At 70.6% G+C, this 223,016-nt stretch carries 213 protein-coding genes, 2 tRNA genes, 3 rRNA genes and 4 pseudogenes (2 of these 222 running past the window's edge); 122 read left to right on the forward strand and 100 right to left on the reverse strand.

Annotated features, from left to right (window positions below):
• A protein-coding gene (locus tag CV755_RS24810; RefSeq protein ID WP_109282494.1) for an aminopeptidase P family protein crosses the window boundary here: on the reverse strand, nt 1-582 show its 5' portion. It extends 798 nt beyond the left edge of the window; only the first 582 of its 1,380 coding nucleotides appear in the window; its start codon is at nt 580-582; its stop codon lies beyond the left edge, outside the window.
• Nucleotides 583-718: 136 nt separating this feature from the next.
• Between CV755_RS24810 and CV755_RS24815 the strand changes: the two genes are divergently transcribed.
• From CV755_RS24815 to CV755_RS24840, 6 genes are read left to right on the forward strand one after another with little or no spacing between them, the layout of a single operon-like run.
• The gene (locus CV755_RS24815) at nt 719-2,455 is read left to right on the forward strand and encodes an ABC transporter substrate-binding protein (protein WP_109282495.1); all 1,737 of its coding nucleotides are present in this window, start codon (nt 719-721) and stop codon (nt 2,453-2,455) included.
• A gap of 13 nt (nt 2,456-2,468) precedes the next feature.
• Nucleotides 2,469-3,404 carry an ABC transporter permease gene (locus CV755_RS24820; protein ID WP_109282496.1) on the forward strand — a complete coding sequence of 312 codons (936 nt, stop codon included), beginning with the start codon at nt 2,469-2,471 and terminating at the stop codon, nt 3,402-3,404.
• On the forward strand, nt 3,401-4,387 hold the full coding sequence (locus tag CV755_RS24825; RefSeq protein ID WP_109282497.1) for an ABC transporter permease: 987 nt from the start codon (nt 3,401-3,403) through the stop codon (nt 4,385-4,387). Before CV755_RS24820 ends, CV755_RS24825 begins: the two co-directional genes overlap by 4 nt.
• Nucleotides 4,387-5,388: an ABC transporter ATP-binding protein gene (locus CV755_RS24830; RefSeq protein WP_109282498.1), complete on the forward strand. Its 1,002-nt coding sequence runs from the start codon at nt 4,387-4,389 to the stop codon at nt 5,386-5,388. The genes CV755_RS24825 and CV755_RS24830 overlap by 1 nt, the downstream gene beginning before the upstream one ends.
• Nucleotides 5,385-6,380 carry an ABC transporter ATP-binding protein gene (locus CV755_RS24835; protein WP_109282499.1) on the forward strand — a complete coding sequence of 332 codons (996 nt, stop codon included), beginning with the start codon at nt 5,385-5,387 and terminating at the stop codon, nt 6,378-6,380. Before CV755_RS24830 ends, CV755_RS24835 begins: the two co-directional genes overlap by 4 nt.
• Before the next feature lie 35 nt (nt 6,381-6,415).
• Entirely contained in the window at nt 6,416-7,372 is a 957-nt protein-coding gene (locus CV755_RS24840; RefSeq protein WP_109282500.1) for a LysR family transcriptional regulator, read from the forward strand.
• Here the strand turns inward: CV755_RS24840 and CV755_RS24845 are convergent, their stop codons facing one another.
• Entirely contained in the window at nt 7,373-8,128 is a 756-nt protein-coding gene (locus tag CV755_RS24845; RefSeq protein WP_109282501.1) for a TetR/AcrR family transcriptional regulator, read from the reverse strand.
• Between the two features lie 18 nt (nt 8,129-8,146).
• Here CV755_RS24845 and CV755_RS24850 point away from each other — a divergent pair, with 18 nt between their 5' ends.
• A complete protein-coding gene (locus CV755_RS24850; protein WP_338323691.1) occupies nt 8,147-9,700 on the forward strand; it encodes an FAD-dependent oxidoreductase in 1,554 nt (517 codons plus the stop codon).
• An 844-nt stretch (nt 9,701-10,544) separates the two neighbouring features.
• Nucleotides 10,545-11,522 (forward strand): C1 family peptidase, encoded by a 978-nt coding sequence (locus CV755_RS24855; protein WP_109282502.1) that lies wholly within the window; start codon nt 10,545-10,547, stop codon nt 11,520-11,522.
• Nucleotides 11,523-11,826: 304 nt separating this feature from the next.
• Here CV755_RS24855 and CV755_RS24860 read toward each other — a convergent pair.
• The 3 genes from CV755_RS24860 to CV755_RS24870 form a co-directional block, all read right to left on the reverse strand.
• Nucleotides 11,827-11,900: transfer RNA gene (locus CV755_RS24860), tRNA-Pro, on the reverse strand.
• Between the two features lie 46 nt (nt 11,901-11,946).
• Nucleotides 11,947-12,699: a Pr6Pr family membrane protein gene (locus CV755_RS24865; RefSeq protein ID WP_109282503.1), complete on the reverse strand. Its 753-nt coding sequence runs from the start codon at nt 12,697-12,699 to the stop codon at nt 11,947-11,949.
• A gap of 38 nt (nt 12,700-12,737) precedes the next feature.
• Nucleotides 12,738-13,664, reverse strand: a complete 927-nt coding sequence (locus CV755_RS24870) for a metallophosphoesterase (protein WP_109282504.1) — start codon at nt 13,662-13,664, stop codon at nt 12,738-12,740.
• A gap of 130 nt (nt 13,665-13,794) precedes the next feature.
• On the opposite strand from CV755_RS24870, the gene CV755_RS24875 reads away from it, so the two are divergent.
• Nucleotides 13,795-14,259 (forward strand): GatB/YqeY domain-containing protein, encoded by a 465-nt coding sequence (locus CV755_RS24875; protein WP_109282505.1) that lies wholly within the window; start codon nt 13,795-13,797, stop codon nt 14,257-14,259.
• Between the two features lie 113 nt (nt 14,260-14,372).
• Here CV755_RS24875 and CV755_RS24880 read toward each other — a convergent pair whose 3' ends face one another.
• Nucleotides 14,373-16,478: a transglycosylase domain-containing protein gene (locus CV755_RS24880; RefSeq protein WP_109282506.1), complete on the reverse strand. Its 2,106-nt coding sequence runs from the start codon at nt 16,476-16,478 to the stop codon at nt 14,373-14,375.
• Between the two features lie 385 nt (nt 16,479-16,863).
• On the opposite strand from CV755_RS24880, the gene CV755_RS24890 reads away from it, so the two are divergent.
• Nucleotides 16,864-17,199: a WhiB family transcriptional regulator gene (locus CV755_RS24890; RefSeq protein ID WP_193553472.1), complete on the forward strand. Its 336-nt coding sequence runs from the start codon at nt 16,864-16,866 to the stop codon at nt 17,197-17,199.
• A gap of 21 nt (nt 17,200-17,220) precedes the next feature.
• Here CV755_RS24890 and bagB read toward each other — a convergent pair whose 3' ends face one another.
• Entirely contained in the window at nt 17,221-18,687 is a 1,467-nt protein-coding gene (gene bagB, locus CV755_RS24895) for an ATPase BagB (protein ID WP_109282509.1), read from the reverse strand.
• Nucleotides 18,684-19,676: an ATPase BagA gene (gene bagA / locus CV755_RS24900; RefSeq protein WP_109282510.1), complete on the reverse strand. Its 993-nt coding sequence runs from the start codon at nt 19,674-19,676 to the stop codon at nt 18,684-18,686. Before bagA ends, bagB begins: the two co-directional genes overlap by 4 nt.
• Nucleotides 19,677-19,940: 264 nt before the next feature.
• On the opposite strand from bagA, the gene CV755_RS34345 reads away from it, so the two are divergent.
• From CV755_RS34345 to CV755_RS24915, 4 genes are all read left to right on the forward strand, one after another.
• The gene (locus CV755_RS34345; RefSeq protein ID WP_153068749.1) at nt 19,941-20,099 is read left to right on the forward strand and encodes a Sp36 family protein; all 159 of its coding nucleotides are present in this window, start codon (nt 19,941-19,943) and stop codon (nt 20,097-20,099) included.
• Nucleotides 20,096-20,560, forward strand: coding sequence for a RidA family protein (locus CV755_RS24905; RefSeq protein ID WP_109282511.1), 465 nt, complete (start codon nt 20,096-20,098; stop codon nt 20,558-20,560). The genes CV755_RS34345 and CV755_RS24905 overlap by 4 nt, the downstream gene beginning before the upstream one ends.
• Nucleotides 20,561-20,627: 67 nt before the next feature.
• On the forward strand, nt 20,628-21,638 hold the full coding sequence (locus tag CV755_RS24910) for an NUDIX hydrolase (protein ID WP_241561383.1): 1,011 nt from the start codon (nt 20,628-20,630) through the stop codon (nt 21,636-21,638).
• Nucleotides 21,635-22,465, forward strand: a complete 831-nt coding sequence (locus CV755_RS24915) for an MBL fold metallo-hydrolase (RefSeq protein ID WP_109282512.1) — start codon at nt 21,635-21,637, stop codon at nt 22,463-22,465. Before CV755_RS24910 ends, CV755_RS24915 begins: the two co-directional genes overlap by 4 nt.
• A 122-nt stretch (nt 22,466-22,587) precedes the next feature.
• On the opposite strand, the gene CV755_RS24920 is transcribed toward CV755_RS24915, so the two are convergent.
• Nucleotides 22,588-23,262 carry a Crp/Fnr family transcriptional regulator gene (locus CV755_RS24920; protein ID WP_004939715.1) on the reverse strand — a complete coding sequence of 225 codons (675 nt, stop codon included), beginning with the start codon at nt 23,260-23,262 and terminating at the stop codon, nt 22,588-22,590.
• Between the two features lie 250 nt (nt 23,263-23,512).
• On the opposite strand from CV755_RS24920, the gene nth reads away from it, so the two are divergent.
• The 3 genes from nth to CV755_RS24935 are packed head-to-tail and all read left to right on the forward strand — an operon-like array spanning nt 23,513 to nt 26,612.
• A complete protein-coding gene (gene nth / locus CV755_RS24925; protein WP_109283499.1) occupies nt 23,513-24,631 on the forward strand; it encodes an endonuclease III in 1,119 nt (372 codons plus the stop codon).
• Between the two features lie 47 nt (nt 24,632-24,678).
• A complete protein-coding gene (locus CV755_RS24930; protein WP_109282513.1) occupies nt 24,679-25,362 on the forward strand; it encodes an NUDIX hydrolase in 684 nt (227 codons plus the stop codon).
• 53 nt (nt 25,363-25,415) lie between these two features.
• Nucleotides 25,416-26,612, forward strand: a complete 1,197-nt coding sequence (locus tag CV755_RS24935) for a MarP family serine protease (protein ID WP_109282514.1) — start codon at nt 25,416-25,418, stop codon at nt 26,610-26,612.
• Between the two features lie 66 nt (nt 26,613-26,678).
• Here the strand turns inward: CV755_RS24935 and CV755_RS24940 are convergent, their stop codons facing one another.
• The 6 genes from CV755_RS24940 to CV755_RS24965 all read right to left on the reverse strand — a co-directional run bounded on the left by CV755_RS24940 (nt 26,679) and on the right by CV755_RS24965 (nt 34,210).
• Nucleotides 26,679-26,885 carry a hypothetical protein gene (locus CV755_RS24940; RefSeq protein ID WP_109282515.1) on the reverse strand — a complete coding sequence of 69 codons (207 nt, stop codon included), beginning with the start codon at nt 26,883-26,885 and terminating at the stop codon, nt 26,679-26,681.
• Between the two features lie 106 nt (nt 26,886-26,991).
• The gene (locus CV755_RS24945; protein WP_241561385.1) at nt 26,992-27,990 is read right to left on the reverse strand and encodes an alpha/beta fold hydrolase; all 999 of its coding nucleotides are present in this window, start codon (nt 27,988-27,990) and stop codon (nt 26,992-26,994) included.
• On the reverse strand, nt 27,987-28,445 hold the full coding sequence (locus tag CV755_RS24950) for a phage holin family protein (RefSeq protein WP_109282516.1): 459 nt from the start codon (nt 28,443-28,445) through the stop codon (nt 27,987-27,989). Before CV755_RS24950 ends, CV755_RS24945 begins: the two co-directional genes overlap by 4 nt.
• Before the next feature lie 78 nt (nt 28,446-28,523).
• On the reverse strand, nt 28,524-29,921 hold the full coding sequence (gene nhaA, locus CV755_RS24955; protein WP_109282517.1) for a Na+/H+ antiporter NhaA: 1,398 nt from the start codon (nt 29,919-29,921) through the stop codon (nt 28,524-28,526).
• Between the two features lie 178 nt (nt 29,922-30,099).
• On the reverse strand, nt 30,100-32,064 hold the full coding sequence (gene acs, locus CV755_RS24960) for an acetate--CoA ligase (RefSeq protein ID WP_109282518.1): 1,965 nt from the start codon (nt 32,062-32,064) through the stop codon (nt 30,100-30,102).
• 181 nt (nt 32,065-32,245) lie between these two features.
• Nucleotides 32,246-34,210, reverse strand: a complete 1,965-nt coding sequence (locus CV755_RS24965; RefSeq protein WP_109282519.1) for a carbonic anhydrase — start codon at nt 34,208-34,210, stop codon at nt 32,246-32,248.
• A 289-nt stretch (nt 34,211-34,499) separates the two neighbouring features.
• On the opposite strand from CV755_RS24965, the gene CV755_RS24970 reads away from it, so the two are divergent.
• On the forward strand, nt 34,500-35,858 hold the full coding sequence (locus CV755_RS24970) for a polysaccharide deacetylase family protein (protein WP_109282520.1): 1,359 nt from the start codon (nt 34,500-34,502) through the stop codon (nt 35,856-35,858).
• Here the strand turns inward: CV755_RS24970 and CV755_RS24975 are convergent.
• Nucleotides 35,839-36,831, reverse strand: coding sequence for an ATP-binding protein (locus CV755_RS24975; protein WP_109282521.1), 993 nt, complete (start codon nt 36,829-36,831; stop codon nt 35,839-35,841). The genes CV755_RS24970 and CV755_RS24975 overlap by 20 nt on opposite strands.
• Nucleotides 36,832-36,932: 101 nt before the next feature.
• Here CV755_RS24975 and CV755_RS24980 point away from each other — a divergent pair, with 101 nt between their 5' ends.
• On the forward strand, nt 36,933-37,754 hold the full coding sequence (locus CV755_RS24980) for a Fic family protein (RefSeq protein WP_109282522.1): 822 nt from the start codon (nt 36,933-36,935) through the stop codon (nt 37,752-37,754).
• Nucleotides 37,755-38,091: 337 nt separating this feature from the next.
• On the opposite strand, the gene CV755_RS24985 is transcribed toward CV755_RS24980, so the two are convergent.
• The gene (locus CV755_RS24985; RefSeq protein WP_109282523.1) at nt 38,092-38,943 is read right to left on the reverse strand and encodes an HAD family hydrolase; all 852 of its coding nucleotides are present in this window, start codon (nt 38,941-38,943) and stop codon (nt 38,092-38,094) included.
• A 457-nt stretch (nt 38,944-39,400) separates the two neighbouring features.
• Between CV755_RS24985 and ssd the strand changes: the two genes are divergently transcribed.
• The 7 genes from ssd to CV755_RS25020 all read left to right on the forward strand — a co-directional run bounded on the left by ssd (nt 39,401) and on the right by CV755_RS25020 (nt 44,392).
• Complete coding sequence (ssd, locus tag CV755_RS24990) at nt 39,401-40,510, forward strand: septum site-determining protein Ssd (protein WP_109282524.1); 1,110 nt, start codon at nt 39,401-39,403, stop codon at nt 40,508-40,510.
• Nucleotides 40,507-41,664, forward strand: coding sequence for a TadA family conjugal transfer-associated ATPase (locus CV755_RS24995; protein ID WP_109282525.1), 1,158 nt, complete (start codon nt 40,507-40,509; stop codon nt 41,662-41,664). The genes ssd and CV755_RS24995 overlap by 4 nt, the downstream gene beginning before the upstream one ends.
• Complete coding sequence (locus CV755_RS25000; protein ID WP_109282526.1) at nt 41,661-42,563, forward strand: type II secretion system F family protein; 903 nt, start codon at nt 41,661-41,663, stop codon at nt 42,561-42,563. The genes CV755_RS24995 and CV755_RS25000 overlap by 4 nt, the downstream gene beginning before the upstream one ends.
• On the forward strand, nt 42,560-43,345 hold the full coding sequence (locus CV755_RS36340) for a type II secretion system F family protein (RefSeq protein ID WP_109282527.1): 786 nt from the start codon (nt 42,560-42,562) through the stop codon (nt 43,343-43,345). Before CV755_RS25000 ends, CV755_RS36340 begins: the two co-directional genes overlap by 4 nt.
• A gap of 166 nt (nt 43,346-43,511) precedes the next feature.
• Entirely contained in the window at nt 43,512-43,709 is a 198-nt protein-coding gene (locus tag CV755_RS25010) for a DUF4244 domain-containing protein (protein WP_164503318.1), read from the forward strand.
• Nucleotides 43,696-44,058 (forward strand): TadE family type IV pilus minor pilin, encoded by a 363-nt coding sequence (locus CV755_RS25015; RefSeq protein ID WP_109282529.1) that lies wholly within the window; start codon nt 43,696-43,698, stop codon nt 44,056-44,058. Before CV755_RS25010 ends, CV755_RS25015 begins: the two co-directional genes overlap by 14 nt.
• On the forward strand, nt 44,036-44,392 hold the full coding sequence (locus CV755_RS25020; RefSeq protein WP_109282530.1) for an Rv3654c family TadE-like protein: 357 nt from the start codon (nt 44,036-44,038) through the stop codon (nt 44,390-44,392). The genes CV755_RS25015 and CV755_RS25020 overlap by 23 nt, the downstream gene beginning before the upstream one ends.
• Here the strand turns inward: CV755_RS25020 and CV755_RS25025 are convergent, their stop codons facing one another.
• Nucleotides 44,393-46,876 (reverse strand): DEAD/DEAH box helicase, encoded by a 2,484-nt coding sequence (locus CV755_RS25025; protein ID WP_109282531.1) that lies wholly within the window; start codon nt 46,874-46,876, stop codon nt 44,393-44,395.
• A 54-nt stretch (nt 46,877-46,930) separates the two neighbouring features.
• On the opposite strand from CV755_RS25025, the gene bldG reads away from it, so the two are divergent.
• From bldG to CV755_RS25050, 5 genes are all read left to right on the forward strand, one after another.
• Nucleotides 46,931-47,272, forward strand: a complete 342-nt coding sequence (gene bldG / locus CV755_RS25030; protein ID WP_109282532.1) for an anti-sigma factor antagonist BldG — start codon at nt 46,931-46,933, stop codon at nt 47,270-47,272.
• Nucleotides 47,273-47,387: 115 nt separating this feature from the next.
• The gene (locus CV755_RS25035) at nt 47,388-47,828 is read left to right on the forward strand and encodes an ATP-binding protein (protein WP_109282533.1); all 441 of its coding nucleotides are present in this window, start codon (nt 47,388-47,390) and stop codon (nt 47,826-47,828) included.
• A 366-nt stretch (nt 47,829-48,194) separates the two neighbouring features.
• On the forward strand, nt 48,195-50,579 hold the full coding sequence (locus tag CV755_RS25040; RefSeq protein WP_109282534.1) for a sodium-translocating pyrophosphatase: 2,385 nt from the start codon (nt 48,195-48,197) through the stop codon (nt 50,577-50,579).
• 232 nt (nt 50,580-50,811) lie between these two features.
• On the forward strand, nt 50,812-51,384 hold the full coding sequence (locus CV755_RS25045; protein ID WP_109282535.1) for a small secreted protein: 573 nt from the start codon (nt 50,812-50,814) through the stop codon (nt 51,382-51,384).
• Nucleotides 51,385-51,454: 70 nt separating this feature from the next.
• Entirely contained in the window at nt 51,455-52,990 is a 1,536-nt protein-coding gene (locus CV755_RS25050) for a DUF7059 domain-containing protein (RefSeq protein WP_193553473.1), read from the forward strand.
• A 104-nt stretch (nt 52,991-53,094) separates the two neighbouring features.
• On the opposite strand, the gene CV755_RS25055 is transcribed toward CV755_RS25050, so the two are convergent.
• Nucleotides 53,095-54,198, reverse strand: coding sequence for a recombinase family protein (locus CV755_RS25055; protein WP_153068750.1), 1,104 nt, complete (start codon nt 54,196-54,198; stop codon nt 53,095-53,097).
• A gap of 167 nt (nt 54,199-54,365) precedes the next feature.
• On the opposite strand from CV755_RS25055, the gene topA reads away from it, so the two are divergent.
• From topA to CV755_RS25080, 5 genes are all read left to right on the forward strand, one after another.
• On the forward strand, nt 54,366-57,221 hold the full coding sequence (gene topA / locus CV755_RS25060) for a type I DNA topoisomerase (protein ID WP_109282538.1): 2,856 nt from the start codon (nt 54,366-54,368) through the stop codon (nt 57,219-57,221).
• 100 nt (nt 57,222-57,321) lie between these two features.
• The gene (tmk, locus tag CV755_RS25065; protein WP_109282539.1) at nt 57,322-60,906 is read left to right on the forward strand and encodes a dTMP kinase; all 3,585 of its coding nucleotides are present in this window, start codon (nt 57,322-57,324) and stop codon (nt 60,904-60,906) included.
• 124 nt (nt 60,907-61,030) lie between these two features.
• On the forward strand, nt 61,031-62,245 hold the full coding sequence (locus CV755_RS25070; protein WP_109282540.1) for a DNA polymerase III subunit delta': 1,215 nt from the start codon (nt 61,031-61,033) through the stop codon (nt 62,243-62,245).
• A gap of 230 nt (nt 62,246-62,475) precedes the next feature.
• Nucleotides 62,476-64,047 (forward strand): alpha/beta hydrolase, encoded by a 1,572-nt coding sequence (locus CV755_RS25075; RefSeq protein ID WP_109282541.1) that lies wholly within the window; start codon nt 62,476-62,478, stop codon nt 64,045-64,047.
• A gap of 87 nt (nt 64,048-64,134) precedes the next feature.
• Nucleotides 64,135-64,208: transfer RNA gene (locus tag CV755_RS25080), tRNA-Thr, on the forward strand.
• 62 nt (nt 64,209-64,270) lie between these two features.
• Here the strand turns inward: CV755_RS25080 and CV755_RS25085 are convergent.
• From CV755_RS25085 to CV755_RS25115, 7 genes are all read right to left on the reverse strand, one after another.
• A complete protein-coding gene (locus CV755_RS25085; protein WP_109282542.1) occupies nt 64,271-66,295 on the reverse strand; it encodes a collagenase in 2,025 nt (674 codons plus the stop codon).
• Nucleotides 66,296-66,463: 168 nt separating this feature from the next.
• Nucleotides 66,464-67,420 (reverse strand): LysR family transcriptional regulator, encoded by a 957-nt coding sequence (locus tag CV755_RS25090; RefSeq protein ID WP_109282543.1) that lies wholly within the window; start codon nt 67,418-67,420, stop codon nt 66,464-66,466.
• A gap of 133 nt (nt 67,421-67,553) precedes the next feature.
• On the reverse strand, nt 67,554-68,846 hold the full coding sequence (locus CV755_RS25095; protein WP_161968747.1) for a YrhB domain-containing protein: 1,293 nt from the start codon (nt 68,844-68,846) through the stop codon (nt 67,554-67,556).
• Nucleotides 68,846-69,151 carry a YrhB domain-containing protein gene (locus tag CV755_RS25100; protein ID WP_109282545.1) on the reverse strand — a complete coding sequence of 102 codons (306 nt, stop codon included), beginning with the start codon at nt 69,149-69,151 and terminating at the stop codon, nt 68,846-68,848. The genes CV755_RS25095 and CV755_RS25100 overlap by 1 nt, the downstream gene beginning before the upstream one ends.
• Complete coding sequence (locus CV755_RS25105; protein ID WP_109282546.1) at nt 69,148-70,827, reverse strand: putative T7SS-secreted protein; 1,680 nt, start codon at nt 70,825-70,827, stop codon at nt 69,148-69,150. The genes CV755_RS25100 and CV755_RS25105 overlap by 4 nt, the downstream gene beginning before the upstream one ends.
• On the reverse strand, nt 70,827-71,489 hold the full coding sequence (locus CV755_RS25110; RefSeq protein WP_338323692.1) for a hypothetical protein: 663 nt from the start codon (nt 71,487-71,489) through the stop codon (nt 70,827-70,829). The genes CV755_RS25105 and CV755_RS25110 overlap by 1 nt, the downstream gene beginning before the upstream one ends.
• Entirely contained in the window at nt 71,486-71,998 is a 513-nt protein-coding gene (locus CV755_RS25115) for a hypothetical protein (protein WP_109282547.1), read from the reverse strand. Before CV755_RS25115 ends, CV755_RS25110 begins: the two co-directional genes overlap by 4 nt.
• 685 nt (nt 71,999-72,683) lie before the next feature.
• Here CV755_RS25115 and CV755_RS25120 point away from each other — a divergent pair.
• From CV755_RS25120 to CV755_RS25155, 8 genes and pseudogenes are all read left to right on the forward strand, one after another.
• Nucleotides 72,684-74,183: an FAD-dependent monooxygenase gene (locus CV755_RS25120; protein WP_109282548.1), complete on the forward strand. Its 1,500-nt coding sequence runs from the start codon at nt 72,684-72,686 to the stop codon at nt 74,181-74,183.
• Between the two features lie 21 nt (nt 74,184-74,204).
• A pseudogene (locus tag CV755_RS25125) lies at nt 74,205-74,775 on the forward strand (beta-ketoacyl synthase N-terminal-like domain-containing protein); the annotation flags it as partial.
• Nucleotides 74,776-74,794: 19 nt separating this feature from the next.
• A complete protein-coding gene (locus tag CV755_RS25130) occupies nt 74,795-75,097 on the forward strand; it encodes an acyl carrier protein (protein WP_241561386.1) in 303 nt (100 codons plus the stop codon).
• A 10-nt stretch (nt 75,098-75,107) separates the two neighbouring features.
• A pseudogene (locus CV755_RS25135) lies at nt 75,108-75,674 on the forward strand (SDR family NAD(P)-dependent oxidoreductase); the annotation flags it as partial.
• 14 nt (nt 75,675-75,688) lie between these two features.
• Nucleotides 75,689-76,075, forward strand: a pseudogene (locus CV755_RS35430) (SRPBCC family protein); the annotation flags it as partial.
• A 216-nt stretch (nt 76,076-76,291) separates the two neighbouring features.
• Nucleotides 76,292-76,564, forward strand: a complete 273-nt coding sequence (locus CV755_RS25145; protein ID WP_109282550.1) for a DUF1876 domain-containing protein — start codon at nt 76,292-76,294, stop codon at nt 76,562-76,564.
• Nucleotides 76,565-76,785: 221 nt separating this feature from the next.
• Nucleotides 76,786-77,994 carry a cytochrome P450 gene (locus CV755_RS25150; RefSeq protein ID WP_109282551.1) on the forward strand — a complete coding sequence of 403 codons (1,209 nt, stop codon included), beginning with the start codon at nt 76,786-76,788 and terminating at the stop codon, nt 77,992-77,994.
• Nucleotides 77,995-78,007: 13 nt separating this feature from the next.
• Entirely contained in the window at nt 78,008-79,168 is a 1,161-nt protein-coding gene (locus tag CV755_RS25155; RefSeq protein WP_109282552.1) for a type III polyketide synthase, read from the forward strand.
• Nucleotides 79,169-79,336: 168 nt separating this feature from the next.
• Here the strand turns inward: CV755_RS25155 and CV755_RS25160 are convergent, their stop codons facing one another.
• Together CV755_RS25160 and CV755_RS25165 are read right to left on the reverse strand one after the other, a co-directional pair.
• On the reverse strand, nt 79,337-79,792 hold the full coding sequence (locus CV755_RS25160) for a tellurite resistance TerB family protein (protein ID WP_109282553.1): 456 nt from the start codon (nt 79,790-79,792) through the stop codon (nt 79,337-79,339).
• Nucleotides 79,793-79,898: 106 nt separating this feature from the next.
• Complete coding sequence (locus CV755_RS25165) at nt 79,899-80,933, reverse strand: rod shape-determining protein (RefSeq protein WP_109282554.1); 1,035 nt, start codon at nt 80,931-80,933, stop codon at nt 79,899-79,901.
• A 527-nt stretch (nt 80,934-81,460) separates the two neighbouring features.
• Between CV755_RS25165 and CV755_RS25170 the strand changes: the two genes are divergently transcribed.
• Complete coding sequence (locus CV755_RS25170; RefSeq protein WP_109282555.1) at nt 81,461-81,700, forward strand: DUF397 domain-containing protein; 240 nt, start codon at nt 81,461-81,463, stop codon at nt 81,698-81,700.
• A 39-nt stretch (nt 81,701-81,739) separates the two neighbouring features.
• Here the strand turns inward: CV755_RS25170 and CV755_RS25175 are convergent, their stop codons facing one another.
• Complete coding sequence (locus tag CV755_RS25175) at nt 81,740-82,228, reverse strand: ATP-binding protein (protein ID WP_109282556.1); 489 nt, start codon at nt 82,226-82,228, stop codon at nt 81,740-81,742.
• Nucleotides 82,229-82,550: 322 nt separating this feature from the next.
• Between CV755_RS25175 and CV755_RS25180 the strand changes: the two genes are divergently transcribed.
• From CV755_RS25180 to CV755_RS25190, 3 genes are all read left to right on the forward strand, one after another.
• Nucleotides 82,551-83,414, forward strand: coding sequence for a helix-turn-helix domain-containing protein (locus CV755_RS25180; protein ID WP_109282557.1), 864 nt, complete (start codon nt 82,551-82,553; stop codon nt 83,412-83,414).
• A gap of 83 nt (nt 83,415-83,497) precedes the next feature.
• The gene (locus tag CV755_RS25185) at nt 83,498-84,964 is read left to right on the forward strand and encodes an aldehyde dehydrogenase family protein (RefSeq protein WP_109282558.1); all 1,467 of its coding nucleotides are present in this window, start codon (nt 83,498-83,500) and stop codon (nt 84,962-84,964) included.
• Nucleotides 84,965-85,060: 96 nt separating this feature from the next.
• Nucleotides 85,061-85,609: a DinB family protein gene (locus CV755_RS25190; RefSeq protein ID WP_109282559.1), complete on the forward strand. Its 549-nt coding sequence runs from the start codon at nt 85,061-85,063 to the stop codon at nt 85,607-85,609.
• Between the two features lie 37 nt (nt 85,610-85,646).
• Here CV755_RS25190 and gad read toward each other — a convergent pair whose 3' ends face one another.
• Both gad and CV755_RS25200 read right to left on the reverse strand, forming a co-directional pair.
• A complete protein-coding gene (gene gad, locus CV755_RS25195; RefSeq protein WP_109282560.1) occupies nt 85,647-87,062 on the reverse strand; it encodes a glutamate decarboxylase in 1,416 nt (471 codons plus the stop codon).
• Nucleotides 87,063-87,201: 139 nt separating this feature from the next.
• Complete coding sequence (locus CV755_RS25200) at nt 87,202-87,567, reverse strand: YbjQ family protein (RefSeq protein ID WP_109282561.1); 366 nt, start codon at nt 87,565-87,567, stop codon at nt 87,202-87,204.
• A gap of 231 nt (nt 87,568-87,798) precedes the next feature.
• Between CV755_RS25200 and CV755_RS25205 the strand changes: the two genes are divergently transcribed.
• Complete coding sequence (locus tag CV755_RS25205; protein WP_109282562.1) at nt 87,799-88,506, forward strand: DedA family protein; 708 nt, start codon at nt 87,799-87,801, stop codon at nt 88,504-88,506.
• An 81-nt stretch (nt 88,507-88,587) separates the two neighbouring features.
• The gene (locus CV755_RS25210; RefSeq protein WP_109282563.1) at nt 88,588-90,276 is read left to right on the forward strand and encodes a threonine/serine exporter family protein; all 1,689 of its coding nucleotides are present in this window, start codon (nt 88,588-88,590) and stop codon (nt 90,274-90,276) included.
• A gap of 34 nt (nt 90,277-90,310) precedes the next feature.
• On the opposite strand, the gene CV755_RS25215 is transcribed toward CV755_RS25210, so the two are convergent.
• Nucleotides 90,311-90,808 carry an inorganic diphosphatase gene (locus CV755_RS25215; RefSeq protein WP_049716339.1) on the reverse strand — a complete coding sequence of 166 codons (498 nt, stop codon included), beginning with the start codon at nt 90,806-90,808 and terminating at the stop codon, nt 90,311-90,313.
• A 92-nt stretch (nt 90,809-90,900) separates the two neighbouring features.
• Here CV755_RS25215 and dacB point away from each other — a divergent pair, with 92 nt between their 5' ends.
• The 6 genes from dacB (at nt 90,901) to folE (ending at nt 98,410) form a co-directional block, all read left to right on the forward strand.
• The gene (gene dacB, locus CV755_RS25220) at nt 90,901-92,340 is read left to right on the forward strand and encodes a D-alanyl-D-alanine carboxypeptidase/D-alanyl-D-alanine endopeptidase (RefSeq protein ID WP_109282564.1); all 1,440 of its coding nucleotides are present in this window, start codon (nt 90,901-90,903) and stop codon (nt 92,338-92,340) included.
• Between the two features lie 43 nt (nt 92,341-92,383).
• On the forward strand, nt 92,384-93,514 hold the full coding sequence (locus tag CV755_RS25225) for a zinc-dependent metalloprotease (RefSeq protein ID WP_109282565.1): 1,131 nt from the start codon (nt 92,384-92,386) through the stop codon (nt 93,512-93,514).
• Between the two features lie 202 nt (nt 93,515-93,716).
• A complete protein-coding gene (gene tilS, locus CV755_RS25230) occupies nt 93,717-94,724 on the forward strand; it encodes a tRNA lysidine(34) synthetase TilS (protein ID WP_109282566.1) in 1,008 nt (335 codons plus the stop codon).
• Between the two features lie 109 nt (nt 94,725-94,833).
• Complete coding sequence (gene hpt / locus CV755_RS25235) at nt 94,834-95,373, forward strand: hypoxanthine phosphoribosyltransferase (RefSeq protein ID WP_109283502.1); 540 nt, start codon at nt 94,834-94,836, stop codon at nt 95,371-95,373.
• A gap of 250 nt (nt 95,374-95,623) precedes the next feature.
• On the forward strand, nt 95,624-97,630 hold the full coding sequence (gene ftsH / locus CV755_RS25240; RefSeq protein ID WP_109282567.1) for an ATP-dependent zinc metalloprotease FtsH: 2,007 nt from the start codon (nt 95,624-95,626) through the stop codon (nt 97,628-97,630).
• A gap of 174 nt (nt 97,631-97,804) precedes the next feature.
• A complete protein-coding gene (gene folE, locus CV755_RS25245) occupies nt 97,805-98,410 on the forward strand; it encodes a GTP cyclohydrolase I FolE (protein WP_109282568.1) in 606 nt (201 codons plus the stop codon).
• Nucleotides 98,411-98,503: 93 nt separating this feature from the next.
• Here the strand turns inward: folE and CV755_RS25250 are convergent, their stop codons facing one another.
• Nucleotides 98,504-99,625 (reverse strand): alpha/beta hydrolase, encoded by a 1,122-nt coding sequence (locus tag CV755_RS25250; protein WP_109282569.1) that lies wholly within the window; start codon nt 99,623-99,625, stop codon nt 98,504-98,506.
• Nucleotides 99,626-99,794: 169 nt separating this feature from the next.
• On the opposite strand from CV755_RS25250, the gene CV755_RS25255 reads away from it, so the two are divergent.
• The 6 genes from CV755_RS25255 (at nt 99,795) to CV755_RS25280 (ending at nt 104,877) form a co-directional block, all read left to right on the forward strand.
• Nucleotides 99,795-101,645: a phosphatidylglycerol lysyltransferase domain-containing protein gene (locus CV755_RS25255; protein WP_109282570.1), complete on the forward strand. Its 1,851-nt coding sequence runs from the start codon at nt 99,795-99,797 to the stop codon at nt 101,643-101,645.
• 102 nt (nt 101,646-101,747) lie between these two features.
• Entirely contained in the window at nt 101,748-102,626 is an 879-nt protein-coding gene (gene folP / locus CV755_RS25260; RefSeq protein ID WP_109282571.1) for a dihydropteroate synthase, read from the forward strand.
• A complete protein-coding gene (locus tag CV755_RS25265; protein WP_109282572.1) occupies nt 102,623-103,123 on the forward strand; it encodes a nuclear transport factor 2 family protein in 501 nt (166 codons plus the stop codon). Before folP ends, CV755_RS25265 begins: the two co-directional genes overlap by 4 nt.
• Nucleotides 103,124-103,372: 249 nt before the next feature.
• Nucleotides 103,373-103,732, forward strand: a complete 360-nt coding sequence (folB, locus tag CV755_RS25270; RefSeq protein ID WP_109282573.1) for a dihydroneopterin aldolase — start codon at nt 103,373-103,375, stop codon at nt 103,730-103,732.
• The gene (gene folK / locus CV755_RS25275) at nt 103,729-104,322 is read left to right on the forward strand and encodes a 2-amino-4-hydroxy-6-hydroxymethyldihydropteridine diphosphokinase (protein WP_109282574.1); all 594 of its coding nucleotides are present in this window, start codon (nt 103,729-103,731) and stop codon (nt 104,320-104,322) included. The genes folB and folK overlap by 4 nt, the downstream gene beginning before the upstream one ends.
• A 69-nt stretch (nt 104,323-104,391) precedes the next feature.
• The gene (locus CV755_RS25280; protein WP_109283503.1) at nt 104,392-104,877 is read left to right on the forward strand and encodes a DUF3180 domain-containing protein; all 486 of its coding nucleotides are present in this window, start codon (nt 104,392-104,394) and stop codon (nt 104,875-104,877) included.
• Between the two features lie 74 nt (nt 104,878-104,951).
• Here the strand turns inward: CV755_RS25280 and CV755_RS25285 are convergent, their stop codons facing one another.
• The gene (locus tag CV755_RS25285) at nt 104,952-106,124 is read right to left on the reverse strand and encodes an ABC transporter ATP-binding protein (protein ID WP_109283504.1); all 1,173 of its coding nucleotides are present in this window, start codon (nt 106,122-106,124) and stop codon (nt 104,952-104,954) included.
• A gap of 140 nt (nt 106,125-106,264) precedes the next feature.
• Between CV755_RS25285 and CV755_RS25290 the strand changes: the two genes are divergently transcribed.
• The 4 genes from CV755_RS25290 (at nt 106,265) to CV755_RS25305 (ending at nt 110,169) form a co-directional block, all read left to right on the forward strand.
• Entirely contained in the window at nt 106,265-106,981 is a 717-nt protein-coding gene (locus CV755_RS25290; RefSeq protein WP_109282575.1) for an ABC transporter permease, read from the forward strand.
• A complete protein-coding gene (locus tag CV755_RS25295) occupies nt 106,981-107,703 on the forward strand; it encodes an ABC transporter permease (protein WP_109282576.1) in 723 nt (240 codons plus the stop codon). Before CV755_RS25290 ends, CV755_RS25295 begins: the two co-directional genes overlap by 1 nt.
• A gap of 69 nt (nt 107,704-107,772) precedes the next feature.
• Nucleotides 107,773-108,768 (forward strand): ABC transporter substrate-binding protein, encoded by a 996-nt coding sequence (locus CV755_RS25300; protein WP_109282577.1) that lies wholly within the window; start codon nt 107,773-107,775, stop codon nt 108,766-108,768.
• 177 nt (nt 108,769-108,945) lie between these two features.
• A complete protein-coding gene (locus CV755_RS25305; RefSeq protein WP_241561387.1) occupies nt 108,946-110,169 on the forward strand; it encodes a coiled-coil domain-containing protein in 1,224 nt (407 codons plus the stop codon).
• A gap of 13 nt (nt 110,170-110,182) precedes the next feature.
• On the opposite strand, the gene CV755_RS25310 is transcribed toward CV755_RS25305, so the two are convergent.
• Complete coding sequence (locus CV755_RS25310) at nt 110,183-111,325, reverse strand: NADH-quinone oxidoreductase subunit D (RefSeq protein ID WP_109282579.1); 1,143 nt, start codon at nt 111,323-111,325, stop codon at nt 110,183-110,185.
• An 82-nt stretch (nt 111,326-111,407) separates the two neighbouring features.
• Nucleotides 111,408-112,415, reverse strand: coding sequence for an SAM-dependent methyltransferase (locus CV755_RS25315; protein WP_109283505.1), 1,008 nt, complete (start codon nt 112,413-112,415; stop codon nt 111,408-111,410).
• A gap of 121 nt (nt 112,416-112,536) precedes the next feature.
• On the opposite strand from CV755_RS25315, the gene CV755_RS25320 reads away from it, so the two are divergent.
• Both CV755_RS25320 and CV755_RS25325 read left to right on the forward strand, forming a co-directional pair.
• Nucleotides 112,537-113,739 carry a sensor histidine kinase gene (locus CV755_RS25320; protein ID WP_109282580.1) on the forward strand — a complete coding sequence of 401 codons (1,203 nt, stop codon included), beginning with the start codon at nt 112,537-112,539 and terminating at the stop codon, nt 113,737-113,739.
• 118 nt (nt 113,740-113,857) lie between these two features.
• Nucleotides 113,858-114,535, forward strand: coding sequence for a response regulator transcription factor (locus CV755_RS25325; RefSeq protein WP_109282581.1), 678 nt, complete (start codon nt 113,858-113,860; stop codon nt 114,533-114,535).
• Here CV755_RS25325 and CV755_RS25330 read toward each other — a convergent pair.
• Both CV755_RS25330 and CV755_RS25335 read right to left on the reverse strand, forming a co-directional pair.
• The gene (locus tag CV755_RS25330; protein WP_109282582.1) at nt 114,483-115,046 is read right to left on the reverse strand and encodes an HXXEE domain-containing protein; all 564 of its coding nucleotides are present in this window, start codon (nt 115,044-115,046) and stop codon (nt 114,483-114,485) included. The two genes, CV755_RS25325 and CV755_RS25330, sit on opposite strands and share 53 nt — an antisense overlap.
• 52 nt (nt 115,047-115,098) lie before the next feature.
• On the reverse strand, nt 115,099-115,953 hold the full coding sequence (locus tag CV755_RS25335; RefSeq protein ID WP_109282583.1) for a LysR family transcriptional regulator: 855 nt from the start codon (nt 115,951-115,953) through the stop codon (nt 115,099-115,101).
• A 103-nt stretch (nt 115,954-116,056) separates the two neighbouring features.
• Here CV755_RS25335 and CV755_RS25340 point away from each other — a divergent pair, with 103 nt between their 5' ends.
• Nucleotides 116,057-116,665: a short chain dehydrogenase gene (locus CV755_RS25340; protein WP_109282584.1), complete on the forward strand. Its 609-nt coding sequence runs from the start codon at nt 116,057-116,059 to the stop codon at nt 116,663-116,665.
• A gap of 411 nt (nt 116,666-117,076) precedes the next feature.
• Here CV755_RS25340 and CV755_RS25345 read toward each other — a convergent pair whose 3' ends face one another.
• Entirely contained in the window at nt 117,077-118,186 is a 1,110-nt protein-coding gene (locus CV755_RS25345; RefSeq protein WP_109283506.1) for a DUF5937 family protein, read from the reverse strand.
• A gap of 105 nt (nt 118,187-118,291) precedes the next feature.
• Here CV755_RS25345 and CV755_RS35435 point away from each other — a divergent pair, with 105 nt between their 5' ends.
• Nucleotides 118,292-118,669, forward strand: a complete 378-nt coding sequence (locus CV755_RS35435; protein WP_109282585.1) for a hypothetical protein — start codon at nt 118,292-118,294, stop codon at nt 118,667-118,669.
• Here CV755_RS35435 and CV755_RS25355 read toward each other — a convergent pair.
• The gene (locus CV755_RS25355; RefSeq protein WP_109282586.1) at nt 118,592-119,737 is read right to left on the reverse strand and encodes a threonine aldolase family protein; all 1,146 of its coding nucleotides are present in this window, start codon (nt 119,735-119,737) and stop codon (nt 118,592-118,594) included. The genes CV755_RS35435 and CV755_RS25355 overlap by 78 nt on opposite strands.
• Nucleotides 119,738-119,897: 160 nt before the next feature.
• On the opposite strand from CV755_RS25355, the gene CV755_RS25360 reads away from it, so the two are divergent.
• The 10 genes from CV755_RS25360 (at nt 119,898) to CV755_RS25405 (ending at nt 127,902) form a co-directional block, all read left to right on the forward strand.
• Nucleotides 119,898-120,818 carry a Rossmann-like and DUF2520 domain-containing protein gene (locus tag CV755_RS25360; RefSeq protein ID WP_109282587.1) on the forward strand — a complete coding sequence of 307 codons (921 nt, stop codon included), beginning with the start codon at nt 119,898-119,900 and terminating at the stop codon, nt 120,816-120,818.
• On the forward strand, nt 120,815-121,693 hold the full coding sequence (gene panC, locus CV755_RS25365; RefSeq protein WP_109282588.1) for a pantoate--beta-alanine ligase: 879 nt from the start codon (nt 120,815-120,817) through the stop codon (nt 121,691-121,693). The genes CV755_RS25360 and panC overlap by 4 nt, the downstream gene beginning before the upstream one ends.
• Complete coding sequence (locus CV755_RS25370; protein ID WP_109282589.1) at nt 121,690-123,369, forward strand: L-aspartate oxidase; 1,680 nt, start codon at nt 121,690-121,692, stop codon at nt 123,367-123,369. Before panC ends, CV755_RS25370 begins: the two co-directional genes overlap by 4 nt.
• Nucleotides 123,366-124,367 carry a carboxylating nicotinate-nucleotide diphosphorylase gene (gene nadC / locus CV755_RS25375; RefSeq protein WP_109282590.1) on the forward strand — a complete coding sequence of 334 codons (1,002 nt, stop codon included), beginning with the start codon at nt 123,366-123,368 and terminating at the stop codon, nt 124,365-124,367. Before CV755_RS25370 ends, nadC begins: the two co-directional genes overlap by 4 nt.
• A complete protein-coding gene (locus tag CV755_RS25380) occupies nt 124,367-125,164 on the forward strand; it encodes a type III pantothenate kinase (RefSeq protein ID WP_109282591.1) in 798 nt (265 codons plus the stop codon). The genes nadC and CV755_RS25380 overlap by 1 nt, the downstream gene beginning before the upstream one ends.
• A 174-nt stretch (nt 125,165-125,338) precedes the next feature.
• Entirely contained in the window at nt 125,339-126,073 is a 735-nt protein-coding gene (locus tag CV755_RS25385) for a hypothetical protein (RefSeq protein WP_193553474.1), read from the forward strand.
• A 54-nt stretch (nt 126,074-126,127) separates the two neighbouring features.
• Complete coding sequence (locus CV755_RS25390; RefSeq protein WP_109282593.1) at nt 126,128-126,307, forward strand: hypothetical protein; 180 nt, start codon at nt 126,128-126,130, stop codon at nt 126,305-126,307.
• 149 nt (nt 126,308-126,456) lie between these two features.
• Entirely contained in the window at nt 126,457-126,852 is a 396-nt protein-coding gene (locus CV755_RS25395; protein ID WP_109283507.1) for a BlaI/MecI/CopY family transcriptional regulator, read from the forward strand.
• Between the two features lie 9 nt (nt 126,853-126,861).
• The gene (locus tag CV755_RS25400; RefSeq protein ID WP_109282594.1) at nt 126,862-127,398 is read left to right on the forward strand and encodes an amino-acid N-acetyltransferase; all 537 of its coding nucleotides are present in this window, start codon (nt 126,862-126,864) and stop codon (nt 127,396-127,398) included.
• Nucleotides 127,399-127,560: 162 nt separating this feature from the next.
• A complete protein-coding gene (locus tag CV755_RS25405) occupies nt 127,561-127,902 on the forward strand; it encodes a histone-like nucleoid-structuring protein Lsr2 (protein WP_109282595.1) in 342 nt (113 codons plus the stop codon).
• On the opposite strand, the gene CV755_RS25410 is transcribed toward CV755_RS25405, so the two are convergent.
• Nucleotides 127,833-128,522 carry an SCO3374 family protein gene (locus CV755_RS25410; protein ID WP_109282596.1) on the reverse strand — a complete coding sequence of 230 codons (690 nt, stop codon included), beginning with the start codon at nt 128,520-128,522 and terminating at the stop codon, nt 127,833-127,835. The two genes, CV755_RS25405 and CV755_RS25410, sit on opposite strands and share 70 nt — an antisense overlap.
• Nucleotides 128,523-129,022: 500 nt before the next feature.
• Between CV755_RS25410 and CV755_RS25420 the strand changes: the two genes are divergently transcribed.
• Nucleotides 129,023-131,548 carry an ATP-dependent Clp protease ATP-binding subunit gene (locus CV755_RS25420; RefSeq protein WP_109282597.1) on the forward strand — a complete coding sequence of 842 codons (2,526 nt, stop codon included), beginning with the start codon at nt 129,023-129,025 and terminating at the stop codon, nt 131,546-131,548.
• Between the two features lie 167 nt (nt 131,549-131,715).
• On the opposite strand, the gene CV755_RS25425 is transcribed toward CV755_RS25420, so the two are convergent.
• Nucleotides 131,716-132,600: a sigma-70 family RNA polymerase sigma factor gene (locus tag CV755_RS25425; RefSeq protein ID WP_109282598.1), complete on the reverse strand. Its 885-nt coding sequence runs from the start codon at nt 132,598-132,600 to the stop codon at nt 131,716-131,718.
• Nucleotides 132,601-132,667: 67 nt separating this feature from the next.
• Between CV755_RS25425 and CV755_RS25430 the strand changes: the two genes are divergently transcribed.
• Nucleotides 132,668-133,144, forward strand: coding sequence for a carboxymuconolactone decarboxylase family protein (locus CV755_RS25430; RefSeq protein ID WP_109282599.1), 477 nt, complete (start codon nt 132,668-132,670; stop codon nt 133,142-133,144).
• Nucleotides 133,145-133,152: 8 nt separating this feature from the next.
• On the opposite strand, the gene CV755_RS25435 is transcribed toward CV755_RS25430, so the two are convergent.
• On the reverse strand, nt 133,153-133,497 hold the full coding sequence (locus tag CV755_RS25435) for a trypco2 family protein (protein WP_109282600.1): 345 nt from the start codon (nt 133,495-133,497) through the stop codon (nt 133,153-133,155).
• A 266-nt stretch (nt 133,498-133,763) separates the two neighbouring features.
• On the opposite strand from CV755_RS25435, the gene CV755_RS25440 reads away from it, so the two are divergent.
• Entirely contained in the window at nt 133,764-134,483 is a 720-nt protein-coding gene (locus CV755_RS25440) for a M23 family metallopeptidase (RefSeq protein WP_109282601.1), read from the forward strand.
• 23 nt (nt 134,484-134,506) lie between these two features.
• On the opposite strand, the gene cseC is transcribed toward CV755_RS25440, so the two are convergent.
• The 5 genes from cseC to CV755_RS25465 form a co-directional block, all read right to left on the reverse strand.
• Nucleotides 134,507-135,799: a two-component system sensor histidine kinase CseC gene (gene cseC / locus CV755_RS25445; protein ID WP_109282602.1), complete on the reverse strand. Its 1,293-nt coding sequence runs from the start codon at nt 135,797-135,799 to the stop codon at nt 134,507-134,509.
• A 32-nt stretch (nt 135,800-135,831) separates the two neighbouring features.
• The gene (gene cseB, locus CV755_RS25450) at nt 135,832-136,536 is read right to left on the reverse strand and encodes a two-component system response regulator CseB (RefSeq protein WP_109282603.1); all 705 of its coding nucleotides are present in this window, start codon (nt 136,534-136,536) and stop codon (nt 135,832-135,834) included.
• 7 nt (nt 136,537-136,543) lie between these two features.
• On the reverse strand, nt 136,544-137,200 hold the full coding sequence (locus CV755_RS25455) for a hypothetical protein (protein WP_109282604.1): 657 nt from the start codon (nt 137,198-137,200) through the stop codon (nt 136,544-136,546).
• Nucleotides 137,188-137,736 carry a SigE family RNA polymerase sigma factor gene (locus CV755_RS25460; RefSeq protein WP_109282605.1) on the reverse strand — a complete coding sequence of 183 codons (549 nt, stop codon included), beginning with the start codon at nt 137,734-137,736 and terminating at the stop codon, nt 137,188-137,190. Before CV755_RS25460 ends, CV755_RS25455 begins: the two co-directional genes overlap by 13 nt.
• Before the next feature lie 184 nt (nt 137,737-137,920).
• Entirely contained in the window at nt 137,921-138,805 is an 885-nt protein-coding gene (locus CV755_RS25465) for an HhH-GPD family protein (RefSeq protein WP_109282606.1), read from the reverse strand.
• Nucleotides 138,806-138,931: 126 nt separating this feature from the next.
• Between CV755_RS25465 and CV755_RS25470 the strand changes: the two genes are divergently transcribed.
• The gene (locus tag CV755_RS25470; RefSeq protein WP_109282607.1) at nt 138,932-139,174 is read left to right on the forward strand and encodes a hypothetical protein; all 243 of its coding nucleotides are present in this window, start codon (nt 138,932-138,934) and stop codon (nt 139,172-139,174) included.
• Between the two features lie 153 nt (nt 139,175-139,327).
• Nucleotides 139,328-139,798 (forward strand): pyridoxamine 5'-phosphate oxidase family protein, encoded by a 471-nt coding sequence (locus CV755_RS25475; protein WP_109282608.1) that lies wholly within the window; start codon nt 139,328-139,330, stop codon nt 139,796-139,798.
• Nucleotides 139,799-139,807: 9 nt separating this feature from the next.
• Here the strand turns inward: CV755_RS25475 and CV755_RS25480 are convergent, their stop codons facing one another.
• A complete protein-coding gene (locus CV755_RS25480) occupies nt 139,808-140,173 on the reverse strand; it encodes a hypothetical protein (protein WP_109282609.1) in 366 nt (121 codons plus the stop codon).
• 321 nt (nt 140,174-140,494) lie between these two features.
• On the opposite strand from CV755_RS25480, the gene CV755_RS34350 reads away from it, so the two are divergent.
• Nucleotides 140,495-141,265 carry a hypothetical protein gene (locus CV755_RS34350; protein WP_338323694.1) on the forward strand — a complete coding sequence of 257 codons (771 nt, stop codon included), beginning with the start codon at nt 140,495-140,497 and terminating at the stop codon, nt 141,263-141,265.
• 102 nt (nt 141,266-141,367) lie between these two features.
• On the opposite strand, the gene disA is transcribed toward CV755_RS34350, so the two are convergent.
• Both disA and radA read right to left on the reverse strand, forming a co-directional pair.
• Nucleotides 141,368-142,489, reverse strand: coding sequence for a DNA integrity scanning diadenylate cyclase DisA (gene disA, locus CV755_RS25495; protein ID WP_109282611.1), 1,122 nt, complete (start codon nt 142,487-142,489; stop codon nt 141,368-141,370).
• A 95-nt stretch (nt 142,490-142,584) separates the two neighbouring features.
• The gene (gene radA / locus CV755_RS25500; RefSeq protein WP_109282612.1) at nt 142,585-144,027 is read right to left on the reverse strand and encodes a DNA repair protein RadA; all 1,443 of its coding nucleotides are present in this window, start codon (nt 144,025-144,027) and stop codon (nt 142,585-142,587) included.
• 277 nt (nt 144,028-144,304) lie between these two features.
• On the opposite strand from radA, the gene CV755_RS25505 reads away from it, so the two are divergent.
• Nucleotides 144,305-145,810 carry a BACON domain-containing protein gene (locus CV755_RS25505; protein ID WP_153068752.1) on the forward strand — a complete coding sequence of 502 codons (1,506 nt, stop codon included), beginning with the start codon at nt 144,305-144,307 and terminating at the stop codon, nt 145,808-145,810.
• A gap of 228 nt (nt 145,811-146,038) precedes the next feature.
• Here the strand turns inward: CV755_RS25505 and CV755_RS25510 are convergent, their stop codons facing one another.
• On the reverse strand, nt 146,039-146,824 hold the full coding sequence (locus CV755_RS25510) for a DUF3109 family protein (RefSeq protein WP_109282614.1): 786 nt from the start codon (nt 146,822-146,824) through the stop codon (nt 146,039-146,041).
• A 43-nt stretch (nt 146,825-146,867) separates the two neighbouring features.
• Between CV755_RS25510 and CV755_RS25515 the strand changes: the two genes are divergently transcribed.
• The 4 genes from CV755_RS25515 to ilvD all read left to right on the forward strand — a co-directional run bounded on the left by CV755_RS25515 (nt 146,868) and on the right by ilvD (nt 151,228).
• The gene (locus CV755_RS25515) at nt 146,868-147,773 is read left to right on the forward strand and encodes a Ppx/GppA family phosphatase (protein WP_109282615.1); all 906 of its coding nucleotides are present in this window, start codon (nt 146,868-146,870) and stop codon (nt 147,771-147,773) included.
• Nucleotides 147,774-147,796: 23 nt separating this feature from the next.
• Nucleotides 147,797-148,621, forward strand: a complete 825-nt coding sequence (locus CV755_RS25520) for a sugar phosphate isomerase/epimerase family protein (RefSeq protein WP_109282616.1) — start codon at nt 147,797-147,799, stop codon at nt 148,619-148,621.
• Nucleotides 148,618-149,253, forward strand: coding sequence for a TetR/AcrR family transcriptional regulator (locus CV755_RS25525; RefSeq protein ID WP_109282617.1), 636 nt, complete (start codon nt 148,618-148,620; stop codon nt 149,251-149,253). Before CV755_RS25520 ends, CV755_RS25525 begins: the two co-directional genes overlap by 4 nt.
• A gap of 133 nt (nt 149,254-149,386) precedes the next feature.
• The gene (ilvD, locus tag CV755_RS25530; RefSeq protein ID WP_109282618.1) at nt 149,387-151,228 is read left to right on the forward strand and encodes a dihydroxy-acid dehydratase; all 1,842 of its coding nucleotides are present in this window, start codon (nt 149,387-149,389) and stop codon (nt 151,226-151,228) included.
• A 72-nt stretch (nt 151,229-151,300) separates the two neighbouring features.
• Here the strand turns inward: ilvD and CV755_RS25535 are convergent, their stop codons facing one another.
• The gene (locus CV755_RS25535) at nt 151,301-153,499 is read right to left on the reverse strand and encodes a serine/threonine-protein kinase (protein WP_109282619.1); all 2,199 of its coding nucleotides are present in this window, start codon (nt 153,497-153,499) and stop codon (nt 151,301-151,303) included.
• Between the two features lie 171 nt (nt 153,500-153,670).
• On the opposite strand from CV755_RS25535, the gene CV755_RS25540 reads away from it, so the two are divergent.
• From CV755_RS25540 to rrf, 5 genes are all read left to right on the forward strand, one after another.
• Nucleotides 153,671-154,018, forward strand: coding sequence for an SH3 domain-containing protein (locus tag CV755_RS25540; protein ID WP_109282620.1), 348 nt, complete (start codon nt 153,671-153,673; stop codon nt 154,016-154,018).
• Between the two features lie 34 nt (nt 154,019-154,052).
• Entirely contained in the window at nt 154,053-154,559 is a 507-nt protein-coding gene (locus CV755_RS25545; RefSeq protein WP_109282621.1) for a hypothetical protein, read from the forward strand.
• A gap of 565 nt (nt 154,560-155,124) precedes the next feature.
• Nucleotides 155,125-156,650, forward strand: a 16S ribosomal RNA gene (locus tag CV755_RS25555).
• Between the two features lie 281 nt (nt 156,651-156,931).
• Nucleotides 156,932-160,051 (forward strand): 23S ribosomal RNA (locus CV755_RS25560).
• Between the two features lie 71 nt (nt 160,052-160,122).
• Nucleotides 160,123-160,239 (forward strand): 5S ribosomal RNA (rrf, locus tag CV755_RS25565).
• The 16S, 23S and 5S rRNA genes sit together here, the layout of an rRNA operon.
• Nucleotides 160,240-160,343: 104 nt before the next feature.
• On the opposite strand, the gene CV755_RS25570 is transcribed toward rrf, so the two are convergent.
• Nucleotides 160,344-161,285 carry a hydroxyacid dehydrogenase gene (locus CV755_RS25570; protein ID WP_241561388.1) on the reverse strand — a complete coding sequence of 314 codons (942 nt, stop codon included), beginning with the start codon at nt 161,283-161,285 and terminating at the stop codon, nt 160,344-160,346.
• A gap of 73 nt (nt 161,286-161,358) precedes the next feature.
• On the opposite strand from CV755_RS25570, the gene CV755_RS25575 reads away from it, so the two are divergent.
• From CV755_RS25575 to CV755_RS25590, 4 genes are all read left to right on the forward strand, one after another.
• Nucleotides 161,359-161,925, forward strand: coding sequence for a GNAT family N-acetyltransferase (locus CV755_RS25575; protein ID WP_109282622.1), 567 nt, complete (start codon nt 161,359-161,361; stop codon nt 161,923-161,925).
• A gap of 74 nt (nt 161,926-161,999) precedes the next feature.
• Nucleotides 162,000-163,163 (forward strand): sensor histidine kinase, encoded by a 1,164-nt coding sequence (locus tag CV755_RS25580; protein WP_241561389.1) that lies wholly within the window; start codon nt 162,000-162,002, stop codon nt 163,161-163,163.
• The gene (locus CV755_RS25585) at nt 163,160-163,810 is read left to right on the forward strand and encodes a response regulator (protein WP_109282623.1); all 651 of its coding nucleotides are present in this window, start codon (nt 163,160-163,162) and stop codon (nt 163,808-163,810) included. Before CV755_RS25580 ends, CV755_RS25585 begins: the two co-directional genes overlap by 4 nt.
• A 123-nt stretch (nt 163,811-163,933) precedes the next feature.
• Nucleotides 163,934-165,100 carry a serine hydrolase domain-containing protein gene (locus CV755_RS25590; RefSeq protein ID WP_109282624.1) on the forward strand — a complete coding sequence of 389 codons (1,167 nt, stop codon included), beginning with the start codon at nt 163,934-163,936 and terminating at the stop codon, nt 165,098-165,100.
• 7 nt (nt 165,101-165,107) lie between these two features.
• Here CV755_RS25590 and CV755_RS25595 read toward each other — a convergent pair whose 3' ends face one another.
• The 6 genes from CV755_RS25595 to CV755_RS25620 all read right to left on the reverse strand — a co-directional run bounded on the left by CV755_RS25595 (nt 165,108) and on the right by CV755_RS25620 (nt 172,448).
• Complete coding sequence (locus CV755_RS25595; RefSeq protein WP_109282625.1) at nt 165,108-166,784, reverse strand: type IV secretory system conjugative DNA transfer family protein; 1,677 nt, start codon at nt 166,782-166,784, stop codon at nt 165,108-165,110.
• Between the two features lies 1 nt (nt 166,785).
• The gene (locus CV755_RS25600) at nt 166,786-168,165 is read right to left on the reverse strand and encodes an ATP-binding protein (RefSeq protein WP_109282626.1); all 1,380 of its coding nucleotides are present in this window, start codon (nt 168,163-168,165) and stop codon (nt 166,786-166,788) included.
• 18 nt (nt 168,166-168,183) lie between these two features.
• Nucleotides 168,184-169,743, reverse strand: a complete 1,560-nt coding sequence (locus tag CV755_RS25605; protein ID WP_109282627.1) for an SCO6880 family protein — start codon at nt 169,741-169,743, stop codon at nt 168,184-168,186.
• A complete protein-coding gene (locus CV755_RS25610) occupies nt 169,740-171,116 on the reverse strand; it encodes a hypothetical protein (protein WP_109282628.1) in 1,377 nt (458 codons plus the stop codon). The genes CV755_RS25605 and CV755_RS25610 overlap by 4 nt, the downstream gene beginning before the upstream one ends.
• Entirely contained in the window at nt 171,106-171,945 is an 840-nt protein-coding gene (locus tag CV755_RS25615) for a DUF8175 domain-containg protein (RefSeq protein WP_109282629.1), read from the reverse strand. Before CV755_RS25615 ends, CV755_RS25610 begins: the two co-directional genes overlap by 11 nt.
• A 194-nt stretch (nt 171,946-172,139) precedes the next feature.
• On the reverse strand, nt 172,140-172,448 hold the full coding sequence (locus tag CV755_RS25620; RefSeq protein WP_109282630.1) for a hypothetical protein: 309 nt from the start codon (nt 172,446-172,448) through the stop codon (nt 172,140-172,142).
• A gap of 396 nt (nt 172,449-172,844) precedes the next feature.
• Here CV755_RS25620 and CV755_RS25625 point away from each other — a divergent pair, with 396 nt between their 5' ends.
• Nucleotides 172,845-174,218, forward strand: a complete 1,374-nt coding sequence (locus CV755_RS25625) for a serine/threonine-protein kinase (protein ID WP_109282631.1) — start codon at nt 172,845-172,847, stop codon at nt 174,216-174,218.
• A 43-nt stretch (nt 174,219-174,261) separates the two neighbouring features.
• Here CV755_RS25625 and CV755_RS25630 read toward each other — a convergent pair whose 3' ends face one another.
• On the reverse strand, nt 174,262-174,435 hold the full coding sequence (locus CV755_RS25630) for a DUF397 domain-containing protein (RefSeq protein ID WP_109282632.1): 174 nt from the start codon (nt 174,433-174,435) through the stop codon (nt 174,262-174,264).
• 187 nt (nt 174,436-174,622) lie between these two features.
• Between CV755_RS25630 and CV755_RS25635 the strand changes: the two genes are divergently transcribed.
• Complete coding sequence (locus tag CV755_RS25635; protein ID WP_338323696.1) at nt 174,623-176,077, forward strand: pyridine nucleotide-disulfide oxidoreductase; 1,455 nt, start codon at nt 174,623-174,625, stop codon at nt 176,075-176,077.
• Here CV755_RS25635 and CV755_RS25640 read toward each other — a convergent pair.
• From CV755_RS25640 to CV755_RS25660, 5 genes are all read right to left on the reverse strand, one after another.
• On the reverse strand, nt 176,028-176,972 hold the full coding sequence (locus tag CV755_RS25640) for a GlxA family transcriptional regulator (RefSeq protein WP_109282633.1): 945 nt from the start codon (nt 176,970-176,972) through the stop codon (nt 176,028-176,030). The genes CV755_RS25635 and CV755_RS25640 overlap by 50 nt on opposite strands.
• Nucleotides 176,969-177,553 carry a cysteine hydrolase family protein gene (locus tag CV755_RS25645; protein WP_193553476.1) on the reverse strand — a complete coding sequence of 195 codons (585 nt, stop codon included), beginning with the start codon at nt 177,551-177,553 and terminating at the stop codon, nt 176,969-176,971. Before CV755_RS25645 ends, CV755_RS25640 begins: the two co-directional genes overlap by 4 nt.
• 264 nt (nt 177,554-177,817) lie before the next feature.
• On the reverse strand, nt 177,818-178,015 hold the full coding sequence (locus CV755_RS25650; RefSeq protein WP_109282634.1) for a DUF397 domain-containing protein: 198 nt from the start codon (nt 178,013-178,015) through the stop codon (nt 177,818-177,820).
• Between the two features lie 54 nt (nt 178,016-178,069).
• A complete protein-coding gene (locus CV755_RS25655; protein WP_109282635.1) occupies nt 178,070-178,267 on the reverse strand; it encodes a DUF397 domain-containing protein in 198 nt (65 codons plus the stop codon).
• A 9-nt stretch (nt 178,268-178,276) separates the two neighbouring features.
• Entirely contained in the window at nt 178,277-179,263 is a 987-nt protein-coding gene (locus CV755_RS25660; RefSeq protein WP_241561390.1) for a helix-turn-helix domain-containing protein, read from the reverse strand.
• A 137-nt stretch (nt 179,264-179,400) separates the two neighbouring features.
• Here CV755_RS25660 and CV755_RS25665 point away from each other — a divergent pair, with 137 nt between their 5' ends.
• Nucleotides 179,401-179,811 carry an ATP-binding protein gene (locus CV755_RS25665; protein WP_109282636.1) on the forward strand — a complete coding sequence of 137 codons (411 nt, stop codon included), beginning with the start codon at nt 179,401-179,403 and terminating at the stop codon, nt 179,809-179,811.
• Nucleotides 179,812-179,899: 88 nt separating this feature from the next.
• The gene (locus tag CV755_RS25670; RefSeq protein WP_109282637.1) at nt 179,900-180,694 is read left to right on the forward strand and encodes a GNAT family N-acetyltransferase; all 795 of its coding nucleotides are present in this window, start codon (nt 179,900-179,902) and stop codon (nt 180,692-180,694) included.
• Between the two features lie 74 nt (nt 180,695-180,768).
• Here CV755_RS25670 and CV755_RS25675 read toward each other — a convergent pair whose 3' ends face one another.
• The 5 genes from CV755_RS25675 to CV755_RS25695 form a co-directional block, all read right to left on the reverse strand.
• Nucleotides 180,769-181,392, reverse strand: a complete 624-nt coding sequence (locus CV755_RS25675; protein ID WP_109283514.1) for an SMI1/KNR4 family protein — start codon at nt 181,390-181,392, stop codon at nt 180,769-180,771.
• 135 nt (nt 181,393-181,527) lie between these two features.
• Complete coding sequence (locus CV755_RS25680) at nt 181,528-182,685, reverse strand: serine hydrolase domain-containing protein (protein WP_161968748.1); 1,158 nt, start codon at nt 182,683-182,685, stop codon at nt 181,528-181,530.
• A 280-nt stretch (nt 182,686-182,965) separates the two neighbouring features.
• Entirely contained in the window at nt 182,966-183,145 is a 180-nt protein-coding gene (locus CV755_RS25685) for a hypothetical protein (RefSeq protein ID WP_109282639.1), read from the reverse strand.
• Between the two features lie 126 nt (nt 183,146-183,271).
• Complete coding sequence (locus CV755_RS25690; protein ID WP_109282640.1) at nt 183,272-183,463, reverse strand: hypothetical protein; 192 nt, start codon at nt 183,461-183,463, stop codon at nt 183,272-183,274.
• A complete protein-coding gene (locus tag CV755_RS25695; RefSeq protein ID WP_109282641.1) occupies nt 183,460-184,218 on the reverse strand; it encodes a MerR family transcriptional regulator in 759 nt (252 codons plus the stop codon). The genes CV755_RS25690 and CV755_RS25695 overlap by 4 nt, the downstream gene beginning before the upstream one ends.
• 84 nt (nt 184,219-184,302) lie before the next feature.
• Between CV755_RS25695 and CV755_RS36345 the strand changes: the two genes are divergently transcribed.
• From CV755_RS36345 to CV755_RS25710, 3 genes are all read left to right on the forward strand, one after another.
• The gene (locus tag CV755_RS36345) at nt 184,303-186,246 is read left to right on the forward strand and encodes a serine/threonine protein kinase (protein ID WP_109282642.1); all 1,944 of its coding nucleotides are present in this window, start codon (nt 184,303-184,305) and stop codon (nt 186,244-186,246) included.
• 62 nt (nt 186,247-186,308) lie between these two features.
• Nucleotides 186,309-187,316, forward strand: a complete 1,008-nt coding sequence (locus CV755_RS25705) for a C40 family peptidase (protein WP_109282643.1) — start codon at nt 186,309-186,311, stop codon at nt 187,314-187,316.
• Nucleotides 187,317-187,528: 212 nt separating this feature from the next.
• Nucleotides 187,529-188,263 carry a phosphatase PAP2 family protein gene (locus CV755_RS25710; protein ID WP_109283515.1) on the forward strand — a complete coding sequence of 245 codons (735 nt, stop codon included), beginning with the start codon at nt 187,529-187,531 and terminating at the stop codon, nt 188,261-188,263.
• A 176-nt stretch (nt 188,264-188,439) separates the two neighbouring features.
• Here the strand turns inward: CV755_RS25710 and CV755_RS25715 are convergent, their stop codons facing one another.
• Together CV755_RS25715 and CV755_RS35225 are read right to left on the reverse strand one after the other, a co-directional pair.
• The gene (locus CV755_RS25715) at nt 188,440-190,023 is read right to left on the reverse strand and encodes an FAD-binding oxidoreductase (RefSeq protein ID WP_422070589.1); all 1,584 of its coding nucleotides are present in this window, start codon (nt 190,021-190,023) and stop codon (nt 188,440-188,442) included.
• A gap of 131 nt (nt 190,024-190,154) precedes the next feature.
• Nucleotides 190,155-190,325: a hypothetical protein gene (locus tag CV755_RS35225; RefSeq protein ID WP_164503320.1), complete on the reverse strand. Its 171-nt coding sequence runs from the start codon at nt 190,323-190,325 to the stop codon at nt 190,155-190,157.
• A gap of 157 nt (nt 190,326-190,482) precedes the next feature.
• Here CV755_RS35225 and CV755_RS25720 point away from each other — a divergent pair, with 157 nt between their 5' ends.
• Complete coding sequence (locus tag CV755_RS25720) at nt 190,483-191,361, forward strand: SCO4651 family lipoprotein (RefSeq protein WP_109282644.1); 879 nt, start codon at nt 190,483-190,485, stop codon at nt 191,359-191,361.
• A 109-nt stretch (nt 191,362-191,470) separates the two neighbouring features.
• On the forward strand, nt 191,471-191,653 hold the full coding sequence (locus CV755_RS25725) for a hypothetical protein (RefSeq protein WP_109282645.1): 183 nt from the start codon (nt 191,471-191,473) through the stop codon (nt 191,651-191,653).
• Nucleotides 191,654-191,733: 80 nt separating this feature from the next.
• Here CV755_RS25725 and CV755_RS25730 read toward each other — a convergent pair whose 3' ends face one another.
• Nucleotides 191,734-192,087, reverse strand: a complete 354-nt coding sequence (locus tag CV755_RS25730) for a metal-sensitive transcriptional regulator (RefSeq protein ID WP_422070590.1) — start codon at nt 192,085-192,087, stop codon at nt 191,734-191,736.
• Nucleotides 192,088-192,299: 212 nt separating this feature from the next.
• Here CV755_RS25730 and CV755_RS25735 point away from each other — a divergent pair, with 212 nt between their 5' ends.
• Both CV755_RS25735 and CV755_RS25740 read left to right on the forward strand, forming a co-directional pair.
• Complete coding sequence (locus tag CV755_RS25735; protein ID WP_109282646.1) at nt 192,300-192,920, forward strand: DUF47 domain-containing protein; 621 nt, start codon at nt 192,300-192,302, stop codon at nt 192,918-192,920.
• 6 nt (nt 192,921-192,926) lie between these two features.
• The gene (locus tag CV755_RS25740) at nt 192,927-193,925 is read left to right on the forward strand and encodes an inorganic phosphate transporter (protein ID WP_109282647.1); all 999 of its coding nucleotides are present in this window, start codon (nt 192,927-192,929) and stop codon (nt 193,923-193,925) included.
• A gap of 104 nt (nt 193,926-194,029) precedes the next feature.
• Here the strand turns inward: CV755_RS25740 and pstB are convergent, their stop codons facing one another.
• The 4 genes from pstB to pstS all read right to left on the reverse strand — a co-directional run bounded on the left by pstB (nt 194,030) and on the right by pstS (nt 198,146).
• Nucleotides 194,030-194,809, reverse strand: a complete 780-nt coding sequence (gene pstB, locus CV755_RS25745; protein ID WP_109282648.1) for a phosphate ABC transporter ATP-binding protein PstB — start codon at nt 194,807-194,809, stop codon at nt 194,030-194,032.
• A gap of 29 nt (nt 194,810-194,838) precedes the next feature.
• On the reverse strand, nt 194,839-195,921 hold the full coding sequence (pstA, locus tag CV755_RS25750; RefSeq protein WP_109282649.1) for a phosphate ABC transporter permease PstA: 1,083 nt from the start codon (nt 195,919-195,921) through the stop codon (nt 194,839-194,841).
• Nucleotides 195,918-196,907: a phosphate ABC transporter permease subunit PstC gene (gene pstC / locus CV755_RS25755; RefSeq protein ID WP_109283518.1), complete on the reverse strand. Its 990-nt coding sequence runs from the start codon at nt 196,905-196,907 to the stop codon at nt 195,918-195,920. The genes pstA and pstC overlap by 4 nt, the downstream gene beginning before the upstream one ends.
• Nucleotides 196,908-197,015: 108 nt before the next feature.
• Nucleotides 197,016-198,146, reverse strand: coding sequence for a phosphate ABC transporter substrate-binding protein PstS (pstS, locus tag CV755_RS25760; RefSeq protein ID WP_109282650.1), 1,131 nt, complete (start codon nt 198,144-198,146; stop codon nt 197,016-197,018).
• A gap of 271 nt (nt 198,147-198,417) precedes the next feature.
• Here pstS and CV755_RS25765 point away from each other — a divergent pair, with 271 nt between their 5' ends.
• Both CV755_RS25765 and CV755_RS25770 read left to right on the forward strand, forming a co-directional pair.
• On the forward strand, nt 198,418-199,563 hold the full coding sequence (locus CV755_RS25765; protein ID WP_241561392.1) for a C40 family peptidase: 1,146 nt from the start codon (nt 198,418-198,420) through the stop codon (nt 199,561-199,563).
• Between the two features lie 318 nt (nt 199,564-199,881).
• The gene (locus CV755_RS25770; protein ID WP_109282651.1) at nt 199,882-201,096 is read left to right on the forward strand and encodes a PP2C family protein-serine/threonine phosphatase; all 1,215 of its coding nucleotides are present in this window, start codon (nt 199,882-199,884) and stop codon (nt 201,094-201,096) included.
• Nucleotides 201,097-201,120: 24 nt separating this feature from the next.
• On the opposite strand, the gene CV755_RS25775 is transcribed toward CV755_RS25770, so the two are convergent.
• The 5 genes from CV755_RS25775 to CV755_RS25795 form a co-directional block, all read right to left on the reverse strand.
• Nucleotides 201,121-201,459, reverse strand: coding sequence for a DUF2516 family protein (locus tag CV755_RS25775; RefSeq protein WP_109283520.1), 339 nt, complete (start codon nt 201,457-201,459; stop codon nt 201,121-201,123).
• 152 nt (nt 201,460-201,611) lie between these two features.
• Nucleotides 201,612-202,169: a hypothetical protein gene (locus tag CV755_RS25780; RefSeq protein ID WP_109282652.1), complete on the reverse strand. Its 558-nt coding sequence runs from the start codon at nt 202,167-202,169 to the stop codon at nt 201,612-201,614.
• A 21-nt stretch (nt 202,170-202,190) separates the two neighbouring features.
• Complete coding sequence (locus tag CV755_RS25785; RefSeq protein WP_109282653.1) at nt 202,191-202,568, reverse strand: helix-turn-helix domain-containing protein; 378 nt, start codon at nt 202,566-202,568, stop codon at nt 202,191-202,193.
• Between the two features lie 117 nt (nt 202,569-202,685).
• Nucleotides 202,686-203,084: a hypothetical protein gene (locus CV755_RS25790; RefSeq protein ID WP_109282654.1), complete on the reverse strand. Its 399-nt coding sequence runs from the start codon at nt 203,082-203,084 to the stop codon at nt 202,686-202,688.
• Between the two features lie 142 nt (nt 203,085-203,226).
• A complete protein-coding gene (locus tag CV755_RS25795) occupies nt 203,227-203,712 on the reverse strand; it encodes a hypothetical protein (protein ID WP_109282655.1) in 486 nt (161 codons plus the stop codon).
• Nucleotides 203,713-203,723: 11 nt separating this feature from the next.
• Between CV755_RS25795 and CV755_RS25800 the strand changes: the two genes are divergently transcribed.
• Nucleotides 203,724-204,230: a hypothetical protein gene (locus CV755_RS25800; RefSeq protein WP_193553477.1), complete on the forward strand. Its 507-nt coding sequence runs from the start codon at nt 203,724-203,726 to the stop codon at nt 204,228-204,230.
• Between the two features lie 29 nt (nt 204,231-204,259).
• Here the strand turns inward: CV755_RS25800 and CV755_RS25805 are convergent, their stop codons facing one another.
• A complete protein-coding gene (locus CV755_RS25805; protein WP_109282656.1) occupies nt 204,260-205,156 on the reverse strand; it encodes an RNA polymerase sigma-70 factor in 897 nt (298 codons plus the stop codon).
• Nucleotides 205,157-205,351: 195 nt separating this feature from the next.
• Here CV755_RS25805 and CV755_RS25810 point away from each other — a divergent pair, with 195 nt between their 5' ends.
• Complete coding sequence (locus CV755_RS25810) at nt 205,352-205,834, forward strand: carboxymuconolactone decarboxylase family protein (RefSeq protein WP_109282657.1); 483 nt, start codon at nt 205,352-205,354, stop codon at nt 205,832-205,834.
• Nucleotides 205,835-205,982: 148 nt separating this feature from the next.
• Here CV755_RS25810 and CV755_RS25815 read toward each other — a convergent pair.
• Nucleotides 205,983-207,279: pseudogene (locus CV755_RS25815) on the reverse strand (MFS transporter).
• Between CV755_RS25815 and CV755_RS36350 the strand changes: the two are divergent.
• Nucleotides 207,184-207,552: a winged helix-turn-helix transcriptional regulator gene (locus CV755_RS36350; protein WP_241561474.1), complete on the forward strand. Its 369-nt coding sequence runs from the start codon at nt 207,184-207,186 to the stop codon at nt 207,550-207,552. The pseudogene CV755_RS25815 and the gene CV755_RS36350 overlap by 96 nt on opposite strands.
• A 119-nt stretch (nt 207,553-207,671) precedes the next feature.
• Here CV755_RS36350 and CV755_RS25820 read toward each other — a convergent pair whose 3' ends face one another.
• Entirely contained in the window at nt 207,672-208,334 is a 663-nt protein-coding gene (locus CV755_RS25820) for an FMN-dependent NADH-azoreductase (protein WP_109282658.1), read from the reverse strand.
• 108 nt (nt 208,335-208,442) lie between these two features.
• On the opposite strand from CV755_RS25820, the gene CV755_RS25825 reads away from it, so the two are divergent.
• The gene (locus tag CV755_RS25825; RefSeq protein ID WP_109282659.1) at nt 208,443-208,814 is read left to right on the forward strand and encodes a winged helix-turn-helix transcriptional regulator; all 372 of its coding nucleotides are present in this window, start codon (nt 208,443-208,445) and stop codon (nt 208,812-208,814) included.
• 11 nt (nt 208,815-208,825) lie between these two features.
• Here the strand turns inward: CV755_RS25825 and CV755_RS25830 are convergent, their stop codons facing one another.
• Nucleotides 208,826-209,239, reverse strand: coding sequence for a DUF3592 domain-containing protein (locus tag CV755_RS25830; RefSeq protein WP_109282660.1), 414 nt, complete (start codon nt 209,237-209,239; stop codon nt 208,826-208,828).
• Nucleotides 209,240-209,295: 56 nt separating this feature from the next.
• Nucleotides 209,296-210,207 carry a sigma-70 family RNA polymerase sigma factor gene (locus tag CV755_RS25835; RefSeq protein WP_109282661.1) on the reverse strand — a complete coding sequence of 304 codons (912 nt, stop codon included), beginning with the start codon at nt 210,205-210,207 and terminating at the stop codon, nt 209,296-209,298.
• Between the two features lie 78 nt (nt 210,208-210,285).
• Here CV755_RS25835 and CV755_RS25840 point away from each other — a divergent pair, with 78 nt between their 5' ends.
• From CV755_RS25840 to CV755_RS25855, 3 genes are all read left to right on the forward strand, one after another.
• Nucleotides 210,286-211,014 carry an FMN-dependent NADH-azoreductase gene (locus CV755_RS25840; RefSeq protein WP_109282662.1) on the forward strand — a complete coding sequence of 243 codons (729 nt, stop codon included), beginning with the start codon at nt 210,286-210,288 and terminating at the stop codon, nt 211,012-211,014.
• A gap of 173 nt (nt 211,015-211,187) precedes the next feature.
• Complete coding sequence (locus CV755_RS25850) at nt 211,188-211,526, forward strand: deoxyxylulose-5-phosphate synthase (protein WP_109282663.1); 339 nt, start codon at nt 211,188-211,190, stop codon at nt 211,524-211,526.
• Between the two features lie 101 nt (nt 211,527-211,627).
• Nucleotides 211,628-213,022: a DHA2 family efflux MFS transporter permease subunit gene (locus CV755_RS25855; RefSeq protein WP_109282664.1), complete on the forward strand. Its 1,395-nt coding sequence runs from the start codon at nt 211,628-211,630 to the stop codon at nt 213,020-213,022.
• Between the two features lie 49 nt (nt 213,023-213,071).
• Here the strand turns inward: CV755_RS25855 and CV755_RS25860 are convergent, their stop codons facing one another.
• From CV755_RS25860 to CV755_RS25870, 3 genes are all read right to left on the reverse strand, one after another.
• The gene (locus CV755_RS25860) at nt 213,072-213,668 is read right to left on the reverse strand and encodes an NADPH-dependent FMN reductase (protein ID WP_109282665.1); all 597 of its coding nucleotides are present in this window, start codon (nt 213,666-213,668) and stop codon (nt 213,072-213,074) included.
• A gap of 122 nt (nt 213,669-213,790) precedes the next feature.
• A complete protein-coding gene (locus CV755_RS25865) occupies nt 213,791-215,026 on the reverse strand; it encodes a GNAT family N-acetyltransferase (RefSeq protein WP_109282666.1) in 1,236 nt (411 codons plus the stop codon).
• Between the two features lie 202 nt (nt 215,027-215,228).
• Entirely contained in the window at nt 215,229-215,807 is a 579-nt protein-coding gene (locus tag CV755_RS25870) for an RsiG family protein (protein ID WP_109282667.1), read from the reverse strand.
• Between the two features lie 122 nt (nt 215,808-215,929).
• Here CV755_RS25870 and dtd point away from each other — a divergent pair, with 122 nt between their 5' ends.
• Nucleotides 215,930-216,355 (forward strand): D-aminoacyl-tRNA deacylase, encoded by a 426-nt coding sequence (dtd, locus tag CV755_RS25875; protein ID WP_193553478.1) that lies wholly within the window; start codon nt 215,930-215,932, stop codon nt 216,353-216,355.
• Nucleotides 216,356-216,622: 267 nt separating this feature from the next.
• Here dtd and ygfZ read toward each other — a convergent pair whose 3' ends face one another.
• From ygfZ to CV755_RS25910, 6 genes are all read right to left on the reverse strand, one after another.
• On the reverse strand, nt 216,623-217,597 hold the full coding sequence (gene ygfZ, locus CV755_RS25885; protein ID WP_109282669.1) for a CAF17-like 4Fe-4S cluster assembly/insertion protein YgfZ: 975 nt from the start codon (nt 217,595-217,597) through the stop codon (nt 216,623-216,625).
• Between the two features lie 9 nt (nt 217,598-217,606).
• A complete protein-coding gene (locus tag CV755_RS25890) occupies nt 217,607-218,044 on the reverse strand; it encodes a Fur family transcriptional regulator (RefSeq protein ID WP_109282670.1) in 438 nt (145 codons plus the stop codon).
• Nucleotides 218,045-218,053: 9 nt separating this feature from the next.
• Complete coding sequence (locus CV755_RS25895) at nt 218,054-219,064, reverse strand: ABC transporter substrate-binding protein (RefSeq protein WP_109282671.1); 1,011 nt, start codon at nt 219,062-219,064, stop codon at nt 218,054-218,056.
• Nucleotides 219,064-219,849 (reverse strand): ABC transporter ATP-binding protein, encoded by a 786-nt coding sequence (locus CV755_RS25900; protein ID WP_109282672.1) that lies wholly within the window; start codon nt 219,847-219,849, stop codon nt 219,064-219,066. The genes CV755_RS25895 and CV755_RS25900 overlap by 1 nt, the downstream gene beginning before the upstream one ends.
• A complete protein-coding gene (locus tag CV755_RS25905) occupies nt 219,849-220,907 on the reverse strand; it encodes a FecCD family ABC transporter permease (protein WP_241561393.1) in 1,059 nt (352 codons plus the stop codon). The genes CV755_RS25900 and CV755_RS25905 overlap by 1 nt, the downstream gene beginning before the upstream one ends.
• Nucleotides 220,908-221,107: 200 nt before the next feature.
• On the reverse strand, nt 221,108-221,704 hold the full coding sequence (locus CV755_RS25910; RefSeq protein ID WP_109282674.1) for a heme-binding beta-barrel domain-containing protein: 597 nt from the start codon (nt 221,702-221,704) through the stop codon (nt 221,108-221,110).
• A gap of 264 nt (nt 221,705-221,968) precedes the next feature.
• On the opposite strand from CV755_RS25910, the gene CV755_RS25920 reads away from it, so the two are divergent.
• Nucleotides 221,969-222,334: a DsrE family protein gene (locus CV755_RS25920; RefSeq protein WP_109282676.1), complete on the forward strand. Its 366-nt coding sequence runs from the start codon at nt 221,969-221,971 to the stop codon at nt 222,332-222,334.
• Between the two features lie 4 nt (nt 222,335-222,338).
• Here CV755_RS25920 and CV755_RS25925 read toward each other — a convergent pair whose 3' ends face one another.
• From CV755_RS25925 to CV755_RS25935, 3 genes are all read right to left on the reverse strand, one after another.
• Complete coding sequence (locus CV755_RS25925) at nt 222,339-222,590, reverse strand: DUF3099 domain-containing protein (RefSeq protein ID WP_109282677.1); 252 nt, start codon at nt 222,588-222,590, stop codon at nt 222,339-222,341.
• Nucleotides 222,591-222,684: 94 nt separating this feature from the next.
• Nucleotides 222,685-222,975 carry a DUF1416 domain-containing protein gene (locus CV755_RS25930; protein WP_109282678.1) on the reverse strand — a complete coding sequence of 97 codons (291 nt, stop codon included), beginning with the start codon at nt 222,973-222,975 and terminating at the stop codon, nt 222,685-222,687.
• 29 nt (nt 222,976-223,004) lie between these two features.
• Nucleotides 223,005-223,016, reverse strand: partial view of a sulfurtransferase gene (locus CV755_RS25935; RefSeq protein WP_109282679.1) — the final stretch only. It continues 825 nt past the right edge of the window; the window shows 12 of its 837 coding nt (coding positions 826-837); its start codon lies beyond the right edge, outside the window; its stop codon occupies nt 223,005-223,007.

Consider the following 223,016-nt stretch of genomic DNA (forward strand, 5'->3'; position numbering starts at 1 on the left):
CTCCCAGGCGTCCTTGACCAGGCGCAACTCGCTGAGCACCGAGGCGAGTTCGGGGTCATGGGCGGCATTGCGCCCGGGCGGCAGCCGGTCGGGCCCGGTCAGGGGAGCGCAGTCGAGGCCGGTCATCCGGGTGGTCTCGGCCAGGTCGGGGCGGCGTCCCACCCAGAACTCGCCATAGCGGCGGTCACGGTAGAACTCCTCGCCCTGGCGCGGCGACCGGGGCCGGATATGGAGCACCGGCTGGTGGCGATGCGGACCGTCGGGCTCCAGGACCAGCACATGGCCCGCCTGGTCCTCGCCGGTCAGTCCGGTCAGCCAGGCATAGGCGCTGTGCGGCCGGAAGCGGTGGTCGCAGTCGTTGGAGCGAACCCGCAACTCCCCGGCGGGGATCAGCAGTCGCTCGCCGGGGAAGCGGGCGGAGAGCCGGGCACACCGGGCGGCGGTGAAGTCGGCGGCGGGCAGCCGGATGTCCTCGGGCAGCGGGGTCGCGGCCCAGTCGGCGGCCATAAAGGCGGCCAGTTCTGCCGAGACCGGGAGGTCATGACTTCCGGTGTTCGGTCGGGGAGTTGCGGGCTCTGCCATGGAACGCCTCCTGGGACACAGGTGGGTAACGGAGCGACCGACGTCTTGTCAGTGAAATTTCACATTACTATGTTACGGGTCACATTCCAGCCATGCACCACAGGCTGCTGCCCAACTGTTCATGGAGTGACCGCTGATGAACAAGCGCACCTGTACCGCCCTGGCCACCGTGGTGGTGGCCGCCCTCGCCCTAGGTACGGCCGGCTGCTCGGCCCAGAAGTCCAGGAGCGGCGGCCATGGCCCGGCCGGCGCCGGGGCGGGTGCGGTGATCGGCGGCACGCCACAGCGGGGCGGCACCCTCACCGTGCTGTCCGGCCAGGACTTCACCCATCTCGACCCCGCCCGCAACTGGGTGATGAGCGATATGGACTTCGGCACCCGGCTGCTCTACCGCACCCTGGTGACCTACCAGGCCGGACCGGGGGCCGAGGGCGGCAGGCTCGTCCCCGACCTGGCCACCGATCTGGGCACCCCCGCCAATGGCGCCAGGACCTGGACCTTCCATCTCAAGGAGGGGGTGAAGTACGAGGACGGGACGCCGGTCACCGCCCAGGACATCAAGTACAACGTGGAGCGGTCCTTCTCCCCGGATCTGCCGGGCGGTGCCGATTACGCGGCCCGCTATCTGGCCGGCGCCGAGGGCTACCAGGGCCCCGCCCAGGGCAAGCACCTGGACTCCATCAAGACCCCGGACGACCACACCATCGTCTTCGAACTCCGCAAGCCCTTCGCCGAGTTCCCCAATGCCACCGTGATGCCGACCTTCGCTCCGGTGCCCAAGTCCCAGGACAAGGGACCGCGGTACGACAACCGGCCGTTCTCCTCCGGGCCTTACCGGATCGAGTCCTATGCCCGGGGAAAGAAGCTGGTGCTGGTCCGCAATGAGCACTGGGACGCCAAGACCGATCAGGTCCGCAAGGCGTATCCGGACAAGCTGGTGGTGCTGATGGGCCTGAAGCCCAATGAGATCGACGACCGGATGATCGCCGCCCAGGGCGCCGACGCCTCCGCCGTCCCCTGGTACGCGCTGCGGCCGGAGAGCGCCGCCAAGGTGCTGCCCAAGGCGGAGGTCCGGGGGCGGATGCTCTCGGAGTCCACCAACTGCACCGACATGGTGCAGATGCACACCGGGCGTGCCCCCTTCGACCAGGTCAAGGTGCGCCAGGCGGTGCAGTACGCGCTGGACCGGGACACCATCCTCACCGCCTCCGGCGGTCCCGCCTTCAACGACCTGTCCACCGCCTATATGCCGGCCACCCTCTTCGGCGGCAAACAGCCGGACACCCTGAAGATCCCGGCCGGTGGCGATGTGGCCAAGGCCAAGGAACTGCTCAAGGAGGCGGGAAAACCGGACGGGTTCAGCACCAGGATGACCGTTTCGGTGGGCGACAAGGGCCGCGCCGAGGCCATCCAGGAGTCCCTGGCCAAGGCCGGCATCAAGGTCACCATCGAGACCGTCGATCCCTCGGCCTTCTACGCCACCATCGGTGACACCAAGAACCGTACCGACATGGTCTATACGGGCTGGTGCCCCGATTACCCCTCCGGATCGACCTTCCTGCCCTTTGTCTTCGACGGCCGCTACATCAAGGAGAAGGGCAACTCCGGCAACCACTCGCTCTTCCGTGACCAGGCGGTCATGAAGCGAATGGACGAGATCGCCGCCATGACCGACGCCAAGCAGGCCAATGCGGCCTGGCAGGAACTGGACGGCCAGATCCTGGCCAAGGCTCCGGCCGTACCGGTGCTGGTCCGGCGCTGGCCGCTGGTGCTGGGCACCAATATCGCCGGGGCCTATGGCCAGACCTCCTTCGGCGGCCAGCTGGACTATGCCTCGGTGGGTCTCAAGGACCCGTCCAAGGCCCGGGACTGAGAGGCGGCACCCCATGTCCGTCCACCAACCCGCCCTGGCCGCCGCGACCGTCGGTGCGAGCCCCTGGCGGCTCGCCCGCCGGGAACTGGGCCGCCGTGCCTCCGTCCGCCTCTCCCTGGTCGTCGTCGCGCTCTTCGCCGTGATGGCCGCCGGCGCTCCGCTGCTCACCCGGCTGAGCGGCTGGGGGCCCGATGAGTTCGACAAGTCGGCCGTGGACCCCTATCTCGGCGGCCAGCCGGTCGGCCCGCTCGGCGGGATCTCCGCCGAGCACTGGCTGGGCGTGGAACCGGTCACCGGGCGCGATCTGTTCGCCCGTACCGTGCATGGTGCGCAGGTCTCGCTGCTGATCGCGCTCACCGCCACCGCCATGGTGGTGATCGCCGGCACCGCGGCCGGGATCGCGGCCGGTTACTTCGGCGGCCGCGTCGATGCGGTGCTCTCCCGGCTGATGGACCTCACCATGTCCTTCCCCTCGCTGATCTTTATGATCGCGATGATGTCGGTGGCCAAGGACGTCAACCGGATCCTGCTGATGACCGCGGTGATCGGGCTGTTCGGCTGGCCCGGGGTGGCCCGGATCGTGCGCGGCCAGACGCTCTCCCTCAAACACCGTGAATATGTGGACGCCGCCCGGGTCGGCGGCTCCGGACCCTGGCGGATCCTCACCCGGGACATCCTCCCCGGCGTCTCCGGACCGGTGATCGCCTACACCACCCTGGTCATTCCCGGCATGATCGCCACCGAGGCCGCCCTGAGCTATCTGGGCGTGGGCGTCCGGCCGCCCACCCCCTCCTGGGGCCAGATGATCGCCGAGAGCGTGTCCTTCTATGACACCGACCCCATGTACTTCGTCATCCCCAGCAGTTGCCTCTTCCTCACCGTGCTCGCCTTCACCCTGCTGGGAGACGCGCTGCGGGACGTACTGGACCCGAGGAGCGGCCGCCAGTGATCCTCTACATCGGACGCCGGCTGCTGGGCGTGATCGGGGTGCTGATCGCCATCGCCGCCGTCACCTTCACCATCTTCTATGTCCTGCCCTCCGACCCGGCGGCCGCGGCCTGCGGCAAGTCCTGCAGCGCCGAACGGCTGGCCGCGATCCGCGCCCATATGGGCCTGGACCAGCCGCTATGGCGGCAGTTCGGCGACTTTGTCACCGGCATCTTCACCGGCCGCACCATGGGCAGCGGCCAGTACACCCTGCACTGCCACTTCCCCTGCCTCGGCTACTCCTATGACAACAGTGAGCCGGTCTGGAACCTGCTGATGGACCGCCTCCCGGTGTCCGCCTCGCTGGCCCTGGGCGCCGCCGTGCTCTGGCTGCTGCTGGGCCTGACCGCCGGGGTGGTGGCGGCCCTGCGCAAGGACACCCTCACCGACCGGGTGCTGATGGTCGGCGCGGTGGCCGCGGCCTCGCTGCCGGTCTACTTCACCTCGATGATGCTGATCTACGGGCTGATCCGCACCGCCGGGCTGCTGCCCTACCCCGAGTATGTCGCCCTCAGCCGTGATCCGCTGCACTGGGCGTCCAATCTGCTGCTGCCCTGGACCGCGCTGGCCATCCTCTATGCGGCCATGTACGCGCGGCAGAGCCGCAGTTCAATGATCGAGACCATGGCGGAGCCGTATATCCGCACTGCCCGCGCCAAGGGACTGCCGCGCCGCACCGTGGTGGTCAAACACGGCCTGCGCGCCGGGATGACGCCCATTCTCACCATCTTCGGGATGGACCTGGGCGGGCTGCTGGCCGGGGCGGTGATCACCGAGTCGATCTTTGGACTCCCCGGCATCGGGCGGCTGTTCTATGGCGCGCTGGCCGGCGGGGACCAGCCGGTCATCATGGGCGTCACCCTGCTCGCCGCCGCCTTTATCGTCATCGCCAACCTGGTCGTCGATCTGCTCTATGCGGTCATCGACCCGCGAGTGAGGTACTGATGTCCCAACCCCTGCTGTCGGTGAGCGACTTGACGGTGGACTTCACCACCCGGGGTGGCGAGGTACGGGCCGTGGACTCGCTGGCCTTCTCGGTGGAACGCGGGCGGACCCTGGGCATCGTGGGCGAATCGGGCTCCGGCAAGACCGTGACCTCGATGGCCGTGATGGGCCTGCACACCTCGGCCCGGGTGACCGGCTCCATCCGGCTGGACGGCCGGGAACTGGTCGGGCTGCCGGAGGCGGAACTGGCCCGGCTGCGCGGCCGCCGGATGGCGATGATCTTCCAGGATCCGCTGTCCAGCCTGCACCCCTACTACACGGTGGGGGAGCAGATCGCCGAACACCACCGGGTCCACTTCAACTCCGGCCGGAAGGCGGCCCGTAGCAGGGCGGTGGAGATGCTGGCCGAGGTCGGCATCCCGGAACCCGCCCGCCGGGCGCGGGAGTACCCGCACCAGTTCTCCGGCGGTATGCGGCAGCGGGTGATGATCGCCATGGCCCTGGCCTGCGAACCCGAGCTGCTGATCGCCGATGAGCCCACCACCGCCCTGGATGTCACCGTCCAGGCCCAGATCCTGGAACTGATCGCCCGCATCCAGCAGGACCGCGGCCTGGCCGTACTGCTGATCACCCATGATCTGGGCGTGGTGGCCAGAGTGGCCCATGAGGTGCTGGTGATGTACGGGGGACGGGCGGCCGAACGCGCCCCGGTGGACGACCTGTTCGCCGCCCCGGCCCACCCCTACACCCGCGGCCTGCTGGACTCCCTGCCCCGCCTGGATGCCACCGACGACCAGCCGCTGCCCGCCATCCCGGGCAGCCCGCCCTCACTGCTCACCCCCGCCCCGGGCTGCGCCTTCGCGCCCCGCTGCGCGGTGGCGGCCGCCGCTTCTGAACCGGAACGGAGCCATTGCGGCACGGTACGACCGGAACTGGCCGCATCGCAGCGGCATTTGGTCGCCTGCCATCTCTCCCTGCACACCACCGGAGGCGTCCGATGACCGCCGCACCCCTGCTCTCGGTACGCGATCTGAGCATGACCTTCCGCACCCGCCGCGGACCGGTGAAGGCGGTGGACGGGATCGGCTTCGACCTGGCCGAGGGCGAAACCCTGGGCCTGGTGGGCGAGTCGGGCTGCGGCAAGTCCACCACCGGACGGCTGATCGTCCGGCTGCTGGAACCCACCGGCGGGACGGTCAGCTATGAGGGCCGGGACATCAGCCATCTGCGGCAGCGCGAACTCAAGCCGCTGCGCCGCCGGTTGCAGATGGTCTTCCAGGACCCGCACTCCTCGCTCAACCCCCGCCAGACGGTGGCCCGGATCATCGCCGATCCCCTGCTGGTCCAGGGCAGTCCGGCGGCCGAGGCACGCAAACGGGCGGCGGAGCTGATGGAACTGGTCGGGCTGATCCCCGAACATCTGGACCGCTATCCGCATGAGTTCTCCGGCGGCCAGGCCCAGCGCATCGGCATCGCCCGCGCCCTGGCCACCGGCCCCCGCCTGGTGATCGCCGATGAACCGGTCTCGGCGCTGGATGTCTCGGTCCAGGCCCAGATCGTCAATCTGATGGAGCGGCTGCAGCGGGAGCTGGGGCTGGCCTATCTCTTTATCGCCCACGATCTGTCGGTGGTGAAACGGGTGTGTGCCCGGGTGGCGGTGATGTACCTGGGGCGGATCGTGGAGATCGGACCCAAGGAACTGGTCTATACGGCCCCGGCCCACCCCTACACCAGCGCTCTGCTCTCCGCCGTACCCCTGCCCGACCCCGCCGCCGAGCGGACCCGTAAACGGATCACTCTGCTCGGCGACCCGCCCAGCCCGGCCGCACCACCGCCCGGCTGCACCTTCCACCCCCGCTGCCCCAAGGCCCAGCAGCGCTGCCGCACCGAGGCGCCGGTCCTGCGGGCCGATGACGGTGGCAGACAGGTCGCCTGCCATTTCCCGGAAGTGCCGGGCGCCCTGACCCTGGTGACCCGTACCGCCTCCCCATGAATCACCTGGGGCATTCCGCATAGGAGCATCCGCGCATGGACCTTGAGCTACGGCATCTGAGGGTGATCTGTGCGATCGCGGACGCCGGGAGCATCACCCGGGCCGCGGCCGCGCTGCGGATGACCCAGCCGGGGCTCAGCGCCCAACTGCGCCGGATCGAGAACCGGTTGGGCGGGGCCATCTTCGACCGGGGCCGCACCGGAGCCATACCCACCGCCTTCGGCGAACTGGTGCTCACCCGGGCCAGGGCCATCCTCCCCGGAGTGGACGCCCTGCTGGCCGACACCGCCCGCCTCGCCCGGCGCCACGCCCCCGAGGAGCTGCGGCTGGGCTCGGTGGGCGCGCCGCTGCTCGCCGAGCTGGTGCTGGCGGTACGCCGCTCGCTGCCCGGCGCCCGGGTGACGGCCCGCTGCCGGTACGCCCCCGGCCCGCTGCTGGACGACCTGGCCGCAGGCCGGCTGGAGGCGGCCGTGGTCGGCGACCACCCCGGCCGGGAACTCACCGCACCCGCCGGGGTGCTGCTGCGCCCCCTGGTCACCGAGCCGGTCTTCGCCCTGCTTCCCGCCGGTCATCCGCTGGCCGCCCGGGAGAGCGTCCGGCTGAGCGCCCTGACCGGCGAGGACTGGGCGGTGCCCCGGCCGGACGGCGACCGCACCCGTGAGTACTGGTCCACCGTCTTCGCCCTGATGGGCCGCCAGCCACGGATGCCCTATGAGGCGGAGGGCCGCCAGCTGGTCGAACTGATCCGGGCCGGCCTGGCCGTCACCCTCTGCCAGGCCACCTTTATCGAGGTCCCCGGCGTCATCGTCCGTCCCCTGACCGGCAACCCGCTCTGGTACCGCCACCTGCTGGCCTGGCCCCAGGACGGGCCCCTGGCCCCGCACGGCGAAACCATCCTGCGCCAGGTCGCCCAGGGCTATCTGGGCGCCGTCACGGGGACGTACGCCCGCTGGCGGGAACGGCACCCGGGACTGGCGGAGCCGGCGGCGTGATCAACCAGTGGGTGTATGCCCGGAGTTCTCCGGCGGCAGCAGGGTGGCCAGCCCGTCCAGGAGCCATTCCAGGACCTGCTCGAAGGACTGGGGTTCCGGGGCATGGCGCCGGGGGTCACCGGCCCAGCTGATGAAGTGCGGGTGCTTGCCCTCGGCCGCGATGCGTTCCAGGTAGGGGGCCGCGGCGGCCTCCAGGTCGCTGTCGGAGCGGAATCCGGCCCGCGCCCGCATGGTCTGTTCCTCCAGCAGGGCAAGCCCGGAGCTCAGCACATGGCCGAGCACGGTCCTGATGAACCCCATGCGGGTGGCCGCGTCCAGACCGAGCGGTTCCAGTTCGGCCAGCGCGCTGTCATAGAGGTGGAGGGCGTTGGGCCCCATGGGGGGACGGCTGAAGGCGAGCCGGGCGAACCAGAGGTGGCGCTGCACCGCGTCCCAGCCGGTGCGGCCCAGTCCGCGCAGCGCCTGCCGCCAGCCCTCGCCACGGGGCACGGTGATCTGCCCGTAGACCTGGTCGGTCATCAGATCGACCAGGCCGTCCTTGCTGCCGACATAGCGGTAGAGCGCCATGGGGCTGCGCACGCCCAGCCGGGTGGCGAGTGCTCGCATGGTGATCTCGCCGGTCACCTGCTCATCGGCCAGCTCGATGGCGGCGGAGACGATGCGCTCACGGCTGAGCTGTTCGGTGGTGCGGGCCGGCGCCGGCTCGTCGAACCACACCAGCCCACCGGTGGCGGGGCGGCGCTCGGAGGAATTCATGGTGGACTCACCCTAACGGTGTGTACGCTGTACACCATGAGTGGACAACGTACACAGGTGTCCGAGGTGCTGGTGGTGGGCGGCGGACTGGTAGGACTCACCGCCGCGTTGGTGCTGCGCCACCATGGGGTGACAGTGACGGTGGTGGAGAAGCGATCGACCACCTCGCCCCAGCCCAAGGCCCGCCGCTTCACTATGCGCAGCATGGAGATCTTCCGGGAGCTCGGCCTGGCCGGACTCGTCCAGCGGGCGGCCCGGGACCTCGCCGGTCACGACCATATGGCCGCGGGGCGGACGCTGGCCGAGGCCGAACAGCTCCCGCTGTGGCTGCCCTCTGGCCCCGGCACGCCCGTCGCCGAGGCCAGCCCTGAACTGCCCTGCCTGATATCCCAGGACGTACTGGAGCCGGTGCTGCGCCAGGCCGCGGTGGACGCCGGGGCCACGGTGCGCTTCGACACCGAGCTGCTCGCCTTCGAGCAGGACGGGGAAGAAGTGGCGGCGCACCTCAACGACCGCGTGACGGGCAGAGGTTGGCAACTACGGGCCCGCTATCTGATCGCCGCCGACGGCGCCCACAGCCCCGTACGCCGGGCTCTGGGCATCGGCCGCTCGGGGCGCGGGGCCATAGGCGAGCCCAGCGTCAATGTCTACTTCCATGCCGACCTGGGCGAGGTCGTCCGCGGCCGGGAGTTCAACCTCTGCCAGATCGAGCACCCGGCGGCCCCGGGCGCACTGGCCTCCGTTGACGGCCGTCACCGCTGGGTGTTTATGAGCAAGGACGGGGCCACCGGCCGGGACTGGCCCGCCCTGCTCCGCACGGCCCTCGGTGTGCCGGCCCCCGACCTGGACGTCCGCAGTGTCCTGCCCTGGCAGGCCGAGATGCTGGTCGCCGACCGCTACTCTTCCGGCCGCGTTCATCTGGCCGGTGATGCCGCGCATGTCATGCCGCCCTTCGCCGCCAGCGGTGCCAACACCGGCATCGCCGACGCCCACAACCTGGGCTGGAAGCTCGCCGCGGTCCTCCGCGGCCAGGCCGCGCCGGCCCTGCTGGACAGCTATGACGCGGAACGCCGGCCGGCCGGATGGTTCGCGGCCGACCAGTCGAGCCGCCGGACGCTGAACCTCCGCGACCCCGGTCCGGCTTCCGACACCACCCTTGCTCACTATCTGGTACTGGCCGCGGGCGGTTTCCAGTACACCGAGGGAGCCCTCCTCGCCGGCCCGGAGAGCTCCAAGGACCCCGAACCCACAACCGAGTTCAACCCCACCGGCCGCATCGGCACCCGCATCCCGCACCGCTGGCTCGACCGGACCCGCACCCACTCGACGATCGACCTCGCCGGTCCCGGCTGGGCCCTGCTGACCACCGGCCCGACCCCGCCCCCCACACCCGGCCTTCCCGTGCACCGGCTCGATGTGGACTTCCTCCCTGCCGGCCAGTGCCTCCTGGTCAGGCCGGACCATGTCATCGCCTGGCGGGGCATGGACGCCGGCGCGGCCACCGAGGCATTCACCGCACTGCTGAACGGCCGGAACGGCATCACCCCTTGCTCCGGACCTCCACTCGATTGATCACGGCATCGGCGAGGGCGACGAGCAGCGTCACCAGCAGCGGTGAACGCGCCCGCGAGCAGTCCGCAGGGCAGCAGCAGCGACACTGCCCGTAAGAGGGACGGGGCCCGGCCCTTGATCAGCCCGGCGCAGCCCGTCAACTGCCCATGGGCAGTCGGTGGGCAGCGTGGGGCCCTGCCGTCATGTCCGTATTTGTCTCCTTCCGCAACGGGTACGCATGCCTTCGATACCTGGGGGACCCTGCGGGCCCGGCCTGGATAACAAAAACCCGGGGAACTTTCTTCTGGAGCACTCCTGACCCCGCGTCGAATCCGGCTATTACCGGCAACGGGGTCGCATTGCCGCCGTTTGTAGGGAAGTTGGGTCCTGACGCTGTGTGGATGAGCCTCAACCCCCGGTCAGAATGGGCAGGTTAAAGGCATGCAGGCCGGGCCGTCAGGGGCATGCAATGGGCTCTGACAAGCCGCCGGTCAGCCCAAAGTGGCTGTGACGACGCTCACTTGCACTTGATTGAGTCCCGACGGCTCCGCTAACTTCCTCAGCTCATCGGGCATGCCTTCGAAAGCGTCCGGTCAACAGAAGCTTCGGCGGCCCCCAATTGGCCAAGGGCCGCTTCGGATTTCCCCGTCATGCGGGCCTGTCCGCGCGTCATTCGCCGAGCGAATGGACGGTCGCGCTCTGCCCCTATCGCCTTACGTTAGGTAAACCCGTGTCATATCAGGCTCGTTCGCCCTGAGTGCGTGCTGTGCGTCGCGGTATCCACGCCCTGTGGAGAGTGAGGCGGCTCCGGCCGGTCCCCGACGCCATATCTGCCAGGTTCCCAACCCCCCTAAGGAGAACACCAATGAGTCGTGCCCGTCACAAACTGAAGACCCTCAGTGTCAAGGCGCGGGCGGCCATCGGGCTTTCCACTGCCGTGGCAATTGGCGCCGTAACCGTCGGCGTCTCCTATGCGAGCACCAGCGGGCACAGTCACCAGAAGCCTGCCGCCGACCAGTCGCCCCACGCGGCGAGCGGAAAGAGCCACCCCTTCGGTCTGGGTGCCATGCCGGTCCAGCCGCAGAAGTCGCTGCCGAGTGCGTCCGTGGAGCCGAAGCTGGCCGCCATGGCCCCCCAGCCGACAGCCGGCGCCGGCAAGTCGAAGAAGGGCCGTGCCGCCCTTCCCGCCAGCGTCGATCTGAGCAAGTACGCGCCCGCGCCCGGTAATCAGGGCCAGGTGAACTCTTGTGTCGCGTGGGCCATTGACTACTCGTCCTACAGCATCCTCGAGCACGAGCAGAAGATCTCCGGCGGGCCCCAGGCGCCCATGTACACCTACTCCCAGGTGGTCAAGGGGAGGAACGTGGGCACCTCGCCGGAGCAGCACTTCCGGATAGCCACCTCGCAGGGCGTTGACTCCAGGAAGGACTACAAGCAGGGCGACTTCGACTACACCGCTCAGCCGACCAGAAACGAAATACGCAATGCAGCGAACTGGAAGCTGACCGGGTACACCCCGCTGCACACCGGCAGTCAGATCAAGACCGATGTGCAGTCCGCCCTCGCCAAGGGCGAGCCGGTCGTCCTCCTGGTCCCGGTGTACAACGACTTCTTCTACCTCTCCCCGAAGCAGGCTTCCTCCTACACGTACTACCCGGACACCGGCACGGGGTATGTGGGCGGCCATGCGATGACCATCGTCGGCTACAACAGCCAAGGCGTCCGGGTCGAGAACTCCTGGGGCAAGAACTGGGGCGACCGCGGATACATCAACCTCTCCTGGAAGTACCTGGCCGACCAGGCGTGGGGAGCCGACGCCGTCGGCAAGCTCGTCCGGCGGTAATACCGTGCGGCGGGAACGCCCAGCCGACTGCCCCGCCGCCAAGGCGGGCGGCACGCTTGCCTAGCTCCGCCGACGCAATGCCCTCTGATCCGCGGAACCCTGCGGTCAGAGGGCATTTATGTGTCCCAGGTCACCGGTTACGGTTCCCGGCGCTCTGCCGAAGCCCTGCCGGTGACAGCCGCCGGGAGCCGGATTCCTCGATCCACTCCCCGCTCACTCCCCGGAGGGGTTCCAGCGCTCGCAAATACAGGTCAGGCCCGGCTCCTTTTTCAAGGAGACCGGGCCTGACCTGCTATTACTGCTGTCGGGGTGGCGGGATTTGAACCCACGACCTCTTCGTCCCGAACGAAGCGCGCTGCCAAGCTGCGCTACACCCCGATGTGCCCCGTGTGCCCGCTCTCGCAGGTTCCCGGCGCAACGAGCTCTACTTTAGCGGACCGGAGACCGTAGGCGAAATCCGGTTTCGGGAGAGGGCCGGGCGGGGGCGGATGCGGTCCAGGAGGACCAGGGCGAGGGCCAGGACGTAGAAGGCCAGGCCGAAGACGACCGCGTTGCCCAGGACGCCGGCGTAGCCGTGGAGATCGACGTCCAGGAAGGGGTAGGGGTAGCGGCCATCGGTGCCGGGGGCGAGGAGGGCGCCGCGGAGCAGGGCGAAGGGGAAGTAGAAGAGCGGGTAGGCCAGCCACTGCCAGGCATGGCGCAGCAGAAAGCCGCCGGGTGCGGTCAGCAGCAGCCAGTCCAGGGCGGCGGCCAGCGGGGTCACGGTGTGCAGCAGCTGGCTGGCGGCCGATTCCAGGGGGGTGCGCTGGCTGCTCATGGAGAAGCCGCTGGAGTCGTTGGAGAGTACGAAGTGGAAGACCAGGCCGGTGATGCAGATATAGAGGAGCACCCCGCCGGTGATCCGCGGGGAGAGGGCGGGGCGCCCGGCCCAGGCGCGGTGGGCGGACCAGGCGAAGGCGGCCGCCAGCAGGATGTTGGACTGGATGGTGAAGTAGCTGAAGAGCCGGCCCAGGTCGTGGGAGTCGATGGTGTCCAGGGCTATGCCGGTCAGCGCGGCCAGGGCCACAAGTGCGCGGAAAGCCGCCGCGAAGGGGCGGCGGCTTGCCGGTATGACCGCGGCGGCGGGCACGCCCGCCTCGCTGGGCCGGGTGGCGGTGGGGGAGGTCGGCTCGATCATCCCCCTACCGTACGGGCGGCCGCGGAAAACGGAAGCGGTCAGTCGCGCGGGACCAGGGTCAGCAGGGTGGCCTCGGGAGGGCAGGCGAAGCGGACCGGGGTGTAGCGGTTGGTGCCACAGCCCGCGGAGACATGGAGGAAGGACCGGTGGCCGCCGGCGCGGTGGGTGGACAGGCCCTTCACCCGGCGGGTGTCGATATCGCAGTTGGTGACCAGGGCCCCGTAGAAGGGGATGCAGAGCTGGCCGCCATGGGTGTGGCCGGCCAGGATCAGCGGGTAGGCGTCGGCGGTGAAGGCGTCCAGCACCCGCAGATAGGGGGCATGGACCACGGCCATCGAGAAGTCGGCGTCCGGCACCGGGCCGCCCGCCACCTCGGCATAGCGGTCCCGCTTGATGTGCGGGTCGTCCAGGCCGGTGAAGGCGATCTCCCGGCCGTCGATCTCCAGGCTGCCCCGGGTGTTGGTGAGGTTGAGCCAGCCCGCCTTGTCGAAGCCGTCGCGCAGCTCCTCCCAGGGGTTGTGGACCACACCGGTCACCGGGGCGTTGCCATTGAGGCCATGGCGGCCGGTGGCCTTCTCCAGCAGATAACGGGCGGGGTTGCGCAGCCTGGGCCCGTAGTAGTCATTGGAGCCGAAGACATAGGCGCCGGGGAACTCCATCAGCGGACCCAGCGCGTCCAGCGTCTCCGGCACGCCCTCGGGGTCGGAGAGGTTGTCACCGGTGTTGATCACCAGGTCGGGACGCAGCCCGGCCAGCGAGCGCAGCCAGCGCTGCTTCTTGCGCTGGCCGCCGACCATATGGATGTCGGAGACCTGGAGTACCCGCAGCGGCCGCATGCCGGTGGGCAGGACGGGGACGGTGATCCGTCGCAGCCGGAAGGAGCGGACCTCATAGCCGGCGGCATAGGCGAGGCCGGCCGCGGTGACCGCGGTGATGGACAGGGGGACTCCGTATCGCGCACGCATACCGCCATGGTCGCAGACCGGTGCGGGGTGGCTTCAACCTGCCGTTCCCGGGGCGGGAGTTGTGGCCGGGCCAGGGTGGCGGGGCGGTTAATACGGGGCGGGAATCGGGGCGGGATGCGAAGATTGCGGCATGACCACGCTCAAGGCAAAGCTCCAGGACGACCTCACCGCCGCCATCAAGGCGCGCGACGAGCTGCGCTCCGCCACCCTCCGGCTCACCCTCTCCGCCATCGCCTATGAGGAGACCGCGGGCAAGACCGCCCGTGAGCTCTCCGACGACGAGGTGCTGAAGGTGATCACCCGGGAGGCGAAGAAGCGCCGGGAGGCCGCGGACGCCTTTGAGAAGGGCGGCCGGGCGGAGTCCGCGGAGCGGGAGCGGGCCGAGGGAGAGGTGCTGGCGGACTATCTGCCGCAGCAGCTGACCGACGAGGAGCTGGCGACGGTGGTCGCGGAGGCGGTCGCCGAGGCCAGGGCCGGCGGTGCGGAGGGGCCGAAGGCCATGGGCGCCGTAATGAAGATCGTCAACCCCAAGGTGTCCGGCCGGGCGGAGGGCGGCAAGGTCGCCGCCGAGGTCAAGCGGCAGCTGGCGGGCTGATCAAGGCGTAGCCGATCAGGAGCCGGCCGATCAGGAGCCGGCCGATCAGGAGCCGACTGATCAGGGCATAAGAGAGGGGCCGCCCGGCCGGGGCGGCCCCTTCGTCTTTTCCGTCAGTGCCTGGGGCGGTGGTGGCCCTTCGCCGGGCGGTCCTGGCCGGAGCTGCCGGTGTCGATGCCGGGGACGGTGTCAAAGCCATAGGAGGGCTTGCCGTCCAGGGCTCCGTTCATGGCGTCGCGCCAGATGGGACCCGGGGTGTCACCGCCGTAGACCTTGTCGTGGTAGCGGCCGCCGATGGTGATGTCCTGCATGGAGACGTTCTCGGTGGCGCCGCCGACCCAGACGGCACCCGCCAGATTGGGGGTGTAGCCCACGAACCAGGCGGCATAGCGGCTGTCGGTGGTGCCGGTCTTGCCCGCGCTGTCCCGTCCGTCCAGCCCGGCCTGCTTGCCGGTGCCGTCCTCCACCACGCCCCTGAGCAGGGTGTTGATGGTGTTGGCGGTCTCCTCGGACATGGCCCGGGAGCACTGGGACTTGGGGACGTCGATGTGCTTGCCATTGGGGCCGGTGGCGGAGGTGACGACCACCGGGGTGCAGTAGACGCCATGGTTGGCGAAGGCGGCATAGGCGGCGGCCATGCTCAGCGGGGACATGTTCTGGGTGCCCAGGGCGATCGACGGCACCTGCTCGACGTCCTTGCCATCGGCCCGCTTCAGGCCCAGCTTGTCCGCCATCTTGGCCACCGGGCAGAGCCCGACGTCACCGATCAGCTGGACGAAGTAGGTGTTGACCGACTTGGCGGTGGCCTCCGCCATCCGGTACGGGCCGGACTCGCTGGTGTTCTCGTTGGTCAGCGACTCCCCGTAGTTCTTCCAGGGCTTGCCGCAGGTCTCCACCTCGTCCGGGTAGGACATGCTGTACGGCGAGGAGTAGGACTGGTCGGCCGACTTGCCCTCCTCCAGTGCCGCCGCCGCGATGATCGGCTTGAAGGTGGAGCCGGGCTGGAAGCCCTTGGAGCCGCCCTGGGCGAAGTTGGCGGAGAGATTGATCTGGGTCTGGTTCTGACCGAAGCCATAGGGCTTGGACTGGCCCATGCCCAGCACCTTTCCGGTGCCGGGTTCCACCATGCTGATCGCGGTGGCCACCTTGTCGCTCTGGTAGACGTTGTCGCTGATCGACTTCTGGACGGACTTCTGGGTCTGCGGGTCGAGGGTGGTGCGGATGGTCATGCCGCCCTCGTTCCACCGCTTGGCCCGGGCCTCCCTGGTCTTGCCGAAGGCCGGGTCGGTCAGGAAGACCTGACGGACGTAGTCGCAGAAGAAGCCCGCGCCGTCCACTGCGGTGATGCAACCGCTCCTGGGGCGGCTGACGTTGAGCTTGACCGGCTTGGCCTGCTCGGCCTTGGCCTGGGCGGGGGTGATGTTCTTCAGCTCCGCCATGCGCTGCAGCACGATATTGCGGCGCTTGGTGGCCTCCTTGGGGAAGTTCACCGGATCGAAGCGGGTGGGCGACTGGACCACGCCGGCCAGCAGGGCGGCCTCGCCCAGATCCAGATCCTTGGCGTGCTTGCTGAAGTAGCGCTGGGAGGCGGCCTCCACGCCATAGGCCTGCTCACCGAAGAAGGTGATGTTGAGGTAGTTGGCCAGGATGCGCTCCTTGCCCAGCTCCTTCTCCACCTTGATCGCGTACTTCAGTTCCTTGATCTTGCGACCCATGGTCTGCTGGGTGGCGACGGCGACCTTCTCCGGGTCGTCGCCCGCTTCCTCGATAAAGACGTTCTTCACATACTGCTGGGTGAGGGTGGAGGCACCCTCGGAGACGCCGCCGGACTGGGCGTTGCGGTTGAGGGCGCGCAGCACGCCCTTGAGGTCCACGGCCCCGTGCTCATAGAACCGGGCGTCCTCGATGGAGACGATCGCCTTCTGCATAAAGGGGGAGATCTGACTGAGCGGCACCACCGTGCGGTCACGCGAGTAGACGGTGGCTATCTGGCCGCCCTGGTTGTCCAGGATCACCGTCCGCTGGCTGAGCGGCGGTGTCTTCATATTGGCCGGGAGGTCGTCGAACTCCTCCACCGTCCCCTTGGCCGCCAGGCCGAAAGCGCCGACGCCCGGGAGGGCCAGACCCGCCAGCACCACTCCGGAGAGCACGCTGACACCGAGGAACTTGGCGGCTTGCCGACCCCTGGAGGGGCCCCCGCCCGAGCGCTTCATAGCCATGAAGGAAAGCCTACGTTCTCATTCGGCGGACAGGCGCCCGTGTGTTCGCCTACGCTGTTCTACGCCCGTCACTGCGGTGCTCCTCAGTCTCAACACTGCCCTCACTCTTGTGGGTGATGAGGTGTGTCCGCATTGCCGCTTGTGTCATTGGCTGTCTGAAGCGATAGGGGTGAACTGCCCTTATTTGCTGGGGTAAGTCGCCGATGTCGTCCGCTCACTCCGTTGGGTGATCTGCCGCGTACGCATAGTCCGTTCGGGCCATTCAAGATTGGGCCCGAAGGGGGTGTTGCCCCCTGTCTGCCTTCCGTAACGTCCTCAACTGGCAACGGTGAATATGCCGCTGCCGCCGTGGGGGAGCCTCGATTCGGGAGAGGACGGCGCCAGCATGGGCTGGGTAACCGACTGGAGTGCGCAGGCCGCCTGCCGCACGACCGATCCGGATGAACTATTCGTTCAGGGCGCAGCGCAGAACCGGGCCAAGGCGGTCTGCACCGGCTGTCCGGTGCGTACCGAGTGCCTGGCGGACGCGCTGGACAACCGCGTCGAGTTCGGCGTGTGGGGCGGGATGACCGAGCGCGAGCGGCGGGCCCTGCTGCGGCGCCGGCCGACGGTCACCTCATGGCGGCGGCTGCTGGAGACCGCTCGTACGGAATACGAGCGCGGGGCCGGCCTGCTGCCGCTGGGCGAGGAGGAGTACGACACCTACGCGGCGGTGGGCTAGCCCCTCGGCCGTTACGGCCCCTCAGTCGTTCCGGTCCGCACCGGCGGTCCGGGCAGCGGGCACCCAACTCTCCTGCGCCGCCGTCTGGTTGGCCAGGCGTTCGCCGATGGCGCGCAGCCCTGCGAGGTCGTGCACATCGCCGGGGAGCGCGGCCACCTCGGCCACCGGCACCTCGGGATGCAGCGCGGTGAAGCGGTCGCGGGTGCGACGCTCACGCGCCAGCACCCGCATGCGCTCGGCGTGCAGCCGCAGCAGCCCCGCGGCCAGCCGCCCGGTGGAGACGCTGGGGTCCGCTACGAGCGGAGGCCCGGGTGCCGTGGTTCCCGTCCGCCCCGTCGTGGCTCCCGGGGCCGGGACTCCTGAGGACGTGGGCTGGGGGAAGCCGTTCTCGGGAGGGGGTGTGCCGGCGGGAGTGACGGTGCCAGGGTCATCAGCGGTACGTGACCCAGCCTGCCCGTCGGCGCGATCGACAATGCCGACGCCGTCAAGATTTTCTGCGTAATGCGCCGGAGCCTCCGGCCCGGGACCGTCCGTTTCCCCGTCCGTTTCCTCCGCCAGCGCCTCGGCCGCGGCCAGCGCGCGCTCCGCGCTCAGCAGGGCGGCTCCGCTGCCGTGCACCCGGTTGAGCACCAGCCCGGCCAGCGGCATCCGCTCCGCGGCCAGCCGCTCCACAAAGTACGCGGCCTCCCGCAGCGCGTCCCGCTCCGGCGCCGCCACCACCAGGAAGGCGGTGCCCGGCGCCTGCAGCAGCCGGTAGGTGGCATCGGCCCGGGTACGGAAGCCGCCGAACATGGTGTCCATCGCGGCCACGAAGGTCTGTACGTCACGCAGGAGTTGGGCACCCATCAGTTTGTTGAGGGGGCCGCTCATCACCGACATGCCGACGCCCAGGAACTTCATCCCGGCCCGGCCGCCGATCTTCGCCGGGGCCATCAGCACCTTGATCAGCTTGCCGTCCAGGAAGGACCCCAGCCGCCCGGGGGCGTCCAGGAAGTCCAGCGCGGAGCGGCTGGGCGGGGTGTCCACCACGATCAGGTCCCACTCGTCGCGCGAGCGGAGCTGGCCCAGCTTCTCCATGGCCATGTACTCCTGAGTGCCCGCGAAACCGGCGGAGAGCGACTGGTAGAAGGGGTTCTCCAGGATCGCCCGCGCCCGGTCGGCATCGGCGTGCGCCTCGACGATCTCGTCGAAGGTGCGCTTCATGTCCAGCATCATGGCGTGCAGTTCACCGCCGGCCGAGCCGTCGATGCCGGGCACCCGGCGCGGAGTGTTGTCGAGCTCGCCGATGCCCATCGACTGGGCCAGCCGGCGGGCCGGGTCGATGGTGAGCACCACCACGCGCCGGCCGCGCTCGGCGGCCCGCAGGCCCAGCGCCGCCGCGGTGGTGGTCTTGCCGACGCCGCCCGAACCGCAGCACACCACGATCCGGGTCCGTGGATTGTCCAGAACGGGGTCGATGTCCAGCGGGGCCGCCGTGTCCAGACTCACTCAGACCACCCTTGCCTTCGCAGTTCCCGTGCCATTCGGTAGAGCCCCGCCAAGTCCACGCCCTCACCGAGCAGTTGGAGCTCGTGTACGGGCAGGCCGAGCCCCTCCAGCGAGGAGCGGCCCCGGCGCTCCAGGGCGAGGCGCTCGGTGTGCTCGCGGGCCTCGTCCAGCAGCGGACCGACCAGCTGCCCGGCGGAACCGGCGCGCCGTATTCCGCCGTGCGCCGTGCGCTCAAGCGCGTACGCCAGCATCTCGGCCACGGCCTCGCGCCGTTCGCCCGCGGCCGCCTCCACCGCGGCGGAGTCCAGGATCTCGGGGCGCACCATATTGATGACCACACTGCCCACCGGCAGCCCGGCCGTGCGCAGTTCGGCGATGCCGTCCATGGTCTCCTGGACCGGCATCTCCTCCAGCAGCGTCACCAAGTGCACCGCCGTCTGAGGGGACTTGAGCACCTGCATCACGGCCTGGGCCTGGTGGTGCACCGGTCCGACCCGGGCCAGCCCGGCCACCTCGTCATTGACATTGAGGAAGCGGGTGATGCGGCCGGTGGGCGGGGCGTCCATCACCACATGGTCGTAGACGAAGCGGCCACCGCGGTCCTTGCGGCGCACCGCCTCGCAGGTCTTGCCGGTGAGCAGCACATCGCGCAGGCCCGGGGCGATGGTGGTGGCGAAGTCGATCGCGCCCAGCTTCTTCAGCGCCCGGCCGGCGGTGCCCAGCTTGTAGAACATCTGGAGGTAGTCCAGCAGGGCGCGTTCGGCGTCGATGGCCAGCGCGAACACCTCGCCGCCGCCCGGGGCCACGGCGATCTTCCGCTCCTCGTACGGCAGTGACTCGGTCTCGAAGAGCTGGGCGATGCCCTGTCTGCCCTCGACCTCGACCAGCAGCGTCCGCTTCCCCTCGGCCGCGAGAGCGAGCGCGAGAGCCGCGGCGACCGTGGTCTTGCCGGTACCGCCCTTGCCGCTGACGACATGGAGCCTGCTCATGGTGCGGAGCCTAATTCCTGGGGGCCGGGCGCCTGGCGCCGGGTGGGGAAGCGGACCCGCGCCGGGTCCGCTCGGCCCCCGGCGGCCGGGCCCCCGGGCTCCTGGGCCAACGGGGGCCCGGGGCAGCGCAGTTCCGGCCACTGACGACGGGCGATGGTGCGGCGACCCCGCCGGGACCCCTCCGGGAGCCGGATGGCCTCGTACGGGCGGGTGCCGCGCGGTCCGGGCGCGGGGCTGTCGGTGGGAGGCACTACAGTCGGGCTCATGACCAAGTGGGAATACTCGACCGTGCCGCTTCTGGTACATGCGACCAAGCAGATTCTGGACACCTGGGGCGAGGACGGCTGGGAGCTCGTTCAGGTGGTGCCGGGCCCCAACCCCGAGCAGCTGGTCGCCTATCTGAAGCGGGAGAAGACGGGATGAGCACCGTCGAGGCCAGGATCGCCGAACTCGGCCTGAAACTGCCGGGCGTGGTGCCGCCGCTGGCGGCGTACCAGCCGGCCGTGCGCAGTGGCGCTTATGTCTTTACCGCGGGCCAGCTGCCCATGGTGGAAGGCGCCATTCCGGTCACCGGCAAGGTCGGCGCCGAGGTGAGCCCCGAGCAGGCCAAGGAGCTGGCCGCGGTCTGCGCGCTCAACGCGCTGGCGGCGGTGAAGTCGGTGATCGGCGACCTCGACAAGATCGTCCGCATGGTGAAGGTGGTCGGCTTTGTGGCCTCCGCCCCGGACTTCACCGGCCAGCCGGGCGTGCTCAACGGCGCCAGCGAGCTGCTGGGCGAGATCCTCGGCGACAAGGGCGTGCACGCCCGCTCCGCGGTGGGTGTGGCGGTGCTTCCGCTGGACGCGCCGGTCGAGGTGGAGATCCAGGTCGAGGTCGCGGACTAGCCGCCGCGGGGCCGGGGCCGCACCGAGCGCTCTCGAACAATCGCGCGTGAGCGCATAGCATCCGGCCATGTCGAAGACCGACGGCCAGACGTCCAACGGCCAGTGGTATCCACCGGAGTGGCCGGACCGGATCAGGGCCCTGACCCGCGGGGAGCTCACCCCGGTGGCACCCCGCCGTGCCGCGACCGTGCTGCTGCTGCGCACCGGCGCCGCCGGGCTGGATGTACATATGCTGCGCAGACGCGCCTCCATGGCCTTCGCCGGAGGCGCGTACGCCTATCCGGGCGGCTCGGTGGACCCCCGGGACGAGCATGACGTGCCCTGGGCGGGCCCCTCCGCCCGGCACTGGGCGGACCGGCTGGGCACCGGCCCGGCAGAGGCACGGGCCATTGTCTGCGCCGCCGTCCGGGAGACCTTTGAGGAGACCGGCGTTCTGCTGGCCGGCCCGGCGCCGGACTCCGTGGTGGCCGACACCACCGGCCCGCAGTGGGCGGCCGACCGGGCCGCCCTGGTCGCCCATGAGCTGGCCTTCGCCGACTTCCTGCGCCGCCGCCGGCTGGTGCTGCGCAGCGATCTGCTGGGCGCCTGGGCACGCTGGATCACTCCCGAGTTCGAACCGCGCCGCTATGACACCTGGTTCTTTGTGGCCGCCCTGCCCGAGGGCCAGCGGGCCCAGGAGGGCTCCACCGAGGCGGACCGCTCGGTGTGGATGGACCCGGTCCAGGGAGTGGCCGGATACCAGCGCGGCGAGCTGCTGATGATGCCGCCGACCCTGGCCACCCTGCGCTCGCTGTGCGCCTACCGGACGGTGCCGGAGGCGCTGGCCGCGTCGGAGGAGCGCGACCTGAACCCGGTGCTGGCCCGGCCGCGCCTGGTGGGGGACGAGATCGTGCTGAGCTGGCCGGGGCATGAGGAGTTCACCAAGCGCCTGTCCCCGGACGAGCTCAGGGCTCCGGGCGGCACGGCTCGTACGGCCCGTACGACCGATGCGGCCGACACGGCCGGCGCGGAAACCACCGAGACCACCGAGACCACCGAGACCACCGAGACCTCCGGACCTTCGGGAGCCGACGTATGACTCAGCCGGCCGAGCTGCCCGGCCGCCCGCGCGAGGGCGCCATCGACGGCGTCGCCACCCCCCGTGCGAGGTGTGTGCTGGCGCCCAATCCGTCCGTGATGACGCTGGACGGCACCAACACCTGGCTGCTGGCCGAGCCGGATTCCGAGTCGGCCGTGGTGGTGGACCCCGGTCCGCTGGACGAGGGCCACCTGCGGTCCGTGATCGGCGCCGCCGAGGCGGCCGGCAAACGGATCGCCCTCACCCTGCTCACCCACGGCCACGCCGACCACTCGGCGGGCGCGGCCCGCTTCGCCGAGCTGACCGGGACCGAGGTACGGGCCGTGGATCCGGCCCTGCGCACCGGCGGCCGGGGGCTGACGGCGGGTGAGGTGATCAACGTGGGCGGGCTGGAGCTGCGGGTGGTCCGTACCCCCGGGCACACCGCCGACTCGGTCTGCTTCCACCTGCCCGCCGACCGGGCGGTGCTGACCGGGGACACCGTGCTGGGCCGGGGCACCACGATGGTGGCCCATCCGGACGGGCGCCTGGGCGACTATCTGGACTCCCTGCGGCGGCTGCGCTCGCTCACGGTGGACGCCGGGGTGGAGACGGTGCTGCCGGCGCACGGGCCGGTGCTGCAGGACGCGCGGGGGGCCGTGGAGTTCTACCTGGCCCACCGGGCCAGCCGGCTGGCCCAGGTGGAGACGGCGGTCGAGCAGGGCCACCGGACCCCCGCCGAGGTGGTCGCCCATGTCTACGCGGATGTGGACCGTTCGCTGTGGCCGGCGGCCGAGCTGTCGGTGCGGGCGCAGCTGGACTATCTGGGTGAACACGGGCTGATCTGAGGCCCGTCCGACCTGATCCCGGCCGATCCGTGGCCCGGACGATCCGTGGCCCGTCCGGCCGGGAACGGCCGAAGGCCCCGCCTGAGGCGGGGCCTTCGGTGCGTCCGACGCGGTGTCCCGCCTCAGCGCGAACGCTTGGCGAGCCGCTCGACGTCCAGCAGGATCACCGCGCGGGCCTCCAGCCGGAGCCAGCCGCGGCCGGCGAAGTCCGCCAGGGCCTTGTTGACGGTCTCCCGGGAGGCGCCGACCAGCTGGGCCAGCTCCTCCTGGGTGAGGTCGTGCACCACATGGATGCCCTCTTCGGACTGCACACCGAAGCGGCGCGACAGGTCCAGCAGCGCCTTGGCCACGCGGCCGGGGACGTCGGAGAAGACCAGGTCCGACATCGAGTCATTGGTACGGCGCAGCCGCCGGGCGACCGCGCGCAGCAGCGCGGTGGCCACCTCGGGACGGGCGTTGAGCCAGGGCTGGAGGTCGCCGTGGCCCAGGCCCAGCAGCTTGACCTCGGTGAGGGCGGTGGCGGTGGCGGTACGCGGTCCCGGGTCGAACAGGGACAGCTCGCCGATCAGCTCGCCGGGGCCCAGCACGGCGAGCATGTTCTCGCGGCCATCGGGCGAGGTGCGGTGCAGCTTGACCTTGCCCTCGGTCACCACGTAGAGCCGGTCGCCCGGGTCGCCTTCGTGGAACAGGGCGTCGCCCCTCGCGAGAGTGACCTCGCCCATGGAGGCGCGCAGCTCAGCGGCCTGCTCGTCATCGAGCGCCGCGAACAGCGGGGCGCGCCGCAGAACGTCGTCCACGAGTTCTCTCCTTGTCGACATGCACAGAGGACCGTGGTCCCCATGATGCCCGTCGGTAAAACTGTGTGATCAAACACAAGTGTGGCGCATCGTCGCCCGAAGCCCTACGGCAGGGGTCCGATTGGGCTGCGGTTTTCCTGCGGCCGGGGCGGATGTCAGTGCTGGGCTTTAGTCTGGCCGAGTGTCCAATAGGCCGGTGAGAGCACGGGGCAAGGGGGCCGGGAGGGTGACCGAGAACCGGGATTCCGCTGTGGGCGAACGCGGTGCGGCGAAGCGGGCGAATGCGGCGAATGGTGACGCTTCGCCGGTCGGTGCCGCCGAGCAGGGGGGTACGGCCGGGAAGGCCGCCGCCAAGAAGACCGCGGCCAAGAAGACCGCGGCCAAGAAGACCGCGGCCAAGAAGACCGAGGCCAAGAAGACCGTCGCGAAGAAGGCTGCCGCCAAGAAGACTGCCGCGAAGAAGGCCGCCGCGAACAAGGCCGTGACGAAGAAGGCCGCCGACAAGGAGACCGGTGCGGTGAAGGCAGCGGCGGGCAAGAAGACGGCTGCGGCCAAGGCGTCCAAGACTCCTGCCGCCAAGGAGCCCAAGACGGCCGCCGCCCCCGCCGAATCCCGTACCGCTCTGGTGCGCCGGGCCCGGCGGATCAACCGGGAGCTGGCCGAGGCCTATCCCTACGCCCACCCGGAGCTCGACTTCGAGAACCCCTTCCAGCTGCTGGTTGCCACCGTGCTGTCCGCCCAGACCACCGACCTGAGGGTCAACCAGACGACCCCGGCGCTGTTCGCCGCGTACCCCACGCCGGAGGACATGGCCGCCGCCGGTCCCGAGACGCTGGAGCAGCTGATCCGCCCGACCGGCTTCTTCCGGGCCAAGGCCAGGTCGCTGATGGGGCTTTCCGCCGCGCTGCGGGACCGCTTCGGCGGCGAGGTGCCGGGCCGGATAGAGGATCTGGTCACGCTGCCCGGAGTGGGCCGCAAGACCGCCAATGTGGTGCTCGGCAACGCCTTCGGCGTCCCGGGCCTGACCGTGGACACCCACTTCCAGCGCCTGGTCCGCCGCTGGAAGTGGACGCAGGAGAAGGATCCGGACCGGATCGAGGCCGAGGTCGGCGCGCTCTTCCCCAAGAGCGAGTGGACCATGCTCTCGCACCGGATCATCTTCCACGGCCGCCGCATCTGCCACTCCCGCAGACCCGCCTGCGGCGCCTGCCCGATCGCTCCGCTCTGCCCGTCCTACGGCGAGGGCGAGACGGACCCGGAGAAGGCCAGGAAGCTGCTGAAGTACGAGAAGGGCGGCCTGCCCGGCCAGCGCCTCAAGCCGCCGGCGGACTATCCGGGCCTGCCGGCCCGTCCGCTGGGGGCCGAGTGACCAAGCCGGCGCCGCCCGAGGACAACCGGGGAAGTCGAGGAAGAGGCATGACCAGCACCTACGGCCGCGAGATCTCGGTGACCACCGAAGGGCTGCCCGACTGGCTGGAGCCGGTGGCCCGCGGCCTGGAGGTCGTCAGACCCGAGCAGCTGAGCCGCTTCCTGCCACCGGAGACCGGCGGGCGCCAGTCCGCCGTGCTGGTGCTCTTCGGCGAGGGTGAACGGGGCCCCGAGCTGCTGCTCCTGGAGCGGGCCGGGACGCTGCGCTCACACGCCGGCCAGGCGTCCTTCCCGGGCGGCGCGCTGGATGCGGAGGACGGCGACCCGGCCGATGGCGGCCTGGTACGGGCCGCACTGCGCGAGGCGGCGGAGGAGACCGGGCTGGATCCCTCCGGCGTCCAGGTCTTCGGCGTCCTGCCGCAGCTCTACATCCCGGTGAGCGGCTATGTGGTCACGCCGGTGCTCGGCTGGTGGCGCAAGCCCAGCGAGGTCCGCCCGGTGGATCCCGGCGAGACGGCCAAGGTGTTCATGGTGCCCGTCGCCGAGCTGGCCGACCCGGCCAACCGCGCCATGGCCGTCCACCCGAGCGGCCACCGCGGCCCGGCCTTCAGCCTGGGCACCGGCGTGGTCTGGGGCTTCACCGCCGGAGTGATCGACCGCATCCTGCACCACGCCGGCTGGGAGCGCCCCTGGGACACCCGGCGGCAGCTCTCGCTGGAACCGCACCACTAGCCGCCCCGGTTCCCGCCACCTCCGCCGACGACCGCAATGCGAGGCAATCCCCGGTGAACATGCTGGACATCCTGCTGCTGACCGCCGCCGTATGGTTCGCGGTCATCGGCTACCGCCAGGGATTCGTGGTCGGGGTGCTCTCGGTCATCGGCTTCCTAGGCGGCGGGCTGGCCGCGGTCTACGCACTGCCCGCCCTCTGGTACCGCGCCACGGACGCCGCGCCGGGCACCCTGGCCGCCATCGCCGCCGTGGTGATCGTCATCGTCTGCGCCTCGGTGGGCCAGGCCGCCACCACCCACCTGGGCAACAAGCTGCGCCGCCACATCACCTGGACCCCGGCCCGCGCGCTGGACGCCACCGGTGGCGTCCTGGTCAATGTGGGGGCGATGCTGCTGGTCGCCTGGCTGATCGGCTCCGCCCTGGCGGGCACCTCGCTGCCCACCCTGGGCAAACAGGTACGGGGCTCCAAGGTGCTGCTGGGAGTGGCCCGGGTGGTCCCCGCCCAGGCCGACACCTGGTTCGCCGACTTCAGCACCGCCCTGGCGCAGAACGGATTCCCCCAGGTCTTCGCGCCGTTCTCACATGAACCCATCACCTCGGTACCGGCCCCCGATCCGGCGCTGGCGGGCGGCCGCGTCGCCGAGGTGGCGCAGCGCAGCATCGTCAAGGTGGTGGGCAACGCCGCCGGCTGCGGCAAGGTGCTGGAGGGCAGCGGCTTTGTCTTCGCGCCGCACCGGGTGATGACCAACGCCCATGTGGTCGGAGGGGTCTCGGAGCCGACCGTGCAGATCGGCGGGCATGGGCGGGTCTATGAGGCCAAGGTGGTCCGCTACGACTGGAAGCGGGACATCGCGGTGCTGGATGTGCCCGCGCTCAAGGCCCCCGCGTTGGGTTTCGCCGGAAGCCAGGCGGAGAGCGGCGCCAACGCCATCGTGGCCGGCTTCCCGGAGAACGGCGCCTATGACGTGCGGGCAGCCCGCATCCGCAGCCGTGTCCAGGCCAACGGTCCGGACATCTACCATCGCGGCATCGTCCGCCGGGACGTCTACTCGCTGTATGCGACCGTCCGCCAGGGCAACTCGGGTGGTCCGCTGCTCTCCCCGGACGGCCAGGTCTACGGGGTGGTCTTCGCCAAGTCCCTGGACGACGCCGACACCGGCTACGCCCTCACCGCCCAGGAGGTCCGCCAGGACGCCGAGGACGGCCGTACGGACACCGAACGGGTGATGACCCAGGGCTGTGCCCTGTGAACCGGCGCTGCCCCGGGCCTGCCGGGCGGCGATGATCGCTGCTCCGGCGCGGCGGTGATCCGTGCCTCAGCGGCTGCGCGGATGGCGCAGCCGCGCCGAGACCCAGCGGGCGCGGCGCCGGATGATGCGGGGGATGCCGATCTGTGGATCGGCCGCCGTCGGCCGGAAGCCACTGCTTCCGGTCCTTGCGGGTACTTCGGCCACAGCCATCGCGGCGTCTTCTTCGGCGCCGCGGTGCTGAGCCAGGTCGCGATGGTCGTGCGTCCAGCCCATACCGAGGTCTGTGCCCGGGGGCCAAGGTCGGTAATCGCCCGCCGGGTGCGCAATTGGCCTATGCACCCGGCAATTGGCCATTCGGCCGAGGGACGCGGGCAGCCGGCTACCGGTCCGGTTCCGGGTCCTTCAGCCAGCTGATCAGCTCATTGGAGAACGCCACCGGGTCCTCTTCATGCGGAAAGTGCCCCAGTCCGTCGAAGAGCCGCCAGCGGTAGGGCGCCTCCACATACTCGCCGGAGCCGGCCGCGCTGCGGGTACGTATCACCGGATCGAGTGAACCGTGCAGATGCAGGGTGGGCACCCGCACCGAGCGCTTCATCCGGCGGTTGAACTGGATGCCGTCCGGCCGGGCCATGGACCGCACCATCCAGCGGTAGGGCTCGATCGAGCAGTGCGCGGTGGACGGGATGGACATCGCCACCCGGTAGGTGTCCACCGTCTCGTCGTCCGGCAGCCGGGGGCCGGACCAGTCCCGGATCAGCCGCCCGACCAGCGCCGCCTCATCCGCGACCAGTTTGCGCTCGGGCAGCCAGGGTCGCTGGAAACCCCAGATGTGGGAGGCGGCCGCGGACTGCTGCGGGTCGGTGAGCATCGCCGACCGCCAGCGGCGCGGGTGCGGCATGGAGGACACCGCCAGCCGGCGCACCAGCTTGGGCCGCATCACCGCGGCCGTCCAGGCCAGATAGCCGCCCAGATCATGGCCGACCAGGGCGGCGTCCGGCTCGCCCAGCGAGCGGATCACCCCGGTGATGTCCAGGGCGAGATTGGCCGGGTCATAGCCCCGGGGCGTACGGTCGCTGCCGCCCACCCCGCGCAGATCCATGGCCACCGCCCGGAAGCCCGCGGCCGCCAGGGCGGGCAGCTGGTGGCGCCAGGTCCACCAGAACTGCGGAAAGCCATGCAACAGCAGCACCAGCGGCCCCTCGCCCATCTCGGCGATATGGAACCGGGCCCCGTTCGCCGCGACCTCGCGGTGGGTCCAGGGCCCCTCGGGCCGTACCACCGTGGCGGGCGACGCGGTGGCGCCCGGTGCCGCGGCCGCCGCGGCGGACCGGACCGGGTCGGGGGACGCGGGCGCTGCGGAAGTGTCGGGCACCGTCATACGGACGAGCGTGTCACAGATGCGTCCGTCTGGCCCGCCCCCGTGGCAGAACGGGGGTGCGGCTTGACCGTGCCCAGCACGGCGGCCGTCTCCCGGGCCGCGGCGATGCTCTTCTCCGGCTTGCTGACCTTCTTGAACTTGCGCACCGCCAGCCAGCCCAGCAGCGCGGCGACCAGCAGGAACGCGGCACCGACGATCAGGAAGGACCAGGCCAGCCCCAGGCCGAGGTTGTGGATCCCATAGGCCGCCGCGAAGCTCAGCACCGGCAGCGAGAAGAGGGCCAGCGTGCCGGCCGCGCCGATGGCGCCGCCGCCGATACCGATCCGGCGGGCGTCCTCCCGCAGTTCGGCCTTGGCCAGCGCGATCTCGTCGTGCACCAGCGCGGACAGCTCGGTGGTGGCCTTGGCCACCAGCTGGCCGAGACTGCGGTCGGTGCCGTCGTCGGCTGCGCTCATCGGCTGCTCCCTCTTCGTCATCTGCTTCTTCGTCTGCGGGCCCGCGGCCCGGGACGGGGCCCTGGGCCGACCCTCAGATCATGCCGGACCATCGTCGCCGGTGGTGCGGCCGGAGGCGACTTCCGCCAGTCGCCGGTGTTCGGCGGCCTTCGCTTCCAGGATGGCGGCCATCCGCAGGTGGTACTCGGGTTTGCCCTGCTCATAGACGTCCGGAATGCCGTCCTGGTCCTCGTCCCGGTCTTCCTCCGCGCAGAGCTTCTTGTACTTGTTGTCCCGCAGCTTGAGCAGGGTGGCCGCGCAGACCGCGGCGATCAGCGAGCCGACCAGCACCGCGGCCTTGACCTCGTCGGCGAGCAACGGGTTTGTGCCGAAGGCGAGTTCACCGATCAGCAGGGACACGGTGAACCCGATCCCGGCCAGTGAGGCGACCGCGAACACATCCGGCCACTTCAGGTCAGGGTTGAGCTCGGCCCGCGTGAAGCGGGCCGCCAGCCAGGTGCCGCCGAACACCCCTATCGTCTTGCCCAGAACCAGGCCGAGCACCACGCCCAGCGTCTCCGGCTTGCGGAAGATGTCGGAGAGCGCGCCTCCGGAGATGGTGACGCCCGCCGAGAACAGGGCGAACAGCGGCACCGCCAGACCCGCCGACAGTGGACGGACCAGGTGCTCCAGATGCTCGCCGGGAGACCGCCGTTCGCCGGGGTGCCGGACACAACGCAGCATCAGGCCCATTGCCACCCCCGCGATGGTGGAGTGGACGCCGCTGTTGTACATCAGCGCCCAGATCACCAGGGCCAGCGGCACATAGACGTACCAGCCCCGCACCCCCTTGCGCAGCAGCAGCCAGAACACCGCCAGGCCCAGTACGGCGAAGCCCAGTGCGGCGAAGTTCAGCTTGGAGGTGAAGAAGACCGCGATGATCAGGATCGCGAAGAGGTCGTCCACCACCGCCAGGGTCAGCAAAAAGGCCCGCAGCGCGGAGGGCAGGGCGGTGCCGATGACGGCCAGCACGGCGAGGGCGAAGGCGATGTCGGTGGCGGTGGGCACGGCCCAGCCGCGCAGCGAGCCACCGCCGGAGGAGGCGACGGAGAAGTAGACCAGGGCGGGTACGGCCATTCCGCAGACCGCCGCGACCACCGGCAGGACGGCCGCCTTGGGATCGCGCAGCTCGCCCGCCACCAGCTCGCGCTTGAGCTCGATGCCGGCCACGAAGAAGAAGACGGCCAGCAGGCCTTCGGCCGTCCAGTGCTGCACCGACAGATGCAGGCCCAGGGAGCCGGGGCCCAGATGGAAGTCGCGTATCTCCGCATAGCCGCCGCGCAGCGGGGTGTTCGCCCAGACCAGCGCGATAACGGCGGCCGCCAGGAGGAGCACTCCGCCGACCGTCTCGGTGCGCAGGGCGTCGGTGATAAAGGTCCGTTCGGGCAGCGGCAACCGGCCGAGAAAGACGGAGCGGCGGTTCTTGGGCGCTGCCACGATGGGGGACCTCCTGGAGTCGACTGGTACACGTGGGCACACGTGTGCGGATTGCCGACCAGACTTCCCGGCGCGCCTCTGATTTTGTCGAGATTTCTACGCGTTGGATATGTACTTTAGCCCGAATGACTGAAGGGCGCCCGGTCGAAACCGGACGCCCTTAGGGGGTAAGACCAGGTCAGTCCTCGCTTGGTGCCGCGGGCAGCTTGGACTGGATCAGCTCCATCACCGAGGAGTCGGTCAGGGTGGTGACATCACCCAGGGCCCGGTTTTCGGCCACATCGCGCAGCAGGCGCCGCATGATCTTCCCGGAGCGCGTCTTGGGCAGCTCGGCCACCGGCAGAATGCGCTTGGGCTTGGCGATCGGCCCCAGCTGCTTGGCCACATGCGCTCGCAGCTCCTCGACCAGGCCCTCCCCCTCCGCCGAACCCTTGCGCAGGATGACAAAGGCACAGATGGCCTGGGTGGTCTGCGGGTCGGTGGCACCGACCACCGCCGCCTCGGCCACCTTGGGGTGGGAGACCAGGGCGGACTCCACCTCGGTGGTGGAGATGTTGTGGCCGGACACCAGCATCACATCGTCCACCCGGCCGAGCAGCCAGATGTCGCCGTCCTCGTCCTTCTTGGCGCCGTCCCCGGCGAAGTAGCGCCCCTCGAAGCGGGACCAGTAGGTGTCCAGATAGCGCTGGTCGTCGCCCCAGATGGTGCGCAGCATGGACGGCCAGGGCTCGGTGAGGACCAGATAGCCGCCGGAGCCATTGGGGACCTCGCGGGCCTCGTCGTCCACCACGGTGGCGGCGATGCCGGGCAGCGGGACCTGGGCGGAGCCCGGCTTGGCGGCGGTGACCCCGGGCAACGGGCTGATCATGATGCCGCCCGTCTCGGTCTGCCACCAGGTGTCCACCACCGGCGTGCGGTCGGCACCGATGTGCTTGCGGTACCAGATCCAGGCCTCGGGGTTGATGGGCTCGCCGACCGAACCGAGCAGCCGCAGGCTGCTGAGGTCGAACTTGGCGGGGATGTCGTCGCCCCACTTCATGGCGGCCCGGATGGCGGTGGGCGCGGTGTAGAGGACGGTCACGCCGTACTTCTGGACGATCTCCCACCAGCGGCCCTGGTGCGGGGTGTCCGGAGTGCCCTCGTAGAGCACCTCGGTGGCACCGTTGCTCAGCGGGCCGTAGACGATGTACGAGTGCCCGGTCACCCAGCCGACGTCGGCGGTGCACCAGAAGACATCGGACTCCGGCTTGAGGTCGAAGACCGCGTGATGGGTGTACGAGATCTGGGTGAGGTAGCCACCGCTGGTGTGCAGGATGCCCTTGGGCTTACCCGTGGTGCCCGAGGTGTAGAGGATGAACAGCGGGTGCTCGGCGTCAAAGGCCTGCGGAGTGTGCTGCTCGGACTGCCGGCCGACAAACTCGTGCCACCACAGGTCCCGGCCCTCCTGCCAGGCGACATCCTCCTGGCCGGTGCGGCGGACCACCAGGACGTTGCGCACCTTCTCGGTGCCGGGCCGGGTCAGGGCCTCGTCAACGGCCGGCTTGAGCGCGGAGGGCTTGCCGCGCCGGAAACCACCGTCGGCGGTGATGACCACCCGGGCGTCGGCGTCTTCGATACGGGTCGCCAGGGCGTCCGCGGAGAAGCCGCCGAAGACCACCGAGTGCGGGGCGCCGATGCGGGCACAGGCGAGCATCGCCACCACCGCCTCGGGGATCATCGGCAGATAGATCGCGACCCGGTCACCGGCCCGCACCCCGAGCTCCACCAGGGCGTTGGCGGCCTTGCACACCTCGCGCTGGAGATCGGCGTAGGTGAGGGAACGGGTGTCGCCGGGCTCGCCCTCGAAGTGCAGGGCCACCCGGTCGCCCAGCCCGTTCTCCACATGGCGGTCCACGCAGTTGTAGGCGACGTTCAGCCGGCCGTCGGCGAACCACTTGGCGAACGGGGGGTTCGACCAGTCCAGCGTCTGAGTCGGTTCGGTCTCCCAGCTCAGGCGCCGGGCCTGCTCGGCCCAGAAGCCCAACCGGTCAGCCTTGGCCTGCTCATACGCCTCCGCGGTGACATTGGCCTGCTCCGCCAGGTCGGCAGGCGGCGCAAAGCGGCGCTCCTCCTTCAGAAGGTTGGCCAGGCTTTCGTTGCTCACGACATCTCCCTTTCCCAGGGGGCCCGTTACGTCCCGGGCATAGCTCACCAGCCCGGGGCACACCCTGACAAGGGCTATGGAGAACTATTGGTTTAGACCTGTGTCCGGAGGGTTGTCCGAGGTCAACACGGTGGATGGCCGGAATTCGCCCCCCTGGCGCGGCCTCGCCGCAGATATCGGTCTACACGGCGTCCAGCACCCCCGGACGGACGGCGGCGAAGGTACGCGACCCCCGGTCGAGCACATAGGCCTGTGCCTCTGCCACATGGAAGTACATCCCCTGGAGGCGGAGTGATCCCTCCGCCACCCGCCGGGCCACACAGCCATACGCCATCAGATGGTCCAGCTGCTGCATCACATTGACCAGCGCCAACCGCTCCACATCGTCCGCCACGGCTCGCTCGGCCAGCGCCACCTCGCCTCGTCCCAGCCGCCCGATCCGCTGCATCCGGGCCAGACTCGGCTGCCCATGCCGCAGCCAACGCCCCAGAGAGGTCAGGTCGTTGGGGTCAGTGCCCTGGTCCGGCCGGCCGGGTCCGGGGAGGGTGCCGGTATCGAGCAACGCCTGCATCGCCCCGCACCCCGAGTGCCCGCAGACGGTGATGCTGCCGACTTTCAGCACCTCCACCGCATACTCCACAGCCGCTCCGACCGAATCGCAGCTGCTGTCGGAGCCGGGCGGCGGCATCAGGTTGCCGACATTGCGCACCGTAAACAGGTCGCCCGGCCCACTGGAGGTGATCATGCTGGTGACCAGCCGGGAATCGGCACAGGTCAGAAAGAGCTCACTGGGCCGCTGCCCGTCCCGGGCCAGCCGGGCCAGCTCATCGCGGACCAAGGGGGCCGTATTGCGCTGGAAAGCACTGATCCCGCCGACGAGTTGGCGCCCGTCCCGACCCGTGTCCGCGTCGCCCGGGGTGCCGGGCCGGGTGAAGTGGTGATGACGCCATGGGGTCCAGGGCCGGTGGATATGCGGACCGGAGGGCTCGGTCGTCGGTCGTCCGGCGGTCTCACGGCGGACGCCGAACCGCGTATGGATGCACTGCCCCAGCGAGCAGAGCACGGCCAGCCCCAGTGCCGTGAGGACCCCCGGCAGCACTCCCAGCAGCACCACCGCAGTCAACGCCAATGCATATAGCGCGAGTTCGCCCATCTGCCGGCCCTGTCCGGGCCGCCGGAGCCTCCCCATCCGCACCCCGGACACCATGACCACCGCCGCGAGCGCCGCCAGCGGAATCACCCCCGAGAAGCCGGCCAGCAGCCCGACGCCCGCCACCCAGCCGAGAGTCAGGCGCAGACTCACCCTGCCGCCCTCCGGGGCGGTGGCCACGTCCGGTCCCTCGCCCGAGGCCAACTCCCTTGCGGCAAGCAGCGCCTGTGCGCTTGCGGCGAGGGTGAGGGCGAGGGCCGCGGCGAGGGCGCCCCATACCGGTGTGTCCACAAGGGGTGGCGGTGAGCTCAGTTGTTGCGCGAGCCATGGTGCCCGGGGCAGCTCCAGCCACCCGCTCATAGCGGTGCCGACGGCCACAGCGGCGATCGGAGCCGGGATCACTCGTGCCCAATTGCCCCATCGTCCGGGCAGCTTGGGCCAGAGCAGCAGCGCCGCGGCCGTGACCAGGGCGATCATGAGCGCCGGGGGATGAGGGCGCCCCCACTCCTGATGGGCCGCCGCCGGGCCTGCCCCACCCAGGGCGGCGGGCAGTTGTCCCAGCGCGATGGTCAGCCCGACCCCCGCGAGCATCCCCGAGAGCGCCGACCTGCCCAGGCCCAGGGCCGCTTGCCCTACCCGCCGTACGCCCACTGCCAGTTGCAGCAGCCCGGCGAGCGCCGCTATGGCGCAGGCGACCCGCCAGCCGTGGTGCAGCACCAGCTCCGCCATCACCACCACCAGGCCGGCGATGGCCGGCCGGCCCGCATACAGCGGAGAAGTGCCGAGCGCCGCCGCCGCGAGGCCGCCGGCCATGGCCGCGATCAGCCCGGTCTGCGGAGGAGCGGCGACCGCCAGTGCGATGGCGAGCGAGAGGACCAGGGCGCTCAGGGAGACGGCCACGGCAAAGGGCAGGTCCCGGCGCCGGCCTGGGCGGGCGGTGGGTAGCGGTTCAACTGTGTTGGCGGAAGAGGGCGGTGGGGTTGCTTCGGCTTGCATCGGCAATTCCCGTCTTCGTCGGGGGCGTGATCGGGCCGGAAGGCGATCACGGTCACGGCGTGCCGCGGCGGGAGAACTGCTGGGCGGCTTTCTCAACTCTCAGTAAATGGATAGTAATGGAGAGTAAAGAGCGAGGGGAAGTCTCAAAGGGCGGCAAAGTCGAGCTTCCGCCTATGGAGTGAATTTGTATGTTTATCAGCTTGTCGCATCTTCTTTTTCCTCCCTCCCATGCGAGGTTGACGGCGCTTGAGCGCTTGAACAGCGAAGCGATCAGAGGACGAGGTGGCTGATGGCGGTTCCATGGAGGGTGACGCTAGGAGGACTCGCGGCATTGGCGCTGGTGACGGGCGCCTCCGGCTGTTCCGGGGAGTCCGGGGACGGAGAAGGCGGTGGTCAGCAGGGAGCCGCGGCGCCCAACGCGGCCCAGCGGCCGGCCCGCCTGATCGGCGACGGCTCCACCGCCGACACCGGGCCCCAGCCCCACCAGCCCAAGCCCCGACGGATGGCGCCCGGGGAGAAGCCGCCGCAGTTCGTCGTCTTCTCCTGGGACGGCGCCGGAGAGGACAGCCAGCAGCTGTTCTCGCATTTCCGCGAGGTGGGCAAGAAGTACAACGCGACCATGACGTACTTCCTCAGCGGGGTCTATATGCTCCCCGAGGAGAAGAAGGACGTCTATGAACCGCCGCGCCACTCGCCCGGCTCGTCGGACATCGGCTTCAACGACGTCCAGGGTGTCCGTGACACCGTGACCCAGCTCCGTGGCGCCTGGCTGGACGGCAATGAGATCGGCACCCACTTCAACGGCCACTTCTGCGGGCCGGCGGACGGCGTCGGCACCTGGTCGCCGGGGGAGTGGCGAAGCGAGATCCGGCAGGCCAAGAAATTCGTCCGGACCTGGAAGACGCACACCGGACTCAAGAAGATGCCGCCGCTGCCCTTTGACTACGGCAAGGAACTGGTCGGCGGGCGGGCCCCCTGTCTGGAGGGCCAGCGCAACCTCATCCCGGCGGAGAAGTCCATGGGCTTCCGCTATGACGCGAGCTCCTCCGGCGGCCGCCAGGTCTGGCCCAACAAGATCGACGGCATCTGGGACTTTCCGCTGCAGGACGTGCCGGTGCCCGGGCGCCACTTCGAGACCCTGTCCATGGACTACAACTTCCTTGCCAACCAGTCCGGGACCACCAAGGGCGACCCCGCCAAGCGCGAGGCCTGGGGCGAGCAGATGAGGGACGGACTGCTCGCCGGCTTCGAGCGCGCCTACCACGGCAACCGTGCCCCGTTCTTCATCGGCGACCACTTCGAGTCCTGGAACGGCGGCACCTATATGCATGCCGTGGAGAGCGTGATCAAGACCGTCTGCACCAAGGAGGGCGTGCGCTGCGTGTCCTTCAAGCAGCTGGCCGACTGGCTGGATGCCCAGGACCCCGAAGTGCTGGCGAAACTACGGAAATTGGACGTGGGTGAGGCGCCGCGGAATGGCTGGGCCCGGCTGGCCGAGACCCAGTCCTACCCGCCGCTCACCCCGCCGGCGCACCATGTCCCGTCGATGCACGCGCCGTCCTCGCAGGAGCCCGAGGACAACGGCGAGGACGATGACGACGACGAAGAGGAGAGCAGGCCGTCCAGGCTCAGACAGGCTGAGGAGTAGCCGCCAGCCGCTCGTCGAGGACAAAGGCCGGGTCCACCTGGGCCGCCAGGTCGGCCCCGGTCCTGGCGTTGCCCCAGCTCTCCGCGTTCCGCAGGTGGAAGTGCACCATCTGACGGGTGTAGCGCCGCCAGTCGCGCCGTTCATGGGTGGCGTCCGCCGCCTCCCGCAGGGTGCGCAGCGCCGCCTGGTTGGGCTGTTCGAGCAGTTCGAAGAGCGGCGGGCGGCCCTTCTCCATGGCGCGCACCCAGTCGGAGTGGCCGAAGGTGGTGAGCAGGTCGTCGCCGGCCTCCTCGCGCAGGAAGTCCAGGTCGTCCTGACCCTGCACCTTGTTGCCCACCACCCGCAGACAGATCCCGAAGTCCCTGGCGTACTCCTTGTACTGGCGGTAGACGGCGATCCCCTTGCGAGTCGGCTCGGCCACCAGGAAGGTCATATCGAAGCGGGTGAACATCCCGGAGGCGAAGGAGTCACTGCCTGCCGTCATATCGACGACCACATACTCACCGGGGCCGTCAACGAGATGGTTCAGGCACAACTCGACCGCGCCGACCTTGGAGTGGTAGCAGGCGACACCGAGATCGGCTTCGGTGAAGGGGCCGGTGGCCATCAGCCGGACCGAGGCGCCCCGCTCCAGCCGTACGGTGCGGGCGCAGGCCCGGTACACCGGGTTGTCCTCGTCCACGCGCAGCAGCCGGGAGCCCTCGCCGGGCGGCGTTGTCTTGATCATGGTTTCGGCGGAGGGGATGCGCGGGTTGGTGCCCCGCAGATACTCCTTGATCAAGGACAGCTGGGCGCCCATCGCGGGCAGTTCGGCGGCCTCCGCCTCGTCCAGCCCGAGCGCCGCGCCCAGATGCTGGTTGATGTCGGCGTCCACCGCGATGACGGGCACCCGGTCCGCGGCGAGGTGACGGATGAAGAGCGAGGACAGCGTGGTCTTGCCGCTGCCGCCCTTCCCCACGAAAGCGATCTTCATGTTCACCAAGCGTAGGTGTGCGGGTGCGTCCTGTGAGAGCGGTGGGTGAACAAGACCACTCCTTCGGGGGGTGTTGGACTGGAGTGCGTACTGTCTTACCCATGAGTACACCTGGAGACCCCCTCGCCGCCCTGGGCGCCCTGCCGGGCGTCGCCGACTCCGTGGACTCCGTACGCCGGGCCGTGGACCGGGTGTACGGGCACCGGGTGATGCGCCGCCGCAGCAATGAGGTGACCGCCGAGGCCGCGCTGCGCGGAGCGCGCGGTTCGGCCGCGCTGTCCGGAGCCGACTGGGCTCTCGAAGAGGTGCGCCGCCGCACCGACTTCAGCGCCGAGGGCGAGCCCCGCATTGTGGGCGCCGCGCTCCGGCTGACCGCGGAGGCGGGTCAACTGCTGAGCGTGTGGCGCCAGTCGCCGCTTCGGGTGCTCGCCAGGCTCCATCTGGTGGCGGCCGGCGGGGTGGAGGCCCAGGACCGGGTGGGGCGGCCCCGGCTGCCCGGTGAGCCGGTCGATGAGCCGCTGGTGAGGCTGGCGCTGCCCGAGGCCGATGAGATGTCGGGCCGGCTCGAAGGCCTGGCCGGGCTGTTGATCGCCGGAAGCCAGGCGCCCGCCGTGGTGACGGCGGCCGTGGTCCATGGCGAACTGCTGGCCCTGCGCCCCTTCGGCTCGCACAACGGCCTGGTGGCCAGGGCGGCCGAACGGATCGTGCTGGTCGGCAGCGGCCTGGACCCCAAGTCCATCTGCCCTGCCGAAGTCGGATACGCCGAACTGGGCCGGGACGCCTATCTGGAGGCTCTCGACGGCTACGCCTCAGGAACCCCGGAGGGGATGGCCGCCTGGATCGCCCACTGCGCCCGGGCGGTGGAGCTGGGGGCGCGAGAGACCACGGCCGTCTGCGAGGCGCTGCAGCGGGGCGCGGCCTGACCAAGTCCAGGGCCACAATGATGACTTGAGGTGCCGCCACACGGTAATGCGGCGGTACCGGACAAGCTCTGGCACCGCCGCTGGCACGTCCGCCGGGTTACCAAGCGTGCACGAAATTCGCCCATCAGGCCGGGTACTTTGCCCGCTGCCTGGTGCGACTGGCCCGTAATCGACGGGTCGGCGTCGCGTGGGTGCCCGGCGTTCGTGCGCGGTCCGTGGGGCCGTGGTGCGTAACGGGCGTCCTCTCGGATGTCCCTGGTCTCGCGGGCCGTTGACTCCTTTCTACTACCGCCGTGGGGCAAGCGGAAGGTTGGGCCGCAGTTCTTTACTTTTATCTTTAAAGCCGGGCAATACGGACAGGGGTGGGGGTGCTGTCCCGGCGGCGGCCGGCCAGCCACAGCAGCCCCGCCGTAACCGCCGCCGCGCCGATCGCGACCCCGACCAGGGCGGAGGCGGACGGCCTGGGCAGTGACGACAGCCGCTGCTTGAGCCGCACCGGGCGGTTGAAGGAAAGAACCGGCCAGTCGCGGGCCAGGGCTTCGCGGCGCAGCGCACGGTCGGGGTTGACGGCATGCGGATGGCCGACGGATTCCAGCATCGGCAGATCCGTCACCGAGTCGCTGTAGGCGTAGGAGCCCGCCAGGTCGTACCCCTCCGACTCGGACAGCTGCCTTATCGCCTCGGCCTTGGTGGGGCCATAGGCGTAGTACTCGATCTCGCCGGTGAAGGCGCCGTCCTCCACCGCCATCCTGGTGGCCACCACCCGGTCGGCCCCGAGCAGCCTCCCGATGGGTTCGACCACCTCGGCGCCGGAGGTGCTGACGATCACCACATCGCGGCCGGCGGCATGGTGCTCCTCGATCAGCGAGGCTGCCTCGTCGTAGATGATCGGGTCGATGTGCTGGTGCAGCGTCTCGGCGACGATCTCGCGGACCTGCTGGACATTCCAGCCCCGGCAGAGTTCGGAGAGATACTCCCGCATCCGCTCCATCTGTTCGTGGTCCGCACGGCCCGCAAGGAAGACGAACTGTGCATACGCGGTGCGCAGTACGGCGCGCTTGTTGATCAAACCGCCTTGGTAGAAGGACTTGCTGAAGGTGAGCGCGCTCGACTTCGCAATGACCGTCTTGTCCAGATCAAAGAACGCTGCCGTACGAGGCAGGGAGTGGTTTTCCACGCCGCCGAGCATAGAGGCCCTCCATTCGGCGTAAGCTGAGGCGTGTGGGTTTGCCTGAGAAGGCTCTCGGGTACACCATGGAAGTCACGGATCGTTCGCGACCGTGTCTAACCCGGCCCGACTCCTCCCCCCCCGAGTCGGCCGTGGGGACGACCCCCGCTCTCCCCCCCGGCGGGGGTCGTCGCATGTCCGGATGTGTTTTGAGCATCTCGCTCGCACTCCCTTCGCTCCACCGGGCCCGGTCGGCGCCCGCGCTGCCTCCTTGATACACGTGACGGAGCGTAATCGGCAGGCTGCTCTCGGGAAGTCACCGGTATAGGTGAGCGGGATATTCACAGCCGCTGAGTTGTCCACAGTTTTTGACCAAGATCCACACGATTTCCCGGTTCGTTGCACGGTGATTCCGCACGAGTTCCGCGACGTTCGCAGAGGCGCGAGCGCGGCGTGAGACGTGGAGGAGGGGAGAGCCGTGACGGGATCCATCACATCCGATTGGCCTGCCGCCGCCGGGGAGCGGCAGGGAAGACCGTTGATTGTCACCGAGGACGAAGCGCTTCTGGACGATCTGCTGCGATTGTGCGCCGCGGCCGGCGCCGTGCCGGAGGTCGCCCAGGCGCCACCGGGACGCGGCGGGAGCTGGGCCGCCGCGCCGCTGGTCCTGGTGGGGGACGACTGCGCGGCCCGGATGGGCGGCGCCGTGCACCGCGAGGGCGTGGTGCTGGTCGGCAGCGACCCGGACGACCCCGGCATCTGGCAGCGGGCCGTGGAGATCGGCGCCCGCCATGTGGTGGTGCTGCCCGACGGCGAGAGCTGGCTGGTGGACCGGATCGCCGACGCGGTGGAGGGCGCCGGGCGCCCGGCGCTCACGGTCGGGGTGATCGGCGGCCGGGGCGGCGCCGGGGCCAGCACGCTGGCCTGCGCCCTGGCCGTCTGCGCGGCCCGGGCGGGGCACCGCACCATGCTGATCGACGGCGATCCGCTGGGCGGCGGCCTGGATGTGCTGCTCGGCGGTGAACGGGCGGAGGGGCTGCGCTGGCCGGCCTTCGCCGGGTCACGGGGCCGGGTGGCCGGCCGCGCCCTGGAGGAATCACTGCCCGAACTGCACGGGCTGCGCCTGCTGAGCTGGGACCGCGGCGACTGCGCGGCCGTCCCGCCGGAGGCCATGCGGGCGGTGCTGGCCGCCGCCCGCAGGCGCGGGGGAATTGTGGTGGTGGACCTGCCGCGCAGACTGGACGGCGCCGCCGCCGAAGCACTGGAACAGCTCGATCTGGGGCTGCTGTTGGTGCCCTCCGAGCTGCGGGCGGTGGTGGCGGCACACCGGATCGCGTCCGTGGCCGGGATGATGCTGGGCGAACTCCGGCTGGTGGTGCGCGGCCCCTTCGGGCCCGGGCTGGACGGTGGCGAGGTGGCCCGGCTCCTGGGCCTGCCGCTCGCCGGTGAACTGCCCCTGGAACCAGGGCTGTCACAGTCCCTGCTCGCCGGCCGCCCGCCGGGCGGGAACGAGAAGGGGCCGCTCTCCCGGTTCGGCACCGAGTTCTGGCAGCAGGCCCTGGTGGAGGACGGGGGTGTGCCGGTATGAGCACCGCCCTGCTGGACGCCGTGCGGCTGCGGCTGGCGGAGAGCGGCGCGGAGCCCACCCCGGCACGGGTCGCCGAGGCCCTGCGTGGTGAGGGACGGCTGCTCGGGGATGCCGAAGTGCTGGGCATCGTTACCCAGTTGAGGTCGGAACTGGTCGGGGCCGGGCCGCTGGAGCCGCTGCTCGCCGAACCGGAGGTGACCGATGTGCTGGTCACCGCGCCCGACCAGGTCTGGGTGGACCGCGGCACCGGCCTGGAGCGCTCGGAGGTGACGTTCCCGGACGCCGCGGCGGTGCGCCGGCTCGCCCAGCGGCTGGCCGCGATCGCCGGGCGGCGGCTGGACGACGCCCGGCCCTGGGTGGACGCCCGGCTGCCGGACGGCACCCGGCTGCACGCGGTGCTTCCCCCGGTGGCGGTCGGCTCGGCCTGCCTGTCGCTCAGGGTGGTGCGCCCCAGGGCGTTCTCCCTGGACGAACTCGTCGCGGCCGGAACGGTGCCGCCCGGCGGCCAGTGGCTGCTGCGCGCGGTGCTGGACGCCCGGCTCTCCTTTGTGATCAGCGGCGGGACGGGCTCGGGCAAGACCACGCTGTTGTCCACCCTGTTGGGGCTGGTCGCGCCGGACGAGCGGATCGTGCTCGCCGAGGACTCCGCCGAACTGCGCCCCGATCATCCCCATGTGGTGCGGCTGGAGACCAGACCGGCCAACCAGGAGGGCACCGGCCTGGTGACCCTGCGGGACCTGGTGCGCCAGGCACTGCGCATGCGGCCGGACCGGCTGGTCGTCGGGGAGGTCCGCGGTCCGGAGGTCACCGACCTGCTGGCCGCCCTCAACACCGGCCATGAGGGCGGCTGTGGAACGGTTCACGCCAATGCCGCGGCGGATGTGCCGGCCCGGCTGGAGGCGCTGGGCTCGACCGCCGGGCTCGACCGGGCGGCCCTGCACAGCCAGTTGGCGGCCGCGCTCTCGGTGGTGATCCACCTGGTGCGGGACCGCACCGGCCGGCGGCGCATCGCCGAGGTGCATGTGCTGGCCCGTGACCGGGCCGGCCTGGTCACCACCGTGCCGGCCGCCGTCCGGGGGCCCAAGGGCTTTGACCGGGCGGCCGGTTGGCCCAGGCTCGCCGCGCTCTGCGGGCGTGCCGGGGGTGCGCGATGAGGGCGGCGGCCGGAGCGCCGCAGGCGCTGGCGCTGTGCGCGGCGCTGCTGTGCGCGGCCATGGCGGTGTGGCTGTCGGCCAGGCAGGGGCAGGAGTTGCGGCGGCTGCGGACGCTCCTCGCCGGCGGCGGTTCCCTGACCGCGGCCGGCCCCGCCCCATGGGCGAAGGCGGAGGAGGCGCTCGGCCGGCTGAGGCAAGTCCTCGGTGAGCGGCGGGAGTTGATGTGCCTGCCGGTCGGCTGTGCGGTCTCCTTGCTGGGGCGGTCGCTTCTGCCGCTGCTCGGTTCGCTGATGGCCGTGCCCCTGGTGCGGCGGTGGCTGGCTGCCCGGCGGCTGCGGCGTGAACGGGAGAGCCGGGAGGCCGCAGTGATCGAGCTGTGCGGGACCGTCGCGGGTGATCTCCGCGCGGGGCGGCAGCCCGGCGAGGTGCTGGCCGGGGTCCGTCTGCCGGAGCTCGGTTCCGCCTGGCCGGCGGTGTCGGCGGCGGCCAGATACGGCGGCGAGGTGCCGGCTGCCCTGCGCAGAGCGGCCGGGCAGCCGGGGGCCGAGGGGCTGAACGCCATGGCCGCCTGCTGGCAGGTGGCCGTCGAGGGCGGCGCCGGGCTCGCCGCCGGACTGGAACGGATCGGTGCCGCGCTCAGCGCCGAGCGCGATCAACGGGAGGAGCTGGCCGCCCAGTTGGCCGGAACCAGATCCACCGCGGTGATGCTCGCCCTGCTGCCCGTCCTGGCTCTCCTGATGGGCAGCGCGCTCGGGGCCGATCCGCTGCGGGTGCTGCTGCACACCCCGGCCGGGCTCGGTTGCCTGGCCCTGGGCGGCCTGCTGGAAGGCGCCGGGGTCGTCTGGACCCGGCGGATCGTCCAGGTGGCGGGAGCGCCGGAAGGCAGGCGCGGGGGATGAGCCGGGGGTATGACCTCGATCTGGTCCTGGCGGCCGTGCTGGTCCTCGCGGCCGGTTGTGCGGTGGCCGGGCTGCATGGAATCCGCCTGCGCAGATCGGCCGGGCGCCGGGCGATGCGGCTGTTCGGGCGGCCCGCGGAGGATGCCCCGCTGAGCCGTCTGGGCGCGCGGGCCCGGCGGTGCGCCGGCTCACCGGGCGTCAGCGAGGCGGCCGGGGCAGGAGTCCTCTCCTTCGCCGTGCTTGGTGGTGTTCTGGGGGCTGTGGTGGCGGCCGCCGTCGGCTACGCCGTATGGCGCCGGCGCCGGGCGCGGCCGGCGGCCCGCGCGGCGGCGGTTGCCGCACGGCAGGTGCTCGACCAGCTTCCGCTGGCCGCCGACCTGCTGGCCGCCTGCCTGGCCGCCGGAGCCGCGCCCCGTGCGGCGGCCGAGGAAACCGGCGGATCGCTGGGCGGACCGCTGGGGGAGCGGCTGGCCCAGGCCGCCGCGGAGCTGCGGCTGGGTGGCGACCCCGCCACCGCCTGGGGCCGGCTGGCCGAACTGCCCGGGGCGCGGGGCCTGGCCCTGTGCCTGGAACGGGCGCATGAGACCGGCGTCCCGGCGGTGGAGCCCATGTCCCGGCTGGCCGGGCGCCTGAGGTCCGCGCAGGCCCGGGCGGCGGGCATACGAGCCCGGCGCGCCGGAGTGCTGGCCACGGCTCCGCTGGGGCTGTGCTTCCTCCCGGCCTTTCTGACGGTCGGTGTGGTGCCCATGGTCATCGGACTGGCCGGCGGGCTGCGCCCCTGAGGTGCGACCGGCCCGCGAAGTCATCCCGGCCCGGCGGCCGGAGGCGCCGGGCGGGACCGACGTGGTGGCTCCGGCAGTCCGGAGCACATGACAAGAGCACGAGATCCAAAGACCCAAGAACCAGAACACCAGGCCCGGAACGGGCAATCGAGGCAAGGGGATGGAAATGGTTATGCGGTGGTGGGGGCGGCGGCGGGCCGCGCTGCGGTCGGCCGGAGAGCAGGGCATGTCCACGGCGGAGTACGCGGTCGGCACCGTGGCCGCCTGCGCCCTGGCGGCGGTGCTTTACAAGATCGTCACCAGTGGGGCGGTGAGCGCGGCCCTGCAGGCGATCATCGAGAAGGCGCTCCATGCGGCGGTCTGAGGGCGGCCACGGTTCCGACGGGGGCTATGTCACGGCCGAGGCGGCCCTGGCGCTGCCCACGCTGGTGCTGGTCGGCATGGCGCTGATCTGGGGGCTGATGGCCGCGTGCACCCAGATCCGGTGTGTGGACGCGGCCCGGGCCGGGGCTCGCGCCGCGGCCCGTTCGGAGCCGCCGGCGGTGGCGGTGGCGGCGGCGAGGTCCGCCGCTCCCGCCGGGGCCGGCATCACGGTGAGCCGGGAGGGGGACCTGGTGCGGGTGCGGGTCGAGGCCCGGACGGCCGGGCCCGGGCCGCTGGCGGTCCGGCTGGGCGGAGAGGCGGTGGCCCTTGCCGAAGACACGGTGGGGTGACACCGGAAGCGCCTCGGTGTGGACGGCGGTGGTCGCCGGCGCGCTGTGCGCCGTCTTCGCGGTGCTGCTGGCCATGGGCCAGGCGGTGCTGGCCCGGCACCGGGCGGGCGGCGCGGCGGACCTGGCCGTGCTGGCGGCCGCCGACCACGCCCTGCTGGGCGAGGAGGCGGCCTGCGGCCTGGCCCGCCGGGTGGCCGCCGCCCAGCGGGCCCGGGTGATGCGGTGTGCGCTGGACGGCGAGATCGCCGAGGTCTCGGCGGAGGCGCGGACCGGACCGTATGCCGTGCGGGCCCGGTCCCGGGCCGGGCCCGCCGTGCCCCGGGCCGATCCCTGATCAGCCGGCCGCCTTGCCGCCGGTCGCCGGGGTGCCGCCGGGCTCCCGTGGCGGGGCGTCGGCCAGCAGCCGGGTGAGCAGCCTGATGGCCGCCTTCTTGTCCAGCGGGTCGTTGCCGTTGCCGCACTTGGGGGACTGGATGCAGGACGGGCAGCCGGACTCGCACTCGCAGGCGGCGATCGCCTCACGGGTGGCCGTCAGCCAGGAGGCGGCGGTGTGGAAGGCCCGCTCGGCGAAGCCCGCTCCGCCGGGGTGGCCGTCGTAGACGAACACCGTGGGCAGCAGGGTGTCCGGGTGCAGGGGCACCGAGACACCGCCGATGTCCCACCGGTCGCAGGTGGCGAACAGCGGCAGCAGGCCGATGGAGGCGTGCTCCGCGGCGTGCAGGGCGCCGCCCAGGGCGTCGGGGTGGACGCGGGCCTGGTCCAGCTGCTCCTCGGTGACCGTCCACCACACCGCGCGGGTGCGCAGCGTACGCGGTGGCAGGTCCAGCTTGGACTCGCCGAGGACCTCGCCGGTGATCAGCTTCCGGCGGAGAAAGGAGACCACCTGATTGGTGACCTCGACCGAGCCGAAACACAGCCGGGCATCCCCCCAGGGGATCTCGGTGCTGGTCTCCAGGATGGAGATGGCGGTGGTGTCCCGGGCGGTCGTCGAGTACGGCGGGTCGGCCTGTTCCACCAGGGCGACCGAGTCCTCCAGGTCCAGCCGGCGGACCAGATAGCTGCGGCCCTGGTGGAGGTGGACCGCGCCCTCGTGCACGGTGGTGTGCGCGGCCGCGGCGTCCACCGTGCCCAGCAGCCGTCCGGTGCCCTCCTCCACCACCTGGACGGGCCTGCCGCCCTCGCCCCGGATGTCGGTGAGGTCGGCGGCCCGTTCCCGGCGGGTCCAGTGCCAGACGCTGCCCCGGCGCCGCAGCAGCTTGCGGGCCTCCAGCTGGGCCAGCAGGCCGGGGGCCTCGGGACCGAAGAGCGCCAGGTCGGCCTCGCCGAGCGGCAGTTCCTCGGCCGCCGCGCACAGGTGGGGGGCCAGCACATAGGGGTTGTCCGGGTCCAGCACGGTGGATTCGACGGGCTGGTCGAAGAGGGCCTCGGGGTGGTGCACCAGATAGGTGTCCAGCGGGTCGTCCCGGGCCACCAGGACGGCCAGCGCGCCCCCGCCGGTACGGCCCGCGCGTCCGGCCTGCTGCCACATGGAGGCGCGGGTGCCGGGATAGCCGGCCAGCAGCACCGCGTCCAGGCCGGCGACGTCGATGCCCAGCTCCAGCGCCGAGGTGGCGGCCAGGCCCAGCAGTTCGCCGGAGTGCAGGGCGCCTTCGATGGCCCGGCGTTCCTCGGGGAGGTAGCCGCCGCGGTAGGCGGCGACCCGGGAGGGGAGGGAACGGTCCACCGCGGCCAGTCGCTCCTGGGTTATCAGCGCCACCAGCTCCGCGCCGCGCCGGGAGCGGGTGAAGGCGACGGTGCGCACCCCCTGGACGGCGAGGCCGGTGAGCAGGTCCGCGGTCTCGGCGGTGGCGGTGCGGCGGACCGGTGCGCCGCGTTCCCCGTGCAGCTCGGTGAGCGGCGGCTCCCACAGGGCGAAGACCACCTCGCCGCGCGGGGAGGCGTTCTCGGTGACCTCGGCCACCGGGACTCCGGTGAGCCGGCCGGCGGAGACGGCCGGTTCGGAGGCGGTGGCGGAGGCCAGCAGGAAGACCGGCTCGGATCCATAGCGGGCGCAGAGGCGGCGCAGCCGGCGCAGCACCTGGGCCACATGGGAGCCGAAGACCCCCCGGTAGCTGTGGCACTCGTCGATGACCACAAAGCGCAGGGCGCGCAGGAAGGAGGCCCATCTGGGGTGGGCGGGCAGGATGGAGCGGTGCAGCATGTCGGGGTTGGTGAGCACATAGTTGGCGTACTGCCGCACCCACTCCCGCTCCTCGACCGGGGTGTCGCCGTCGTAGACGGCGGGGCGGACCGCCTTGCCCAGCGGGGCGGCCAGTTCCTGGACGGCGCGCCGCTGGTCGGCGGCGAGCGCCTTGGTGGGGGCGAGGTAGAGCGCGGTGGTGCCGCGCCCGTTGGGAGCCTCGGAGCCGTCCAGCAGGGTGCTCAGCACCGGCGCCAGATAGGCCAGCGACTTGCCGGAGGCGGTGCCGGTGGCCACCACCGCCGACTCGCCGCGCAGGGCGTGCTCCGCGGTGGCCGCCTGATGGGCCCAGGGGCGGGCGATTCCGGCGGCCCGGATGGCCTCGGTGACCTCCGGCCGGATCTTCTCCGGCCAGGGGGCATGACGTCCGGGACGAGGGGGCAAGTGCTCCGTATGAGTGATGCGTGCAGCCCGGCCTGGCCCGGTGGCGAGTCGGTCGAGGATCGCCCGGGGAGCGGGATGTACGCCCGCCTGCGGCGGGAGTTGATCGTGAGCCATCGACATCGAGTGTGTCACTGGCGTGACGGACAATGGCCCCAAGGCGTCGTGCGCGCCTGCCGGTAAGTGATTGAATGCCATCGCGGCTGCCGATCCATGGGGGGCGACCGCTCGATGCAAGGTGCTGGAGGATCCGTGGACCTGTCCCTGTCGACCCGGACCGTAGGCGACCGAACGGTCGTCGAGGTCGGTGGCGAGATTGATGTGTACACCGCGCCCAAGCTGCGTGAGCAGCTGGTCGAGCTTGTCAACGACGGCAACTACCACCTTGTGGTGGACATGGAGCGTGTCGACTTCCTCGACTCGACCGGTCTCGGCGTTCTGGTCGGCGGCCTGAAGCGGGTACGTGCGCATGAGGGCTCGCTGCGTCTGGTGTGCAACCAGGAGCGCATTCTGAAGATTTTCCGTATCACCGGTCTGACCAAGGTGTTCCCGATCCACACCTCGGTCGATGACGCGGTGTCCGCGACCGACTGACGGTCGCCGGACGACATCGTCACACGGGGGTTCCGGGCCGCGGGGCTCGGTGCCTCCGTGAGCTGGCCCGGTCCCCCTGGCGGGAGCCCGGGCACGTACGCCTGAGGGGGATGGCATGGCCACCGTCGAACTGCTTTTCAGTGCCCTTCCCGAGCACGTCCGTACCGCCCGTCTGGTGGCGGCCGCGGTGGCGCGCCGGGCCGGGGTGGACGAGGCCGTGCTGGACGAGGTACGGCTCGCCGTCGGCGAGGCGTGCTCCCGGGCGGTGGGCCTGCACGCCAGCAATGAGATCCCCACGCCGGTCCGGGTGGTGCTGATCGAGGAGGAGAAGAAGTTCTCCATCGAGGTGGGGGACGACGCTCCGCGGGCGGTCGCCGTCGAGGCCGTCGCCGGAGGCGCGGCGGGTGCCGCCGAGGAGGCCGGCGCGGACGGGGACGATGAGATGGGCCTCGCCGTGATCAGCGGTCTGGTGGACGACGTCGAGGTGACGGCGGGCGAGAGCGGGGGCGTGATCCGGATGAGCTGGCCGACCACCCCGGCGTCCGTGGTTCCCTAGCGCGCCGGCGCCGGAACGTAGCGGCAGCTACGTCATATGCGGCAGACGCCACTGCCGAGTTGGCGGTAGTCGGCGACGGTGCCGGTACCCCGCCTAGGTCGGCGGGCGGGTGGCGCGGTATTTCCCGGAGATCGTTGTCGGAGACGGTTTTCGCGGCCGGTCTTCACCCGGCCCCCATGGCGGCCGCGCGGGGTGTTCACCCGGCTTTCACCGGCCGCAGGCTCATTCCATTACGGCGTACTGTTTCTGATCTCGCCATGCTCCCTACAATCCGTCCATCTTGAGCTCAGGACGCCTGAGCGTGGCGGCTGTTCCGTCGTCGCGGTGCGGCCGCGCGCCCATGTGCCAAACGTCTAAGGAGGACGAATGGCGGGGCACTTCACCCCTGAACAGGTGGACTTCACTCAGAATCTCGCGGTCGAACTCACCGGCGGCAACCGCACCATCGTGATCGTCATCGCGGCCGTCGCGCTCGCGGCGCTCGTGGTGGCCGTGATGCTGGTGCGGCAGGTGCTTGCCGCGGACGAGGGCACCGACAGCATGAGGAGAATCGCCGCGGCGGTCCAGGAGGGCGCCAACGCCTATCTGGCCCGGCAGTTGCGCACCCTCGGCGTGTTCGCCGTGGCGGTCTTCTTCCTGCTGATGCTGCTGCCCGCCGACAACTGGTCGCAGCGGCTGGGGCGTTCGGCCTTCTTCCTGGTGGGCGCGCTCTTCTCGGCGGCCACCGGATATATCGGCATGTGGCTGGCGGTGCGCAGCAATGTGCGGGTGGCCGCCGCGGCCCGTGAGGCGACTCCCGCGCCCGGGGAGCCGGAACGGGATCTGACGGCGGTGTCGCACCACGCCATGAAGATCGCATTCCGGACGGGCGGTGTGGTCGGCATGTTCACCGTCGGCCTGGGCCTGCTGGGCGCCTCCTGTGTGGTGCTGGTGTACGCGGCGGATGCGCCCAAGGTGCTGGAGGGCTTTGGCTTCGGCGCGGCCCTGCTGGCGATGTTTATGCGGGTCGGCGGCGGCATCTTCACCAAGGCCGCGGATGTGGGCGCCGACCTGGTGGGCAAGGTGGAGCAGGGCATTCCGGAGGATGATCCGCGCAATGCCGCCACCATCGCCGACAATGTGGGCGACAATGTGGGCGACTGCGCGGGCATGGCGGCCGACCTCTTCGAGTCCTACGCGGTGACCCTGGTGGCCGCGCTGATCCTGGGCAAGGCCGCCTTCGGCAACGCCGGACTGGCCTTTCCGCTGCTGGTCCCGGCCATCGGCGTGCTCACCGCGATGGCCGGCATCTTCGCGGTGGCCCCGCGCCGCGCCGACCGCAGCGGGATGACCGCCATCAACCGGGGTTTCTTCATCTCCGCGCTGATCTCGCTGGCCCTGGTGGCGGTGGCGGCCTTCGTCTATCTGCCGTCCAGCTACGCCGACTTGAAGGGGCTGGGGGACGCGGCCATCCGCGGCCACCATGGCGATCCCCGGGTGCTGGCGCTGGTGGCGGTGGCCATCGGCATTGTGCTGGCGGCGCTGATCCAGCAGCTCACCGGCTACTTCACCGAGACCAGCCGGCGGCCGGTGCGGGACATCGGCAAGACCTCGCTCACCGGCCCGGCCACCGTTGTGCTCTCCGGGATCTCGGTCGGCCTGGAATCGGCCGTCTACTCCGCGGTGTTGATCGCGCTGGCGGTGTACGGGGCGTTTCTGCTGGGCGGTTCCTCCATCATGCTGGCGCTGTTCGCGGTGGCGCTGGCCGGGACCGGCCTGCTGACCACGGTCGGGGTGATCGTCGCCATGGACACCTTCGGCCCGGTCTCCGACAACGCCCAGGGCATCGCCGAGATGTCCGGTGATGTCCAGGGCTCGGGCGCCCAGGTGCTCACCGACCTGGACGCGGTGGGCAACACCACCAAGGCCATCACCAAGGGCATCGCCATCGCCACCGCGGTACTGGCGGCCTCCGCGCTGTTCGGCTCGTACCGGGACGCCATCGCCACCGCGGTGCACGATGTGCACGCCAACTCCGGTGCCATGGGGCTGAGTCTGGACATCTCGCAGCCCAACAACCTGGTGGGGCTGGTGCTGGGCGCGGCGGTGGTCTTCCTGTTCTCCGGGCTGGCCATCAACGCCGTGTCCCGTTCGGCGGGTTCGGTGGTCTATGAGGTGCGGCGGCAGTTCCGCGAACACCCCGGGATCATGGACTACAGCGAAAAGCCGGAGTACGGCCGGGTGGTGGACATCTGCACCAAGGACGCGCTGCGCGAACTGGCCACGCCCGGACTGCTGGCGGTGATGGCGCCCATCGCGGTGGGCTTCTCGCTGGGGGTGGGCGCGCTCGGTTCGTACCTGGCCGGGGCGATCGGCACCGGCACCCTGATGGCTGTCTTCCTGGCCAACTCCGGTGGCGCCTGGGACAACGCCAAAAAGCTGGTGGAGGACGGGCATCACGGCGGCAAGGGCAGTGAGGCCCATGCGGCCACCGTCATCGGGGACACGGTGGGCGATCCCTTCAAGGACACCGCCGGGCCCGCCATCAACCCGCTGCTGAAGGTGATGAACCTGGTGGCGCTGCTGATCGCCCCGGCGGTGGTGAAGTTCTCCTATGGCGACGACGCCAACCGGGGACTGCGGATCGCGGTGGCGGTGCTGGCGGCCGTGGTCATCGTGGGCGCGGTCTATGTCTCCAAGCGGCGCGGGGTCGCGGTGGAGGCGGAGGGCGACCGGTCGGCCGAGACGGTCGGTCCGGCGGTGGTGTCCTGACCCGGGGCGGACGGCGAGCGGATACGGGCGGCGCAATGCCGCCCGTATCCATGTCCGTGACCGGGAGACGTCGCCGGAGGCGCCGGCCAGGCGCCGCCGGGAATGCGGCGAAGACCACGCCGAGTTTGGTGCAAATGGCGCGAATCACCGCATAGGGCCTGCCCTGTTCGTGGTCGGCACCCGCTGGACGTGTAAGTTCCGGGGCCGGAGAGCCACTGAAGGGACCGAACCGGTGAACAAGAAGCTTCTGACCGCACTGTCCGGCGGTGCGGCACTTGTCCTGGCACTGACGGGTTGCGGCGGCGGTGACGACAGCGGCAAGAAGCTCGACAAATGGGCCAAGCAGGTCTGCGACCAGATGCAGCCTCAGGTGAAGAAGATCCAGGACGCCAACTCCTCGATCGCCTCGATGAAGTCGGAGGAGGACTCCAAGAAGGTCCAGCAGACCGACTCCGCCGCCTTCCAGGCCAACGCCGACGCCTACAAGGAACTCGCCTCGGCGGTGAACAACGCCGGAGCGCCGCCGGTCAAGGACGGTGCGACCAGCCAGAAGAACGCCGTCAAGGCGCTCAATGACCTCTCCGCCGCCTACACCGGGCTGAAGAAGAAGGTGGAGGGCCTCAACACCAATGACAAGGCCAAATTCGCCAGCGGCCTGGACTCCATCGGCAGCGACATCCGCCAGCTCACCGGCAAGAGCCAGGACGCGCTGAACAACCTGCAGTCCGGCGATGTGGGCAAGGCCATGGTCAAGCAGCCGGCCTGCAAGAACAGCTCGGCGAGCGGTACTCCGACCACCAAGTGACCCGCCGTCGGCCGCAAGACCCGGTGCATTGCGCGCCGGGTCTTCGCCGTTGTCAGTGGTGCCCGCGACAATGGTGACCGTGAGTACGCTTCCCTCCGCCGAAGACCCCGCGCGCACCGCCCGCCTGCGCGACGCCCTGCTCGCCGCCGCCTTCACCGCGGACGGCCTGCTCGATCTGCTGGGCGCCTCCGCCTATGCCGCCCTGGCCCGCAGCGAGACCGTCCCCGCGCTGCGCGCCACCCGGGGGGACGGCCCGCTGGAGACCCTGGTCCGGCTGTTCCTGCTGCAGCGGCCGGTGGAGTACGCACGGGCCGAGGCCGCGCTGCCGGTGGAGGAGTGCCTGGCCGACGGCTGGCTGGTGCGCGATGGCTCCAAGGTCCGGGCCAGTGTGGACGTCCGTCCCTACGGCGGGCCGGAGGGGCAGGACTGGTGGATCGTCTCCGACCTCGGCTGTGCGGTCGGCGGGGCCGGCGGGATCGCCTCCGGCTCGGCCGGTCCGGCCGGGGTGGACCGCTCCGAGCTGGTCCTCGGCGTGGGCGGCGCCTCCACCACGCTGGCCGGGATCACCGTACGCACCCCGGTGGACAGCGCCCTGGACCTGGGCACCGGCTCCGGCATCCAGGCGCTGCACGCCGCCCAGCACGCCGGCCGGGTCACCGCCACCGACCTCAACCCCCGCGCCCTGCACATCGCCCGGCTCACCCTGGCGCTCTCCGGCGCCCGGGCCTCGGATCTGCGCCGGGGCTCGCTGTTCGAGCCGGTGGCCGGGGAGCGCTATGACCTGATCGTCTCCAACCCGCCGTTTGTGATCTCGCCCGGAGCCCGGCTGACCTACCGGGACGGCGGGATGGGCGGCGACGACCTGTGCCGGGAGCTGGTCCGGCGGTCCGCCGGCCACCTCAATGACGGCGGCTACTGCCAACTCCTGGCCAACTGGCTGCACTTGGACGAGCAGGACTGGCGGGAGCGGCTGGCCTCCTGGGTGCCGGCCGGCTGTGACGCCTGGATCGTCCAGCGCGAGGTGCAGGATGTGGCCCAGTACGCCGAGCTGTGGCTGCGGGATGCCGGGGACCACCGCACCACGCCCGAGGAGTACGCGGCCCGCTATGACGCCTGGCTGGAGGAGTTCGAGGCGCGTGGCGCCAAGAGCGTCGGCTTCGGCTGGATCACTCTGCGCAAGTCGGGCGCCGACCGTCCCTCGGTGACCGTGGAGGAGTGGCCGCACCCGGTGGAGCAGCCGCTGGGCGAGCACATCCGGTCCCACTTCGAGCGGCAGGACTTCCTGCGTGCCCACGATGACGCGGCGCTGCTCGGCACCCGCTTCCGCCTGGCCGATGAGGTGGTGCAGGAGCAGGTCGGGCTGCCCGGCGCGGAGGACCCGGAGCATGTGGTGCTCCGTCAGGGCCGGGGCATGCGCCGGGCCACCAAGGTGGATACGGTCGGCGCCGGGTTCGCCGGGGTCTGTGACGGGACACTCAGCGCGGGCCGGATCGTGGATGCCATCGCCCAGCTGCTGGGGGAGGATCCGGTGCTGCTGCGCGACCGTACGCCGGAGTCCATCCGGCTGCTGGTGGAGCAGGGCTTTCTGACGCCGGTGGGTGACTGAGGGGCGGGGCTCGCCGGCGCCGGGTGCGGTTCGTGGGGCCCGTACGCCCGGTGGCCTGTCCGGCGCGGGCCGGTGGGGGCTGGGCGCGCAGTTCCCCGCGCCCCTTATGGGGCGGCCCAGAGGCTGTCCGTCCGGTAGACCGGTTCCAGCAGGCCGGGGTCGAAAGGTGCCCGGGTGGCGCGGCCCGGTGGCAGCGGGCGGATCACCACCGCCCGCAGCACCTCGCCGATCGCCGTCCGCTTCTGGGCGAGGTCCAGGGCATCCCAGCGCTCCTCGGTGAAACCTGCCAGCAGATTGTGCAGGGCCTGCCGGGCCAGATACGCCTCCCGCTGCCGCTCGGCCTCCTCGATGCGCCGGGCGGGCGGGCGCTCGGCCGCCCGTAGCGCGTCCAGGTCCGGCTCGCCCGGCCAGGGGGTGTGGTCGGGGGTCAGCCGTCCGCAGCGGTCGGCCAGGGCCCGGGCCACCAGCCGTTCGATGTGCTGGTCCACCAGGTCCATGCGCCGGGCCAGGCCCCGGCAGTTGGACGAGTTGCAGGCGTAGGAGCCGTGCGGGGTCCGTTTGCTGACCGGATTTCCGACCAGTGGCGAATCGCACACCTGGCCGGAGAGATTCAGCCGTCCGCAGCGCAGGATTCCGGACAGCAGATACTTCCCGGCCGCCCTGGCCGCCGGGCGGGTCCGAGGGCGCCGTGCCCGCTCCGGATCAGCGGTGAGATCGGCCGGGTTGATCTTGTAGTAGCCGTTGTAGCGGGCGCACAGCCGCTTCCACTCCTCCGGGGTCGCCACCGTCTCCCAGCTGCCACGTCTGGGCTCACCGGTGTCCGGATCCAGCACGATGGCACCGCCCAGCGCCCGGTAGCCGCAGACGGCCGGATTGGTGATCATGTTGCGCACGGTGGTGCTGGTCCACCGCCCGCCCTTGGCCGTGGCTATGCCCTCACGAATCAGCCATTGGGTAATGGTCCGTTCCGACTGTCCGGCCAGCGCCATATCGATGGCGGCGCGCAGATAGCGGGACTCCACGGGATGCAGCACCTGGTTGTGGCCCCGACCGGCCTTTTCGTCCGCCGCCAGCCAGCCGAAACGGCGCGGACCGCCCGGTCCGTCGCCCCGCCCGGCGGGGGCGCGCCGGCCGTCCTCCGCCGGTGCGCCGGCCCCCGGCGCATCGGGCAGCCCGGGCACCAGCCCCGGTGGCGACGTAGCCTTCATTAAGACCTTCGGAGAATGCGACCGGCTAGTGTACTGGTTGGTACGTACATTACCGTTCGAGTGGCGTTGCGGGCTTCCTCCGTTTGACACGGGGGCGGGATGTACCGTCACACTCCGCAGCGTCACCGCAACTCCCGTACCGAGCGCCGACCGGAAGAAGAGCGAAGTTGTCCCCGACCAGCGAGACCGCAGACGGCGGCCGCCGACTCGTCATCGTCGAGTCGCCTGCCAAGGCGAAGACGATCAAGGGCTACCTCGGCCCCGGATACGTCGTCGAGGCGAGCGTCGGGCACATCCGTGACCTGCCGAACGGTGCGGCCGAGGTCCCGGCCAAGTACAAGGGAGAGCCCTGGGCCCGCCTCGGGGTGAATGTCGATGCCGACTTCCAGCCCATCTATGTGGTCAACGCCGACAAAAAGGACCAGGTCAAGAAGCTCAAGGGGCTGCTGGCCGAGTCCGATGAGCTCTTCCTGGCCACCGATGAGGACCGCGAGGGCGAGGCCATCGCCTGGCACCTCCAGGAGGTCCTCAAGCCCAAGGTGCCGGTCCGCCGGATGGTCTTCCACGAGATCACCAAGGACGCCATCCAGTCCGCAGTGGCCAACCCGCGCGAGCTGAACAAGAAGCTGGTGGACGCCCAGGAGACCCGGCGCATCCTGGACCGCCTCTACGGCTACGAGGTCTCCCCCGTGCTGTGGAAGAAGGTCATGCCGCGGCTGTCCGCCGGACGGGTGCAGTCGGTGGCCACCCGCCTGGTGGTGGAGCGCGAGCGGGAGCGCATCGCCTTCCGTTCCGCCGAGTACTGGGACCTCACCGGCACCTTTTCCACCGGCCGCACCGGCGACGCCTCCGACCCGGGCAGCTTCGCCGCCCGGCTGGCCTCGGTGGACGGCCGCCGGGTCGCCCAGGGCCGGGACTTCGGCTCCAATGGGCAGCTCAAGGACGCCGCCCAGGTGCTGCACCTGGACGAGGCCAACGCCCGTGCGCTGGCCGCCGCCCTGGCGGACACCGCCTTCTCGGTGCGTTCGGTGGAGTCCAAGCCCTACCGGCGCTCCCCCTACGCCCCCTTCCGCACCACCACCCTCCAGCAGGAGGCCTCGCGCAAGCTGGGCTTCGGTGCCAAGGCGACCATGCAGGTGGCCCAGAAGCTGTACGAGAACGGCTTCATCACCTATATGCGTACGGACTCCACGACCCTGTCCGACACCGCGGTCGCCGCCGCCCGGGCGCAGGTCACCCAGCTCTACGGGGCCGACTACCTGCCGGAGAAGCCGCGCACCTACGCGGGCAAGGTCAAGAACGCCCAGGAGGCGCACGAGGCGATCCGCCCCTCGGGTGATCGTTTCCGCACCCCGGCGGAGACCGGGCTCACCGGCGACCAGTTCCGGCTCTATGAGCTGATCTGGAAGCGGACCGTCGCCTCCCAGATGAAGGACGCGGTCGGCGACTCGGTCACCGTGAAGATCGGCGGCCGGGCGGCCGACGGCCGGGACGCCGAGTTCAGCGCCTCCGGCAAGACCATCACCTTCCACGGCTTCATGAAGGCCTATGTGGAGGGCGCCGACGACCCCAACGCCGAGCTGGACGACCGCGAGCGCCGGCTGCCGCAGGTCGCCGAGGGCGACGCGCTGACCGCCGAGCAGATCACCGCCGACGGCCACGCCACCAAGCCCCCGGCCCGCTACACCGAGGCGAGCCTGGTCAAGGAGCTGGAAGAGCGCGAGATCGGCCGCCCGTCCACCTACGCCTCGATCATCGGCACCATCCTGGACCGCGGCTATGTGTTCAAGAAGGGCACGGCTCTGGTCCCGTCCTTCCTGTCCTTCGCCGTGGTCAACCTGCTGGAGAAGCACTTCGGCCGGCTGGTGGACTACGACTTCACCGCCGCCATGGAGGAGGACCTGGACCGCATCGCCCGCGGTGAGGCCCAGGCCGTGCCGTGGCTGCGCCGCTTCTACTTCGGCGAGGGCCCCGAGGGCGGCGCCGCCGACGCCGGCAACGGCGACGGCGACCACCTCGGCGGCCTCAAGGAACTGGTCACCGACCTGGGCGCGATCGACGCCCGCGAGGTGTCCTCCTTCCCGGTCGGCAACGGCATCGTGCTGCGGGTGGGCCGCTACGGCCCCTATATCGAGCGCGGCGAGAAGGACACCGAGGGCCACCAGCGGGCCGATGTGCCCGGTGACCTGGCGCCGGACGAGCTGACCGTGGAGTACGCCGAGGAGCTGCTGGCCAGACCGAGCGGCGAGTTCGACCTGGGCACCGACCCGGCGACCGGCCACCAGATCGTGGCCAAGGACGGCCGCTACGGCCCCTATGTCACCGAGGTGCTGCCCGAGGGCACCCCCAAGACCGGCAAGAACGCGGTCAAGGCGCGTACCGCCTCGCTGTTCAAGTCGATGGCGCTGGACACGGTGACCCTGGAGGACGCGCTCAGGCTGATGTCGCTGCCGCGCGTGGTCGGCACCGACGCCGAAGGCGTGGAGATCACCGCGCAGAACGGCCGCTATGGCCCGTACCTGAAGAAGGGCACCGACTCGCGCTCGCTGGAGAGCGAGGACCAGATCTTCAGCATCACGCTGGAGGAGGCCCTGGCCATCTACGCCCAGCCCAAGCAGCGCGGGCGGGCCGCGGCCAAGCCGCCGCTGAAGGAGCTGGGCACCGACCCGGTCAGCGAGCGGCCGGTGGTGGTCAAGGACGGCCGCTTCGGCCCGTATGTCACCGATGGCGAGACCAACGCCACGCTGCGCCGGGACGACGACGTGGAGACCATCACCCCGGAGCGCGGCTACGAGCTGCTGGCGGAGAAGCGCGCCAAGGGCCCGGCCAAGAAGACCGCCGCCAAGAAGGCTCCGGCCAAGAAGGCGGCCGCCAAGAAGACCACGGCCAAGAAGACCGCCGCGAAGAAGACCACGGCGGCGAAGAAGACGGCGGCCAAGACCACGGCGGCCAAGAAGACCACCACCGCCAAGAAGACGGCCACCGCCAAGACCGCCGCGAAGGCCACCGCCGCGGCGGAGTAGGGCGGGAGAAACGCGGGCGGGCGGCACTCCGGATTCCGGGGTGCCGCCCGCCTTGTCGCACTGGTGACCGGTACGCGAGCGCTCCGGATAGGCTGGCAGGATGACGCGAGCCGAGCAGCCAACCGAGGTGACCTCGATGTCCGGGGCACTGGCCGCGGACTCCCGCGAGCGTGCCGTACGGGCCTTGTTGCGCACCCCCTCCCTCAAGCAGTTGTGGAGCGCACAGCTGGCGGGCGGGGTCGGTGATGCCCTGGGCCTGCTGGTGATGGTGCTGCTGGGACTGCAGGCGGCGGCCGTGGCCGGGGCCTTCGGCGGCGGCTATCGCGGGGTCGCGCTGGCCGTGGCGGCCGTGATCGGCGTCCGGCTGGTGGCCGCGCTGCTCTTCGGGGCCGTTCTGCTGGGCCCGCTCTCCTCGCTGCTCGGCGCCGGCGGCCGGCTGGACCGCCGCTGGACCATGGTCGGCGCGGACGCGGTACGGGCCCTGCTGCTGGCCGTGGCCCCGGTGTGGATCGACTTCAGCCATGACAAGGCCCTGCCGGTGCTGCTGGTCTCGGCCTTCCTGCTGGGCGTGGCCGAGCGCGTCTGGACGGCGGCCAAGGACGCCGCCGCGCCCGCGCTGCTGCCCGCCCCGCCGCCGGAGGGCGACGCGGTGCGCCCGCTGCCGGACCATCTGGACGCCCTGCGCCGGCTGTGGCTGCGTACCTCCTTTGTGGCCCTGCCGCTGGCCGCCGCGGCTCTGCTGCTGGTCACCCTGCTGGGCAAGCTGCTGGCCGTCTGGCTGGACTGGTTTGACCTGCACCAGGCGGCGCTGGGCAGCTATCTGGGCGCCGCGCTGTTCACCGCCTCCGCGGTGATCCTCTACTTCCTGCTGCTGCCCGGCGCGGAGACCGTACCCGTGCGCTCCCCGCTCCAGGGCCTGCGCCGTCCCCGGCATGGACAGCACCCGGACACCGGCCGTACCGGCGCCATCCCGGTCCTGGTCCTGGCCTGCGCGGCGGTGGCCGGGGCGATCGCCGCGGCGGCGGGAGTGGCCGTGCTGCAGGCCATGGACATGGCGGGTGGCCCGGCGGACTTCGCGCTGCTGGCGCTGGCGCTGAGCGGCGGCCCGGTGCTGGGCATCCGCGCCGCGGTCAGGGTGCTGCCCGGCTTCTCCCGGCGCCGGCTGCTGGCCCTGGCGCTGGCCCTCACCGGCCTGGCGCTGCTGGCCGCCGGTCTGGTGCCGGACGCCACCACGGTGCTGCTGCTGATGCTGCTGGCCGGGGTGGCCGCCGGAGTGGCCGCGGCCACCGGCCATCACCTGCTGGACCAGGAGACCGAGGAGGCTCGCCGGGCCCGCCTCACCGAGCATCTGCACGCCGTGGTCCGGGTGACCGTGGCACTGGGCGCGGTGGCCGCACCGGTGCTGGCCGCGGTGATCGGACCGCACCGCCTGGCCGGCGGCGGCGTGGTCTTCGCACACGGCGGCGCCGCCTTCACCCTGATGCTGATCGGCGCGCTGCTGCTGCCGGTGGCCGCGCTGGTGCTGGGCAAGACCGACGACCGGCATGGCGTGCCCGTCCACCGCGACCTGCTGGACGTGGTGCGCGGCGGCGACCCGGACCAGGCGCCCGCGAGCACCGGATTCTTCATCGCCTTCGAGGGCGGCGACGGCGCCGGCAAGTCCACCCAGGTACAGGCCATCGCCGAGTGGATCCGCGGCAAGGGCCATGAGGTGGTGGTCACCCGCGAGCCGGGTGCCACCCCCATCGGCAAGCGGCTGCGCGCCATCCTGCTGGACGTCTCCTCGGCCGGTCTCTCCGACCGGGCGGAGGCGCTGCTGTACGCGGCCGACCGGGCCGAGCATGTGGACTCCCTGGTCCGCCCGGCACTGGCCCGCGGCGCGGTGGTGATCACCGACCGCTATATCGACTCCTCCGTCGCCTACCAGGGCGCCGGACGCGACCTGTCGCCCACCGAGATCGCCCGGATCAACCGCTGGGCCACCGGCGGGCTGGTCCCCAACCTGACCGTGCTGCTGGACGTCTCCCCGGAGACCGCCCGGGAGCGCTTCACCGAGGCGCCCGACCGGCTGGAGTCCGAGCCCGCCGAGTTCCACCAGCGGGTACGGACCGGGTTCCTGACCCTGGCCGCCGCCGACCCGGCGCGCTACCTGGTGGTGGACGCCGGGCAGCAGCCGGACGAGGTCACCACCGTGGTACGGCACCACCTGGACCGGGTGCTGCCGCTCTCCGCGGCCGAGGTCAAGGCCCGCGAGGAGGCCCGTAAGGCGGCCGAGGAGGAAGCCCGCCGCAAGGCGGAGGAGGAGGCGGCGCGCAAGGCCGAGGAGGAGCGGCTGGAGCGCGAACGCCAGGAGCAGCTGGCCAGGCTGCGCGCGGAGGAAGAGGAGCGCAGGCGCCGCGAGCAGGAGGAGGCCCAGCGCCGCGAGGCCGAGCGCCAGGCCGAGGAGGCGCGCAAGCGCGCCGAGGAGACCCGCCGCCGCGTGGAGGAGGAGCGCAAGCGCCGCGAGGCGGAGGAGCGCGCCCGGGCCGCCGAGCAGGAACGGCTGCGCAAGCAGGCCGAGGAGGAGGCGCGGCTGCGCGCCGAGGCGGAGGAACGACGCCTGGAGAAGCAGCGCAAGGCGGAGGAGGCGCTGCTGCGTGCCGAGGAGGCCCGGCTGGCGGCCGAGGCGGAGGCGGCGGCTGGGGCGGGTGTTTCCGGTGCTGGTGGTGATGCCGGTGCCGGTGTTTCCGGTGCTGGGGACGCGGCCGTCGCATCCGGTTCCGCCGGGCGACCGTCGTTGCGCAAGGCGGCGCCGGAAGCAGGTCGGGAGCACGCCGACTCGGAGCGGACCGAGACCTTGCCGGTGAACCGGGCGGACGAGGGTGAACGGACCGAGGTCCTGCCGCGTCCGGGCGCGGCCGAGACGGAGGTTCTGCCGCCGGTGCGGGGCGCCGAGGCCGCCGCTGAGACGGAGGTCATGCCCTCCGTACGAGGTGCCGAGCCCGCCGCCGAGACGGAGGTTCTGCCGCCGGTACGGGGCGTGGAGCCCGCTGCCGAGACGGAGGTTCTGCCGCCGGTACGGGGCGTGGAGCCCGCTGCCGAGACGGAGGTTCTGCCGTCCGTGCGGGGCGCCGAGCCCGCCGCCGAGACCGAGGTCATGCCCTCCGTACACCGCCCGGACCCGCGCGAGCGGGCCGGTATGCGGGACACCGATGAGACCCTCACCGTGGAGACCCCGGTGGTACACCGGCGCGACCCGCGGGAGGGCCCGTGGGGCGCCGCCGCCGAGGACGAGACCACGGTGCTGCCCCCGGTACGCGGCGCCGGCCCGGCCCAGCAGCGCGTCACCTGGGGCGTGCCCTCCGGGAACGAGGCCGGGAACGCGGCCGCGAGTGACGCCGGAAAGAGCGCGGGCAAGAAGGCCGACGCGGGCGCGAAGGCCGCCGGGCCGGCGCGCCGCCCCGCCGCGCCCGCCCGCCCCGAGGACCCGGTGGAGCGGGTGCCCGACTGGCTGTTCCGCCCCGAGGACCCCAGGCAGGCTCCCGAGCCGCAGGCCCCGCGGGACGCCGCCGACGGCGACCGCACCCGGGAACTGCCGCGGGTCGAGGACCGCAAGCCGCGGCGCCGCCCGGGCTGGTCCCAGGAGGAGACCGGGGAGCAGCCCTCGCTCGCCGACGACCTCTTCGGCCGCCGCGACGAGAAGTGATCACCGGAGAAGTGATCACCGGAGAAGTGACCGCCGGGAACTGATCGCGTCCCCACTGTCAGTGGGGTGTCCCACAATGGGGGACGCGGTCGGCAGCACAGCGAGGAACGGCGGGGAGACAGCCATGGCGGTATGGGACGACCTGGTCGGTCAGGACCGGGTGATCGAGCAGCTCTCGGCCGCCGCCCGGGACGCCGACGCCCTGGTCACCGCCGAGGCGGCCGGCGAGCCTGCGGAGCTGTCCGGCTCCCGGATGACCCACGCCTGGCTGTTCACCGGCCCGCCCGGCTCCGGCCGGGCCACCGCCGCCCGGGCCTTTGCCGCCGCCCTGCAGTGCCTCAGTCCGGACCGCGCCCTGAGCGGCGCCCCCGGCTGCGGCTTCTGCGACGGCTGCCACACCGCCCTGGTCGGCACCCACGCCGATGTCGAGGTGGTCCGTACCGACCTGCTCTCCATCGGCGTCAAGGAGACCCGCGACCTGGTCCGGCGCGCCCAGCTGTCCCCGGCCGGCGGCCGCTGGCAGGTGATCGTCCTGGAGGATGCCGACCGGCTCACCGAGGGCGCGGGCAATGTCCTGCTCAAGGCGGTGGAGGAGCCCGCCCCGCGCACCGTCTGGCTGCTGTGCGCCCCCTCCCTGGAGGATGTGCTGCCCACCATCCGCTCCCGCTGCCGCTCGCTGATCCTCCGTACGCCCTCCGCCGAGGCGGTGGCCGAGGTCCTGGTCCGCCGGGATGGCATCGCCCCGGAGCTGGCGGCCCAGTGTGCCCGCGCCACCCAGGGCCATATCGGCAGGGCCCGTCGGCTGGCCACCGACGAACGGGCCCGGGCCCGGCGCGCCGCCGTGCTCCGGCTGCCGCTCCGGGTCGCCGACCTGGGCGGCTGCCTCAAGGCGGCCCAGGAGCTGATCGACGCGGCCGCCGAGGACGCCAAGCAGGTCGCCGAGGAGATCGACGCCAAGGAGACCGAGGAGCTGCGCGCCGCGCTCGGCGCCGCGGCGGGCACCGGCGGCCGGCTGCCGCGCGGCACCGCGGGCGCCATGAAGGAGCTGCAGGACAAGCAGAAGCGCCGCGCCACCCGCACCCAGCGCGACAGCCTCGACCTCGCGCTGACCGATCTCACCGGCTTCTACCGCGATGTGCTGGCCATACAGCTGGGTTCCGGGGTGCAGCTGGCCAACGCCGAGGCCCGCGAGGCGCTGGACCGTATCGCCCGCGACTCCCGGCCGGAGGCCACCCTGCGCCGGATCGAGGCGATCAGCGCCTGCCGCCGGGCGCTGGACCGCAATGTGGCCCCGCTGCTCGCCGTGGAGGCGATGACGGTGGCCCTCCGGGCCGGCTGAGCTCCGCCGCTCCGCCCGGCAGGCATCCATCCGCCCGGTAAACACAGCCGGGGGGCTGTACACCGCAGCCCGGGTGATTCTCACTCTTACGAGGCGACCTGTGGCCCCAGGGCCAGCGACCAGGGTGTCCGGCCGGATACGCTCCGTATCTCCGTATCTCTTCATCCCCGCGTTTCCGGCCTGCCACCCGCCCAGCTGCCCGCCGCCCCGCCGCACAGAGGGATCAGCCGATGGACCTCAGCCGCCTCCTCCGTACCTCCGGCACCGTGGCCGCCGCCGCGGTCCTGCTGATCTCCGCCTCCGCCGCCGGGCGCGCGACCCCCGCGGCCGCTCCCGCCCACGACCGGGACATCACCGGCGGCTACCTCGCCGGGGCGGACGCCGCACGCTCGCTCAGCCCCTACTACGGCCAGCAGCTGCGCTGGCACTCCTGCGGAAGCGGTGCCACCGGCTTCGAGTGCGCCACCATGCGGGTCCCGCTGGACTATGCGATGCCGCGCGGCGGCGAGATCAAACTGGCCCTCTCCCGCCAGAAGGCCACCGGCGCCCGCTCCCGGCGCCTGGGCTCACTGCTGGTCAACCCCGGCGGCCCGGGCGGCTCCGCGATCGACTACCTCCAGCGGTACGCCGCCAAGAACTACCCGGCGAGCGTCCGCGCCCGCTATGACCTGGTGGCCATGGACCCGCGCGGAGTGGCCAGAAGCGAGCCGGTCACCTGCCTCACCGACAGCGAGATGGACGCCTACGCCCAGGTCGAGCAGACCCCGCACAACCAGGCCGAGATCCGTCAACTGGTCGCCGCCCTCAAGAAGTTCGCGGCCGGCTGCGCCGCCCACTCGGGCCGGGTCCTGGGCCATGTCTCCACCGTGGAGGCCGCCCGTGACATGGACGTCCTGCGCGGCGTACTCGGCGACGGCAAGCTGCATTACATCGGCGCCTCCTATGGCACCTTCCTCGGCGCCACCTATGCCGGGCTCTTCCCGTCCCGGGTCGGCCGGCTGGTGCTGGACGGCGCGCTGGACCCCTCACTGAGCGCCGAGCGGGCCAACCGCGACCAGGCGGCCGGCTTCCAGACCGCCTTCGCCTCCTTCGCCCGCGACTGCGCCCGCCAGAGCGACTGCCCGCTGGGCGCCTCCGGCACCGCCGCCATGGGCGGCAGGCTCAAGTCCTTCCTCACCGGCCTGGACGCCCACCCGCTGCCCACCGCCAGGTCCCGTCCGCTCACCGAGTCCCTGGCCACCACCGGCGTGATCGCCGCCATGTACGACCAGGACGCCTGGCCCACCCTGCGCAAGGCACTCTCCCTGGCCATGGAGGGTGACGGCTCGGTACTGCTGGCGCTCTCCGACGCCTACTACGAACGCGACGCCCACGGCTCCTACAGCAACCTGATGGCCGCCAACGCCGCCGTCAACTGCCTGGATCTGCCCACCGCCTTTCACAGCCCGGATGACGTCCGCCGGGCCATTCCGGCCTTCAACAAGGTCTCCCCGGTCCTCGGCGAGAACCTGGCCTGGGGCGGCCTGAGCTGCGCCTACTGGCCCACCCACGCCACCGGCCGCGCCCACCGCATCACCGCCCGCGGCGCCGCCCCCATCCTGGTCGTGGGCACCACCCGCGACCCCGCCACCCCCTACCCCTGGGCCCGCTCCCTGGCCCACCAGCTCTCCTCCGGCCGCCTGCTGACCTACGACGGCGACGGCCACACCGCCTACACCCGAGGCAGCTCCTGCGTGGACAACGCCATCGACTCCTACCTCCTGGGCACCACCACCCCGCCCGCCGACCAGCACTGCTCCTGATCCGGCCACCGGGACCCGGTACGAAGCACCCCCGGAGCCTGTGTAAACTTGGCGAAGCTGCCGCTGCCGCTTTCGGCCCGGTGGTGTGCCGCCTTAGCTCAGTTGGCCAGAGCAACGCACTCGTAATGCGTAGGTCTCGGGTTCGAATCCCGAAGGCGGCTCGGAAAAATCCCAGGTCACGCCAAGCGCGACCTGGGATTTCCGTTTTCAGGGGCGGGCGGTCTCAGTGCCGCGGGTGCCCGTGGTTCGCGTGGGCTCCGTGTGCGGAGTTCGTCGCGTTGGCGGAGCAGGCGCCGGACGCGCACTGGTCGAGCCAGGTGTTGAAGTCGTCGTCGTAGCGGGTGCCTATGTCCGAGTTGTAGACGGCGTAGCCGCCGGTGTAGTCACCGGTCCGGAACTTGGCGAGCATCGCCTGGATGTCCTCGGGGTGCTTCTCGAACATGTATCGCACCGCCAGGTAGCCCCAGGGGTAGGTGCGGGTCACATCGCTGTTGGCGTAGGTGCTCTGCCAGAGCGTGCTCAGGGTGTAGGTGTGCTTGGCGGCCTCGGTGACCGCCTCGGTGTCGGTGATGCCGCGGTAGCTGTAGGAGACGTACTCGGCCAGGCCCTCGATCCACCAGATGTCCGGGACGGTGATCTCCTGGGCGAAGTCGCCCTTCATGTCGTACCGGCCGTCGAGGTAGTGGGTGTACTCGTGGTTGAGGTTCCATATCCGCGCCGCGAAGCCGTCGTCCGAGGGCTTCTGGTACATGATCGAGCGGGGCTGGTTGGCCGGGTCGGTGGGGTTGCCGGTGAGGGTGATGCCACCGTTGTCGGTGTCAACGCCGAATATCGCGCCCGCATAGGTCTGGTAGTCGCCGCGGCTGGCGAAGACCACCAGCTGAACGGTGTCCTCGTACTGGCCGGGGATCGAGCCGTTGTCGTTGACCAGGCCGTGGAAGTACCCGTCCTGCTTCTGGAGACTGTCGCAAGTGGCGGCCAGGTCATCGGAGTTGAGGGCCTGGGCGCGGATGGTGCGGGTGTCGTCGCAGGTGTAGGTGATGGGGAGGGCGGCCGAGGTCAGCCGGTCGGTGAGGTTGCAGGTGTTGTAGTACGAGCAGTCGTCCTTGTCGTTGGAGTCGGCCAGCTGGGCCACGCCGACCCAGAGCGGGGCGGTGGGGCCGGTGATGGACGAGGCGTCCAGCAGGCCCTTCATCAGCGGCCGCACCTTGTCCTGGAGCGCGGGGTGCTGGATGAAGCGGGCCATTTCGATGCCGGCGTTGGAGTCCAGGAAGGAGTTGTCGCCACCCAGCAGCCCGAGGTGGTCGCGGGCGAAGGAGTAGAGGGTGTCGAGAATGCCGGGGTCGGCCGTGACCGCCTGTACGAAAGCGGGGTTCTGGTGGCCTCGGAACAGCGGCGTATAGACGTTGTTGACCGCTTTGACCATGGCCGGGTACGCGTCGTACGAACTGTCATAGGCGTTCAGCAGCCGCTGGTAGGTGCCGAGATAGCGGGCCTGTTCGTCGGCGCTGTCGGTGAGGGTGATCGCCTCGCCGATGACCTCGCCGTTGGCCTGGCTGACGTCCATGAAGTGCGGGTTGGCGACAAAGGTGTCCAGGGCGCCCTCGATGACGGTGGACAGGGCCGCGCCGTAACTCCCGGTGTCGGCGGGGTGGTTGTACTGGACGTAGTAGCCGGCGCGCAGGAAGACCACCAGTTGCTGGATGTTGGTCGAGTTGTCGCCGGGATAGTTCGCCGCGGCGCTCTGGAAGGCGTTGGCGATGGTCACCATCTGGGCTTCGCGGAACACGTTGTACGCATCGGAACCGCTGACGCCGTACAGGGTGTTGACACAGTCGGTGGTCGAGGACTGGACGAAGTCGACCAGATCGGAGCCGCTGCGGGAGGCGAAGTCCGCCGGGGTGCAGGAGGGCTCATGGGACCGTGCGGGTCTGTTCTTCTTCGCCGCCGCGCCGCTGTTGTGGGTGGTCGCCGGTGCGCTGTGCGGGCGGAGCCGGGTGGGGGCGAGTGGGGTGCGCTGCACCGCGGGACGGTCCGAAGCGGTGGTGGACGGACCGGTGGGCGGCAGCTTCGCGGCTTTGCTTCCGGTTGCCGCCCTGGATGGTTTGGGGGGTTTTATGGATTTTGTTGCTTTGGCGGGGGCCGTCGGGCCGGGTGCCGCCAGAGCCGGGGTGGCCAGGAGGCCGGTGATGGTGGCGAAGGCCGCCATGGAGACGGCCAGGGATCTCAGTGGGGGGTATCGGCGCATCACAACTCCCTCGTACCTATGCGCCTCGCAGGGATGAGCCGGGTACTGACTCGTCAGTCAGGAACCTGGCATGCGGAGGACTCTCCCACCGTTTCCCGTGACAGACCATGGATGGAGGGACAGCACAATCAACGGCCGGGCCACAACATCCCTATGCCGGAAGGGCGGTTAGGAACCGGTCGCTCCGCAGCCACCTGACGCCCATGCCTGGAAATGCGGTGCCCGCTCGATGAGTTCGCGATAGGACTCGGTGGCGGAGCGGAAGAGTGTCTCCGCGACCTCGGACGACAGCCCCTCGCGCCGCCAGGCGAGCAGATAGCGGCACCACAGCGGGGTGCCGGTCAGCGGCTTGACCAGCACCCCGGGGATGGGCCGGATGGTCGCCTGCACCAGGGAGATGCCCAGGCCCTCGGAGATCATGTGCTGCAACTGCAGCCGGTCGCCCAGGAAGTGATGGACCGCGGCCGGGGTGAATCCGGCCGAGGCACAGGCCGCGTAGAAGACCCCCGGCCATCCGGCGCCATCGTCCGGGGTCACAAACCACGCCTCGTCGGCCAGGTCGAGGAGCGCGATCTCCGTGCGGTGCTTGAGCCGGTGGTGAGCCGGCAGGGCGACGAACGACGGCTCGCTGACGATCCCCCGGTGTGCCACGGCATCGGAATGCGCCAGCTCCATGCCGGGGTAGTCCACGGCGATGGCGGCGTCCAGCTCGTTGTTCTCCAGCAGTTCCACGATCTCCGAGGAAGCGTAGACGCTGCTGACGGTCAGCGTGAGCTCCGGCAGCCGGCCGCGGATCCGGGCCACCATCCCGGGGAGCACAGGGGAGTTGGTGGCGGCCAGCCGCAGCACCTGACGTGCCATCGGGCGCATGGCCGGTCTTCGTCCGATGGCGGCGGCGCGGTCCAGGACGTCCCGCGCCTGGGCCAGGACCTCGGCGCCGTACGGGGTCGGCTCCACGCCCGATGCCTTGCGCTCGAAGAGCGGCTCGCCGAAGTCGCGCTCGACCCGCTGCAATTGGGCGCTGATCGCCTGCTGTGAATAGCCGAGAACCCTGGCCGCCCGGCCCAGCGATCCGGCGTCGGCTATCGCACAGAGCACCCGCAGGTGCCGCAGTTCCAGGTCCATCCTCTTCCTCCGCCTGCCTCCGCCGTTGTGCGCTGCGGGTGCCGCGGAGTGCGGTGCCGCCGCGGTACCGCGCCCGGCGCCGGGACGCGCCGGGCCGCCCCGGTGGGTACGACCGCCGAAGGCGCGGTCGCCCTCAGCGGTACCGGATCACATGCAACCGCTCGACCCCCGTCATGTCGAGCGATGCCGGCTCGCCCGAGGCGCCGTCCACCAGGACGGTGCCCTGCTCCGTCCGGAGGGCGATCACCAGCCACCCCACCGCTTCCCGGCCGCGGCCGTCGGTGCGGCGTACCCAGGTCACGGCGCGCGCTCCGGTGGGGAGGGCGGCGAGGGCGCCCAACGCCCCTTGCCAGTCGGGGTGTTCGGAGACGGACATGACCGGGCCCAGCTCGGCAAGGGTCGGCGCGAACCAGGGGGCCCGGCCGGGCGCGGGCGGAGCGGGCATACCGGGCGAACCGGGAGTTTCTCCCGCGTCCCAGCGGGCGAGCCAGTTCCAGGGGTCGGCGTTGGGCAGTCCGAAGGGCGCGGTCTCATCCTTGGGGACGACGACCGTGGCGTCCAGCATGGCGTCCTGCCAGTGGCCGTCCCGCAGAAACCGCTTGGTGTTACAGGAGAAGACCCAGCCGCGCCGGGTCTCGTCCTGGGCGGTGGGCGCGGCCAGTTCGACCTGGCCCCGGTAGGCGTCGTCCAGCCAGAGCCGGGCCTTGGCGACCGCGGAGCCGAAGTCCCCCGCCGCCCGCTCCCATGGGGGACGGGCCCCGGCTCCGGGCAGGGCGCGCAGCAGGACCAGCTCGCGCACCCCGGAGGCGTCGAGCCGGGCCAGCGACGAGGTCAGTCCGTCCAGCAGGACCACCTGGCCCTTGTTGTTGTGCGCGTAGAGCAGATTGCCGGTGGCCTCCTGGCCGCCTATCTCGCGCCGCACCCACACCACGCCCCGGGTGTCCGGCCCCGGCTCCGCCACCGCCTTGATCACATCGTCCCAGTCGCCCGCCGGGACCTGCCCGAACTCGGGGAAGTAGCGCCGGTGCAGCCGTTTCCACCAGCCCGGGGCCTCATCCGACGGGCGCCAGGGCAGCGGCACGGATGGCGCTCCGCCGATCGCGGAGTGCAGGGCGACCAGGCAGCCCCGGGCATTGATGCGCCGGTCCTGCCCCTGGGCCCTGGCGGCCGCCTCCTGCGGCGGAACCGGCTCCAGGTCCGCGAGCGGCGCACTCGGCGCCGGGTGGAAGGGGGAGCCGCCGCCCTTGGGGACGACCACGGAGGCGGCGAGCATGGGCGTCGCCGGATAGCCGGGCTGGGGGAGGGGCCGGCAGGCGAACAGCCAGGCCGTCGCCGTCTCGTACACGGGCTGCGCGGTGGCCGGTTCGACCAGGCCGCCGTAGGTGGAGTGCAGCCAGGCCGCGGCTTGTTGCTGGGGGTTGGTCATCAACGGTCCTTTGTCCAGGGCCATTTGCGCTTGCCGCGCTGCTTCATGTACTCCTCCGTCGGCGGGAAGGTCGGAGCGAAATGTGCCGGCGTTCCGTCGTGCGGGGCCACGACGACCGAACTGAACGGGGCCTTTGTGGGGTCTCCGGTTTCCAGGTGCTCCTTGAAGTCGAAGCGCACGGTCCACCCGTAACGGAACCTGACCGCGGTTTCGGGCAGCATCACAATGGAATCCGGACGGTCCGGGTAGGCCGTGGTCCGCAGGAAATGGGCGGCCGCCGCCACCGCCTCTTCTCTGGTGATCATTTGAGGACTCCATTTCGATACGGAATATGCCCGATCGATGAGACGTTCTTCTCCAGCATGCCGAGTTGTCCGCTCTGGCCGTCCAGAAAGACCACGCCATGCCGGGTGTTGACGGCATTGAAAACATGTGCCGTGCCGTTCGGGCGGCTGATGTAGACGACGCTGCGCGATCCCTCTCCCCGGGCTTTGAGATCGCGCACGATGTCATCGTAGTTGTTGACCATGTTGTAGTGGCCCTTGGGGTAGTTGTGCAGCCCGAGTTGCTCCGGCGGGACATGGTCGGGTGAGAGCTTGGGGGCGGCGCTGACCTCTATGCCGTCCAGCCGGCGGTCCACCGCGACCACATTGTGGCTGCAGTTGTCCACATATCCCGGCTTTCCCGTGTTGTTGACGTCCTTGAGCCAGGGATATTCCTCGTCCAGGAATTTCCTGGCCTTTCGGCCCTTCACCGAGTCGAAGTGGATGGCCTCTTCCTTGACATGCTTGGTGGAGCGCGCCAGCTTGCTCCACTTGCTCGCCCCGGCCGCCGCCTGTTCCGCCGCCCCCTCCTCGATCCCCCGGGCCAGGGCCCCCCGGGCGAGCCCGGCGCCCTTGGTGCCGAGGAGCTCGGGGATGAGGCGGCCGGCGAACTCGGAGGGGTCCTTCTCAAAGCCGTCCACCATGGCCTTGAGCGCCCGCTCGGGGTGGGCCGCGGTGGAGACCAGGCCGGAGAGCGTGGTCGAGACGCCCTGGAGGTACTCGGCCGGGTGGGTCAGGTTGTACGGATCCATGGGGTCGAGGCCGCGCACAAAGTTGACCAGCCCCGCAGTGCCCTTGACGACCCCGCCGGCGACATGGGTCAGCTCCAGATTGACGGCCTCATAGCCGTCGGTGAGGTCATGGCCGAACCGGGAGAGGGGCGGCGGCTCGGCCGGGGCGTGTGCCAGGGCGGCCTTGACCTTGTCCCTGGCCTCCGCGGCCGCGGTGTTGCGCTGCTTCCGGGCGGCGGCGAGCTTCTCCCGGGCCGCCTTGATGTCCTCCCGGCCGGGGTCATGGAACGGCTCGGGCACCGGACCGGGGTCCTGATTCTCCTTGACCTTGGCGTTATAGGCGTCAATGCGCTTGTTGTAGGCCTTGATGGCGTCCTCGGATGCCTTCTTGCCCTTTTTGTAGAGCTCGATGGCCGCCTTGGCCTCGTCCTGCGCCCATTTCACGGTGTGCGCATAGGTCTCCAGCGCACCGCCGGCCGTTTCGCAGGCGTCGGCCGCGTGCAGCCACTTCACCGGGTGGGCGCCGAACTTCTCGCGGAAGGCGTCACCGCCCATGCCCTTCCAGCCCGAGGTGTCCACCTTCTTCATGCCGGTGCCGACCTTGTCGAAGGCGGTGAAGAAGTCCTTGAGGTGCTTGGCGGTCTGCTGGATGTTGTGCGGGTTGCCATGAACCAGGTCATTGGGGTGGTCGGACTCGCCGAGCTGCTGTTCGCCGGGGGTGGCGCCGAGATCGGAGGCGACCTCGTCGCCCCAGTGGTCCACGGCATGGGCCGCGTCGTGCAGACCCACCATGTCCAGGCCGTCGCCGACCCGGTGCGCACCCCAGTCGATGCCCTCGCCGACCAGCTTCTCGCCCTGGTGCCAGCCGTCCTCAAGCTTGCCGAGGCCCTTGTTGAGCCCGCCCTTGATGTCCCCGAGGATGCCCATCAGCCCTCATCCCCGCCCTGCTGGGTACGGGCGCGCTCCTCGGGCGAGGGGCCGAAGTTGTCGTCCAGCATCTTGTTGTACTGAGCGTCCGAGATCCCGAAGGCGCTGTGCAGGTTCTCCGGGTTGAGGCCCATCGGGCCCACGGTGTGCGAGGTCATCACATCCCGGCCGGCGTCCTTCCAGCCCTGGACGCTGTTGTCATAGGCCTGCTCAAAGGATTTCTCGCTGTAGTCCGCGTGCAGGGACTGGCCGGCGATGTCGCCCCAGCCCTGCTGGGTGACCTGGTCCTCCGAGGCATGCGGATTGCCGACGACCGAGTTCAGCCCGATCTTGAGTGAGCCCTCCACATATTTGTCGGTCTCGTAGTACGTGCCGGCCGAGATGCCCGTCTTCTTCGCCAGGGCATTGCCTTCGTTGATCAGCGAACGCACTCCCCACTCCCACCGCTCGCAGAAGGAGTGGAACTCGTCCGTCAGGCCCTCGTGCCCCAGGTCGAGGCCCGACAGCTCCAGTTCGCTGAAGCCGCGGCCCGCGCCCGCCATGCCGACCATGCCGAGATCCTTCAGCTCGGCCAGCGCCATGGTCAGGCCCTTGGCGATATCGGCCATGCCGCCCGTGTCCAGGCCGTCCGTGCCCCCGTGCGCTCCGGCGCCCCCGCTCACCACCGTGTCTCCTCCCCGTTGGTGACGCGCCCGTCACCCATGAAGCCTCTGTTCACCGCGTAACTGTCCGGAACGATCCCGGCCACCGGCGGGAGAAGCAGCGCCTGCTGTGGGCCGTCGGCCGCGTCCAGGGCCACCCCGCAGGGCACTCCCGCCGCCGGAACGGCCGCTTCCAGCAGCCGCGCCCCGAGCACCGTCTGGTAGGTCCACTCCCGGTGGCCCTCTTCCCGCGCCAGTGCGTAACGGGCCAGCGCCGCCTCGTCGGAGAAGGCCAGGATCCAGCGCACCCCGCCGAAATCGGCGGTCAGCCAGCCGTCATCCCGGTAAGGGACGAGCACGGCCGTGGCCCGGAACGCCGCCAGGCGTGCGGTGAACTCCTGCCGCCGGGCCTCCACTTCGGCCCCCGGAGCCTGTCGGCCCTCGCTCCGTGGCGAAGACGTCATTTCCGTGTATTCGGCGATTTTTGAGCGCTGCACCGGCGCCTTCCCGCCGCCCCCGTTGTCGTTCATCGGATCTACCCTGGCATACCTCCGGGCCTGCCCTGTCCGGGGGTAACACTCCTGGAACCGGGCCCAGTTGTCCGGTTGCCGAGCGTGCCGCACCGGTGCGCACAGTAACCGGAACATCTTTTTCCAGAACCTCTTGCCTCGGGGACGAAGCAGGCGCAAACTGGCAAATACACCAGCCAACCGGTGAGAGCCGCACCGTCGGTGGAGACGTTCATCGGCGAGTGACCCCCATCTCGGCGACTGGCTAGGCCCCCGGAAGGGCACATATCGAGGACCAGGGTTGTCAGCGACGACTGACGGCTCGCGGAATCGGTATGGAGCGCCGGGGGCTGTGTTTTGCCCGGGGGCGGCTACAAAGCGCGATCGGGCGGACACCCGGCGAAGTGGCGGCCGGAGTTGACAAGGGTTTGACATAAGCCTGTTGGGGCCTTGTCAGACGGCCGTTGGCACCGGAATCCCGGCCGAAGAAGCTGATTACCAGTTTCCGCAGCACTGTATCGATGCACCGATGTGCGTCCGGCCGGCCGCGTTGTGAAGCGGCCGCTTCGTATGCCGCTCCTCCGCGGGGACCGCGCGCATTCGACGCGGAATCACTGTGTCACCGAGGGACACCACAGGGTGATTCCCCGTGTTTCGCGCTGCGTTGATCTCACCTATGCCTTCCGACTCCCCCGAGGAGAGGTAGATGGATGCTCCAGTCGATGCTTCAGTCATAGTCGCCGGTGCGGGCCCGGCCGGTCTTACGCTCGCCTCGGAACTGCGGCTGGCGGGGGTCGATGTCATCGTCCTGGAACGCCTGCCGCGGCCGACCGGGGAGTCGCGCGGGCTGGGATTCACCACCCGCACCATGGAGGTGTTCGACCAGCGCGGACTGCTGCCCCGGCTGGGCGAGATGGGCACCAGCAACGCCGGTCGTTTCGGCGGCCTGCCAGTGGACTTCGGGGTGCTGGACAGTGTGCACCAGGCGGCCAAGACGGTGCCCCAGTCGGTCACCGAGGCCATGCTGGAGGAATGGGCGCGCGAACTGGGCGCGGATATCCGGCGCGGATATGAACTGTTGGGGATCCGCGATACGGGCGAGGTGGTGGAGGCCGAGGTCGGCGGGCCGGACGGAGATGAATTCCAGCTCACCGCCCCGTACTTGGTGGGCTGTGACGGCGGACGCAGCACGGTCCGCAAGGCGGCCGGATTCCAATTCCCGGGCACCGCGGCCACGATGGAGATGTTCCTGGCCGATATCCGGGGTGTGGAGCTCAAGCCACGGCTGATCGGCGAGACCCTGCCCGGCGGCATGGTGATGGCCGGGCCGCTGGGGGACGGCGGCTGGACCAGGATCATCGTCTGTGAGCATGGCGCCGAGCCCCGGCGGCGTACCGAACCGCCCTCCTTCCAGGAGGCGGCCGCCGCCTGGGAGCGGATCACCGGTATCGACATCTCGCGTGCCGAGGCCGGCTGGGTCAGTGCCTTCGGGGACGCCACCCGCCAGGTCACCGAGTACCGCCGGGGCCGGGTGCTGCTGGCCGGTGACGCCGCGCATATCCATCTGCCGGCCGGCGGCCAGGGCATGAACACCGGCATCCAGGACGCGGTCAACCTCGGCTGGAAGCTGGCCGCGGTGGTACGCGGCACCGCCCACCCGGAGCTGCTGGACACCTATCACGGCGAGCGGTACCCGGTCGGTGAGCGGCTGATGCTCAATACCAAGGCCCAGGGCCTGCTCTTCCGCAGCGGCCCGGAGATCCAGCCGCTGCGCGCTGTGCTCGCCGAGCTGATCCGCTATGAGGAGGTCAGCCGCCATCTCGCGGGCATGGTCAGCGGGTTGGAGATCCGCTATGACGTCGGACCGGGCAGCCATCCGCTGCTGGGCCGCCGGATGCCGCATCTGGAGCTGGTCGGCGAGCGGCGCAAGACCAGCAGCACCGAACTGCTGCACCCGGCGCGCGGGGTGCTGCTGGACCTGGAGGACAACAGCCGGCTGCGCAACAGGGCGGCGGGCTGGTCGGACCGGATCGACCTGGTGACCGCCGCCCCGCACGGCCTCACCCAGGACAGCCCGCTGTGGGGCACCCCGGCCGTCCTGGTGCGCCCGGACGGGCATCTGGCCTGGGCCGCCCCGGGCAGCCACCACGACCTGCCGATGGCGCTGGACCGCTGGTTCGGCCCGTCCCGCTTCCAGCGCGCCTGAACAGCGGCCGTGCCTGGCAGGGAGCTCAAGGCGCTCTGGAGCCAGGGCAGTCGCTATGTCAGCGCCTACCAGTCCTTCGCCTGGTTCTATGCGGTCAACAGCGGTCAGATCTCCATCCGCAACGGGCTGCGCGGCCCCTTCGACGCCGCGGCCTCGGGCCATGTGCCGGGCGAGGGCGGCGCCTTGCTGGTGCTGGAGGAGCTGGACGCCGCCCGGAGGCGCGGCGCCCGGCGAGATCGATGTGGTGTTCGCCGACGCGGCCGCCGTCCCGGAGCTGGACCGGATCGAGGCCGGGGCGATCAACGCGGTGTTCGGCGCCCGCTCCGTCCCGGTGACGGTGCCCAAGACGATGACCGGACGGCTCAACTCCGGTGCCGCGCCGCTGGTTCTGGCCACCGCGCTGCTGGCCATCCGGGATGGCGTCATTCCGCTGTCCATCGGCATCGCCCCCGCCGAGGACTACCGGCTCGACCTGGTCACCGGGCGGCCGCGTACCGCACCGGTGCGCTCCGCCCTGGTGGTGGCCAGGGGCCAGGGCGGCTTCAACTCCGCACTGGTGGTACGGGCGCCGGGCGCCGGCGAAGCCGCGTAGCCGTAAGCACGAGCAACCCATGAGCACCGAGGAAAGGACCGCCATGCCTGGTCATGAGTTCTCCGAGTTCTCCCTGGAAGACCTCAGGCGCATCCTGCGCGAGGGAGCCGGTACCGACGAGGCTGTCGATCTGGACGGCGACATCCTGGACAGCGACTTCGCCGAACTCGGCTATGAGTCGCCGGCGTTGCTGGAGACCGCCGGACGGATAGAGCGCGAGTTCGGCGTCACCCTGGACGACGACCTGCTCACCGAGATCCGCACCCCGCGTGCGCTGATCGAGGTGGTCAACTCCTCGCTGATGCCCGCCCGGGCGCGCTGAGCCACCACTTGTCGCCCAGGCGGTGGAGCGCTTCGGCACCATCGACGTACTGGTCAACAACGCGGGCCGCAGTGGCGGCGGGGTCACCGCCGACATCACGGACGAGCTCTGGCTCGACGTGATCAACACCAATCTCAACAGCGTCTTCCTGATGACCCGCGAGGTGCTCAACGCCGGCGGGATGCGCCACAAGGACCGTGGCCGGATCATCAATATCGCGTCCACGGCGGGCAAGCAGGGTGTGGTGCTGGGGGCGCCGTACTCGGCGTCCAAGCATGGGGTGGTGGGTTTCACCAAGGCGCTGGGCAATGAGCTGGCGCCGACCGGGATCACGGTGAACGCGGTGTGCCCGGGGTATGTGGAGACGCCGATGGCGCAGCGGGTGCGGGCCGGTTACGCGGCCGCGTATGAGACCTCCGAGGACGCGATCCTGGAGAAGTTCCAGGCGAAGATCCCGCTGGGGCGTTACTCCACGCCCGAGGAGGTGGCCGGGCTGGTCGGCTATCCGGCCTCGGACACTGCCGCTTCCATCACCTCGCAGGCGCTCAACGTCTGCGGCGACCTGGGCAACTTCTGAGGGGAGCACGGGACATGACCATGCGAGAGGTTGAGCACGAGATCACCGTGCGGGCCCCGGCCCGGGAGGTGTACCGGCTGATCGCCGAGGTGGAGAACTGGCCGCTGATCTTCCCGCCGAGTGTGTATGTGGAGCAGGAGCCGCTGGGGGAGGGGGAGTCGGGGATCCGGCTGCTGCACGACTAACGGGCCATTGACGACGACCCGGAGAAGCCGGCCTCGATCGACGAGGCCGTGGACCGCAACTCCCGCTCCGAACTGGCCTCGCTCAAGGACAATGTGGAACGGGTCGCCGGCCGGGCGGAGTTGACGCTCTCCTTCACCGACAGTGTGACCATCAAGGGCTCCGCCAAGGACGTCTGGGTGAGTGCCGGACACATCGCCCGGCTGTGGCGTATCCCACCCGGCAGCGTCTACCGGCATGCCGGCGAGCAGCGGTGGCGCCGTCGCACCAGGGGCGGCCGTACCTACTACCACGGCGGTGATGTGCGCCGGACGCTGGAGGGCCGCCGCTGACCGGGCTCCGGCACGGGCGGGCGGCCGTCTCCGGGTGCGGGGGGCGGCCGTCCGTGTCAGCGTGGTGGCAGGGGCCGTGCTGCGTGCAAGGAGGGAACCGCCGTGACCGGCACCAAGAGCTGGAGTGTTCACATCGACATCAAGGAACACGACCACACCGTCACCGCCGAGGCCAGGCTCAGTGGCAAGACCCCGGGCCCGATCGTCGGCGAGGGCACCGCTCGCTGCAACCCGGCCGATGAGAACGTCCCCGACATCGGCGACGAACTCTCCGTCGCCCGGGCGCTCAACCGGATCGCCGACCAGCTGCTGGACAAGACGATCAAGGACATCGAGTCGCACACCCATGAGCCGGTGCGCGGCCTGCGGGCCTGACCCCGGATCCGGCGGCAGCGGACGCCACCACAAGAAGGCGTTCACTCGACTGGGCTAAGTTCCCCGGCCACGTTCGGGCAATATGTGTTCCCTTTACATTGTTCAGTCCACAAATCGAGTGAATTGTGCAGCCGCAAGTGTGGCGCGCTTGCCAGCGCGGAACCGATCAGTAGATACCGGCGCGCCACCGGGCCGTGCCTTGGGTACAGGGGAGTGTTTCCATGACCACTTCGGAATCCGAACGGACATGTCCTTTCCGGCACGATGACGCCCTGGAACCAGACCCCTTCATGGCGCGGATGCGGGTGGAGGCGCCCATCGCCCGTGTCCGTATGCCCTATGGCGAAGGCGAGTGCTGGCTGGTCACGCGGTACGAGGACGTCCGCACCGTCACCCAGGACCGCCGTTTCAGCCGGGCCGCCGTCATCGGCCGGGACTTCCCGCGCATCACCCCCGCCCCCATCGTGCAGTCGGAGGCCATCAATGTGATGGACCCGCCCGCGCTCAGCAGACTCCGCCGCCTGGTCACCAAGGGCTTCAGCAACAAGCAGGTGGAGGAGCTGCGGCCGAAGACCCAGCAGGTGGTGGACGCGCTGCTGGACACCATGGAAGCGCACGGCCAGCCCGGCGACATCGCCAAGGACCTGGCCGGGAAGCTGCCGCTGACCACCATCTGCGAGCTGCTGCAGGTGCCGGCCGCCGAGCGTCCCCAACTGCGCAGCTGGGCCATGGCGATGATGTCCATGAAGCCCGCCGACCGGGAGAAGGCGGCCGAGGCCAAGGCCGGGCTGCGGGAGTACTTCGCCGAGCTGACCGCCGAGCGCCGCCGCAACCCCGGGGACGACCTGCTCAGCAACCTGGCCACCGCCGAGGTGGACGGGGAGCGGCTGGACGACAAGGAGCTGGCCGTGATGGGCATGCTCCTGCTGGTCACCGGCCATGACACCACCACCTATGAGATCTGCAACATCGTCTACACCCTGCTCACCCACCCCGCGCACCTGGCCCAACTGCGGGCCCGGCCCGAGCTGTTGCCCCAGGCCATCGAGGAACTGCTGCGCTACATCCCGTTCCGGCAGGGCGTGGGAATCCCCCGGGTCGCCCTGGAGGATGTGCAGCTCGACGGGGTCACCATCCGCAAGGGGGACGTGGTCCATGTCTCCTATCTGTGCGCCAACCGCGACGACCGGGCCTATGACCGGCCCGATGAGCTGGACTTCGAGCGGGAGGACCCGGCCCCCCATATGACCTTCGGCAATGGCTCGCACCACTGCCTGGGGGCGCATCTGGCGCGGATGGAACTGCAGATCGCCATCGGCACCCTGCTGCGCCGGTTCCCCGAACTGCGGCTGGCCGTACCGCCGGAGGAGGTGGAGTGGAACACCGTCTCCATCTGGCGCTACCCGCTCGCCCTGCCGGTCGCCTGGTGAAGGGGGCCTCGTCATGGCAACGCTCTGCAGACCGGCGATCGCCGTGCCGGAGAACATCATCACCAGGGAAGAGACCCTGGAGCTGGCCCGGACCCTGCATGCCGACCATCCCCAACTGGACCTGGCGCTCAGGCTGATCGGCAACACCGGCGTCCAGAAGCGGCATCTGCTCCAGCCGATCGAGGACACCCTCAAACACCCGGGCTTCACCGCGCGCAACGATATGTACGAGTCGGAGGCCAAGCGCCGGGTGCCCGATGTGGTCCGCCGGGCGCTGGCCCATGCCGAGCTGACCCCGCGCGAGATCGACATGATCGTCTATGTCTCGTGCACCGGCTTTATGATGCCGTCGCTGACCGCCTGGATGATCAACACCATGGGATTCCGCAGTGAGACCAGGCAGTTGCCGATCGCCCAGCTCGGCTGTGCGGCGGGCGGCGCGGCCATCAACCGGGCCCATGACTTCTGCAGCGCCTACCCCGAGGCCAATGTGCTCATCGTGGCCTGTGAGTTCTGCTCGCTGCTCTATCAGCCGACCGATCTGGGCGTGGGAAACCTGCTGTCCAACGGCCTGTTCGGGGATGCGCTGGCCTCGGCGGTGGTGCGCGGCCGGGGCGGCAGCGGGGTGCGGCTGGAGCGCAATGGCTCCCATCTGGTGCCGGACACCGAGGCCTGGATCTCCTATGGCGTCCGGGACACCGGCTTCCACTTCATCCTGGACAAACGGGTGCCGGGCACCATGGCGATGCTCGCCCCCGCCATGCGCGAGATGGCCGAGCCCCATGACTGGGATGTCTCCGGGCTGGACTTCTATATCGTGCACGCCGGCGGTCCGCGCATCCTGGACGACCTCTGCCATTACCTCGATCTGGAAGAGGAAACCTTCCGCTACAGCCGGGCCACCCTCACCGAGCGCGGGAACATCGCCAGCGCGGTGATCTTCGACGCCCTGGAGCGGCTCTGGCAGGACGGCGGGGCCGGACATGCCGCCCGCGGGGTGATCGCCGGGTTCGGCCCCGGCATCACCGCCGAGATCGCCCTGGGCACCTGGGTGGACCAGGGGCAGGTGAACGGCAGCGGCCGGGCCCGCGGACGGGCGGGGGACAAGGCCGGGAGCAAGGCCAGGGACAAGGCCGGGCGCAACGGCGGAGAGAAGCGCACCGCCGCCGTCTGAGCCCGCGAAGCGTCGGAGGGGAGCGCAGGTTGCTGCGGTGACCTGCGCAACTCCCGTTGCGCGCAGGGGTGTCTCGGTCGCACGTCACGTGCGGGTTGTCTGTGGCTGGTCGCGCCCACGCGGCGGAGCCGCATATCGCTTGGGCCCCGCGCCCCCTTGCGGGGCGCCCTAGACGTCGAACTCGGCCGGGTCGATGCCCACCGCGAAGCATGCCTCGCGCACCACGGCCCGCTCGTTCTTGTCGAAGTCCCCGTCGGCGCCGCCGATGACAATGCCTATCTGGATAACGGCCCGTGCCTCGGTGGGCTTCTTCTGCACCTTGCCGATGGTCTGCAGCAGGCTCACCTTGCCGAAGTCGTAGTCCACCGCCAGCTTGTGGCAGTAGTCGGCGAAGCGGGCCTGGAGATCGTCCGCCGGGAAGTTCCCCAGCACCTCATTGGTGGCGATCAGCGAGGCCACCTTCTGCCGCTCGGCGGCGTCCACCGAACCGTCCGCGGCCGCCACCAGGGCGCACATCGCCATGCCGGCGTCCCGGAACGCCCCGCTCTTGAGGTCGTGCTTCTTCGCGATCAGCTGGCCCTGCATCGTCGTGGCCGATTCCTTGAGCCGGTCCCAGAGCGCCATGTGCCTGTCTTCTCCTTGTTGCGATCCGGAAGAGTCGTGCACAGGCTGAACTGGCGGGAAGTTAAAGAAGTTCCCAAGGGATCGTCAGGAAATCCCCAGGGGGTCCTCAGCCGGTCTCCACCGTGGGCAGCGCCAGCGGCCGCACCCGGCCCTCCATCATCGCCCCCAGCCCCAGCACCGAGCAGTGCTCCGGATTGTCCGCGATGCGCACCGTCATCCCGGTGGCGTTCTCGATCATGGTGTCCAGCCCGGGCATCAGCGCGCTGCCCCCGGCCAGCATCACCCCCCGTACGCCCAGATCGGCCACCAGGTCGGGCGGGCAGTCGCGCAGCACCCGGCCCATGGCGTCCAGCACCGCGGTCAGCGGGGTGCGGATGGCGTCCCGGACATGGGCGGTGCTCACCAGCACGGTGCGGGACAGCCCGGTGGCGATGTCCCGGCCGCGTACCTCGGTCTCGGTGCCCGCCCCCGAACGGTCCGCCCGCAGCGCCATATGGAGCGGATAGAGCCCCTGGGTGGGCAGCATCAGCTCATGCTCGCTGCGCAGGTGCTGGATCACCGCGTAGTCCACCGCGTCCCCGCCCACCTGGACCTTCTCCGCGGCCACGATGGAGCCCAGGGAGAGCACCGCCACCTGGGTGGAGGCCGCCCCGCACACCACGATCATGGTCGCCTCGGGCTGCTCCACCGGCAGGCCGCAGCCGACCGCGGCCGCCACCAGGGTGTCCACCAGCTCCACCCGGCGGGCGCCCAGCCCGGTGAGCGTCTCCACCGAGGCCCGCTGGGCGATGGGCTCGGCGTCATGCGGCACACAGACCGCGGCCCGCAGCAGCGGCCGGCGCCGCCAGGCGCGGCGGATCTTGTCGCTGATCAGAAAGCGGAGCATCCGCTGGGCCATGTCGATGTCCACCACCGTGCCGCCGGAGACCGGCCGGACCACCCGGATATGGGCGGGGGTGCGCCCGGCCATGGCGGCGGCCGGATGGCCGACCGCGATCAGTGAGCCGGTTCTGGTGTTGACCGCCGCGATGCTCGGCTCATCCACGATCAGCCCGGTGTCCCGCAGATAGATACGGGTCCGGGACGCCCCGAGGTCGAAGGCGACGGTGCAGCGGCTCAGCTGTTGGAGGCTGAGGGACATCGAAGATCCTTCCCTGGGACCGGCGGATGGCAGGTTGAGGCTGCCGTCCGGCGGCCTTGCCGCCATCGTGCGCGGAGCGGGCGGCCGCCGCGCGCCGGGCTGCGCCGCCCGGGGGAGCGCGGGCGGAGACCGACACCCCCGTCGCCGGTCTCCGTCCCGCTCGCGAAGGAGTCTGCCAGGGGGGTCTGACAACGCCGGGGGCCGGCGGCCGGCCCCGGGGAGATTTCCGGCGGGCCCGGCCGCCGGTATTCAGCGGAAAACGGTCTTGAACCCGTTCCCGGTGACATTCCGGCGCGTATTCCAGAATGCCGGACGGCGGCACCCGTGCCCCGTTCCGCCACCTGGCTCCAGGCCGTGCATCGTGCCGCAGGGACAACGCGGTTGTAGCGGTGGGAACACCCAACGTGCACGTGCATCCGGTCATGCAGAAGCATATGAAGCGGCGTTATGATCCGGGGAAACAAAGGCAGTTGGCATCTCCGGGGAACCGATCGGAGATGTGCCCCGCGACGATCCGGGAGATCCCAGTGTCCCAGGTGTACAACGGCATGGCCGCATCGGGAATCCCGGGTGCCGTCTGGCACAAGAGCCGTCACTCCAACTCACAGGGGGCCTGTGTGGAGTTCGCGAAGTTGCCGGGTGGCGGGGTTGCGGTACGCAACTCCCGCCACCCGGATGGCCCCGCTCTCATCTACACCCCCGCGGAGATCGAGGCCATGTTGTCGGGGATCAAAGACGGCGAATTCGACTATCTGATAGCCGATTAGCCGCGATCCCCCAGCCGTTCCGTGCCACCGGTGACACCGTTATTCACGCGGCAGCCGGAACAGCGCCCAGACGACTTTGCCATGCAGTGCTCCCGCCAGTGGATGCCAGCCCCAGGCGTCACTGAAGGATTCCACCAGCATCAGTCCCCGGCCGCGTTCGTCCTCGGCACCCGCCGCCCCGCCGGCCGGGCTGTCCGCGCTGGGGTCGCGTACCGCGCACACCAGCCGGGAGCCCCAGCGCATCAGATGCAGGCGTATCGGGGACTCCTGCCCCTTGCCCGGGGGGCCGGACGGCAGGGCGTAGCGCAGCGAGTTGGTCACCAACTCGGAGACCACCAGCGAGACATCGTCAAAGAGGTGCTGAACTCCCCAGCCCTGCAAGGTCGTTCTGGTGAAGACCCGAGCGGTGCGGACCGCTTCGAACCGGGGTGGGAGGGCGCAGGAGGCGGAGTCGGACACCGCGGATGCGTCATTCCCGGGCAGCCCTCGCCAGACCGGGGAGAGCACAGTCGATCCTTCGGTACCCATCCGAGGCACTCCTGCAATCGTGGACGTGACAGAGCACGTGTGCGAGCCCCATGGTTCCCAATGCCTACGCCGGATGCAAGGGCAGATGCACGTGCACGAGAGGGATTTGGGGGCGCACAGGGGGGTTGGCGGCAATTCTTCCTACGGTCCATGCGGTAGTGCACCCCCGGTGCCCCCGCCCATGGCCGGTATCGGTAACCGCATGGGCACGCAACGGCGCCGAAAGATGGCAGACTTCGGCGCCAGAGGCCGCGGGGGTCGCCTCCGGAAAGGTCGGGCACGTTCCACACCGGGAACAGGACCGGAAGGAAGGGTCGCAGAGATGACCACGAGCGAGTCGAGCGGTTCCGTGGTACGCCGCATACTTCTTGGCTCACAGCTCAGGAGGCTGCGCGAGTCACGGGGCATCACACGGGAAGCGGCCGGGTACTCGATCCGTGCGTCCGAATCGAAGATCAGCCGTATGGAGCTGGGGCGGGTGAGCTTCAAGACGCGGGACGTGGAGGATCTGCTGACGCTCTACGGGATCACCGCCGAGTCCGAGCGCGAGGCGCTGCTCGGCCTGGCCCGGGAGGCCAACATCGCGGGCTGGTGGCACAGTTACGGCGACGTCCTGCCCAGCTGGTTCCAGACCTATGTGGGCCTGGAGGGCGCCGCCTCCCATATCGGCATCTATGAGGTGCAGTTCGTCCACGGCCTGCTGCAGACCGAGAACTACGCCCACGCCGTGGTGGTGCGCGGGCAGCCGGGGGCGGAGCAGGCGGAGATCGAACGCCGGGTCTCGCTGCGCATGGAGCGGCAGAAGCTGCTGTTCTCCGAGCGGGCGCCGGCCTTCCACGCGGTGCTGGACGAGGCCGCGCTGCACCGCCCCTATGGCGGGCCGGCGGTGATGCGCGGCCAGCTGCAGCATCTGATCGACCTGTCCGAGCAGCCCAATGTCACCCTCCAGGTGATGCCCTTCGAACACGGCGGCCACTCGGGCGAGAGCGGCGCCTTCACGGTGCTGCGCTTCCCCGAGTCGGACCTGCCCGACGTGGTCTATGTGGAACAGCTCACCGGGGCCCTCTACCTGGACAAGGCCGAGGAAGTGGCGCAGTACGAAAGGGCGATGGAGCGGCTGCGCACGGACAGCCTCAGCCCCCGGGACACCCGGGAACTCATCAACTCGCTGCTTCAACAAGCCTGATACATAAGTACGATGACGGCCAGTCAGTAGGTCTGGACCCGTGCGGGCCGATGAGGTCCCGCACTCTCGGACAGGGATGGTGCATGTCGTACTCCTCCTACTTCAGCGAGCTGGCCTGCCAGTACATCGACGGTGAGTGGCGTGCCGGGACCGGCTCTTGGGACATCGTGGACTTCAACCCCTATGACGGGGAGAAGCTCGCCTCCATCACCGTGGCCGGCGCCGAGGAGGTCGATCAGGCCTACCGCGCCGCCGAGCGGGCCCAGCGGGTGTGGGGACGCACCAACCCGTACACCAGGCGGCTGGTCTTCGAGCGGGCCATCCGCGTCATAGACGAGCGGGAGAAGGAGCTGGCCGAGGCCATCATGGCCGAGTGCGGCGGAACGGCCGTCAAGGCGGCCTTCGAGCTCCAGCTGTCCCGGGAGTTCCTGCGCGAGGCCATCCAGCTGGCGCTGCGCGCCGAGGGGCGGATCCTGCCCTCACCGGACGACACCAAGGAGAACCGGCTCTACCGGGTGCCGGTGGGCGTGGTCGGGGTGGTCAGCCCGTTCAACTTCCCCTTCCTGCTGTCCATGAAGCCGGTGGCCTCGGCGCTGGCGCTGGGCAACGCGGTGGTGCTCAAACCCCATCAGAACACTCCGGTTTGCGGTGGCACCCTGGTGGCCAAGGTGCTGGAGGAGGCGGGGCTGCCGGGCGGGGTGCTCAATGTGGTGGTGACCGATATCGCGGAGATCGGTGACGCGCTGATCGAGCACCCGGTGCCCAAGGTCATCTCCTTCACCGGCTCCGACAAGACCGGCCGTCATGTGGCCATGGTGGCCGCCCGGCACTTCAAGCGGACGGTGCTGGAACTGGGCGGCAACAGCGCGCTGGTGGTGCTGGACGACGCCGATGTGGACTACGCCGTGGACGCCGCGGTTTTCAGCCGTTTTATCCATCAGGGGCAGGCGTGTATGGCGGCCAACCGGCTGCTGGTGCACCGCTCCCTGGCGGCGGAGTTCACCGAGAAGTTCGTCGCCAGGGTCAAGGAGCTGCGGGTGGGCGACCCCACCGACCCGGACACCCAGATCGGTCCGCTGATCAACGGCGGCCAGGCGGAGGCCATCACCGCCCTGGTGGACCAGGCCGTCGCCGAGGGCGCCACCGCACTGCTGCGCGGCAAGACGGTGGGCACCCTGGTGGAGCCCTCGGTGCTCACCGACCTGCCCGCCGACGCCGCCGCGCTCCGGCAGGAGATCTTCGGCCCGGTCGCGCTGATCATCCCCTTCGACGACGAGGAGGAGGCGCTGCGCATCACCAACGACACCCCCTTCGGCCTGAGCGGCTCGGTGCACACCGCCGACACGGAACGGGGCGTACGGTTCGCCAGGCGGGTGGACGCGGGGATGTTCCATGTCAACGACGGGACCATCCACGACGAGCCGATCGTGCCCTTCGGCGGGGAGAAGCACTCGGGGGTGGGGCGGCTGAACGGGGACGCCATGGTGGAGGCGTTCACCAGCTGCAAGTGGATCTCCATTCAGCACGGGCGGAGCAGATTCCCGTTCTGATTCCCGTTCCGGTTCCGATCTAGGACGTCAACTGGCCTAGTGGCCGCCTACCGTTGGACCGTCCCAAGCGACGTTATGTGACGAAAGGCGGACGCTATGCCCACTCCCGTGATCGAGAAGGACGCCACCGATGAACGCGGCACCCTGCTCGCCTTTATCGACGGCCAGCGCGACGGCATCCGCAACGCGGTGTTCGGGCTGACCGAGGAGCAGGCGGCCTCCCGGCCGAGCGCCAGTGAGCTGTCGCTGTCCGGACTGCTGAAGCACGCGGTGGATGCCGAGGCGGGGTGGATCGCGCGGGCGAAGCGCAAGGAGCCGGAGGTGATCGACGAGGCCGCCATGGCCAGGTGGCGGGACAGCTTCCGGCTCACCGGGGACGAGACGGTGGCCGGGGTCCTGGCCCGCTGGGAGGAGGTCGCGGCGGAGACGGAGCGCTTTGTCCGCTCGGTGGCGAATCTGGAGGAGACCTTTGAACTGCCCCCGGTGCCCTGGATGCCGGAGAGCCGGACCGTCTCCATCCGCTGGATGCTGCTGCACCTGGTGGAGGAGCTGGCCCGGCACGCGGGGCATGCGGATGTCATCCGGGAGTCGCTGGACGGCAAGAACGAGTACGAGCTGGCGCAGGAGGTGGCTGCCCAGGGCTAGCGGCTCGCGCCCCTGACGGGGCGCACCGGCGCAGGCTCTAGTGGTGGAAGGCGGTATCCACCCGTTCCGGGCGGTCCAACGGCTCGTGCTGGCGCCGGAGTTCCGGCAGCAGTGAGGTCAGGTCGTCCATGAAGAGGTCGGCCAGATCGAGGGTGAAGCCATTGCGGCAGACGATGCGCAGCACCGAGAGGTCCTCGCGGTTGGGCGGGAAGGAGTAGGCGGGCACCAGCCAGCCGCGTTCCCGCAGCCGCCGAGAGACATCGAAGACGCTGAAGTTGTCGATGCCCTTGGCCGTGGTGAAGGCGAACACCGGCAGCTCGTCGCCACGGGTCAGCAGCTCGAAGTCGCCCAGTTCGGCGATGCGTTGGGCGAGGGTGGTGGCCACCTCGCGAGCGGTCTGCTGGACGGCGCGATAGCCCTCCCGGCCCAGCCGCACAAAGGTGTAGTACTGGGCGGCCACTTGCGCGCCCGGACGGGAGAAGTTGAGCGCGAAGGTGGGCATGTCACCGCCCAAGTAGTTGACGCGAAAGACCAGTTCCTCCGGAAGCGCCGCCCGGTCCCGCCACAGCGCCCAGCCCACCCCCGGATAGACCAGGCCGTATTTGTGCCCGGAGGTGTTGATGGAGGCCACCCGGGGGAGCCGGAAGTCCCACACCAGGTCCTCGTCCAGGAAGGGCGCGATCATCGCGCCGGAGGCGCCATCCACATGGACCGGGATGTCCAGGCCGGTGCGCTCCTGGAGCGCGTCCAGGGCGGCGCACACCTCGGCCACCGGCTCATAGGAACCGTCGAAGGTGGAACCCAGTACCGTCACCACCCCGATGGTGTTCTCGTCGCAGAGCTCGGCCGCCGCGCCCGGGTCCAGGTGGTAGCGCTCGCCCTCCATGGGCACCTGGCGGGCCTCCACCTCCCAGAAGTTGCAGAACTTCTCCCAGCAGACCTGGACATTGGCGCCCATCACCAGATTGGGGCGGGCGTCGGCGGAGGGGTAGCGGTCGGCGTTGGCCCGCGCCCAGCGCCGTTTGAGCGCCAGGCCGGCCAGCATGCACGCCTCGCTGGAGCCGGTGGTGGAACAGCCCACGGCCGCCGCCGGATCGGGGGCGTTCCACAGGTCGGCGAGCATGGTGACGCAGCGCTGCTCCAGCTCGGCGGTGCGCGGGTACTCGTCCTTGTCGATGATGTTCTTGTCCCGGCACTCGGACATCAGCACCCCGGCCTGCGGCTCCATCCAGGTGGTGACGAAGGTGGCCAGGTTGAGCCGGGAGTTGCCGTCCAGCATCAGCTCGTCGTGTACGAACTGGTAGGCGGCGTGGGGAGTTATGGGCTTCTCGGGGAGGCAGTGGCGCGGCGGTGAGACGACCAGGTCGGCGACCGGGTCGGCCTCGCCGTAGAAGGGATTGAGGGAGTAGCCGCGTTTGGCGGACTGGTCGTGCATGCCCTTGTGCAGTGCCATGCAGGGTTGCCTACCACGCGAGTGGGGCTCGCATGCCGGGCATCCTGGCGGCCTTTCCTGGGGCAGACCGTTCCTGGTACCGGGGGTACCAGGACGCTCTGGTGTGCCGGCTGACGGCGTTCCGATTGCCGGCGTTCGGCTACTGCTGAGGGGAGATCACCACGGCCGTGCCATAGGCACAGACCTCGGTACCGACGTCCGCCGCCTCGGTGACGTCGAAACGGAACGCCAGCACCGCGTTGGCGCCGCGCGCCCGCGCCTGCTCCACCAGACGCTCCATGGCCTGGTTGCGGGTCTGCACCAGGGTCTTGGTCAGGCCCTTGAGCTCGCCGCCGATCATCGACTTCAGCCCGGCGCCGATCTGGCTGCCGATGTTCCGCGAGCGCACGGTGAGGCCGAAGACCTCGCCCAGCACCCGGTCCACCCGGTAGCCCGGAATGTCATTGGTGGTGACCACCAGCACATCGCTCTGTGTCTGGCCGCTGCCGAAATCCTCGATGCCCATTACATCCACCTTCGTCGTGCGGTATGCCGTTCGAGGATCCTGACGCAGGCCGGGGCGGCCTGGTTGCCCCGCCGTGCCGAGGCCCTGCCGGCACCCCGCCGGCCAGCAGGAACGCGGGCCGTACCGAGGGCGTTATACCTTGGGAACAACTTGGGGCCGCAGACCCCGCCCCCAGCCTGTGCCCCGGGCCTCGCACGAGCCGGTGCCCCTGACCCAGGAGCCCTTTCCTTGATGACGACCCTCGCGGCCGGCCCGACGCAGTGGCTGGACTCGGACTACCTGATCAACCAGTTCGGACTGTTCGGTGTGCTGGCCATCGTCTTCGCCGAGTCCGGCCTGCTGATCGGTTTCTGTCTGCCCGGTGACTCGCTGCTGTTCACCACCGGCCTGCTGGTCACCACGGGCAAGCTCAGCGGCTATCCGCTGTGGGCGGTGTGCGCCCTGGTGGCGCTGGCGGCCGTGCTGGGCGACCAGGCGGGCTATCTGTTCGGGCGCAAGGTGGGGCCGTCGCTGTTCCGGCGCCCGGACTCCCGGCTCTTCAAGCAGGAGAATGTCGAGAAGGCGCACGAGTTCTTCGAGAAGTACGGACCGAAGTCGCTGGTGCTGGCCCGCTTTGTGCCGATCGTCCGGACCTTCACCCCGATCATCGCGGGCGTGAGCCGGATGAGCTACCGCTCCTTCCTGATCTTCAACATCATCGGCGGCACCCTGTGGGGCTGCGGCGTGACCCTGCTCGGGGCGGCGCTGGGCAATGTGGAGTTCGTACGCAAGAACATCGAGCTGATGCTGGTGGCGATCGTGCTGGTCTCGGTCGTCCCGGTGGGCATCGAGGTGCTGCGGGCCCGGGGCAAGGCGAAGAAGGCCCCGCCGGTCGCCACCGGGCACCAGGAGGGCGTGCCGCAGCAGCGGATGCCGCGCGGCCGTCATGCCCGTCGCTGACGACTCAGCAGCTATGTGACGTCACAGGAGTTAACCCAATTAACACCCGCCCCCGCTGGGCACTCGAACTCCTGATCAGGCATGGTTGTCCTGGCAGGAGCACGGTCAGGGAGCGGCGAGGTGGCGGAAGGACAGCGGGGCACAGGGCCTTCGACGGCTGGTGACGGCGGCGAGGACCGCAAACCGCAATCCGACGAGGCGCACAGCGCGTTCACCCCGCCCCTGGGCGTACCGCTGCCGCCGCCGCCCGAGGACGAGCACCCGACCTCGGAGTTCGCCATCCCGCAGGGCGTCGCGGAGCCCACCGAGAAGCGCGAGGGCTCGGCCTTCGCCACCCCGGCCGGGGTGCAGCCGCCCGCCTACACCCCGCCCAGCGGCATACCCCGGGTCAGCCTGGCCAAGGAGGCGCCCTGGCAGGACCGGATGCGCACCATGCTGCGGATGCCGGTGGGGGAGCGGCCGGTGCCGGAGCGGGCGGAGAAGGAGGGCGAGCCCGGCCCTCCCGTACCGCGCGTACTGGACCTGACCCTGCGCATCGGCGAGCTGCTGCTGGCCGGCGGCGAGGGCGCCGAGGACGTCGAGGCGGCCATGTTCGGCGTGGGGCACGCCTATGGCCTGGGCCGCTGCGAGCCCAATGTCACCTTCACCCTGCTGAGCGTCAGCTACCAGCCCTCGGTGGTGGACCCGCCGGTCACCGCCAGCCGTACCGTGCGCCGGCGCGGCACCGACTACACCCGGCTGTCGGCGGTCTTCCGGCTGGTGCATGACATCACCACGCAGGGGCTGACCCTGGAGGAGGCGTACCGCCGGCTCGCCGAGATCCGCCGCAACCGGCACCCCTACCCGGGCTGGGGCCTGACCGCGGCCGCCGGACTGCTGGCCGGCGCGGCCAGCATGCTGGTCGGCGGCGGGGCACTGGTCTTCGCGGCGGCGGCCATGGGCGCGGTGCTGGGCGACCGGCTGGCCTGGCTGGCCTCCGGGCGGGGGCTGCCGGAGTTCTACCAGTTCGTGGTGGCGGCCATGCCGCCCGCGGCGATGGGCGTGGCGATCAGCGCCAGCCATGCCGGGGTACAGGCCTCCGCGGTGATCACCGGCGGACTGTTCGCCCTGATCCCCGGGCGGGCCCTGGTGGCCGGCGTCCAGGACGGACTGACCGGCTTCTACATCACCGCCGCCGCCCGGCTGCTGGAGGTCGGCTATCTGATCGTGGGCATCGTCTGCGGAGTGCTGATGGTGCTCTACGGCGGTGTGCACATCGGCGGCAAGACGCTCAACCCGGAGGCGGCGCTGCAGCACCGGGAACGGCCGCTGATCCAGATCATCGCGGCCGTCCTGCTGTGCCTGTCCTTCGCCGTACTGCTCCAGCAGGAACGTCACACCCTGCTGATCGCGGCGCTCAACGGCGGGGTGGCCTGGGTGGTCTACGGGGCGCTGGCGGACACCGCCCATCTGGACCCGGTGCCCGCCACGGCCATCGCCGCCGGGCTGGTGGGCCTGTTCGGGCAGCTGCTCTCGCGCTATCAGCACAGCTCGGCGCTGCCCTATGTGACGGCGGCCATCGGACCGCTGCTGCCCGGCAGCGCGGTCTACTTCGCGCTGCTCAACTTCGCCCAGAACAATCTGGACGTCGGCATGGCCAGCCTGACCAAGGCGGCCGCGCTGGCGCTGGCCATCGCCATCGGGGTCAATCTGGGCGCGGAGATGGCCCGGATGTTCCTGCGGGCGCCGGGTACGGCCCGGCGCGCCGCCAAGCGGACGCGCGGCTTCTGAGCCCTGGCAGGCCCGAAGCCGCGCCTCAGGGCGCTCAGTGGTGCGAGCCGCCCGCGGCCTCCAGGCGCTTGTACGAGGCCTCGATCTCGGCCTCGGCCTCGGCGCGGCCGACCCACTCGGCACCCTCGACGGACTTGCCGGGCTCCAGGTCCTTGTAGACCTCGAAGAAGTGCTGGATCTCCAGGCGGTCGAACTCGGAGACATGGTGGATGTCGCGCAGGTGCTCCACCCGGGGGTCGTTCGCCGGGACGCAGAGCAGCTTGTCGTCGCCGCCGGCCTCGTCCGTCATCCGGAACATGCCGACCGCGCGGCACTTGATCAGGCAGCCCGGGAAGGTGGGCTCGTCCAGGATGACCAGCGCGTCCAGCGGGTCACCGTCCTCGCCGAGGGTGTTCTCGACGAAGCCGTAGTCGGCCGGGTAGCTGGTCGAGGTGAAGAGACGGCGGTCCAGACGGATGCGACCGGTCTCGTGGTCCACCTCGTACTTGTTCCGCGAACCCTTCGGGATCTCGATGGTGACGTCGAACTCCACGGGTGGCTCCTCCATGATCAACACATACGTCTGGTGATGCAGTGATTAAGTGTCTCCCACGCGGCGGCGTGGTGGCGAAAGGGGCTGGTCTCATGGTGCCCGAGGTTCTGCGGAGGCCGGGCCTCCGGTGGCGCGGCGCATCCCCGGCGCGGCGCCGGACCGTACGGTTCGTCGCCGTCTCCACGCTGGCCGGGGTGGTGGCCGCGGCCGGCGCGGTGTCCGCCGCCGGGCCGTGGGAGGCGGGCCAGCGCCGGGCCGAGCGGGTCCGCGCCGCCTCGGCCCCGCGCCCGTCCGCCGGGCGGGACGACGACCGGCCGCCCGCCGCGGCCCCGGTGCTGGCCGCCCCCGCCGGACCGCCGGCCACCGCGGCCGGGGTGACGGCCGTACTCCAGCCGCTGCTGGCCGACCCCGCGCTGGGCGAGCGGCACTCCGCCGAGGTGATCGATGTCCTCAGCGGCGAACGGCTGCTGGCCCTGGACGCGGACGGCGCCTACACCCCGGCCTCCACCGTCAAGCTGGCCACCGCCGCGGCCGCGCTGGCCGCCCTGGGCCCGGACCACCGGATCGACACCACGGTGGTGGAGTCGCCCGAGGGCATTGTGCTGGTGGGCGGCGGTGACCCCACCCTCACCGCGCACCCCGGCGGCCCCTGGGCCGGCCTGCCCGAGCTGGCCGAGGCAACCGCCCGGGAGCTGCGGGCCCGGGGCGTGGACCACACCAGGGTGGCCTATGACCTCTCCCGCTACTCCGGGCCGGTACTGCACGAGATCGGCCCCAATGACAACCTCGCCCCGGTGACCGCGCTGATGGCCGACGAGGGACGGCTGGACGACTCCGACCACGGCCCGGCCGCCCGCAGCGCCGACCCGGCCGGTGACGCCGCCCGTACCTTCGCCCGCCTGCTGGCCGACCGGGGAGTGCGGGTGGACGGCGAGGTCACCGAGGGCAGGGCCGCCACCGGGGCCCGCCGGCTGGCCGCCGTCTCCTCACCGCCGCTGTCGGCGCTGGTGGAACGGGCGCTGACCAACAGCGACAACGACATCGCCGAGGCCCTGGCCCGGCAGACCGCGCTGGCCGGCGGCCGCCCGGCCGGCTTCGACGGCGCCGGCCAGGCCACCGCCGCCCGCCTGGCCGCGCTCGGCCTGCCCACCGCGGGCCTGCACCTGGCCGACGGCAGCGGACTGGACCGCGGCGACCGGGTCTCCGCCGACTTCCTGGCCCATCTGCTCGCCCTGGCCGCCGCCCCCGCCCACCCCGAACTGCGCCCGCTGCTCACCGGCCTGCCGGTGGCGGGCTTCAGCGGGACGCTGCGCGACCGCTATCCGGCGGCCGCCGCCCGGGGCCTGGTGCGCGCCAAGACCGGCACCCTGACCGGCGTCAACACCCTGGCCGGCACCGTGGTCTCGGCGGACGGCCGGCTGCTGGCCTTCGCCTTCCTCGCCGACGGCACCCGGGACGCCGAGGCGGCCCAGCGGGCGCTGGACGCCCTGGCGTCCGCCGTCGCCGGCTGCGGCTGTTCCCGGGCGGGCTGACGACCCCTCTCCCTGGCGGCCGCTCAGCACGTACCGTGAAGCCATGACGAGCATCGGTGGTGCGGAGATGGTCGACTGGAAGCTCGCGGTGGCGACCGCGGCCCGGCTGATGCGGCCCGGTCCGGAGGTCACCCGGGACGAGGCCCGGGAGGTCGTCGCGGAGCTCAGGCGGCACGCCGGGGCCTCCGAGGCGCACGTCCGGGAGTTCACGCTGATGCGGCCCGCCGGGGCGGCGGCCGCGACCCCGGTGCTGGTGGTGGACCGGGTGGGCTGGGTCAAGGCCAATGTCGCCGGGTTCCGGGCGGTGCTCGGGCCGCTGCTGGAGAAGATGCAGAGCCGCCGGGCCGGGGTGCCCGGCGGGGCGGTACTGGGCGTGGTGGGCGGCAAGGTGACCGGCGTGGAGCTGGGGATGCTGCTGTCCTTCCTGTCCTCCCGGGTGCTCGGCCAGTACGAGACCTTCGCCCCGGCCTCCCCCGAGCTGCCCGGCGGTGACAACGGTGGCGGGCGGCTGCTGCTGGTCGCGCCGAACATCGTCCATGTGGAGCGGGAGCTGGAGGTGGACCCGCACCACTTCCGGCTGTGGGTGTGCCTGCACGAGGAGACCCACCGCACCCAGTTCGCCGCCGTGCCCTGGCTGCGCGACCACATCGAGGGCGAGATCCAGACCTTCCTGGCCGAGACCGAGCTGGATCCGGCCACCCTGCTGGAGCGGATCCGCGAGGCGGTGCAGTCGCTGGCCGGCGGCCGGGCGCCGGAGGACGAGGGGGAGCGCGGCGGCCGCAGCATCGTGGAGCTGGTGCAGACGCCCGTACAGCGCGAGGTGCTGGCCCGGCTGACGGCGGTGATGTCCCTGCTGGAGGGGCACGCGGACTATGTGATGGACGGAGTGGGCCCCCAGGTGGTGCCCTCGGTGGCCGAGATCCGGGAGAAGTTCCAGCAGCGCCGGGCCACCGGTGCCGGCCGGCTGGACGCGGCCCTGCGCAAGCTGCTGGGCCTGGACGCCAAGTTGCGGCAGTACCGTGATGGTGAGCGGTTCGTACGAGCCGTGGTGGACGAGGTCGGCATGGAGGGCTTCAACCGGGTGTGGACCTCGCCGAACACCCTCCCGACCAAGGCCGAGATCGCCAAACCCGCGGACTGGGTTGCACGGGTGCACGGGAAGACGGACGGATGAGCCGGTCACGCCCCGAGGCGGAAGAACGCTCCCGCAATCACCCTTCCGAGGGACCGTGTGCCAGGGGTGGGCGTGCGATGCTCGGGTAAAGGCTCGTCTCTGTCACCATCTACGCACACAGAGTGACCGACGATGGTGGCTTCCCACGGCCCCCCGCTCCTCTGCCCACCCCCTGCCAGCTGGAACGATTGGACACACGGACATGGGTCCACACCCCGCGGTCGCGGCGATACGCCTGGCGGTCCGCCGCGTACTCCACGACGTTCTCACCCTCGCTCCCCCCGCGCCGGGTGACCGCCCCCCGCTCGTACTGGCCGCCTGCTCCGGCGGCGCCGACTCCATGGCCCTGGCCTCCGCCCTCGCCTTCGAAGCCCCCCGGCTGGGCATCCGGGCCGGCGGCATCACCGTCGATCACGGTCTGCAGCACGGCTCCGACCTGCGGGCCGCCGAGGTGGTCAGCCGGCTGACCGCGCTCGACCTCGACCCGGTCGAGGCCGTCACCGTGACGGTGGGCAAGGAGGGCGGCCCCGAGGCCGCCGCCCGGGACGCCCGGTACGCCGCCCTGGACGCCGCCGCCGAGCGGCACGGCGCCGCGGCCATCCTGCTCGGCCACACCCGCGACGACCAGGCGGAGACCGTTCTGCTCGGCCTCGCCCGGGGCTCCGGCACCCGCTCGCTGTCCGGCATGGCCGTGGCCTCCGGCACCGGCGGCCGCTACCGCAGGCCCTTCCTGGAGCTCGACCGGCAGACCGCCCGCAAGGCATGCCTGGTCCAGTCGCTGCCGGTCTGGGAGGACCCGCACAACTCCGACCCCGCCTACACCCGCTCCCGGGTCCGCCATGAGGCGCTGCCGGTGCTGGAGAAGGCGCTGGGCAAGGGCGTGGTGGAGGCGCTGGCCCGCACCGCCCAGCTCTCCCGGGACGACGCCGACGCGCTGGACGCCTGGGCGGTGGCCGTGGAGCCCTCGGTGCGCGACGACACCGGCGCCCTGGAGGTCGCCAAGCTCTACGCCCTGCCGCCCGCGGTACGCCGCCGGGTGCTGCGCCGCGCGGCCATCGAGGCGGGCTCCCCGGCCGGTTCGCTGTTTGCCCGGCACATCGAGGAAGTGGACCGGCTGATCACCGGCTGGCGAGGCCAGCGGGCCATCAACCTCCCCGGGCGGGTCGCGGTCCGGCGGCATGGTGGCAGACTGGTCCTCCGGCAGGGCTGATTCGAACGGGATGTCAACGAGCTCGGCCTGCCTCCTACCGGGCGGATGAGCCTCGGACAGCCGGATGAGCCTGAATCAAGCGAGAGTGGCGCGGGTGGACGACAAGGACATGGGCACCGACCTGAAGTCGGTGCTCGTCACCAAGGAAGAGATCGACGCGAAGCTGGCCGAGCTGGCCGCGAAGATCGACGCGGAGTACGCGGGCAAGGACCTGCTCATCGTCGGTGTCCTCAAGGGCGCCGTGATGGTGATGGCGGACCTGGCGCGCGCCCTGTCCACCCCCGTCACCATGGACTGGATGGCGGTGTCCTCCTATGGTGCGGGCACCCAGTCCTCCGGTGTGGTCCGCATCCTCAAGGACCTGGACACCGACATCAAGGGCAAGCACGTCCTGATCGTCGAGGACATCATCGACTCCGGCCTGACCCTGTCCTGGCTGCTGTCGAACCTCGGCTCCCGGGAACCCGCCTCCCTCAACGTGGTGACCCTGCTGCGCAAGCCGGAGGCGGCCAAGGTCGCCATCGACGTCAAGTGGGTCGGCTTCGACATCCCGAACGAGTTTGTGGTGGGCTACGGTCTCGACTTCGCGGAGAAGTACCGCAACCTGCCCTTTGTGGGCACCCTCGCGCCGCACGTCTACGGCGGCTGAGCGGCCGTCCCGGACGGATCCGGCCCGGTCACCGGGAACGCTTCCTCGTTTTCCGCCGTTGGAGGAGGGGAAGACGGATTTGTTGACCGTCTGCGGCGTCGTCGGGTGACAATGCTGGGGTACCGTCCGAAGGTCAGTCTTTTCAAGTAATTTCCAAGGTCGAGCAGACCACCGTACGCATAGGCGGCCCGATCAGTGGCAGCCGTGCCTCACTGTGGCAGGAGGGACGGGGCGCTTGCGCCCCGTATGGATGGACGTGAAGCGCTACTTCCGTGGGCCGGTCATGTGGATCGTGCTGGCCGTCCTCGCCGTGGTCGTGTTGATGCAGGTCGTCGGCTCGTCCGGCGGCTACAAGTCGGTGGACACCGGGCAGGTCGTGCAGGCGATCAAGGCCCAGAAGGTGAAGTCGGCCGAGCTGACGACGGGCGACGAGAACAAGATCAAGATCGAGCTGAAGCCCGGCCAGAAGATCAAGGGCAGCAGCAAGGTCCAGGCGAACTACATCGGTGACCAGGGCGTCACCCTGTCCACGCTGCTGCAGAACCAGGTCGATCAGAACAGCAAGGACGTCCTGCCGGACGGCTACAACGTGGCGACCTCGAAGCAGAACCCCTTCGTCGGGGTGCTGCTCTCGCTGCTGCCGTTCGTACTGATCGTCGTGGTCTTCCTGTTCCTGATGAACCAGATGCAGGGCGGCGGCTCCCGGGTGATGAACTTCGGGAAGTCCAAGGCCAAGCTGATCACCAAGGACACCCCCAAGACCACCTTTGCCGATGTGGCCGGCTCCGACGAGGCGGTCGAGGAACTCCACGAGATCAAGGAGTTCCTGCAGGAGCCCGCCAAGTTCCAGGCCGTCGGCGCCAAGATCCCCAAGGGTGTGCTGCTCTACGGCCCGCCCGGCACCGGCAAGACGCTGCTGGCGCGCGCCGTCGCGGGCGAGGCCGGGGTGCCGTTCTACTCGATCTCCGGCTCCGACTTCGTCGAGATGTTCGTGGGTGTCGGTGCCTCCCGGGTCCGTGACCTCTTCGAGCAGGCCAAGGCCAACGCCCCGGCCATCGTCTTCGTGGACGAGATCGACGCCGTCGGCCGGCACCGTGGTGCGGGCCTGGGCGGCGGCCATGACGAGCGTGAGCAGACCCTCAACCAGCTGCTGGTCGAGATGGACGGCTTCGACGTCAAGGGCGGTGTGATCCTGATCGCCGCCACCAACCGTCCGGACATCCTGGACCCGGCGCTGCTGCGTCCCGGCCGCTTCGACCGGCAGATCGCCGTGGACCGGCCGGATATGCAGGGCCGGCTGGAGATCCTCAAGGTCCACCAGAAGGGCAAGCCGGTCGCCCCGGATGTCGATCTGGCGGCCGTGGCCCGGCGCACCCCCGGCTTCACCGGTGCCGATCTGTCGAACGTCCTGAACGAGGCCGCCCTGCTGACGGCCCGCAGCGACCGCAAGCTGATCGACAACCAGATGCTGGACGAGGCGATCGACCGCGTGGTGGCCGGTCCGCAGAAGCGGACCCGGATCATGTCGGACAAGGAGAAGAAGATCACCGCGTACCACGAGGGCGGTCACGCCCTGGTCGCGGCGGCTTCCCCCAACTCCGACCCGGTGCACAAGATCACCATCCTGTCCCGGGGCCGGGCGCTCGGCTACACCATGGTGCTGCCGGACGAGGACAAGTACTCCACCACCCGCAATGAGATGCTCGACCAGCTCGCTTACATGCTGGGCGGCCGGGCGGCGGAGGAGCTGGTCTTCCACGACCCGACCACCGGCGCGGCCAATGACATCGAGAAGGCCACCGCCACCGCCCGGGCGATGGTCACCCAGTACGGCATGACCGAGCGCCTCGGCGCGATCAAGTTCGGCTCCGACAACTCCGAGCCCTTCCTGGGCCGGGAGATGTCGCACCAGCGCGACTACTCGGAAGAGGTCGCCGCGCTGGTCGATGAAGAGGTCAAGAAGCTGATCGAGACCGCGCACAACGAGGCCTGGGAGATCCTGGTCGAGAACCGCGACATCCTCGACAACCTGGTTCTGGCCCTCCTGGAGAAGGAGACGCTGAACAAGGAGGAGATCGCGGAGATCTTCAAGCATGTGGTCAAGCGCCCGGCCCGTCCGGCGTGGACCGGCTCCTCGCGGCGTACGCCCTCCAGCCGGCCCCCGGTGCTCTCGCCCAAGGAGCTGGCTCCCAGCAGCAATGGAGCGGTGACCGCCGAGTCGGTTGACCTGCCGGAGGACTCCCGGCCGGAGAGCTGACCGAGCTCAAGGAGAGCCGGCCAAGCTCGCATAACGAGAGCTGACCAAGCTCACATAAGGGCGGAATGGATGCCGCGTCACCCGGGTTTTAGCCTTGGGGGCGCGGCATCCGCGTTATGCGCGGGTGGGCGGCGCCGTCCCGGCGCATGACGCACGAGAGAACGAGGGAACTTCATGACCGACCCGGTGGCCCTGGACGCCGAGCGCTCCATTGGCGTTTTCGATGAGAAGCGGGCCCAGAACGCGGTTCGCGAACTGCTCATCGCGGTCGGCGAGGACCCTGACCGGGAAGGACTGCGGGAGACTCCGGCCCGGGTGGCCCGGGCCTACCGGGAGATATTCGCCGGCCTCTGGCAGGAGCCGGAGGACGTGCTCACCACCACCTTCGACCTGGGCCACGACGAGATGGTGCTGGTGCGCGACATCGAGGTGTACAGCACCTGTGAGCACCACCTGGTGCCGTTCCACGGGGTGGCGCATGTGGGCTATATCCCGGCCAGCAATGGGAAGATCACCGGACTGTCGAAGCTGGCCCGGCTGGTGGACGTCTTCGCCCGCCGCCCCCAGGTCCAGGAGCGGCTGACCACGCAGATCGCGGACTCGCTGATGGAGATCCTGGAGGCGCGCGGGGTGATCGTGGTGGTGGAGTGCGAGCACATGTGCATGTCCATGCGGGGCATCCGCAAGCCGGGCGCCAAGACGCTGACCTCCGCGGTGCGGGGCCAGCTGCGGGATCCGGCCACCCGGGCCGAGGCGATGAGCCTGATCATGGCGCGCTAGCGCCGAGGGCCGAGGGTGCGGCAACCAGCCACGACGGTGGTGTCCGGCGGTGCCGGACCGGCCGCACCCATAGGCGATATCCGCCCGGCAGGACTATGCGCTGAGGCGGCCGCCGATCCACTGCAGGGCGCCGGGGATCTCACGGCGCCAGGTGTTGAAGTTGTGACCACCGCTCGGCAGGATCATCGAGGACACCCGGGTGGGGTGCTTGGCGGCCAGCTCCACGAACTTCATGGTGTCGTGGTAGTTGTGCTCGCCCTGCTTGCTGCTGGTCACCAGCACCGAGATCTTGGGCAGCGGCTTGTGCTTCAGCCGCCACAGCAGGTCGTTCTCCTGCTGGAGCTTCTTCTTGTCCGGGCCCTCGCCGAAGAGCGCACCGGTGGTGGGGTCGATGGGGGCCTTGTAGTAGCCGGAGAGGGCGACCGCCGCGCCATAGGCGTTGGGGTGGCGCATGGCCAGCTTCAGCGCGCAGTAGCCGCCGGTGGAGTCGCCGATCATGCCCCAGTTCGCGGCCTTGGTGCCGATCCGGTACTGGGCGGAGAGCGCCTTGCGCAGGTCCTTGGTGAAAAAGGTCTCGGTCTGCGGGCCGCCGGGTATGTCCATGCACTCGGTGTCCCGCGGCGGGGCCACGGTGGGGCGCATCATCACCAGGATGACGGGCTGCATCTTCTTCTCTTTGGCCAGCTTGTGGGCCGTGGTCGGGTAGTGCAGGCCCTTGATCAGCGCCTCCGCGGTGCCCGGGTAGCCGGTCAGCACGACCGAGGCCGGGAACTTCTTGTTGGCGTACTGCGGCTGAAAGTACTCCGGGGGCAGATAGACAAAGGCCGGGCTGGCGATCTTCGACTCCGGGCCCTGGATATTGACCTTCTCGATCCGGCCCGCCACCCGCGGCACCGTGGCGCGGGGTACGTTCACCTGCTCGTAGCCGACGACCTGGACCCGGTGGTCGGCCGCGCTGTGGTCCACCACCACGCCCTGCTCCTGCTCCTGGCCGAAGAGGTCGGCCCAGGAGGCGTAGAAGCCGAAGGAGTCGTTCGCGTACAGGCCGATGGCCGCGAACAGGCTCAGCTGGGTGACGAGAAGCATGCCGACCCGGCTCAGAACGGAGCCGATGCTCCGCTTGCCCAGGCGCGGCCACAGCCAGATAGTGAGCGCGAAGAGCGCCACCGCCAACACTGTGGCCAGCGCAAGGACCGTCTTGCTGGTGAGACCCATGAGGTGCTTTCTGCCGAGCGACCCGGCGCCCGAGTCGCGGAATGGTTAACTTTTCCGGGCTCGGCCCCCACGGAACCTCAGCCCCGAAACCGTCGTCCTACAGGGCGCACATTGTCCGGGCGCTGCCGCCAGATGCCGCAGGCCCACTCGACATGGACGACGGGAAGAGATGTCTGTCAGGGTAGATGGCAAAAAGTCCGACGAGGTTCCTCCGGGACCGAAGAGGCTGTCGGGGCTTGCGAGGTTCCTCAAGGGACCCAAGCCCGAGAACGTGCCCGCAGTCGTCGGTACGGTCGCGGCCATCATCGGGCTCGCTGACATCGCGGCCGGCGTCATGCCCCGGTGGCGCTGGAGCCGGGTGCACTACTGGTCCGAGGTGCTGCCCGGATCGGTGACGCAGCTGGCCGCGGCGGGCTCGATCATCGTCGGCATTCTGCTGCTGATGCTGGCCCATGGCCTCAAGCGGGCAAAGCAGCATGCCTGGCTGGCCGGCGTACTGCTGCTGCCGGTGGGTGCCGCCGCGCAGCTGATCTACCGCCACTCCTATCTCGGCACCGCCTTCTCACTGCTGCTCTTCGTCTACCTGCTGCGTCACAAGAGCTCCTTCACCGCCCTGCCCGACCGGCGCAGCCGCTGGAAGGCGCTGGCCAACCTGGTGCTCATGGGCGGGGCCAGCTTCGGCCTCGGCTGGGTGATCGTCGGCTCGCACGCCAACCAGATGGTCGGCGACCCGCCGGTGCATGAGCAGATAGAACACGTCCTCTGGGGCCTCTTCGGCTTCGAGGGCTCCATCCGCTACACCGGCGGCACCGACTATGTGGTCGCCTACTCGCTGGGCGCCCTGGGCCTGCTGACCGTGCTGAGCACCGCCTACCTGGCCTTCCGCCCCGCGTACCCGGCCGCGGTGCTCACCGAGGAGGACGAGGACCGGCTGCGCGAGCTGCTCGACAAGCACGGCCACCGCGACTCCCTGGGCCACTTCGCGCTGCGCCGGGACAAGAGCGTGGTCTTCTCGCCCAGCGGCAAGGCCGCCGTCTCCTACCGGGTGGTCTCCGGTGTGATGCTGGCCAGCGGTGACCCCATCGGTGATGTGGAGGCCTGGCCGGGCGCCATCGAGCAGTTCATGGAGCTGGCCAAGCGCCACTCCTGGACGCCCGCGGTGGCCGGGTGCAGCGAGACCGGCGGCGAGGTGTGGACCCGCGAGACCGGTCTGGACGCCCTGGAGATGGGTGACGAGGCCATTGTCGAGGTGGCCGACTTCAGCCTGACCGGCCGCTCCATGCGCAATGTCCGCCAGATGGTCAAGCGCATCGAGCGCAATGGCTACACCACCAAGGTGCGCCGGGTCGGCGATCTCTCCGCCGAGGAGCTGGCGGCCGTCCAGAAGGCGGCCAACGCCTGGCGCGACACCGAGGAGGAGCGCGGCTTCTCCATGGCCCTGGGCCGCATCGGCGACCCCAAGGACCTGGACGCGATCATCGCCACCGCGCACAAGGAGCCGGAGGAGGGCGAGGACTGCCCCTTCGGCAACCTGCGGGCCATGCAGCACTATGTGCCCTGGGGCAAGGACGGCTCCTCGCTGGAGCTGATGCGCCGCGACCGCAGCGCCGACCCGGGCATGAACGAGCTGCTGATCGTCGCCTTCCTGCAGGCCGCGCCCGAGCTGAAGATCAAGCGGCTGTCGCTGAACTTCGCCTTCTTCCGCTCCGCCCTGGAGCGCGGCAGCAAGCTGGGCGCCGGGCCGGTGGTCCGGATCCAGCGGGCGGTGCTGGTCTTCCTCTCCCGCTGGTTCCAGATCGAGTCGCTCTACAAGTTCAACGAGAAGTTCCGGCCGCGCTGGGAGCCCCGCTTTGTGGTCTTCCCCAACAGCCGTGACCTGCCGCGCATCGGCTTCGCCATGATGCAGGCGGAGGGCTTCCTGGAGCTGCCGCGCCTGCTGCGCCGCCGCCCCACCCCGCCGCAGGAGAGCGTCCACGAGCACGAGGACGTGGAGCAGGCCGAGGTCACCCGCGCCGCCTGAGCCGCTTTCCGCCAAGGCCCTCCCCGGACCCGTCCGGGGAGGGCCTTGGCGTGCCGGGCGCCGCCCGGCGGCGGCCGCGGGGCACACCCTAGGCTGGTTGGCATGAGTAGCTTGCGCGGTCGTATCGGGCCGGTCGGTCTGCCCCAGTGGGACCGGTGCGCGGTGATGGGGGTGGTGAATGTCACGCCCGACTCCTTTTCGGACGGCGGCCGCTGGTTCGACACCACGGCGGCGGTCAAGCGGGGCCTGGACCTGGCCGCCGCCGGTGCGGACCTGGTCGATGTGGGCGGCGAGTCCACCCGGCCCGGCGCGGTGCGGGTGGACGAGCAGGAAGAGCTGCGCCGAGTGGTGCCGGTGGTGCGCCAGCTGACCGCCGAGGGGCTGCTGGTCTCGGTGGACACCATGCGCGCCTCGGTGGCCTCCGCCGCCGTAGAGGCCGGCGCGGTGCTGGTCAATGACGTCAGCGGCGGGCTGGCCGACCCGGCGATGGTGCCCATGGTGGCCGCCGCCGAGGTGCCCTTTGTGGTGATGCACTGGCGCGGCTTCAGCGAGGACATGAACGCCCGGGCCGTCTACCGCGATGTGGCCGGTGAGGTGCTGGCCGAGCTGCGGCAGCGGATGGAGGCGGTGGTCGCGGGCGGCGTCCACCCCGACCGGATCGTGGTGGACCCGGGCCTGGGCTTTGCCAAGAACGCCGAGCACGACCTGGCGCTGGTGGCCCGGCTGGACCGGCTGCGCCGGGAACTGGGCCGGCCGATGCTGGTGGCGGCCTCCCGCAAGCGCTTCCTCGGCCGGGTGCTGGCCGGCCCGGAGGGCAGCCCGCCACCGGCCCGGGAACGGGACGCGGCCACCGCCGCGGTCACCGCGCTCGCCGCCCGGGAGGGCGCCTGGGCGGTACGGGTACACGAGGTACGGGCCAGCGCGGACGCGGTGCGCGTGGTGCGCGCGGTGGCCGCCGCGGCCGGTGAGGAGGCCGAGTGAGCACCGCCCGTACCGACCATGAGGCGGTCGAGCTGGCCAATACCGCCCTGTACGAGGCCATGGAGCGCGGCGACACGGCGGCCATGGACCGGCTCTGGCTGGACGATCCGGAGACCGAGGTCTCCTGTGTGCACCCCGGCTGGCCGGTGCTGCGCGGCCGCGGTGAGGTACTGCGCTCCTATGCGCTGATCATGGCGAGCACCGACTACATCCAGTTCTTCCTCACCGATGTGGAGGTTGCCGTCAACGGTGACACCGCCCTGGTGACCTGCACCGAGAACATCCTCAGTGGCGCCCCGGCCGAGGCGGAGGGAGAGCTGGGGCCGCTGGTGGGACAGCTGGTGGTGGCGACCAATGTGTTCCGGCGGATGGGCTCGCAGTGGAAGGTCTGGTCGCACCATGGCTCCCCGGTGCTCGCCGGGATGGGCGAGGAGGACGAGGGCAACGGGGAGAACGGCGAGGACGAGGGCGGACAGCCCGGGCCGCCGGTGCTCTGAGGGGCGGATGTGGCGTCAGTGTGAGGAGACGGTGATCACTCGTTCGAGTAAGGCCGGGGCCGGGTATGGGAGGGCTGCGAGCCGTCGGGGCGCGGGTGACGCCTGGTGAGCCGGGTCACAGCCGCCCTCCCTTCCCGGCACCCGTGCCCGGGCACTGTCGGTGCTCGCAGGTAGATTCGACGTTGGGTATCCCGGTCGAGGACCGGGGGCGGCCACGCCCGTCACCGACGACCAGCAGGAGTGATTCGTGTGGATCGTGTCGCGCTGCGCGGCCTGAAGGCTCGCGGGCACCACGGGGTGTTCCCCAGGGAGCGCGAGGAGGGCCAGACCTTCATCGTTGACCTGGTCCTCGGCCTGGACACCCGGCCGGCCGCTGCCGACGACGACCTCACCAAGACCGTGCACTACGGCATCGTGGCCGAGGAGGTGGTCGGCATCGTCCAGGGCGAGCCGGTCGATCTCATCGAAACCCTGGCCGAGCGGATCGCCCAGCAGTGCCTCAAGCACGACGCGGTGCGGGAGGTGGAGGTCGTGGTGCACAAGCCCGACGCCCCGATCACCGTGCCCTTCGACGATGTGACCGTGACGATCACCCGGAGCCGAGTATGAGCAGCAGCGACCCGACCGTGCAGCCGGTGCCCGCCTCCGTGGTGGAACAGGTGGACGCCGCCGATGTGACCCTCTCCAACCCCAAATGGGCCGTGCTCTCCCTGGGCAGCAATCTGGGCAACCGCCTGGAGACCCTGCAGGGCGCGGTCGATGCCCTGGAGGACACCCCCGGGGTGCGGGTCAAGCGGGTCTCCCCGGTGTACGAGACCGAGCCCTGGGGCGTGGCGCCGGGCTCCCAGCCCGCGTACTACAACGCCGTGGTGATGGTGAAGACCACGCTGCCGCCGGGCTCGCTGCTGGAGCGCGGGCACGCCATCGAGGAGGCCTTCGAGCGGGTGCGGGACGAGCGCTGGGGCCCCCGGACCATCGATGTGGACATCGTCACCTACCAGGATGTGGTCTCCGACGACCCGGTGCTGACGCTGCCCCATCCGCGGGCACATGAGCGGGCCTTTGTCCTGGTTCCGTGGTACGACGTGGATCCGGAGGCCGTGGTCCCGGGCCATGGCCCGGTCGCCGAGCTGCTGGCCGGAATGGGCCGGGAGGGCGTACGTGCCCGCGCCGACCTGGAACTCCGGCTGCCCGAGTAGCCGTTGACCGTGCGCGCGCCGGTGCGCGCGGCTGAGGAACGACTGATGACGACAAGGGGCGACGGCTCGGTGAAGCAACTTCGGATCGGGGTGCTGCTCGGCCTGTTCGCCGCGGCCGGGGTGCTCTCCTGGTCGGGCGCCCGGCTGTGGGACTCCTTCGGCACCCTGCCCCGGGTGCCGGTGGCGGCCCCGATCGTGCTGGCGGTGATCGCCGCGGTGCTGGCCGCGACCGCCTTCTCGCTGCGCTCGCGGCTGCGCGCCCAGCGCGAGCGGCGGCCCGGCGCCAAGGGGGTGGATCCCCTGCTGGCCGCCCGCGCGGTGGTCTTCGCCCAGGCCAGTGCCCTGGTGGCGGCCCTGGTCGCCGGGGCCTACGGCGGGGTGGGCGTCTTTCTGCTGAGCGTCGGCCTGGATGACCCGGCCCGCCGCGACCAGGCCATCTACGCCGGATCCTCGGTGGTGGCCGGGGCCTGTGTGGTGGCCGCCGCGTTCTTTATGGAGCGGGTCTGCCGTCTGCCGGAGGACGACGACGAAAGCGGCGGCGCCAGCCGGGCCTGACGCCCCGCGGGGCGCTGTGACCCATTCCGCCGCATGGGCGCGACCGGCCGCACCCGGCCTGCCCCCAACGGGAATCACACCCCCGAAACGGTCCGCAGCTCCACATCCGCGCGCTCCGCGCCCACCGCGTCGGCCCCGATCGACCGGCGCAGCGCCTCATGCAGCCGGGCCGGGGTCAGCACCCCGAGAAAGCGGTCGCCGCGCTCCCCGTCCAGCACCGCGATCCAGCCTGCGTCGTGCTGGAGCATGGTGCTGAATGCCTGCTTGAGCGAGGCGCCCAGCGGCAGCCAGGCGTCCATCCGCCGGGCGTGGTCGCGTACCGTGCCCCGGCCCCCGGCGGAGCCCAGCGCCTCCGCCGCCACCCAGCCGTGCAGGTTGTCCCGGTCGTCCAGGACCACTGCCCAGCGGGCCTCCTCGGACTCCAGCCGCCGCAGCGCCTCCGGCAGCGGGTCGTCCAGGTGCAGCACCGGCGGCTGCTCCAGGTCGCCCGCCTCGATCTCGGTGACCGAGAGCCGCTTCAGGCCCCGGTCGGCGCCCACGAAGTCGGCGACATACGGGGTGGCGGGCGCGCCCAGCACCGCGGCCGGGGCGTCCAGCTGCTCGATCCGGCCATGGCCGTAGACCGCGATGCGGTCGCCCAGCCGGACCGCCTCCTCTATGTCATGGGTGACAAACAGCACCGTCTTGCGCACCTGTGACTGCAGCCGCAGAAACTCGCTCTGCAGCCGCTCCCGCACCACCGGGTCCACCGCGCCGAAGGGCTCGTCCATCAGCAGCACCGGCGGATCCGCCGCCAGCGCCCGGGCCACTCCCACCCGCTGCCGCTGGCCGCCGGAGAGCTGGTCGGGATAGCGGTCGCCGTAGACGGCCGGGTCCAGCCCCACCAGCTCCAGCAGCTCGGCGGCGCGCGCCCGGGCCTTTTTGCGCTGCCAGCCCAGCAGATGCGGCACGGTGGCGGTGTTCTCCAGCACCGTGCGGTGCGGGAACAGGCCGACCTGCTGGATCACATAGCCGATGCGGCGGCGCAGCTCGACCGGATCGCCCTGGGCGATGTCCGCGCCGTCGAGCAGGATGCGGCCGCTGGTCGGCTCGATCAGCCGGTTGACCATCTTCATGGTGGTGGTCTTGCCGCAGCCGGAGGGTCCGACCAGCGTGATCAGCTCGCCCTCGGCCACTTCGAAGGAGAGGTCGTCCACGGCGGTGGTGCCATCGGCGTAGCGCTTGGTCACGTGCTCGAAACGGATCACGCTCCCCATTGTGGGGGCGGGGTCCGACATCGCGCTCCCGGCGATGTGACGGTTGTGTTTCCGTCCGGAGGCGATTGTCAGTGGCCGGGGTTAGGGTCGCCAGTGACCGTCGGTGAAGGCCAAGGGGGAGGTGAGCACGGATGTCGGAACCGGCCGGCAACTGCCTGGTCAGGAATGACTGGATCTGCGGCGAGTATGTGCGCACACGGAGCCAGGAGCTGGTGGACGCCACCGTGCAGCACATCGGCATCACGGTGGCCTCGGTGGCCATCGGGCTGCTGATCGCCTTCCCGCTGGCCCTGCTGGCCCGCCGCTGGCGGGCCGCCGCCGGCCCGGTGCTGGGGCTGACCACGGTGCTCTACACGGTGCCCTCGCTGGCGATGTTCTCGCTGCTGGTGCCGGTGTTCGGGCTGTCGGTCTCGGTGGTGGTCACCGGTCTGGTGCTCTATTCGCTGACCATCCTGGTGCGCAACATCCTGGCCGGGCTGGCCGCGGTCCCCGAGGAGGCCCGGGAGGCGGCCCGCGGCATGGGGTACGGCCCGCTGCGGCTGCTGTTCGGGGTGGAGCTGCCGCTGGCGCTGCCCGCGGTGGTGGCCGGAGTGCGGATCGCCACGGTCTCCACCGTCTCGCTGACCACGGTCGGCGCCCTGGTGGGATACGGCGGTCTGGGCAATCTCATCTATGAGGGCCTGCACAGTGTGTTCAAGGCCCAGGTGCTCACCGCCTCGGTGCTCTGTGTGCTGCTGGCGGTGGTGGCGGATCTGGCCCTGCTGCTGGTGCAGCGGCTGCTCACCCCCTGGACCCGGACCGGACGGGCCGGGCGCCCCCGGCGGGCCTGGCGGAAGGCGGTGGCCTGATGGGAGTGGCCGAGGAGACCTGGACCTGGCTGACCACCGGCGCCCACTGGTCCGGCACGGACGGCGTCTGGCACCGGCTGGCCGAGCACCTGGAGCTGACCACCGTCTGTCTGCTGATCTCCTGTGTGCTGGCGCTGCCGGTCGCGGTGCTGCTGGGGCACACCGGCCGGGGCGGGGCGCTGGCGGTGAACCTCTCCAACGCGGGCCGGGCGGTGCCCACTTTCGCGGTGCTGGTGCTGCTGACGCTCAGTCCGCTGGGGGAGTACGGCTCCTGGCCGACGGTGCTGGCGCTGGTGCTGTTCGCGATACCCCCGCTGCTGACCAACGCCTATGTGGGCATGCGGGAGGTGGACCGCGATGTGGTCGAGGCCGCCCGTGGCATGGGGATGTCGGGCCGTCAGGTGGTCGGGCGGGTGGAACTGCCGCTGGCGCTGCCGATGATCATGACGGGGGTGCGTTCGGCCGCCGTGCAGGTGGTGGCCACCGTGTCCATCGCCGCCATGGTCGGGGGCGGCGGCCTGGGCCGGATCATCACCGCGGGCTTCCGGCTCACCTATACCGCCCAGGTGGTCGCCGGGGCGGTGCTGGTGGCCGCGCTGGCCCTGCTGGTCGAGGGGCTCTTCGCGGCGCTGGAACGGCTGTTGGCCCGCTCCCGCCGGCGCGGCGGTGTCCGGCCGCCGGTTTCCCCGGAACCCGCGGATGTCCAGCCCGTGGCCGGGTAGCGCTGCTTGACGACCCTGCAAGGAACTCCCGGAGCGCCGGGGGTTCTTCACCGAGGATGGAGTTGCCGCATGACCAGGACCACCCCGCGCCGCTCGCGGACCGTACGGGCACTGCTGGCGATGGCCGGTGCCACCGCGCTGACGGCCGGGCTCACCGCCTGTGGCGGCCACAGCCTGGAAAAGTCCGGCAGCGGAGGCGGAGGGTCCGGATCCGGCCAGGGTTCACTGGTGATCGGCTCGGCCTCCTTCACCGAGTCGAAAGTGCTCGCGGAAATATATGCGGCGCTGCTCAGGGACGCCGGATATAGCACCTCGATCAAGACCGTGGACGCTCGTGAGCTCTATGAACCGGCCCTGGAGAAGGGCCAGATCGATGTGGTTCCGGAGTATGCCGCCACCCTCACCGAATTCCTGAACAAGAAGCAGAACGGCAAGGACGCCCATGAGCTGGCCTCCTCCGATGCCGCGGCCACGGTGAACGCACTGCGCAAACTCGCCGAGCCCCGCGGTCTGAAGGTGCTGGACGCGGGCCGCGCGGTGGATCAGAACGCCTTTGCGGTCACCACCGAGTTCGCGGCGAAACACCAGCTCAAGACGCTCTCCGACCTGGGCCGGTCAAAGGAGCCGGTCAAGCTGGCGGCGGGGGACGAATGTGCCCAGCGGCCGTTCTGCAAGCCGGGGTTGGAGAAGACCTATGGCATCGATGTCACCGGCATAGACCCACTGGAGGTCGGCAGTACCCAGGCCAAGCAGGCGGTCAAGAGCGGCCGGGACCAACTGGTCCTGACCACCACCACCGACGCCACACTCGATCAGTTCGGGCTGGTGGCGCTGCAGGACGACAAGAAGCTGCAGAACTCCGACAACGTGCTGCCGGTGGTGAATGCGAGCAGGGCGGGTTCCCAGCGGGTCGCGGAGGCGCTGAACAAACTCAACAAGGTGCTGACCACGGCAGATCTCTCCGCGCTCAACAAGAAGGTGGACACCGAGCGGCTGAAGCCGGCGGATGTGGCCGCGCAGTATGTGAAGGACAAGGGGCTGTTGAGCGGCAAGGAGAAGAAGTAGGGAAGACGTAAGATCAAGAGAACGGTTTGGTGCTGGAGTCACACTTCCGGAGCAACGCACGGTAAGTTTCAGGCCATGCCACGAGGACGCCACCGCCATTCCCCTTCCCTGCACCGGCTTCTTCCCTCTTCACTGGTCGCCGCGACATCCGTCGCCTGCGCGGCCGGAGCGTGGACCGTGGACGAACCGGTCGTCATCCGCTCTCTCGCGGCCGCCGCGGCCGCGGCGGCGGTGGTCGGTTCGGTGCTGATGCGCCGTTGGGACCGGGCCGCCGGGAAGCGGGTCGCCCAGCTCACCGCGGCCCGGGTACGGGACGAGTGGAAGACCGACGAGCGGATCGCCGAGCTGGAGACGGACCTGGACGAGACCCGCCAGGCACGCACCCGGCTGGAGGCCAAACTCCGCGGCAAGCGCGCGGAGCTGGCCCGGCTGCGCACCGAGCACGCCGATCTGCTGCGCCGCTACGCCACCGCCGAGACCGAGCGGGCCAGCGCGCTGGAGGGGCGGCGGCTGCTGGCGAGCGGCCGGGAGAAGGAGAAGGCGGGCGTGCCGCGGGCGGCGCTGGCCCTGGAGTCCGCGATCCAGGCCCGTTCCGAGCGGCAGGCCCGTTCCGGTGGCGACCTTTCCCCGGCGGCCTACCGGCTGGCCGCGGCGGCCCTGCGGGACCTCGCTGCGAACGGGGTGCGTCAGCGGGCGGCGGCGTCCTCTGCGGATGCGGAGCCGACGGCGTCGGAGCGTCAGGTTGCGTCTGCGCCGGCCGCAGTGGAAGGCGCATCCGCCCAGTCGGGTCCGGCCGGTTCCGGGGCGGCCCCCTCGGAAGCGGCCCCCTCCGGGGCGGCTCGTTCCGAGGCTGCCGAGTCCCGTGCGTCCGAGTCCCGTGCGTCCGAGGAGCGGTCGGCCCGTTCTCAGCCGTCCTCCGCTGAGGCGGCCCGTTCCGGGGCTGACGAGGCGTCCGCCGCCCAGTCGCCGGCCGAGGAGGCGGCCCCGGCCGGGGCGCCCGCGGTGGACGCCGCCGCAGCCGAGGCCCAGGCCGGAGCCCAGGCCATGGACAAGGCGCCCGTGCCCACTGTCAAGGCACCCGCACCGGTGGCCCAGGCGGCCCCCGGCGCGGCCCGGAGCGGTGCCGGGACCACCCCCGGCGGGCTGGTGCGGCGGCCGGTGCCGTCCGTACCCGTGGCGCGTACCCAGGGCGGGTTCGACTTCTTCGGCAACAACCGCAAGCCGGTGGTGCCCGCCGCCCCGCCCGTGGAGGAGCAGGACCTCGCGGATGTGGTCGGCGAGGAGGCCCTGGCCCAGGACGCCGCCGGTGCCGCCGACAGCGCCGACGGCGAGGTCATCGACCTGACCGCGCACGACGACACCGAGCAGATCGACGTCATCGAGCTGCGCAACGCCATCTGACGCGGCCGGGCCGCTACTTGTCGATGTCGCCGACCACGAAGAACAGCGATCCCAGGATGGCGACCATGTCGGCGACCAGCGTGCCCGGCAGCAACTCCACCAGTGCCTGGATGTTGTTGAAGGAAGCCGAGCGCAACTTCAGCCGGTAGGGCGTCTTTTCGCCCTTGGACACCAGGTAGTAGCCATTGAGGCCGAGCGGGTTCTCGGTCCAGGCGTAGGTGGCTCCCTCGGGGGCCTTGAGCACCTTGGGCAGCCGCTGGTTGACCGGGCCGGGCGGGAGCTCGGCCAGCCGGTCCAGGCAGGCGTCGGCCAGGGCCAGCGCATTGTGCGTCTGCTCCAGCAGGCACTCGAAGCGGGCCAGGCAGTCGCCCTCCTGGCGGGTGACCACCGTCAGCACGTCCGCCAGCTCGGCATAGGCCAGATACGGCTGGTCGCGGCGCAGGTCGAAGTCCACCCCGGAGGCGCGGGCGATCGGCCCGCTGACCCCGTAGGCGTGCACGGTCTCCGGCGCGAGGACGCCCACGCCCCGGGTGCGGCCCCGGAAGATCTCATTGCCGAGCACCAGGCGGTCATAGACGTCCATCCGGGAACGGACCTCGGCCACCGCGTGCCGGGCGCGGTCCGTCCAGCCGGAGGGCAGGTCCTCCTTGAGGCCGCCGACCCGGTTGAACATGTAGTGGATCCGGCCCCCGGAAACCTCTTCCAGCACCGCCTGGAGCTCCTCGCGCTCGCGGAAGGCGTGGAAGACCGGGGTGATGCCGCCGAGCTCCAGGGGGTACGAGCCGAGGAACATCAGATGGTTGAGGACCCGGTTCAGCTCGGCCAGCAGGGTACGGATCCAGACCGCGCGCTCGGGGACCTCCATGCCGAGCATCCGCTCCACGGCCAGCACCACGCCCAGCTCATTGGAGAAGGCGGAGAGCCAGTCATGGCGGTTGGCGAGCATGATGATCTGGCGGTAGTCGCGCGCCTCGAACAGCTTTTCCGCGCCGCGGTGCATATAGCCGATGACGGGTTCGGCGGTGCGGATGCGTTCTCCGTCCAGGGTGAGGCGGAGGCGGAGGACGCCGTGGGTGGAGGGGTGCTGGGGGCCGATGTTCAGCACCATGTCCGTGCTTTCGGCCGCGCCGCCGATCCCCACTGTGGTTTCCGTCATGGGAACAGTTTCCCAGGGCGGGACCCGGGGTCCGTGCCCACCCGCGCACCACACCGCATCCGCCATCGCATCGGCCACCGCATCACCCACCGACTTCCCCGGCGTCCGCCAGCACCCGCGCACAGGACGGGCCCACCGGCTGGACCAGCCAGGTGAAGGCGCCCAGCCCGGCGGGGGAGGTCAGTTCGGCCGCCTCACCGCACTGGGCCAGGGCACGGACATAGGCCGCCGGATCCGTGGAGGCCAGGGTGAGCGGCGGGCGCCGCCCGTCCAGCCCCAGCGCCCGCAGCGCCGCCCGCTGGCTGAGCAGCACCGCGCCCGGCCCCGCGCAGGCGTCCAGGGCCACATGAGCGGTGAGGTCGCAGGAACCGTCCGGCACCGGCCGTACCTCCCGCCCGTCCCGGAACCCGGTGAGGGTGCCGAACGGCGGCCGGGCCGCCCGGCGGTGCGCATAGTCCACGGCCACCGCCAGCCCGGCCCGCAGGCCGGACACCGCGTCCGCCCAGGCCGCGTCCCGGGGGTGCCCGATCTCGGCCCGGCTGCCGGGCGGCGCGCCCTCGAGCGGCCACCAGCGGGCCAGCCACTCGGCGTCCGCGCCGGTGACCGGGTCGCCGGGCAGTTCCTCGCCGTCGTCCTGGACCAGCAGCAGCCGGGGAGTGCCCCGGCCGTCCGTCTCGGCCACGTCCAGCGGCACATTGTCCAGCCACTCATTGGCCAGCAGCAGGCCCGTCACCTCCCGGGGCGGGGCGTCCTGCCAGGTGATGCGGGGGTCCAGCCCGGCCGGCCGGTCCGCCAGCTCCACCGCGTAAGGGCGCAGCCGGGCGGCCAGCTCCGGCGGGCAACGGTCCAGCACCCCGGTCACCAGCTCGCCTCGTCCCGCACCCATATCGGTGAACGTCAGCTCGGCGGGATGACCCAGGGCGGCGTCAACCCGGCGCAGCAGTTCCAGCACCGCCTCCGCGAACAGTGGGGAGGCGTGGACCGAGGTGCGGAAGTGCCCGGCCGGTCCCTCCGGGCGGCGGTAGAAGCCGCCGGGGCCGTACAGGGCGGCCCGGGCCGCCTCCCGCCAAGGGCGCGCTACGGATGTCATATACACACGCTATGGCGGACGGACGGGCCGGCACCCTCCACCTTGGGGAGTAGATGCGGGGAGACGGTATCGATCGCCGGGCTGACCCACGCCCCTGGGCAGCGTGCCTACGCTGGGTGACGTGCAGCGCCTCTACGACTTCCTCCGCAGACACCCCACCGGGGTGGACAGCTTCTGGGCCCTTTTGCTGCTCGGGCTCGGCGCGATGGCCGCGGCGGGGACGGTCGGCGGCGAACGAAACCAGCTGGTCGCCGCCGGGGTGGCGTGCGCCATGTCGGTGGTGGTGGCGCTGCGGCGGCGGCTCCCGGTGTGCATGCTGCTGCTGGCGACGCTGGCCGGGATGGCCCAGCTGGTGCTGGACGTCCAGGCCAATATCTATGACTTCGCCATGCTGGTGATCGTCTACACCGTGGCCTCCGGCAGCAAGCGCTGGGCCTCCCGGTTCGCGCTGATCGGCGGGCTGGTGGCGCCGGTGCTGTACTTCCTGCGCTGGCCGGACAGCTCGCCCGGACTGGCGCACAACCTCATCGCCATGGGCTTCGCCGCCGTCCCCTTCCTGCTTGCCTGGGTGCTGGGCGACTCCATGCGCACCCGCCGCGCCTACTGGGCCCAGCTGGAGGAGCGGGCGGCCCGGCTGGAGAAGGAGCGCGAGCAGCAGGCGAAGATGGCGGTCACCGCCGAGCGCGCCCGGATCGCCCGGGAACTGCACGATGTGGTGGCGCACAACGTCTCGGTGATGGTGGTGCAGGCGGATGGCGCCGCGTATGTCCTGGACGCCTCGCCCGAGCAGGCCAAGCAGGCGCTGGAGACCATCTCCGCCACCGGCCGCCAGGCGCTGGCCGAGATGCGCCGGCTGCTGGGTGTGCTGCGCAGCGAGGAGAACGGTGGCGGGGGCGGCGGCGAATATGTCCCGCAGCCCGATGTGGGGCAGATCGAGGACCTGGTGGAGCAGGTGCGCGGCGCCGGGCTGCCGGTGGACTACCGGGTGGAGGGCGCCGCCCGCCCGCTGCCCAGCAGCGTGGAACTGACCGCCTACCGCATCGTCCAGGAGGCGCTCACCAACACCCGCAAGCACGGCGGCCCGGACGCCGGCGCCAGTGTCAGACTGACCTACTTCGACGACGGGCTGGGGCTGCTGGTGGAGGACGACGGCCGGGGCGCCCAGCACGAGCTCTATGCATCCGGCGGTGCGGACGGCATGGGCCATGGCCTGATCGGCATGCGCGAGCGGGTCGGCATGGTCGGGGGCACGCTGGACGCGGGGCCCCGGCCGGGCGGCGGCTTCCGGATCAGTGTGCTGCTGCCCGCCCGGACCGGCCGCTGAGCCATGACCATCACCGCTGAGCCATGACCATCACCGCCGACCCATGACCATCACCGCCGAGCCATGACCGTCACCAACGCACACCATCATCAGCGCACAACCGAGAGGGAATCCCCGCATGCCGATCCGCGTGATGCTCGTTGACGACCAGGTGCTGCTGCGCACCGGCTTCCGCATGGTGCTGGCCGCCCAGCCGGACATGGAGGTCGTCGCCGAGGCGGGCGACGGCGAGGAGGCGCTCCAGGTGCTGGACGGCACCGGGGTGGACGTGGTGCTGATGGATGTCCGGATGCCCAGGCTGGACGGGGTGGAGGCGACCCGCCGGATCTGCGCCCAGGAGGACCCGCCCAAGGTGCTGATCCTGACCACCTTCGACCTGGACGAGTACGCCTTCTCCGCGCTCAAGGCCGGGGCCAGCGGTTTTATGCTCAAGGACGTCCCGCCGGCCGAACTGCTGGGTGCCATCCGGGCGGTGCACAGCGGGGACGCGGTGGTCGCGCCCAGCACCACCCGGCGGCTGCTGGACCGTTTCACCCCCATGCTGCCCGGCTCCGGCCGGGAGCGGACCAGCCCCCGGCTGGGCCGGCTCACCGACCGGGAGCGCGAGGTGATGATGCTGGTGGCACAGGGCCTGTCCAATGGCGAGATCGCGGCCCGGCTGGTGCTGTCCGAGGCCACCGTGAAGACCCATGTGGGCCGCATCCTCACCAAGCTGGGGCTGCGGGACCGGGTGCAGGTGGTGGTCATGGCCTATGAGAGCGGCCTGGTACGGGCCGGCGGCCAGTCCGCGCCATGAGCCGGCGGGCCAGGGTGTGGCTGACCACGGTGGCGGCGCCGGCCAGGGCCAGGCCGCGGACGGCGTCCCGGGGCCGGGCCGGTGGCAGCGCTCCGGCCCGTCGCAGCCGGGTACGGGCCCACAGGGTGAAGGGGACGACCACGGTGGGCGAGGTGAGCACCCCCGGCGTATACCCGCGGGTGGCGGCCGCCTGGGCCAGGTGCACCAGGCCGTGCAGCCCGAAGCCGTCCAGGGTGGTGCGGTAGAAGGCCGAGCGCCCGCCGGTGCGGTGGCCGTCGGCCGCGGCAGCGGCCACAATGGCGCCCATCACACCTACGGCCACGGCGAATTCACGCCCGTCCACCGTGGCCATCGAGCGCCATATCCGCTCCGGCACCCGGGGGAGGCGTGCCCGCAGCACCGGCAGCCGTTCGCGGGTGAAGCGGTCCATGGTGGCCAGTTCCTCGATGTCGTTCAAGGCCCAGGCGGCCAGGAGACCGAGGGTGACGGCGGGGCCCACTCGTTCGCTCATGGCAGCAGTGTGGCGAGCGGGGCGGCCGGTCAGGGGGTGATCGTGGCCAAGCTCACCCCGCCGTCAACTGCCGTGCCAGCGCCAGGAGATCGCCGGTTCGGGGGTGGGTGGGGTGCGCCGGGCGGGCCAGATAGACGGTGGTGGCCGGGGCGTCGGCGACCGGGACATAGCGCACCCCCGGATGCGGATGGCTCTCACAGGTACCGGCAGCGGCCACCCCGAAGACATCACCGGTGGCGATGACGGTCAGCCACTCATCGACATCGCGCACCTCCACGGTGTGCGCGGGGCGTGCGGCGGGCGGCCACAGATCCAGATGGACGGTGCTCAGACCCGGGCACAAGGCCAGGGTGCCGGAGGCGAGTTGGTCCAGGGTGACCGAGGGGCGGCAGGCCAGCGGGTGGTTGTCCGGGAGCGCGGCGAACCGCTCCTCCCAGTAGAGCTCCTCCACCCACAGCCCGGCGTCGGCCACCGGCCGGCGCAGCACGGCCACATCCACCTCGCCGGTGGCCAGGCCCGCCGCGCCGGTGTCATGGCGGCGCAGCTCCAGCGGGGTCTGCGGGTGCTCCCGGCGCCAGGAGCGCAGCAGCGGCACGGTGAACCTGCCCAGTACGGAACAGCTGTAGCCCAGGCGCAGCGGGCGGTCCACGGCGGCCGCGTCGGCGACGGCGGCCTGGACCCGGGCCAGGATCACCCGGCCGTGCTCGCTCAGCGTCCGGCCCGCCGGGGTGAGGGCCGGGCGGCGGCCGGAGCGGTCCAACAGCCTTACGCCGACCCGCTGTTCCAGCTGGGCCAGGGTGCGGGAGAGGGCGGGCTGGGTGAGCCGCAGGGTCTCCGCCGCGGCCGTGATGGTGCCTTCCTCGGCTATGGCCACCAGGGCCCTGAGGTGGCGCAGTTCCACATCCATGCGTGCGGAGCATAGTTCCGGCGTGGCGGACATTACCCGGGGGGCCGCCCGGAGCCTTAGGGTCGGCGCGCAAGTGCTCGTCGGATCTTGGGAGTTGGGTCAGATGAAGGTTCTGGTCATCGGTGCGTCCGGCACGGTGGGCAGTGCGGTGCGCGCGCTGCTGCTGGAGCGGGGGCACGAGGTGGTCACGGTGGGGCGGTCCGGAACGGCGGACGTGATCGCCGACATGACGGATCCGGGGTCGGTTTCCCGGATGTATGAGCAGGTGACGGGGCTGGACGCGGTGGTCTGCGCGGCGGGCGGCGCGGTGTTCCGGCCGCTGCCGCAGCTGACCGCGGAGGACTTCGAGGCCACCTTCCGCGGCAAGGCGCTCAGTCAGCTGGAACTGGTCCGCCAGGGCGCCCGGCATGTGGCGCCGCAGGGTTCCTTCACCCTGATCTCCGGTGTGCTCACGGAGGAGCCGATCGTGGCCGGGGCGGCGGTCTCGGCGGCCAATGGCGCGGTGGAGGCTTTCGCGCGGGCCGCGGCGATAGAGCTGGCGCCGCAGCGGGTGAATGTGGTCAGCCCGACCCTGGTCGCCGAATCCGCCGACGCCTACGGCGCTTTCTTCCCCGGCATCGAGCCGGTCCCGGCCCGCCGGGTGGCCCTGGCCTACCTACGCTCACTGGAGGGCCACGCCACGGGCCAGATCTACCGGGTGACCACCCCATAAGGCTCGCCGCGTACGCCCCTTCAGGGACGCGGGGAACTGCGCGCCCAGCCACGCACGGCCCGCACCCGAACCAGCAACGGTCATCGGCAGACGCCGTTCCATCGCCGGGTGCGCTCCGTCGGGGGCGCGGGGAACTGCGCGCCCAGCCACGCACGGCCCGCACCCGACCCGGCAACGGCCATCGGCAGACGCCGTTTCGTGACCGGGTGCGGCCCGGTGGGCGTTGTGCCCACCCTCCCCCACGCCTGAACGGCGCGGGGGCACCCCCATCGTCCTGCGGAACGACTGCCCACAACGCGGCGCCCCCGTAGGGGCGCGGGGAACTGCGCGCCCAGCCACCCACGGCCCGCAGCCGAACCGGCAACCGCATCGCACAGGGAACCGCGCGGCCGGCCAAACGCAACCGCACCCCTACCGCAGCACCCCCTCCAGAAAGTCGCTGCCCAGCCGGGCCGCCACCGTCAAATCCAGCTGGTACAGCACATACCGCCCACGCCGCCGCGTAGTGAGCAACCCCGCCTTCTTCAGCACCGCCAGATGGCGGGACACCTCCGGCGCACTGACGCCGTGCTGAACGGCCAGCTCCCCGGTGGTGAAAGCGGTCCGCGCCAGGAACCGGCAGAGCCGGATGCGCAGTGGGTGCGCCAGCGCCTCCAGGCGCAGCTGGAGCAGGTCCAGCGAAGCGGGCGAGGGCAGTTCGGGCGCGTCGGCCGGATAGTGGATGACCGGCCGCCACCCCGGAGCGTGCAGCACCATCAAGTGCGGCCAGCCGAAGCAGGACGGCACCAGGGTGACCCCCGGCCCCACCGCCGGGTCAACCGCCGTCGTCCGGCCACTGATCAGCTTGTCCACGGTGATCCGGCCGGCGTCCTCGTCCAGATGGACCGCCGGCCCCACCGCGGCCAGCGCCTCCCGCAGCCCCTTGCGCCGCAGCACCTCCGTCTTGTGCCGGACATCCGCCGCCAGTTGGACGCTCACCCGCTGCCAGACATCCGCGAAGAACGCCTCCTCGCAGTCCTCCAACAGACGGCGCAGCCAGGCCCGTACCCCCGGCGGGTCGGCCACCAGCCGTTTGGCGAAGTCCAGTTGCCGGGGGCCGCGGGCGGCCGCCCGGTCCAGCGCCTCCGCACGGGCCCGTGCGTCCCGCAGCGGGGACCGGCCCTTGTGGTAGTGACTGGAACAGTTGATCTCCAGCGCGGCGTTGACGAACCGTTCGTCGTCCAGCCGGTCCACCAGGTCCAGTTCCTCGCGGAGCGTGGCCCCGGGCACCCCGCCCGCCTCGGGCAGCCCGGCGAAGGGCATCAGCAGGTCCGAGATCAGCGGGCCCCAGAGGAAGTCCGCCTCGCACAGCCGGTCCGCCAGGTCCGGCTTGAGCGCGGCGGCGGTCGAGGTCGTCCAGCCGTGCAGCCCGGGATGGTGGGCGGGCGCGGCCAGCACATGCAGGGCACTGGACAGCTCGGCCAGCGGCGAAAGCCGGAACAGGAACCGCTCCGGCGGCAGCCCCGCGATGTCGATCGTCACGCTCATGGGCCCATTCTCCGGCCGGAATCCATCCCTCCGGCCGTCGATTGACCATCCCCGTCAATCGACGGGCCAAGCCGGGCCGGCGGCCCGCACGGTGAGGGCATGAACGCGACACAGCAGCACCTGCTCGACCTCTACCGCGCCGCCCAGCACGGAACTCCCGCGCCGCCCGCACCGGGCACCGGTGAGCGGCAGGCGGTGCGCGAGTTCCGTACCTGGCGGCGGTTCCTGGCCGTGGTGGACGAGCGGACGGCCCACCGCCGGGAGCGCCGCCGGGCCCTGCTCCGCCTGTTCCGGCCGCTCACCCAACCGCACTTGGAGCACCCGGGGCACCAGGCGCACCCGGGCCACCAGGTGCACCCGGAAGCAGCCCCCACCCCCGCCCGACCGGCCGCCCCGGGATCACCCGCCCCCGCGCACCAGCTCCAGCAGCACCCCCACCGCCTCGCCGACGGCCGCGGCCGTCCAGTCCAGTGCTGACGCGCCCACCGTCACCTCGGTGAAGGACAGGCCGGGCACCGGGCCGGGCCGCCAGGAGTGGAACAGCCAAGTGCCCTCCCGCTCCGCCAGCAGCACCCCGGCCTCCTCCAGCACCGCCGCCGGGTAGGGCAGCCACACCTGGAACTGATGGGTGTGCGGCTCCTCCGGATGCACCCGGTACCAGCTCACCCCCGCCGCCCCGAACGCCTCCCGCAGCGCCCCCGCCACAACCTTGGCGTGCGCCACATAAGACGGCAGCCGGGGCAGTTCCCGGTCCAGCCCGGACAGGGCGCTCAGCGCCGCCGGCCACTGCTGGAACAGCCTGCCGCCATACCGGTGCCGCCAGGCCGCCGCCTCCTCCACCAGCTCGGCCGGGCCCGCCAGCAGCGCCCCCGAGAGACCGCCCAGCGACTTGTAGAACGAGACATAGACCGAGTCCGCCAGCGCGGCGATCTCCGCCAGGCCCACCCCGAAGTGCGAGGTGCACTCCCACAGCCGGGCCCCGTCGAAGTGCACCACCGCATCCCGCTCCCGGGCCGCCGCCACCACCTCGGTCAGCTCCGCCCAGGAAGGCAGGACAAACCCGGCGTCCCGCAGCGGCAGCTCCAGCGCCAGGGTGCCGAAGGGCTCCTCGAAGGCCCGTATCTCGGCCGCCGTCGGCAGCCGGGGCCGGCTCGTCGGATGCACCGCGCGCAGGCCGCTGAGCTGTGCGTACGCACCCCGCTCATGGACCTCCAGATGGGACAGCGGATGCAGCGCCACGGTGGGCGAGCCGGTGCGCCCGGCCCAGCAGCGCAGCGCCACCTGCTGCGCCATGGTGCCGGTGGGGAAGAAGGCCGCGGCCTCCATGCCCAGCAGCTCCGCCCCCCGCCGCTCCAGCTCGGCGACCAGGCCGTCGCCGTATACATCCACGCCCTGGTCCAGCTGCCCGGCGCCGGCCTCGGCGGCCAGCCGGGCCAGTCGCTCCCCGGCCGTCTCGGCCAGCGGGCTGCCGCTGAGCACTCGCTCGCTGCCGCGCAGCGCGGCCAGCTTCCGGGCCCGGTCCACCTTGGGTGAGTCATCGGTCATAGGGGGATCATGACGTCCGGGACGGACCGCCGCCAGAAGTTATCCACAGGGCTGGGGATGCGTAATACCGGCCGGGATACCGGCGGGTACCTCCTCGCGTAGCATGACAACGGAATCGTCCGGTACCCCCGCGGACTGGAACGGAAGGCAGCGCGCCGAAGTGAACGCACAATCCACCCCCGAGCCGCTGAGCGCGCAGGACCGCCCCGCGCGCCTCACCGTCGGCGTCGTCGGCGCAGGCCGTGTAGGCCCCGCCCTCGCCGCCTCGCTGAAGCTGGCCGGGCACCGCCCGGTGGCCGTCTCCGGCGTCTCCGACGCCTCCCGCCGCCGGGCCGCCGAGCTGCTGCCCGGAGTGCCGCTGGTCAGTCCGGCCGAGGTGCTGGCCGCCGCCGAGCTGGTGCTGCTCACCGTCCCCGACGACGCCCTGCCCGCCCTGGTGGCCGGGCTGGCCGAGACCGGCGCCATCCGCCCCGGCCAGCTGCTGGTGCACACCTCCGGCCGCTTCGGCGCGGCCGTACTGGATCCGGCCCGCCGGGCCGGCGGCCTGCCGCTCGCCCTGCACCCGGCGATGACCTTCACCGGCACCTCGGTGGATGTACAGCGGCTGGCCGGCTGCTCCTTCGGTGTCACCGCCCCCGAGGAGCTGCGGCTGGCCGCCGAGGCGCTGGTCATCGAGATGGGCGGCGAGCCGGAGTGGATCGAGGAGGCCGCCCGGCCGCTCTACCACGCGGCACTGGCCATCGGCGCCAACCATCTGACCACCCTGGTCGCCCAGGCCATGGAGCTGCTGGGCACCGCCGGGGTGAGCGCCCCGGCCCGGATGCTCGGCCCGCTGCTGGGCGCCGCCCTGGACAACGCGTTGCGCAGCGGCGACGCGGCCCTCACCGGCCCGGTGGCCCGCGGTGACGCGGGCACCGTGGCCGCGCACATCGCCGAGCTGCGGGCACATGCGCCGCAGGCCGTCGCCGGATACCTGGCGATGGCCCGTACCACCGCGGACCGGGCACTCGCGCACGGCCTGCTCAAGCCGGAACTGGCTGAGGACCTGCTCGGCGTCCTCGCGGACGGAGGAAACCAGTGACCACCCAACTCGCCCGGGACGCAGCCGAATTGCGCTCCCTGCCGCGCGGCCGAGGCCGCCGCGCGGTGGTGATGACCATGGGCGCCCTGCACGAGGGCCACGCCACCCTGATCCGCGAGGCCCGGCACCTGGCCGGGCCGGACGGCCAGGTGGTGGTGACCGTGTTCGTCAACCCGCTGCAGTTCGGCCCCGGCGAGGACCTGGAGCGCTACCCGCGCACCCTGGACGAGGACCTGACGGTGGCCGAGAAGGCGGGCGCCGATGTGGTCTTCGCCCCCTCGGTGGACGAGGTCTACCCCGGCGGCGAGCCCGAGGTGCGGATCACCGCCGGACCGATGGGGGAGCGGCTGGAGGGCGCCCACCGCCCCGGCCACTTCGACGGGATGCTCACCGTGGTGGCCAAGCTGCTCCATCTGACCGCCCCCGATGTCGCGCTCTACGGGCAGAAGGACGCCCAGCAGCTGGCCCTGATCCGGCGGATGGTGCGCGATCTGAACTTCCCGGTGGAGATCGTCGGCGTACCGACCGTCCGGGAGGACGACAATCTGGCGCTCTCCAGCCGCAACCGCTATCTCTCGGCCGCCGACCGGGCCTCCGCGCTGGCGCTCTCCCGCGCCCTGCTGACCGCCGCGGCCGTGGCGGACCAGGGCCCGGCGGCGGTGCGCCGCGCGGCCCGGGAGGTGCTGGAGCGGGCGGCCGCCCTGGAGCCGTCGGTGGTCCTGGACTATCTGGCCCTGGTGGACCCGGCCGACTTCACCGAGGTCGGCGACGGCCACACCGGCGAGGCGATCCTGGCGGTGGCCGCCAGGGTGGGCACCACCCGGCTGATCGACAACCTCCCCCTGGACTTCGGAGACCTGGGAGCGCGCCGATGACCGGCATACGGCTGCGGGCCCCCCGTCCCGGCTGGACGGCCGAGGCCGATGTGGTGGTCATCGGCTCCGGAGTGGCCGGGCTCACCGTGGCGCTGCGCTGCGCGGCGGCCGGCGCCGCCGTCACCGTGGTCACCAAGGCCCGCCTGGACGACGGCTCCACCCGCTGGGCCCAGGGCGGCATAGCGGCCGCCCTCGGCGAGGGCGACACCCCCGCCCAGCACCTGGACGACACCCTGGTGGCCGGCGCGGGCCTCTGTGACGAACAGGCGGTACGCACCCTGGTCACCGAGGGCCCGGACGCGGTGCGCCGGCTGATCGGCACCGGCGCCCGCTTCGACACCGACGCCGCGGGCGAGATCCTGCTCACCCGCGAGGGCGGCCACCACCGCAGCCGCATCGCCCACGCCGGCGGCGACGCCACCGGCGCCGAGATCTCCCGCGCCCTGGTGGCGGCGGTACGGGCGGCCGGCATCCGCACCATCGAGCACGCCCTGGTGCTGGACCTGCTCAAGGACGCCCAGGGCCGGGCGGCCGGGGTCTCGCTGCATGTGATGGGCGAGGGGCAGCACGACGGAGTGGGCGCGGTACGGGCCCGGGCGGTGGTGCTGGCCACCGGCGGCATGGGCCAGGTGTTCTCCGCCACCACCAACCCGGCCGTCTCCACCGGCGACGGCGTGGCGCTGGCCCTGCGCGCCGGGGCGGAGATCTCCGACCTGGAGTTCGTCCAGTTCCACCCGACGGTGCTCTGGCTGGGGCCGGGCGCCGAGGGCCAGCTGCCGCTGGTCTCCGAGGCGGTACGCGGCGAGGGCGCCCACCTGGTGGACGCCGATGGCCGCCGCTTCATGGTGGGACAGCACGAGCTGGCCGAGCTGGCCCCCCGCGACATCGTGGCCAAGGGCATCATGCGCCGGATGCGGGAGACCGGCGCCGGTCATATGTACCTGGACGCCCGCCACTTCGGCGCCCGGATGTGGGCCGAGCGCTTCCCCACCATCCTGGCCGCCTGCCGGGCCCATGGCATCGACCCGGTGACCGAGCCCATCCCGGTGGCCCCGGCCGCCCACTACGCCTCCGGCGGGGTACGCACCGACCTGTCCGGCCGCAGCACCGTCCCGGGCCTGTACGCCTGTGGCGAGGTGGCCTGCACCGGGGTGCACGGCGCCAACCGGCTGGCCTCCAACTCGCTGCTGGAGGGCCTGGTCTTCGCCGAGCGCATCGCCGCGGACATCACCGCCGCCGGGCACGCCCCGGGCGAGCCGGTGGCCCCGGGCGAGGAGCCGGCCGAGCCGCTGCCCGCCCCCGAGGCCCGCCACACGATCCAGCGGATCATGACCGCCGGTGCCGGAGTCCTCCGTTCCGAGGAAAGCCTGGCCACCGCCGCCGAGCGGCTCCAGGCCCTCGCCCAGGCCCCGGAGAAGCCGGCCGAGCCGGGCACCGAGAGCTGGGAGACGGCCAATCTGCTGCTGGTCGCCCGGGTCCTGGTGGCCGCCGCTCGGCTGCGCGAGGAGACCCGGGGCAGCCACTGGCGCGAGGACCACCCCGAGCGCGACGAGGCGGCCTGGAGCCGTCACCTCCTGGTCACCCTGCGCCCGGACCGTACGCTGGCCATCGCCACCACCGACACCCCCGCCTTCCCCCCGGTCACCCCCTCTTCCCACGCAAGGAGCACCGCGTGAGCACCCCCGAGAACGTCCAGTACCCGCTCACCACCGTGGAGGATTCCGGCTGCGGTGCCGGCTGTGCCTGTGCGGACGAGTCCGGAGAGCAGGAGTGCGGGCTGGACGGCGCGCTGGCCGCGCTGCTGGCCGAGGCCGGCCTGGACCCCCTGCTGGTGGAGGACCTGGCCCATGTGGCCATCGAGGAGGACCTGGACGGCGGGGTGGACGTCACCACCGTCGCCACCATCCCCGAGGACGCCGTCTGCACCGGTGACTTCACCGCCCGCGAGGCGGGCACGGTGGCCGGGCTCCGGGTGGCCGAGGCGATCATCTCGGTGGTCTGCACCGACGACTTCGAGGTCGAGCGGCATGTCGAGGACGGCGACCGGGTCGAGCCCGGCCAGAAGCTGCTGACCGTCCGCACCCGCACCCGTGACCTGCTCACCGCCGAGCGCAGCGCCCTCAACCTGCTCTGCCGCCTCTCCGGCATCGCCACCGCCACCCGCGCCTGGGCGGACACCCTGGAAGGCACCGGCGCCGCGGTCCGGGACACCCGCAAGACCACGCCGGGACTGCGCGCCCTGGAGAAGTACGCGGTGCGCTGCGGCGGCGGTGTCAACCACCGGATGTCGCTCTCCGACGCGGCCCTGATCAAGGACAACCATGTGGTGGCCGCCGGCGGCGTCGCCGAGGCCTTCCGGGCGGTGCGCGAGCGCTTCCCGGAGCTGCCCATCGAGGTGGAGGTGGACCGGCTGGAGCAGATCCCGCCGGTGCTGGCGGAGGGCGCCGACCTGATCCTGCTGGACAACTTCACCCCCGAGCAGACCCGCGAGGCGGTGGAGCTGGTGGCCGGCCGGGCCATGCTGGAGTCCTCCGGCCGGCTCACCCTGGACAACGCCCGCGCCTACGCCGAGACCGGAGTGCACTACCTGGCGGTGGGCGCGCTCACCCACTCCTCGCCGATCCTGGACATCGGCCTGGACCTGCGGGACGAACCCGGTGAGGACGCCGTCTGATGCTGCTCACCATCGATGTCGGCAACACCCAGACCGTGCTCGGCCTGTTCGACGGCGAGGACATCGTCGAGCACTGGCGGATCTCCACCGACGCCCGCCGCACCGCGGACGAACTGGCCGTGCTCTTCCAGGGGCTGATGGGCCGTCACCCGCTGCTCGGTGACGAACTGGGCGAGGGCATCGAGGGCATCGCCATCTGCTCCACCGTCCCCTCGGTGCTGCACGAGCTGCGCGAGATGACCCGCCGCTACTACGGGGACGTACCGGCCGTGCTGGTGGAGCCGGGCGTCAAGACCGGGGTCCCGATCCTGATGGACAACCCCAAGGAGGTCGGCGCGGACCGGATCGTCAACGCGGTGGCCGCCGTGGAGCTCTATGGCGGGCCCTGTGTGGTGGTGGACTTCGGCACCGCCACCACCTTTGACGCGGTCAGCGCGCGCGGCGAGTACACCGGTGGGGTGATCGCGCCCGGCATCGAGATCTCGGTGGAGGCGCTGGGCGTCAAGGGCGCCCAGCTCCGCAAGATCGAACTGGCCCGGCCGCGCAGTGTGATCGGCAAGAACACGGTCGAGGCCATGCAGTCCGGCATCATCCATGGCTTCGCCGGCCAGGTGGACGGGGTGGTCAACCGGATGGCCCGGGAACTGGCCGACGACCCGGACGATGTCACGGTGATCGCCACCGGCGGACTGGCCCCGCTGGTCCTCGGCGAGGCCACCGTGATCGACGAACACGAGCCCTGGCTGACCCTGATCGGGCTGCGGCTGGTCTACGAGCGCAACGCCGGACGCGCCTGAGCCGCCCGGGGGCCGGACGGACCGATTTCGGCCGTCCGGCCTTTGCTGGTCTTCGCCGCCATTACCGCTAACCACTTACCGCTTACCGCCTTTCGGCCGGAATTCCGGGACGCGAGCCACGCCAAGAACTCCGCGATAAGCCAGTTTTGTCCGTTTAGCACTTAAAGTCGGCCCATGCCCACGCCCTATGGATCCCGCGGCGGCATGGCCTTCAGCGCGAACGAACTGCGCGTCCTGCGCCGTGCCCTCGCCATCGCCCTTCAGTCAGACACCCCCACCCGCCGCCCCGCCCCCGAGCGCGACGCGGACCTGCGTGACTGCCTCCGCCTGGTGGCCGCCGTGGACGAGGCCGCCCGCGAGGGCGGCAGGCTGCGCGCCTTCCTCCGCGCCGACCTCGCCCGCTACCGGGCTGCTCTGCCCGGCACCGCCCCCGGCTATCTGGAGCGGCTCCAGGACGCCCTGACGGCCGGCCACCGGCCGGACGCCGAGGACCTGACGGCCCTGCGCGGCCTGTGCGCCACCCCGGCCGGCGCCGCCGAGGTCGTCCGCCGCCGCATCCTGCTGCGGCGCTGCGAGAGCCTGGCCGCCTCCGCCGTGGACTGGGGCCGCGCCGCCCGCCCGGCGGCCGTACCGCAGGCCCGCCCCGCCGGCGCCGAGGCCTCGGAGCAGCCCGTACGGCAGGCCGGCCCCGCCCGTGCCGAGTCCCCGGAGCAGCCCGCGCCGGAGCCCCGGCCGGGCCCCAAGCCCGGCGCCCGCAAGCCCGGTACCCAGCAGCCGGAGAAGCCCCAGCCGCGGCCCGCCGCCCCCAGGCCGGCCCGGCCGGACCGCCCCATCCCCACCCCGGGCGAGGTCTTCCCGCCCCGCCGCAAGCCCGCCCCGCCCCCCGGGGCGCGGCTGACACCGGCGTAATCTGGACGGGTCGCTCAGCCCCACCCCATACCGACCCAGAAGGAGCCGACGGCCATGGACTATGTCAGCGCGCTGGTCCCGCCCGTGGTGATGGCGGTCGCGTTCACCGCACTGGTGGTGACCATCGTCAAGAGCCAGGGCGGCGCCAACAAGGCCAAGGAGGACGCCATCGTGGACGCCGCGCTGGCCCGCGCCGAAGCCGCCGGCCGGGAATCCCAAGGCTCCGGCGCCTGAACAACGGCCGCGGATAACCGCGGCCCGCGCCCCGGGCGTACGATCCGAGACCGCTTTACCGGCTTTCTCTCGGGTCGTACGCCCTTTTTGGCGCCGCTTTGCTGCCGCGATAAACCGGCATTCGAGACATGTCCCACTATTATTCGCGTGTGGTTCGACGCCTGGGTGATCTGGAAGACGCCGTCATGACGCGCGTGTGGGAGTGGAACCGGCCGGTCACTGTTCGAGAAGTCCTGGAAGACCTTCAGCAGGAACGGTCCATCGCCTACACGACCGTGATGACCGTAATGGACAACCTGTATCAGAAGGGCTGGCTGCGGCGGGAAGCCGAAGGCCGCGCCTATCGATATGAGGCAGTCTCGAACCGGGCCGCCTACTCGGCCGCACTGATGAACGAAGCGTGGTCCGTGAGTGACAACCCCGCGGCCGCTCTCGTCGCCTTCTTCGGCATGATGTCGGCCGAACAACGCGAAGCCCTCCGCGACGCCATCCGCATCGTGCAACTCGACGGTCCCGGCGAGGGGACGACAGAGCCAGGGCGATAGCGTCCGCTTATGCCAGCCGCAACTGCCGAGCCCGCCCGGGCAAAAGCCGTCACCGTCCGCCGCGCCCGGACCGCCGATGTCCCGGCCATCCGCGGGCTCATCAACACCTACGCGCGCCGGCGCATCCTGCTCGACAAAGCCACGGTGACTCTTTACGAGGACATCCAGGAGTTCTGGGTCGCCGAGCGGGATGACGACGGTACCGTCATCGGGTGCGGCGCACTGCATGTCATGTGGGAAGACCTGGCGGAGGTCCGTACTCTCGCGGTCGATCCGGCGGCCAAGGGCGAGGGCGTCGGGCACGCTCTCCTCGGCAAGCTGCTGCAGACCGCGCGCCGGCTCGGGGTGCGCCGCATTTTCTGTCTCACCTTCGAAGTCGACTTCTTCGTGAAGCACGGCTTCGTCGAGATCGGAGAGACCCCGGTGGACAGTGATGTCTACAGCGAGCTGCTGCGCTCCTATGACGAGGGCGTTGCCGAGTTCCTGGGTCTCGAACGAGTGAAGCCGAACACCCTTGGCAACAGCCGGATGCTTCTGCATCTGTGATCGCGGACCCTATGTCCGAATCGCGCCCCTATCGTGCCGCTCCGGAAGGCATGCTTCCCGTCCGGAAGGGCAGCTGAACCTTCCCCAGGGGTTTGTGTTTTTCCGGGAAAGGCGGTTTGCTATTCCTCCGTAATCCCTTTTCTGCTGATGAAAGGAAACCCCGTGGCGCAGAAGGTTCAGGTCCTTCTTGTCGACGACCTCGACGGCGGCGAGGCGGACGAGACGGTGACGTTCGCTCTGGACGGCAAGAGCTACGAGATCGACCTCACCACGGCCAACGCGGACAAGCTGCGCGAGGCGCTCGCCGACTATGTGAAGGCGGGCCGCCGCACCGGTGCCCGCGGCACCGGCGGCCGGGGCCGGGCCCGTGGCATCGCCGCTCCGGCGGGCGCCCAGGACACCGCGAAGATCCGCGCGTGGGCCAAGGAGAACGGCTACAGCGTCAACGACCGCGGCCGGGTGCCGGCCGAAATCCGCGAGGCGTACGAGAAGGCCAACGGCTGAATTCCGGTCGGCTGACCCCCGCGTGCCGCCCCGGCGCCCAGCAGCCGGGCCCGATGGCACTCGGTGGCCGCCGCGCTCACCAGCCGGACAAGATCGGGGGCGCTCTGAACGCCCCCGAGGCCGCACACCGGCAGGGTCGGCTCCACCTCGCGTCCCGGCGCGGGAGGCCGCAGCCAGACGGCCTCCCGCGGGACGGGCGGCGGTTTGCCGCCGAGCCCGGACGGCGCGCGGGAACGCCCCTCGCCGACCGGCACCGGAGCGGCGATCCGGCCGCCGGCCCCCTGTGCGGTGAGCTCCAGGGCGACCCCGCCCCACTCCAGCCAGTCCAGCAGCCCCGGCAGTTCCTCGGCGCTGCCCACGGCGGTCAGGAACCACAGCGTCCGGGCCCCGGTGTCCCAGGCCACCGGCCCCGTCCGCAGCCCCCGCCGGAGCACCGCCAGGCCCGCCCCCAGGGGCAGCCCCAGGGCGTCGAATCTGACCCCGGTCGGCAGCCGGAGCGGCTCCCCCTCGCACACCGGCCAGCCCAGCCCCTGCTCGTACCACCGGCGCCACGCGCCGGGCGGGTACGACGGCCCGGGCTGATCCAGCGGGGCCCGGGGGCCGGGCAGGACGGCAGTCATAAACGGTGCAACTGAGCCAGGCCCCTTGGGTTACGCACTGTCCGTACCCGGGCACGCTGCGTATAGAAGAAGAGGGGCGCACAGAGGCTTCCGGTAGTGCGAGGGTGTTCGCCCGTAGCGGAGCCGGAGGGCCCGCGCCGCATGGAGTGTCAGTGGGCGGGGGTAAGACTTTCCCCGTGGGGAGAGGCGGTACGGCGCGGCACGGCAGAGGCGTGGAGCGCCGGCCGGGGGCGGAGGACGGGCCCGTGGAAACGGGCGGGCGTTCGCCATCGGCGTAGTGGTGGTGGGCGTATATGCCTGGCCTGCGGGAACATCGTCTCCCACCATCGGGTTGGAGGAGATGTCGGCTGTTCGGCAGCAGGTTTCCCCGTCGACGCGGGGGTGATCCGGACGGATGTCGGCAGTTGGAATGAGCTGTCCCGTCCTGCGGGACTAGCATGCGGAAGGACAGGGAGGGGACCGACCCCTAACTGCCTGACCGCTCTGAGGAGCGATTAACGATGTTCGAGAGGTTCACCGACCGTGCGCGGCGGGTTGTCGTCCTGGCTCAGGAAGAAGCCCGGATGCTCAACCACAACTACATCGGCACCGAGCACATCCTCCTGGGCCTGATCCACGAGGGTGAGGGTGTCGCCGCTAAGGCCCTGGAGAGCCTCGGGATTTCGCTCGAGGCGGTCCGCCAGCAGGTGGAGGAGATCATCGGCCAGGGCCAGCAGGCCCCGTCCGGCCACATCCCCTTCACCCCCCGTGCCAAGAAGGTCCTGGAGCTGTCGCTCCGGGAGGCGCTGCAGCTCGGCCACAACTACATCGGCACCGAGCACATCCTGCTCGGCCTGATCCGGGAGGGCGAGGGCGTCGCTGCCCAGGTCCTGGTGAAGCTGGGCGCCGATCTCAACCGGGTGCGGCAGCAGGTCATCCAGCTGCTCTCCGGCTACCAGGGCAAGGAGGCCGCCACGGCCGGCGGCCCGGCCGAGGGCACCCCCTCGACCTCCCTGGTCCTGGACCAGTTCGGGCGCAACCTCACCCAGGCCGCCCGGGAGTCCAAGCTCGACCCGGTCATCGGGCGCGAGAAGGAGATCGAGCGGGTCATGCAGGTGCTGTCCCGCCGTACCAAGAACAACCCCGTGCTCATCGGCGAGCCCGGCGTCGGCAAGACCGCCGTCGTCGAGGGCCTGGCCCAGGCCATCGTCAAGGGCGAGGTGCCCGAGACCCTCAAGGACAAGCACCTCTACACCCTTGACCTGGGCGCGCTGGTGGCCGGTTCCCGCTACCGCGGTGACTTCGAGGAGCGCCTGAAGAAGGTGCTCAAGGAGATCCGCACCCGCGGCGACATCATCCTGTTCATCGACGAGCTGCACACCCTGGTCGGCGCGGGCGCCGCCGAGGGTGCCATCGACGCCGCCAGCATCCTCAAGCCGATGCTGGCCCGTGGCGAGCTGCAGACCATCGGTGCCACCACGCTGGACGAGTACCGCAAGTACCTGGAGAAGGATGCCGCCCTGGAGCGCCGCTTCCAGCCCATCCAGGTCGCCGAGCCCTCGCTGCCGCACACCATTGAGATCCTCAAGGGGCTGCGCGACCGCTACGAGGCGCACCACCGGGTCTCCATCACCGACGAGGCGCTGGTCCAGGCCGCCACCCTCGCCGACCGCTACATCTCCGACCGCTTCCTGCCGGACAAGGCGATCGACCTGATCGACGAGGCCGGCTCCCGGATGCGCATCCGCCGGATGACCGCCCCGCCGGACCTCCGCGAGTTCGACGAGAAGATCGCCGAGGTGCGCCGGGAGAAGGAGTCCGCGATCGACTCGCAGGACTTCGAGAAGGCCGCTTCCCTGCGGGACAAGGAGAAGCAGCTGCTGGCCGCCAAGGCCAAGCGGGAGAAGGAGTGGAAGGCCGGCGACATGGACGTCGTCGCCGAGGTGGACGGCGATCTGATCGCCGAGGTCCTGGCCACGGCCACCGGCATCCCGGTCTTCAAGCTGACCGAGGAGGAGTCCTCGCGTCTGCTGCGCATGGAGGACGAGCTGCACAAGCGCGTCATCGGCCAGAAGGACGCCATCAAGGCGCTCTCCCAGGCCATCCGGCGCACCCGTGCGGGTCTGAAGGACCCCAAGCGTCCGGGCGGATCGTTCATCTTCGCCGGCCCCTCCGGTGTCGGTAAGACCGAGCTGTCCAAGACGCTCGCCGAATTCCTCTTCGGCGACGAGGACGCCCTGATCTCCCTCGATATGTCGGAGTTCAGCGAGAAGCACACGGTCTCCCGGCTGTTCGGCTCCCCGCCCGGATACGTCGGTTACGAGGAGGGCGGCCAGCTCACCGAGAAGGTGCGCCGCAAGCCGTTCTCCGTGGTCCTCTTCGATGAGGTCGAAAAGGCCCACCCGGATATCTTCAATTCGCTGCTGCAGATTCTTGAGGACGGCCGTCTCACCGACTCCCAGGGCCGGGTGGTTGACTTCAAGAACACGGTCATCATCATGACCACCAACCTCGGTACCCGGGACATCTCCAAGGGCTTCAACCTGGGCTTCGCCGCCCAGGGCGACGTCAAGACCGGCTACGAGCGGATGAAGGCCAAGGTCAACGAGGAGCTCAAGCAGCACTTCCGGCCGGAGTTCCTCAACCGTGTCGATGACACGGTGGTCTTCCACCAGCTCACCGAGGACGACATCATCCAGATCGTGGACCTGATGATCGCCAAGGTGGACGAGCGGCTGAAGGACCGCGACATGGGCATCGAGCTCAGCGCGGACGCCAAGAAGCTGCTCGGCAAGAAGGGTTACGACCCGATCCTGGGCGCGCGGCCGCTGCGCCGCACGATCCAGCGCGAGATCGAGGACGTGCTCTCGGAGAAGATCCTCTTCGGCGAGCTGCGCCCCGGTCACATCGTGGTGGTCGGCACCGAGGGTGAGGGTGAGGAGAAGAAGTTCACCTTCAGGGGTGAGGAGAAGTCGGCGCTGCCGGACACTCCGCCCGTGGAGTCCGCGGCGGGTGGGGCCGGACCCAACCTGTCCAAGGAGGCGTAGGCGAGCACATAGTGCTCGGTAGTCACCGGCCCCGGACCGCTTCAAGCGGTCCGGGGCCGGTGGCGTTTGCGGGGACTATGGGCGGATGGCCGGGCGGTCGCTGAAGTCTCCAGGGCCTCCAGGCCGCCCGCCCGGCGCGCCGCATCCGCGTAAGTGACCGGTGTCGGTCAGGCGGTCAGACCGAGCGTGGTCAGGCGGTCGGGGTCGGTGAGGATGTCGAGTCCGGTGATACGGCCGTGCCGGATGGTGAACGACATGACGGACAAAGGCCGGTCCCCGGCGAATGAGACAACGCCGGGCGTGCCGTTGACCAGCGCCAGACGCGCGTCCGCCGCAAAGCGGGCGAAGGTGATCGCCTGGGATGCCACGTCGGCTGCGCCGCGCCGCAGGATGCTCGGGACGAGCGTGCCGCCGTCGGAGCGCGCGATCACATCGGGGTCGAGGACGGCCAGGAGGGCATCGAAGTCGCCGCCGCGGGAGGCGGTCAGGAAGGCGTCCACGACATCGCGTTTGCGGGCAACGTCTGTGTCGGCCGCCGGGGCGGCGCCCTGGACCCGGCGGCGGGCGCGGCTGGCAAGCTGCCGGGTGGAGACGGTGGTCCGGCCGAGGATGGGGGCGATGTCGTCGAAGGGCACATCGAACATGTCGTGCAGGACGAAGGCGAGCCGCTCGGCCGGGGAGAGGGTCTCCAGGACGATCATGAGCGCAATGCCCACGGAGTCCGCGATCAGGATTTCCTGCTCGGGATTGATGTGGGCCGGCGCGGTGACCACCGGGTCGGGAAGCCGGACCGACCCGTCGTGCTCGGGCAGCGGTTCCTCGCGCCGCGAGGTACGCGAGCGAAGCATGTCCAGGCATATCCGGCCCACGACCGTGGTGAGCCAGGCCCCGAGGTTCTTCACATCGCTCACATCAGTGCGGCTGAGCTTGAACCAAGCCTCCTGAACGGCGTCCTCCGCTTCGGCGAGCGACCCCAGCATCCGGTAGGCCACTGCCTTGAGTCCGGGCCGTTCCGCCTCAAAACGGTCGGCCAGAAAAAAGTTCTCGCTCACCTGTCACACCCCCGCGTCCGGATCCGTCGGTCCAGTGACAGACGCTAACGGATCAACGGAGATGCAGATGAACGCCGCGGTCACCACCACTGCCAGGATGAAGAACCCCGCCCTGGTCCTGCCGGACGCCATGAAGGGCATCCAGAACATCTACAAGGCCATGTACCAGGGCGGCGTCTCCCCGCAGATCCTGGAACTGGTCCACCTGCGGGCCAGCCAGATCAATGGCTGCAGCGCTTGCGTGTTCGCCGGCGTCGCCGGTGCGAAGAAGCACGGTGAGAGCGACGAACGCCTGCACGCCGTGGCCGCCTGGCGCGAGGCGCCGTTCTTCACCGACGAGGAGCGCGCGGCTCTGGCCCTGACGGAGGCCGCCACCCGGATTGCCGACCGCTCCGGCAAGGCCGTGCCTGACGAGGTGTGGAACGAGGCCGCGGACCACTTCAACGAGGAGCAGCTCTCCGCGATCATCCTGATGGTCAGCCTCACCAACTTCTTCAACCGCATCAACACCACCATCGAGGAGCCCGCCGGCACCACCTGGTAACAAAGGGCTCATTCCTCGACGGCTCCGAACCGCGTCACCCGCCCGGGTCGCTCGTTCCCCACCCGCCAGCTGGCGCCCGTGCGGTTGTCCCTGGGCAGCAGGGTGAAGGTGACCTTGTGGGTGTGGGTGGAGCCCCGGGAGCCCTCTGCGCCCGCGTTGACCACCCAGGCGCGTACCCGGCCGGAGCCGCGGACGTCCTTGCGCATCTCGACCGTGAACTCCATGGTGATCTCCCCGACGTCAAAGGCCAGGTCCTGGCCCTCGCCCGCGGTGGCCGCGCTGGTCAGGCCGGTGCGTATGGCCTGGACGGCCTCGGCCAGTTCGATGTCGTCGAAGCGGGAATCGTCGGACATATGCCCCCCAGCGGTCGCGATCGTGTGCCGGGAGCGTACCGCCGGGCAGGGACCGGCGGACGGGCTTCGGGTGACAAGGGGCACGTGGGGCGGGTCACCTACGGGCGGGAGTAGTAGGCGGCCCACGGGGCTTAGGCCCGCAAGGCGGTGTGCGGGTACGAAGGGAGGCCGTACCGGGCCCGTTTGTCCGCCCCGCGAACCGCCCGTTATCCAGGAATGGCGATCCCGGCCCGCAGCCGGGATCCGGTCATGTCTGGAGGTTTTCCATGTCGAAGCGCATTGCCGTGCACGCCGCCGCCACCGCCGCTCTGGCCATTGGGCTGGGAGTGGCCTTTGGCACCGGTTCCGGCACCGGCCCCGGTTCGGCGTCCGCCGCCGAGGGCACGGTGGGCGGCTTCGCCGACACCGCCGCGCTGGGCGACGCCCTGACGGCGCAGGCGGGGACCCAGTCCAAGGTGGCCGAGCGGGAGCGCCGGGCGGCCGAGGAGGCCGGACACAAGGCCGAGGAGGCCAGGCGCCGGGACGAGGAGAACAAGCGCAAGGCCGAGGAGGCCGCGAAGAAGGCGAATGGCTGGGTGAAGCCGGTGGACGGCTATCAGACCGGCCAGCCCTTCGGTATCGACGGCAGGATGTGGGCCGCCAAGCACAGCGGCCAGGACCTGGTGGTGGACAGCGGCACCTCGGTGAAGGCCGTGCACCGGGGCACGGTGGTCAAGGCCGGGGCCAATGGCGGCGGCGACGGTCCGGCCTATGGCAATGCCATCGTGGTCAGGCACGACGACAACACCTACTCGCAGTACGCGCACCTTTCCCAGGTGAAGGTGGCGGTGGGCCAGAGCGTGGACACCGGGCAGGAGATCGGGCTTTCCGGATCCACCGGCAATTCCACCGGTCCGCATCTGCACTTCGAGATCCGGACCACCCCGCACTACGGCACCTCGGTGGACCCGGCGGCCTTTATGGGCGGCAAGGGCCAGGGGCTGTAGCCGCCGGGGGCTGTAGCCAGAGCTCAGTCCGGTACCTGGATCAGCGGGAAGGTGCCGGTGCTGGTCGGGGATGACTCCGGCAGCCAGAGGACGGCGATGGCGCCGCCGCCCGCCTCCGGGTCGGCATTGCGGAAGGTCAGGCGGGCGCCCAGGACGCGGGCCTGGCCCGCCGCGATGGTCAGGCCCAGGCCGTGTCCCTTGCCGGCGCGGTCCTCGCTGCCGGTGCGGAACCGGCTGGGGCCCTCGCGCAGCAGTTCCTCGGGGAAGCCGGGGCCATGGTCGCGTACCCGGATCACCCGGCCGTCCACGGTGACCTCGATCGGCCCCTTGCCGTGCTTGCCCGCGTTGGCCAGCAGATTGCCCAGGATGCGTTCCAGGCGGCGCGGGTCGGTGGAGACATAGGCGTGCCGGGCCACGCTGACCTGCGCCTCGGGCGAGAAGGTACGGACCCGGCGCTGGACGAACTCGCCCAGTTCGATCTCCTGCATCTCGGCCCGTTCGGCGAAGCCGTCCAGGCGGGCCACCTCCAGGACGTCCTCGACCAGGGTGCGCATGGCCTGGGCCCGGTCCCGGACCAGTTCGGTGGGCCGGCCGGGGGGCAGCAGTTCGGCGGCGGTGAGTAGGCCGGTGACCGGGGTGCGCAGCTCATGGGCGATATCGGCGGTCACCCGGCGCTCGGCCTCGATGCGGTGCTGGAGCGCCTGGGCCATGCCGTCCACCGCGCGGGCCAGGTCATCGGTCTCGTCGCGTACCCGGCCGCCGATGGCCTCGCGGACCCGTACCTCGGTATTGCCGTCGGCCACCATCCGGGCGGCGGCGCTGGCCTTGCGCAGCCGGCGGGAGAGCTGGCCGCCGACCAGGATGCCCAGGGCGCAGCCGCCGAGGACCACCGAGACCGAGCCGATGATCAGGGACCGGTCCAGATCGCTGAGGATCTTCAGCCGGTCCTTGAACTGGGCATGCATGGAGATGATCTTGCCGTTGCGGGTGGGCATGGAGGCCCAGACCTCGGGCGCCCCGTTGTCGGAGTCCTGGAGGTAGGTGGCCCGCTGGCCCAGGCCGGCCGCCTCCTGCAGCGGCTTGGGCAGCGCCGGATCATTGATCTTGGCGCGCAGCATGGTGCGGCCGGTGGTGCTGTAGTAGCGCTCGGCGACCTGGACCCGCTGGTCCATCACATCCCGGGTGCCATTGAGCAGGGACGCCCTGGAGGCGTTGTGCACCACCAGGCTGAGCGCCACCGCCACCAGCGCGCCGACCAGCGCGATGGCCAGGGAGACCTTCCAGCGGATGCCACTGCGGAGCGCGAGCTTCACCATGATGGGCGGGGGAGGGGGGCGGGCACCGGTGGTCAGCCCCTGAGCTTGTAGCCGAAGCCGCGTACGGTCTCGATCCGGTCCTGGCCGATCTTGCCGCGCAGCCGCTGGACATGGACGTCCACGACCCGGGTGTCACCGCCCCAGCCGTAGTCCCAGACCCGCTCCAGCAGCCGGTCCCGGGAGAGCACGGTGCCGGGCGCGGCGGAGAACTCCAGCAGCAGCCGCATCTCGGTGGGGGTCAGGGCGACCGGCACCCCGCCGCGGCGGACCTCCATGCCTTCGGTGTCCACCTCCAGGTCGCCGAAGCGCAGCACCCCGCCCGCCATGCCCTCGTCCGGCCCGTCGCCCGCCTGGCCGGCTGCTCCGGCGTGGCCGAAGCGGCGCAGCACGGCCCGGATGCGGGCCATCAGCACGGCGCCGTCGAAGGGCTTGGTGACATAGTCGTCGGCGCCGGCCTCCAGGCCGAGGACCACATCGATGGAGTCGGCACGGGCGGAGAGCATGATCACCGGCACCGTGGACTCGTCCCGGATGCGGCGGCACAGGCTGACGCCGTCCAGGCCCGGCACCATCACATCCAGCAGGGCGATGTCCGGCCGCTGGGCGCGGAAGCTCTCCAGCCCCTGCAGCCCGTCCGGCACCGCGGTGACCACAAAGCCGTCCCGCTCCAGGGCGAGCTGGGTCGCCTCCCGGATGACGTCATCGTCCTCGACGAAGAGCACATGGGTATCGGCCACCGCTCTCTCAGCCCTCCGTTCCCTGGAACATGCTCTTGGAAGCGTTGCCCGCCCCGACCTTGCTGTAGTCGGTGTGGGTACGCCCGGTTTCCCGGAACTGGTTGTCCGACCAGTGGTAGGTCACCACTTCCTCGCCGGAGGGATCGGCGACCGGGTCGCCGGCTCCGTACACCTGGGTGGTCACCTGCAGATCCCGGCGGTCGATATCGGCGTACACCGGGGACTGCTCGGTGGCGAACACGTCCACATACGAGTCACCCTTCGCACGGTACACATAAGAACCGATGCCGATGGCATCTCCGCAGGTCAGTATGTTGACCACCACATCGTCGCGGTCACCGCCGGTCAGCTGGCCGTATATGACATCGACCGGGTACTCGTTCTTCACACAGGGCTTGAAGTTCTTCTTGACCGCGTCGCTGACCTTGGGATCGTTCTTGATCAGCTTGACCGCGTCCACCTTCTCCCGGGTGGGCGCGGAGGCCGCGGGCTGCTTGCCGGGCTTGGCGCTGGACTGGGTCTGTGCCGGGCCCTCCTTGCGGACGCCCTCGCTGCCGGTGCTGCATCCGGCGAGCAGCAAACCGGCGGCCACGGCCATCGCCGTGACCGCCCCGCCGGTGATCAGTGCAGGTTTGCCCACTGCCGCCTTGGTCAGGCCGCGCACCGTTCGCGCCCCCGCTCATTGCGCTCCAGAGCGTGGAAGTCCAGGTCACGGCTCTCCAGCTCCTGGCGGAGCCGGGCCAGCGCCCGGTGCAGGGTGCTCTTGACCGTGCCGGTGGACATCCCCAGCGCCTCGGCGGTCTCCTCCGTGCTCATCTGCTCCCAGTGCCGCAGCACGACCACGCTGCGCTGTTTGGGGGCCAGCACGGCCAGCACATCCATCAGCAGGGCGCGGTCGGCGTGCTGCTCGGTGCCGTCCTCCACGCTGGCGTCCGGGAGCTGCTCGGTGGGTACCTCGTCCAGCTTGCGGGCGCGCCACCACTCGGTCCGCGTGTTGATCATGACGCGGCGGAGGTAGGCGTCGGCCAGCGACTTGTCCGCTATGCCCTCCCAGCGGCCATAGGTGCGGACCAGGGCGGTCTGCAGCAGGTCCTGAGCGTCAATGGGGTCCGGAACCAGCCGCCGGGCGCTGCGCAGCAGGGCGTCCTGACGGTTGCGAACGTACTCTTCGAAGTCCAGAACCTTGCCGCTGCTGGCCATACTCGCAGCCTCCATTCCGCTTGCGTTCCCCGTGCCTGCCTCGCGCTGGTCAGTCCTCCAGCACGGGTAAGGACGCTACGGATGAGCTGTTGCAACGCGATGTGCAGCAGCCCTTCGGCTGGAGCACAGCTGTCCATAGGTTGTGTAACAGCGGGGAGGAAAGAGCGGCTCTGTCCGGTTCACGTCAGGTGAGCGGGAGCCGGTAGGTGCCATCCGCCAGCGGTTCCACCAGGCCGTCCGCCACCAGACCGTCCAGCGCCCGGGCCCGCTGCACCGGCTCGTCCCACACCGCGTCCAGCGCTCGCTGGGGCACCGGGCCGGTGGCCTCGCGCAGCACCGCCAGCAGCTTGCCGCGCACCTGGCGGTCGGTGCCCGCATAGCTCTGGCCACGGCGCGGCGGCCCGTCATGCGCCGGGGAGCCGGCCGCCCGCCAGGCGCAGTGCGCGGCGATCGGGCAGCGGGCGCAGTCGGGGGTACGGGCGGTGCAGACCAGCGCGCCCAGCTCCATGGTGGCGGCGGCCCACCGGGCCGCCCGCGCCTCGTCCTCGGGCAGCAGCTCCCGGGCCAGCGCCCGCTCGGCGGCGGTGGTGGCATTGGGCGGGTACTGCACCCCGGTCACCGCGCGGGCGAAGACCCGGCGCACATTGGTGTCCAGCACCGGGTGCCGCCGGCCATAGGCGAAGGAGGCCACGGCGGCCGCGGTGTACTCGCCCACCCCCGGCAGCGCCAGCAGCTGGGCGTGATCACTGGGCACCTCGCCGCCGTGCCGCTCGGCTATCGCCGTGGCGGCCGCATGCAGCCGCAGCGCCCGGCGCGGATAGCCGAGCCGGCCCCAGGCGCGCACCGCCTCGCCGGGCGGCTCGGCCGCCAGATCGGCCGGGCGCGGCCAGCGCGCCAGCCACTGCTCGTACACCGGCAGTACCCGGCTGACCGGGGTCTGCTGGAGCATGAACTCGCTCACCATCACGCCCCAGGGCCCGGCTTCCGGGCGGCGCCAGGGCAGATCGCGGGCGTGCTCGGCGAACCAGTCGAGGACGGGGGCGTGCGGCAGCGGGGGCGCGGTAGTCATGGTCTGTGGATCCTGGCACGCCGGGGCCCTGGGCCAAAAACGCGCAGGCGGACCGGGCGGGCACGTTCGGGTGACGAGAGCGCAACCCGGGCCCGGCGGCGGCCGGTTGGGGCGATCATCTGCGGCATGGACTCCGGCCGCGAAGCCCCGCCCCTGGTCCGCTGCCGGGTGTGCGCCAACCCGCTGTGGTGGGACATGACGCCCGTACCCGCCCTGGCCCCGGGCTGGTACTGCTCCACCTGCCGCCACCCCCCGGAGCGCTACCGCAACTCCGCCGCGGTGGCCCCACGGTGCCCGCAGGGCTGCCCCAGCTCGATCACCGAGGTCGGCCCGGACGGTCTGCGAAAGTTCATCTGCCACCGGGGCTGAGCGGCGCTTGCATGGTGCGACGGTTCCCCGTGGTGCGGTGGCTCCGCGTGGTGCGAGGGCTCCGCGTGGTGCGGTGGCGATGGATGGTGCGGTGGCGATGGATGGTGCGAAGGCCCCGCGTCGTACGAAGGCCCCGCGTGGTGCAATGGCGCCATGGACCCGGAGCTCAGCGCCGCGCTGGATGCGCACACCACGCTCACCCTGGCCTACACGGACGCGGACGGGCCCCAGGCGTGCGCGGTGTTCTACGCGCCGTCCCACGCGCCCGCCGGGGGGCCGCCGGTGCTGTACTTCGTCACCTCGCCCGGCACCCGGCACGGCCGGGCGCTGCTGGCCGGGGACGGGCGGGTGGCCTTCACCGCCCAGCGTGACGACCAGGAGTGGACCGCGCTCACCGGGCTCCAGGGACGGGGCCGCTGCCGGGTGCTCGGCGGCGCGGAGCGTGCGGCGGCCTGGGCGGTGTACCGGGCCCGCTTTCCCTATGTGGAACGGTCCGAGCGGCTGCGCCGGGCCGTGGAGAGCACCGAACTCTGGGAGTTGCGCCCCGACTGGCTCCGACTGGTGGACAACGGACGGGGGTTCGGGCACAAGGCCGAGTGGCGGCCCGAAGACCAAGGCCGTTGACGCGGCCGGCTAGGAAACGCGCCTGAGCGTCCATGCGTTGGGGTTGAGGCTCGGGTTGAGGAACGCCTGGCAGCCGCTGCTGTAGTAGCTGCTCACCTGGACCCAGCCGGCCGGGGGGTAAGTGGTGGCGCAGGCGTTGACGGTGGTGCCCACTGGAAGGCCGGTCAGCTGTTTGACCATCTTGACGTTGGGACTGGTGGTGGCGCCACAGGAGCCGCTGATGCCCCAGTTGACATCGACCCAGCCGGCCGGAGTGCGGACACTGCCGCACAGCGTCATGGTGTCGCCGGGCGCGGCCTGCGCCGGGGCGGCCGCCAGGGTGGCGGCAAGTGCCGCGCCCAGCATGGTCAGTGCGGTGGCGTGAAGTCTTCGCATGGTGCCCTCCTGCGTTGTGAGTGATGAGGGCTACTCAATGGGGCGCGCGTGATATCCGGGAGGTGTTTTCCGGCCGTTGTGAGCGGTTGTGCGGCCGTTGCGCCCGAAGTCCTCTGTGCCGGAGGGGAATCGTGGAGGGGGAGATCGTCCGGAACGGGTGTGACAGGTGGGGCTGTGGGCAGATGATGGGAAAAGTAGGCACTCCTACGGCGGGTACGGGGTGGAGCCGCGCCGGTTCTCTCGTAGAGTCTTCGCGTGGGATCTCTGCGCAATCCGATCGGGCCCCTTCCCTCCTCCATTTACTGGCGGCGGAGGGGAGTTGTGCTCGCCCTGGTCATCCTCCTGGTGCTGCTGATCGTGTGGCTGCTCGGCGGCGGGGACGGCGGGGGCTCGCAGAGCGGCAAGAACGACGGCGCCCATGGCACGCCGCCCACGGAGGCCACGATTACTCCCGGGCCCACGCCCTCCGGCCCGCAGATCAGCCAACGGCCGGGCGGGCGCGATGAGTCCGGCGGCACCTCGGGCGGTACGGGCGGTTCCGGAGGCTCCGGCTCGGGAGGCGGCACGGGTGGTTCCGGCGGGTCGGGCGGTACGGGCGGTACGGGCGGTTCAGGGGGGAGTGGCGGCCCGGCGGCCGGAGTGCTCGGCACCGGCAACGGCCGTGTGCTGGCGGCCGGTTCACCGGTGCCGGACTGTACGTCCGGGGTGCTGCACCTGACGGTACGCAGCGTCAAGGACTCCTATGGGCCGGGTGAGAAGCCCCAGTTCGAGATCGTGGTGCGCAACTCCGGCAGCGGTGCCTGCAAGGTGGACTTCGGTTCGCCGGCGGCGGTGCTGCGGATCACCGACCGGTCCGGCGAACACGCGGTGTGGGCCTCGGACGACTGCCCGCGCGGCACCGGCGCGGTCCTGCTGGAGGTGCCGGGCTCCGGCGAGACCAAGCGGGTTGTGGAGTGGGACCGGCAGGCCAGTGTGCCGCGTTGTGCGACGCCCGGCGCGGCGGGGGCGGTGGTTACTCCCGGGACCTACCGGGTCGAGGTGAGGGTTGCCGGCGCTACGGATCGGGTGGAGTTTGTGCTCAATGGGTCTTAGGGGTGGCTTGTGAGGTGCGGGTCCGCTGTGGCTGGTCGCGCCCACGCGGCGGAGCCGCATAATGTGGCCGCCCCGCGCCCCTGGCGGGGCGCTCCCGGAGTGCTAGACGTACCGCTCCAGGATGGATGACTCCGCCAGCCTCGACAGACCCTCCCGTACCGAGCGGGCCCGCGCCTCGCCGACGCCGTCCACCGTCTGGAGATCGTCCACCGAAGCCGCCAACAGCTTCTGCAGACCCCCGAAGTGGTCCACCAGCCGCTCGATGATCGCTCCGGGCAGCCGCGGCACCTTGGCCAGCAGCCGGTAACCCCGCGGCGAGACCGCCGAGTCCAGTGTCTCCGGCGAGCCGCTGTAGCCCAAGGCGCGGGCCACGATGGGCAGTTCCAGCAGCTCCGCGTGGGAGAGCGAGTCCAGCTCGGCGAGCGCCTCCGGCACCGTACGGGTCCGCTTGGCGGTGGGCTCGGGAACGTAGTCCCGTACCACCAGGTCCCGCTCCGGCTCCACGCCGGCGATCAACTCGTCCAGCTGGAGCGAGAGGAGCCGTCCGTCCGTACCCAACTCGACGACATATTCGGCGATCTCGGTGGCGATCCGGCGCACCATCTCCAGCCGCTGGGAGACCGCGGTGACATCCCGGACGGTGACCAGGTCCTCGATCTCCAGCGCGGAGAGCGTCCCGGCGACCTCGTCCAGGCGCAGCTTGTAGCGCTCCAGGGTGGCCAGCGCCTGGTTGGCGCGGGAGAGGATGGCGCCGGACTCCTCCAGCACCCGCCGCTCACCGCCCACATAGAGCGCGATCAGCCGCATCGACTGGCTCACCGAGACCACCGGGTATCCGCACTGGATGGAGACCCGCTGCGCGGTGCGGTGCCGGGTGCCGGTCTCCTCGGTGGGAATGGAGGCATCGGGCACCAGCTGGACGCCCGCCCGCACGATCTTGGTGATGTCCTTGTCCAGGATCAGCGCCCCGTCCAGCTTGCACAGTTCACGCAGCCGGGTGGCCGAGAACTCCACATCCAGGACGAAACCGCCGGTGCACATGGACTCCACGGTCTTGTCCATGCCCAGCACGATGAGCCCGCCGGTGTTGCCCCGGAGCACCCGCTCCAGGCCGTCGCGCAAGGCCGTACCCGGTGCGACCGCACTGAGCGATGCGCGCATCAGCTCGGCCCCGGAGCCGCCCCCGGCCTTGCCGGGGCCCGATGCCCGGTCGTTGGCTGCCACTGCACTCCTCCGGTCGCATGGTCAACGATGGCCGCGGGACGCGCCGCACACGTAACCGGTCGTGTTCGTGCGCAGGTGCGGGACCAGGGGAAAGTCTACTGGCGTCGGGCCGGTTGAAGAGGGGCGTCCTCCGGCCGAGCATGCGCGGGGGACTGACGCCGCACCTTCCCCGGCAGCACCCGCAGCGCCTCGCCTATGTCCGCCACCTCCAGCACCCGCATCCCGGCGGGCACCTTGCCGGGGTCGGACGGCACCAGAGCATGGGTGAAGCCCAGCCGGTGCGCCTCGGCCAGCCGCCGCTGCACCCCGGTCACCCGGCGCACCTCGCCCGCCAGCCCCACCTCGCCGATGGCCACCAGGTTCTTCGGCAGCGGGGTATCCGAGGCCGCGCTGGCCAGGGCCAGCGCCACCGCCAGATCGGCGGCCGGCTCGGAGAGCTTCACCCCGCCCACGGTGGCGCTGTAGATATCCCGCTTGCCCAGGGCGCTGATCCGGCCGCGCTGCTCCAGCACCGCCAGCATCATCGACACCCGGGAGGTTTCCAGGCCCGAGGTGGTACGGCGCGGAGAGGGGATCTGCGAGTCCACCGTCAGCGCCTGCACCTCGGCCACCAGCGGGCGGCGGCCCTCCAGGGTGACGGTCAGGCAGGTGCCGGGCACCGGCTCGGCGCGCCGGGTCAGGAACAGGCCGCTGGGGTCGGCCAGGCCGGTGATGCCCTCGTCGTGCAGCTCGAAGCAGCCCACCTCGTCGGTGGCCCCGTAGCGGTTCTTCACCCCGCGCACCAGGCGCAGCCGGGCGTGCCGGTCGCCCTCGAAGTGCAGCACCACATCGACCAGGTGCTCCAGCAGCCGGGGGCCGGCGATGGCGCCGTCCTTGGTGACATGGCCGACCAGCAGGGTTGACATCCCGCGCTCCTTGGAGGCGCGGATCAGCGCGCCCGCCACCTCGCGCACCTGGGCCATCCCGCCGGGGGCGCCGTCGATCTCCGGGGAGGCCACCGTCTGCACCGAATCCAGCACCAGCAGCGAGGGGTTGACCGAATCCAGATGGCCCAGCACCGCGGACAGATCCGTCTCGGCGGCCAGGAAGAGGTCGTCGTCCAGGGCACCGATGCGGTCCGCGCGCAGCCGCACCTGGCTCGCCGACTCCTCGCCGGTCACATAGAGCGTGCGGTGCTCGGCCGAGGCCGCCTTGGCCGCCACATCCAGCAGCAGGGTGGACTTGCCCACACCGGGCTCGCCGGCCAGCAGCACCACCGCGCCGGGCACCAGCCCGCCGCCCAGCACCCGGTCCAGCTCGCTCACCCCGGTGCTGCGGGCGGTGGCCCGCTTGCCGTCCACCTGCGCGATGGGCAGCGCGGCGGAGGTCACCCGGCCCGGCGCGGTGGTCCGCACGGCGGGCGCGCCGTACTCCTCGACCGTGCCCCAGGCCTGGCACTCGGGGCAGCGGCCGAGCCACTTGGCGGTGGTCCAGCCGCACTCGGTGCAGCGGAAGGAGGGCCGGTCCTTGGCGGACGAGCGGGAGGTACGGGCAGCCATGGCAGTCACGGTAGCGGTGCGCTCTGACATGGGCCGCGGAAAGGTCCCGACAAGGACCGCGGAAAGGTCCCGGCGAGGGCCCCGGAAGGCCCCGGTAAGGGCCCGGCAAGACCCCGGCAAGGGCTCAGGCAGGGCCGCGCTCCGGCGTGCGCCGTGGGCTGCGAGCTGTGCGGAATGTACGGTTCCTGTCCCCCTTCGTGGGAGCGCACCACCCGTATGGGGTAGTCGCCGGGGCGCATCACCAACGCCGCTTCCGCCTCGCCCTACCGTCGCCGGAATGATGACGAGCAGGCCCGAGCGGCCCCCGCATGCCACCGGCGCGCACCGTGCACACCGCCGTGCGCCGCGCGCCGCCCAGACCCCGGTCGTCCAGCCCGCAGCCGTCCACGCCCCCCGGCCCCCGCTGCGCTATGAGCCGCACCTGGACGGCCTGTTCACCTACTGCCTGTCCGTCCTGTGCGACCACGAGGCGGCCACCGCCGCCCTCGGCGAGGTCCTCGCCCAGGCCGAACGCCGCGCCGACCGCGCCCCGGCCGGAGAACTGCTGCGCCCCTGGCTCTACGCCCTGGCCCGCTGGGAGTGCCTGCGCCGGCTCCCGCACACCACCGTCCCCGCCACCGCCTCCGAGGCCCAGGAACCCCACCGGCACGCCGAACTCGCCCGGCTCGCCTGGCCGGAGGCCGCCGGCACCACCCCCGAACAGCGCGAAGCCCTGGAACTGGCGGTCCGCCACGGCCTGTCCAGCCAGGAGGTGGCCGCCGTGCTGCGCCTGGACCACGACGCCGCACGGGCCCTGCTGGCCAGCGCCGCCTGCGAAGTGGAACGCACCCGCACCGCGCTGGCCGTGGTGGAGTCCGGCCGCTGCCCGGTCCTCGCCCGCTTCGTCGGCATCGCCACCGACCAGGGCGCCCGGAGCGGGCACGCCCTGCTGCTGGGCACCACCCTGCGCCGGGAACTGGTCCGGCATGTGGACGAGTGCCCCGACTGCCGCCGCGCCGCCGAGCGGACCCCGGTCGGCGGGTCCTGGCCCGGCACCCACGCCCCGGCCGCCGTACTGCCCGTCCTCACCGCGCCCCGGGCCGCCGCCCGCGCCGCCATGGTCTGCGCCCAGGCCCGCCGCCCGGTCCGCCACCGCACCGTCCCCCGCCAGACGCCGCGCTACGACCGCAACGGCTTCCCGCTGCCCCCCGAAGACCTCACCGCCGGGCGGGACCGGCTGCGCGGCCGGGCGCTCACCACCACCGTGGTCGCCACCGTGGTCGCCGCCCCGGTGCTGGCCCTGTGGGCCGCCCACCGCGGCACCCCGCTCGGACAGGACGCCGAGGCCGCCTCGGTCGCCGCCGGCCACGGCGGCACCGGCGCACCCGGCCATCCCCGGGCCACCGCCGGCACCCCCGGCTCCGCCGCCGGCCGCACCGGCCCGTACGCGCACGGCCGCCGGCCCGGCGCCCCCGCGCCCGGCAACCTCCCGCCGGCCCCCTGGCCCGGCCCCGGACGGCTCACCGTGGAGGCCCAGCCCAGCGCCGAGGGCACGCTGATCACCCTGACCGCCAGCGGTGGCGAGGAGGTTCACTGGTCGGCCGTCCCGGACGCCCGCTGGCTGCGCCTGAGCCGCTCCGGCGGTGTCCTGCGCCCCGGCGAGAGCCGGACCCTGACCGCCTCGGTACTCCCCGGCCGGGAACCGGCCGGGTCCTGGAACGCACGGGTGACCGTCAACCCGGGCGGCTCGGTGGTCACCGTGGAGGGTCACGGCAAGGCACCGGAGCCGATGCGGCGGCGGTGACGCGGACAGCTCCGGGCCCGCAGGAAGAGCCTCTGCCCCCCGGTCCGGGTGGCCTCCGCCGTGTGCCAGGCGCGGGTTGTCTGTGGCTGGTCGCGCAGTTCCCCGCGCCCCTGATAGGCGCCTACGGCGCCCCGTAAGGGGCGCGAGGAACTGCGCGACCAGCCCCCACCAGCGCGCACATGACGCAATCGCGCGCAACCGGGAACAGCCCGAACCCGGAGCCGCGGATCAGCTCGGATCAGCCGGATGCGGCGCGACCGGCAAAAGCGAAGCCATCCGCTCCTCGCACAGCTCCGCCAGCCGCCGGTACCCCTTCTTGCCCATCAGCTCGATCAGCTCGGCCCGGTAGGTCACATACACCGGCTCGCCCGCGCCATGCGCCGAGCGCGCCGAGGTGCACCACCAGTGCAGGTCATGGCCGCCGGGGCCCCAGCCCCGGCGGTCGTACTCCCCGATGGACACCTGGAGCACCCGCGTGTCGTCGGGCCGGTCGATCCACTCATAGGTCCGCCGCACCGGCAGCTGCCAGCACACATCCGGCTTGGTCTCCAGCGGCTCCCGGCCCTCGCGCAGCGCCAGGATGTGCAGCGAGCAGCCGGCGCCGCCGGAGAAGCCCGGCCGGTTCTGGAAGATGCACGAACCCTTGAAGCGGCGGGTCTGCCGCTCGCCGTCCTCGTCCAGCTGGGTCCAGCCGTTCTCGGCGCCCTCGTCGTGGAACTGCCAGATCTCCGGGGTGAGCCGGGCCACATGCCCGGCCACTCGCCGCTCGTCGTCCTCGTCCGAGAAGTGCGCGCCCAGCGTGCAGCAGCCGTCATCGGCCCGCCCCGCCTTGATGCCCTGGCAGCCGCTGCCGAAGACACAGCTCCAGCGGGAGGTCAGCCAGGTCAGATCACAGCGGAACACCTGCTCGTCATCGGCCGGGTCGGGAAACTCCACCCAGGACCGGGCGAAGTCCAGCCCGACCTCGTCCCCGGCCCGCTGCTTGCCGGCTTTCGCCTTCTTCGTCTTTGCCACACCTCAAGCCTATGTGTCCCGTGCGCCCCAGTAGCGTGCAGCCATGAGACTCGGTGTCCTTGACGTGGGTTCCAACACCGTCCACCTGCTGGTGGTGGACGCGCACCCCGGAGCCCGCCCCCTGCCCGCCCACTCCCACAAGGCCGAACTGCGGCTGGCCGAACTGCTCGACGACTCCGGAGCCATCTCCGCCAAGGGCGTCACCCGCCTGGTCTCCGTGATCAAGGACGTGCTGCAGGCCGCCGAGGACAAGGGCGTCGAGGAGGTCCTGCCCTTCGCCACCTCCGCCGTCCGCGAGGCCGCCAACGCCGACGCCGTGCTGGAGACCGTCCGCGAGCAGACCGGCATCGAGCTCTCCGTGGTCACCGGCGACGAGGAGGCCCGCCTCACCTTTCTCGCCGCCCGCCGCTGGTTCGGCTGGTCCGCCGGAAAGCTGCGGGTGCTGGACATCGGCGGCGGCTCCCTGGAGATCGCTCATGGCCTGGACGAGATCCCCGATGCCGCCGCCTCCCTCCCGCTGGGCGCCGGCCGGCTCACCGCCGGCTGGCTGCCCGACCCGGTGCCGGACCCGGAGGAGGTACGGGCGCTGCGCCGCCATGTACGCGCCGAGATCGCCCGTACCGTCGGCGACTTCGCCCGGCTGGGCGCCCCCGACCACACCGTGGCCACCTCCAAGACCTTCAAACAGCTCGCCCGCATCACCGGCAACCCCCGGGTGCTCACCCTGGACGCGCTCCGTGAATGGGTGCCCAAGCTGGCCGCCATGACCCCCGCCCAGCGCGCCGCACTGCCCGGCGTCTCCGCCTCCCGGGCGCCCCAGCTGCTGGCCGGGGCCCTGGTGGCGGAGGCGGCGCTGGAGCTGTTCGAGGCCGCCGAGGCCGAGCTGTGCCCCTGGGCGCTGCGCGAGGGGGTCATCCTGCGGCGGCTGGACCACCTGCCCACCGTATGAGGGGCCGCCGTACGCTGTCCCTCGTGACAGAGCCAGTGGTGCGCATCCCGGACGCGAAGGTCGCGCTGTCCACGGCTTCGGTCTATCCGGAGTCAACGGCCGCGGCCTTCGAGATCGCCGCACGCCTGGGCTACGACGGGGTCGAGGTCATGGTGTGGACCGATCCGGTCAGCCAGGACATCGACGCCCTGCGCAGACTCTCCGACTACCACCAGGTCCCCATCCTGGCCGTACACGCGCCCTGTCTGCTGATCACCCAGCGGGTCTGGTCCACCGACCCCTGGACCAAGCTCCAGCGGGCCCGCGCCGCCGCCGAACGCCTGGGCGCCTCCACCGTGGTGGTCCACCCGCCGTTCCGCTGGCAGCGCTCCTACGCCCGGGACTTCGTCCGCGGCATCTGGCGGATGGCCGGCGAGACCGAGGTCCGCTTCGCGGTCGAGAACATGTACCCCTGGCGCTACCGGGACCGCGAGATGCTCGCCTACGCCCCCGACTGGGACGTCACCAAGGACGACTACCGGCACTTCACCATCGACCTCTCGCACACCTCCACGGCCCGTACCGAGGCCCTGGACATGGTGGACCGGATGGGCGACCGGCTGGCCCATGTTCACCTGGGCGACGGAAACGGCTCCAACAAGGACGAGCACCTGGTCCCCGGCCGCGGCAAGCAGCCCTGCGCCGAACTGCTGGAGCGGCTGGCCTCCCGGGGCTTCACCGGGCACATCGTGGTCGAGGTGAACACCCGCCGGGCCATGTCCTCCGCCGAGCGGGAGGCCGACCTGGCCGAGGCCCTGGCCTTCACCCGGCTGCACCTGGCCTCCCCGACCGGGCTGTCCCGCCGGTGACCGGCGTCCCGCGCAAACGCGGCCGCCCCGCCCGGGCCGAGGCCGCCGAGGGCCCCGGCTCCCGGGAACGCATCGTCGCCGCGGCCCGCGCGGAGTTCGCCTCGCGCGGCTACGACAAGGCGTCCATCCGGGCCATCGCCCGGGGCGCGGGCGTGGACCCGGCCCTGGTCCACCACTACTTCGGCCCCAAGGAGCGGCTGTTCGCGGCCGCCGTGGAGGCATCCCTGGCCCCCGCCCTGAGCGCCTCCGCCACCCTGCCGGAGGGTGCCCCCGAGGACCTGGCCGAGGAGCTGACCCGCTTCTTCCTGGGCATCTGGGAGAACCCGGTCACCCGCGAGCCCCTGCTGGCCGTGGTCCGCTCCGCGGTGACCGACGAGACCGCGGCCGCCGTCTTCCGCGACCTGGTCAGCGCCCGGCTGATGCTCCGCATCGCGGCCCACCTGGACACCCCCGACCCCCCGCTGCGCGCCGAACTCGCCGCCGCGCACCTGGTGGGCGTGGTCCTGCTCCGCCATGTCATCAAGGTCGAGCCCCTGGCCTCCGCCGACCCCGCCGATCTGATCGCCCTGGTCGCCCCCGCCATCCACCACCACCTGACCGCACCCGCCGACGGCGGCCGGCCGGCCACCTGAAACCCCGGCGCGCGGGGTGGGGCCCAGGACGCCCCGAAGGGGCGTGCCCACCCACCGGCGGACGGCCGACGAACCGTCTCAAATAACGGAAACCCCTGTCCCGGCGCGCGGAACGCCGCGTACCGTAAACCGCATGCCGAACCTGAGATCCCGCACTGTCACCCACGGCCGCAACATGGCAGGCGCCCGCGCCCTCCTCCGCGCCGCGGGCGTAGCCCGCGAGGACTTCGGCAAGCCGATCATCGCGGTGGCGAACAGCTTCACCGAGTTCGTGCCCGGCCACACCCACCTCCAGCCGGTCGGCCGGATCGTCTCCGAAGCGATCAAGCAAGCCGGCGGCGTCCCCCGCGAGTTCAACACCATCGCCGTGGACGACGGCATCGCCATGGGCCATGGCGGCATGCTCTACTCCCTCCCCTCCCGCGACCTGATCGCGGACTCCGTGGAGTACATGGCCGAGGCCCACTGCGCCGACGCCCTGATCTGCATCTCCAACTGCGACAAGATCACCCCGGGCATGCTGATGGCGGCCCTGCGCCTGAACATCCCCACCGTCTTCGTCTCCGGCGGCCCCATGGAGGCCGGCAAGACCACCCTGGTGGACGGCACGGTCCGTACCAACCTGGACCTGATCAGCGCCATGTCGGAGGCCGCCTCCGAGTCCGTCTCCGACGAGGATCTGGCCCGGATCGAGGAAGCCGCCTGCCCCACCTGCGGCTCCTGCTCCGGGATGTTCACCGCCAACTCGATGAACTGCCTGGTCGAGGCCCTGGGTCTGGCCCTGCCCGGCAATGGCTCCACCCTGGCCACCCACACCGCCCGCAAGGATCTGTACGAGGCCGCGGGCCGCACCATCGTCGAGATCACCAAGCGCCACTACGACCAGGACGACGCCACCGTCCTGCCCCGCGCCATCGCCTCCCGCCCCGCCTTCGAGAACGCCATGGCCCTGGACGTGGCGATGGGCGGCTCCACCAACACCGTGCTCCACCTGCTGGCCGCCGCCCAGGAAGCCGGGCTGGACTTCGACCTCTCCCATATCGACGCCGTCTCCCGCCGCGTCCCCTGCGTCTGCAAGGTCGCGCCCAATGGCTCGTACCACATGGAGGACGTCCACCGGGCCGGCGGCATCCCCGCCATCCTGGGCGAACTGCGCCGCGCCGGGCACCTCCACGAGGACGTCCACGCCGTGCACGCCGACTCTCTCGCCGAGTGGCTCAAGCAGTGGGACGTACGCGGCGGTTCACCGGCCCCCCAGGCCGTCGAGCTCTTCCACGCCGCCCCCGGCTGTGTCCGCTCGGCCGAGGCCTTCTCCCAGTCCGAGCGCTGGGAATCCCTGGACCTGGACGCCGCGGGCGGCTGCATCCGCGACACCGCGCACGCCTACTCCGCCGACGGCGGCCTGGCCGTGCTCTACGGCAACCTCGCCGAGGACGGCTGTGTGGTGAAGACCGCCGGGGTGGACGAGTCCATCTGGACCTTCGAGGGCCCGGCCGTGGTGGTGGAGTCCCAGGAAGAGGCGGTGGACGCCATCCTCACCAAGCGGGTCAAGGCCGGGGACGTGGTCGTGGTCCGCTACGAGGGTCCCAAGGGCGGCCCCGGAATGCAGGAGATGCTCTACCCCACCTCCTTCCTCAAGGGCCGCGGTCTCGGCGCCAAATGTGCCCTGATCACCGATGGCCGCTTCTCGGGAGGCACTTCGGGGCTGAGCATCGGCCATGCATCCCCCGAGGCGGCGGCCGGCGGCACCATCGCCCTGGTCCGGGACGGCGACCGCATCCGTATCGACATCCCCGCCCGCAGCATTGAACTCCTGGTCTCCGACGAGGAGTTGGCGGAGCGCCGCGCAGCCCTGAACGGCCGGTACGCCCCCCGCGACCGCGACCGCAAGGTCTCCCAGGCCCTGCGCGCCTACGCGGCCATGGCCACCAGCGCCGACAAGGGCGCCGTCCGCGACATCAGCAAGCTGGGCTGACGCCGCCGCGAACCGGGCCGGGAATCCACCGCCAACACCCCCCATTCCGCTGCGGTTTCCCGGCCCGGTTCGCTACTTCCACTCCCGGGGATCGCGTGCGTCCACCGCGAACACCGTGCCGTCCGGCCCCGAGCCGAAGACCTTGCCGTCCGCCACCACCGGTGTCGGCAGGGTCCCGGTGAAACCCTGCCCCGCCTGCGCGGGCCGGGGCGCGGTCTGCCCCAGCAGGGTGCCGCGCCGGGTGTCCACGGCCAGCAGCCGGCCATCGGCCGACGAGAAGTACAGCCGGTGCCCCTCGGCCACCAGCGGCGAGGCATTGGCCACCGAGGTCTCCAGCCGCCAGAGCTGGCGTCCTTCCGCTATGTCCACGGCCGTCAGCCCGCCGTCGGAGGAGAGGACATAGACCGCGTCGCCATGGGAGACCGCGCTGGTGGCGGACACCGGCCGGGTGAGCGGCACCCGCTGCTCATGGCCGGAGGCCGGGTCATAACGCAGTACGGCCGACACCTGGTCATCGGCATTGGCCTCGGTCAGGAAGAGGGTGTCGCCGTCCTGGTCGGTGCCGGCCGGGGAGAGGGTGCCCCGCCCCGTCCACTGCCAGAGCGTCTGGCCGCTGTCCGGGTCCACGGCCAGCACCTGGGTACCGTGCTCGGCCGTCGGCGCCACCACATAGGCGGGGCCGACGCCATAGGAGACCAGGACGGGGTTGCGCACCCCAGGCAGCGGATGCCGCCAACGCTCCAGTCCGGTCGCGCTGTTGACCGCGGTGACCATCCCGCCCCGGTCCGCCAGCAGCACCGTGTCGCCCACGGTGTAGGTCCGGCCGCCATAGGCCGAGATGTTCCGCTTCCAGCGGGGGGTTCCGGTGGCCGGATCGAGCGCGGTCAGCTCCCGGCCGTCCGGCGAGGGCACCAGCACCAGGCCGCCGCTGAACACCGGCGCGGTGACCGCATCCCGGTCGGACGGCCGGCCCTCGGCCGCCCGCCGCCAGCGCACCCTGCCCTCGGTGGTGTCCACCCGGGCCGCGTGCAGACCGGGGGCCGAGCAGTACAGTGCCGCCTCGGCATAGCTGCAGAAGCCGGGACGGGGCCCGTCGCCCCGCACTTCCGGCAGCGGCGCCTGCCAGGGATGCCAGACGGCACCCCGGGAAGCCGCTCTGGAATGCCCGGAGTTGTCGGTACCGCCGAACTCACCCGTCGCCCATTTCGCACCCGCCCCCAGCGCCACCGCCGCCACGGCGGCCGAGGCAAACCACAGCGCCCGCCGACGGTTCCGCGCACGCCGGAGCGCGGGTTCGGCCACCGCCTCCCCGGTCGCCTCTTCGGCGGGTGACGGGACGGACGCCTCCTCGCCACCCGGATCCGGCTCCGGGGACGGGCCCGCGGTCCCGTCCGCCGCCTGCTCCTCGGCCGAGGGACCGGCGAGCAGCGCCCAACTGCCCCCGTCCGCCCAGCGGGGGAGCCGGGACATGATGGTGTCGGGGGTGGGGCGCGCGGCGGGGTCCTTCGCCAGGCAGTCCTTAATCAGCGGAATCAGATCTTCCGGCACACCCGTCAACTGCGGCTCATCGTGCACCACCTGATAGGCGACGATATAAGGGCTCTCGGACTCAAAGGGACCACGACCGGTCGCCGCATGCACCAAAACCGAGGCCAGCGCGAACACATCGGCCGCGGGCCCCACTTCACGCGGCCGCTGAAACTGCTCCGGCGCCATAAAGGGCGGAGTGCCGATCAGCTTTCCGGTCTCCGTACGCAAATCACTGTCGTACGGACGGGAAATGCCGAAGTCGATCACTTTCGGTCCGTCCGCGGCCAGCAGCACATTGCTCGGCTTGAGATCCCGGTGCACCACTCCCGCCCGGTGAATGTCCCGCAGTGCCTCGGCAAGCCCGGCCGCCAGCCGCCGTACCTCATCCGGGGTCAACGGGCCGTTCCGCTTGATGCGTTCGGCAAGAGTGGGGCCGGAGATGCACAGGGTCGCCATCCAGGGCCGCTCACAGTCCGGATCGGCGTCCACCACGGGCGCGGTAAAGGCGCCGCTGACCCGGCGAGCGGCCAGCACCTCCTGCCGGAAGCGCGCCCTGAACTCGGGGTCTGCCGCATACTCGGCGTGCACCACTTTGACCGCGAGCCGCAGGCCGGAGGGTGAGCGGGCCAAATGCACCACGCCCATTCCGCCGGATCCGAGCCGGCCTTCCAGGCGGTATCGACCCGCGTACTCCGGATCCTCCGCTTCCGGGCCGGTCCCGGAACTGCGCAGCGGCGGCATCTCCACCCCCGTGTCGTCTCGGCCGCCAACGGCCGCTTGCGGAGCCTAATCGATGCCCGCCGCCAAGCCGGGGAGGACGTGCCGTTGCTTGCTAGCCTGCGCATGCCAGTCAGCGGTCAACATCCGTCAATAGACGGTCGCTTATCGACATGGACAAAGGGGAGGGGCTAAATGGCCAACGAAGAGACGGTCATCAGCGACGAGGCCACCGAGGCTGCCGGGAGCGCCGAAGGCGCCGAGGCCGCCGCACCGTCCGCGGCGGCCGCCGGGTCCGTCTACTACTCGCTGGCGCCGGGCTACCAGGTCAATGTGCGCAGCGGCCCCAGCACCGACCACCAGGTGGTCCGGGTCCTCCCGGAGGGCACCCGGATAGCCATCCGCTGCCAGACCCGGGGAGAGACGGTGGACGGCCCCTGCGGCACCAGCGACATCTGGGACAACATCGGCCCCGGCCAGTACATCTCCGACTCCTATGTAAAGACCGGCAGCAGCGGCTATGTCACGGTCGGCTGCTCATAGCCGCCCATAATCGGCGTATGAGCGAGGTCAAGGCATGAGCGAGCAGCAGGAGACGGTGCCGCGGGGCCCGCGTCCGGAACCCATCCGGTTCTTCGGTACGACCTGGGTCGAGCATGACGGCGGCTACGCCCTGCGCCGGGCCGGCCTCGCCCTGGGCTCACTGGCCGCCGCGGTGGCCGGAGCGCTGCTGCTCCGCTTTGCCTACCAGGGGCTGGCCATCGCCAAGGTGGGCGGCCTGGTCAACCTGTTGGTGATCGTCGGTGTTTCCATCTGCACCGCCCTGGCCTTCCGCCGTACCTGGGAGGGCTTCGTCCGCCGGCGCCCCGCGGCGGCAGACCCGGGCGCGGAACGCTCCATGCAGAGCCTGGTGCTGATCGGCTTCGTCGGTGTCCTGCTCGCCTACTTCCTGCGCAGCCTGCGGGAGGCCCCCGGTGAGCAGCTGCATCGCGAGGAGTACCAGGAGGCACTCGCCCGCCAGGAGCGCCGCCGCTCGGCCCGCACCGGCAACCCGGCGGGGAAGCGCAAGCGCAAGAGCCACTAGAAGCGGACGGGGGCCGGGTTACCGGGGGCGGGTCGAAGCACCCCCGAACCTCGTGTAGAGTTCTTCGAGTTGCCACGGCGTCCATACGGATGACGGGGCGGCACCTCTGGCCGCACCGGCGGCATCCACTACTGCACGGCCCCTGAACGGGATGGATTTCGGCGTGCCCGAATTCCGGCTCGGACTTCGATTAGGAGTCACCGGGGAAATCCGCTAAAGTAGTGATCACGCCGGGACGCGAAAGCGAAAAGGCGAGAAACCCCGCTCCAGCAGGGGGCCGGAAACGAGAAATCGGATCTGGTAAGGTTGGAAACACCGAAGGGAAGCGCCCGGAGGAAAGCCCGAGAGGGTGAGTACGAAGGAAGCGTCCGTTCCTTGAGAACTCAACAGCGTGCCAAAAGTCAACGCCAGACTATAAAACAACCCCGTCCACCACGTTGTGGTGGGTGAGGTTCCTTTGAAATACACAGCGAGGACGCTGTGAACGACCGGGCTTATTCCGCTTGGTTGTTCCGCTCTCGTGTGTGTGCACCGGCAGTTTTTAATTAAACGCGGCCGGTAAACATTCACGGAGAGTTTGATCCTGGCTCAGGACGAACGCTGGCGGCGTGCTTAACACATGCAAGTCGAACGATGAACCGGTTTCGGCCGGGGATTAGTGGCGAACGGGTGAGTAACACGTGGGCAATCTGCCCTGCACTCTGGGACAAGCCCTGGAAACGGGGTCTAATACCGGATACGACTACTGGGGGCATCCCTGGTGGTGGAAAGCTCCGGCGGTGCAGGATGAGCCCGCGGCCTATCAGCTTGTTGGTGGGGTGATGGCCTACCAAGGCGACGACGGGTAGCCGGCCTGAGAGGGCGACCGGCCACACTGGGACTGAGACACGGCCCAGACTCCTACGGGAGGCAGCAGTGGGGAATATTGCACAATGGGCGAAAGCCTGATGCAGCGACGCCGCGTGAGGGATGACGGCCTTCGGGTTGTAAACCTCTTTCAGCAGGGAAGAAGCGCAAGTGACGGTACCTGCAGAAGAAGCGCCGGCTAACTACGTGCCAGCAGCCGCGGTAATACGTAGGGCGCAAGCGTTGTCCGGAATTATTGGGCGTAAAGAGCTCGTAGGCGGCTTGTCGCGTCGGATGTGAAAGCCCGGGGCTTAACCCCGGGTCTGCATTCGATACGGGCAGGCTAGAGTTCGGTAGGGGAGATCGGAATTCCTGGTGTAGCGGTGAAATGCGCAGATATCAGGAGGAACACCGGTGGCGAAGGCGGATCTCTGGGCCGATACTGACGCTGAGGAGCGAAAGCGTGGGGAGCGAACAGGATTAGATACCCTGGTAGTCCACGCCGTAAACGTTGGGAACTAGGTGTGGGCGACATTCCACGTTGTCCGTGCCGCAGCTAACGCATTAAGTTCCCCGCCTGGGGAGTACGGCCGCAAGGCTAAAACTCAAAGGAATTGACGGGGGCCCGCACAAGCAGCGGAGCATGTGGCTTAATTCGACGCAACGCGAAGAACCTTACCAAGGCTTGACATACACCGGAAAGTGCTAGAGATAGTGCCCCCCTTGTGGTCGGTGTACAGGTGGTGCATGGCTGTCGTCAGCTCGTGTCGTGAGATGTTGGGTTAAGTCCCGCAACGAGCGCAACCCTTGTTCTGTGTTGCCAGCATGCCTTTCGGGGTGATGGGGACTCACAGGAGACTGCCGGGGTCAACTCGGAGGAAGGTGGGGACGACGTCAAGTCATCATGCCCCTTATGTCTTGGGCTGCACACGTGCTACAATGGCCGGTACAATGAGCTGCGATACCGTGAGGTGGAGCGAATCTCAAAAAGCCGGTCTCAGTTCGGATTGGGGTCTGCAACTCGACCCCATGAAGTTGGAGTTGCTAGTAATCGCAGATCAGCATTGCTGCGGTGAATACGTTCCCGGGCCTTGTACACACCGCCCGTCACGTCACGAAAGTCGGTAACACCCGAAGCCGGTGGCCCAACCCTTGTGGAGGGAGCCGTCGAAGGTGGGACTGGCGATTGGGACGAAGTCGTAACAAGGTAGCCGTACCGGAAGGTGCGGCTGGATCACCTCCTTTCTAAGGAGCACATAGCCGACTGCGAGCGAATGTCTCGCACGGTTGCTCATGGGTGGAACGTTGACTATTCGGCACAGTCTGGGTGAAGGCATTGCTAGTACTGCTTCGGCGTGGAACGCGATGGATCCTTCAACTGGCTGGGTCGGGCACGCTGTTGGGTATCTGAGGGTGCGGCCGTTAAGGCTGGTCCTCGATCCGGTCCCAGTGAACTCGCCTCTCGGGGTGGGGTGATGGGTGGCTGGTCGTTGTTTGAGAACTGCACAGTGGACGCGAGCATCTGTGGCCAAGTTTTTAAGGGCGCACGGTGGATGCCTTGGCACCAGGAACCGATGAAGGACGTGGGAGGCCGCGATAGGCCCCGGGGAGCTGTCAACCGAGCTGTGATCCGGGGGTGTCCGAATGGGGAAACCCGGCAGTCGTCATGGGCTGTCACCTACTGCTGAACACATAGGCAGTATGGAGGGAACGCGGGGAAGTGAAACATCTCAGTACCCGCAGGAAGAGAAAACAACCGTGATTCCGGGAGTAGTGGCGAGCGAAACCGGATGAGGCCAAACCGTATGCGTGTGATACCCGGCAGGGGTTGCGTATGCGGGGTTGTGGGAGTTTCCTTGATCAGTCTGCCGGCTGGTCGGAGAGTCAGAAACCGTATGGATAGGCGAAGGGCATGCGAAAGGCCCGGCGTAGAGGGTAAGACCCCCGTAGCTGAAATCTATGCGGCTCTCTTGGAAGCCACCCAAGTAGCACGGGGCCCGAGAAATCCCGTGTGAATCTGGCGGGACCACCCGTTAAGCCTAAATATTCCCTGGTGACCGATAGCGGATAGTACCGTGAGGGAATGGTGAAAAGTACCGCGGGAGCGGAGTGAAATAGTACCTGAAACCGTGTGCCTACAAGCCGTGGGAGCGTCGGATGTACTTTGTGCATCTCGTGACTGCGTGCCTTTTGAAGAATGAGCCTGCGAGTTTGCGGTGTGTTGCGAGGTTAACCCGTGTGGGGAAGCCGTAGCGAAAGCGAGTCCGAACAGGGCGACCAAAGTAGCGCGCCCAAGACCCGAAGCGGAGTGATCTAGCCATGGGCAGGTTGAAGCGGCTGTAAGAGGTCGTGGAGGACCGAACCCACCAGGGTTGAAAACCTGGGGGATGACCTGTGGTTAGGGGTGAAAGGCCAATCAAACTCCGTGATAGCTGGTTCTCCCCGAAATGCATTTAGGTGCAGCGTCGTGTGTTTCTTGCCGGAGGTAGAGCACTGGATAGGCGATGGGCCCTACCGGGTTACTGACCTTAGCCAAACTCCGAATGCCGGTAAGTGAGAGCGCGGCAGTGAGACTGTGGGGGATAAGCTCCATGGTCGAGAGGGAAACAGCCCAGAGCATCGACTAAGGCCCCTAAGCGTACGCTAAGTGGGAAAGGATGTGGAGTCGCAGAGACAACCAGGAGGTTGGCTTAGAAGCAGCCACCCTTGAAAGAGTGCGTAATAGCTCACTGGTCAAGTGATTCCGCGCCGACAATGTAGCGGGGCTCAAGCGTACCGCCGAAGTCGTGTCATTGCAGCATGTACATCTAACGGTGGCTGTGATGGGTAGGGGAGCGTCGTGTGCCGGGTGAAGCAGCGCCGGAAGGTAGTTGTGGACGGTTCACGAGTGAGAATGCAGGCATGAGTAGCGATACAAGAGTGGGAAACTCTTGCGCCGATTGACTAAGGGTTCCTGGGTCAAGCTGATCTGCCCAGGGTAAGTCGGGACCTAAGGCGAGGCCGACAGGCGTAGTCGATGGACAACCGGTTGATATTCCGGTACCCGCTTTGAAGCGCCAGCGCTGAACCAGGCGATGCTAAGTCCGTGAAGCCGCCCTGATCTCTTCGGAGTTGAGGGGAGTGGTGGAGCCGACGGACCAGACCTGTAGTAGGTGAGCGATGGGGTGACGCAGGAAGGTAGTCCAGCCCGGGCGGTGGTTGTCCCGGGGTAAGGGTGTAGGCCGTGTGATAGGCAAATCCGTCACACATGAAGGCTGAGACCTGATGCCGAGCCGATTGTGGTGAAGTGGATGATCCTATGCTGTCGAGAAAAGCCTCTAGCGAGTTTCATGGCGGCCCGTACCCTAAACCGACTCAGGTGGTCAGGTAGAGAATACCGAGGCGTTCGGGTGAACTATGGTTAAGGAACTCGGCAAAATGCCCCCGTAACTTCGGGAGAAGGGGGGCCATGTCCGGTGATGAGACACGCTCTCTGAGCTGGGTGTGGCCGCAGAGACCAGCGAGAAGCGACTGTTTACTAAAAACACAGGTCCGTGCGAAGCCGTAAGGCGATGTATACGGACTGACGCCTGCCCGGTGCTGGAACGTTAAGGGGACCGGTTAGCTCCATTTCGGTGGGGCGAAGCTGAGAACTTAAGCGCCAGTAAACGGCGGTGGTAACTATAACCATCCTAAGGTAGCGAAATTCCTTGTCGGGTAAGTTCCGACCTGCACGAATGGCGTAACGACTTCTCGACTGTCTCAACCATAGGCCCGGTGAAATTGCACTACGAGTAAAGATGCTCGTTTCGCGCAGCAGGACGGAAAGACCCCGGGACCTTTACTATAGCTTGATATTGGTGTTCGGTTCGGCTTGTGTAGGATAGGTGGGAGACTGTGAAGCATGCACGCCAGTGTGTGTGGAGTCGTCGTTGAAATACCACTCTGGTCGTGCTGGATGTCTAACCTGGGTCCGTGATCCGGATCAGGGACAGTGTCTGGTGGGTAGTTTAACTGGGGCGGTTGCCTCCTAAAGGGTAACGGAGGCGCCCAAAGGTTCCCTCAGCCTGGTTGGTAATCAGGTGTTGAGTGTAAGTGCACAAGGGAGCTTGACTGTGAGACCGACGGGTCGAGCAGGGACGAAAGTCGGGACTAGTGATCCGGCGGTGGCTTGTGGAAGCGCCGTCGCTCAACGGATAAAAGGTACCCCGGGGATAACAGGCTGATCTTCCCCAAGAGTCCATATCGACGGGATGGTTTGGCACCTCGATGTCGGCTCGTCGCATCCTGGGGCTGGAGTCGGTCCCAAGGGTTGGGCTGTTCGCCCATTAAAGCGGTACGCGAGCTGGGTTTAGAACGTCGTGAGACAGTTCGGTCCCTATCCGCTGTGCGCGTAGGAGTCTTGAGAAGGGCTGTCCCTAGTACGAGAGGACCGGGACGGACGAACCTCTGGTGTGCCAGTTGTCCTGCCAAGGGCATGGCTGGTTGGCTACGTTCGGGAGGGATAACCGCTGAAAGCATCTAAGCGGGAAGCCTGCTTCGAGATGAGGGCTCCCACCCACTTGATGGGGTAAGGCTCCCAGTAGACGACTGGGTTGATAGGCCAGGTGTGGAAGACCGGTAACGGTTGGAGCTGACTGGTACTAATAGGCCGAGGGCTTGTCCTCAGTTGCTCGCGTCCACTGTGTTGGTTCTGAAACCACGAACAACCAAAAGCCGGTTGTCTGTTTCATAGTGTTTCGGTGGTCATTGCGTTAGGGAAACGCCCGGTTACATTCCGAACCCGGAAGCTAAGCCTTTCAGCGCCGATGGTACTGCATGGGGGACCGTGTGGGAGAGTAGGACGCCGCCGAACAATTTTTAGCCTCAGGGGCGATTCATTTGATGGATCGCCCCTGAGGCATTTTTGCGTTGTGCTGCCTGTGCCGCGTTGCGGCGCGTTGAATTACGCAATTGCGTTCAGGCCATGCGGTGCATTTCTTTCCACTGCACCAGCCCCCGTAGCCGCTCACCTCGTGCCAGCCGTTCCACCTCTCGCACCGCGAACAGTCCCAGCCGCCGGGCCTCGCTGCCCTGGGCGCCCGCGATATGCGGGGTGAGCAGCACATTGGGCAGGCCCAGCAAGGGATGGCCGGGCGGCAGGGGTTCGGGATCGGTGACGTCCAGGAAGGCGTCCAGCCGGCCCGAAGCGCATTCCCGGGCAAGGGCCTCGGTGTCGATCAGTGAACCCCGGGCGGTATTGATGACCGTCGCCCCGTCCGGCAGGAGTGCCAGCCGTCGTGCGCTCAGCAGGCCGCGAGTGGCGGGGAGTTCGGGGGCGTGGAGGGTGAGTACCCGGCATTGCCGGCAGAGGGAATCCAGGTCCAGGAGGTGGACGCCCAGTTGTTCCGCTTCGGCGGCCGGTACATAGGGGTCGTACAGCAGCAGCCGGTATCCGGACTCCGCTGCCAGCAACCGGGCGATGACCTTGCGCCCTACCCTGGATGCCCCGACCACCCCGATCACCGTGCCGTCCGTCCCCTGTCGTGCGGCGAACTCCGGCCAGCCGCCCAGTGCCGCGCTGAGCGCCTTCTTGGCGGCCAGCAGGATCACCGCCACCGTGTAGTCGGCCACCGGCCCGGCATTGATGCCGGCGGCCGTCGAAACCAGGAGGCCGCGTTCCCAAGTGGCGTTGGTGACGAGGCCCTTCACCGATCCACCGGTGTGCACCACGGCCCGCAGGGCGGGTGCTCCGGCCAGGGTCGGACGGTCCAGGACCAGGGTGTGGCCCCAGCCGGAGAGCAGCAGCTCGGCGTCGGTCAGGGAAGTGGTGAGCGTGGTCAACTCTTCCAGCCGGGCCCGTAGTTCGGGTGGCAGGACGACGGCGGCGACCTCCTGAGCCATGTCCACCAGGACCCGCATGCCCCCGCCCTGCCCGTTCCGCCCGGCGGGAAAACCCTTGCGGGCACCGGTACCGCCCGGTAACCATCGGTGGATGAAGCACATGATCAGGGCTGCCCGCGCCGCCGAGTGGCGCAAGGTCAAGGAACTGCGGCTCACAGCCCTGTCCGATCCGCTGGCGCCGCTGGCGTTTGTCACCACCTATGCCCAGGCGGCCGCCTATTCGGATGAGCGCTGGCAGCAGTATGCGCGGCAGAGCGAGGAGGGTATGTCCACCGTCACCCTGATCGCCGAGGGACCGGACGGTTGCTGGGACGGCTCGGTGACCGCGCTGGTGGAACCGCCGGGCGAGGACAGCCCCTTGGGGGCGGAGGTGTTGTCCGCCCAGGCGCTCTTCGTCGGGGTCTATGTGCGGCCGGAGCACCGGGGCAGCGGGCTGGCAGGGGAGTTGTTCCGGTCGGCCATCGACTGGTCCTGGGCGCTGGCCGAGCCGCGTATCGAGCGGATCCGGCTCTTTGTCCATGAACACAATGAGCGGGCCGAAACGTTCTACCGGAAGTCGGGATTCGAACGGACCGGAGAGACGCTGCCCGCCCAGGACGATCCGGCGGGAGCCAAGGAGTACGAGCTCGCCCTGCCCCGCCCCCGTCCGGCCCGGTGAGGATCCGCCCGGTGAGAACCCGCCCGCCGGGAGCCCGTCCGCCGAGGATCGGTCCGTCAGGAGCCCGGCCCCCGGTGAGGACCCGCCCGCCGCGCCCCGCGTTCGCCGTTGATGCGCTGGTCACCGCGCTGGTCCAGGCCGCCGTGACCATCCCCTTCATCGTCCCCCGGGAGCCCTCCGTGCCCCCGGCGACCTGGGCGGCGTATGGGATGACCACGCTGTCCGTACTGCCCCTGCTGTTCCGCTCAAGGGCGCCGGTAGCCGTGCTGTTGGCCATCGCCGCGGCCGGCTGGGCGTACCTTCCGCTGCATGGGCCCGGACAGCCGCTGCCCTACGCCCCCTTGGTGGCCGTATTCACCATCGCCGCCCAGGGCGGGCCACGGCAGCGGCGGTTGACGGTGTGGGTGCTGCTGCCGCTGGCCTGCGCGGCACCGGCACTGCATACCAATGAGGCCCGGGAATACCTCTTCACGGCCTTTGTCTTCGGCATGGCCTATGTTCTGGGGGTGCTGCATCGCACCCGGCAGGCGTACACCGCGGCGGTGGAGGAGCGGGCCGCCGAGCTGGAGCGGTCCCGGCAGGCCGAGGCCGAGCGGGCCGCAGAACGTGAACGGGCCCGTATCGCACGGGAGATGCATGACATCCTGTCCCATGCGGTGAGCCTGATGATGGTGCAGGCGGAGGCGGGCCCGCTGGTGGTCCACAGCGATCCGGAGCGCGCGGTACGGGCCTTTGACGCCATCGCGGAGACCGGGCGGGACGCCATGGTGCAACTGCGCCGGATGCTAGGCGTGTTGAAGGACGAGCCGGGCGGTGGCCGTGGTCCGCAGCCGACCCTGGACGGCCTGGAGGCCCTGGTCGCCGAGGTGCGCCGGGCGGGACTGCCGGTCACCCTGGCGGTGACCGGGGAGCCCCGGCCGCTGGCCGCCGACGCACAGGTGACCGTCTACCGGGTGGTTCAGGAGGCGCTGACCAATGTGCTCAAGCACGCCGACGCCACCACCGTGGCCGTATGCCTCGCCTGGACGCCCCAGCGGCTGGCCGTGGCAGTGGAGAACGACGGTGCGCGGTCGCGTACCTCCCGCCCCGGCAGCGGCCAGGGGCTGATCGGGATCAGGGAGCGGGCCGTCGCGCATGGAGGCACGGCCAGTGCCGGTCCGGGCCCCGGTGGCCGGGGCTTCCGCGTTGCCGTGGAACTGCCGCTCATGATCTCCTCGCCCGCGGAGGTGGGACGTTGACGATCCGTGTGGTGGTCGCCGATGACCAGGAACTGGTGCGGGGCGGCTTTGCGATGATTCTCTCGGCGCAGCCCGATATCGAGGTGGTGGCCGAGGCCGGGGACGGCGAGGCGGCGGTGGCCGCGGTACGGGCGCACGCGCCCGATGTGGTGCTGCTGGATATCCGGATGCCGCGCCTGGACGGCATCGAGGCGGCCCGCAGGGTCTGTGCCGAGACGGACACCAAGGTCGTCATGCTGACCACCTTCGACCAGGACGACTATGTCTATGAGGCGCTGCACGCGGGCGCCAGCGGCTTTCTGCTCAAGGACGTCCGGCGGGACGATCTGGTGCACGCGGTACGGGTGGTGGTGGCCGGGGACTCCCTGCTTGCCCCCTCGGTGGCCCGCCGGCTGGTGGCGGACTTCACCAGCCGGGGGACGGCCGGCCCCTCGACGGTGCTGGGCACGCTCACCGCCCGGGAGCGGGAGACACTGGTGCTGCTGGGCCGGGGGCTGTCCAATGCGGAGATCGCGGCCGAGCTGGTGGTCAGCGAGCACACGGTGAAGACCCATGTCAGCAATGTGCTGTCCAAGCTGGGGCTGCGGGACCGGATCCAGGCGGTGATCTGCGCCTATGAGACCGGGCTGATCGCTCCAGGGAGCTGAGCCGGCTCCCTCGCGCGGGGGAGGCGGGAGCCCCGGCATACCCCTCGCACCGGCGATGTGCCGGGCGGCGCCGGTCAGCAGGATGGAGGGGATCAAGGACCTGCACCTTTGGGGGTAACCACCATGGCCGTCACACGCCGCAAGAGTCTCGCCGTCCTCGCCACCGCCATCGCCGTACTGAGTGTGGGCGACATGATCGCCCCGGCGGTGGCATCCGCGCTGCCGTCCGGCAAGGACCCACTGCGGCAGGCGATAGCCGGATTGCCCGATGACTCGGCCACCGGCGCGCAGGTCCGGGTCGGCGGCACCAAGGGGCCGCACCGGGTGGTGACTTCGGGGGTGGCGGACCTGCGTACCAAGACGTCCGTCAAGGGCGATGAACGCTTCCGCGCGGGGAGCATCACCAAGTCCTTCACCGCCTCGGTGGTGCTCCAGCTGGTCCACGAGAAGAAGCTACGGCTGGACGGCACCGTGCAGCATTACCTGCCCGGGCTGCTGCCTGCCTCGTACGACAAGGTCACCGTCGCCGAGCTGCTGAACTTCACCAGCGGTCTGCCGAGCGCCGACGACTATGGTGACCTCCGCAAGGACCGGTACAAGACCTATGGCCACTGGCAGTTGTCGAAGAGCCACTTCAATAAGCCGATGCTGTTCAAGCCGGGCACCGAACAGCACTACGCCAACATCGACTACAACGTCCTCGCGCTGCTGATCGAGAAGGTGACGGGACGGTCCTATGAGCAGGAGGTCCGGGACCGGGTCATCAAGCCGCTGGGTCTGAAGGACACCTACTCCCCGGGCAATGGGACAGAGATCCGCGGCCGCCACACCAAGGGCTACCAGGCGGTCAAGGACCCCAGGACCGGCAGGACCCACCTGGTGGACGTCACGGACTGGAACATGTCCTACACCTGGGCGTCGGGTGATCTGATCAGCACCACCGCCGATCTGGAGCGGTTTATGACCGCCCTGTTCAAGGGCCGGGTGGTGCCGCAGACCGAGCTGAAGCTGATGTTCACGGTGCCCAAGGTGAAGATGCACGAGGACGGCCGGACCGACACCACCAACGCCAAGGATGCGTACTACAGCAGCGGCCTGACCCGGGTGCAGATCGGCAAGAACACCTATGTCTGGGGCAAGACCGGCGGCACCATGGGCTACCTCAGCGCCTTCGGCGCCACCCGGGATCTGTCCCGGACGGCCGTCTACTCGGTGAACGCCACCGATGCCAAGAGCCAGACGCCGCCGGCCATCCTGAGGAAGATCACCATGGCGGCGTTCACCGAGTAGTCGCTCGCTACCCGGTCAGGGTGCGCTGCGGCCAGCGTGCCCTGGCCTGTTCCTCGGAGCGGAGGAACGCCCAGGTGGGCAGGCCCAGTTGGGTGCCGGTACGCAGCAGGTCCGGCAGGTCGGGCAGCGGGGCCACGGCGGCCACGTCCTCCAGCACCAGGGTCAGTGGTGGGTCGAGCCGACCGGAGGATGACCGTTCGGCCATGCCCCGGCCGCGCTCGACCACGCTCGCGGCGAGTGCGGTCAGCAGTGGCATCGCACCCGGGCGGGTGCGGGGATCCTCAATCGCCTCACCCACCACGTACAGGGTTCCCATTTCTGGGATGAATGATTCCAGCGCCGGGGCATCTCCCCGATGCGGATTGCAGGCGTCCCTGATATGGACCGAGCCAAGGGAGTTGAGTGCGCGGGACACCAACTCCTGGGCCATGTCCCGCCGTTCCGGATGGCCGGTGAGGGCCGACTCCAGTTCGCCCGCCATGCCGCCCACCGCCTTGGGGTTGGTGCGCAGAATGCGTACCGGTTCATGGGCCGAGGAGCCCTGGGCCCAGCGGTGCACCTGGCGGAACGCCCGGCCGTCCACCGCGGCGGCGTGCAGCCAGCAGCGCAGCATGGTCTGGGCGGTGTCCGCGGTGAGCGAGTCCAGCGAGCTGAGCGGGCGGACCGGGGCCAGCAGCGCGGCGGCCCGGGCGGCGGCGGTGTCCCGGGACTCACAGCCGGTGGTGGGGTTCCAGCGCAGCCGGTCCGGGGTGTCCAGCAGATGGCCGGGGTCGAAGACCCGGACCGGGCCCAGCTTGGCGCGGGAGTCCTTGGTCTCGGCCCAGAGCCCGGGGTCGCTGGTGGTGACCAGTACGGGGCCCGGGGCCTCCAGAATGGCCCGGGCGGCGATCTCCCGCCGGTCGGTGCGGTAGACCAGGCGGGGCTCGGCGACGGGGGAGCGGGGAGCGGGAATGGTGGCGGGGGGCGCGGACTCATAGGGAGTGGCGGGGGCGGGCGCCGCGGGCGGCCGGGGCGCGGCTTCGGTCCGTACGTCCGGGGTGGTGCCCGGGGTCGCGCCGGGCGCCGCGCCCGGAGGCGCGCCCGGTGCGCCGGTGACCGTCGGCGGTACGTCTCCAACCGGCATGCCCCCAACCGGCGCGCCCCCAACCGGCGCGCCCGGCACCTGGGTTACCGGCTCCTGGCTTACCGCCCCCTGGGTCACCGCCCCCGACTCGGTCGGGGACGGGGCGCCAGACGCACCGCCGTGGTACGCCACGGGCGCAACCCCGCTCGCCCGCCCTTCAGTTGCGGCCGAAGCCCGGCGCGCCTTGGTGCCCCGCCGCCAGCGGGTGACCGTACCGATGGCGAACACCGCCAGCACGGTGAGCACCAGCGCCTCGCTGATGGTGATGCCCCAGAACAGCCCGTACCCCGACAGGGAACCCTTGGGGGCGTCCGGCCAGGCGCCCGGCAGGTCGCGGGGGTCCGACATCAGATGGCGCAGCGCCAGGGGCGTACGCAGCAGGGTCACCCCGTCGGGCCAGTCGCCATGGGTGAAGAAGGCGGCCAGGCCGGTGCCGGTCCACACCAGGAAGGTGACGCCGAGCAGAAAGGCCAGCGCGCTCACCAGCAGCCCATCGGGCACCCCGCCGGTGCCCTGCCCTGCGCCCTGTCCTCTCGCCGGGCCGGAACCGTTGACCGCCACCTCAGGCGACCGTCGATTCCGAGGAGTCGTAGGCGGCCTGTGCCGGCACCGTCTCGGTGGGCAACTCCCTTTGCAGTGAGCCCTCCTCGGTCATGGCCCGGTCGGTGTAGACCAGTGGCCGTTCCGCGTCGGTGATCAGGTGTTTGACCACCTGGACATTGCCATTGACGTCCCAGACGGCGATGCCCGGGGTCAGGGTGGGGATGATCTCCACGGCCCAGCGGGGCAGGCCCAGCACCCGGCCGGTGGCCCGTGCCTCGTCCGCCTTCTGGGCGTAAATGGTCCTGGTGGAGGCCATCTTGAGGATGGCCGCCGCCTCCTTGGCGGCCGCTCCGTCCACCACGTCCGACAGGTGGTGCACCACGGCCACAAAGGAAAGCCCCAGCCGGCGGCCGAACTTCAGCAGCCGCTGGAAGAGCTGGGCGACAAAGGGGGAGTTGATGATGTGCCAGGCCTCTTCCACCAGGAAGATGCGCTTTTTGCGGTCCGGGCGGATCCAGGTGTGTTCCAGCCAGACGCCGACGATCGCCATCAGGATGGGCATGGCGATGGAGTTGCGGTCGATATGCGAGAGGTCGAAGACGATCAAGGGGGCGTCCAGGTCGATGCCCGCCGTGGTGGGGCCGTCGAACATGCCCCTGAGGTCACCGTCCACCAGCCGGTCCAGCACCAGGGCCACATCCAGGCCCCAGGCCCTTACATCGTCTATATCGACATTCATCGACTCCGCCGACTCCGCCTCGGGATGGCGCAGTTGCTCCACGATGTCGGTGAGTACGGGCTGCCGGTCGGTGACCGTCTCATTGACATAGGCGTGCGCCACCTTGAGCGCGAAGCCGGAGCGTTCGTCCAGCCCGCGCCCCATGGCCACCTCGATGATGGTGCGCAGCAGCGCCAGCTGGCCCGTGGTGGTGATGGAGGGGTCCAGCGGGTTGAGGCGGATGCCGCCGTCCAGGGCGGCCATCGGGTCCAGCCGGATGGGGGTTATGCCCAACTGCTGGGCGATCAGGTTCCATTCGCCGACGCCGTCCTCACCCTGGGCGTCCAGCACCACCACCTGCCGGTCACGGAACCGCAGCTGGCGCAGGACATAGGTCTTCTCCAGCGCCGACTTGCCATTGCCGGACTCGCCCAGCACCAGCCAGTGCGGGGCGGGCAGTTGCTGCCCGTACAGCTGGAAGGGGTCGTAGATATAGCCCTTGCCGGAGTACACCTCACGCCCGATGACCACGCCCGAGTCGCCCAGGCCCGGCGCGGCGGTGGGCAGGTAGACGGCCTGCGCCTGGCCGGTGGAGGTGCGTACCGGCAGCCGGGTGGTCTCCACCTTGCCGAACAGCAGGCTGGTGAACGCGTTGGTGAGGAGGGTCAGCGGTTCGAGCACGGCGGTCGCCCCTAGCGTCTAGCGTCGGATGCCGGTCGCGAACGGCAGCGTGTTGACGAAGGCCCGGTGGTGCTCGCGGTCGCACCACTCCAGCTTGAGATAGCTCTTTCCGGCCGACGCTCTTATCGTCCGCTTGTCCCGTGCCAGTTCCTCGGGGGAGCGCGAGGAGACGGTGATGTACCCGACCAGGTTGACGCCGGCCGCCCCGCTGGCCAGGTCCTCGCCCCGCTGGTCCACCCGGGAGTGGTGGGCGACATCGCGCGGGTCCACCACCCGGTTCATCTTGGCGGCGCGCGAGGCGTCCGCGTCGTCATTGGTCTTCTCGGTGAGCATCCGCTCGATGGCCACATCGGTGGGTTCCAGGTCCATACAGACCGCCACGGTGCGGATCACATCGGGGGTGTGGACCAGCAGCGGGGCCAGGAAGTTGACGCCCACCGGGGTCATCGGCCACTCCTTGATCCAGGCGGTGGCATGGCACCAGGGCTCCCGGGTGGCCGACTCCCGGGTCTTGGCCTGGAGGTAGGTGGGCTGGAGCGCGTCCAGCTCGGCGGGCCAGGCATTGCGCTTGGTCATCGCCTGGATGTGGTCGATCGGGTGGTCCGGGTCGTACATGGAGTGCACCAGCGAGGCCAGCCGGCTCTGGCCCAGCGGCTGGCGGACCCGGATGTCGGCCTCGGCCAGCCGGGCGCAGATATCGGTGAGTTCGCGGGCCATGACCACGGCCAGCCCGGCGTCCCGGTCCAGTCCGCGCTTGGCGCCATGGTGCCGGGAGGCGCGGGCAATGGCCTGGGCCTCGGCGGCCAGTTCCCGGGTGTAGTGCATACACGCCACCAGATAGGCGCGGTGCTGCTCGGAGGAGGTGGAGACCATGGACTGCAACTGGTCGTAGGAGTCCTTGAGCCACTGCGGGGCGGCGTCGTCGCCGCGCCGCTCCACATCCTTGGCGTGCGCGTCGGGGTCGGCGGGCAGGGTACGGGCCAGCATCTGCAGCCGGGTGACATAGCCGTCGCCGTTGGCCACATGCTTGAGCAGGGTGCCGAACCGTTCGACCAGCGCCTCCTGGTCCTCGGAGTCGCGCAGCCCGACGCCCGGTCCCTCGATCTCGATGGCGGCGGTGACGGTACGGCGGTCGGCGTGCAGCAGCACCGCGATCTCGTCCGGGCCGAAGGGGGCGGCCAGCCAGTTGATCCGGCCGATCCCCGGCGGCGGCCCGACCTCGACCTCCCGGCCGTCCAGCCGGGTGCCGGCCTCGATCACTCCCGAGCGGTAGGCGGTGCCGCGCCGCAAGGTGCGCTTGTAACTGCGGTTGATCTCGAACCACTTGTAGAACGTGCGCTGTTTGTACGGCACATACACGGCCGCCAGGGCCAGGGCCGGGAACCCGGTGAGGGTGATGATGCGCAGCGGCAGGATGGGCACCAGCAGCCCGCACATCATGCCCAGGAACGCGCCTGCGATGATCAGCGCGATCTCGCCGGTCTCCCGGTTCTTGCCGACCACCGCGTTGGGGCGGGCGCGGCCGATGAGATACGTACGGCGGGGCGCGACCGGCTGGGACTGGGCCTGTGTCGTCAACTCCGCTCACCTCCAGAGGATGTGCCGTTGTTCTGTGCGCGGGGCGCGGGGGTGGCGGAGGGGGCGCCGCCGTTGCCGGCGGCGGCGGGCTGACGGGTGCTGTGGGCGGCGACGCCGCCGGACACCGGGTTGGCGGGACGGGCCTGCTGGGTGGTGGTGCTTCCGCCGTCCCCCCGGGTGCTATGGGTGTTGATGCCCTGCTTGACCAGGCTGGCGGGGGAGGCGATCACGGCGGCGGCCTGCCGGGAGGCCACATCCTTGCTGGCGTTGCGGCTGCTGATGATCTCGTCCCCGAAGCCGGGGACAAAGCGGTAGATCATGGCGCTGGCCAGGATGGCCAGGATGATGATGGCCAGCCCGGAGATGACCGCGTTGAGCGAGCCATGGCCCTGCCCGGCGGAGAGCGCACTGGCGAGGGTCAGCACAATCACAATGATCGGTTTGAGCAGAATGACCGCGATCATGATCCCGGCCCAGCGGCGGACATGTCCCCACATGTTCTTGTCCACCAGGCCCGCGTAGACGGCGGTGCCGAGCAGGGCGCCCACATAGAGCAGGGCGGCCCGGATGACCAGCTCCAGCCAGAGCACTCCGGCGGCGATGATGGACACGATGGACAGCACGATCAGCATGATCGGGCCGCCGCCGATGTCATTGCCGGTCTTGAGGGCGTCGGAGAACCCCCCGAAGAACCGGTCCTTGTTGGCGTCCTGGCCGGAGGCGATCACATCGGTGACGGCGTCGGTGGCCTGGACCACGGTGTAGAGGATCAGCGGGGTGAAGGCGGAGGCGAGCACGGTCAGCCAGAGGAAGCCCACCGCTTCGGTGATCGCCTCGGTGAACGGCACGCCACGCACCGCACGCTTGGCCACGGCCAGCAGCCACAGGACCAGGGTCAGGATGGTGGAGGCGGCGAAGACGACGGCGTACTGGCGCAGGAAGTTCCCGTTGGTGAAGTCCACATTGCTGGTGGCGTGGACGGCGTCGGAGACCTTCTTGATGATCCAGGAGGCGGCTTCCGCACAGCCTTTGGCGAGCGAGGCGGCGGGGTCCAGGGCGCCGGGGGGGTCGGTGGGGGGTTTGGCGGCGTTGCTGCCGCCTTGGCAATAGTGCTGGGCAGGTCCTGCGATCAGATCGCAATTGTTCTTGGTCGGGGACCCGCTGGGTGTGGGCAGCGCCGTGGCGCCTGTTGACCCGCTTGGCGTGGGGGTGGGGACGCCGGTGGTACCGGGAGTGGGGCTGCCGGTTGTACCCGGGGTGGGGGTCGGCGGCGGTGCGGAGAACGCACGCGCCGCAAGCAGAACGGCAGTTGTCTGGACGCTCGTCAGAACGGCGGCGACCGTGAGGGTCCGACGCCGGGACTTACCGGGCATAGGTGAACCCTCCGTACTGCTGGACGGCCTTGGAGATCTCATCGGCCGAGGAGGCGGTTTGGTCGGTGCTGACCGGCGCCGGTCCGTTCTTCTGCGAGAACGCCTGTGCCTTCCAGTCGCCATCGACCCAGCGCAGTTTGATCGACATGGTGAACCAGTCGTTGGTGACCGGCTTGGTCGATCCGGTCCCGGCCATGCCGAAGACGCCGGTGCACCAGACATCCACGGAGGCGGAGGATTCGCTGTACTCCGTGGTCTTGGCGCCAACGGGTGCGGTGCGTGACACGTAGGTCATGCCCCTGGGTGCCTCGCCGTTCTCGTTCAGGCCGACCTTGCTCAGGAAGTCCTTGGAGTAGGCGCCGTCCAGCTTCTTCTGGAGATCGTCCGCCACATCGGCGCTGAACACCTGCTGGACGATCTCGTGCCGCCGCTCCGGCTGGAGGATGTCAGCCGACACCAAGGCCACCGCATAGTTGGAAGCCGCAGACTGCGCCCCCTGCTCCGTATGCGCAAACCCGGACGGAATCCCCCCGTTCTTGCCCTCCACCGGCTTTACGCCGGACGGTGCCGTCGCCGAACTGCTTCCCGTCTTGCCGGACTTCGACGACCCCCCGGCGGAGGAGCCGGACCCGGAGGAGGAACCCCCTCTGTTCGCGAACGCGATTGCCGCGAGCAGCAGGACCACCACCCCCACGACCATGACCAGGCTCCGCTTGGGCCGGGCCGCGCCCCGCCGGCCCTGAGCGGCGTAGGGGTCGATCTCACCCTCCGGCAGCCGGGTACGCGTCACCTGCGCATCGCCGCCGTAGCCGTCGCCACCGAGACTCATAGCGCGCCTGCTTCCTCTCCCACAGCGGAGCGACCCGCAGAGCGACCCGCGGAGCGGTCCCGCTCCCCGCCCTGAGATGACGGTAGCGGGGTGTGCGGTTTCCGGGAGGAGGACCAAAGGGAGTGAGGGGGCATCAGGAGGCAGCCTCGGGTGGGGGGACTCGGGAAGCGAGCGGGGTCTGCGCGGGCGGACGGCTAGACGGCCATGCCGTAGACGATGGTGAACAGCGTCCCCAGCGAGCCGATGATGAAGACTCCGGTGAGCCCGGCCACGATCAGGCCCTTGCCCTGTTCCGCGCTGAAGGTGTCCCGCAGGGCCGTCGCACCGATGCGCTGCTTGGCCGCGCCCCAGATGGCGATGGCCAGGCAGAGCAGGATCGATACGGCCATGATGACCTCGATCATCACCCGGGCCTCTTTGCCCAGGCTGCCGAACGGGCCCCAGTTCGGGGCGATTCCACCAATAATGGTGTTGATGTCGCCCTTTCCGGCTGCCAAAAACATTTCGTAACTCACCGCCCCTTGAAGGGTAGTTGCGCCGCCTGCGCTCCGCGGCGCAGGTCGATACCTATCTTCACCGAAGACGCCGCCCGCGGATGTCGACTTGGCGGCAAATTTTGGCCGGTCCGCATATGCCGGTGGCGAGGTCAGCTCCGTCCCGCGACCGACCGTTGTCAGTGGGTGGCCTTACGGTCACCGTGTGTATCACTTGTGCGGGCCTCGGGCAACGGCGCGCGGAGGGGAGAGTCGTGCACTTGTTCAAGTGCGACCGCGTTCGGTCGGTAGGCTGTGGTGACCGCCCTCGCACGCGTCGCGCCCAGCGGCGGCCGGGCCGGTTCATCGGGTTCATCGCGCTCATCGTCGGGTTCGTCGGGTGCGTCGAGATCAAGGGTGGTAGGGGTGCTGGTTGCCGAACGCTACCGGTTGGCGGAGCTGCTCGGTCGCGGTGGCATGGGCGAAGTCTGGCGCGGCCAGGACGAGGTGCTGGGCCGTCAGGTAGCGGTGAAGCTGCTGCTGGGCGATGGTGGCGACGAGTCAGCGGCCCAGCGGTTCCGGCTGGAGGCGCAGACGGCGGCCCGGCTGAATCACCCTCAAGTGGTCGCGGTCTACGACTTCGGCTCCTGGGACGGGCGTTTCTACCTGGTCATGGAGCTGGTGAACGGCCCCAGTCTGGCCCAGCAGCTCTCCGCCCGCGGCCCGCTCTCCCCGGCCGGGGTGGCGGACATCGCCGCCCAGGCCGCCTCCGGGCTGGCGGCCGCCCATGCGCAGGGAGTGATCCACCGGGACATCAAGCCGGGCAATCTGATGCTGGACGCCAACGGGGCGTTGAAGATCGGCGACTTCGGCATCGCCCGCTTTGTGGACGAGACCTCGGCCGGGCTGACCAGGGCCGGGCAGATCGTCGGTACCAGTACCTATCTCGCGCCGGAACGCGCGCTGGGGCGTCTGGCCGGACCGCCCTCGGATGTGTACGCGCTGGGCTGTGTGCTGTACCACCTGCTGGTCGGCCAGCCGCCGTTCTGGGCGGACAGCCCCACCTCTTTGCTCTATCTGCATGTGGACACCCCGCCGGTGCCACCGCGGCAGCACCGGGCCGATGTGCCGCCCGCCATGGACGCCTATCTGCTGCGGATGCTGGCCAAGGAGCCGGAGGCCCGGCCGTCCACCCAGGAGGTGGCCGACTGGTTCGCGAGCGGTGCCTGGCGCGGCTCCGCGCCGGCCGCCCCCGCCATGGTCCCGGCGCCCCCCGCCATTCCTCCGGCCACCCCCACCGCGCCCCCGGCGGCCGTGCCGCCCATGCCGTCCGGGGCGCCCAAGGCCCCGGGCCCCATGCCCACGGCCCCAGTCCACCAGGAGAGCGTCACCACCTACGCCCTGCCGGGTTCCCCGGCCACCCGCAGCACCCCCGCGGTCGGCGGCCGGCGGCACGGGGCGGGCGGCAGGAGCGCCGGGCGGCTGCGCATCCGTACGCCCAAGACACTGGGCGGAGTGCTGGCGGGTGCGGTGGCCTTCGCGGTGGCAGCGGTCATCGGCGCCTCGGTCTTCACCTCCGAGGACGGCAAGACCAGCGGGAACCGGCCGGACGCCCAGCCCTCCCAGACGGTGCCGGACGGCACGGCCCGGCAGTCCGGCACCGGCACCCACCCGTCCGGGCACCCCGCCCAGCCCAAGCATCCCGCCAGTGGCAAACCGCACCAGCGAAACGGCAAGCACCGCCACAACGACCAGCGGGACCAGGGCGACGGCCAGGACGACTCGGGGGACGACGGCTGACGAGGGCTGGCGGGGACTGACGGGGGCCGGGGCCGCCGCTCGTTCAGTCCTCCAAGTCCGCCACAAAGTGGTCGAACTCGCCCGCCTGGACGCCGAGTACAAAGGCGTCCCACTTGCGCTTGGTGGTGATCACCACCTTCTCCGGGTGGACGTTCTCCCGGATATAGACGTTGTCGTCGCCCTCGTTGCCGAAGGCGACCTCCAGATACTCCGGCATGGACAGATCGTCGGTCGCCGGAATCCAGTTCAGTCCCTCTGGTACGCGCCCAGTCAACGTCTCCCCCTCGGGCTGTCGTTCGTCTGACCTGGCCGCCCACCCTAGAACAGGGGGCGCCCGGCGCACGATGGGGCGAACCGGGCGTGGCCGGGGCGTACTTCGCCGCCACGGCGGAAAGAGATGCGCCGTGATCGCCCCCAACCCCCGCCCCGCGAGCGCGGGCGACCGCCGGCGCGGGCGGCCCAGGCGTGCGGTGGTGCTCGGCGCGAGCATGGCCGGAATGCTCGCCGCGGCCGCGCTGCGCGGCCATGCCGAGGAGATCGTCGTGGTCGAGCGGGACTGTCTGCCCGAGGAGGCCGCGCCCCGTAAGGGCCTGCCCCAGGCGCGTCATGCGCATCTGCTGATGTCGGGCGGGGCACGGGCCGTTGAGTCCCTGCTGCCCGGCACCACCCGGCGCTGGCTGGGCGCCGGCGCGCACCGTATCGCGCTGCCGTCCAGCCTGGTGGTGCTCACCGCCGATGGCTGGGCCCGCCGTTGGCCGGAGAGCCAGTTCCTGATCGCCTGCAGCAGGGACCTGCTGGACCATGTGGTCCGTCAACAGGCCCTGGCCCACCCGGAGATCGTGCTCCGGACGCGCTGTGAGGCGGTGGCCCTGCTCGGGGACGCGGTGCGCATCACCGGGGTGCGGCTGCGGCACCTGGACTCCGGCGGCAGCGAGAGCCTGGCCACGGACCTGGTGGTGGACGCCACCGGCCGGGGCTCACCGGCCGCCCGCTGGCTGTCCGGGCTGGGACTGCCCGTTGTGCGCGAGGAGACCGTGGACTCCGGGCTGGTCTATGCCAGCCGGATCTTCCAGGCGCCGCCAAGGGCGGAGAGCATTCCGGTGGTCTCGGTGCAGGCCGTCTCCGGCACCCCGGAGCCCGGCCGGGGCGGCACCCTGCTGCCCATCGAGGGCGGCCGCTGGCTGCTCACCCTCGCCGGGACCCGGGGCGGTGAACCGACCGGTGAAACGGCCGAGTTCGAGCACTTCGCCCGCTCGCTGCGCCACCCGTTGCTGGCCGATCTGATCGCCCGGGCCAGCCCGCTCACCGATGTCCACCTCACCCGCACCACCGTCAACAGGCGCCGCTTCTATGAACGTTCGCCGTCCTGGCCCGAGGGCTATCTGGTGCTCGGCGACGCGGTGGCCTCCTTCAACCCCATCTATGGCCAGGGCATGACGGTTGCCGCCCAGTGCGCCCTGGCCCTGCGCGCCGAGCTCACCGGGGGCGGCGGACTGACCGGTCCCGGCCTGGCCCGGCGGGCCCAACGGGCCGCCGCGCGGCCGGTGTCCGGCGCCTGGTCCCTGGCCACCGGCGACGATATGCGCTACCCGGGAGCCACCGGCAACCGCTCGGCGGTGGCGGTCCGGCTGACCCATGGCTACTTCCAGCGCCTGGTGCGCACCTCGATGTGCCGGCCCGCCGTCTCCCGGGCGCTGCTGGATGTGATGACCCTCTCCGAGCCCTGGCCCGCGCTGGTCCGTCCCCGGATGCTGCTGGAGGCGCTGCGGGGTCCGGACCCGGGGCGCCGCCCCCCGCCGGAGCCGCCGATCACGGCTGCGGAGCGGGAGTGCTGGGGACTCGCTGCGGACGTCCCCTGAGGCGGCGCAGCATCCGGGCGTCCTGGAAGCCGACGCTGCGGGCCGCCGCCTCCACGGTGGAGCCCTGGGAGATCAGGTGCTCGGCATGTTCGATACGGAGTTCCTGCTGGTAGCGCAGCGGGGTGAGGCCGGTGGCGGCGGTGAACCGGCGGGTGAGGGTGCGTTCGCTGAGCCCCACCGCGGCGGCCAGCCGGCCCAGCGGCAGAGTGCTGGTGTAGCGGGCGTCGATCAGATCCTGCGCCCGGTGCACCGCGTCGCTGAGGTGGGTACGGTGCCGCAGCATGGCGCTGGTCTGCTGCTGGTCGCCGTTGCGGCGGGCGTAGACCACCATGCTCCGGGCCACCCGGGCCGCGGTCGCCGCGCCATGGTGCACCGCCACCAGGTGCAGGGCCAGATCGATCCCGCTGGCGATCCCGGCCGAGGTGACCACCCGGTCGTCGGTGACATAAAGGACGTCACGCACCACAGTGGCCCTCGGATACCGGCGGGCCAGCTCCTCCTGGACGTCGTGATGGGTGGTGCACCGCCGCCCGTCCAGCAGCCCGGCCCTGCCCAGGGCGTCGGCGCCCGCGCAGACACTGGCCACGGTGCCGCCGGCCGTGTGATGGGCGACCAGACGGTCCAGCATCGCGGTGCCGAGCGCGCCATGCCGGCGCAGGGTGGGCGCCCGCCAGCCCGGCACCACGATCAGGTCCCGCTCCCCCAGTTCCGGCCACTCGATGGCGGCCTTCAGCGGTACCCCCTGCGCCGTCGGGATGTCTTCCTGCTCCGCCACATAGCTGAGCTCATAGCCGCAGCCCAGGTCGTTGGCGGTGGAGAACACCTGGGCGGGACCGGCCAGGTCCAGCAGGTGCAGCTGCGGTACCAGCAGGAAGACGACCCGTCTGACGGTCACGATCCAGTCAGCTCCTCAACGGTGGCGATCTTGGCGAACCGACCGGCCAGCGCATACTCGGTGCGCTCGGTGATCGCGTCCGTGGTGAGGGTACGCGGGTCCGCCAGGATCTCCGCCAGGCTGCGGCCGGCGGGGGCGTCCCGGTGCTCGATGGGGTGGGTGACGGTGGCGTCGATCACAAAGGTGACCTCATAGCCGAGGTCGGAGGCCACCCGGGCGGTGGTCTCACAGCACTGCTCGGTACGGATGCCGCTGATCAGCACCTCGCGGATGCCCCGCTCGGTGAGCAGCTGCTGGAGGTTGGTGGTGGTGAAGGCGTTGTGCGAGGTCTTGCTGAGGAAGGGCTCCCCGGCCTCGGGCTTCAGCCCCTCGATCAGCCGGACGAACCCCCGCTCGGGGTCGAAAACGGTACCGGTGCCGGGCTCGGTGTGCGTCACCCACACCACCAGCTCGCCCTTGGCCCGCTGGGCGGCCACCAGCCGGTTGACCTTGTCCACGATGTCGGGGTTGGAGGAGGCGGCCCAGTTCTCCCGCTGCCGGAAGGATTCCTGGACGTCGATCACGATCAGTGCGCTGTTCATGGCTTCAGCATGCGGGGTGGTTGGGCCGCGCCAGAAGGGATGATCAAGTCCGCACCCGGAACGATCCGGTCAGCGATGGCCGGCCCACGCACGGGCGCGGGCCCCGCACGCCGCCGGGCTCCCGTCTTCTGCGGTCCGCGCCGCGCACAGGTGGCATGACGGTTGTGCAGCGTTCAACCGGGTCGGGTTTCCGTGTTGGATTGAGCCGCCCGCGCAAAGGTTTTCCGCCCCGGAGCGCGGTGCCCCCTGGGTGCGGGCCGGCGGTCAACGGTTGCCGGGCACCCCGCCCCGGGCGTACCGCAGGAACGCCCGTAGGGCGGGACGGCTGAGGGCGAGCACGGTGCGCGGGGCGTCGCTCTCCCGGAGCGCGATGGTGTTGTTGGGGGTGCGGGAAGCCTCCAGGCAATCGCCGTTTTCGTTGGCTGTGCTGAAGCTGGACTTCTGCCACCGAGGGTTCGACATGGTGCGGCCTTTCACGGCCAGTAGCGGAAGCGCTGGCCGACACGAAGCCGGCGGTCAGCGGTGAACGCCGGGTTCTGCGCCTCGGGCGTAACCCAGGAACGCCCGCAGGGCGGGGCGGCTGAGGGCGAGCACGGTGCGCGGGGCGTCGCTCTCGCGAAGCGCGATGGTGTTGGGGGTGGCGGATACCTCCAGGCACTCGCCGTTGCCGTTGGCTGCGCTGAAGCTGGACTTCTGCCATGAGACTGCAGGCATCGCCTCTCCTCAGAGAGTGAACAACACGTGCTGGATCAGCCCGAGGGAATCCCTCTCAGTGTAGAACTTGGGTTCGATGACGGCTGGCACCGGCGCGAAGGCCGCTTCGCTCAGCTTGTTGAACTCGGTGTCAAATTCATGCAGTTCGCGTGGCTCGCCAATGAAGGGCGAAGTGTTGGGGTGTTCCACATAGGCCGTGCTCAGTTGGGCCACCGAGTGGTCGTAGATAACGAAGGGCGCGCTGAACTGCGGGTGTACCTCTGCCCGGAAGGGCAGGATCTGGATGAGTACGTTCGGTAGCTTCGCCAACTCCACCAAGTGCTCGATCTGGCGGCGCATGATGTGAGGGCCGACGAACTGCATCCGGAGCGCGGCCTCGTGAATGACCGCGTGGAATCGTGGAGGCGCTTCGCCGGTCAGGACTTGCTGTCGTTGGAGCCTGAACTCAACGAACCGCTCGATAGCGGCCGGAGATGCCTCCGGGTTCCCGCCGACGAACAACGTCCGCATGTACTCGGGTGTTTGTAGCAGGCCAGGGATGTGCACCCACTGGAACGAGCGGTGCGCAATGGACAAGGACTCCAGCTCGGCGAGATCGCGGGCCGCGTCACTGTGGTGCGGGCCACGGAAGTCGGACCACCAGCCTCGGCCTGTGGCCTGCCCCATGGCCACCAGCGCCTCAATCAGAGGTTCAGATTGGCAACCGTAAGCCGCTGCCAGTGCCCGCAACTTCACCTCTGGAATGGCTGTTCGGGCCGCCTCGATGTGACCAAGATGTGGCGGACCCAGTCCCGCCGCCGCTGCGGCCTCGCCGACCGACAGTCCGGCCGCAGTGCGCAGCCTGCGAAGTTCCATGCCCAAACGGCGTTGGCGCTGGGTCGGGTTGGCGCGTAGGCCCATCTCTGCCTCCTGCTGATCGTCAGCAGTCTGCCTGCTGGTGACAAGCGACAGCCACTCGTTGGTGGCAATTCCGGTAAGGCAGTTGCAGATCGGCAACTGCGGTCCCTACCGTCGAAGACAACCGCCCCGGCGCCCATAAGCCGGAAGCGCACCGTTCGCACGCGCGCAGCGACACGGCAATGCCACCGCACCCGCCGAGGGAACCCGCCACCTCAACCGGCCAGGAGCCGCCGATGTGCCGCACCGCCCGACCCGACTTCGCCCTGGTCTTCCCGCCCGCCCCGGGCTGGGTCCGTACGGCGCGTGAAGCGGTCCGTACCGCGCTCACCGCCGCGCACCGTGAGGAGCTGACCGATACCGCGCTGCTGCTCACCTCCGAGGCGGTGACCAACGCCATCAACGCCTGCCGGGGGAGCGGCTGTTCGGCGCCGGTCACGCTGCACGCCGAGTGGGCGGCCGGCGGTGCGCTCCGGGTGCTGGTGCGCGATGACGCACCCGGCATGCCGCGCCTGGGGCGGCCGTACCCGGAGCGGCAGGAGAGCGGCCGTGGCCTGCTGCTCATCAGCGCATGTGCCACCGACTGGGGCGTCTGCCGACATGGGCCGGGGCCCGGCAAGGCGGTGTGGTTCCGGATCGCCCGGTGATCCGCCTCGGCAACCGGGCGATCACAAAGGCATGTATCCCGGACAATTCGCATTGCCGCACCCCCGGGTGCGCCCTAGCATCGGCGCGGTGAAGGTGAATTCGCTGGGCTTCCGCACCGACCTGATGCTGCGTGCCATGGGCGGTTCGCGCATCACCGATCACGGCACCCATCTCAGTGTGCACACCCCGGACAACTCCCATTACTGGTGGGGCAATTACCTGCTGGTGCCCCCGGGCAGCGATCCGGCGTACTGGGCGAAGGCCTTCGCCGCGGAGTTCCCGGAGGCCGGGCATCTGGCCATCGGGGTGGATGCCACCGACTCCACCGAGGCGGAATCCTTCCCTCCGGAGGAGCTGGCCCGGCTTGACCTCACCGTGCAGGTGGATGCGGTGCTCACCGCGAGGGCTCTGTTGCCGCCAACCGGCTTGGAGGGAGCGGAAATCCGACCCCTGGATGGTGACGAGGACTGGGCGCTTGCCACCGAACTCCGGTTCGCCACCGAGGACTCGGCGGACCTGCCCGAGCACCGGGCCTTCCTCACCCGCAAACTGGCCGAGTACCGGAGCATCTGCGAGGCCGGTCATGGCGCTTGGTTCGGGGCCTTTGTGGAGGGACGGATGCGGGCCGGGGCGGGGGTGTTCAGCGACGGCGGAGGGCCGGCGCGGTTCCAGAATGTGGAAACGCATCCGGGGTTCCGCCGCCGGGGGCTGGCCGGGGCCGTGGTACGCCACGCCGGCGCCTGGGCGTTGACCAGGCCCGGCGTCCACACCCTGGTGATCGTCGCCGATCCCGGCTACCACGCCATCCGGCTCTACCGCACCCTGGGCTTTACCGACGCCCAGTGCCAGGTGTCGCTGCTCCGGCCGGCTTACGTCTGCTGATCCGGATTACGGACCGACCGCGATTGATATGGCCGTTCCCTGGCCTGATCCGCTGGGTGTCGGCTCGGTGGCGTTCACCGGCTGAGCAGGTCCATGGAACTCCGACCGAGCCAGTCCCCGAACGAGACCGGCTGACCGCCGAGGTTCAGGGGCAGGATCCGGTCACAGGTCGCGCGGCCATCGAACCACATCGTGCCTCGGTGCGGACCAGTGACAATGAGCAGGGTCGAGAAACCGCAACCGTTCTCCTGGATGAACACGGCGCCGGACGTCCTGCGCTCCTGGAACACCTCGTACTCCGCGTCCCACTGCTTCCACGCCTCCTGGTAGGTGTCGTGATCCGGGAAGTTCTCTTTCAGCGGCTCACGTGCGTCGAGTTCCTCTTCATAAGCGCGGTAGGAGTCGGGATCGGGGAAGGCGCTGGTGAGCAAGGCGTAGTTGGTGGTTGTGTCTCCGCACCAGCCCCAGCCTGCCGCGGTTCGGCGCAGGCGGTTGACCGTGCCGCCGGCGCTTTGCCGGAGCAAGTACTCCCGGTACTGGTCCGGAAAGGTAATGCCCAGTTCCGCCTCCGCCTCGCGGATCTCCGCTTCGGACAGCGGTGCCGGGGAGGAGCCCTGCCCCTCGGGCGGACAGCTGAGTTGGTCAAAGCCTCGTCCCCGCGCCAAGCGTTGCGCTTCCGCTATCCAGTCGGTCGTCATACAGGTGAGGGTAGGCATGAGCGATCCGCCGGACGTCTTCGTGACATGACGACGCCCTCCGCCCAACGGCCCGCTGAATCACCCACCGGCCAAACCCTCAAACAGCATGCCGAACCCGGGTTGCGGGGCATCCCGTCAGCTGAATGCGGCGGATACGGTCTTGTTGACCAGGGCGGCGTCGTTGCCGCCGCCGGATATCGGGTTGAAGGAGTAGATCAGGCGCCGCCGCAGGTCGCGGGTGGCGAACATGCCGTCGGTGTAGCCGAAGGTGCTGCCGGTCTTGCCCCAGACGGTCAGGCCATTGGGCATGGTGATGCGCATCAGGCCTGCACTGTAGGCGATTTGGGGCCGGTTCGGGCTCGGGGCGCGGTCGTGGGGTTCGGCTATGGCGGGGACGGTGAACAGCTCGTCCAGCTGGGCGGCGGGCAGCAGCCGGCCCCGGAACAGCGCGGTGAGAAAGACGTCCAGGTCGGCGGTGGTGGAGATCAGGCCCCCGGCACCCGGGTTCTGCTCGGTGACGTCTGCCAGCTGCGGGGTGCCGTCCGGCTGGGGAACGGCCAGATAGCCATGGGCATGCGGACCATGGATGGCGGTATCCGTCTCCGGCGCCGTGGTGTGGCGCAGGTGCAGGGGGCGGAGGATGCGCTGGGTGATCTCCTGCTGGTAGCTGTGCCCGGTCAGTCGCTGGACCAGCATGGCGGCCACGTAGTAGCCGGTGGAGCCATAATTCTGTCGCTGGCCTGGGTCATAGGGCCGGGGGTGGCTCAGGGCCATGGCGATCAACTGGGCCATCGGATGGTCGTCGAAGCGGTGCTCCACCATCCCCTTGGGGTCGGTGGGAATGTCGTCCGGGGTCAACTCCGGCAGGCCGCTGGTGTAGTTGAGGAGCTGGCGCACGGTGATCACCGGGGAGGTGGGCAGGACGCCGGGGAGGTAGTCCTGGACCGGGTGGTCCAGCTCCAACCGGTCTTCGCCGGCCAATTGCAGCACCACGGTGGCAATAAAGACCTTGGTGACGCTGCCCAGCCGGAATCTGCCGTCCGCCGGCACCGGTGCGCCGGTGCTTATGTCGGCCTTGCCGAAGGTGCCCGTCCAGTGCCCGGCCGGTCCGCTGACCCTGGCCAGCATGGCCGTCACCCGGTCGGGAGAGCTGGAGATCGCCTGCTGGAGCGCGCCCGGGTCCAGTGCGGGGAGCGGAGCGCCGGGGCAGTGCGAGGTGGTGGCGGTCTGGGGCCTCCGGGCGGGGGCGGCGAGGGCGGGGGCCACGGTGGTGCCGAGGGTTACGGCCGTCATGATGGCGCAGGCTGCTGTGATCAGGGGGAGTCTGCGACGGTGCGAATGGGACTCGGCAGGGCGGGAGTTGAGCGGTAGGGAGTGGCGGGTCATGTCATAGAGCGTGTCGCACGGGGGATCGGCTCACCATCCGGGAAGGCCCTGGGTACACCCTGAGTGAGCCCCGATGGAGATCAGGTTCGGGATCGGGGGGGCGAGCGGGATTTCGGGCGGAGCGGGATGTGTGCAGCGCCCCTCCCGCGCGCCGGGGGGCGCCCCTTACGAGGCGCCCCCGAATTCCCTAGGGCAGGACCACCAGCCCGTTCCGCTCCGGCGCCGCATTGGCATGCCAGAGGTCCGAGCTGACCGCGTTGACGTTGACATTCCCCAGCAGATGGTCGGAGCTGTCGGCGCCGGCCGGCGTGGCGAGGAAGCCGAGGAACGCGGCGGTCCCGAGGAACAGGGCGGTGATGCGGCGCATGAAGTGCCTTCCCCTAGCGGTGAATTGATCAGGGGGGCGATGCCCGGCGCGGTGCGTCCCCATGCGGGGCATCACCCCTGGGTGGGGTGCCGAATCGATCCTCCGGCCATCCGAGGGCAGGCATGGCTATCCGCCCGCGCTTGGCCGTTGGCGCCCGCGCCGGTCGGCGGGCAGCTGGAGGTAGACGAACACCGCATAGCAGGCAAGGGCGATGGGCACCGTGAACAGCGCCCCGTAGGGGCGTAGGCAGAGGGCCAGGAGCAGCGACGGCAGCGTGCCGGCGACGGCGACAACGGCACGGGCGCGACGGTTCATCATCGGGTCCTCCGGGCCTCGTCCAGGAAGTCGGCCAAAGCGGACCATTCGTCGGAGGCGGGTGCCGGGGTGCCCGACATGGCCCCCGGGTTCTCCCGCCAGGCCGTGCGGACGCCTTGGGAGATCGCCTGGTCGCCGCCGGTGAACAGGGCGCTCAGTTCGTCCATGCGCCCCACCACGCGCCGTACCCGTGGGTCGGTGGCGGGGGCGCCCTCGGTGCGCAGCCGGTCGGCGCGGCGGTAGAGCTCCGGCCACTCCACCTCCAGCAGATAGTGCAGGGCCGGTCCCAGCGAGGCTGACCTGGTGCGCAGCACCTCGATCTGCTCGTCCGCCAGGTGGTCCTTGAGCGCGTCCTCGGCCTGCGGGGCGACCGAGCCGATGGCCCGCAGGGCGTCCAGCAGGGCGTCGGTGCCGGGGGTACGGCCGGCCGAGAGCGCGTCCAGCAGCGTGGTGAGCCGGGTGCGCAGCGTCTGGAGCACGTCAACCGACTCCTGGACCTTGGCCAGATGGTCGTGGATCAGCCGGACCGGGTCCACGCCGGAGTCCAGACAGGTGGCGATGGTCTCCAGGCTCAGGCCCAGGCTGCGCAGCGCCAGGATCTGGTAGAGGCGGGCCAGATCGCCCTCGGTGTACTCCCGGTGCCCGCCGGCGGTGCGGCTGGAGGGGCTGAGGAGGCCGATGGCGTCCCAGTGGTGCAGGGTGCGTACGGTCAGTCCGCTGGCCTGTGCGAGCGGGCCGACCTTCCAAGAGGAGTGCATACGCCCCACCTTGCAGCCTTACGCGACGTCAGGTTCAAGGGGCGGCGGCGGTGAGTGGTGCGGGGGTGTGGCACAGTCAGGTTCGTGGAAGCGCTCCGTCCTCAAGATCCGTCCCGAATAGGTGCCCATACTGTCCTGGCCCGGCTGGGTTCGGGGGGTATGGGGCAGGTGTATCTGGGACGGTCACCGGGCGGGCTGCATGTCGCCATCAAGGTGATCCGGGATGATTTCGCCCAGTCCCAGGAGGCGTTGACGCGCTTCCGGCGTGAGGTCGAGACGGCGCGTGCGGTGCACGGCGGGTATACCGCGCAGGTGGTGGACGCCTCGCTGGCGGAGGCCCCCTACTGGCTGGCCACGGAGTATGTTCCGGGTCCAAGCCTGAGCCAGGCGCTGGCCCGTAGGGGTCCCCTCCCGGAGGAGACCTGCTTCCGGCTGTTCGCGGCGCTGGCCGAGGCGCTGGCCCAGGTGCATGGATTCGGCATCACCCACCGCGACTTGAAGCCGCACAATGTGATTCTGGCGCCGGGTGGGCCCAAGCTGATCGACTTCGGGATCGCCCGGACCGCGGAGCAGACCGCGCTGACCCAGCTGGGGACGGCGCCCGGTACGCCCGGATATGCGGCGCCGGAGGTCATCACCCGCAATGAAGTCGGCCCGGCGGCGGATGTGTTCGCGCTGGGGGCGACGATGGCCTGCGCGGCGACGGGGCGGCCCCCGTATGGCGAGGGCTCATTGGAGTCCGTCACCTATCGGGTGGTGCACGGAAGTATTGATGTGAACGGTGTGGCACCGGAGTTGGCCGCGCTGATCGAGGACTGTGTGGCAGGTGATCCGGGCGCCCGGCCGGATCCGGCGCGGATCATCGAACGCTGTGGGGTCGGTTCGGCGCTGGCGGACGATCCGGTGTACCGGGCGCTGGCCGCGCTGGGGGAGCGCGCGCCGACGGATCTGGCGGCGGCCCGGGCGGCGGGGCTGGTGCCGCCGGGGCATGGGGCCGGAAGCGGGGCCGGCCACGCGGCTTCGGGTGCCGGATATGTGCCGACGCTGGCGCCGGGTGCGGGTGCGGGTGCGGGTGCGGGTGGGGCTGGCGGTGCGGCTCCCGGCGCCGCCGGCGTACCAAGCGGGTTCGGTGCGCCCGGCGTTCTTGGTGCGCAGGGTGCGCACGGTGCGGTGGGTGTGGCGAATGCGTCCGGATTGCCCGGCACGCCGGGCATGCCCCAGGCGGCCGGACTTCCTGGTGCCCCCGGATTCCCCGTCGCCGCGCCCCAGTCCGCGCCCCGCCGTTCGCGGCGTGGGCTGTTGCTGGGAGTCGGGGCGGCGTCCGTGGTGCTGGGGGTGCTGGCCGGATGGGTCGTACTACGGCCGGACGGCAGCGAGACGCATGGCGCAGCAGCGGCAACGGCGACCGCAACGGCCGGACCGGACAAGCCCGTTGTGGCGACCCGCACCCCGGGCGCCTCACCGAACCCGTCCATGTCCGACACCCCAGGTGGTCCGGCGCCCACCTATATCGAGCAGAAGGACGTCAACCGCGACTTCTGGCAGCCCAGGCAGGGAGCGGTCGATCTGCGCGACGGGCAGTGCGCCCTGCCACCGGAGGAGCGGGCCGATCTCTTCCAGATGAGCGTTGACGGCAGCCGGGACGCGTCCGGCGCACTGACCTCCGGCCAGGCGACGGTCTCCTTCCGGCTGAAGATGGACCTTGGCAAACTTCCCAAGCCGTACTACGTAGCGGTGGGAGTGAAGTCAGCGCATGAGATCGACTCCGCGACGGGCAAACCGCGGATGGGCACGCCCAACTTCAGCATCGGCTGGACCAGCAAGCCGGTCGATCTCTTCGCCCAGGACCCCACCAAGCCCGTCAACCTGACGTATCCCCAGGACTTCCGGCAGTTCACCAATGGCCAAGTGGATGAGACCGCCCCGCCGCTCAGCGCGGACCCCGGCAACTGGACGGTCCTCTACTTCCATGTCAACGGGCCCAAGGACTACGCCTCCATCGGCTGCGACGGGTTCGTGGCGAAGTAGCGGAACGCGTCGATACCCGGAAAAGACGAGTGAACTCGCCTCGCTTGGGGGATGGTTGACCAGTGCGCAGAATCTGGGTTGCCGGAGGGATCGGCGTCGGCGCGGTGGCGTCGTTCGTTGCGCTGCTCCTGTTCGCCACCTATATGATCGCGGCGAATATGGGGGGCGCGCCGGGCGTCGGCAATCTTGGGCTGGCCAAGGGGGCTGCACCGGCCGAGTATCAGCCGGTGATAGAGAAATGGGGCAATTTGTGCCCCGCGATCAGCCCGCCGCTGCTGGCCGCCCAGTTGTACACCGAGAGCAACTGGGACCCCAAGGCACAGAGCCGCGCCGGAGCGCTCGGCCTGGCCCAGTTCATCCCGGAGACCTGGGCGCAGTACGGGGTCAGCGCCAGCGGCAGCGGCAAACCGGATATCTGGAACCCGGCGGATGCCATCGCCTCCGCCGCCACCTATGACTGTGCGCTCGCCAAGGACGTCAAGGGCGTACCCGGCGATGCCACCGACAACATGCTCGCCGCGTACAACGCGGGCGCGTATCGCGTCATCAGTGCCGGCGGGGTGCCCGCCATCAGCGAGACCCAGGGCTATGTGAAGTCCATCAGGAGCCTGGAGAAGTCCTTTGCCCGCCCGGTGGGCCGGGTGGCGCCTTCACAACAGGCGGCCGGGGCCATCTACTTCGCCCAGGAGCAGCTGGGCAAGCCGTATCTCTGGGGCGGTGAGGGCGGCAAGGAGGACAATGGGCGCTTTGACTGCTCGGGTCTGACCAAGGCCTCGTATGCCTCGGTGGGGATCGAGCTGCCGCGGGTGGCCAACGATCAGTGGAACGCCGGGCCGCACCCCAAGCGCGATGAACTGATGCCGGGGGACCTGGTCTTCTTCGCCAATGACCTCAATGACCCGCGCAGCATTCACCATGTGGGGCTGTATGTCGGCGGGGGATACATGATCAATGCGCCGCATCCGGGCGCGGTGATCCGGTTCGACAAAATCGACACTCCGGACTACATCGGGGCCACCCGCGTGACGGATGCGGGGGCGAAGGCGTTGCCCAGAGCGAACACCGTGTGAACCCCGGGCCGCGCCGCTTTGTCGCTGGTCACCCTTGGGTAACGTCCTGGTGATCATTGAGTGGAGAGCGGAACGCCCGATGGGAGCGGCGCGTTCCATGGGGGTGGCAGGGCAGTGCCCGTCGCATGGACGGGTGCACGGACCACGGGGGTCTAACAGCTGCACTAGGCGACAGGCGACAGATAGGGGCCACGCACATGCCCGGAGCGATGATGGGCCTTCCCCTGGCGGAGGCGGCGGAGGCCAAGGGCGGCGGCCCGAGCGGTGCCAACCCGGATGTGAGCCTGCTCTACGACATCAACGGCCTGGCCAAGGACGCCCCCGGCTGGTTCGACCATGCCATGGGATTTATGGGCGAGTACGGGATCGTGCCGGCGATGGCCGTGCTGATGGCCTGCGCCTGGTGGAGCGTACGGCGCGGCCGGGACACGGCCCCGGGGATGGCGGCGCTGCTGTGGGCGCCGGTGGCCGCGGGGCTGGCGCTGCTGGTCAACATCCCGATCCGGGACTTTGTACGGCGGCCCCGCCCCGCGCTGGAACACCCGGGGCTGGACATCCTGGTGAAGGGGAAGACCGATTTCTCCTTCGTCAGTGACCATGCGACCTTAACCATGGCGCTGGGTGTGGGGCTGTTTATCGCGCACCGCAGGTATGGGCTGATCGGTATCGGCCTGGCCTTCGTGGAGGCGTTCTGCCGGGTGTTCATGGGGGTGCACTACCCCACCGATGTGGTGGGCGGGCTGGCCCTGGGCACGGCGGTGGTACTGCTGCCGGCTCCGGTGGCGATGATGCTGCTCACGCCGCTGGTGCGGTGGGTCGGTACGACACGGGCAGCCGCGCTGGTGCGGTCGCGGCGGATGCCCGCGCCCCGGGCCGTACCGGAGCCGGATGGTGCGGTGGATGAGGGGGCGCGGTCGCGGCATCGGGATAACGGGCTGGCTGCGTAGAGGGGTTGGGCCCCCCTCGCCCCGCGTTGTGTTTTGGGTGCGGGTTGTCTGTGGCTGGTCGCGCAGTTCCCCGCGCCCCTGGTGGGCGCCGCGTTGTGTTTTGGGTGCAGGCTGTCTGTGGTTGCTCGCGCAGTTCCCCGCGCCCCCTGAGGGGCGCCCCTCAGGGGGCGGCCCCCCTAGAGCGCCTGAGGGAAGTCGAACAGGCGGGCAGGGTCGTACTGCCGCTTGATCTTGGTGAGGCGGTCGGCCGCGTCACCGTAGTAGGCCGTGCGCCAGTTCTTCAGCGTCGGGTCCGTGTAGTTCTGGTAGGCCGCGCCGGAGGCGTAGCGCCGCATGCCCGACTGGATGCCGTCCAGCCAGGCGGTCTGGGTGGCGCCGGACCTGGTGGCCGACCAGGAGGTCAGATACTGGGCCAGGAAGCGGGAACGGCGGTGGACAAAGGCGGTGTCCAGCGGCTTGACCCGGTTGACGGCCCCGCCCAGCGCGGTGAGCTGGACCGAGGCTCCACCGCTGCCGCCCTGTCGGCTGAATCGTTCCAGCTGGCCCAACAGGGCATGGATGCCCGCCGCGTTGAGGGAGCGGTCGTAGAAGTCCGAGCGGGCGGCGTAGGTTTCGCGCTCCAGCTTGCCGGACTTGTCCCGGCCGGGGGTGCGGCCCGGGAGGTGGCTCTGGGCCAGGGTCTTGTCCGAACAGCCGGCGTAGGAGCGCATGCTGTCCAGGTAGGAGCGGCGGTGCAGGGAGACCCTGGCCTTGGCGCCGCCCACCTTGGTGACCAGTTCGTCCATGGCGTTGGCCAGTTCGCCCTGGGTGCCGAGGCTGAAGGCGGCCACGGATATATGGGGGGTGCCGCCGGCGCCGGCGGACAGGTCACAGGCGGACCAGATGGCATCCGGCCGGCTGGGTCCCCACTCCTGCCAGGCGCGCAGTACATCGGCCGCCTTGGACCAGGGCCAGCTGACATAGGCACTGACGCCGTCGCCCACCCGGTGAGTGGTGAAGCGCAGTTCGGTGACCACGCCGAAGTTGCCGTTGCCCGCGCCGCGCAGCGCCCAGAAGAGGTCGGCGTGGTTTTTGGCGTCGCAGTCCAGCGTCTTGCCGTCGGCGGTGACCACGGTGGCACCGATGAGGTTGTCGCAGGCCAGGCCGTAGGCGCGGGAGAGCACTCCATGCCCGCCGCCCAGGGTGAGGCCGGAGACGCCCACGGTGGGGCAGGAGCCGCCGGAGATGGTCACTCCATGGGCGGCCAGACCGGTGTAGACATCGATGAGTTTGGCGCCGGCGCCCACGGAGGCGGTGGCGGAGCCGGTGGTGCGTACCGTCTTCAGCCGGGAGACATCGATGATCAGACGGTGGTCGCCGCCGGACCAACCGGCGTAGCTGTGGCCGCCGTTGCGGATGGCGACCGGCACCTTGAAGCGGCGGGCGAAGGCCAGACAGGAGGCGATGTCGCCAGTGCCCTGGACATAGGCGATGCCCGCCGGGCGCTGGTTGTCGAAGCGGGTGTTGTAGAGCTGGCGGGCGGTGGTGTAGTCGGCGTCGCCGGGCCGTATCAGGCCGCCTGCCAGGCCCTTGCCGAGGGCGCTCCAGTCGGCGGACTTGGGGGCGGCGGCCTTGGCAGCGGCCGCGGTGGGGGTGCCGGGGGCGGCGGAGAGGGTACGGGCGCCGGCCGGGCGGGCCGTGGCCCAGGTACCGGCCGCCGCGAGACCGGTGGCGGCCGTCAGCAGGGTGCGGCGCTTGATGGACGGCGTGCGTATGGACATAAGTGCCCCCGTGGTAACTGTGATCGCCGGCTGATGATCAAACAGATGCCCGGGAACGGGGGGTTGGTTCCATTGGTGCTTGTTGTTCTGGGCCGGGCCGGGGTCAGCCGCGGTATGGCGAGGGCCGGGGGTCAGCTGCGGTGCTGCGAGAGATGGGCGTCGGCGTCGGACCGGGCCAGGGAACGGGCCCGCCGGGCCGGTCCGTACCAGCCGCAGGTACAGCGGGCGGTGCAGAAGGGACCGCGTTCGGTGGTGCTGGTGTGGTGGCCCGCCGGATGGTGAGCGGGCACGGGCTCGGCCATGGCTCCCACGCTACCCGGCCGTGACGGCCGTGTGCGGGCGGTCGTTGAACCGGCGGGTTCATGGTGGTTCTGGTGGTTCGCGGTTTCCGTGAGTTCCGCGGTTTCCGCGAGCTTCCGCGGTGTTTCGGCAGAGCTTCAGGGCAGGGGCTGAGGGCTGATGGCGGTGCGGGGTCACGGACGCGGACGGGTCGCGGCCACGGTGGCCCTCGGTGTGCTGCTGGCCGGCTGTGCCACCTCCGGGCCCGGACAGCGGGAAGAGGGCGCGGGTTCGGCGGCGTTGATGGGCAGCGCCGAGGACCCGGCCCGGGCGCTGGCGGCGGTACGGGCGGTGCCCGCGGTGCTGGCCAGAGCGGGGGGCGCCTGGGTGCGTACCGCCATGGAGACGGAGAGCGGCGGCACCCGGCTGACCATCCGGGGCTCCGGCGTCTATGACTTCGCCCGCCCGGTAGGGGAGTTGACGGTACTGGCACCGGGGGACGTGACCGGTGCGCTCGAACACCGGCCCATCACCGAGGTGTTCATCCCCGGGGCGCTGTATATGAAGAACCGGGGCGCCGGAGTGCCCGCCGACAAATGGGTCCGGCTGGAGACCGGGGCGCTGGGCGATGGCGACCTGCTGACCAGCGGGGCCACCGATCCACTGGCGGCGGCCGAACTGCTGGCCGGGGCAAGGGAAGTGGCCTATCTGCGGGACGAGACGGTGGACGGGGCGCGGGTGCGGCACTACTGGGGAACGGTGGATCTCAAGGACGCGGCGCGGCGGGCCCCGGCCCGGGACCGGGCGGTGCTGCTGGCGGCGGCCAGGGGGTTCTCCGGTGGCACGGTGGCCTTCGACGCCAGCCTCGATGAACAGGGCCGGGCACGGGTGCTGCGCTACCGGTTCCGGGTGCGCAGCCGGGACGGGCGGGGCCGGGCACTGCCGGGAACGGTGGTGTCCACGGTGGAACTGGTCTCGTTCGGGGCGGTACGGCCCCGCGTTCGGCTGCCCGTTCCCGGAGATATCTATGCGGGAAGGGTCGCCGCACCGCAGAAATAGCGCGGGGCAGCGTAGTTGGCCATGGAAATGGTCCTTCTGTGCCATGCGCGGAGTCTGTGCCGATCCCTAACCTGGAGGCGGGAACGCAAGACCCGAGGAGGTGAATCACGTGGTTTCGCGACGCGGTTCGTCGGGCGGACCGGATCCCGTGGCCCTCATCGAGATCGATCTCTACGGGGAGTTGATGATCGCCGCGTCCAGTGCGGAGGAGGAGCGGCTCAGCCCGGACCGTATCGATGAGGTGCTCCGGGTGGACCGGCTCCGCCGGGGTGAGGGCGCGGCGGAGGGCTGAGCGGGCCCCGTCAGGGGCGCTGTGTGCTACGCGGCGGAGCCGCATATCGAATAGCCGCCCCGCGCCCCTTACGGGGCGCCTCAGGACCGCAGCAGGCGGGCCACCGCGGCTGTCGCCTCGGCGACCTTGGCGTCGATCTCGTCCCCGCCCTTGACCGCGGCGTCGGCCACACAGTGCCGCAGATGCTCCTGGAGCAGCTGGAGCGCGAAGGACTGCAGGGCCTTGGTCCCGGCCGAGACCTGGGTGAGTATGTCGATGCAGTAGACATCCTCCTCGACCATGCGCTGCAGGCCGCGGATCTGTCCCTCGATCCGGCGCAGTCGCTTGAGGTGCGCCTCCTTGTCATGGCTGTAGCCATGCGGGCCGGGGTGGGCCGGCGCGTCCTGGCCGTGGCAGGCGCCCATGCCGCTCCCGGCGGCTTCCGTGGTCGTCATGGCACCCTCCGTGTTCCGCGCGGCAGCGCGCCCTTATACCTCATCGGAATACCCCCACGGGGTATAGCGTACTGGAATTGGCGACCGGGTACGGGACCGGCTTTATGAGCACTCTGCCCGATGGGCGACACTGAGGGAATGCCAGTTAGCTGTGGCCCGATGATGCGCCTAGCATCAACGAGACCGAATCCGCTGCACCCCGAGGATCCCACGTGCGCTTTCGTCTGACCCCCAGGGAGACGAGCTTCTACGACATGTTCGCCGCGTCCGCGGACAACATCGTCACGGGCTCCAAGCTCCTGATGGAAATGCTCGGCGCGGACTCGTCCGGCCGGGCCGAGATCTCAGAGCGCATGCGGGCAGCGGAGCACGCCGGGGACGACGCGACGCACGCGATCTTTCACCAGCTGAACTCCTCTTTCATCACGCCCTTCGACCGTGAGGACATCTACGCCCTCGCGTCCTCGCTCGACGACATCATGGACTTCATGGAGGAGGCCGTCGATCTGGTGGTCCTCTACCAGGTCGAGGACCTGCCCAAGGGCGTGGAGCAGCAGATCGAGGTCCTGGCCAGGGCCGCGGAGCTGACCGCCGAGGCGATGCCCAACCTGCGCACCATGACGAATCTCACGGAGTACTGGATCGAGGTCAACCGGCTGGAGAACCAGGCGGACCAGATTCACCGCAAGCTCCTGGCGCAGCTCTTCAATGGCAAGTACGACGCCATCGAGGTGCTCAAGCTCAAGCAGATCGTGGATGTGCTGGAGGAGGCGGCGGACGCGTTCGAGCATGTCGCCAATACGGTCGAGACCATCGCGGTCAAGGAGTCCTGACCCCCGGTGGACACGTTCGCACTTGTCGTGACCATCGCGGTCGCGCTCGGATTCGCCTATACCAATGGCTTCCATGACTCCGCCAACGCCATCGCGACCTCCGTCTCGACGCGGGCGCTGACCCCGCGGGCGGCCCTGGCGATGGCGGCCGTGATGAACCTCGCCGGTGCCTTTCTGGGCAGCGGGGTCGCCAAGACCGTCAGCGAGGGTCTGATCGCGACGCCCACCGGCAACCAGGGGATGCTGATCCTCTTCTCCGCGCTGATCGGTGCGGTGGTCTGGAACCTGGTCACCTGGTACTTCGGCCTGCCGTCCTCGTCCAGCCATGCGCTGTTCGGCGGCCTGGTCGGCGCCGCGGTGGCCGGATCGACGACCGTTCACTGGTGGGGCGTGTGGGACAAGGTCGTCCTGCCGATGTTCCTCTCGCCGCTGGTCGGCCTGATCCTCGGCTATCTCGTCATGGTCTGTCTGCTGTGGCTGTTCCGCCGGGCCAATCCGCACAAGGCCAAGCGCGGCTTCCGTATCGCGCAGACCGTCTCCGCGGCGGGCATGGCGCTCGGCCATGGCCTCCAGGACGCCCAGAAGACCATGGGTGTGGTGGTGATGGCCCTGGTCATCGGCGGTGTGGAGAGCCAGGGCGACCCCATTCCGGTGTGGGTGAAGCTGGTCTCCGCGCTGATGCTCTCGCTGGGTACCTACGCGGGTGGCTGGCGGATCATGCGGACGCTGGGCCGGCGGATCATCGAGCTGGACCCGCCGCAGGGCTTCGCGGCCGAGACCACGGGTGCGGCGGTCATGTTCACCACCGCGTTTATGTTCAAGGCGCCGATCTCCACCACCCATGTGATCACCTCCGCGATCATGGGTGTGGGGGCGACCAAGCGGGTCAACGCGGTGCGGTGGGGTGTCGCCAAGAACATCATTCTCGGCTGGTTCATCACCATGCCGGCCGCGGCGGGGGTCGCCGCGCTGGTCTACTGGGTGGGGAACCTGGCCTTCGGCTGAACCGCCGCCGAGTACGAGAACGGGCCCGCCCCTGCGCCCCAGGGGCGGGCCCTTCGCCTTGCGGCGGCACCGCCAAGCAGCGTCGCAAGGCGAGCTCTTGGTGATCAGCCGAAGCGGCCGGAGATGTAGTCCTCGGTGGCCTGGACCGAGGGGTTGGAGAAGATCCGCTCGGTGTCGTCGATCTCGATCAGCTTGCCGGGCTGGCCGACCCCCGCCAGGTTGAAGAAGGCGGTGCGGTCCGAGACCCGGGCCGCCTGCTGCATGTTGTGGGTGACGATGACGATGGTGAACCGCTCCTTGAGCTCCCCGATCAGGTCCTCGATGGCGAGAGTGGAGATCGGGTCGAGCGCCGAGCAGGGCTCGTCCATCAGCAGCACCTGCGGTTCCACGGCGATGGCCCGGGCGATGCACAGCCGCTGCTGCTGACCGCCGGAGAGGCCGGCGCCCGGCTTGTCCAGGCGGTCCTTGACCTCGTTCCAGAGGTTGGCGCCCTTGAGGGACTTCTCCACGATGCCGTCCAGCTCGGACTTGCGTACCCGGCCGCCGTTGAGGCGGATACCGGCGGCCACGTTGTCGTAGATGGACATGGTGGGGAAGGGGTTGGGGCGCTGGAAGACCATGCCGACCACCCGGCGCACCGAGACCGGGTCCACGCCCGTCCCATAGAGGTTCTCCTCGTCCAGCAGCACCTTGCCCTCCACGCGGCCGCCGGGGGTGACCTCGTGCATGCGGTTGAGGGTGCGCAGGAAGGTGGACTTGCCGCAGCCGGAGGGGCCGATGAAGGCGGTCACCGAGCGCGGCTCGACGGTCATCGAGATGTCGTCGATGGCCTTGTGGCTGCCGTAGTAGGCGGAGAGGCCGCTGACGTCGATTCGCTTGGCCATGGGGATCACTACTGCTTTCTTACCGACGGTCAGCGACCGGACTTGGGGGCCTTCCAGCGGGCTATGCCGCGGGCGACCAGGTTGAGGATCATGACAAAGGCGATCAGCACCAGGGCCGCCGCCCAGGCGCGGTCGTAGCTGGCCGCGTTGCCGGCCGCCCACTGCTCGTAGATGTAGTAGGGCAGCGAGGACTGGGCCCCGTTGAAGGGATCGGTGTTGATCACCTGGGAGCCGAAGACCAGCAGCACAATGGGCGCGGTCTCACCGGCGATCCGGGCGACGGCCAGCATCACACCGGTGGCGATGCCGCCGATCGCGGTGGGCAGCACCACCTTGAGGATGGTGCGCCACTTGGGCACGCCCAGCGCCAGGGAGGCCTCGCGCAGTTCATTGGGGACCAGCTTGAGCATCTCCTCGGTGGACCGGACCACCACCGGCATCATCAGGATGGCCAGCGCCATCGACCCGGCGAAGCCGGAGTAGCCGAAGTCCAGCATGATGATCCAGAAGCTGAGGATGAACAGGCCGGCCACGATGGAGGGGATGCCGGTCATCACATCCACGAAGAAGGTGACCGCCTTGGCCAGCCTCCCCCGCCCGTACTCCACCAGGTAGACGGCGGTCAGCAGGCCGATCGGGGCGGCGATGGCGGTGGCCAGGCCGACCTGCTCCAGGGTGCCGATGATGGCGTGGTAGACGCCGCCGCCGGGGCCGATGGTGAGCACTCCGGCCATGGAGTGGCTGAGGAAGCGGCCGTCCAGCACCTTGGTACCGCGGTCCACGGTCTCCCAGATCAGCGAGACCAGGGGGACCACCGCCAGCAGGAAGCAGGCCCAGACCAGGCTGGTGGCCAGCCGGTCCTTGGCCTGGCGGCGGCCCTCGACAAAGGCGGTCACGCCATAGAGGGCGGCCATGAAGAGGACTCCGGCGATCAGGCCCCACTGGACCTTGTTGCCCAGCCCGGCGGCCAGGCCGATGGCGGCGGCCACCACAATGGCGCCGACCGCGAGCGCGGCGGGGGCCCAGCGGGGCAGCCGCGGGTGGCGCAGCCCGGCCGGGGGCAGCGGGGCGCTGTCGGCGAGCACGGTCTCGTCCAGCGTCAGGTCGCTCATGCCGTGTACTCCTTGCGGCGCGCGATGATCAGCCGGGCGGCGCCGTTGACCAGCAGGGTCAGTACGAACAGGACCAGGCCGGAGGCGATCAGCGCGTCCTTGCCGAGGTCACCGGACTCCTTGAAGCTGCTGGCGATGTTCTGGGCGAAGGTGCCGCCGCCCGGGTCGAGCAGGCTCCTGGAGATCAGGAAGCTGGGGGACAGCACGGTGGCCACGGCCATGGTCTCGCCCAGCGCCCGGCCCAGGCCGAGCATGGAGGCGCTGATCACGCCGGAGCGGCCGAAGGGGAGGACGGACATCCGGATGACCTCCCAGCGGGTGGCGCCCAGGGCCAGTGCGGCCTCCTCGTGCATCCGCGGGACCTGGCGGAAGACCTCCCGGCTGACGCTGGTGACGATCGGCAGGATCATGATCGCCAGCAGGATGCCGATGGTGAACAGCGAGCGCGCGGCGCCGCCGTGGTAGGCCAGCACCCCGGTCCAGCCGAAGTAGCTGTCCAGCCAGGTGTACAGGCCGGTCAGATGCGGCACCAGGAAGAGCGCGCCCCACAGGCCGTAGACGATGGACGGCACCGCGGCCAGCAGGTCGATGACATAGGACAGCGGGGCGGCCAGCCTGCGCGGCGCGTAGTGGGTGATGAACAGCGCGATCCCGATGGCGACCGGGACGGCGATCAGCATCGCGATCAGCGAGCTGACCACGGTGCCGAAGGCGAGTACCGCGATGCCGAAGACCGGCTGGTCGGCGTTGGCGTTCCACTCGAAGGTGGTGAGGAAGTTGCCGTGGTCCTTGGAGATGGCGCTCGCGGCGCGGACCGTCAGGAAGACCGCTATGGCGGCCATGATCGCCAGCAGCAGCACTCCGGAGCCGCGGGAGAGGCCGAGGAAGATCCGGTCGCCGATCCGGGTGGTGCCCTTGGCGTTCCCGGTGTTCTCGGCGGGCTCGGGGGCGAGGGGTGGGGCAGGGTTTTCGGGGCTTATGTCCATGTCATCCACGGGAGTCTCCGGTCTGCGGAGCCGGGCCGTGCGGGCCGGGCTCCTGCGTGGCGGTGCACCGGATGGTGCGGCCCGCCGCGGGGGCGGGCCGCACTCGGGTCAGGAAAGGCCGGCGATGGTGTCGCGGACCTTCGCGGCGATCTCGGCGGGCAGCGGGGCGTAACCCAGGCCCTTGAGCACCGACTGCCCGTCCTCACTGGCGATGTAGGTGAGGAAGGACTTGGCGGCCGGGAGGGTTTCCGCCTTGTTGCCCTTGTCGCCGAGGACCTCGTAGGTCACCAGGGTGAGCGGGTAGGCGCCCTCGGCCTTGGTGGTGTAGTTGAGCTGGAGGGAGAGGTCCTTGCCGGTGCCGACGATCTTCGCCTCGGCGATGGCCTTGGAGGCGTTGTCGCTGGTGGCCTCGACCGGGGTGGAGGCACCGGTGTTGAGCTTCACCGTGTGGATGTTGTTGGCGGTGGCGTAGGACAGCTCGAAGTAGGAGATGGCGCCCTTGGTCTGGTTGACCTGGGAGGAGACTCCGGCCGAACCGTCCGCGGACTGGCCGCCCTTGACCGGCCACGCCTTGGCGGGCGCATAGGACCAGGAGCTGCCGGCCGCCGCCTTGAGGTACTTGGTGAAGTTGTCGGTGGTGCCCGACTCATCGGAGCGGTGGAAGGCCTGGATCTTCAGATCCGGCAGCTTGGCACCGGAGTTGAGCTTGGCGATCGCCGGGTCGTTCCACTTCTCGATCTTGCCGTCGAAGATCTTGGCGAGGGTGTCGGCGTCCAGCACCAGACTGTCCACGCCCGGCACGTTGTAGCCGATGGCGATGGGGCCGCCCACCATCGGCAGGTCGATGCCCTGGCCGCCCTTGACCACGTTCTTGGACTTGGTGACCTCCTCCGGCTTCAGCGGCGAGTCGGAGCCCGCGAAGGCGGTCTTGCCGGAGAGGAACTCCTGGATGCCGGCGCCGGAGCCGGTGGCCTTGTAGTTGACCTGGATGTCCGGGCAGGACTGGGTGAAGTTCTTCACCCACAGGTCCATGGCGTTCTTCTGGGCGGACGAGCCCGAGGCCAGCAGCTGGCCCTTGCCCTCGCACTTGATCTTGCCGGCGGCCTTGGTGGAGCCGCTGCCCCCGTTGCCGCTGCCACTGTTGTCGTCGGAGCCGCACGCCGTGAGGACCAGGGCGCTGGAGACGGCGATGGCGCCGAGAGCGACGGCCCGAAGCCGGTTCTTGCGCTGAAGCTTCACTTTCTGGTGTTCCTTCCGAGAGCCGCCGCTGCGGCGGCGTGCGAGAGGTCCTTGACTACGGCCGAAATTAAGCAGATCAGGTGAAGGGGTCGATGGAGCGAGGTGAACGAGGGGTGAACCTCGCCGGTCGGTGTGGTGGCCGCCCAAACACCTTGGCGAACCCGGGGAATTGTGACGCAGATCTCTGTTGGTTTCGCCGGGGTCGTGACACGATCCGGTGCCGGTGTGGCGATAAGTGACGGCGCGGGGGACGAGTCGCGGAGGTTTTTCGGTGGGGCGGATCGAGGACGCTGCGCTTGGCTATGGGACGGACGCCGCCGGGGGTGCCCGGCGCAGAGCCGCCGCCCTTCGCCGCAGACGCCGGCTGCTCACCGCCACGGCCCTGGTCTGCGCGCTGACCGCGCTGGCCGCCCCGGGTACGGCCCTGGCCGACCCCACCCCGCCCGGGCAGCCGGCCGAGAGCGCCGAGCAGCACCGGCTGGAGGAGGTCCACAGCCAGGTGGAGGCCCTCTACCGGCAGGCCGAGTCGGCCACCGACGCCTATAACGCGGCGGACGAGCAGACCCGGCTCCAGCAGAAGAACGTCGCCGAACTCAACAAGCGGGTGGACGCCGCCCGGCAGCGGGTGGACACCCTGCAGAACCGGATCGGCGCCCTGGCCCGGGCCCAGTACCGCGATGGCGGCGGGATGCCGCCCCAGGCCCGGCTGCTGCTGGCCGGCTCCCCGGAGGCGTTCCTGGAGGGGCTGGTGACCACCCACAAGGGCCAGGAGGCCACCCGGCTGCTGCTCGCCGAGGCCCGTAGCGCCAAGTACGAGCTGGACGGCTATGCCAAGGCGGCCGGCGAGCGCTGGAAGCTGCTGGACGCCGAGAAGAAGAAAAAGGCGGACGCCAAGAAGGACATCGAGGCCAAGCTGAAGGCCGCCCAGGATCTGGAGTCCAGGCTGGCGGCCCAGGAGAAGGAGCGGCTGCGCAAGCTGGAGGAGGACCAGGCCCGTCAGGCGCAGCGTCAGTGGCTGGCCTCCGACCCGCTCAAGGGTCTGGACCTCAAGGGCCTGGACGCGGCCTCCCCGGCGGGCCGGCGGGCGGTTCAGTTCGCCACCGCGCAGATGGGCAAGGACTACGTCTGGGGCGCGGTGGGGCCGGACACCTATGACTGCTCCGGGCTGACCAGCACCGCCTGGGCGGCCGCGGGCCGGCCGATACCGCGCACCTCCCAGGAGCAGTGGCAGCAGCTGCCCAAGGTGGAGATCAAGGACATGCGCCCCGGCGACCTGATCATTTACTTCCAGGACGCCAGCCATGTGGCGATGTATGTCGGCGACGGCACCATCGTGCACGCCCCCCGGCCGGGGCGGCAGGTGACCCTGGCGGGGGCCGGTTCGATGCCGATCCTGGGAGTGGTCCGGCCGGGCTGAGGCCGCGCCGGGTTGCGGCGCGGCGCGGCCTTGAAGCCGCGCCGGGCGGGTGTGACCTGGCAGACGTGACCGCACTCTCACCCGCCCGCCGGCCCCCCGCCCAGGGCGTGACCTTTGTCATGCCTGGCTTTATCCCGCCCTGCCCCAAAAGCGCGTTTGGCGACGGCATATGACAGAGGCGGGTGGCTCCGTACCATTCCGTTGGCCCTGGCCTGCCCGCTAGGGTCACGTCCGGTGCCGCTGCAAGCGCGGTGCCGCCCTCGGGGGGTTGAGGGTCCCTCCCGGCAACAGCCGGGGGAGGAAGGAAATAACGACGTGATGCCCGTATCCGTGCCGCGGCCCGTGGAGCGGACCGCCGCACTGCCCGACGGCGGGCTGACCCTGCTGGTGATCGAGAACGACCCGGCCGGCTCGCTGTCCATGCCGGATGTGGCGGAGCTGACCTCCGCCTCCGGCAAGCCGGTCCGTATCCGCACGGCCCGCAATCTCACCGAGGCCGAGCGCCTGCTCACCTCGGACGTCCAGTGCATCCTGCTGGACCTGGCGCTGCCCGCCGAGGACGGCGCCACCGACGAGCTGGCCACCCTGCGCCAGGTGCTGCGGCTGGCCCCGCGCCAGGCCGTGGTGGCCCTCACCGCCGAGGGCGACGCCGAACGCGGCGCCGAGGCGGTCCGGGTCGGTGCCCAGGACTACCTCTTCCGGGACGGGCTGGACGGCCCGGTGCTCAGCCGCGCCATCCGCTACGCGGTGGAGCGCAAGCGCGCCGACTGCGCCCAGCGCCAGCTCACCGAGTCCTTTCTGCGCGCCCAGGAGAACGCCCGCCTGGAGCGCGGGCTGCTGCCCACCCCGCTGCTGGCCGGGTCCGAGCTGCGCTTCGCCGCCCGCTACCGGCCGGGCCGCAGCCGCGCCCTGCTGGGCGGTGACTTCTACGACACCGTACGGACCCCCGACGGCACCGTGCACGCCATGATCGGCGACGTCTGCGGTCATGGCCCCGACGAGGCGGCGCTGGGCGTCGAACTGCGCATCGCCTGGCGCACCCTGACCCTGGCCGGGCTCTCCGGCGACCGGCTGCTGAACACCCTCCAGCAGGTGCTGGAACACGAGCGCGCGGACGAGGAGATCTTCGCGACCCTGTGCACCGTGGACATCGCCCCCGACGGCCGCTCGGCCGCCCTGCGGCTGGCCGGCCACCCGGCCCCGCTGCTGGCCGCCGCCGGGGCGCCGCCCCGCCTGCTGCCCCAGCACGGCGGCCCGGCGCTGGGGCTGCTGCCGGGGACCCACTGGCCCTGCCTGGATGTCCAACTCGGCGAGCGCTGGAGCCTGATGCTCTACACCGACGGCCTGATCGAGGGCCGGGTCGGCGAGGACGCCCGGCGGCTGGGCCAGGAGGGCATGGTGGAGATGATTGCCCGTCAGCTCAAGGAGGGGCTGCACGGGGAGGCGCTGCTGGACGCGGCGGTCGCCGAGGTGCACGCCCTCAACGGCGGGGAGTTGACCGACGATCTGGCCATGGTCCTGCTGGACCGCTGACCGGCGGCAGAGGCAACTCCCGCCTCAGCGGCCGCCGTTGTACGGCCCATAGGGGCCGTCCGAGCTGGAGCCGCGCCGCCGCGGGCCGCGCCCGGTCACCTGCCGGAGCGCGGGCCGTACGTCCACGAAGTAGACGATGGCCGCGATCAGGCCGAGGATCGGCAGGAAGTTCAGAATGCCGAAGAAGAGGTGCACCGCCACCGCGATGCCCAGCACGATCAGCCAGAAGCCCTTGTTCTGCTTGTCGGCGGCCCGGTAGGCGTCCGCCCGGCGGGTGGCGGCGTCGATAAAGGCCACCAGCGTGAACACGAGCAGCCCGATGGAGATGAAGTACAGAATCTGGCCGAAGCCTTCCACCAGCATGCCGCCCACCTCTTGTCCGTCTGGTGACGTTCCCGTCCGATGACGTTGGCGCGTAGTCAGCCCCTGCTGCCCACCGTACCGGGAGAACGGTCCGGACACGGCTGGGGTGCCCGGACCGTTTCCGTCCGTTACCGCTCCACGGCCCGGCCGCCTTACTGCTCCTTGGACTCCGCCCGCTTGGCGGCCGGCTTGCGGGCCGCGGTCTTACGGGCGGCCGGCTTGGCGTCCTCCCCGGACCCGGACCCGGACTCGGACCCGTCCTCGGCCTTGGACCCCGACGCCGACCCCGGCTCGGTGGCCACCGGGATCTCCGAGGCGGGCGCGGCCTGCTCGCCCTTCCAGGTCTTCACGGCCTCCCGGCCGCGCTCGGCCAGCTTGTCCCGGGTCTCCCCGGCCTTGGCCACATAGCCCACGGCCGCCCCGACCCCCTGCAGCGCCAGGTCCTGCACCTGCTGGCTCAGCTTCTTCAGATCGGTGTCCATGCTGCCCGCGAGCCGGCTCGCCTTGCCGCTGAGCTGCGCCTGGGCCTCCTTGGCCCCCTTGCTCACCCGCTGTCCCAGCTCCTTGGGGTCCGTCCGGCGCAGCTGCTCCAGCCGGCCGGGCGCCTCGGCGACCAGCTGCCCGAGCTTCTCGGCCGCGAGGTCCGCGGCCCCGGCCGCGGCATAGGCGGTGTCAATGGTCGCCTTGCGGATGTCCTGAGTGATCGCCATGGCGGGTTCTCCCGTCTGTTGTCAGCTGGAAGGTTTGCTGTCGTCATCCCTGGGGAGCCCGTTCTCCCTGCGGAAGGACTCGTAGATCTCGAGCAGCACCTGCTTCTGCCGCTCGTTGATCGAGGGGTCGGCGAGGATCACGCTGCGTACCTCCGCCTCCCCCCGGTCCCGCTCATCGAGGATTCCGGCCTGCACATAGAGCGTCTCCGCCGAGATCCGCAGCGCCTTGGCGATCTGCTGGAGGATCTCGGCGCTCGGCTTGCGCAGACCGCGCTCGATCTGACTGAGGTACGGGTTGGACACTCCTGCCGCATCGGCGAGTTGACGCAAGGTCAGCTGCGCATTGCGCCGCTGCTCACGCAAATACTCGCCGAGATTGCCGACGTTGAGTGATGCCATGGGTGCGATGCTGCCGCACCTTGCTAACTTTTGCAAGCGAATGCTTGCAGGAGTTCTGGCGGGGTATACGCCTTGATGTGACCGGCAGCGATATCTGTCATCTCGCAGAGGTATCTGTCACTGCGAGCCTGAATCGGCGGCCATCCGTTCCATCCACTCGCGCACGGTCACTGCTCGCTCGATGCGGAGGACGACGTCCTTCTTGGACGCTGTGTCCAGGGTCTCCGGGATCTTGTCGAAGGTGCCGGGCAGGACGTCGAGCAAGCCCCAGATCTGTTCACCGGTGCTGACGGTCAGCAGCTGCTGACACCTCCACTGAAACGGCATCTCGGGTCGGTGGGTGAGCCGTTGCACGAGCGTCGGGAACAGGTAGTGCGTCGCGTCTGCAGCGAGGTTCTCTCGCAGCCAGTCGACCGGGAGCCGCTGGCTGAAGCTGTGCATGGCAGCCTCCTGAGCCAGGTCCAGGAGCTGAGCGGTGTCGACGGCTCGGACGGTGCGGGGAAGGGGTGGGGTCATGTCGCGATGATGCCAAGAAGCCCTCGCGGCGCTGAGAGATCGACGACCGGGCCTGGATGCGATCTTCCGACACGGGCAGCCCGGCCGTGATTCCGAACCCGTCGTCGTACTCGTCGAGGCGGTCTGCTCGCAGCCTCGTGGGTCAGCTCGGGTCTTTCGAGGCGGGGCGCCACTCATGGGGTTGTTGGCGGTAGCTGTTCATCGCGCCCGGCGTGGGGCGTTGGTGCCTCGCGAGGATGATCCTCAGGGGTGGTGAGCTTCTGTGGGAGTTGCGCAGCGTATCGCCGACGTCCTGTTCAGGTCCTTGGATTACTTGCAACCGAGGTTGGATCGGCGCGACGAGCTCCAGCGCCTGCTGGTCTGTGCTCTTCAGGATCCTGTGCGCGATGGCCGTCACGGCAGCGTAGGCGGCGGAGTTGGCTGCTGGGCTGGTCAGGGTGTGCAAGTGGTAGAAGTGCTTGTGCCGTTCGGCCAGAGCGGCTCTTTGCTGGTGTCGGCGTGCGACGTTCTGATCCAGGATTTCAGCGTGCTCGTCGCTCGGCGCGAGACTTCGGACCGCCGGCCATGTCAGCAGGACGAGGCTGGCGACGTTGTGCAGGTCGATGAAGTGCTGGCTGGTGTTGATCATCCAGCCGACGCTTGCCGTCTGACATCGACGCCGAGCTGCGGCAAAAGATCGCCCAGCTCGCCGAATACCGCCGCCGGATCGCCCAACTGGCGAGCGGTGAAGGGCTGTTGCTCCCTCCCGAGGTGGTCGGCCTCCTGGAGCGGATGCGCGCGCTCGGGATCAGTGAACGGCGGGTACGGCTCGAACGTGACTCCTGGATCCTGCTGCGAGCCCTGGACCCGCGGTCCATACCGCGAAGAGTCAGGGAGAAGCACGCGGACCTGGACGACCCCGGGACCAGGCGCCTCTACCTTGCCTGTGACCAGTCGGTGGACTGGGATCCGGACGATCCCCGCGTGGACCGGCTCATCGATGACCTGGACGCCTGGGAGACGGCCCGGCGGCGGGACGGCGACCGGGCGGAATTCCTGGAGCTGGTCTCCGCCCGGATCTCCGAGACCTCACCGGCCTGGCAGCGCGTCATCGAGGCGCTCGCCCACCGCGCCGAGCGGCGCCGGGCCGCCGGCCGCGAGGGCTGAAAGCCTGACGGGCCCGAGGACTTGAGGGCTCAGCGGCGCAGGGCCGTCTCCCGTCGCATATGCGAGAGCTTCTCCGGGTTGCGCACCGCGTAGAGCCCGGTGATCAGGCCGTCGTCCAGGCGCACCGCCACCACCGTGTCCAGCTCGCCGTCGAGCCGGATCGTCAGTGCCGGGTGGCCATTGACCTGGGCCGGGCTCATCGAGAGGGCCGCGCCGGCCTTGCCCAGCCCGCCGATCAGCAGCCGGGCCACCTTGTCGGCCCCCACCACCGGCCGCAGCACGGCCTGCTTGACCCCGCCGCCGTCGCCCATCAGCACCACATCCGGCGCCAGGATGTCCAGCAGGCCCTGGAGATCGCCGGTTTCGGCCGCCCGCCGGAAGGCGTCGAGTGCCAGCTGGGTCTCGGTCCGGGAAACGGCCCCGCGCGGGCGGCGCGCCGCGACATGGGACCGGGCCCGGTGCGCGATCTGGCGGACCGCGGCCGGGCTCTTGTCCACGGCCTCGGCGATCTCCTCATAGCCGAGGTCGAAGACCTCACGCAGGACGAACACCGCCCGCTCCACCGGCGCCAGGGTCTCCAGCACCAGCAGCATGGCCATGGAGACGCTGTCCGCCAGCTCCACGTCCTCGGCCACATCCGGCGCGGTCAGCAGGGGCTCGGGCAGCCAGGAGCCGACATAGGACTCCCGGCGGCGGCCGAGGGTACGCAGCCGGCTCAGCGCCTGCCGGGTGGTGATCCGGACCAGGTACGCCCGCTGGTCCCGTACCGTCCCGAGATCGACGCCCGCCCAGCGCAGCCAGGTCTCCTGCAGTACGTCCTCGGCGTCGGCGGCCGAGCCGAGCAGCTCGTAGGCGACGGTGAACAGCAGATTGCGATGGGCGACAAACGCCTCGGTGGCGGGGTCGGTGTGTTCCGTGTGCTCCATGTGCCTGTTCTCCACCGGCTGCTCCCGCCTGTTCGTCTTCGAGGTTGCCACGCGCACAGGACGCCGGTCCCGGCGGCTTTGTGACACCCCCGGGTGGTGGTTCACCTCACACCGCCACCCCGTCACAGCGGGCGGGCCGTCGGCATCTTGTGGTCGTTCACCGCACGGACCACGAGTGAGGATGAGGACCAGATCATGGACGTCCGCTTCAACCTGTTCGAGAACGAGTTCGGCGTCAAGTTCACCAAGCGGTTCGCCGCGGCGGGCCAGTTGATCCACCAGTCATCGCTGCCGAAGAGCACCCAGGAGCTGGTGTCGCTGCGCGTCAGCCAGATCAATGGCTGTGGCTGGTGCATCGACGTCCACACCAAGGAGGCCATGGCCGCCGGGGAGAGCGCGGTCCGGCTCCATCTGGTCGCCGCCTGGCGGGAGTCCACCGTCTTCACCGAGGCCGAGCGGGCCGCGCTGGCGCTCGCCGAGGAGGGCACCCGGCTCGCCGACGTCCACCAGGGCGTGTCCGACGAGACCTGGGCCCGGGTGCGCGAGCACTACGACGACGACCGGATCGCGGCGCTGGTCTCCCTGGTCGCCCTGGTCAACGCGGCCAACCGGCTGGCGGTGATCGTCCACCAGCGGGGTGGCTCCTATGAGCTCGGGATGTTTGCCAAGTTCCAGTAACCGCAGGCGGTTGGCCGGTAGCGCCCTGCCTGACCCAATCCGCCGTGGCACACGGTGGATTGGGCTGGGCGGTGTCTGACGGCTGCTGGGCCGTGCCATCGCTGGGTTCCGTTCCTCCGGTGAGCGGCCCCATGCCCTCCATCACATGTCACGTGCGGGCCGTCTGGGGCTGGTCGCGCAGTTTCCCGCGCCCCTTACGGGGCCCCGCTTGCCCGGCGCCGGGGCGTTGCCCGGACGGGGTGCGCAGTACGGCCGTGGCCACCACCAGCGCGTCGAGGACCAGGCAGGCGGCGGCCCGGAAGGCGAGCCGGTAGCCGCCGGTCAGCGCGTCCGCCGGGGAGGCGCCGCCGGCCGACAGGGCGTGAGTACGGCAGACGGCGAGCGTGCTCAGGGCCGCGAGGCCCAGTGAACTGCCCACCTGCTGCACGGTGTTGAACATGCCGGAGGCCAGCCCCGAGTCCTGCGGGGTCGCTGCCGACATGGCCAGTCCCGCGAGGGAGGGCATCGCCAGGCCGAAACCGATGCCCAGCGGCAGGGTCGCGGGGAAGACATCGGTGAAGTAGGCCCCGTCCGCCGGTAGTTGCCCCAGGATGCCCAGCCCCGAGGCGATCAGGACAAGGGCGGCCGACAGGACGGCCCGGGCGCCGAACCGGCCGATGAGGCGCGGTGCGAGCAGCAATGACATGCCGCCGATCAGCAGCGAGGGCGCCCACGACATTGCGGGACCTGAACATCCGGGGCGGCAGGAGGGGATCTCCGGCCTTCGCCTGTCGTACGCCGAAGGCCGCGAGCAGCGTGAGGGCGCCGAGTCCCAGGCCGCAGGTGCGCGGGGAGCCGAAGCCGTGGTCCGTCGCCCGGACGATGGTGAACACGGCCGGCATCAGGGCGGCCGTGACCAGCACGGCGCCCAACGCGTCGGTGCCGTGGCCTTGGCGGGCACCGCTTTCCGGGGCCAGGACGCGGCGGGCCACCACAATGGCCGCCGTGCCGATCGGCACATTGACGAAGAAGATCCAGTGCCAGCTCATGGTCTCGGTCAGCACCCCGCCCAGCAGCAGGCCCAGCGCGCCGCCGGCGGACTGCACAAAGCCCTAGACGCCGATCGCCCGGGCTCGTTCCGCCGGTTCGGCGAACAGGGTCACCACCATGGCCGGCGTGACGGACGAGGTCACCGCCCCGCCCACGCCCTGGAAGAAGCGGGCGATCAGCAACAGGGCCGGGCGCTGGGCGAGTCCGCACAGCAGTGAGGCCGCGGTGAACACGGTCAGACCGGTGAGAAAGACCCGTTTGCGGCCGAAGAGATCGCCGAGCCGCCCGGCGAGCAGCAGCAGGCCGCCGAAGGGGATCAGATAGGCGTTGATCACCCAGCCCAGGTCCGGCTGCGAGAACCCCAGGACCGGGTGGCGGGCAAATGGGCCATCGGCATCCTGGTCGCCGCGGCCCAGGGCCCGGTGCGCTTCAGCGAGTTGGAGCGCCGTATCGAGGGCATCAGCCGCCGCATGCTCACCCTGAACCTGCGCAAACTGGAACGCGAGGGGCTGCTGGTGCGTACGGTCTATCCGACCGTTCCGCCCAAGGTGGAGTACACCTGCACGGAGATGGCGCTCGAACTGCACGAGACCCTGTTGTCCCTGGTCTCCTGGGCCGGGAGGCACAGCGCCGATATCGCCCGCGCCCATGCGGCTTATGACGCGGGACGGGCGTCAGCATCCGCCTGAGGTCTGCCCTGGTCGCCAGGGGCGCACTGGCGGCCGGATGCCTGGCGGGCCTGCCGGGCCGAGCGGGCCGGAGGTGAGGGCGGCGGTGGTCGTCTTCCGGTGCCGCCCTCGTCATCGGCTCAGACGGCCTGGGTGACGGCCAGCCGCCGGGCGAGGTCGCGGCCCTTGTCCGCCGCCTCCGCAAGGGCCTTGGCACGGGACGCCTCGGCCAGCGGGATCAGTTCGGCCATGGCCGGGTTGGTGGCGGCCAGGGTCAGTTCGGGGACGATGAAGTCCACGTCCATGGCCAGCATGTCCGTCAGCGCGGCCCGCAGGTAGTTCTGGACGTACTCGAAGCCCTCGCGCGGGGTGCCGGGTGCATAGGAGCCGCCACGGCTGGCGACCACGGTGACCGGGGTGCCCTTGGTGGTGGCCTCCGGGCCGGTGGTGCGGCCCATCAGGATCACCTGGTCCAGCCACGCCTTGAGGGTGGAGGGGATGGTGAAGTTGTACATCGGGGCGCCGATCAGCACCGCGTCGGCCTGCTCCAGCTCCTCGATCAGCTTCAGCCGCCCGGCGAAGGCGGCCGCCTGCTCCGGGGTGTGGGTGGCCGGGTCGGCGAAGGCGGCCGAGGCGGCCAGGCCGTCCAGGTGCGGAACCGGGTTCGCGGACAGGTCGCGGTAGATCACCGTGCCCTGCGGGTGCTCCTCCTCCCAGGACTGGCGGAAGGCGGCGGTCACCGCACGCGAGGCGGAGGCCGAGGCGGGGAACAGGGACGAGTCCAGGTGCAGCAGCGTGGCCATGGGGATCTCCGTGAACAAGAGAAGGGGCAGTTGATTAGTGCGCAACTATTGATAGCACAGGTACTTACTTTTTTTCACCACCATACGGGAAGGGAGTACCCTGGGCGCATGGCAGACGGCGCGGCGCACGACGAAGAAACGTGCAAGAAGGTCGATTCCGGGATCACCCGCGTCTTCCAGCTGCTCGGCAAGCGCTGGACCGGAATGGTGGTGGCCGCGCTGCTGGACCGTCCGGCGTACTTCACCGACCTGCGCCGGGCCGTCCCAGGTATCAGTGAGCGCATGCTCTCCGACCGGCTCACCGAGCTCGGCGCCACCGGTCTGGTGCTGCGCGAGGTGGACGAGGGCCCCCCGCTGCGGGTCTCCTACCGGCTGACCGAGGCCGGAGTCGCCCTGGAGCCCGCCCTCCGCGAACTGGGCCGGTGGGCGGAGCGGCATCTGCCCGAGGGCGGAGAGTGCCCCGAGCGGCTTCGCAGGTAAGGCCACGCCGCTCAGCGGGGCACGGCCAGCAGGGTCAGCCCGGCCAGTACCGCCGCCGCGCCCAGCGCCAGGAGGACATACTCCGGCCAGTACCGCTCCCGCCCGCGCACCAGCACATTGCGGGGATCGGCCGGGTCATAGGCGATCAGCACCTCCCGGCCGTCCGGCAGCGGATGTGACCGGCTGGACGGCACGGGGGAGAACACCTCCACGATCCGGCCGTCCTCGGTGGCGAACTGCAGCAGCGGCCGGGCCTCGCCCGGGAGGTCGTCCGGTCCGGCCGGGGGGTGGCGCACCAGGGCCCGGGCCGGTACGCCCACCCGGCGCAGCCGCCGGGACTCGCGGAGGCCGAAGGCCCCGGCGAGGTAGGCGAGCGCGCCGCCGAGCAGCAGGGGTGCGGTGCCTACCGCGATGACCGCCCACATGATGAGCCCCTCTCCGTCTTGACTGTCGGGCCCCGGCTTGAATGTGCCCCGCACACTCAGGGGGCCGGGACAGCCAGGTCCAGTGCTCGCAGCCGGGCCGGGTCGGCGATCACCCGGTAGCCGGTGATCCGCTCTCCCTCGAAGGTGAAGGTCAGCGCCAGCGCCAGACGCCCGTACGGGGCCACCACGGCGCCCACCGCCCCATCCACCAGCGCCGGTTCGGCGAAGCGCGCCCGGTGGCCGAAGGCCAGCACCCCCTGGGCCACCGCCCGCCGCCCACGGGCCATGACCGGCGCGCCCGCCGGTACGGCGGCGGCGTCGGAGTGGCGCACCACATCCGGGGCCAGCAGGGTCAGCAGGGCGGCCAGGTCGCCGCCCCGGGCGGCGCTGAGGAAGGCCGTCACCAGCCGCCGCTGCCGGTCCAGTTCGGCCGCGGGCAGGGCAGGGGTACGCCGGACCTTCGAACGGGCCCGGCTGGCAAGCTTTTTGGCGGCGACCGGGGTGCGGTCCACGATGGGGGCGATCTCCTCGAAGGGCACCGCGAAGAGGTCGTGCAGCACAAAGGCGACCCGCTCCGCGGGCCCCAGGGTCGCCAGCACCACCAGCAGCGCCCGCCCCACCGACTCGGCCAGCAGCGCCTCCTGTTCGGGGCCGGCCTCCTCCCCGGGCGGGTCCGGCAGCTGCCGCCCCGCCGGTTCCTCATGCCGTGCCGTACTGGAGCGCAGCATGTCCAGGCACACCCGGGAGACCACGGTACGCAGCCAGCCCGGCAGATTGCGCACCTCACCGGCGTCGGCCCGGCCGAGCCGGAGCCAGGTCTCCTGGACGGCGTCCTCGGCCTGGCTCAGCGAGCCCAGCATCCGGTAGGCCACCGCGCGCAGTTGACCGCGCTGCGCCTCAAAGCGCTCCGCCAGTGCGGACTGCGCTTCCGCCGCTGTCGTCGTTTCCGTCGCTTCCCTCGCCCCCATCGGTCACCTTTTCCCGCCCCGTACCGACAACCTGCTGACCCATCAAAGCGCCATCCCCGGGACAGGGAGCAAGCACACATGACCGACATCACAGCCCGGCAGGGATTCCTGCTGCACCTGGACTCCAGCGCCGACGCCGCCGAGGATTCCGTCACCCGGCAGCTCACCGCCGGGTTTGTCACCCACTGGCGGGCCCGGCACGGCGAGTCCGGCTACCGCTATCGCGATCTGGCCGCCGATCCGGTGCCGCCGCTGTCCCCGGCCTATGCCACCCTCGGCCGCCGGGTGGAGCGGCAGGGCGTGATCCCCATGGACCGGGTGGACCGGCTGGTCCGTGACCAGGCCGAGGAGCGGCAGTGGTCACTGACCCGCCCGCTGATCGACGAACTGCGCGGTGCGCACACGGTGTTGCTGGGCGTCCCCATGTACAACTTCACGGTGCCGGCCACGCTGAAGTCCTGGATCGACCGGGTGTCCTTCCCCGGCGCCTTCACCGACCCGGACAGCGGCCGGAGCGTGCTGGAGGGCACCCGGGTGGTGGCGGTGGTCGCCCGCGGCGGCGGATACGGCCCCGGCACGCCCCGCGAGCCGTACGACTTCCAAGTGCCCTACCTCCGGGCCTACTTCGGCAATCTCGGCGTGGCCGAGGAGAACCTCCACTTCGTCAAGGCCGAGCTGACCCGGGCCGGTGACATCCCGGCCCTGGCCCGCTTCCAGGACCTGGCGAAGCAGTCACTGGCCGCCGCCCATGCCGACCTCACCGCACTGGCCGCACCGGCGGCCGCGGTCCGAGCCGGTGGCCTGTGATGCGCTGAACTCCTCCCCGGCACCTGGCGCCGTACCGCCTGAAGCGGCTCCTGCTGAGCACCGGCGACGCCCATGGGGTCTGCGCCCAGGCCGGGTTCGTCCCGCACCCTGATCCGCGGAGCTTGATGATATTGAGCTGAGCGGGGTTCGCCGGCCCGCCTAGCCTGGGGCGTATGCCGCCCGCCAAACACCACTTTGTCTGCCTGCCTTGCCGGGCTTCCTTCAAGCAGCCCGGTCCCGGGCCTTATGACCGGGACCGGGTCTGCCCGCGCTGCGCCCGGGAGTTGATCCATGTCGGCCAGGCCTTCGCCGCACCCCGGCGCCGGGATGACCGGGCCTGGCGGGTGCTGACCGTGCTGTTGAACGCGGGCGTCCGCTTCCCCATGGGGTGTAGCGACGGGCCGGGCTACCGGCCGCGCACGCTGGGTGAGGTCAGGGAGCGGATGGCCCACGCCCGCGCGACGGGGGAACCGCTCGCCCAGGCGCTGGTGCGCGAGGAACTGCCGGACTGACCACAGCCGATGCCCGGGCCATGGCACCGGCAGCCCTTCAAAACCTATGTATATTAGGAATCGAGCTAGGAAGTCTAGCTTTGCGTTGAAGGGGGATTTCCATGTCCGCTCAGGCATCGACGGCCCCGGCCGGCAGACCCGGCCTGGACCGCTCGCTGACCCGGGTCGCGCTGATCCTGGTGCTCGGCGCCTTTGTGGCCCTGCTGGACACCACGGTCATCGGCGTCGCCGTGCATGCGCTGGGGCAGCGCTTCGGGGCCGGGCCGGCGGATGTTCAGTGGGCAACCACCGGTTATCTGCTGGCACTTGCCGCCGTGATCCCGGCCACCGGCTGGGCCGCCCAGCGGTTCGGGGCCACCCGGGCCTGGACCGGGTCGCTGGCGGTGCTGCTGGCCGGGTCGGTGCTGTGCGGGCTGGCCTGGTCGCTGGGCAGTCTGGTGGCCTTCCGGGTGGTGCAGGGGCTGGGCGCGGGCGGGCTGTTCCCGCTGTCCCGGCTGATCGTGGTGGAGGTGGCCGGCCGGGAGCGGATGGGCCGGATGATGGCGCTGATGGCGGTGCCCGCCGTGCTGGCACCGGTGGTCGGCCCGGTCGTGGGCGGCGTTCTGGTGCAGGAGCTGTCCTGGCGCTGGGTGTTCCTGCTGAACGTTCCCGTGCTGCTGGCGGCCATTGTGCTGACCCTGCGCTTCATCCCCGCCTCGCGCGGCTCCGCCGCCGAGCGGCTGGACGCCGCCGGACTGGTGGCGGTGAGCGGCGGACTGGCGCTGCTGCTCCATGGGCTGAGCCGGCTGGGAGGGCGGGCCCCGGCCTCGTCATGGGGCCTGCCGCTGCTGGCGGGGGCGGCCCTGCTGGCCGGGTACGGGCTGTGGACCGCCCGCGCGGCCCGGCCGGGCGTCATCCGGCTGGGACTGTTCCGGGACCGCGCCTTCGCGGTCTCCTGCGCACTGGCCTTCCTGGGCAACTTCGCGCTGTTCGCCGGGGCGTTCCTGGTGCCGCTGTTCTTCCAGCAGGACGCGGCCGAAGGAGCGCTGGGCGCCGGACTGGTGATGGCCCCGCAGGGGCTGGGCATGCTGGCCGCCGTACTGGTGGCCGGGCGGCTGATGGACTCCGGGCCCCCGGCCCGGACCATGGTGCTCGGCGGACTCGCCCTGGTGCTGGCCGGTACGCTCCCCTTCGCCCTGGTCCAACCGGGTTCCGGGCAGGGCCTGTTGGCGGTGGCGCTGTTCGTCCGGGGCATCGGCCTGACCTTCGCGATCTCCCCGACCATGAAGACCCTCTACCACTCGCTGCCCGCCGACCGGATGCCGGACGCCACCACGGCCAATGCCATCGGCCAGCAGCTGGGCGGCGCCCTGGGCACGGCGGTGGTGGCGGTGGTGCTCCAGCGGGTGCTCGACGGGGGCTCGGCGGCGGCGGGGTTCCATGCGGCGTTCTGGGTGACGGTGGGGTGCGTGGGGGCGGCCATGGTGGCCGCGCTCCGTCTGCCGCGGGAGGCGTGAACCCTCCGCCGCTGGCGGACGCGAGTCCCGTACGCCGGCGGCGGAGGGGTCAGCCGGCCATGTACGGCCGCGCCGCACGCGCCTCGCGCAGCGAGACCGCCCACCAACCGAGCTGGTCCAGCAGCGCCTTGGCCGCACCGGCCGCCGCGATGCCCGCCTCCTCGTCCAGATGACGGCCCTCCTCGTCGAACTTCCCCCAGGGGCCATGGAAGCTGACCGTCTCCCGGATGGTGACCGCGTGCACCTCGGAGAACACCGGCCGCAGATGCTCCACCGCACGCAGGCCGCCGGACAGCCCCCCATAGGAGACAAAGGCGACCGGCTTGGCCTGCCAGGGGTCGCGGTGCCAGTCGATCAGGGTCTTCACCGAGGCCGGGTAACTGTGGTTGTACTCGGGGGTGATGACGACAAACGCGTCCGCCCGCCGCAGCCGGGGAGTGACGGCAGCCAGCGCGGCCCGGTCCTCCTCGCCGGGGCTGGAGGAGAGGTTGGCGGGCAGCGGATGTTCGGCCAGGTCGATCACATCCACCTCGATCTCGGGACGCTGATCGGTGTGGTGGGCCAGCCACTTGGCGATGGTCGGGCCGAAACGGCCGTCACGGGTGGAGGCGAGGATGACGGCGAGGCGGTACGAGGAGTCCGACATGGGAGCGATCCTTTGGTCCAGGCGGTTGGTTCACTCATGATGCTGAACCCTCAACCAAGCTTGAGGTCAACTGTGATGCGGAATTCGTCGGTTCAGGGCTCGCCGGTTCAGAACTCGTCGGTTCAGAACTCGTCGGGGCACCAAGGGCGCCGGGCGGTACGCAGCAGCAGTTCCGCACGGGCGGCGGCGCCCGGCCGCTCCTCGGTGATCCGGCCCAGCGCGGCCAGCCGCACCGCGGAGCCGTCGCCCAGGCAGAGCGCGCCCAACTCGCCCACCGGAAGGGTGAGATCGGCCTCCCGGTTGGTGGGGGCGCAGTGTGCGCCGTCCGGTCCGGCGTCCAGCAGGAAGCGGCCGGCGGCCGGTCCCGCCGGGTCGGTCACCGCCAGCACCAGGGTGCCGGTGGTGGCATAGGTACGGGCCGCCAGCAGCCGGGGCACATCCAGGGGACGAACCCAGAGGTAGTCGGCGTGGGTGGTGACCCTGGCCGCCCGGGGGTCGGGCAGCAGATCGGGCAGCAGGTCGTCGGGGGCCCGGTAGCCGGTGCGGACGGTGCCGACCCAGTCAATGGTCAACAGATAGTGCCACAGGGCGCGTTCGGCGCGCGGGGTGACGGCGATCAGATCGCGGACGGTGAGAGTGTTCCGCGGACGCTTGGCGTCCCAGCGGTCGTCGGCGGCGTAGACCACCAGCCCTTCCGGCTCGCCGCCGGGGGAGAGGTAGAGAGCGTAGAACGGCCGCGTCCAGGTCCGGGCGGGGTGGTGCAGCTGCCCGGTGGCCTGCAGCCACCAGCGCTCCGGACGGCCGACCACGCCGGGACGGGAGGCGGCCAGCCGCCGGTGCAGCGCGGGCCCGTGCTTGCGTACCGCGTCGCCCTCCACCAGGGCCACCCGCCCGCCGCAGGACGGGCCCGAGTAGCGCCGGTCCAGGCCGGTGCGGTGGACGTCCACCTCCCACTCGGTGACCCAGGTGGCCGGGCCGAAGCCATAGCGGCCGTAGATGGGGTACTCGGCGGCGATCAGGGTGGCGGCGACATCGCCCCGGTCCCGGGCCTCCCGCAGGTCCTCGCCCAGCATCCGGCCCAGCAGGCCGCGGCGGCGGTGGGTGGGGGAGACGGTGACATTGGAGACCGCGCCCGCGGTGACCGAGGCGCCGCCGGGCAGGCTCAGTTGCTGGGTGAAGCTGCGGAGGGTCCCTACGCAGCGGTCGTCGTCGAAGACACCGCGGGTGCGGCGGAAATCGACGGTGGCCCGGCGGAAGGCGATGTCTTCCTCGGAGACCTCGGGGGAGGCCAGAAAGCCGGTGCGCAGGGCGCGTATCCACTCGGGGAGGTCGGGTTCGGTGATGGTGCGGACGTCCATCCCCGCACGGTAGGGGTGGGTTTGTGCGGCCGCACGCGAATTTCTTTGCTGCGGGGCCGCTTTGGGGTTTTGCCTGCGGCGGGCATCGCCCCGCCCTCCCCCAGCTACCGCTGGGAGGTGCCCCCAGCACCACCCGTTGCGCGGCAACGGAGAGGTTGCCCTTTCCGGTGGGGGGTTGCTCGCCGTCGGCGGCTTCCGGCTGTCAGGAGAGCAGGTCGTCCACCTGCGCCTCGCCCTCCCGGTAGCGGCGGGTGATCTCGGCGCCGCAGTCGTCTGCCGTCCGCTGCAACTGCCTGCGGCGGACGGATACCTGGCGCTCATAACCGGACAGCCGGACCAGACCCGCACGCAGCTCGGCATCGGTGCGGGCGGCCAGATCGGACAGCTCCACCTCGCCCAGCATGTCCTCGGCCAGCCGCCGGTACTCCTCGCGATGCGGGGTGCCCAGGGTCACATGACGGGCCGAGGAGCGGTGCTCGGAGGGGCCGTCCGCCAGGATCTCCGACAGCCGGTCCAGCAGCAGCCGGGGCGTGGCGGGCGCCTCCCGGCGGGCCAGTTCGGCGCGCAGGATGTCGATCCGGCCTTGCAGCAGGCGGCGGACATAGCTGAGGTCCGCCTCCTCCCGCTGGGCCTCCCGGCGCAGCGCGCGCAGCTCCGGCAGACCCAGTTCGCCCAGCGGCCGGACCGTGGCGTCGGCCAGCCGGCCGGAACGCTGGCTCGGCGGCCTGGCGGGCAGACTCTCCACGGTCTCCACCCTGTCCAATGCGTCGTGTGCGGTCATCCCGGCTCCGTCCCCTCACGCCGCGTGCGGCCGTCTGCACGCATCGTGCCACCGCCGGTGCACCGGGCGCAGGCCGTCGCCACCCGAACGGCCCCTTGGGGGAACCGGGCATCATGGTCGGCATGCGTGCTGTGGTGCAGAGGGTGGACGGGGCGAGCGTCGTCGTGGACGGCCGGACGGTCGGGGAGGTGCTGGGGGAGGGGCTGTGTGTGCTGGTCGGCGTCACTCACGAGGACACTCCCGCCAAGGCGGCCCAGCTGGCCCGCAAGCTGTGGTCGCTGCGGATTCTGTCGGAGGAGAAGTCCTGTTCGGACGTGGGGGCGCCGCTGCTGGTGATCTCCCAGTTCACGCTTTACGGGGACGCGCGCAAGGGCCGCCGCCCCACCTGGAACGCGGCCGCTCCCGGTCCGGTGGCGGAGCCGCTGGTCGATGAGGTGGTGGCCCAGCTGCGCGCACTGGGGGCGACGGTCGAGACGGGCGTTTTCGGCGCGCAGATGAGGGTCTCTTTGACGAACGACGGCCCCTTCACCGTCCTCCTGGAGGTCTGAGGGCGCCCCCTCCAGGGGCCGGGGTGCGCCCCGTCAGGGGCGCGGGGAACTGCGCGAGCAACCACCCACGGCCTGCGGCCGACCGGCAAGGGGCATCGGCAGACGCCGTATCGTCGCCGGGTGCGGCCCGGTGGCCGGTTGTGCCCACCCTCCCCCAGCTACCGCTGGGAGGTGCCCCCATCGCCCTGCGGAACGACTGCCCGCAACCGGTTAAGGAACCCCTGCCCGCACCAGCGGGGGTGCGCCCAGCAGGGGCGCGGGCAAGCGCTACGGCTCGACCACGACCTCCTGGGACGCCGCAGTCCCATCAGCCACCAGCGCCGCATCCACCGGAACATTCCGCTTGACCAGCGCCAGCGCGATCGGCCCAAGCTCGTAGTGCCGGGCGGCGGTGGTGATAAAGCCCAGCTGGCGGCCCTCCGGGCCGTCCGCCGCCAGCCGGACCGGGGTGCCATGCCCCGGCAGCCGGACCTCGCTGCCGTCCAGGTGCAGAAAGACCAGACGACGCGGCGGCTTCCCCAGATTGTGGACCCGGGCCACCGTCTCCTGGCCCCGGTAGCACCCCTTCTGCAGATGGACGGCCGTACCGATCCAGCCCAGCTCATGCGGAATGGTGCGGTGATCGGTCTCCAGGCCCAGCCGGGGCCGGTGCGCCTCCACCCGCAGCGCCTCATGGGCCAGCACCCCGGCCGCCGGGCCATGCCCGGCCGCGAACTCCTCCAGGCGCTCCCGCGGCAGGAAGAGATCGCGGCCGTACGCGGTCTCCCGTACCGCCACCCCCTCCGGCACCCCGGCGATGGACCCGGCAGGGAGATGCACCACCGCGAAGTCCCCGGTCCGGTCGGCCACCTCCACCCGGTAGAAGAACTTCATGCTCTCCAGATAGCCGAGCAGCGCCTCCTGGGTACCGGGCTCCACATGGGCCCAGGTGGTCTCGCCGTCGTCCACCAGATACAGCGCATGCTCGATATGGCCGTGCGGGGAGAGGATCAGCGCCTCGGTGGCCTGTCCGGGCGGCAGTTCGCTGACGTGCTGGGTGAGCAGCAGATGCAGCCAGCTCAGCCGGTCCGGCCCGGTGACGGTGACCACGCCCCGGTGGGAGAGGTCCACAAACCCGGAGCCGTCGGCGAGCGCCCGCTGTTCCCGGAACAGATCGCCGTAGTGGGCGGCCACGCCTTCGTCCGGGCCCTCGGCGGGGACGGCGCCGGGCAGCGACAACAGAGGGCTCTTCGATCGCAGCATGCGCCCAGCCTACGGCCCCTGCGGCGGCCGCTTCGCAGTGCAGGAAGCACACCGCCCGAAGATCGCGAAGTGCTTCATATCGGTGTCGAAGCCGAACTCCTCGCGCAGCCGCTCGGTGAAGGGCCCGGCCACCGAGAGGTCGGCCTCGATGACCTCGGTGCAGTCCCGGCAGACCAGATGGATGTGATGGTGCCGGTCGGCCAGATGGTAGGTCGGGGCGCCATGGCCGAGGTGGGCATGGCTGACCAGGCCGAGCTCCTCCAGCAGCTCCAGCGTCCGGTAGACGGTGGAGATATTGACGCCGCCCGCGGTCTTGCGGACCTCGGTCAGGATGTCGTCCGGCGTGGCGTGTTCCAGCCGGTCCACCGCCTCCAGCACAAGCTGGCGCTGGGGAGTCAGCCGGTAGCCGCGCTTGCGCAGGTCGCTCTGCCAGTCGGTGTCCACCACGCTCCCAGTTTAGGCGGGGCGCGCCTGCCGCAGATATCGCGCGAGATCGGCCACCGCCGCCGGGTTGCGGGGGCTCTCCACCAGGTCGGCGTAGTCCAGTACGAAGACGCGCTTGTCCCGGATGGCGGGCACATCCGCCAGCGGCGGATAGGAGAGCAGGAAGTCGCGCTTCTTCTCGGCGGACACATCCCCATAGTCGTTGATCACAATGACCTCGGGGCCGCGCCGGACCACCGTCTCCCAGCCCACCGTGGTCCAGGTGTCCTGGAGATCGCCCATCACATTCTCGCCACCGGCCTTGGTGATGATGTCCTGCGGCCCGGCGAAGCGGCCCGCGGTGACCGGCTGGTCCTGACCGCTGTCATAGAGGAAGACCTTTGGCCGCTTGCCCGCCGGAACGGTCGCCCGGGCGTCGGCCACCTGCTTGCGGAACCCGGCCACCAGGGCCCGCGCCCGGTCCTCCACATCGAAGATCTTCCCCAGGTTGGTGAGATCGGTGTAGAGCGCCTCCAGCGGCGGCATCACCCCGCGCCGGCCGCCGGGGCCGCTGTGGCAGGACTCGGTCAGTACATAGGAGCCGATGCCCAGCTTCCGCAGCCCCTCGGGGGTGAAGCCCTCGCCCTCGCCGAAGCCGTAGTTCCAGCCCGCGAAGACCAGATCGGCCTTGGCGTCCAGCACCATCTCCTTGTTGATCTGCTTCCGGGACAGCAACCTGACCTTGCGATAGCCGTCCTGCCAAGGCAGCTTGCCACGGCGGGACTTGTAGTCGGGCGCCACATAGCCCGCCATATGCTTCTCCAGCCCCAGCGCGAACATGATCTCGGCGATGCCGACATCATTGGTGACCACCCGTCGCGGGGCCCGGTCAAAGGTGGTGCGTACACCGCAGTTGTCCACGGTCACCGGATAGTGGCCCGCACCGGTGGACTCCGGCTCGGCACCGGTCACCCTGGCACCGCAGCCCGCCAGGGCAACGACCGTCAAGAACGCGAGAGTTGAGCGGGCAAGGCGGGCGGGCATCAGGCTTGGGCTCCTTCGCGGGGCAGACGGTCGAAGAGCAGCTGCGGGACGCCGGTCTCCGGGTGCGGTACGCGGTGTGCGCGCACCCCGAAGACCTCGGCCAGCAGCCCGGGGGTGAGGACGGCCGCGGGCGGTCCGGAGGCGGCCACCCGGCCCCCGGCGATCACATGGAGCACATCGCAGTGCGCCGAGGCCAGATTGAGATCGTGCAGCGCGGCCAGCACGGTCAGCCCCGACTCCCTCACCAGGGACAGGACTTCCAGCTGGTGGGCGATGTCCAGGTGATTGGTGGGCTCGTCCAGCACCAGCACCTTCGGCCGCTGGGCCAGGGCCCGGGCGATCAGCACCCGCTGCTTCTCGCCGCCGGAGAGGGTGCGGAAGCCCCGTCCGGCCAGATGCGTGGCGCCCACCCGGGCCAGGGCGGTGGCACAGGCCTCGCGGTCGGCCTCGGTGGTACGGGCGGTGGCCCGCTGGTGCGGCAGCCGCCCCATGGCCACCACCTCGGCCACCGTGAAGTCGAATTCACCGCCCGACTCCTGGGGCAGCGCCGCCAGCCGGCGGGCACTCTCCCTGGGATCCAGGCGGTGCGCGTCCGTCCCGTCCAGCAGTACCCGCCCGGCCGCCGGGCGCAGCGCCCGGTAGACACAGCGCAGCAGGGTGGACTTGCCGCTGCCATTGGGCCCGACCAGGCCGACGAACTGTCCGCTGCCGACGCGCAGTTGAATGTCCGTCAGCAGCCGGGTGCCCGCCGCCTCCACGGCCAGGTCCTCGATCTCCACCCGCATCAGGCGCCTCCGAGGACATGGCCGCGGCGGCGCAGCAGCACCACAAAGCAGGGCACCCCCAGCACCGCGGTGACCACCCCGACCGGGAGTTCCACGGGGGCCAGCAGCAGCCGGGAGACGATGTCCACCCACACCAGCAGCACCGCCCCCAGCAGCGGGGCCACCGCCAGTACCCGGCGGTGTTCGGCGCCGACCAGCATCCGGGCCAGGTGCGGGATCATCAGTCCGACAAAGCCGATGGCGCCGCTGACCGCCACCACCGCGCCGGTGACCAGGGCGGTCACCAGGAACAGCCGGCGGCGCAGCCGGTCCGGACCGGCGCCCAGCGCGATGGCCGTCTCATCGCCCATGGCCAGGGCGTTCAGGGAGCGGGCGGAGAACAGCAGAAACCCCAGCCCGGCCAGTACCGCGCCCGCGGCGAGGGGCAGGGAACGCCAGTTGGCCCCGCCCAGGCTGCCCAGCAGCCACATCATCGCCGAACGGGCCGCGTCACCCCGGTCCGCGCTGAAGATCATCAGGGTGGTGACGGCGGAGAAGCCATAGGACAGGGCGGTGCCGGTGAGCACCAGCCGCAGCGGGGACAGGCCCTGTGGAGTACGGGCCACCGCATAGACCAGCACCATGGCGGCCAGCGCCGAGGCGAAGGCGGCGCCGGACAGCGCCCAGAGGCCGAGGGAGCCGAGCACCCCGAAGAGCAGTACCGCGCTGGCGCCCACCGCTGCCCCGCCGGAGACGCCCAGGGTGAAGGGGTCGGCCAGGGCATTGCGTACCAGGGCCTGGACGGCCACCCCGACCGCCGCCAGTCCGGCGCCGACCACGGCGGCCAGCAGGGCGCGCGGCAGCCGCAGCTCCCAGACGATGGTGTAGGCGGAGACCTCGTCCGCCCGTATCTCGCCGCCGGTCAGCCCGGCGTGCAGATAGCGCAGCACCCGGCCCCAGCCCAGTCCGGAGGAGCCCAGGCCCACTCCGCACAGCAGCGAGCCGAGCAGGGCGGCGGCCAGTGCCACCACCAGAGGTGTCAGGGGCAGCCGTCGGGCAGGTGCGGGTAACGCGGTCACGCGGGGATACGCCCTTTCTCGCAGTCCTCGGCGAGGGGGGTGGGTGTGTGCTGCGCGCGCCGCGGGCGATCGGGCTTACGGACCGCCTTCTGGAAAAGGGGTCCGCCTACCGATGGGGGCGCCCCCGCGAGGTTGACGAGTGGGGGAGGGTCAGCGCCGGACTTCGACCGGACTTCCCCCGCGGGGCGCGCGATGAAGAGTTACTGCTCGGGGTTGTAGGGCGTCCCGTCCGGCCGGAAGAAGGACACGCCGTCCGGCAGGTCATCCGGCAGGTTGCGGGCCCACTGCTCCAGGTCCTCCGGGACCTTCTTCAGCTGCGCGGACATATACGGGCGCAGCGGCACCTCGGGGGTGGCCTTCTCGCCGACCCACATCAGGTCGCCCTTGACATAGCCGTACAGCCGCTTGCCGCCGGAGTAGGGGCCGGAGGCGGCGGTACGGGCGACCGCGTCGGTGGCCAGGTCGATCTGCGGCTTCTTGTCCGCCAGCTCGCCGTACCAGACCTCGGCCACGCCCTGGTCGCGGATCATCACGACCTCGATCTTGCGCTCGGCGTCGATCCGCCAGTAGCCGCTCTCGTTCTCCAGCGGGCGGACCTTGTTGCCCTCGGTGTCGAGCACCCAGCTCTGCGAGACATAGGTCAGGAAGTCCCGGCCGTCGTGGGAGAAGGTGACTTCCTGCCCGAAGTTGCACTTCTCGGCGCCGGGGAAGTCGGCCACGCCGGCTCCCTCCCACTTGCCGAGGAGGAAGACCAGGGGCACCAGGTCCCGGTGGAGGTCGCTAGGAATCTCGATCATGAGCTCAGACGATCTGTAGGGGGCTGCGGGGGTGGGAGGACGAGGCTCAGCGCTGGCCCTGGTAGAGCTTCTTCCAGGTCAGCCCGGCGAAGCCGAGAACGCCTACGGCAACCAGAACCAGCAGGGCGGTGAAGAAAGCCTCAAGCACGAGCGCGCTCCTCGGTCGGAGTGAGGGTGTTGTTTTACGGACCTCGGCCGAGTCTAGTCGCGCGCCTGGCGGGCGGCTCTGTGAGGTCGGTCCCGCGGCTGCCTAGAGTGTGCCGCATGAGGAAGAAGCTCGTGATCAAGGTGACGGCGGGCGCGGACGCCCCCGAGCGGTGCTCGCAGGCGTTCACGGTGGCGGCCGTGGCGGTGGCCAGCGGGATCGAGGTCTCGCTGTGGCTGACCGGGGAGTCCTCCTGGTTCGCCCTGCCGGGGCGGGCGGCGGAGTTCGAGCTGCCGCACGCGGCCCCGCTGCCGGAGCTGATCGACGGGATCCGGGCCGGTGGCGGCATGATCACGGTGTGCACCCAGTGTGCCGCGCGCCGTGATATCGAGGAGAAGGACCTGATCGAGGGGGCCCGGATCGCCGGTGCCCAGGTCTTCGTCGGCGAGGCCATGGCCGACGGCGTCCAGGCACTCGTGTACTGAACCGCTACTTCTTGCCGTCCAGCTCGTCCCACCACTCATCCGACTGCGGGTCGCCGGAGGGATCGTCCCACCAGCGGTCGTCCGGCCCCCGGCGGTTGGCCACTATGGCGGCCACCGGCGGGATCACCATCGCCAGCAGGCACATCCCGATGGCCGCCGGGACGGAGAACAGCCGCACCACTGCCCACGCCAGGACGAACAGTCCGATACAGGTGCCCATCATGGCGAAATAGACGTGCCTACGCCGTGCGTACACAACTCCACGGTACGACGGCGAGGAGGGCCGCGGCTCCCCCGTGGCGTCCAACCCCAGGGAGCGCGGCCCTCCGGCCGTGGTGCGGTGACGGCTGTCAGACGGCGATGGCCACCTCGGCCAGGTCGCCCTTGGCGGCCACCACCACCTTGCGGTCCGCGGTCGCGCCCGGCACCAGCGCCCGTACCGTCCAGGTGCCCTCGGCGGCATAGAAGCGGAACTGCCCGGTCGCGGAGGTGGGCACCTCGGCGGTGAACTCCCCGGTGCTGTCCAGCAGACGGACATAACCGGCCACCGGCTCGCCGTCGCGGGTCACCGAGCCCTGGATGGTGGTCTCACCGGCCTTGGCGCCGGAGGCGTCCGGACCGCCGGTCTTTGCTCCACACATATCGAGTCCTAACTCTCGGGTGGCGGGGGTCAGTTGGCGCC

It is taken from the genome of Streptomyces orinoci (assembly GCF_003121295.1).
GTDB lineage: Bacteria > Actinomycetota > Actinomycetes > Streptomycetales > Streptomycetaceae > Streptomyces > Streptomyces orinoci.

What these genes read in the sequence shown, in the direction of transcription:
- CV755_RS25475 (WP_109282608.1), top strand. Translation starts at nt 139,328, where the DNA reads ATGGACCCGGAGCTCAGCGCCGCGCTGGATGCGCACACCACGCTCACC.
- CV755_RS25685 (WP_109282639.1), bottom strand. Translation starts at nt 183,145, where the DNA reads ATGCGCCGCATCACCGCCCTGTTCCTCGGGACCGCCGCGTTCCTCGGC.
- gad (WP_109282560.1), bottom strand. Translation starts at nt 87,062, where the DNA reads ATGGCACTGCACAAGGGCATGCACGACCAGTCCGCCAAACGCGGCTAC.
- CV755_RS25720 (WP_109282644.1), top strand. Translation starts at nt 190,483, where the DNA reads ATGGCGGTGCGGGGTCACGGACGCGGACGGGTCGCGGCCACGGTGGCC.
- pstB (WP_109282648.1), bottom strand. Translation starts at nt 194,809, where the DNA reads ATGGCCAAGCGAATCGACGTCAGCGGCCTCTCCGCCTACTACGGCAGC.
- CV755_RS25795 (WP_109282655.1), bottom strand. Translation starts at nt 203,712, where the DNA reads ATGATCAACACCAGCCAGCACTTCATCGACCTGCACAACGTCGCCAGC.
- CV755_RS25620 (WP_109282630.1), bottom strand. Translation starts at nt 172,448, where the DNA reads ATGTTTTTGGCAGCCGGAAAGGGCGACATCAACACCATTATTGGTGGA.
- CV755_RS24910 (WP_241561383.1), top strand. Translation starts at nt 20,628, where the DNA reads ATGTCGAAGACCGACGGCCAGACGTCCAACGGCCAGTGGTATCCACCG.
- CV755_RS25825 (WP_109282659.1), top strand. Translation starts at nt 208,443, where the DNA reads ATGGCAGACGGCGCGGCGCACGACGAAGAAACGTGCAAGAAGGTCGAT.
- CV755_RS25290 (WP_109282575.1), top strand. Translation starts at nt 106,265, where the DNA reads ATGTCGGAACCGGCCGGCAACTGCCTGGTCAGGAATGACTGGATCTGC.
- CV755_RS25630 (WP_109282632.1), bottom strand. Translation starts at nt 174,435, where the DNA reads ATGCCGGAGTATCTGGAGGTCGCCTTCGGCAACGAGGGCGACGACAAC.
- dacB (WP_109282564.1), top strand. Translation starts at nt 90,901, where the DNA reads ATGGTGCCCGAGGTTCTGCGGAGGCCGGGCCTCCGGTGGCGCGGCGCA.
- CV755_RS25070 (WP_109282540.1), top strand. Translation starts at nt 61,031, where the DNA reads ATGGCGGTATGGGACGACCTGGTCGGTCAGGACCGGGTGATCGAGCAG.
- CV755_RS25100 (WP_109282545.1), bottom strand. Translation starts at nt 69,151, where the DNA reads ATGATCACCAGAGAAGAGGCGGTGGCGGCGGCCGCCCATTTCCTGCGG.
- dtd (WP_193553478.1), top strand. Translation starts at nt 215,930, where the DNA reads ATGCGTGCTGTGGTGCAGAGGGTGGACGGGGCGAGCGTCGTCGTGGAC.
- CV755_RS25185 (WP_109282558.1), top strand. Translation starts at nt 83,498, where the DNA reads ATGTCGTACTCCTCCTACTTCAGCGAGCTGGCCTGCCAGTACATCGAC.
- CV755_RS25095 (WP_161968747.1), bottom strand. Translation starts at nt 68,846, where the DNA reads ATGACCAACCCCCAGCAACAAGCCGCGGCCTGGCTGCACTCCACCTAC.
- CV755_RS24940 (WP_109282515.1), bottom strand. Translation starts at nt 26,885, where the DNA reads ATGGGCTGGACGCACGACCATCGCGACCTGGCTCAGCACCGCGGCGCC.
- CV755_RS25860 (WP_109282665.1), bottom strand. Translation starts at nt 213,668, where the DNA reads ATGTCGGACTCCTCGTACCGCCTCGCCGTCATCCTCGCCTCCACCCGT.
- CV755_RS25190 (WP_109282559.1), top strand. Translation starts at nt 85,061, where the DNA reads ATGCCCACTCCCGTGATCGAGAAGGACGCCACCGATGAACGCGGCACC.
- CV755_RS35435 (WP_109282585.1), top strand. Translation starts at nt 118,292, where the DNA reads ATGAACGCGACACAGCAGCACCTGCTCGACCTCTACCGCGCCGCCCAG.
- CV755_RS24930 (WP_109282513.1), top strand. Translation starts at nt 24,679, where the DNA reads ATGACCAGCACCTACGGCCGCGAGATCTCGGTGACCACCGAAGGGCTG.
- CV755_RS25430 (WP_109282599.1), top strand. Translation starts at nt 132,668, where the DNA reads ATGAACGCCGCGGTCACCACCACTGCCAGGATGAAGAACCCCGCCCTG.
- CV755_RS24845 (WP_109282501.1), bottom strand. Translation starts at nt 8,128, where the DNA reads ATGAATTCCTCCGAGCGCCGCCCCGCCACCGGTGGGCTGGTGTGGTTC.
- cseC (WP_109282602.1), bottom strand. Translation starts at nt 135,799, where the DNA reads ATGGTGAAGCTCGCGCTCCGCAGTGGCATCCGCTGGAAGGTCTCCCTG.
- CV755_RS34345 (WP_153068749.1), top strand. Translation starts at nt 19,941, where the DNA reads ATGACCAAGTGGGAATACTCGACCGTGCCGCTTCTGGTACATGCGACC.
- CV755_RS25615 (WP_109282629.1), bottom strand. Translation starts at nt 171,945, where the DNA reads ATGAGTCTCGGTGGCGACGGCTACGGCGGCGATGCGCAGGTGACGCGT.
- CV755_RS25850 (WP_109282663.1), top strand. Translation starts at nt 211,188, where the DNA reads ATGCCGCCCGCCAAACACCACTTTGTCTGCCTGCCTTGCCGGGCTTCC.
- CV755_RS24855 (WP_109282502.1), top strand. Translation starts at nt 10,545, where the DNA reads ATGAGTCGTGCCCGTCACAAACTGAAGACCCTCAGTGTCAAGGCGCGG.
- CV755_RS25835 (WP_109282661.1), bottom strand. Translation starts at nt 210,207, where the DNA reads ATGGGGGCGAGGGAAGCGACGGAAACGACGACAGCGGCGGAAGCGCAG.
- CV755_RS24875 (WP_109282505.1), top strand. Translation starts at nt 13,795, where the DNA reads ATGACCACGCTCAAGGCAAAGCTCCAGGACGACCTCACCGCCGCCATC.
- CV755_RS25805 (WP_109282656.1), bottom strand. Translation starts at nt 205,156, where the DNA reads ATGGAGCACACGGAACACACCGACCCCGCCACCGAGGCGTTTGTCGCC.
- CV755_RS24950 (WP_109282516.1), bottom strand. Translation starts at nt 28,445, where the DNA reads ATGAGCGCAGCCGACGACGGCACCGACCGCAGTCTCGGCCAGCTGGTG.
- CV755_RS25200 (WP_109282561.1), bottom strand. Translation starts at nt 87,567, where the DNA reads ATGGGCATCGAGGATTTCGGCAGCGGCCAGACACAGAGCGATGTGCTG.
- CV755_RS25675 (WP_109283514.1), bottom strand. Translation starts at nt 181,392, where the DNA reads ATGACGACCGACTGGATAGCGGAAGCGCAACGCTTGGCGCGGGGACGA.
- CV755_RS25515 (WP_109282615.1), top strand. Translation starts at nt 146,868, where the DNA reads ATGAGACTCGGTGTCCTTGACGTGGGTTCCAACACCGTCCACCTGCTG.
- hpt (WP_109283502.1), top strand. Translation starts at nt 94,834, where the DNA reads ATGGGCACCGACCTGAAGTCGGTGCTCGTCACCAAGGAAGAGATCGAC.
- CV755_RS25210 (WP_109282563.1), top strand. Translation starts at nt 88,588, where the DNA reads ATGGTTGTCCTGGCAGGAGCACGGTCAGGGAGCGGCGAGGTGGCGGAA.
- CV755_RS25695 (WP_109282641.1), bottom strand. Translation starts at nt 184,218, where the DNA reads ATGCACTCCTCTTGGAAGGTCGGCCCGCTCGCACAGGCCAGCGGACTG.
- CV755_RS25300 (WP_109282577.1), top strand. Translation starts at nt 107,773, where the DNA reads ATGACCAGGACCACCCCGCGCCGCTCGCGGACCGTACGGGCACTGCTG.
- CV755_RS24890 (WP_193553472.1), top strand. Translation starts at nt 16,864, where the DNA reads ATGGGCTGGGTAACCGACTGGAGTGCGCAGGCCGCCTGCCGCACGACC.
- CV755_RS25570 (WP_241561388.1), bottom strand. Translation starts at nt 161,285, where the DNA reads ATGCGGGTCCTGGTGGACATGGCTCAGGAGGTCGCCGCCGTCGTCCTG.
- CV755_RS24915 (WP_109282512.1), top strand. Translation starts at nt 21,635, where the DNA reads ATGACTCAGCCGGCCGAGCTGCCCGGCCGCCCGCGCGAGGGCGCCATC.
- ygfZ (WP_109282669.1), bottom strand. Translation starts at nt 217,597, where the DNA reads ATGCTGCGATCGAAGAGCCCTCTGTTGTCGCTGCCCGGCGCCGTCCCC.
- CV755_RS25295 (WP_109282576.1), top strand. Translation starts at nt 106,981, where the DNA reads ATGGGAGTGGCCGAGGAGACCTGGACCTGGCTGACCACCGGCGCCCAC.
- CV755_RS24870 (WP_109282504.1), bottom strand. Translation starts at nt 13,664, where the DNA reads ATGCGTGCGCGATACGGAGTCCCCCTGTCCATCACCGCGGTCACCGCG.
- CV755_RS25050 (WP_193553473.1), top strand. Translation starts at nt 51,455, where the DNA reads ATGGTGACCGTGAGTACGCTTCCCTCCGCCGAAGACCCCGCGCGCACC.
- CV755_RS25090 (WP_109282543.1), bottom strand. Translation starts at nt 67,420, where the DNA reads ATGGACCTGGAACTGCGGCACCTGCGGGTGCTCTGTGCGATAGCCGAC.
- CV755_RS24980 (WP_109282522.1), top strand. Translation starts at nt 36,933, where the DNA reads ATGAGTACACCTGGAGACCCCCTCGCCGCCCTGGGCGCCCTGCCGGGC.
- CV755_RS25610 (WP_109282628.1), bottom strand. Translation starts at nt 171,116, where the DNA reads ATGCCCGGTAAGTCCCGGCGTCGGACCCTCACGGTCGCCGCCGTTCTG.
- CV755_RS25900 (WP_109282672.1), bottom strand. Translation starts at nt 219,849, where the DNA reads ATGCGGGTGGAGATCGAGGACCTGGCCGTGGAGGCGGCGGGCACCCGG.
- CV755_RS25340 (WP_109282584.1), top strand. Translation starts at nt 116,057, where the DNA reads ATGAAGGTTCTGGTCATCGGTGCGTCCGGCACGGTGGGCAGTGCGGTG.
- CV755_RS25175 (WP_109282556.1), bottom strand. Translation starts at nt 82,228, where the DNA reads ATGGGTACCGAAGGATCGACTGTGCTCTCCCCGGTCTGGCGAGGGCTG.
- CV755_RS25130 (WP_241561386.1), top strand. Translation starts at nt 74,795, where the DNA reads ATGAGCACCGAGGAAAGGACCGCCATGCCTGGTCATGAGTTCTCCGAG.
- CV755_RS25010 (WP_164503318.1), top strand. Translation starts at nt 43,512, where the DNA reads ATGGTTATGCGGTGGTGGGGGCGGCGGCGGGCCGCGCTGCGGTCGGCC.
- CV755_RS24945 (WP_241561385.1), bottom strand. Translation starts at nt 27,990, where the DNA reads ATGACGGTGCCCGACACTTCCGCAGCGCCCGCGTCCCCCGACCCGGTC.
- CV755_RS25690 (WP_109282640.1), bottom strand. Translation starts at nt 183,463, where the DNA reads ATGATGAACCGTCGCGCCCGTGCCGTTGTCGCCGTCGCCGGCACGCTG.
- CV755_RS25115 (WP_109282547.1), bottom strand. Translation starts at nt 71,998, where the DNA reads ATGAACGACAACGGGGGCGGCGGGAAGGCGCCGGTGCAGCGCTCAAAA.
- CV755_RS25440 (WP_109282601.1), top strand. Translation starts at nt 133,764, where the DNA reads ATGTCGAAGCGCATTGCCGTGCACGCCGCCGCCACCGCCGCTCTGGCC.
- CV755_RS25655 (WP_109282635.1), bottom strand. Translation starts at nt 178,267, where the DNA reads ATGCCTGCAGTCTCATGGCAGAAGTCCAGCTTCAGCGCAGCCAACGGC.
- CV755_RS25205 (WP_109282562.1), top strand. Translation starts at nt 87,799, where the DNA reads ATGACGACCCTCGCGGCCGGCCCGACGCAGTGGCTGGACTCGGACTAC.
- CV755_RS25310 (WP_109282579.1), bottom strand. Translation starts at nt 111,325, where the DNA reads ATGACGGAAACCACAGTGGGGATCGGCGGCGCGGCCGAAAGCACGGAC.
- CV755_RS25400 (WP_109282594.1), top strand. Translation starts at nt 126,862, where the DNA reads ATGCCAGCCGCAACTGCCGAGCCCGCCCGGGCAAAAGCCGTCACCGTC.
- CV755_RS25225 (WP_109282565.1), top strand. Translation starts at nt 92,384, where the DNA reads ATGACGAGCATCGGTGGTGCGGAGATGGTCGACTGGAAGCTCGCGGTG.
- CV755_RS24820 (WP_109282496.1), top strand. Translation starts at nt 2,469, where the DNA reads ATGTCCGTCCACCAACCCGCCCTGGCCGCCGCGACCGTCGGTGCGAGC.
- CV755_RS25715 (WP_422070589.1), bottom strand. Translation starts at nt 190,023, where the DNA reads ATGTCCATACGCACGCCGTCCATCAAGCGCCGCACCCTGCTGACGGCC.
- CV755_RS25250 (WP_109282569.1), bottom strand. Translation starts at nt 99,625, where the DNA reads ATGGGTCTCACCAGCAAGACGGTCCTTGCGCTGGCCACAGTGTTGGCG.
- CV755_RS25410 (WP_109282596.1), bottom strand. Translation starts at nt 128,522, where the DNA reads ATGACTGCCGTCCTGCCCGGCCCCCGGGCCCCGCTGGATCAGCCCGGG.
- CV755_RS24840 (WP_109282500.1), top strand. Translation starts at nt 6,416, where the DNA reads ATGGACCTTGAGCTACGGCATCTGAGGGTGATCTGTGCGATCGCGGAC.
- CV755_RS24880 (WP_109282506.1), bottom strand. Translation starts at nt 16,478, where the DNA reads ATGGCTATGAAGCGCTCGGGCGGGGGCCCCTCCAGGGGTCGGCAAGCC.
- CV755_RS25840 (WP_109282662.1), top strand. Translation starts at nt 210,286, where the DNA reads ATGACCGACATCACAGCCCGGCAGGGATTCCTGCTGCACCTGGACTCC.
- CV755_RS24815 (WP_109282495.1), top strand. Translation starts at nt 719, where the DNA reads ATGAACAAGCGCACCTGTACCGCCCTGGCCACCGTGGTGGTGGCCGCC.
- CV755_RS24830 (WP_109282498.1), top strand. Translation starts at nt 4,387, where the DNA reads ATGTCCCAACCCCTGCTGTCGGTGAGCGACTTGACGGTGGACTTCACC.
- CV755_RS25465 (WP_109282606.1), bottom strand. Translation starts at nt 138,805, where the DNA reads ATGACTACCGCGCCCCCGCTGCCGCACGCCCCCGTCCTCGACTGGTTC.
- CV755_RS25330 (WP_109282582.1), bottom strand. Translation starts at nt 115,046, where the DNA reads ATGAGCGAACGAGTGGGCCCCGCCGTCACCCTCGGTCTCCTGGCCGCC.
- CV755_RS25155 (WP_109282552.1), top strand. Translation starts at nt 78,008, where the DNA reads ATGGCAACGCTCTGCAGACCGGCGATCGCCGTGCCGGAGAACATCATC.
- tmk (WP_109282539.1), top strand. Translation starts at nt 57,322, where the DNA reads ATGACGCGAGCCGAGCAGCCAACCGAGGTGACCTCGATGTCCGGGGCA.
- bagA (WP_109282510.1), bottom strand. Translation starts at nt 19,676, where the DNA reads ATGAGCAGGCTCCATGTCGTCAGCGGCAAGGGCGGTACCGGCAAGACC.
- CV755_RS24975 (WP_109282521.1), bottom strand. Translation starts at nt 36,831, where the DNA reads ATGAAGATCGCTTTCGTGGGGAAGGGCGGCAGCGGCAAGACCACGCTG.
- pstC (WP_109283518.1), bottom strand. Translation starts at nt 196,907, where the DNA reads ATGGACATAAGCCCCGAAAACCCTGCCCCACCCCTCGCCCCCGAGCCC.
- CV755_RS25590 (WP_109282624.1), top strand. Translation starts at nt 163,934, where the DNA reads ATGGCCGTCACACGCCGCAAGAGTCTCGCCGTCCTCGCCACCGCCATC.
- CV755_RS25385 (WP_193553474.1), top strand. Translation starts at nt 125,339, where the DNA reads ATGCCCACGCCCTATGGATCCCGCGGCGGCATGGCCTTCAGCGCGAAC.
- CV755_RS25180 (WP_109282557.1), top strand. Translation starts at nt 82,551, where the DNA reads ATGACCACGAGCGAGTCGAGCGGTTCCGTGGTACGCCGCATACTTCTT.
- CV755_RS25480 (WP_109282609.1), bottom strand. Translation starts at nt 140,173, where the DNA reads ATGCGAAGACTTCACGCCACCGCACTGACCATGCTGGGCGCGGCACTT.
- CV755_RS25920 (WP_109282676.1), top strand. Translation starts at nt 221,969, where the DNA reads ATGAGGAAGAAGCTCGTGATCAAGGTGACGGCGGGCGCGGACGCCCCC.
- CV755_RS25535 (WP_109282619.1), bottom strand. Translation starts at nt 153,499, where the DNA reads ATGCCGCCGCTGCGCAGTTCCGGGACCGGCCCGGAAGCGGAGGATCCG.
- CV755_RS36340 (WP_109282527.1), top strand. Translation starts at nt 42,560, where the DNA reads ATGAGCCGGGGGTATGACCTCGATCTGGTCCTGGCGGCCGTGCTGGTC.
- CV755_RS25810 (WP_109282657.1), top strand. Translation starts at nt 205,352, where the DNA reads ATGGACGTCCGCTTCAACCTGTTCGAGAACGAGTTCGGCGTCAAGTTC.
- CV755_RS25315 (WP_109283505.1), bottom strand. Translation starts at nt 112,415, where the DNA reads ATGACATCCGTAGCGCGCCCTTGGCGGGAGGCGGCCCGGGCCGCCCTG.
- CV755_RS25650 (WP_109282634.1), bottom strand. Translation starts at nt 178,015, where the DNA reads ATGTCGAACCCTCGGTGGCAGAAGTCCAGCTTCAGCACAGCCAACGAA.
- CV755_RS25645 (WP_193553476.1), bottom strand. Translation starts at nt 177,553, where the DNA reads ATGAACAGCGCACTGATCGTGATCGACGTCCAGGAATCCTTCCGGCAG.
- CV755_RS25545 (WP_109282621.1), top strand. Translation starts at nt 154,053, where the DNA reads ATGAGCGAGCAGCAGGAGACGGTGCCGCGGGGCCCGCGTCCGGAACCC.
- CV755_RS25470 (WP_109282607.1), top strand. Translation starts at nt 138,932, where the DNA reads ATGGACTCCGGCCGCGAAGCCCCGCCCCTGGTCCGCTGCCGGGTGTGC.
- CV755_RS25150 (WP_109282551.1), top strand. Translation starts at nt 76,786, where the DNA reads ATGACCACTTCGGAATCCGAACGGACATGTCCTTTCCGGCACGATGAC.
- CV755_RS25165 (WP_109282554.1), bottom strand. Translation starts at nt 80,933, where the DNA reads ATGTCCCTCAGCCTCCAACAGCTGAGCCGCTGCACCGTCGCCTTCGAC.
- CV755_RS25380 (WP_109282591.1), top strand. Translation starts at nt 124,367, where the DNA reads ATGCTGCTCACCATCGATGTCGGCAACACCCAGACCGTGCTCGGCCTG.
- CV755_RS24865 (WP_109282503.1), bottom strand. Translation starts at nt 12,699, where the DNA reads ATGATCGAGCCGACCTCCCCCACCGCCACCCGGCCCAGCGAGGCGGGC.
- CV755_RS25105 (WP_109282546.1), bottom strand. Translation starts at nt 70,827, where the DNA reads ATGGGCATCCTCGGGGACATCAAGGGCGGGCTCAACAAGGGCCTCGGC.
- CV755_RS35225 (WP_164503320.1), bottom strand. Translation starts at nt 190,325, where the DNA reads ATGGCCGAGCCCGTGCCCGCTCACCATCCGGCGGGCCACCACACCAGC.
- CV755_RS25790 (WP_109282654.1), bottom strand. Translation starts at nt 203,084, where the DNA reads ATGACCCCACCCCTTCCCCGCACCGTCCGAGCCGTCGACACCGCTCAG.
- CV755_RS25730 (WP_422070590.1), bottom strand. Translation starts at nt 192,087, where the DNA reads ATGACGACCACGGAAGCCGCCGGGAGCGGCATGGGCGCCTGCCACGGC.
- folK (WP_109282574.1), top strand. Translation starts at nt 103,729, where the DNA reads ATGAGCAGCAGCGACCCGACCGTGCAGCCGGTGCCCGCCTCCGTGGTG.
- CV755_RS25775 (WP_109283520.1), bottom strand. Translation starts at nt 201,459, where the DNA reads ATGCTGGTGGAAGGCTTCGGCCAGATTCTGTACTTCATCTCCATCGGG.
- CV755_RS25335 (WP_109282583.1), bottom strand. Translation starts at nt 115,953, where the DNA reads ATGGATGTGGAACTGCGCCACCTCAGGGCCCTGGTGGCCATAGCCGAG.
- CV755_RS25055 (WP_153068750.1), bottom strand. Translation starts at nt 54,198, where the DNA reads ATGAAGGCTACGTCGCCACCGGGGCTGGTGCCCGGGCTGCCCGATGCG.
- CV755_RS25000 (WP_109282526.1), top strand. Translation starts at nt 41,661, where the DNA reads ATGAGGGCGGCGGCCGGAGCGCCGCAGGCGCTGGCGCTGTGCGCGGCG.
- folE (WP_109282568.1), top strand. Translation starts at nt 97,805, where the DNA reads ATGACCGACCCGGTGGCCCTGGACGCCGAGCGCTCCATTGGCGTTTTC.
- CV755_RS25855 (WP_109282664.1), top strand. Translation starts at nt 211,628, where the DNA reads ATGTCCGCTCAGGCATCGACGGCCCCGGCCGGCAGACCCGGCCTGGAC.
- CV755_RS25680 (WP_161968748.1), bottom strand. Translation starts at nt 182,685, where the DNA reads ATGACGGCCGTAACCCTCGGCACCACCGTGGCCCCCGCCCTCGCCGCC.
- CV755_RS25460 (WP_109282605.1), bottom strand. Translation starts at nt 137,736, where the DNA reads ATGGCCAGCAGCGGCAAGGTTCTGGACTTCGAAGAGTACGTTCGCAAC.
- CV755_RS25665 (WP_109282636.1), top strand. Translation starts at nt 179,401, where the DNA reads ATGTGCCGCACCGCCCGACCCGACTTCGCCCTGGTCTTCCCGCCCGCC.
- CV755_RS25575 (WP_109282622.1), top strand. Translation starts at nt 161,359, where the DNA reads ATGAAGCACATGATCAGGGCTGCCCGCGCCGCCGAGTGGCGCAAGGTC.
- CV755_RS25325 (WP_109282581.1), top strand. Translation starts at nt 113,858, where the DNA reads ATGCCGATCCGCGTGATGCTCGTTGACGACCAGGTGCTGCTGCGCACC.
- CV755_RS25390 (WP_109282593.1), top strand. Translation starts at nt 126,128, where the DNA reads ATGGACTATGTCAGCGCGCTGGTCCCGCCCGTGGTGATGGCGGTCGCG.
- CV755_RS24835 (WP_109282499.1), top strand. Translation starts at nt 5,385, where the DNA reads ATGACCGCCGCACCCCTGCTCTCGGTACGCGATCTGAGCATGACCTTC.
- CV755_RS25420 (WP_109282597.1), top strand. Translation starts at nt 129,023, where the DNA reads ATGTTCGAGAGGTTCACCGACCGTGCGCGGCGGGTTGTCGTCCTGGCT.
- CV755_RS25355 (WP_109282586.1), bottom strand. Translation starts at nt 119,737, where the DNA reads ATGACCGATGACTCACCCAAGGTGGACCGGGCCCGGAAGCTGGCCGCG.
- CV755_RS25435 (WP_109282600.1), bottom strand. Translation starts at nt 133,497, where the DNA reads ATGTCCGACGATTCCCGCTTCGACGACATCGAACTGGCCGAGGCCGTC.
- CV755_RS25870 (WP_109282667.1), bottom strand. Translation starts at nt 215,807, where the DNA reads ATGACCGCACACGACGCATTGGACAGGGTGGAGACCGTGGAGAGTCTG.
- CV755_RS24995 (WP_109282525.1), top strand. Translation starts at nt 40,507, where the DNA reads ATGAGCACCGCCCTGCTGGACGCCGTGCGGCTGCGGCTGGCGGAGAGC.
- tilS (WP_109282566.1), top strand. Translation starts at nt 93,717, where the DNA reads ATGGGTCCACACCCCGCGGTCGCGGCGATACGCCTGGCGGTCCGCCGC.
- CV755_RS25780 (WP_109282652.1), bottom strand. Translation starts at nt 202,169, where the DNA reads ATGGCGATCACTCAGGACATCCGCAAGGCGACCATTGACACCGCCTAT.
- CV755_RS24965 (WP_109282519.1), bottom strand. Translation starts at nt 34,210, where the DNA reads ATGCAAGCCGAAGCAACCCCACCGCCCTCTTCCGCCAACACAGTTGAA.
- pstA (WP_109282649.1), bottom strand. Translation starts at nt 195,921, where the DNA reads ATGAGCGACCTGACGCTGGACGAGACCGTGCTCGCCGACAGCGCCCCG.
- CV755_RS25035 (WP_109282533.1), top strand. Translation starts at nt 47,388, where the DNA reads ATGGCCACCGTCGAACTGCTTTTCAGTGCCCTTCCCGAGCACGTCCGT.
- CV755_RS25910 (WP_109282674.1), bottom strand. Translation starts at nt 221,704, where the DNA reads ATGATCGAGATTCCTAGCGACCTCCACCGGGACCTGGTGCCCCTGGTC.
- CV755_RS25120 (WP_109282548.1), top strand. Translation starts at nt 72,684, where the DNA reads ATGGATGCTCCAGTCGATGCTTCAGTCATAGTCGCCGGTGCGGGCCCG.
- CV755_RS25820 (WP_109282658.1), bottom strand. Translation starts at nt 208,334, where the DNA reads ATGGCCACGCTGCTGCACCTGGACTCGTCCCTGTTCCCCGCCTCGGCC.
- CV755_RS25865 (WP_109282666.1), bottom strand. Translation starts at nt 215,026, where the DNA reads ATGGACGTCCGCACCATCACCGAACCCGACCTCCCCGAGTGGATACGC.
- CV755_RS24985 (WP_109282523.1), bottom strand. Translation starts at nt 38,943, where the DNA reads ATGCTCGGCGGCGTGGAAAACCACTCCCTGCCTCGTACGGCAGCGTTC.
- CV755_RS25075 (WP_109282541.1), top strand. Translation starts at nt 62,476, where the DNA reads ATGGACCTCAGCCGCCTCCTCCGTACCTCCGGCACCGTGGCCGCCGCC.
- CV755_RS25785 (WP_109282653.1), bottom strand. Translation starts at nt 202,568, where the DNA reads ATGGCATCACTCAACGTCGGCAATCTCGGCGAGTATTTGCGTGAGCAG.
- CV755_RS25040 (WP_109282534.1), top strand. Translation starts at nt 48,195, where the DNA reads ATGGCGGGGCACTTCACCCCTGAACAGGTGGACTTCACTCAGAATCTC.
- CV755_RS24970 (WP_109282520.1), top strand. Translation starts at nt 34,500, where the DNA reads ATGGCGGTTCCATGGAGGGTGACGCTAGGAGGACTCGCGGCATTGGCG.
- CV755_RS25370 (WP_109282589.1), top strand. Translation starts at nt 121,690, where the DNA reads ATGACCGGCATACGGCTGCGGGCCCCCCGTCCCGGCTGGACGGCCGAG.
- CV755_RS25015 (WP_109282529.1), top strand. Translation starts at nt 43,696, where the DNA reads ATGCGGCGGTCTGAGGGCGGCCACGGTTCCGACGGGGGCTATGTCACG.
- CV755_RS25895 (WP_109282671.1), bottom strand. Translation starts at nt 219,064, where the DNA reads ATGCCCGCCCGCCTTGCCCGCTCAACTCTCGCGTTCTTGACGGTCGTT.
- CV755_RS25540 (WP_109282620.1), top strand. Translation starts at nt 153,671, where the DNA reads ATGGCCAACGAAGAGACGGTCATCAGCGACGAGGCCACCGAGGCTGCC.
- CV755_RS25770 (WP_109282651.1), top strand. Translation starts at nt 199,882, where the DNA reads ATGCCCGTATCCGTGCCGCGGCCCGTGGAGCGGACCGCCGCACTGCCC.
- ftsH (WP_109282567.1), top strand. Translation starts at nt 95,624, where the DNA reads ATGGACGTGAAGCGCTACTTCCGTGGGCCGGTCATGTGGATCGTGCTG.
- CV755_RS25505 (WP_153068752.1), top strand. Translation starts at nt 144,305, where the DNA reads ATGATGACGAGCAGGCCCGAGCGGCCCCCGCATGCCACCGGCGCGCAC.
- CV755_RS25930 (WP_109282678.1), bottom strand. Translation starts at nt 222,975, where the DNA reads ATGTGTGGAGCAAAGACCGGCGGTCCGGACGCCTCCGGCGCCAAGGCC.
- CV755_RS25025 (WP_109282531.1), bottom strand. Translation starts at nt 46,876, where the DNA reads ATGGCATTCAATCACTTACCGGCAGGCGCGCACGACGCCTTGGGGCCA.
- folP (WP_109282571.1), top strand. Translation starts at nt 101,748, where the DNA reads ATGAGTAGCTTGCGCGGTCGTATCGGGCCGGTCGGTCTGCCCCAGTGG.
- CV755_RS24905 (WP_109282511.1), top strand. Translation starts at nt 20,096, where the DNA reads ATGAGCACCGTCGAGGCCAGGATCGCCGAACTCGGCCTGAAACTGCCG.
- CV755_RS25160 (WP_109282553.1), bottom strand. Translation starts at nt 79,792, where the DNA reads ATGGCGCTCTGGGACCGGCTCAAGGAATCGGCCACGACGATGCAGGGC.
- CV755_RS25255 (WP_109282570.1), top strand. Translation starts at nt 99,795, where the DNA reads ATGTCTGTCAGGGTAGATGGCAAAAAGTCCGACGAGGTTCCTCCGGGA.
- ilvD (WP_109282618.1), top strand. Translation starts at nt 149,387, where the DNA reads ATGCCGAACCTGAGATCCCGCACTGTCACCCACGGCCGCAACATGGCA.
- radA (WP_109282612.1), bottom strand. Translation starts at nt 144,027, where the DNA reads ATGGCTGCCCGTACCTCCCGCTCGTCCGCCAAGGACCGGCCCTCCTTC.
- CV755_RS25085 (WP_109282542.1), bottom strand. Translation starts at nt 66,295, where the DNA reads ATGCGCCGATACCCCCCACTGAGATCCCTGGCCGTCTCCATGGCGGCC.
- CV755_RS25830 (WP_109282660.1), bottom strand. Translation starts at nt 209,239, where the DNA reads ATGTGGGCGGTCATCGCGGTAGGCACCGCACCCCTGCTGCTCGGCGGC.
- CV755_RS25710 (WP_109283515.1), top strand. Translation starts at nt 187,529, where the DNA reads ATGGGCCTTCCCCTGGCGGAGGCGGCGGAGGCCAAGGGCGGCGGCCCG.